The following is a 224,714-nucleotide window of genomic DNA, read 5'->3' as shown; positions in this document are numbered from 1 at the left end:
CATCCGGCCTGTGGAACAGCTTGGTGAAGTCCAGGCCCCGCGCCTTCCAGTGCCGGATGGCCGCGACCTTATCGAGGAGGTCCGAACGGCCAACCACGTCCTCGAGCTTCGTGAAGCCGAGGGAGGCCAGGATCTCCCGGACCTCCTCCGCCACGAAGAAGAAGTAGTTCACCACGTGCTCGGGCGTGCCCTTGAAGCGCTTGCGCAGGACGGGATCCTGCGTCGCCACACCTACCGGACAGGTGTTGAGGTGGCACTTGCGCATCATGATGCAGCCCGCCGCGATCAACGGCGCGGTCGAGAAGCCCATCTGGTCGGCGCCGAGCAGGGCCGCGATCATCACGTCACGGCCGGTGCGAAGGCCACCATCCGCCTGAAGTGCGACGCGGCCACGCAAACCATTGAGCACCAGGGTCTGCTGGGTCTCGGCCAGCCCGGTCTCCCACGGGCCACCCGCGTGCTTCAGCGAAGTGAGCGGCGCCGCGCCCGTCCCCCCGTCGAAGCCCGAGATGGTGATGTGGTCCGCCCGCGCCTTGGCCACGCCCGCCGCGACGGTGCCGACACCGACCTCGGAAACGAGCTTCACCGACACGTCGGCCGACGGGTTCACGTTCTTCAGGTCGAAGATCAGCTGAGCGAGATCCTCGATCGAGTAGATGTCGTGATGCGGCGGCGGCGAAATCAGGCCGACGCCCGGCGTGGCGTAGCGGACCTTGGCGATCTTCGCATCGACCTTGTGACCGGGCAGCTGGCCACCTTCGCCGGGCTTGGCACCCTGGGCCACCTTGATCTGCATCATGTCCGAGTTGACGAGGTATTCCGTCGTCACGCCGAACCGGCCCGAGGCCACCTGCTTGATCGCGGACCGGCGCGAGCGCCCGTCCGGCAGCGGCTTGAACCGCTCGACTTCCTCACCGCCCTCACCCGAGTTCGAACGACCGCCGAACGAGTTCAACGCGATGGCCAGCGTCTCGTGCGCCTCCTTGGAGATGGAGCCATAGGACATGGCACCCGTGGCGAACCGCTTCACGATCTCGGCAGCGGGCTCGACCGAGTCGAGCGGCACAGGCGCCCGGCCGAGCTCCTCGGCGGACTTGATGCGGAACAGGCCCCGCAGGGTCTTGAGGTTGTTTTCCTGCTGGTTCACCAGCTTCGCGTATTCCCGGTAGCGCTCGGGCACATTCATGCGCACCGCGTGCTGCAGGGTCGCCACGGTGTCCGGCGTCCAGGTATGGACCTCGCCGCGCAGGCGGTAGGCGTACTCGCCGCCCACATCGAGCGCGTTCCGGTAAACCGGTGCATCACCGAAGGCATCGCGGTGACGACGCACCGTCTCCTCGGCGACTTCAGCCATGCCGACGCCCTCGATGGTCGTCGCCGTGCCGAAGAAGTCCCGGGCCACGAAAGCCGAGTTCAGGCCGACGGCATCGAAGATCTGCGCACCGCAATAGGACTGATAAGTCGAGATGCCCATCTTGGACATGACCTTCAGCAGGCCCTTATCGATCGCTTTGATGTAGCGATAGATGATCTCGTCGTCGGTCAGGTCCGGCGGGAACTCGTCCTTCATTTCGAGAAGGGTCTCGAAGGCGAGATACGGGTTGATCGCCTCGGCGCCATAGCCGGCGAGGCAGGCGAAGTGATGCACTTCGCGCGGCTCGCCCGACTCGACCACGAGGCCGACCGAAGTCCGCAGGCCCTTACGGATCAGGTAATTGTGAACGGCCGCCGTGGCGAGCAGCGCCGGGATCGGGATGCGATCCGGTCCGACCGCCCGGTCGGTGAGCACGATGATGTTGTAACCGCCACGCACCGCCGCCTCGGCTCGGTCGCAGAGCCGGTCCAGCGCGCCCTCCATGGCCGCCGCGCCGTTCTCGGCCGGGTAGGTCATATCGAGCGTCTTGGTATCGAACCGGTCCTCGAAATGACCGATGGAGCGGATCTTCTCCAGATCGCCGTTGGTCAGGATCGGCTGACGCACCTCGAGCCGCTTGCGGCGCGAGGCGCCTTCCATGTCGAGCAGGTTCGGCCGGGGGCCGATGAACGAGACGAGGCTCATCACGGCCTCCTCGCGAATCGGATCGATCGGCGGGTTCGTGACCTGCGCGAAGTTCTGCTTGAAATAGGTGTAGAGCAGCTTCGACTTCTCGGAGAGCGCCGAGAGCGGCGTATCCGTGCCCATGGAGCCGACCGCCTCCTGGCCGGTGACGGCCATGGGCTGCATCAGCAGCTTGAGGTCTTCCTGGGTGTAGCCGAAGGCCTGCTGGCGATCGAGCAGGTTCACGTCGCCGCGCGATTCGCGCGGCTGCACCGGGCGCAGGTCCTCCAGCACGATCTGGGTGTTCTTCACCCAATCGGCGTAGGGGTGCGCCTTGGCCAACTCGCCCTTGATCTCCTCGTCGGAGACGATGCGGCCCTTCTGCAGGTCGATGAGCAGCATCCGGCCCGGCTGGAGCCGCCAGGATTGCACGATCTTCTCGTCCGGGATCGGCAGGGTGCCAGCCTCGGAGGCGAGCACGACCAGCCCATCGTCCGTGACGATGTAGCGGGCCGGACGCAGACCGTTGCGATCGAGGGTGGCACCGATCTGACGGCCGTCCGTGAAGGCCACGGCGGCCGGACCGTCCCAGGGCTCCATCAGGGCGGCATGGTACTCGTAGAAGGCACGACGCTCCTCATCCATGAGCGGATTGCCCGCCCAGGCCTCGGGGATGAGCATCATCATCGCGTGAGCGAGCGGATAGCCGCCCATCACGAGGAATTCGAGCGCGTTGTCGAAGCAGGCCGTGTCGGACTGACCCTCGTAGGAGATCGGCCAGAGCTTCGAGATATCGTTGCCGAAGAGTTCTGAGTCGACGCTGGCCTGACGGGCGGCCATCCAGTTCACGTTGCCGCGCAGTGTGTTGATCTCACCGTTATGCGCAACGAAACGATAAGGGTGGGACAGGCGCCAGGTCGGGAAGGTGTTGGTGGCGAAACGCTGGTGGACCAGCGCCAGCGCCGACACGAACCGCTCGTCCTTCAGGTCAAGGAAGTAGTTCCCCAGCTGGTTCACCAGCACCATGCCCTTATAGACGATGGTGCGAGTCGACACGGAGACCGGATAGAACTCCTTCATCCGTTGGTCGTCGTGACCGTAGATCGTGTTCGAGATCGCCTTCCGGGCGACGTAGATCCGACGCTCGAACGCGTCCTGATCCGTCACCGATCCGGGGCGGCCGATGAACACCTGGCGGTGGCACGGCTCGGTCGCGAGCACGGCCTTGCCCAGATCGGTCGAATCGACCGGTACGTCGCGCCAGCCAAGCAGGGGCAGGCCTTCGGCGGCCAGCGTCGAGGCGACGATGCCTTCGATGACCCGGCGCGGCTGCTCGGCCTTCGGCAGGAAGAGCTGCGCGATGGCGTATTGCCCGGCGGGCGGAAGCTCAAAGCCGAGGCGCGAGCATTCCTCCGCGAAGAACGCGTGAGGAATCTGCGTGAGGATCCCGCAGCCATCGCCCATCTTCGGGTCCGCACCGACCGCGCCCCGGTGGTCGAGGTTCTCGAGGATCTTCAGACCCTGCTGCACGATCGAGTGGCTGCGGCGATCATGCATGTCCGCGATGAAACCGACGCCACAGGCGTCGCGTTCATGGGCAGGATTGTACGCGCCCTGAGCTTTGGGAAGCGCAGGGTCGCGCACGATCAGCGGCATCGCAGCGCCGCGGGGAGCGTTCGGCTCGGGGGCGTGTCCGCGTCCAGCCATGCTTCCTCTAGTCCCTTCCCTCGTCGCGAGCCGCGCCCGACCCTTCGGGTTCCGCGAGCAGGTTTCGTGCCTCGATACCACTTTCGACCGGCCGGGGTGCAAAAGACGCAGCGGGCCGCCCCATGTGGCGGAGCCCGGAGGCCCGGTCGCACAAGGCGGCGCGGTCTCTTCTCACGGCATTTGCGCCCGCGCGCGTCGCGCGACCGAGGCGAATGGGACAGTGCTACTGTCCTAAATCGCGAAGTTGGCAGATTGAAATGGTTTCAGCAAGGGCCCCAGCGCCTTGGGCCCCTTGCAACCAACAGCCGCATCCCGTCCGCATGGAGCAGCCTGCAGGCCTTCGCAATGTCGCCCGATTCCGCGGGTCTAAAGGCCGGGCCGAGCACAAGCGGCATGCGGGGCAACGACCTCGACGGCATGGCCGACGACCGGACACACCGGACGGGGCCATGCCAATACCGGATCACCCGGCCGGGTCTCCAGAATCGGGAACGAGTGTGATGAGCGTGAGCGCCAAGGCCTCGAACGCGAAGCCGCGGAACCGTGTCCTGCGCGCGGCACTCCTATCGGCGGGCCTATTGCTGACTTCGAGCCACCTCGCCGAGGCTCAAGGCTTCGCCGGATCTTTCTTCGAAGACGATGTTCTGCCGCCGCGCGTCATCGTGTGGCGTCTTGCCGACCGTGGTTTCACCGACATCCGCCGTCCGCGATTCGATGGTCGGGTCTATGTGGTCGATGCCGTCGGCCCGGCCGGGATGCCGGTCCGCGTCGTGGTCGATCCGGCGAGCGGTGCCATCATGGGTCGTCAACAAGGGCCGAGCCCGGAGGTCTACGCGCGTCTCGAACGGCCGCCGACCCTGGGAATGCCGGGCTATGGCTGGACGGAAGACGATGCGGTCCGCCCGCCGCAGCCTGCTCCCTACGAGTCCGGTCCCGCACTGCGTCAGTCTCGCAAACCCATTCCGGAGGCGTCCCGGCCGCTGGAGGGCAATCCGCTCGGCCTCAATCCCGATGGAGGCCACCGCGCCGAACCGCCGCGCAAGGTCGCCCGGACTAGCCCCACGCGGCAGCCGGAGAAGCCGTCGCTCGCGAAGGTGAGCCCCGTTGCACCCGCGCCGAAAACCGCTCCCGAAGCGGCTCCGTCAGCAACGGCGACGCCCGCCGCCACGACGAGCCCGGCCCCGGAGCCCAAACCCGTCGCCGCCACGACACCGCCGAAGCCGGATTGGAAGGACCCGCCTGCGGAGGGCAAGCGTAATGTCCGCGTGATCGGCGGGGCAACCGTTGTACCGGGCACACCCGACAAGGACGGCGACGCCGCCTCGCCGCAGCAATAATTCGCGTCAGTCGGAATTGCCCTTTAGCCTCTCGCCTCCTGTGAAGACGGTGAGGGAGTCGGAACGAGCGATGGCGCAAAGGGTGAGCCCGTGCGCCGTCGCGCGCTCAAGGGCCAACGAAGTCGGTGCGGAAATCGCCACGACGATCGCTGCGCCGAGACGGGCGGCCTTTTCCACCATCTCGAACGAGCAGCGGCTGGTGATCAGCAGAAAGCCCGTGGCCGGGTCGGTGCCATCGCGCATCAGGGCTCCGATCAGCTTGTCCAGGGCATTGTGGCGTCCGACATCCTCGCGCACCACGTGAATGGTCCCATCAAGCCGCGCCCAGGCGGCTGCGTGGACCGCACGCGTCACGGCACCGAGCTGCTGTTCTGCGTCCAATCCTGCAAGCGCCTTCGCAATTGCCGATACGGAGACCGTCACGGACGGCGCGAGCCGCGTTTCGGCGCGGGGGATCGCGGCGAGGTCCTCGATCCCGCAGACACCGCAACCCGTGCGGCCGCTGATCGCGCGCTTGCGTGCCAAATGCTCGCGCAGGCGGCCGGGCGCGAGTTCGACTAAAAGGCGAAGGCCGTCTTCCACAGCCTCGACGCTGACCTCACGGATCTCCGCAGCATCCTCGACGATGCCTTCGGTCAAGCTGAAGCCGTAGGCAAAATCCTCGAGATCCCCGGGTGTGGCCATCATCACCGCATGCGGCACGCTGCCGTAGACGAGATTGACCGGCGCCTCGACCGCGAGGGGTCTCGATCCGGGGCGAAACTGCTGACCCACGTAGTCGACGACTAGCATGGGGGCATCGATCGCACGAAGCGGTCCGTGTTGCTGATCGGCGACGCTTCCGGCCTCTTGAAAGCCTTCCATGCGACGCTTGGGTGGTTGCACCGGGAACGTCCTTGTGATCTGAAGCCACTCGCGGAAGCTCGGTCAGCGACAGGTCGAGCCATCCGTCAGGTCGGCGATGGTTCCCGCACAGTCAAGATGGGGCAGTCGACATGGGGCAAATGGACGGGGAGCCATGAGAGGAATGCGTAAGGTGCGGACGTTCACCAGGTCATGCTCGGCCTTACCGTTCCTCGGCGCATTACTTGCCGGCACGGTACCGGCTTCGGCCGCCGGGTTCGGACAACCTGTTCCGTGGGAAATGAGCCGGCAGATCCCGGTCACCGAGAATGCCCGCGACATCCTGAATTTCGAGATCGGCCTGCACTGGATCTCGTTCGCGATCTCCCTCTTCGTGCTGGGTCTGATCCTTTGGTGCATCTTCCGCTTCGGCGAGAAGCGGAACCCGACGCCGTCGCGCTTCACCCATAACACCGCCATCGAGGTCGCCTGGACCATCGTTCCGGTGCTGATCCTGGTCGCCGTCGCGATCCCCTCCTTCCGCCTGCTCCGCACGCAGCTCTCGGACCCCAAGGCGGACATGATCGTGAAGGTCATCGGTCACGCTTGGTACTGGTCCTACGAGTATCCGCAGACCGAGCAGGGCGGCGGCTTCACGTTCGATGCCAACCTCGACGAGGATAAGCAGCCCCGCCTGCTTCAGACCGATAACGAGATGGTCGTTCCGGTCGGCAAGATCGTGAAGATCCAAGTCACCGCCACCGACGTGCTGCACTCCTGGGCGATGCCCGCCTTCGGCTTCAAGATCGACGCCGTCCCCGGCCGCCTGAACCAGATGTGGTTCAAGGCCGAAAAGGAAGGCACGTTCCACGGCCAGTGCTCCGAGCTGTGCGGTCAGCGCCACGCCTACATGCCGATCGTCGTGCGTGTCGTGAGCGAACAGGCCTACGCGGACTGGCTGAAGGAGGCCAAGACCAAGTACGCCGCTATCGACAACGGCAAGAGCTTCGCCGAGGCGCGCTGACCCGCGCCCGCATCCCGCAACGCAATCGTTCACCCTTAAGGCACGTCTCAGATGGCAACACACGCCACCCATGCCGGGGCTCACGACGCCCACGACCACCATATGCCGGGGTTCTTCGCCCGCTGGTTCCTCTCCACGAACCATAAAGACATCGGCACGCTGTACCTGCTCTTCGCGTTCTGCGCGGGCATGATCGGCGCCTTCCTCTCCTTCGGCATCCGCATGGAGATGGAACAGCCCGGTCTGCAGTACTTCTCCAACCCCGCGACCTATAACGTCTTCGTCACGGGCCACGGCCTCATCATGGTGTTCTTCATGGTGATGCCCGCCCTGATCGGCGGCTTCGGGAACTGGTTCGTACCGCTGATGATCGGCGCGCCGGACATGGCGTTCCCGCGCATGAACAACATCTCGTTCTGGCTCACCGTGGCGGGCTTCTGCTCGCTGCTGTGCTCGCTCTTCGTCGAAGGCGCTCCCGGCGCCAGCGGCGCGGGCACGGGCTGGACGGTGTATCCGCCGCTCTCGACCGCCGGCCATCCCGGCCCGGCCGTCGACTTCGCGATCTTCGCCCTGCACCTCTCGGGTGCCGGCTCGATCCTCGGCGCGATCAACTTCATCACCACCATCCTGAACATGCGCGCCCCCGGCATGACGCTGCACAAGATGCCGCTCTTCGCCTGGGCCGAGCTGGTCACCGCCTTCCTGCTCCTGCTCTCGCTGCCGGTGCTCGCGGGCGCAATCACGATGCTGCTCACCGACCGTAACTTCGGCACGACCTTCTTCGATCCGGCCGGCGGTGGCGATCCGATCCTGTACCAGCACCTGTTCTGGTTCTTCGGTCACCCCGAAGTGTACATCATGATCCTGCCGGCCTTCGGCATCGTGTCCCACATCATCGCCACGTTCTCGCGGAAGCCGGTGTTCGGCTACCTCGCGATGGCGTACGCGATGGTCGCGATCGGTGTCGTCGGCTTCGTGGTGTGGGCTCACCACATGTACACTGTCGGCCTGTCGCTCCAGACGCAGTCGTACTTCGTCTTCGCGACCATGGTCATTGCCGTGCCGACCGGCGTGAAGATCTTCTCCTGGATCGCGACCATGTGGGGCGGTTCGATCCGCTTCACTGCCGCGATGCATTGGGCGGTGGGCTTCATCTTCCTCTTCACCGTCGGCGGCGTGACCGGCGTGGTGCTCGCCAACTCGGCGGTCGATAAGTACCTCCACGATACCTACTACGTCGTCGCGCACTTCCACTACGTGCTGTCGCTCGGCGCCGTGTTCGTCATCTTCGCCGGTGTCTACTACTGGTTCCCGAAGATGACGGGCCGCATCATTCCGGAATGGGCTGGCAAGCTGCACTTCTGGCTGGCCTTCATCGGAGCGAACGTCCTGTTCTTCCCGATGCACTTCCTGGGTCTTGCAGGCATGCCGCGTCGTTACGCCGACTACCCGGAGGCCTTCGCGGGCTGGCACAAGGTGTCGACCTACGGCGGCCACATCTTCGGCCTCGGCATGTTCGTCTTCATCATCGGCGTCGTCCTGGCCTTCCGCTCCAAGGAGCGTGCTGCGGACAACCCGTGGGGCGAGGGTGCCACCACCCTGGAGTGGACCCTGTCCTCTCCCCCGCCCTTCCACCAGTTCGAGACGCTGCCTCGCATCGTCGACGAGCCGGGCGCTCACTAAGCACCAGAAGCCGGGGGCCGCTTGCGGCCCCCGCCCTTCCCCGGAGGCCGCCCGAGAGCGACCTCCCGGCAAGGGCGCCCCGGGGCCAATGCCGGGGGACGAGGGTCTCAGAACCCCGACACCTTGAACCGACTAGATCGATAGACAGGATTCCGTTGCGCGAGCCCGCGTGCGGGATCGCGGGCCGAACAGCAGCGGACCTGATGACAAGCGCCACCACTTCGTTGAACCACGCCGACACCACCGTCGGCGGCGACGTTCCGGACTACTTCGCGCTCCTGAAGCCGCGGGTGATGGTGCTCGTGATCTTCACGGCACTGGTCGGGATGAGCGTGTCGCATGGCCATGTCTCCCCGGCCATCGGGGCGATTTCGCTGTTCGCCATCGCGGTCGGCGCGGGCGCGTCGGGCTGTCTCAACATGTGGTGGGATGCCGACATCGACGCCGTGATGACGCGCACGGCCGGGCGTCCGATCCCGGCTGGCAAGATCACCCCCGGCGAGGCCTTGGGCTTCGGCTTGTTCCTCTCCGTCGCGTCCGTCCTGGTGTTGGGGCTTGCAGCGAACTGGCTTTCGGCCGCGCTGCTGGCGTTCACCATCGTGTTCTATGCCGTGATCTACTCGATGTGGCTGAAGCGGGCGACCGCGCAGAACATCGTCATCGGCGGTGCCGCGGGCGCCCTGCCGCCGGTGATTGGTCAGGCCGTGGTGGCGGGCCATGTGGGGATCGAGTCCCTCGTCCTCTTCGCGATCATCTTCATCTGGACGCCGCCGCACTTCTGGGCGCTCGCGCTGATTAAGGCCGGTGAGTACGCCCGGGCCGGTATCCCGATGATGCCGAACGTCGCCGGGCCGGACTCCACCCGCCGCCAGATCGTGTGGTATTCGCTCTTCCTCTTCCCCCTCGGTCTCGCGCCGGTAGCCCTGGGTTTCGGCGGCTGGCTCTATGCCGTCGTAAGCACGGTGGGCGGCCTCGGCATGGTGGCATTCAGCGTGCGCGTCCTGAAGAACCGTACGGGCGAAGCCGAGAAGAAGGCGGCCATGGGCATGTTCGGCTTCTCGATCCTCTACCTCTTCGCGCTGTTTTCGGCGCTTCTCGCCGAGCAGAGCCTCGGCCTGTTCCGCGCAGTCGTGGCCTAAGCCATGATGCCCGATCCCAAGATCGAGTACCGGCCGCTCACACCCGAGGAAGAGGCTCGCCGCCGGAAGCGTTCGGTGGCGATCGCTCTGGCGCTCGGCGCAATGGTCCTGCTGTTCTTTGTGCTGACCATCGCCAAGCTTGGACCGCAGGTCCTCAACCGGCCGCTCTGAGGGAGATGCGATGACAGCCCCCTCCCCCCGGCCTTCGACCCCACGCGGCGCGGCACGCACAGCCATTCTTTGCGGCGGGCTCGCCATCGGCATGGTCGGCCTCGCCTATGCGTCGGTCCCGCTCTACGACGCCTTCTGCAAGGCGACAGGCTACGATGGCACGCCGCGCCAGGGGCCTGCCTTGTCCGTCGCCGCGGCGCGCAGCGACGACAGCATGGTCGTCCATTTCGACACCAACGTCGCGCCCGGCCTGCCCTGGAAGTTTGCGCCTGAGCAGAACCAAGTCGAGGCGAAGCTCGGTGAGACCAAGACGGTGTTCTTCCGCGTGAAGAACACCGGCGACAAGCCCACGGCCGGCGTCGCGACCTTCAACGTCCAGCCCGGCCTGATGGGCGGATACTTTGTGAAGGTGGCCTGCTTCTGCTTCAATGAGCAGATGCTGCAGCCGGGCGAGACGATAGACGTGCCGGTCGTCTTTTACATCGACCCGGCCGTGCGGGACGATTCGAACACGGCGCATCTTTCCGAGATGACGCTGTCGTACACGTACTTTGCCTCCAAGAACGGCCAACCGGTGACCGCTGCGGTCGCCAACACGGCCGCTTCGGGGACGAAGCGCGATTTCTGATCGCGAGTGCGTGACATTGAGGGGCCGTAGCGATTAAAGCTGCGGGTAAGCTGGGCAAGAGCGGTGGTGCCGAAAGGGCTTACACCGCCGGGCGAGGAGCGACGGGACGATGGCTGAGGCGCACGCCAAGAATCACGACTTCCATATCCTCAACCCAAGTCCGTGGCCGTTGCTCGGTGCGTTCTCCGGATTTCTCATGGCGTTCGGCGCCGTGTTCTGGATGAAGAACATGCAGATCGGGACGCTGAGCCCCGGCCCGTACGTGTTCGGCATTGGCACCGTCGGCGTGCTCTACACGATGTACTCGTGGTGGAAGGACGTCGCCCACGAGGCCGATGCCGGCGACCACACCCGCGTCGTGCAGCTTCACCACCGTTACGGCATGATGATGTTCATCGCCTCCGAGGTGATGTTCTTCGTCGCGTGGTTCTGGGCCTTCTTCGAAGCCGCCCTCTACACCGCCGATCCGATCCAGATCTCGCGCGTGGAGTTCACGGGCGGCACGTGGCCCCCGAAGGGCATCGAGGCGTTTGACCCGTGGCACCTGCCGCTGCTCAACACCCTGATCCTTCTCACCTCGGGCACCACCATCACCTGGGCGCACCACGCCCTGCTGAACGGCGACCGCAAGGGCCTGAAGTATGGCCTGTGGCTGACGATCGTCCTCGGCGTCATCTTCACGGCCTGCCAGGCCTACGAGTACGCCCATGCCGAGTTCGGCTTCTCGGGCAGCATCTACTCGTCCACCTTCTTCATGGCGACGGGCTTCCACGGCGCCCACGTCATCATCGGCACCATCTTCCTGGCTGTCTGCCTGATGCGCGCCTATGCCGGTTCGTTCACGCCCAAGCAGCATCTCGGCTTCGAGTTCGCCGCTTGGTACTGGCACTTCGTCGATGTCGTGTGGCTGTTCCTCTTCGCCGCCATCTATGTGTGGGGCTCGGGCATCGGCCACGCCGCGCACTGAAGCGAACGCCCTTGGCGACGGTTTCGATGTAGACGACGCATGACGGGGCGGCTTCGGCCGCCCCTTCTTCGTTTGGCGGCGATCGGCTATCCGGCTGCAGACCCGTTGTGAGTGGGATCATCATGCCAACGCCTCCGCCGATCCCGACAGGCCTGCGCGGCGCTTGCCCGCGTTGTGGCGAAGGCCACCTGTTCCAGGGCTTCCTCGCCCTCCGGCCACGCTGCGAAGCCTGCAATCTCGACTATTCGAGCTTCGATTCGGCTGACGGTCCGGCTTTCTTCGTCATGTCGATCGTCGGCCTCATCGTGGTCGGCACGGCCCTGTGGCTCGAGGTCACCTACGAACCGCCGATGTGGGTGCACGCTCTGGTGGCGGGTACGCTTTCAATCGGTCTGAGCCTGATGCTGGTTCGCCCCCTCAAGGGGCTGCTCATTGCGCTTCAGTACAAGAACAAGGCCGAGCAGGGCCGCTTCGAGCCGTGAGCGGGGTTCGGCCCGGTGCGTGGCGCAGCCTCTTCGGGCCGGGCGTCGCAGCTCTGATCGCTCTGGCGATCCTGATCGGCCTCGGCGTCTGGCAGGTGGAGCGGAGGGCCTGGAAGCAGGATCTCATCGCGCGGATCATCAGCCAGTCGAAGGCCGAACCCGTCGCGCCGCCTGCCGCGTCTGATTGGAACCCCACGACGGACGAGTTCCGGCACGTCCGCGTTACGGGCCGCTTCCTGAACGACAAGGAGACGCTGGTTCACGGCCTCGCGGCGGGCGAGACGCCGGGCCGTGCTCTCCAGGGCTACTACGTCCTCACCCCGCTCGAACGCGACGGTGGCGGCACCGTGCTCATCAATCGCGGCTTCGTTCCGACCGAGTTGAAAGCGCAGAAGGACCGCGCTTCCGGTTTGGTCGAGGGCGAGACGAGCGTCACCGGCATCCTTCGGGCGAGCGAGCCGCGCGGAATGTTCGTGCCTGCGCCCGATCCGGCGAAGGGCGAATGGTTCAACCGCGACGTGCCAGGTATCGCAGCCTCACGGGGGCTCGGGGACGTTGCGCCCTATTTGATCGAGGCCGATGCCGTGCCGGGCCAGACCTCGTGGCCACGCGGCGGTCAGTTGCGCGTCGATCTGCCGAACAACCACCTGCAATACGCTTTCACGTGGTTCGGCATCGCCGCCTGCCTCGTCGGTGTCTTCGGGGTGTTCGCGTGGCGTCGACTGCACGACCCGGCCTGAACCACCCTTAATCTGCATACATTCTGACAGAAAAACAAAGCGCCCTCACGCGAGCGCGGGCCGTGGCATGTCGTTTCCAGGCATGGCTTGAAAAGAGCTATTCATTCCTTTGACCACTAGGATGAAGCTCGCGATAATTCTGCTGTCAGATCGATAGAAGTACTTCTGCAGCGCTCCACGCCTTGGGTGCAATTGCGATACTGTACTTCTTGCAGTAAGAGGATGTCTCCGAAGATGACGATCCGCAGCGATCAAACGTCCGAGCCCGTGCGCTTCGCCTATTGGGTTCCGAATGTATCCGGAGGGCTCGTCGTCAGCCGAATCCCTCAGCGCACGAGTTGGGACGCTGGCTACAACCGCAAGCTTGCGCAGATCGCTGAGGAGGCGGGCTTCGATTACGCGCTGACTCAGATCCGCTTCACTGCCGGGTACGGCGCCGAGTACCAGCATGAATCGGTCGCTTTCAGCCAGGATCTTCTGGCTCATACCAGCAAGCTGAAGGTGATTGCGGCCCTTCTGCCGGGCCCCTGGAACCCGACGCTCGCGGCCAAGCAGATCGCCACGATCTCTCAGCTGTCGAAAGGACGTATCGCAGTCAACATCGTGTCTGGATGGTTCGCGGGCGAGTTCCGGGCCATTGGCGAACCTTGGCTCGACCATGATGAGCGCTACCGCCGCTCGGAAGAGTTCATCCGCGCCCTGCGGGGAATCTGGACGCAGGACAATTTTACCTTCCGCGGCGACTTCTATCGTTACACGAACTACACATTGAAGCCGAAGCCCGCTGATCCGCAGCCGGAAATCTTCCAAGGCGGCTCGTCGCGCGCGGCGCGGGACATGGCGGCGCGAGTCTCCGATTGGTACTTCACCAACGGCGCCACCCCGGTCGAATTGCGCAAGCAGGTTGATGACATCCGGGCCAAGTCGGTCGAGTTCGGCAACAGGCCGAAGATCGGTGTGAACGCCTTCGTCATCGCGCGCGATACCGAAGAAGAAGCCCGCGCCGTCCTCGATGACATCATCGCTCAGGCCGATCCCGAGGCCGTGAAGGCCTTTGGACACGAGGCGAAGAATGCCGGCAAGGCGAGCCCGGAGGGTGAGGGCAACTGGGCGAAATCCACTTTCGAGGATCTCGTTCAATACAATGACGGCTTCCGCACCAATTTGATCGGCACGCCGGATCAGATCGCCGAGCGCATCGTCGCCCTGAACGATGCGGGTGCCGACCTGATCCTCCTCGCCTTCCTGCACTTCCAGGAGGAGGTCGCGTATTTCGGCCGCGAGATCCTACCCCGGGTCCGCGCCCTTGAAGCCGCCCGCGAGGCGGCGCCCGCCGCGGCGGCGGCTTGATCCACGCGGCAGGGAGAGAGCCATGACCATCGCCGTCGATGTCCAAGCCCTCGGCACCAGCGTGGGCGGGGTGCCCGGCCCCGTGAAAGCCGAGGCGCCGGCCCATGTGATCCGCGACGATGCGGAGGCGATTGCGGTCGCCGCCGCCCTGGCGGCGGATTTCCGCAAGGGCGCGTCCGAGCGCGACCGCCATGCGACGCGCCCTTTACTAGAGCTGGATGCCTTCTCGCAGAGCGGCCTCTGGTCCATCAATGTGCCGCGGGCCTATGGCGGGCCCGGCGTGTCCTATCGGACGCTGGCGCGGGTCGTCGCCATCATCTCGGCGGCCGATCCATCCATCGGCCAGATCGCCCAGAACCATCTCGGCATCGTCGCCGCGATCCAGACGGTGTCGGACGAGGATCAGAAGCATCTGCTGTTCGGGGAGGTGCTGCGGGGCGTCCGCTTCGGCAACGCCTTCTCGGAGCGTGGCACCAAGCGCGCTGCCGATTTCGAGACGCGTTTCGTCGATGACGGCGACCACGTCGTGGTGCGCGGGCAAAAGTTCTACTCGACCGGGGCGCTCCTCGCCCATCTCGTGCCCATCGTCGCCGTCGATGGCGAGGGGCGCGCATGGTACGCCATCGCGGAGCGTGACGCGCCGGGTCTGACGGTGATCGACGATTGGTCCGCCTTCGGCCAGCGCGGAACAGCGAGCGGTACAGTGCTGATCGAGGATGTGCGCGTACCGAAAACGCACCTCGTCCCGGCCTGGAAAGGCTATGAGGGACCGCGCACCGATGGCGCGGTGTTTCAGATCATCCAGGCGGCGATCGATGCCGGGATCGGCCGTGCCGCGCTGGATGATACCATCGCCTTCGTGCGTGAAAAGGCCCGGCCCTGGATCGACAGCGGCCAGGACCGCGCCTCGGACGACCCCTATACGATCCACGCGATCGGAGACCTGACCATCCGCCAGCACGCGGCCGAAGCCCTGCTCGACCGGGCGGGGGATGCGCTAAATGCAGCCATCGCCGCACCGGATGCCGAGAGCGTGGCGGCAGCGCAGCTTGCGGTGGCTGAGGCCAAGGTTCTCACCACCGAAATCGCGCTGGCGGCGTCGAACAAATTGTTCGAACTAGCCGGGACGCGCTCGACCCTCGCGGCCGAGAATCTCGATCGGCATTGGCGCAACGCCCGCACCCACACGCTGCACGATCCGGTGCGGTGGAAATACGCGATCGTCGGAAACCACGCCCTCAATGGGGTGAACCCGCCGTTCCACGCCTGGAGCTGATACCCTCGCGGCACGCATGAACGAGGACGAGCGCCCCGGTCAACCGGCCGGGGCGCTCGACTTTTCTAGAGGACAGGCAGGCCGCGTGCCTTGGCCTTGTCGCCCGGCTCGACATGGATCGTCACCACCGTGCCGGGAATGGTCGTCTCCAAGGCATTCTCTATCCGGTCGCAGATCGTGTGCGACTCAGCGACCGTCATGTCGCCCGGCACGACGAGGTGGAAATCCACGAAGGTCGCGCGGCCAGCCGAGCGCGTCCGCACGTCGTGGGCTTCCAGGGCGCCCTCCCCGTATTGCGAGATGACCGAACGCACTTGGTGCAGCACCTCCGGCGAGGCGGCCTTGTCCATCAACCCATCCACCGACTCGCGCACCATGCGGTAGCCGGAAAACAGAATCTGCAGGGCAACCAGCCCGGCGATGATCGGATCCAGCGTCGGTATGCCGGTGTACCAGACTGCCGCCACGCCCCCGAGCACGCCGATCGAGGTCAGCACGTCGGAGAAGATGTGCCGCGCGTCGGCGATCAGGGCAGGCGAACGCCATGCACGCCCCCAGCGCATCAGCGCCCAGGCCCAAACGGCGTTGATCGCCCCGGCAAGGCCATTGACGGCCAAGCCGGCGATCGGAGCGTCGAGCGGCTTCGGATCGAGGAAGCCGAAATATGCCTCCTTGAGGATCAGCAGGGCGGCGACGATGATCAGCGCCCCCTCGATCACCGCCGAAAAGAACTCGGCCTTATGGTGTCCGTAGGGATGGTCTTCGTCGGCCGGTTGGGCCGCGATGCGGAGCGCGATGAACGCCCCGGCGGCCGCGACCACGTTGATGATGCTTTCCAACGCATCGGAATAGAGCGCGAGGCTCCCGGTGAGCCACGCGGCGTAGAATTTCAGCGCGGTGACGGCGACGCCGATACCTGCGCTGAGCAGGGCGGCTTGCTGCGAGCGTTCCATGGTCGGACCGGTTTGCGGGACGCGGGCTCCATATCCGACGTACCCCCCGGAAGACCATGGCAAAGCTTGGAGCGCGGGTGATACCGTTTAGCCTTGGCTCATTTGTGCCTCGCCACCGGTTCGCGCAGCCTCACGGATGCGGCTGCGCTCGGCCTGCTCGCGGGCCTTCGCCGCCTTTCGGGCAAGGCGCCGCTTTTCCCAGCCGAAGCGTGCCTTCGCGCTCAAGGCATCGAGGCGCGCGGCCTCGCGCGACCAGAAATCCACCAATTGACCGTCGAGGGTCACGCGCGGGCGCGAGGCTGTCCCGTCCATCCTCTCACTCCTTCGGTGCGGGGGGCTCGCTCGTCTCCTCGACGGTGAGGGCGTCGGGATCGCTGCGAAAGCTGCCGAGACCGGCATTGGGCACCGGCACGGCGGGGCTGCCATAGGGCTCGCTCGGATAGGCTTCCTCGAAGCGTGCCCGCGCATCCTCCGGGCCCTCAGCCTTTAGGACGATCTGCTCACGACCCGGCAGGGGCCATCGCGGATCGGCGGGGTCACGCGGACGCACGGCGTACCAGGGCATGGGCTCTTGTCCTCGGGTCGCGGGCCCGCCGGTTGGCGGGTTGCCGCGACGACAGGAGAAAGTCCTCCGGGCGCATTCGGTTCGGCCCGCTTGATCCAAGCCGCCTTCCGTCCCACCTCCCCCGCGTCAGGAGCCGGGCCGGATCGAAGGCCTGCAACGAGGACGTGCGATGATCGACTTGTACTACTGGCCCACGCCGAACGGCCACAAGATCACGATGTTCTTGGAGGAGGCCGACCTCCCCTACACGATCAAGCCGGTGAACATCGGCAAGGGCGAGCAATTCAACCCGGACTTCCTCAAGATTGCGCCGAATAACCGGATGCCGGCCATCGTGGATCACGAGCCTAAGGGCGGTGGGACCATGAGCCTATTCGAATCCGGCGCCATCCTGCTCTACCTCGCGGAGAAGACCGGGAAGTTCCTGCCGCAGGAGATGTGCGGGCGATACGAGGCCCTGCAATGGCTGTTCTGGCAGATGGGCGGCCTCGGCCCGATGCTCGGACAGAACCACCATTTCAGCCAGTACGCGCCGGAGAAGATCGACTACGCGATCAAGCGATACGTCAACGAGACCAACCGGCTCTACGGCGTGCTCGATCGGCGCCTCGCCGACCGTGAATTCATCGCCGGCGCCGAATATTCGATCGCCGATATGGCCTCCTATCCCTGGATCGTCCCGTGGGAGAAGCAGGGCCAGAACCTCGATGAGCACCCTCACCTGAAGCGGTGGTTCCACGCCATTGCCGAGCGCCCCGGCACGAAGGCGGCTTACGCGCATGCTCCGAAGATCAATCCGGATTTCGGGAAGACCATGAGCGAGGATGCCAAGAAGATCATGTTTGGGCAGACCGCCACCAGCAACAAGGGCTGAGTGATGCGCCGGGCTCACCTTCCGGCGCTCGCGATGGCGCTCTGTGTCGTGGGCCATGCCCCAGCGGCACGGAGCGCCCCCGCCAACACCCTGAAGGACCTGTGGGCCTATCTCGGTCGCTGCGTGACGATCGAGGGCGCGTCTCCCGGGGCAGCCGGATCCGAGGTGACGGTGCTATTCAGCGTAAAGCGCGATGGCTCGTTGAACGGCAAGCCACGCATCGCGCATTCCCGACTTCTGGGGAGCGAGGAGGACCAACGCTCCTTCATCGGCGCGGCACTCGGCGCCGTGTCACGCTGTCTGCCTGCGGACATCACCGACGGTCTGGGTGGGGCCATCGCAGGGCGTCCCCTCAGGGTGCGGCTCACCAGCGGCAAGCCGGAGCGGTCGCTCTGAGACGGCGAGGGCCGCGGAATGTGCGTTTCCTCACGGCTTACTCATGCGGGGCGGGCTTTACCTCCCTCGAACCCTCATGGTGTTCGCCTCAGCTTATGGGTGCGGCCCCATCGAGGACCGCGTGAACCCCCTCAGACGATGTTGCCCTCCCTTACCGTCAGCGATCTCCGCGCCCACTCCGCCGGGATCGAGGAAAACCGCTTTGTCATCGGCCAGGATGCCCATGGGCGCTGGGTCGCCCTGGAGGTCCATGGGCGCGGCGGCGGCTTGTTCCGGGATCGTCAGGCTGCGTGGCATTACGCTGCGGCCGAGACCGGGCGGCGGCCCGACGCCGTGTCCGTGTCAGGCGGCCTGATCGAGCTCCGAACCTGAAACGCGCTCTACTCGCACGCCAACGCGCGAAGCGTGGCGGCGTCCCGCGCCCCGCGCAAGGATGCCGCCAAGTCCCGATCACGCAGCCGCCGGGCGACTTCGGCCAGAGCGGCCGAGCCGTCGCTTTGGGGATCGGTGGGCAGAAGCAGCATGACGACGAGGTCGACAGGCGCGTCGTCAATGGCTTCGAAGGCGATCGGCTCACGCAGCCGCGCGAGGATGCCGTAGGGCCTTGCGATGGCATCAAGCCGCGCATGGGGGAGGCCGATACCCTGCCCGATGCCGGTGGAGCCCAGATCCTCCCGGTGGAACAGGGCAGAAGCGATCATCTCAGGATCGAGCCCCAACGCCGCGCTCGCACGGCGGGCCAGGGCATCCAACAGGGCTCGCTTGGTCGGCGCGCGCAGGCCGACGAGCATGTCCTCGGCCGCGAAAATCTCGTCCATCGTCATCGCGAGCGTAAGGTCTCGTCATCGGGGGCGCGCAGACGATAGCCGACGCCGGTCTCCGTCAGGAGGAGACGCGGGCGCTCCGGATCGGCTTCCAGCTTCTGGCGCAATTGGCGCATGTAGACCCGCAGATATTGCGGATCGGACGAGGTGGACACCGCCTGCATCAACTGCGCATGGGTCAGCACCTTGCCTGCATGGAGCACCATGACCCGCAGGAAATCGTATTCCCGAGGGGTCAACTTCACCTCGGCATCGTCCACGCGGACGATGCGGCGGATGAGATCGACGGTCAGGTTCTCCACGCGAAAGATCGGCCGCTCGCCCTGGGTGGCGAGCTGGTGGCGGAGCGCCGCGCGAAGCCGCGCGAGCAATTCGGCCATGCCGAACGGCTTGGTGACGTAATCGTCCGCGCCGAGATCGAGCGCCTCGACCTTTCCACTCTCGTCGTCGCGGCTCGACAGCACCACCACCGGCAGATCGGGATGTTCGGCACGGATCGTCCGCAGCAGATCGTGTCCGCGCATGTCGGGCAGGCCGAGATCGAGGATCACGAGGTCGGCGCCCTCGCGCTTCAACAGGTCGAGGGCGGTTCGGCCGTCCGGCGCTTCGAGAATGGAATAGCCTTGGGTCGAGAGGCCCATTCGCAGCAATTTACGGATCGGCGGCTCGTCGTCGATCACGAGGACAGTGGCGCTCATGCCGCGATGCCCCTCACGCTTCGCCCGACAGGTACGGGCAGCCTCACGGTGAAGCAGGCGCCGGAGCGGTCGCGCCGGTTGGCCGCCGTGACAGTCCCGCCCATCGCCTCCACGAAGCCGCGCGAGATGGCGAGGCCGAGGCCAGTACCGGCCCGAACCCGGTCGCCCTTACGAGCGCGGTAGAACTTGTCGAACACACGCTCGGTATCCTCTTCGGGCAAGCCGTCACCCTCGTCCATCAGGTCGATGCGCAGGCTCGCGCCCTCGCGCCGCGCCCGCACTGTCACCGCCGAGCCTTCGGGGGCGTATTTGGCGGCGTTGTCGAGGATGTTCACGAGCACCTGTTCGAACAGCACCGGATCGAGCCGGAGGGCCGGAAGCTCGGGCTCGACATCCACGACGATATGGTGGCCGCCGAGCGCCTTCTCGACCCGACGCAGGGCCGTGTCGATGATTTCGCCGACATCCTGCGGGGCGAGGTTCGGCGCCACGGCTCCGGCCTCCAGGCGCGTCATGTCGAGGAGGTTGGCGATGAAGCGGTTCAGCCGTTCGGATTCTTCGATGATCGTGCCGAGCAACTCGGCCCGGGATCCGGACGGCAGGACGTCTTCGAGATCGCGCAGGGTGCTCGCCGCACCGAGCACCGACGAGAGCGGCGTGCGCAGATCGTGACTGATCGAGGTCAGCAGGGCTTGCCGGAGGCGGTCAGTTTCGGCGGCGCGCTCGGCCCTGTCGAGATCCTCGACGAGGCGGACGCGTTCGATGGCGAGGGCGCCCATATCCACCAGGGCGTCGAGGAGCCGCCGATCCTCCGGGGTGAGGATCGGCCCGGTCCCGTCCGTGTCGAGGCCGACGACGCCCAGTGTCCCCCGCCCCGTCCGCATGGGGATGAACAGCCGCCGCGCGCCGGGCAGCGTATCGGCGCCTCGCCCTGCCGGGCGGTCGTTGTCGAAAGCCCACCGGGCAGCGGCCAGATCGGCTTCGTCCAAACGGTCCTCGGGGGGGTAACCGGCGCGGACGGCCACGGCATCGCCCTGGGGCAGGAGAAGAACGGTCCTGACCTTCAGCATGGCCGCGATCTGTGCGCAGGTCGCCCAGAGCACGTCGTCCAGCGTGCCGCATCCGGCGAGTTTCCGCGAAAAGCCGTAGAGCCGCTCCGTCGCCCGCGCTCGCGACTGGCTGATCAATGCGGTGAGGCGCGTACGCGCCGCGAGATTCGAGACCAGGACGGCGACGATGGTGAACAGCACGAAGGCTGCCACGTTCGACGGATCGGAGATGGTGAAGGTGTAGAGGGGCGGCAGGAAGAAGAAGTTATAGGCCAGCGACGCGGCGAGCACCGCCGCCAGGGATGGCCCGAGCCCGCTGCGGATCGCCACCGTGACGACGCCCGTGAGCAGGAACAGGTCGGCATTCTCCGTGCCGAGGGCGGGCTGGGCCAGTAATGCGAGGCCGAGGCCGATGGCCGTAACGAGCAAGGCGAAGGCGTAGGCGCCCAGGCTGCCTCCCTGGCCCGACGGCGCGGAGACGTTCCGCCCCTTTTTCGTGGGCTCTGGCGCGATCGCCTCTCCGGGCACCACGTGGATACTGATCGCGCCCGACAGGCGCACCAGATCGTGCACCACCGAGCCATTGATCATCTCGAACGCCCAGGAGCGCGCGGCCTTGCCGACGATGATGTGGTTGACGTTGGCCGATCTGGCATAGGCCAGGATGTCCTCGGCGATCCGGCGCCCGCCGGGCACCGTCACCGCGTCGCCGCCGAGCCTGTCCGCCAGACGCAGGGCTTCGGCGATTCGATCACGCTGCGCCTCATCGAGGGAGGCCGAGCGCGGCCCCTCGACCACCAGCGCGGTCCAGGGCGCGTGGAGACGGTCGGCGAGGCGCTTGGCCGAGCGGACGAGGTTGCCCGCGCGCGGATCTTCGTTGACGCAGACCAGTACACGCTCCCCCGCCGCCCAGGGACCCGCGATGGCATTGGCCCGCATGTGGCTGACGAGTTCGTCATCGACCCGTTCGGCGGTGCGACGCAGGGCCAGTTCGCGCAGCGCCGTGAGGTTGCCGCGCGAGAAGTAGTGCCTCAGCGCCCGCTCTGCATTGGCGGGCCCATAGACCTTCCCGTCCTTCAGCCGCTGGATCAGGTCGTCCGGGTTGAGGTCCACCACCTCGATGTCGTCCGCATGGTCGAGCACGCTGTCAGGCACGGTTTCGCGCACGCGAATGCGGGTGATCGAGGCCACGACGTCGTTGAGGCTCTCGACATGCTGGATGTTGAGCGTGGTCAGCACGTCGATGCCCGCGTCGAGCAATTCCTCCACGTCCTGATAGCGTTTCGGATGACGTGAGCCGGGCGCGTTGGTGTGGGCGAGTTCGTCCACCAGCGCGAGGCTCGGTCGACGTGCGATGAGCGCGTCGAGGTCCATCTCTTCGAGAACCGCACCGTGGTAGGGCACGTGCCGCCGGGGGATGGTTTCGAACCCGTCGAGTAGGGCTTCCGTCTCGGCCCGGCCATGCGTCTCGACCACCCCGATCACAACGTCGGCCCCGGCCTTCAGCCGCGCACGGCCGATGGTCAGCATTTCGTAGGTCTTGCCTACGCCAGGGGCGGCCCCCAGGAACACCTTGAGGCGCCCGCGCACGCGTTCCTCCCGGCGCGCCGCTTCGAGCAGCGCGTCGGGGGATGGACGGTTCGGGTCTCGGCCGGTCTCGGGCATGGATCAGGGGCGTACGAGGTCGTCCAGAGCAAGGTTCAGGGCCAGCACGTTCACGCGCGGCTCGCCGAGGAGGCCGAGGGTACGGCCCTCGATCCGCGACGTCACCAGCGCCCGCACGCGTTCCTCGGGGATGTTGCGCGCCCTGGCGACGCGCGGCACCTGGAACAGGGCCGCATCCGGGCTGATATCGGGATCGAGGCCGGAGCCGCTGGCGGTCACGAGATCCACCGGCACGGCGGCGGCAGGATTTTCCGTCTTCCATGTGTCGAGATCGCCCTTCACCCGTTCGGCGAGGGCGGCGCTGGTCGGCCCGAGGTTCGAGCCTGCCGAATTGCTGGCATTGTAGGGGACAGGAACGGTCTTGGTGGCATCGGCCGGGTCGGCCGCCGTGGTCGCGGAAGGGCGGCCGTGGAAGTAGCCCGGCGTCGTGAAGCTCTGGCCGATCAGGCTGGAGCCGACGACATGGCCATCGCGCTCGATGAGGCTTCCAGCCGCTTTGGCCGGGAAGATCGCCCCGGCGATGCCTGTCATCGCGAGGGGATAAGCGAGTCCGGTGATCGCCGTGAGTCCGACGAGGAGGACGAGGGCGGGTCGAAGCTGGGTGTTCATGACAAACACTTTCGAGAAAGACTGGTCTTTACTTTACGCCGTATTTGCGAGGCCAGCGAAGCAATACAGGACATCGGGACATCAAATGACGTCATATCCCTGGATTGCTTCGCATTGCTCGCAAAGACGGAGCGGAAATCCAAGCTTAAGCGAGATGAAGGGCCGTGACGGCGAGGTCGATGGCCTTGATGCCGAGGAAGGGGACAATGACCCCACCGAGGCCGTAGATCAGCAGGTTGCGCCGCAGGAGTGAGGCGGCGCCGACCGGGCGGTAGGCGACACCCTTCAGGGCGAGCGGGATCAGCGCGACGATGATCAGCGCGTTGAAGATGATGGCCGAGAGGATCGCGCTCTGCGGCGAGGCGAGGCCCATCACGTTCAGGGCCTGAAGCTGCGGATAGAGCGTGAGGAACATCGCCGGGATGATGGCGAAGTACTTCGCCACGTCGTTCGCGATGGAGAAGGTGGTGAGCGCGCCGCGCGTCATCAGCAATTGCTTGCCGATGCCGACGATCTCGATGAGCTTGGTCGGATCGCTGTCGAGATCGACCATGTTGCCCGCCTCGCGAGCGGCCACCGTACCGGTGTTCATGGCGACGCCGACATCGGCTTGCGCCAGGGCGGGAGCATCGTTGGTGCCGTCGCCGCACATGGCGACGAGCTTGCCTTCGGCCTGCTCCCGGCGGATCAGCGCGAGCTTGTCCTCCGGAGTAGCCTGCGCGAGGAAGTCGTCCACCCCCGCCTCGGCCGCGATGGCGGCGGCGGTCATGGGGTTGTCGCCAGTGATCATCACCGTGCGGATGCCCATGCGGCGCAGCTCGGCAAAGCGCTCGCGAATACCGCCCTTCACGATATCCTTGAGGTAGACCACGCCGAGGAGGCGCCCATCGCGGCTGACGGCGAGCGGCGTGCCGCCCGCCTTGGCGATCTCCTCCGAAATCGCACGGATCTCCGACGCCGCCACGGGCTCGCCGCCATAGGCGAGCGCTGTGCTGGAACCGCGGGACGCCATGGGTTGGCCGGTCAGCGAGGCGATCACCGCCTCCACCGCACCCTTGCGGATCGAGGTGCCTTGCAGATCGACACCCGACATCCGCGACTGCGCCGTGAAGGGCACGAAGGTCGCGTTCAGGCTCGCCATGTCACGGGCGCGGATGCCGTATTTCTCCTTGGCCAGCACGACGATGGAGCGGCCTTCCGGCGTCTCGTCGGCGAGCGAGGCCAGTTGCGCCGCATCGGCAAGCTCCTGCTCGGACACGCCGGGGATCGGCCGGAACTCGGTCGCCTGCCGGTTGCCAAGTGTGATGGTGCCGGTCTTGTCGAGGAGCAGCGTGTCGACGTCGCCCGCCGCCTCGACGGCCCTGCCGGACATGGCAAGCACGTTGAAGCGCACCAGCCGGTCCATGCCCGCGATACCGATGGCCGAAAGAAGCGCGCCGATGGTCGTCGGGATCAGCGTGACGAACAGGGCGACGAGCACGACAACGGGGATGCTCCCACCCGCATAGCTCGCGAAGCTGGGAATGGAGGCCACCGCGAAGACGAAGACGATGGTGAGACCCGCGAGCAGGATGTTCAGGGCGATCTCGTTCGGCGTCTTCTGCCGGGAGGCGCCCTCCACCAGCGCGATCATGCGATCCACGAAGGTAGACCCGGCGGCGGCGGTGATGCGGACCGTGATCTCGTCCGAGAGAACCTGCGTGCCACCGGTCACGGCGGAACGGTCGCCGCCGGATTCGCGGATCACCGGAGCGGATTCGCCCGTGATCGCGGCTTCGTTCACAGAAGCGACGCCCGCCACCACTTCGCCATCCGAAGGGATGAGGTCCCCCGCCTCAATGAGGACGAGATCGCCGACCTTCAGGGACGTGCCGGGCACGGTCTCGTAGGAGCTGCCGCTGCCGGTGAGGCGCTTGGCGGTCATTTCCGTGCGGGTTCGACGAAGCGAATCCGCCTGCGCTTTACCGCGCCCTTCGGCCAGGGCCTCGGCAAAGTTCGCGAAGAGCAGGGTGAACCACAACCACAGGATGATCTGCCCGGAGAAGAACAAGTTGCTCCCGCCCGAGACGAGGTCGCGGACGAACAGGATCGTGGTGAGAACGGCCACCACCTCGACCACGAACATGACCGGGTTGCGGATCATGGCGCGGGGATCGAGCTTGGCGAGGGCGCCGAGACAGGCGGGGCCGACGAGGGCGGGACTGAACAGGGATGAGGATGGGCGAGACATGGGAAATGTCCGTTGAAGATCGCGAGGCCCGCGCCGTCATGGGTTCGCGGAGCGAGCCATGACGGCGGGACGCTTCAGCCGATGGATCCGAAGGTCAGGACGACGGCCGCTGCCATGGCAAAGCCGCCGAGCAGTACGACCGAGAGGAGGGCGAGGATCAGGTCCGAGACCCGCACCGGCTGGGGCCCGCCGCGAGCGGCACGGGGTGGCCGGTGAAACGCGAGGTGATGGCGCGCCATCTCAGCCCCCCGTTCCGAAGGTCTGCCCGGCGGCACCGGCGAAATGCTCGACCACCGGTCCCAGCGCCAGCGACGGGAAGAAGGTCAGCCCGCCGATGATGAGGACCACGCCGACCAGCAGGCCGACGAACAGGCCGCCATGGGTCGGGAAAGTGCCCGCCGATGCCGGGAGCGTCTTCTTCGCAGCGAGCGACCCTGCGATGGCCAGCGCCGGGATCTTCACGAAGAACCGGCCGACAAGCATCGCGATGCCGAGCGTCGAATTGTAGAACAGGGTGTTGGCCGTGAGCCCGCCGAATGCCGAACCATTGTTGGCCGCCGCCGAGGTGTAGGCGTAGAGGATCTCCGAGAAGCCGTGCGGACCCGCATTCGCCGGACCGGCGAGCCCCGCGGGCAGGACGGCGGCGAGTGCCGTGAAGCCCAGCATCATCAGCGGCAGGCAGAGGATGCCGAGCATGGCCATCTTCACTTCCTTCGCCTCGATCTTCTTGCCGAGATATTCCGGCGTGCGACCGACCATGAGTCCGGCAACGAAGATCGCGATGAGGACGAAGATCAGCATGCCGTAGAGGCCTGCGCCGACGCCGCCGATGATCACCTCGCCGAGCTGCATGTTGACGAGGGGAATCAGCCCTCCGAGCGCGGTGAAGGAGTCGTGCATGGCATTCACCGCGCCGCAGGACGCGGCGGTCGTCACGACGGCGAAGAGCGCCGAGGCGGCGATGCCGAAGCGAACCTCCTTGCCTTCCATGTTGCCGCCCGTGAGCCCGAGCCCGTTCAGCACGGAACTCCCTTGGGCCTCGGCCCAATAGGTGACGGCGACGCCGGCAAGGAACAGCAGGCCCATGGCAGCGAGGATCGCCCAACCCTGACGCTCGTCCCCGACCATGCGGCCGAACACGTTGGTGAGTGCCGCGCCGATCGCGAAGATCGAGATCATCTGCACGAAATTCGTGAGCGCGGTCGGGTTCTCGAAGGGATGCGCGGCGTTGGCGTTGAAGAAGCCGCCGCCATTGGTGCCGAGCATCTTGATCGCCACCTGGCTGGCCACGGGGCCGAGGGCGATGGTCTGCTTGGCGCCTTCCAGCGTCGTCGCATCGACGGAGGCGCCGAGCGTCTGCGGAATGCCCTGCCAGACCAGGAACAGCGAATAGATCACACAAAGCGGCAGCAGCACGTAAAGGGTCGCGCGGGTGACATCGACCCAGAAGGACCCAAGCGTGCGTGTCGAGGCACGGCTGAACCCGCGGATCAACGCCACGGCGACGGCGATGCCGGTCGCCGCCGAGAGGAAATTCTGGTGCGTGAGCCCCAGCATCTGCGACAGGTATGAGAGCGTCGTCTCACCGCCGTAGGATTGCCAGTTGGTGTTGGTGATAAAGCTCGTCGACGTGTTGAAGGCGAGATCGGGCGCCACTTCCCCCTGCCCCGCCGGATTGAGCGGCAACAGAACCTGCAGCCGCAGGATCGCGTAGAGCAGGAGGAAGCCGAAGACGTGGAAAACCACGACGCCGCCTGCATAGGCGAGCCACGTCTGCTCCTGCCGGGCATCGATGCCGGAGAGGCGAAAGAGACCGCGCTCGACGGGGCCGAGCACGGGGGAGAGAAAGGTGCGCTCCCCGCCGAAGACGCGGGTCATGTACAGACCGAGCGGCTTCACGAGCGCCAGCACGATCGCGCAATACAGCGCAATCTGAATCCAGCCATTGAGGGTCATGGGTTTCAGTCCGGCACGCCGCTCAGAACCGCTCGGGGCGGATGAGGGCATAGGTTAGGTAGACGAGGAGTCCGGCGGTCACGAGGGCGCCGAGGGCGAGGTCGAGGGTCATGGCCGCCTCCTCACAGACGCTCGCACAGCGCGGCATAGCCCGCGCTGGCAGCGAAGAAGGCGAGGCCCCCGGCGATGAAGACGACATCGAGCATGGTCATGCGATCCGGTCGGCGGGCCGACGCGGACTCTCCGCGACCGATCACCGCCAGGTCTGGATCTGGCCGCGAACCGCGTGAGGGTTCGAGAGGGAGAGCGGCCGCTTCCTATAAGGATCCCATCAGGATCGATGAAACGGGCGCGCGCCTGGGGCGTTCATGACGGCGAAAACAGAGAACAGGGACATACCGCCATGATGAAGACCTTTGCCGCCACCGCCGGGTTGCTCGTTCTCGGCAGCAGCCTCGCCCTCGCCCAGGCGCCCGCGGAGACCACCGGCACGGCCGGGAACATGAAGGACATGAAGGAATGGCAGGTCGCCAAGACCGCCAAGATCGGCCTGCCGCAGGCAATCACCACCGCCGAGCAGCAAGGCGACGAGAAGGGTGGCCGCGCCATCGATGCCGACTTCGAGAAGGCCGACAGCAAGGATCCGGTGCACTACGCCGTGAAGGTGGTCTATCCGAGCGGTAAGCTGGTGGAATACGGTATCAATGCCGACACCGGAGCTGTCTACAAGACCGAGAATCAGCCGATCGAGCGTTACTTCACCTTCCTGACGCCAAAGAATTTCAATGAGGCGAAGACGACCTTGAAGGACGCGCTCTCGATCGCCGAGACCAAGGCGGGCGGCGGTAAGGCCTATGAGGCCGAGGTCTCGAAGGACGGCAAGGCCGTTCAGTACGAGATCAAGGTGGCTGGTGCCGACAAGGATCAGACCGTGAAGGTCGGCCCGGACGGTAACGTCATCGACTGATCTTCAAGCCATGAATGGCCCCGGCCACGTGCCGGGGCCACCGCTCTGCCTCAGCCGGCGGGTGCCTTGCGAATGTACTCGCCTGTGAAGGGCTGGCTTCGGTTGGTCGAGGCGGTGCAGGCATATTTCACCTGTCCCGGACCTTCGGTGCGCAGCTTCAGCGTGCCCTTCCCGTTGCGCTTCACCAAATAGCCGTGCTCGCTCGCGACATGCACGAGGTCTCCATCGGCGTGTAGCACGAGACCATTGGCGAATTGGTCCGGGATCGTGATCGTCACGTCCGCATTCGCTTGGCTCGTCACGTTCATCGCGACGTTGGTGTTGGCCGGCACCAGCAATTCGGCCGGGGCGCAGACCGGCTTCCCGTCTTCCATCGTGATGATCAAGGCGATCGGCGGCATGACGTCGGTCGATGGCGGTGGCAGGGGTTTGCCCTGCGCCATGGCCACGGCAGGCAAGAGGGTGAAGGCCAGCCCGAGGGCAGCCGCCGGATGGAATCGCATCATGAGGGCTCCGTCCGCGTCAGTGCGGTCTCCCGAACAAGGGAAGACCGCCGGGCCGGTTCCTCGGCGCGGCAACTCGCCCGCCCGGCGCCTCAGCCCCTGCGCAGCCGCAGAGCCACCGGCAGGATCGTCTCGTGCCACCGCCCATCATCGCGCGGCGTCGCGGGTAGCCCAGCCGGAACACGATAGACCGTGTGCACGGAGCGCACATCGTAGGCGGGGACGAAGGTGGCGCGGACCGGTGCCTGATGAGGCCGACGCCGCAACGCAGCCACGTGCATCGCCCGCTTCTTCGCCAGCATGGCCGCCCGCTGGCGGGCACGCGCAGCGAGCCGGAGGCGTTCGCGGCGATGGTGTTTCGCGTAGCGCTTCTTCAGCGCCACGAACTTACGCGGGGTCGCAGCCGTCCGAACCGCCGTGCGCACGGTCTCGAGTTTGGCAGGTGGCGTGTTGACCGCGGCGACAACGGCAGTGTCGGGCCTGTCGTAATTGACCGGTGCGACGCGGTTCGTCGCCGTGATGCAACCCGTGCAGATCGAGGTGGAGAGGCGCCCCCACATCTTCTGCTGGCGATCGATGAAAGAGGTATCAACCCCGCTGTTGGCATCGCGCTCCGATGCGTACGACTTCCTATTCTCTCGCGCTTGTGGAGCCTCGATGGTGGGAAGAACGACAGCAAAAGAGACAAGCAATGCGGTAGAAGCACGAACGATGCGCTGCACGGCTTGCTCCAGAGAAGGGTTAAGATGCCTTAATCCTTCTACCGCGACGCACAATTGCGCAAGTCACCAAACTACGTAAGTGAGAGTTTTGTTGGGGGTTCTAGCAAGCAAAAGGCAATGTGTATAAATGATAGTCGCATATGATTAAAATTTTACCGATTGCGGTTGTAATCGGATCTAATAAATTTTTCTATTTTGAGTCGACAGATGGCGATGAGATATTGCCGCCCTGCGGGGAACAAAGGAAGATTGCCGCAAGATATTCTTTTTGATCTTCCGCTTATTTTGTTGAGAGATCAGTTTCCAGTGGCGTTATCAAGATTTTAGCGCGCACTTATCCGCTTCGTGAATGCCGTCAGAACAAACGAGCTCGAACGGAGAAGAGCCAAACAAGCTCATGCGGCGCCCTCGGGGCAACTGCTACGGCAGCAATTGTCGGCCACGGCTCACCCGCATGCTTTGTATTGGTTAGTGAGCGCACGAACCGCGCTGAGATCGAATTTACAAGTCAATTCCTGACGCAATGACCCTCGTTCTCCGCGAGGCAACACATAGCGGCCGGAAACGGCCTTTCCGTGCCGGATGCCGACGATAACGATTGCTTTGGCCTATGACTTGATTGGGTTGGACGGGCCCGAAGGGTTGAGGCAGTCTTCGACCCGAACCTTGAAATGAATGCTGCAAGGCGGCGATGGCCTGAGAGTGACATTGGCTCAGTCAACGGCACCCGAACAGGCGAGCGCACCCCGTCCACGCAGCCTGTAGCTCGGTCGGATAGCAGCCTGTCTGCCGACCTCCGCCGCCACCTGGTCGGTGCTGGTCTTCACGATCGGCACTGTCGTAGTGGCGGGGCTCCAGCGCCATATCGACCCTTTCCAGGGCACTCAGCGCCTCGTCGAACTCGATCTTGGCGAAGCTTTCGCGTCGGCGGCCATCTTGTCGCTGCTCTTTGCGGAGCCGCGCGCTCCATCCGGCCTCTCGCGCCTCGACCTTGGGGTGCTCGTTCTCTGCTCCCTGTGCTGGACATTGCCGGAGTCGCACGCCGTTTATCTCGGCATGACGCTGGTGGGGCTATGGCTGCTCGCCGGGCGATCTCGCAGCGCGATGCTGGCTGACATCGCGCACATCTGGCTTGCCCTTTCGCTCTGCCAACTCTGGGGCAAGCTCGTATTCAAGATGTTCTACCTCGTCATCGCGCCTTACGAGGTGAGCGTCATGGCGCAAGTAGGCCGGTGGATCTTTCCCGGGCTTCAATCCACCGGCTCTGAACTGAGCACTCAGGCCGACTGGTCAGTCATCATGCTGGAGGGATGCTCGGCGTTTCATAACCTGTCGCTGGCGGCGCTTCTTTGGCTGTGTGTACTTAAGATGTCGGCCGACCGTGCTGACAGAGGTGCGTTCATCGCGCTATCGATCAGTGCGGTTCTCGTCGTGGCGATCAACATCGCTCGCGTCCTGGCGATGGTGCCATCGCGGGACGCCTATCTGTACTGGCACGACGGTACAGGCTCGATCATCGTGGCACTGACCTCCGCAGCGGCTTCGATCATTCCGATCGTGATCCGCATCGAGCGCAGCGCATGACGGGCTCCGGAGAACGAGGGTCGGCCGGCTGGATCGCATTGACCGCGCTCAGTCTCATGCTTCTGACGGCGATTGCGTTGCGTGTCTTCACCGGAGACGCGGTGAAGACCAATGCCGAAAACGGAGATCATACCGGTCTCGTCGCGCTCGGCGGGGAAAGCATCCTGCTTCGCAGCGCATCGATGCCGCACGAGATTCAGGTGAACGAGTGCAAGGCCCCGGTTTCGGTGGAACTTGTCGAACCGTTGCCCCATGGTCGTGAGCGCGCCTTGATCGCACCACGCGATGTCGCCGACCGGGTCTTCTACGTCTATCGCGACAGAATCATCGGTGGTCGCTTCGCGCCGACGGTACTGAGCGTTCTGGCTTTGGCCTGGCGAACATTTGACGTCTTGTCACTGAGGGGCACGGCGGGATCCACACCGCTGGCCGTCAGGTTCATTATCCCATCCCACTGCAACGCGCGGCCGGAGGATGTTCTCACCGAACTGCGACGCGTGGCGCAGGCACGTAATTAACAAAGCCGCGTCGAAGGCGAGAGGAGAGACAGTTCTCAGCAGACCAAGCGACCGCATGAAGAGCGCTTTATCCTAAACGCTCATGCACAACGGGTCTGTGTCGCAGACAATGTTGGCTTTCTCAGTTTATCTAGAGTCTTATTGCGGATCAGCGATTAAGGCCGCTGATGGTGCCCAGGAAAGGACTGGGGGTCCGCACGTCATAACCGTTGAATTTACAAGGGTTTTCGGCGCCGCCGTCTCGCCTTTGTTGAACAGTGACGATGAACGGGATGAGGCTCGCCGTCAACTCGCTGATCGTCCTTCCACCCAGGAGCCACATGAGGAAACCCAATCACGACCCGACGCTGACCGTCCTGAACTTCAACCCCCAGATCAAAGGTGTCGGCCGCTACTTCCCCGTCAGGGTGATGCGGTGGGAAGGATCGCTCTGGCTGCTCTCGAAGGATGCCGAAGCTGCCCTCGGGTGGTCCTACGGTACCCTGACCGCGCACCTATCCACTCGGCTCCCCGGTGATGCCTGGGGCTACGCGAACGTCCTTACGGAGAGGGGCCGGGAGCTGCTCCGCTTCGTCTCCCTCGCAGGCCTGAAGGCCACCGTAACGCGCACCCGTGATCGCCAGTCCTGGGCCTTCCGCCGCTGGCTTCATACACTCGCCTAGTCACGATACTTCTTCGCAGCCCGAAGGCCCGAGAAGTGCGGAGGTGCAACCGGTGGGGGGCAGAGACGCTCTCTGGGCTACGCTGGTAGCCTCGGAGGCTTAATCGGCTTCCTCGCCGTCTACCTCCGTATGCTACCGCCGTTGCAGATCGAGCAACTTGGCGGCACAGTTCCCCGATGAGGGGAGACGGGGGTGGAAGCCGCCTCCTGCAGGTGTGGACCCTGCGTCATCCTCTCGGGACCGAAGGGCGCCACGGTGTGGACCCGTGACGCACGCGCTGTTGGACTGCAGGGAAGCGGTTGTCCGTGGTGGGGCTGGCCGCTTCCCCCTGCGCGTTAAGGTCAGGGTGCGAGTTGCCGTGGCGTGATGCAAGCCTTCGGACCGTTATCCCCACTATCACCGCACTGCACAGCCTGCGTGTCCACAGTTGAAATCGAGTTAAGTACCTATAAATACTAGTTTTTTTGATCTCATTCCGTCGCGCTCGAGGTGGATCGGCTGCTTGAACATCGGCAGTGGACATGACCACCAAGACCAACACCTTCTCGTTCGCTGGCCTGGAACTGCGGAGCGTCACCATCGAGGGCAAGCCCTGGTTCGTGGCGGCTGACGTCCTCCGCTTCCTCTACCCACGCTTCAATGGGAACGCGGGTGTGTCTCCCTGGCTGAAGACCCTTCGTCAGAATGAGGTTCAGCCGGTCGGCACCCTAGGAACTTCCTTGGGTATCCCCGCTGCCACCAAGCTGATCGCAGAGAGCGGCCTCTACACCCTCGTGATGCGAGCGCAGACGAAGAACCCGAAGGCCGCTGAGTTCCAGAACTGGGTCACCGGCACGGTACTCCCTGCGATCCGCAAGGACGGTATGTACGTCCAGGGCGAGGAGAAGCTGGACCCGAACAACGACGCATGGACGGGATCGACCAACCCATTGTGGTCATTCAGGAAAGCACCCCTGACGGCCAATTAGGGCCACCACTAGGGGAGAGAGATACATTAAGGTGTACTAAACATTGTTAGGTAGGGTGTATAGGTAAGGTGTCGTATAGGAGGTACTGAAGATGGTTATCACCATTAGTATCACCTCTAAGACACCCTAACGGTACCCCTTAAGGCGTCCTCAACGACTACCAGAGGGCTTGGCCTGGACGCCCATGCTTGTCCAAGTGGTCAGGCTCTCTGGTCTACTCGCCCTCACTAACCCCATCGCGTCTGACAGAAAAATGCGAAGGGGGATCGACTAATTCGAGTTTCCCCATGTCCCCCATGCCCCCCCTCGCGACCGCGTGCGGTATCCCGCGTGGTATCGCGCGAGAGCGCACGGGATGAGGTACGCCCAGGCGCACGGGTAGATGAGCCCCAAGCTGGCTGGGATGGTGCCTCTAGGTGCCGGTAGGGGTGGGTGAGGTGCTGACAGCCCGTACCAACCCCTGAGTGGTCTTCCACCGTTGTGGCGATTGCGTTGGCTGGGAGATCGGCTGAGAAGTCAGCCAATGTGAACCACAGGTCTCACATCCCTTGCAAATCTGCCAAACGACCGTATGATGGTTGTGCAAGCCAGTGGTGAGCACAGCCCATGACCCGCCTCGCAGTCGCCTACTACCGCGTCTCCACCAAGGCCCAGGGACGCTCTGGGCTTGGCCTGGAGGCACAGCAGGAGGCCGTACAGCGGTTCGCAGAGGCCCAGGGCTACACCATCATCAGCACCTTCTCCGAAACGGAGACAGGCAAGGGGTCAGACGCCCTTGAGACCCGTCCCCAGCTGTCAGCTGCCCTACGGGATGCCAAGCTCCGGGACTGCCCTGTGCTGGTGGCGAAGTTGGACCGCCTCTCACGAGACGTTCACTTCATCAGCGGGCTCATGAAGCACCGCGTCCCCTTCGTGGTCAGTGAGCTTGGGCCGAACGTGGACCCATTCATGCTCCACATCTACGCCGCCGTGGCAGAGCAGGAGCGCAACCTCATCAGCGACCGCACCAAGAAGGCCCTGGCAGCTGCTAAGGCTCGGGGGGTCACACTTGGGAACCCGAACGGTGCTGCTCACCTCAAGGCTCTCGGCAACGGCAGCGCGGTCAAGGCCGTGAAGGCGGAAGCCCAGGAGCGTGCAGAGGGGTTGGCTGGTGTCATCGCCAGCATCAAGGCCGAAGGCATCACGTCAGCCAATGGCATCGCGGGAGCCCTGAACGCTCGACACATCGCTACTCCTCGTGGTGGTCGTTGGACTGCCAGGAGCGTCCTGAACGTGCTCGAACGGCTGGCTTAGGGCCAGTCCTCGGACCTTTTGGAGAATGATGCGCGTCCGCTTCAGGAGGGGTGTATCAATGCCAAAAGGTATGACTGGGGAGACCCTCTCCGACACCTTCACGACCATTTCGGGCCACCACTAGAGAAAGGGCGTCATTCCCTTTTTCGTATGACTGGATGAGGAGGCCCGAGATCTGGGGGGCTCCATCCAGCACCCTCACGACACCGCTTCCGACACCGTGCGTACGCGCCAGGAAGCCCGTGAAGCCCTTCAGGGCGCCCAACCCACCTTGAACCACTGAACACCCGCCTACGGCTCACACCTCCGTAGCTCCTGGACATCCCTACGTCCGCATCTCGCGGCCCCCATCCATCCACAATCGAGACCATGAACATAACCGTCAGCCCAGCGGGCCGAGGGCAGCATCACGCACGCCTCGGTGGCCGCCTCGTAACGACCTCTTACACCCCCCTGTTCTCTGCTTCCCGCATCCTTCTTCAGGAAGGGGTCTCGGCAGATGAACCCCTGACCATGACCCATGAGGGATCGGAGACGATCTGCATGAGGACCACGGTCGGTACGGCAGCTCGCCTCACCGTTCAGGACGACGCCAGAGGCTTCGGCTTCCGTCGCTACCGCCCTGGCCCAACACTCAAGCCCAGGACACTGAAGTGATCATCACCATCCGTCACATCGCCTCAGGTCGTTACCGAGCCTACCTGGGCCAACGCTTCCTCTGCCTGTCTGCATTTCCCTTAGTGGCAGCGGCTCGAATACTACAGTCCGAGGGTGTTTCCAATCAGGAAACTCTTGAACTGATGCATGATGGCGAAGCAACTTCCTTCTACAGGACTACTGTAGGTGACGCCGCTTCGCTTCGAGTGGAGCAAATCAACGAGGCGTGGCCCCTATGAGGGTCGAATTAGACCCACCTGACGCGGCATCCAATCCACCACATTACAGGACCAAGCACATGCAACTCATCGTCAGCCCAGCCGAGAACGGGCGCCATCATGTCCATTTAGGCGACCGCCTGTTGGCCACCTCAGACTATCCGCTGTTCTCCGCTGCCCTCGCCCTGCTGAAGGAAGGCGTATCTCGAACTGAGCCTCTGGAGGTGTTCCATCGAGGTTCCCAACAGGCGCTCCTTCGCTGCACCGTAGGGAACGCCTCTCGGCCTCCAGCACCGGTCGATGGTCTCGGCCTACAGTCCCGCCACACCGACATCTTCCATCACGCCCGATAGGCGTTTCCAGCACTGAGGGTTCGCTCACCAGCGGCCGAGAGCCCGTAGCCCCTCCCAGACCAACCCAACCACCTCAACGCCCTTTCCTGACGCCTACCGCCACCCTCGCCATCCGCGAGCGGTGCGCCTTCGTGCGCCTGAAGGGCATCACATTGATTGAGACCCACACCATGAAATCCCAAATCCCCCACGAACTGACCCACACCACCGATCCTAATGGCGTAGCTGTGGTCGGAGTTCGCCTCTCCAACCGCGCGAAGGTGGCTTGGCTCTACCTCTCGGACTACCTCCGTATCATCAAGCAGTACGGCACTCCTGTCTGGGCCGTGAGCGGTAATGGAAAGGGACTGCTCTACGTCCGCTTCCGCGCTCCGGGTCAGTCAAACAACAAGCTGAACGTCGCTCGCTTGGTGGCCGGTGACTTCGAAAAGACCGGCGTTCGGTACCTCGATGGCAATCCACTGAACCTCCGCAACGCCAACCTCATCCATGACAAGGGGCGTGGTGGTCGGCCGAGCCGCTTCTCCGGCCTGATGATCCCCACCGGCAAGGGGACCGCTCGTGGCTGAAGAAGACCAACACATCCTCCCCAGTCCCCGCACATACCCTCGCGAGACCTACGAACCCCGTGAGGTCACTCGGCAGGTAGAGCGTCGCCTACATCGAGCGGGAATGAACGTCGCCAACTTCATCGGTGACGTCGAGGACATGCTCGTGGACGGAGCCTTCTACGGCCTGGACCAACGCGATCTACGCGCTCTCGCCCACTACCACCGAGCAGCCATCCGCCCCGCCGACAACCTTGAGGGCGGTGTCGTGTCCCTCTCCGGTCGCCAGTGGGGCGCCTTCGTGGGCATCCGCCGAAACTACCTAGCCGCCCGCCGCGATCCTGCGAACCTCACCGCCATGCTGCTCGCCAAGCGTGCAGCCTCCTGACCCCTAACAGAACCGAAAGAACCCCCAATGTCCTACCAGTCCTATCAAGTCGCCACCGATGGCGATCCCACGAACACCTCGAACCTGATCCCCGAAGGCCCTCCGAAGGTCACTTACAACGACCAGCCGGGAGCCCTGTCGCTCAACCCTGATGGCACCACCGCCATCAACAAGCCCCGTGGGCTCAACACGGCCGATGCCCTCCCCACGGGTGCAAGCGGCATCCTCGCTTCGGCACGAACCCCATGGGGTAGTCCGTGCATCAACGGCATCACGGCAAAGGACGTAATTACCATCAACGGAATGGAGGTCTCCGTGGGGACCGCCGAGATGATGGGCATGGTCCATAAGGACGTGTCTGGGCGCTACGTCGAGACCGCTGGAGGCGTAGAGCAGGCGACGGCAGGAGCCGATGCTGAGAACCAGCGTCAGGAGCGGGAGGAACAGCTTGAGGGACTGGCTGACCCCAAAGTAGAGGCCGACTTAGACGACCTGTGTTCTGCCGTGTCCCCCAGCCTTCAAGTCGCCGCCGTAGAGGAGATCATCTCCGCAGGGGCAGTTGACACCACCACACTGAACCGTGCTGCCAGTGAGGCTGGGATCGAGCCCAGTGAAATGCAGCAGCGGCTTGATGGTGTGCTCAAGGGGTTCGAGGCGCAGGCCCTGAAGGCAGTCGTGGGCTTCGGCTCCGATGATCCACAGGGCTTCATTGAGTGGGCACAACAGCATCGCCCCAATGATCTACGGGCGGCTGGCAGGACCCAGGTGATGGAGCGCAGCACCAAAGGCTATGAGCCGATGGTTCGAGAGTACATCGCTTCGATGGCCGAGCATGACCCGGAGAGCGTCATGAAGGCCGAGTTCGGTGGCGGCATCACGGCCTCCAAGGTCCGTGGTCAGGTGCTCCTGAACATCCCCGGCCGGGGTCAGATGACGTACCGGACGGCGCTCAAGGCTGGCCTCATCAGGGTCAGCGGGGCGTAACCCACCAAAAGTTAGGGTAGGTCTCAGCAGATTTGCGGACACCCTTCACGACCCCTTCAGCGGCTCCCTCACGGGGGCCGTTTCCATTTCCACACCCACATCCGAGACCACACCATGACCCCAGAGCAGCAGAACAACCTCGTCTACGACATCCTGAAGTTCACAATGCCTGACGGCTCCTCGATCTCGCCAGCGGTTCGGGCGGACGTAATCCTCTCGCAGCTTGGCCTTTCTGAAGGTGTCACGCAGCTTCGGCGCCTCGTGGCTTATGGCGTAGCCCGGAACGATCAAATCGTTCGCCGCCGTCACGCGCGGGGCAACGCCCATGACTGAGAGTAATCCTCACCACTTGACCTACGCATCCGATCTAAACGGCTTCTACCTTGTAGGCGTGCGGCTCTCCAATGCTCCCGAAAATACCGTATGGTTGTACAGGCCCGATTACGAAGTTCTAACGCAGGTCTACGGCACCTCTGAGTGGCTAATGCTTAGGAGGGGGCGTGGTGGCCGCCCCTACGTTGGCATCTACGTCAATAGCGGGTCTCGCCGTCTTCTTTCAGTTGCCCGAGCAATCGTTGGCGAGCGCAGTTCGAGACGCATTGGCTGTGCGGACGACGATTTCCTCAATTTGAGAAGAAACAACATCTACTTCACGCCAGTCGAAGGCTGAAGCCTCGGCAACGGCTGCATTTACTAGACAACAGCGCCTATCGCGCTCCCGCACCAGCCTCCAACATCGCGAGACCCTCATGAACGAGCCTGCCCTTAACCGGGGCGAGAGCGAAGGCACACCTGTGCCCGCATCCGTCCAACTTCCTGAAGTCAGTGTGACGGCCCCGGAACCAGTGGTGCCTGCCACGCCCTCAGAGGCCCCTCCAGCGGCCTCCACGCCTCCCAAGCCCCAACCCTCCATGGCCATCCCCCCGGCCCCTAGCGTACCCTCTACGGCGCCCAAGCGGGCTGTGGACATCATGCCTCCGGCGATGCCCGTGCGGGAGGCCCCTCCGGTGCCCGTTACGGGTGCCGGGTGGGAGCGGGAGCTGGAACGCTCGGCCGCCTCGACAGGGGTGGACGCCAACCTGATGCGGAAGATCGCAGGCAAGGAGAGCGGCAACAACCCGAACGCCAGGGCCTCGACCTCGACGGCCGGGGGCCTCTTCCAGTTCCTCGACAGCACTTGGTCGAGCATGGCGGCTCGCTACGGCCAGCTTGGGCTCACGAACAAGATGAGTGCCGAGCAGCAGGCCCGAGCTGCCCCCTACTACATGAAGGAGATCCAGGAGAACCTGCACAGGAAGCTTGGTAGAGCCCCTGACGATGCCGAGAGCTACCTCGGATGGTTCCTCGGCCCGGTGGGCTCTGCGCGGGCTCTAGGGGCCTCTGCGGACACTCCTGTGGAGCAGGTGGTCGATGCCGCCTCCATCGCGGCCAACCGTGCCGTGTTCAAGAACATCCGCACCGTGGGTGACCTCTACAACTGGTCGGCCAAGAAGATGGCCTCGTCTGGTGCGCGTGCCTCGTACACCGTCAGCAACTCTTCCCTGGCCGAGAAGGCCCAGCGGATGGGCACCCAGGTGGACCTTTCGAGCACCCAGACCCGTGTCCCCTTCACCTTCGAGGACAAGCGTCAGCAGGAGATCGACCGCGAGAAGGAAGCCTACAGCCTCGTTGAGGCAACCAGAGCGTCCATCTCACAGGACTGGATGATGTCCAATCTCCTCAAGCAGCAGGGGAAGGTGGTCTACGATCCTGGCTTCAACGTCACCCCCGACACCTTGAAGAGGGACGACATCAAGGCTCTGCCCCCGAGCTACCTCCCGTACCTCTCGAAGTCGATGAGCCAGCAGGACTTGGACTTCCGGGTCTCCAGGGCACAGCAGGACTTCGAGGTGGAGAAGCGCCTCTCACATCACCCCTACCTCCGCATGGCTGTGGGGATGGCCGATCCGGCAGGCATTGCCCTGGCCGCTGTGGCCCCGGCTGGATTCGCTGCCAACCTCGCACGAGCTGGTAAGGCTGCGTCCCTCCTGGCCGGTGTCTCCGATGCCGCTATCGGCTCCTACCTGACCGAAGTCCCGGCGCTCATGAACAAGCCCGGCTACGAGCCTGAGCAGGCCCTCTGGGCAGGCATCACGGGCACCGCTGGGTACGCCCTACTGAACCGCCACATGTGGGCGGGGAGGGGACATGACGAGGTGATGGAGGGTGCCGTTAAGGGCCTCTACGACACCCGCAAGAGCCTGGAGAACGGCTCCTTTGGTTCTGGGTCTGCCGGTGCTGCCCAGGTAGCAGGCTATCGTGATCCCGTCCGCAATGACATCGAGGGCATCGCCGGGCTCCAGACGGAGAAGTCAGGTGCTGCCTGGATGGACCGTCTGCGGTTCGATACGGCTCGCCACAAGAACTCGGAGAACTCACTGATCGCAGCTGTCGCTGACCATCTCGTGCAAGACCCTGTAGGTAACCGTGACACCTCCACGGCTGTCAGTCGGTCGCTGGAGACCAGGGCTCGGCACATGAAGGAGCAGCAGGATGTCTTCATGGACCGCGAGTACATCGCTGCGTCCAATGACTTCCGGCAGAGGAACAACATCAGCTACCACGCCTGGGAGTTCGGTGGGGTCAAGGAGCAGTTCCAGCGGGAGGCCTCGAAGGCTGTCCGCAATGAAAGCCCCACGACCACCTTCGATCCCGCTGTGGAGCGGTGGGCCAACGCCTGGAGGAAGAACGCCGCAGAATGGCACTCTCTGGCATCCAACCCTGGCCGCGATCTGGGAGAGACCTTCCGTCCCGTCCCTGGCTTCGACACCCTGGAAAAGAACCCTCACTACCTCCCGAGGTACACCAACTGGGACCGCTTCAACGAGCTGAATGGGGAGTTCGGTAACGACCTCCGTAGGTTGCTCGGTGAGGCTATCGCCAGGAAGAACCCTGACCTCGACGCGGACTTCGCTCACCAGCTCGGCGGCTACTACTACGACCGTCTGGCGCGTGTGGAGGCTGGCCAGGAGATGAACACCATGAAGGCCCTGTCTGGGTCGGACATGGAGGCTCTCCGTCGTGATCTGGTGAACTACGGCCTCGACAACGATGCCGTGAACCGGGCCCTCTACCAGCTCGATCAGAGCGCCTCGGAGAGCGGCGGCAAGACCATGACCTCTCGCCAGAAGCGCAGGACGCTGATGGACGAGAACTTCTCGCTGCAGCTCAGTGGCCGGAATGGATCACGAGAGGTGAAGGTAGCGGAGCTGTGGGAGGATAACCTCCACGCGATCTCAAACGCCTACAACCGCCAGATGTCCTCGACCGTGGCCTTCGCGCAGATGCGGATCGAGAACCCCCGGTGGAAGGTCGGTGACCCTGCGAGCGAGCGGTACATCATCGACGGCCTCCACTCCGAGGGCGACTGGAAGACCCTGGAAGCCAAGATCAGAGCCCACGATGCGGAGATCCGCCATGGTGACCGGCTGAAGACGGCAGAGGCAGAGCTACGCGATCTGAAGTTCGCCTTCGATTCGATCCGAGGTGTCCCTAACGACATCGACCGGACCCGCCTCGGGCAGGCCATGCGGATCGTCCAGAACGTCAACTTCGTCCGCCTCATGTCACAGGCAGGCTGGTCCTCGGTGGCCGAGTTCGGCAAGTCCATGGGCGAGTTTGGTGTGCGTCACATGCTGAAGACCATCCCTGGATTCAGGGACTTCATGCGTGATGCCAAGACCGGCAAGCTCCTGCGGGACGAGCTGGAGGACTGGGAGTACCACTTCACGGCCGGTACCGATCACCTTCGCGGTGTCGGAGGGTCGTGGAAGAGCGGTGACGTGGCCTCCGCGATGAATGATGGTGCCTCTACGTCGAGCCGCCTGGACCGCATCGAAGCGGCATCCAAGCAGGCCACCCGTGTGGTCTCCTCGATGTCCCTGGCGCCCCTGACGACCTTTCAGGAGCGGTGGGCGATGAAGGCGGCGATCTCGAAGTTCCGTGACGCTGCCGACAACATGGAGAAGAGGGTTCTCTCGGAGAAGCGTATGCGCGTGATCGGCCTCGATGCCGACATGCAGAAGCGCGTCCTTCAGGAGATCAAGAAGCATGACAGCTGGGTGTACGGGGAGAACGGCCGGAAGGTCCGCATCCTCGGCCTGGAGAAGTGGGAGCCCCAGACCCGCTCTGCGTTCGAGCACGCGATCTCGACGTGGACCCGTAGGGCTATCCAGCAGAACGACATTGGCCAGATGAACGCTGTGATGGGTTCGCCCTTCGCCAAGCTCCTGTTCCAGTTCCGCACCTTCACCATCGGCGCTTGGTCGAAGCAGACGCTCTCGTCCTTGCACCTCCACGAAGCCAACGACCTCTTCGGGTTCATGGCTTCGATGATGTTCGGCTCGATGGCCTATGCCGTCCAGACCAACCTCAACACCTTGTGGATGAATGAGGAGGACCGGAAGAAGGTCCACGATGAGCGCCTCAACCCGAAGAAGATAGCCATGGCGGGCTTCCAGAGGGCAGGGGCCTCGTCGCTCATCCCCGGCATGTGGGACTTCGGCACCGGGATGATCGGGCTTGATCCGTTGTTCGATACCCGAAGCACTCAGCAGCCTACGAAGGGTCTCGCTGCTAACCCCACGTTGGGGCTTATCGACAGCATCCACGGGGCTACAAGGGGGCTGACCACCGCCGCATACCCTGATGGGCACCTGACAAGCGGCGACGTTCGCCGGGCACTCACCATCCTCGGCAACTTCCCCGGCTTCGTCCACATGGTGAACGCAACCTCGGCACCGTTCCCCGCTCAGTAGGCTGGATGACAACAAGAGTTACAGGAGGAGTTCCGAAAGGAGCTTCTCCTGTTTTTTTCCAACCACCAGGGGCGACCGCACACTCACTCAACAGGTTCGCATGTTCAGTAGCAGATAAGCATCCCTATGGTGTACAGGCAGCAATAACCGAAATCCGCTGTATTACCCAGTCGACGACGCGAAATAGTCTACGATGGTGGACACGTTGAGCTTTAGATTGTTTATGTATACACCTTGACGCTCACAAATTCTGCAGCCAAACCTTCAAGAGTTCACGCAACGACGTGGCGATAGGGGTCTGGTGATGGCACAGGTTAAGGGTCTGGGTCTCGACGTCGAAGTTCACAAGTGGACGTTCTTCGCAGCTGTCCCACTGCTTGGAGACTTGTGGGTAGAAGCTGGAGCCGAAGTTAAGGGCCGCTGGTGGTTCGATTGCATGACCGTCAACGGCAACCTTCTCTTGTATTTCGGGCGGACACATGCGGTCGTCTCGCCTGTGTTGACGAGGCTTTGGGTCAGACAGTTCGCTGTAGCCTAGGCTTGAGCAGTTGGATGGACGAACTCAGCGGCCCCCACACGGGGCCGTTTCTGCGTTCAGCTACTTGGGTAGCCAAGTTTAGTCCTCGGCCATTCTTGGCGACCACCTCCGTAGTGGAAAGGGCCACGCAGAGCCGCTTCTAGGTGGGCCGAACGACGCCTGTGAGAGCCACGCCTTGCAACGGTAAGCTCGGACTCTATTGTCGCGCTTAGCTCTCCATCAGGTAAGCCGCTCAGCACCATGACGACCGAACCAACCGTGTTGATCGCGATACCCGAGAGCGTCCTGAACGCCGTGGGCGAGGCGCTGGAGCGGTATGACGAGGTCATGAAGAGCCAAATGGACCTCCACCGCGACGCCGCTGACCGAGCTGCCTGGGCTCTGGAGCACTACCGCAGAGCACGCTTCGGTGAAGTGGTGGATGAGGTTCGCCACCGCTTGCGGGACATGGACGGACTGTCACCAGCAACGAAGTCAGAGATGCGGGCTCACATCAGCCGGTGGCAGGAGGCGATGCCCAGGTCGAAGAAGAACGCCGAAGCATGGGCTGCTCACAAGGCAGAGACGAAACGCAGGCGGGCAGCAGTCGCTTTGAGGACGCGCTGACCACCCTGCCGTGCGCTGGTCCGCAGACGATGAGCAGCCAAGAGATCGCAGAGCTGACGGGGAAGCGACACGCGGATGTGATGCGCGTCATCCGCAACATGCTGGAGCAGTTGGGATTGGACGAACGCAATTTTGCGTCGGTCTACAGGGACGCGAAAGGCGAAGAGCGCCCCTGCTACAACCTCCCCCGGAACCTCACCGTCACCCTCGTGACCGGCTACTCGATCCCCATGCGGCACGCTGTCGTGACCCGCAGCAAGTCGCGATCAAGGCCCTCACACAGGTGGTAATACCCGATAGAGAATTATCAATCGATCATCCAGTCCGTGCTGTCTATGCCAATCGCGATCCGTCTTAATGTCAAATTGGACAATAAATTGCTCAGCTACGTGGGCGTTCGTAATTTTCAGAGATAGAACGTTGCCTTCCCCGTGAAACCTGGGGGAAGCATAGTGTGAGACCGTATAACTTACCCGATCAAAACTAGCATCGACCTCGACCTGTGCGACTAATACGTCTCCCGGCCGAAGGTCTCCATTACCCGACCTTCTAAGATCCATCACCCTCATATTTATGTCTAGGCTTATATCTTCGAGATGACTCTCATTGCCGAGATTATCTACAAACCTCGTAATTAGCGGGACGTCGTATTCCCTACTCACTCCGCGCTCCTTGTAAAAATTGAGCAAGCTCTCGATCAAGTCATTGCTGTAGCAAATTGCCTGTTCAAGACGCCGTGAGCTACAGCCTCTTCCGTGCGCTACATCATTTCGGATGTCCCGCAGCCTTGTGAGAAACGTCCTCGCCTCACTGTTTCCATTCGGATAAGCGTGACTGAGGCAACTAGAAAAACATTCACTCCATAGCCTTGGGTGAACCATAATATCAGCCAGTTGGTCGAATGATGTCGCATCGATTGCGCGCTTGAACCGCCCAGGATGCGAACTTAATTGACTTCCGATCCAATCCTTGGCTTTCCGAGGGAGCACGTCAGGTTCAGCATGGAAATTCTCACCAAACCTTTGACTAAGCATCTCATGGACAAGCCGCCTTAACCAAATTTCAGCACTCTCAATATGCCGCCTAGCTAACTCATCGCGCTGACTTCTATCGAGAGTCACGTTCAACGGCCTATCCTTCCATAGACGCTTTCTTGGCTAAGGCTCTTGCTTCCTCATTCGCTTCAGGGCGTCCCAAGCCAATCCACGATGGCATCTTCCACCTCCCTGACGGATCGAGTTGGCTCCCCACCTACAACATCATCTGGAGAAGAATGGGAGCCTGTGCTGCCCCCTAGCTGGCGAACAAATGTTGGACCTTCGGAAACCTCGATATCCATTGAACTTCCGTCATTCTTTACAATATTAATTGTCCGGTGATATTGCATTACATTTGCAGGAAAATTGTTCTTAGCAATATAGTCGCTCAGTGCCTGATATAATGGCCAAGCAGTAGTGTTAGTCTCGTCTTGGATATCTTGAAGGCGCTTAGCCTCAGCCGCCTTCTCTTTCGCGCGACGCTCCGCAGCTTGATAGAAGTTGAACACCGAAGAACCTCCCTCCGTAGAAATTTGACAATTCTTACTTCGTTACAGGTATCCGCTCGATGGCCTCTTTCATCGTTTCCAGCGTCACCGTCCCGTAGGCCTTAGCCACCGTGTCCGCCGCATGACCCACTATGGCATCCGCCACGCTGTCATTGATCCTAGCCGCACGGGCAAGCGTCTTGAAGCGGTGTCTCCACGCATGGGACGGGTCTTTTCGGTGTGCCCTACCGACCTTTAGCCCGAGACCCTGAACCCAAGCCGCTACGTTCTTGGCGACAATCTTGTGCGGAGGCTTCTTCGCGTCAGCCTTCCGGCGCGCGGGGCTGAAGAAGAGGGGCCCTTTAGCTGCGCCGGTAAACGCCAGGAAGCCCGCCTCGATGAGCGCCGGGTGGATGGGCACCACTCTCTCGGAACCAAGGTTCTTGAGCGACCCCGCCTCAGCCGTGATCCGTAGGGCGTTGATGCCGTCCTGAACGATCACGTCCTCGGCCCGAAGCTGTGCCATCTCCCCTACCCGCGCACCTGTAGCAGCACAGAGCAGAGGTATCCACCTGATGGACGGGCGAGCCTCCTTCGATGCCGCCTGAAGGATCGCTTCGGCCTCCGCGTCGGTGAATCCAAGCATCCGTTCATCGGGGCGCTTGCGGTGAGCCACAGCGACGCCAGCCGCTGGGTTGGAGGCCACGTGGACGTTCTTCACGCCCCACTCGAACGCGACCCTTAGCGCCGCGAGCTTGGCATCGTTGATCGTCTTCGGCGCACCGCCAGCGGCAACGAGGCCGTCCTTCCACCGAACCACATCGGCCTTACTAACCTGCCCCGCATCGTCCCTGCCCATGAAGGCGATGAACGTCTCACAGTGCTTCCGCCATTGGTCTACGGTGCTCTGTGCGGGACGGCGTTCTTTAGCGTAGCCATCAAACAGGGTGAGCAGGCTGACGGCCCTCTCCCCTTCCTTCATCTCCGGGAAGCTGGGGAAGCGTCCGGCTTGCGGGTCTGGGGTGTAGTCGCCTTCGGCACGCTTTATAAGCACGAGGTTGGCCTGACGAAGCGCGACTAGGACTTGCTCGTTCAGCCTGACGCGGCTGTCACGGTCGATCACGAGGCTACGGCGGCTCAGGAAGCTGTCAGAGAAGCCCCCTACCCTCTCCTCAACGCTCCTGTTGCGGCGCTCCTCGTCGGAGAGGATCATCAACGCTGCCCGGCCGAACTGCCCTGTCTCGGCACGAGCGTTGTCCGCCTCGATCCGCGCCCACTTCGCCGCTTCACCCGGATCATCCTCAAGGGTCTCAGCAAGCGCCCGGTAGACCTCCCCGGCAATCGCCAGGGTTTCCTTGTGCGAGAGCCTTCGCGGCCCTTCACGCACGGAACTCCATACCGCCTCAAGGTAGGCCACGGCCTGGGCTTGGCGTGCCTTGGCTTCCTTCGGATCGTTCGTGCGGAGGGAGACGCGAACGTCCTTGTCCCTGGCCGAGATGACCTTGTGGACGGAGGTGTCGCCTATGGGGATCGTCAGCGGCAAGCCGATCACCTTGCCGAGAATGTCGGCCGGGATACGCTGCACAAGCTGATGGTTGGAGGTGCCCTTACGCTTCATCGGCCGGGGCATCTGAAGGGTCATGTTGAACACGCCTGTTGAACAGACGGTGCTCGCTTAAACCCTTGATCGTAGGATACTTATTGCGGATCAGCGATTAAGGCCGCTGATGGTGCCCAGGAAAGGACTCGAACCTTCACCTCTTGCGAGACTGGTACCTGAAACCAGCGCGTCTACCAATTCCGCCACCTGGGCTCGCCGTCGGCCTTGGCCGTCGACGGGGTTCGTTTAGGCGGCGCGGGGGCTTGCGTCAATCGCGATTCCACCGCGCCGCGTTTTTCTTTGCGTCAGCCCTGCGGCCACTCGCGGATATCCACAAAATGGCCCGCCACCGCCGCCGCCGCCGCCATGGCGGGGGAGACGAGGTGCGTGCGGCCCTTCGGACCCTGGCGGCCCTCGAAGTTGCGGTTCGAGGTCGACGCGCAGCGCTCGCCCGGCCGCAACTTGTCCGGGTTCATACCGAGGCACATGGAGCAGCCCGGCTCACGCCAGTCGAAGCCCGCAGCCATCAGGATCTTGTCCAGCCCCTCGGCCTCGGCCTGAGCCTTCACGAGACCCGAGCCCGGCACGATCATGGCCGAGACGCCTTGGTGCACCTTGCGATCGCCGACCACGCGGGCGACCTCGCGCAGATCCTCGATCCGCCCGTTGGTGCAGGAGCCGATGAACACCCGGTCGAGGGCGATGTCGGTGATCCGGGTTCCGGGCGTCAGGCCCATATAGGCCAGCGCCTTCTCCTTGGACTGACGCTTGTTCTCGTCCGAAATCTCGGCCGGGTCGGGGATGCGGCCCTGAATCGAGATCACGTCCTCAGGGCTCGTGCCCCAGCTGACGATCGGCGGCAGGTTGGCGGCATCGAGCCGGATCTCGCGGTCGAAATGCGCGCCCTCGTCACTGACAAGGCTCGCCCAGTAGGCCCGCGCCCTGTCGAAGGCCTCGCCCTTCGGCGCCTTCGGCCGGTCCTTCACATAGGCGAAGGTGGTCTCGTCGGGGGCGACCATGCCAGCGCGGGCGCCGCCCTCGATGGACATGTTGCAGATGGTCATCCGGCCTTCCATCGAGAGGGCGCGGATCGCCTCGCCGGCATATTCCATCACGTGGCCGGTGCCACCCGCGGTGCCGATCTCGCCGATGATGGCGAGGATGATGTCCTTGGCGGTCACCCCCGGCGGCAACTTGCCGTCGACGGTGATGCGCATATTCTTGGCCTTCTTCTGGATCAGCGTCTGCGTGGCGAGCACATGCTCCACCTCGGACGTGCCGATGCCATGGGCCAGCGCGCCGAAGGCGCCGTGCGTCGAAGTGTGGGAATCGCCGCACACGATCGTCTGGCCCGGCAAGGTGAAGCCCTGCTCCGGCCCGATGATGTGGACGATGCCCTGGCGGCGATCCAGCGCATCGTAGAACTCGATGCCGAAATCGCGCACGTTCTCGGCCAGGGCCTCCAACTGCGTGCGACTCTCGGGATCGTCGATGCCCTTGGAGCGGTCCGTGGTCTGGACGTTATGGTCCACCACGGCCAGCGTCTTGCCCGGCGCACGGACCTTGCGGCCCGCTACGCGTAGCCCCTCGAAAGCCTGAGGACTCGTGACCTCGTGGACGAGGTGACGGTCGATGTAGAGGAGGCTCGTGCCGTCCGGCTGGACATCGACGACGTGGTCGTCCCAAATCTTGTCGTAGAGGGTGCGGGGGCTGGTCATGGTCTTGCTGTCTTCGCAGATGGCCTCGGTTCAGCGCTGTCGCTTCTGCCCGGGACTCCTTAGTAAGGTTCGGCGGCCGATTTCGAAAGAGGCGGCGCGTGCGCAACTAGCCTCGCCGGGGCGCCTGGGCGTATGGCCTTCCTGCGCTGGTCGATCGGCAGCGCGCATTCGTCACGAGGCCCGCACGACATGACCGGAGCTGAGCCCGCCGACATCCTGCTGCTTCGCGGGATGCATCCGTTGGTCGAGCGCACGCTCGACAGCCGCTTTACGGTCCACCGCCTCGACGGCGCCGCCGATCCCGATGCCCTGCTGAGCGAGATCGGGCCGCGCATCCGCGGCCTGTGCGTGGGGGGAGCGGTGGATGGAGCCCTGATGGACCGGCTCCCCGCCCTCGAACTCATCGCGAATTTCGGCGTAGGCTATGACGCGGTGGACGCCAAGGCGGCTGCGCAGCGCGGCATCATCGTGACGAACACCCCCGACGTACTGACGGATGAGGTCGCGGATCTCGCCATCGGCCTCGTTTTGGCGACGATCCGCCGCCTGCCGCAGGCCGACCGCTACCTCCGCGAAGGCCACTGGCCGAAGGCGCCCTTCCCGCTGACCGCGTCCCTTCGCGGGCGGCGAGTCGGTATTCTCGGGCTGGGCCGGATCGGGCGCGCCATCGCCAAGCGGCTCGAAGGCTTCGAGGTCCAGATCGACTATTACGGCCGCAACCGACAGACGGATGTCGCCTACACCTATCACGACAGTCCAGTGGGCCTCGCTCGGGCGGTCCATGTGCTGATCGTTGTGGCGCCGGGCGGCGCGCAGACGAAGGGTCTCGTCGATGCCGCCGTGCTGGAGGCGCTTGGACCGGAAGGCATCCTGGTCAACGTGGCGCGCGGCAGCGTCGTTGACGAGGCCGCCCTCACCGAAGCCTTGCGCAAGGGGACGATCCTGGGTGCGGGGCTCGATGTGTTCGAGAACGAACCGCATGTCCCCGCCGGATTGATCGCCCAGGACAACACGGTGCTGCTGCCACATGTCGGCTCGGCTTCCGAGCATACGCGCAATGCGATGGCGCAACTCGTGGTCGATAACGTTCTGTCCTGGTTCGAGGGTCGCGGGCCGATCACGCCCGTGGCCGAGACGCCGTGGAGCGAACGGACGTGACGTTTGTCAGTCGGGCCGCCCTCGCCGCCGCGCTGGCGCTCGCCCCCGTGACGGTCTCGGCGCAGGACGGAGCAAACCCCGCGCTCGGCTTCTCGCAAGGATTGCCGCCTCAGCCCGAGTTCACGCCTGCGCCATCGGCCGCGCCGACGCCTGCGCCGCAACCGGCTCTCACCCCGGCGATGCCCGCCTTCCCGGAAGATACGCTGCCGACCAAAGTGTCCGAGGTGCCGGGGACGTGGGACCTGTCCCGCGACGGCACGAACCGGCGCTGCGTGATGACGTTGCTGCGCGACAGGGGCACGGCCGGGCAGAAGGTGAACTTCCCCGCGGGCTGTCGGCGTGCCCTGCCCTTCATGGGCAACGTCGCAGGCTGGCTCTATTCCGAGGATGCGGTGCGGCTGGTGGATGCCAATGTCCGCCCGGTGTTGCTGTTCAAGCGGCGCCCCGACCGGCGCAGCTATGCCGCCACGGAGAACGGCGAGACCTATAGCCTCGTGCCCCTCGACATCGCCGCGATGCGCCCGCCGGGCGCGGAGCCACCGCAGGCTGAGACGGCGGCGGTGGTCGCGGCGGCGCCCTCTCCCATGACGATGGCGGCACCTCCTGCAGTCGAGCCGGCCGTCGCGCCGAATCCCGTTCTGGCGCAACAGGCCGGAACCTACCGGGTCGATCGGCTGCGCCAGCAGGGGACATGCCGTCTGGGCCTCGCGGCGGACGGCACGGTGCGGCTGCTACCGGGCTGCCGGGACGAAGGCATGGAGGTCTTCAACCCGGTAAGTTGGCGCTTCGCCGATGGCCGCATGACCATGGTCGCCAAGCGCGGCCACAGCATCGATTTCGTCCCGAATGGAGACGGCGGCTGGCGCCGCGATCCCGAAACGGGCGTCACCCTGGTGCTCCGCAGGGCGACGCCTTGAGGTGACTCAGCGGCCGCCGCGACCGTCTTGTACCGGGAGCATGCGCTCGAGCAGGCCATCTCGGCGGATGACGAGATGCCATACCGTGCCGGCGATGTGCAGGGCCACGAGCAGGTAGACCGCGAACTGGCCGAACACGTGCACGGCCTGGAAGGTCTTGGCCAGAGCTTCGTTCTTCTCGAAGCCCGGAACGGTGAAGAGCCAGAAATACGGCGTCGAGCGGCCCGAAAGGGCGCTGAGCAGATAGCCACTGACCGGCATGATCAGGAAGATCGCGTAGAGCAGCCAGTGATTGATGCGGGCGATGATCTCCAGGGCCTTGGGCGCCTGGGGATCGGCCGGGGCCGGGCGGATCATCCGCCAGATGATGCGCACGGCCACCAGCGCGAAGATGGTGAGGCCCACCGATTTGTGCAGCACGAACATCGTGCCCTTCAGTTCGCTGTTCGGCAAGCTGATCGCGACCCAGGCGAGCGGCAGAACGGCGAAGATGAACAGCGCGCTCAGCCAATGCAGAGCCTGGGAGACCGGATTATAGCGGGGCATTCCCGAGGCCGTCGTGTACGTCGCCGGCAAGGAAGGGGCGGCCGACCGACCGGACGACAACGGGGATGCGGACATACGACCTCTCTCACGTTCGGGGCCGGGATCCGGCTGTTTATCGGTCTTAACCTGCGGACGTTTCAAAGCCGTGTCGCGAGGTGTCCGTGGCGGCACCCGCGCGGGAGACATCGATCAGGGCCGACAGTTCGGCTGCCGCCGAGGCAATCCGCGCGGCGATGGCCGGATCGGTGACGGACTCATGGGTGATGCAATCAGGACCGGCATAGACCGAGGTCGGTGCTACGTGGGCGGCAAAGAAGCCGAACAGCGGTCGCATGGAATGTTCGACCACCAGCGAATGGCGAAGGCCACCCCCGGTCGCCGTCAGCACGACCGGGCGCCCGGCGAGCTTCGCGGGCTCGATGAAATCGAAGACGTGCTTGAACAGACCGGCATAGCCACCCTGATAGACCGGCGTTCCGAGGATCAGGGCGTCCGCCTTCTCGACGGCATCCACCAGTCTCGCGGCGGGCAGGGTCAGTTCGCTTCGCTGCGTCGCGCCGAGGCCGGGACCGGCATCGAGGAGATCGTAGACCCGCAGGTCGATCCGGCGTAGGCGGGCAAGCTCGGCCGCCACGGCTTCCACGAGGAAGCGCGACCGCGCGGGGCGCTTGGCGCTGGCGGCGAAGGCGACGACGCGGGGAGTGCGCGGCGTGAGTGTCACGTTGGTACACCTTTGGGTCAGGTGGGGCTTCGAGCGCAAGCTTCGGGCCGCAATGCAGAAGTAGTGCGCTCTTGCCGCTTTACGAAGTGTGGCAGGTCAGTCCCTCAGCCGCCAGACATGGCTACGCTTGACCTCGGCGTCCTCCAGGCTGCGCATCACCGGCACAGTGTAGGTGTCCAGGCAGTCAAGCTTATCCTTCGGCAGATAGGTGCGTCCCGGATCGCCGATCAGCACGTCGCGGCCCTCGCGCTTGAGGCCGGTCAGCCAGTCGGTGACGGACGCGGCGAGGTCCATTTCGTAGAACACGTCGGCTGCGAGCACGAGATCGGCTTCGAAGGCCGTGCCGATCAGGTTCGCCTGCGTCGGTGCGATGAGCCCGGCGACGCCGTTCGCCTCCGCGTTCAGACGGATCGCGTGCAGGGCGAAGCCATCCAGGTCGCTGGCGAGCACGTGAGCTGCACCCGCCTTGGCCGCGGCAATGGCGCAGAGGCCGGAACCCGAGGCGAAATCGACCACGCGCTTGCCCGCGACCATGGCGGGATTGTCGAGGATATACCGTGCCAGCGCCTGCCCGCCCGCCCAGGCGAAGGCCCAGAAGGGCGGCGGAAGGCCGATCTCCTGCAACTCTTCCTCCGTCCGTTGCCAGAGCTCCGTCGCTTCGTCGGCGACGTGAAGGTGGATCTCCGGCGCGTGGGGCACCTGCAGCAGCCGCGTGTTGGCCCGGATGAAGCCCTCGGGATCGTCGGGTGGGCGCATGGTCATTCGTCCAAGAGGTCGCGCCAGAGACGGCAGGTCGCGTCCGTGACGGCGGCTTCGGTGAAGCCGCCGGTCTCGATCCTGGCACGGGCGGCCTCGCCCATGCGTGCCACCAGGGCGGGATCGGCGGTGAGCCTGGTAAGAGCTTCGGCGAGCGCGGACGCATCGCCGGGAGGGACGAGGAGACCTTCGATTCCGTCCCGCACCAGGGCGCGGCATCCCGGCACGTCGGTGGTCAGGCAGGCCCGGCCGCAGGAGGCAGCTTCCAGCAGGCTGCGCGGCAGGCCCTCGCCGCCCCGCGAGGGCAGGCAGGCGACGTGATGTCCGGCCCAGACCGAGGGGACATCTCGCGTCGCCCCGTGCCAGACGATCCCCTCGCCGCTCCACTCCCGCAGCGTTGCCTCCGGAATCGCACGCCGGTTGCCGGGATCGGGGGCACCATAGAGCGACAGCTCGACCGCCGCCCCATTCCGGCGGGCGAGGCGAACCGCCTCCACGGCGGTATCGATGCCCTTCGACCAGAGCATCCGCGCGACCAGGGCGACGCCGAGCGGCGGCTGAGCCGGGAGAGGCTGCGGCGCGTAGAAGGCCGTGTCGATTCCAGCCCCTCCGACGATCGTCACCATCCGGTCGGACGGGTCCAGGCCGAGGGCCAGCGCATCATCGGGATTCTCGAACAGGAAGCGCGTGCGGCGTGAGGCCAGCGGCCCCCGAATCAGCGCCCGCAGGGCGAAACGCCCGGTTCGGCCGATCTGGTCCTGCCGGGCGCCGATGAGGCCGAGGCCCGTCACGGCGAAGACGCGAGCGGAGATGCCCGCCATCGCCGCCGCCGTGCCCCCGACCAGGATCGAGCGCAGGGCGATACAGTGGACGATGTCCGGTTTCAGTGCCTTAAGGATCGCGGCAAGTTGTCCCGCAGCGTAGCCCGCAGCCATCGGGTTGAGGCTCGACCGCTCGGCCTCGAAGGGCACGACCCGCGCGCCCGTTGCGGCGATGATGTCGGCATGGTCGCGCACGCGGGCGACCACGCTGACCTCAAGGCCCATCGCCACCGCCGCCCGCGCCATGGGCAGGAAGTGGGAAGCAAAGAACCAGTCCTCTGTCGCGATGAAGACGAGGCGGCGGGGCGAATCGGGTTTCTCCATGCGGCGGTCCTGCACCGGCGGGGCGCGAAACGAAAGCGGCAACCGCCCTCCCCCCGGAACGCGCCATCGCCGTTCAAGTTGTCGGAGGCCGGGGCGTTCATTCCGGTACAGGGAGGTTCTAGACGATGGCCGCGGTCGAAGCCGCCGTGCGTGGCGGCGAGTTGAAGAATGCCGCCGTGGAAGCCGGGCTGGTCTACGTCGACGACAGCCGCCCCGGCCTCACCCGCCGTAAGAGCGGCAAGGGCTTCAGCTACCGGGATTCGAAGGGTTCACCGGTGCGTGACGCGGCGACTCTGGAGCGCATCAAGAAGCTCGCCATCCCGCCCGCCTATGTCGATGTATGGATCTGCCCCCGCCGGAACGGCCACCTCCAAGCCACGGGGCGCGACGCGAAGGGCCGCAAGCAATACCGCTATCACCCGGATTTCCGGCAGGCGCGGGAAGCGGACAAGTTTTCGCGGATCATGAACTTCGCCGATGCCCTGCCGAAGATCCGCGACCAGATCGATGCCGACATGCGGCGCCGGGGCCTACCGCGTGAGAAGGTGCTCGCCACCGTCGTCCATCTGCTGGAGACGACGCTGATCCGGGTCGGCAACGACGATTACGCCCGTACCAACCGCAGCTATGGCCTCACCACCCTGCGCGACCCGCATGTGAAGGTGTCGGGCTCGGAATTGATCTTCAAGTTCAAAGGCAAGAGCGGCAAGGAGTGGAACGTCTCACTCAAGGATAAACGGGTCGCCCGCATCGTGAAGGCGTGCCAAGACCTGCCGGGCCAGGAACTGTTTCAATACATCGATGAGGAGGGGATCCAGCGCGACGTCACCTCGTCGGACGTGAACGCGTATCTGCGCGAGATCACGGGCGAGGATTACACGGCCAAAGATTTCCGCACCTGGGCAGGCACGGTGCTGGCGGCCATTGCGTTGCGCGCCTTCGAGGCGTTCGACAGCGAGGCCGGAGCCAAGCGCAACGTGCGCACGGCCATCGAGGATGTCGCTCAGCGCCTCGGCAATACGCCGACCATCTGCCGCAAATGCTACATCCATCCCGAGGTGCTGGATTGCTACCTCGAGGGTGCGCTGCTCGACCAGATGCGCGGCGCTGTCGAGAACGAGCTTACCGAGAATCCCGGCCAGCTACGGGCCGAGGAGGCCGCCGTGCTCGGGCTTCTGCAATCACGTCTTGCCCGCGTCCGGAAGGACATGAGGGAGAAGGCCAGCGCCAATCGCAAGAAGAGCGCGAACAAGACCGGTGGTCATCAGAAACGGCGTTCGGCGGCCGAAGCCGCCTGAACGCTTGTCAGTGGCGGGAAGAGTGATCTTCCTGCTGCGAGGACCGCGACTCGCTCGTGCGGCGGACCGGCTCGGCATCGACGACGGGGGAAAGGCCGAGCTGACGGGCCAGCGAGACCAGATCCTTCAACCGGCCGGTCTGGGTCTTGCGCCGCAGGTTGAGACGGTGCGTCTCCACCGTGCGCACGCTGAGCGCCAGACGCCGGGCCACTTCCTTGTTGCTGAAGCCCGCGCTCAGAAAGCGCAGCACCTCGGCCTCGCGCGGCGTCAGGCCCTGTCCATCCATCACCTCGGCCGCCGGAACCGGCTCCATCTGCACGAGACAATCGGCGCCTTCGGCCAGAGCCACCATGGCGGCGCCGAGATCACGCGGGGATTTCGAGCGCGCCACGAAGGCATCGGCTCCCGCCGCGAGCACAGCGCGCAGGTCGTCGGCAGTGAGCGCCTTGAACGACACGAGCACGCGCAAAGACGGCTGGCGCTCCTTCAGATCGACGATCCGCGCCACGCCGTCGGCAAGGCGGACCTCGTCGAGGAAGACCAGGGCAACGGCCGGGCCGCCACCGACCGCTAAGTCGTCTTCCCCGATGGTGGAGAATTCCGGCATGTGTTCAAGGCTCGCGCGGACGGTCGCGCTCAGATCCTCCGGCTCATCCAAGATGAGAACGCCGATCGGCGTGGTCATGGTTCTCAAACCCTCGAATTCCCTGGCCGGGACATTCCAGCCAAGTTGTACGAAGTAGCTCCAAGAACCGTTCCACCCCAAAAGCCCCGAAATTAATGATTACTGGGCTGATTTGGGGGCGTTTTGCGGGGGAGTCGTCTCGCCGCGTGTTTCGAAAGGAGATTGCGTAAAATTGTAATTATCTTCGCGCGTCGTTACGAAACGCCATGGCGTGACGAGCCAGTTAAGAGGTCGGGCTTCATCTCGACCATCACGCGATTTCGGCCTGCGGCCTTCGCGGCATAGAGCGCGACGTCGGCACGTTTCAGCAAGGCAGCGACCGAATCCTCACCCGACCACGTGGAGACGCCGAAGCTGCAGGTGAGGCCCACCGTCGCGTCGCCACAGGGCACCCGCAACGCGCGCACCCGGACACGCAGCCCTTCCGCTTGAAAGATCGCCGAGTCGATATCGCGCTCGGGCAGGAAGATCCCGAATTCCTCGCCGCCCAGACGACCGACGATGCCGTTCTCGTCCAGCAGCCGGGCCACGGCGCAGATCGCGAGATCACCGACATCGTGCCCGTACAGGTCGTTGATACGCTTGAAGTGATCGATATCCACGAAAATCAGGGCGGGCGGGCGAAGGGTGAAGCCGCGGGCGATGGCGGCATCCATCCGCTCCCGGAAGGCGCGCCGGTTCAACAGACCGGTCAACCCATCCGTATCGGCGAGGCGGATCAATTCCTCCTGCAGCCGGGCCATGCGCTCTGCGGCGCGCAGGCGCGCATGCAACTCCTCCGCACGCGGAGGCTTCTCGATGAAGTCGTCGGCGCCGCTATCCAGTGCCTCGGCGAGGTTGTGCACACTGTTGGCGGAGGACATCGTGATGATGTGCATCGGTCGCCGGTCTTCGGCACGCGAGCGCACCGCCCAGCAGAGTTCGAGCCCGTTCATGGGCCGCACTTCCAGGCTGGTGATGAGCACCCTCACTTCCGGCGCGTGCATCATGAACTCGAGGGCGGCGTCGGATTCCGTGAACTCGTGAACGGTGTGCCCGCGCGCTTCGAGCAAGGACGCGATGATCCGGAGAACGACCTGGCTCGAGTCGACGACGACGATCTGCATTGCAGCCCCGGTTGAACCCGGGTGTCACGACAACTGAAATGAGTTAATCTGATGCCAATGGCCGGTCGACAACCGTTCAAAACTCCGGATGGCCGGTATCTCGTCGTTCGAGGACGTCTATGGCGGTGCGCCAATCCGTCGCTGCCCGAGCCGCGTCGGAAAGCCCTCGTCGCAGACCTGATGGACGCGCGACGCGCCGTCGGTCAGGCCAAACGCAACGATGATGCCACTGCAATGAAGGAAGCCCGCGCCGCCGTCGATGACGCCAAGATCGCCCTGGGTGAACGCGGCCCGGTCTGGTGGGACGACGGCGCGCCCGATCTCAACCGTCACATGGCCCGCACGACACCCTATGCCGAATGGTACGCCGGGATCAGCGGCGGGGAACGCTGACGTTGACGACCCGCACGTCGCCAGCATCGTGTCCGGAACGGCCGCTCTTTCTGGCCGCACCGGGATTGATGACCGTGAGCGTCGGGGCGCCTGTGGGCGGGGCCGCGATACCGGACACGGTCGGCACGCCGTAGGTGCCGTAGCTCCACGGCGTCGGGACGATCTGGGTGGGTCGCGGCACGCGGGTCAGCGGCGCGCCGATATATTCTCCGGCGATGAAGGGCTGCGCGAAGCCGCGTCCGTAGGACAAACGTGAGCTGCCGACTTCGTAAGCGGGATACGGGCGGCCGTAAAAGCCTTCCGCCGCAGCGGGAAGCGAGACGGGAATGGCTGCAATAGCGGCCAGGATCGTGATCGAACGCAGACGCATTGTACGGGCTCCGGTGTCAGACCGGGAACGGGTCGACCAAGATGTCGTTCCGATCCGCCCGAAACCGCCAGCCGCGCGGACTGCGTATCCCGTCCTATCGGCAGGTCGCGATCTTGCGCACGACCCAGCCCTCGCCTTCGAGCCAAAGGCGCCGCCGCGTATGGGTGCAGACCGGCTGCGACTCGTTCTCGATCACCGCGACCGGCCTGACCGACGAGGTCTCCTGTACGACCGGTTGATCGGCGGAAGCCGAACGGGTCGAGCGCGCCTGAGCGGAGGCGACACCAAGGCCGACGCAAACGGCGCCGAGGAAGAGCGAGCGAAACATGACGGTCCTGGGCAGGTGCAGTGATCGGAGCACGGCGCCTTCGTTAAGCGCCCGTCGACCCGATTTGGTTGCATGGCCAAGGTTGCAACTTCACGACGATTCGCGCCAGCCGCGAAAGCGCTTCACGGCTTAGACTTCCCCACCTCCGCACGGTAGGAGGTGCGATCACGGACGCGCAGGCGCCGAAAGGTTCATGACCAAGCCGAAGCCCCCGACGAACCCGCTGCTCTCTGGCGAGAAGCGCGGGGAGGACGCCGATCAGTCGATCCGCCCGCTGAGCCTGTCCGAGTTCATCGGCCAGCGCGCGGCGCGGGCGAACATGCAGATCTTCATCGAAGCGGCCCGCAAGACCGGCCAGGCGCTGGATCACGTCCTGTTCGTAGGCCCCCCTGGCCTCGGTAAGACCACCCTTGCGCAGATCGTGGCGCGGGAGCTCGGGGTGAATTTCCGCTCCACGTCCGGGCCGGTCATCGCCAAGGCGGGCGACCTCGCCGCCCAGCTCACGAACCTCGATGAACGCGACGTGCTGTTCATCGATGAGATCCACCGCCTGAACCCGGCAGTAGAGGAAATTCTCTACCCGGCCATGGAGGATTACCAGCTCGATCTCATCATCGGGGAAGGCCCTGCGGCCCGCTCGGTGAAGATCGAATTGCCGAAATTCACCCTGGTCGGGGCGACGACTCGGGCGGGTCTTCTCACGACGCCGCTGCGCGATCGGTTCGGCATCCCGATCCGGCTCGAATTCTACGAGATCGACGAGCTGGAAAAGATCGTCAGCCGCGGGGCGCGGGTGCTGGGCCTCGGCATGTCGCCCGAGGGCGCCAACGAGATCGCAAAGCGCGCCCGCGGCACGCCGCGTATCGCCGGGCGGCTGCTGCGCCGGGTGCGCGACTTCGCCATCGTCGCCGAAGCGGAGACCGTGACGCGCGCCATCGCGGACAGGGCCCTGCAACTGCTCGACGTCGATGCCGCCGGGCTCGACGTGATGGACCGGAAGTATCTCACCCTCATCGCCACCTCCTTCGGCGGCGGGCCGGTGGGTATCGAGACGATCGGAGCCGCGCTGTCAGAGCCGCGGGACGCCATTGAGGATATCGTCGAGCCGTTCCTGATCCAGAAAGGCTTCGTGCAGCGCACGCCTCGTGGGCGCGTGCTGACGCCCCACGCCTTCCGGCACTTGGGCTTCGCGGAACCACGCCGCGACCCCACCTCGCAATTCGGCTTGTTCCAGGGTCGCGAGGAGGCGTGAAGCCGCAATTCATTGCGCGCCATGCATCAAACTCTGGACAGGATATCACCGAGAGCATATCGCAACGACCGAGACAAGCTTAGCCATTCGGCGCATTACGTAGGCTAAATCCACGATAAATTACTGCGGTGTCTGAATATTTAGCAGCCCTGCGACAATGGCCTGCGTAATCCCGACTTGCCTGACACTCCCGATGATCACGCGTTTGCGATGCAAAAAGCGTGGAACAGTGGCCTGCCGCCTCGGTTGAGCGCCCGACCGGTCCTCACAGTGGGACCAGACGTCAGGCCCTGCCGGGCAGGTCTCGGCTTGGGCCTCCCCTTCAACACAAGAGAGGGATTTCACCCACTCATGAAGAAGACCACGCTCGCCGCCCTCGGTTTCTCGGTCGCCGCGATCGCGACGCCGGCCCTGGCCCAGGACGCCCTTCCGGTTCGCATCTTCCCGACCCCGGCCGACGCCGGCCCGGTTGCCACCACCTCGACCCCGGCCTTCCGTGCCGAGGCGCTGCGCTCGGATGCAGCCAGCATCGAGGCGAGCCGTATGGCCCTTGAGCGTTCGCGTAATCCGCGCGTCCGTTCCTACGCCAATCAGGTGATCGAGACGCGTCAAGCCACGACCAACGCGCTGCTCCCCGCCGGCACCTCGCTGAATCGCAACGGCACCGTCGTCTCCGACAACCAGGGCATCCGCACCGACCTCAGCAACCCGGCCGGTCTGATCCTCGCTCCGGTGACGATCGCCGCGAACATCGGCACCTCGATCGTCGGTGGCACGCTCGGTGCCGTGGGCCTCGTGGACAACAACCCGGCCGAGCCCGGTCGCCGCGTCGCCCTCGGCGAGCGTGGTCAGGCCCGCCTCGCCCAGTTGCAGTCCGCTCCGAACGGCCGCGCCTTCGACCGGACCTTCATTCGGCAGCAGGCTCGCGCGGACGCCCAGACGCTGGCGCTCTATGACACCTACGCCAAGGGCGGCAACAGCGCCCAGGGCCGTCAGTTCGCCAACGAGGCGCTGCCCTATATCGCTCAGGAGCACGCCGAGTCCTCGACCCTGGCCGTCCGCTACGGCGGCTGATCCGGATCGCAATTCGGCTCAAGCGAAGGCCGTCCCCTCCCCGGGGGCGGCCTTCGCCGCTTCAAGCTGCGAACAATCGGCTGTAGACGCGGACGTGGTGCTATGGGCACGGCCTCGCGGGCAAGAGACGATGGACGAAGCGGGACACGCGCTGCCACTGCGCGTCTATTACGAGGACACGGATTTCTCCGGCTTCGTCTACCACGCGAGCTACCTGCGCTTCATGGAGCGCGGCCGGACCGAATTGCTGCGCGGCTTGGCGGGTGATCAATCCGATCTGCATCGCGAAGCGCGCGGCCTCGTCTTCGTCGTGCGCAAAATGGCGATCGATTTCCGCAAGCCCGCCTATATGGACGACCAGCTCGTCGTGCGGACCATGACACGGGAGTTGCGCGGCGCCTCGATGACGCTCGCACAGGAGGTGCGGCGCGGCGAGGATATCCTCGTCGCCGCCGATGTCACCGTGGCCTGCGTGCGGGATGGCAGGGCCGTCCGTCTACCGGACAGCCTGCGCGCCCTGCTCACGCCCGATCAATCCTGAAGCATCCGCTTCAGCAGCTCGACCTCATCGCCGAGCACCGTATCTTCGCCGATCTGCTTCTCAATCTTGCGCACGGCGTGCAACACCGTGGTGTGATCGCGCCCGCCGAAGCGGCGGCCGATCTCGGGAAGCGAGCGCAGGGTCAGCACCTTCGAGAGGTACATGGCGATCTGGCGCGGCTTCACCACCGCCGCCGTCCGGCGCTCCGACAGGATGTCCGACCGCGAAACGTTGTACCGGCTGGCCACCAGCTTCTGAATGTCCTCGATCTTGATCCGCTTCGGCTCGCGGTTCTTCACGAGGTCGCGGATCGCGGTCTCGGCGGTCTCTACCGTGACGGCCGTGCCGCTGAGGGTCGCATGGGCCAGCAGACGGTTCACGGCGCCCTCGAGATCACGGCCGTTCGCCGTGATCGAGCGGGCGACGTAGTTCACGACCTGCGGCGAGACGTCGAAGCCCGGATGAGACGTGCGCACGGCAGCGAGCCGTGCCGAGAGGATCGAAACGCGCAGCTGCTCGTCGAGGCTGCCGATCTCCACCACGAGGCCGCCCGCGAGGCGGGAGCGAACCCGCTCCTCCAGGGCCTCGAGTTCCGTCGGCGGACGGTCCGAGGCGACGACGACCTGACGGCCGGCATCGATGAGCGCGTTGATGGTATGGCCGAACTCGGCCTGGATCGACTTGCCCTGGATGAACTGCACGTCGTCGAGGATCAGCAGGTCGATGCCGCGCAGGCGCTCCTTGTAGGCCAGCGCCGACTGCGTCTTCAGAGCGTTGACGAAGCCGTACATGAAGCGATCGGCGGTCAGATAGATCACCCGGCGCCCGGCCTCGCGGGCCGCATGGCCGATGCCGTGCAAGAGGTGCGTCTTGCCGAGACCGACACCCGCGTGAAGGTACAGCGGGTTGTACAGCGCGCCCTCGCCCTGATGGCGGGCGATGCGCTCCGCGGCGGCATGGGCCAGGGCGTTCGAGCGCCCAACCACGAAGCTCGTAAAGGTCAGGCGCGCATCGAGCGGCGTGCCGTTGAAATCATTGCCCGTGTCGGCCGTGGCCGAGGCGGCGGCGCGGGTCTGCTCCGGTGCCGGAGCCACGGGGGCGATAGCGGCCGGGGTTCCCGTCGCGTGCAACCGGGCGAGCGGACCGCTGGTCGGGCTGACCGGCTTCGGCGGGGCCACAGCCGGGCGAACGGGCGCTGCCGTGCCGCGCACGCCGATCTCGATCCGGTCCACCTCCGGCGCCTCCGCGCGGAAAGTCGTAAGCACCCGGTCGATGTAATGGGATTCGATCCAGCTCTTAAGGAAGCGCGTGGGGACCGTCAGGCGCCCCGCACCGGACACGACACCTTCGAGTTCGAGGCGGGCGAACCAGCTCGCGAACACGTCCTCCCCGAGCTCGGCGCGCAGACGGCGCTTCACGCGCGACCAGGCCGCACCGTAATCGGGAGTGACCGTCTCATGGGCGCCACCGTCCTGGGTGCGTCCCTCTTCGTCGCCGTTCGCCACTGTTCCGTCGACACGCATCACTGGCTCTCCCCACGTCGCCGACGAAAATCCGCCCGCGGCGCGTACGCACGCTTCACGCCCTCAGCGTCTCGCAACCACCGCGCGAGACTGATTCCATATGTCGAGTCAAGACTGACACGAGGAACTTTTGCCGATTGGAAGAGCCTATCAACAAAGACCTATGGTTCCCTTAACAGTGGGACTTATGGGGACGGCGTGAAATCCCAACGGCAAGTGTTCCGGCGGAGCGTTCGGGCAAGAGCTAGAGTCTTGCGCCGACACACGATTCGCGAGAGTCCCGGAATCAGTGCGTTTTGCTTTTGTCAGGTGACGTTTTGTTAAGCTACACGCGGCCGGTGGACTCCGCAATGCAGCAAATTCTGGGGGAAGGTTAACGGTAGGTGTGCAGGCCGGAGAGCGAAGGCGCTCGATCCTGGTAGGCCGCACAGGGGCTGGGAAATGACCGGAGAGCGGGCAATAAAAAAGCCCGGCGCGTTGGCCGGGCTTCGAACCGTCAGACGGTGTGGAGTGCGATCAGGCCGCGAGAGCCTTCACGCGCGCAGCGAGGCGCGACACCTTCCGGGAGGCGTTGTTCTTATGGACGATGCCCTTCTGGGCAGCGCGCATGATCTCCGGCTCGGCGCTCTGGAGGGCGGCCTGGGCGTCCTGCTGGTTGCCGGAGGCAATCGCCTCCTCAACCTTGCGCACGAAGGTACGCATGCGGGAGCGGCGGGACTTGTTGATCGCCGTGCGCTTGGCGATCTTGCGGGTCATCTTCCTGGCCGAAGCGGTATTGGCCATGTAAGTCCTCGTGTTTCTCGTCGGGCGATGCCGACGGGCCGGCACGGCCGGGGATCGGTCAACGCATAAGGTTGTCAGGCGATGGCCGAGAGGATGCGCACGCGAAAGCGCGGCCTCACAGCGAAGCGCCTCCTATAGAGACGGCGGCACGCGGCGTCAACGCGGCTGGATGATACGAATGGTCCCGATGCCTCTATGGGTTTCACACATTCGCAGTTCATTCCACCGACATACCATTTTTCTCGATATAACACCCATTTCAAGATATTAAACCTAATGACGAGTGACGCATGGAGCGATCGAACGATGATACCCGACTCACCTCGATTGCACGAGTTGAACTCCTTGCGTCGGTTAGTGGCCAGCCTCGAGCTTGATCTGAAGCTTTTGAAGCTGCGATACGTCATCCAGCGTAAGTATTCGCCTAGCCAGCCTCGCGCACCGGCCGGACAAACGAACGGCGGCCAATGGATCGATCAATCAACTGGACAGCAATCGCGTTCGAATTATACAAAAATCGCGGAAACTTGCCAGGAATATATATCTGCCAATTGCCGCGGAAAGATCAATCGGGAGTTCCCAAAGCAGTTTTTAGACCGTGATGTCTCCGATCTAAAAGCAGCAGCACAAGCAAATGAGCCTGGCGCCAGGAAAGCGTACAAGCTCTTATTTGACAATCGCTTCCAAAAATGAAGGATGTTGTCATGGAAATCAAGTCTATTTACAATGTTCTGCGCATTTTGGAGGATAGAAAGATTTCTTTCGCATTAAACAGATCGAGACCAGACAGCATCAGGGTAGATGCAACACTATATGGCATCCGTCTTGAGATCGAATGTTTTGACGACAATCACATTGAAGTTGCGACCTTTCGAGGAAGCGAAGACATAGACGGCGGCTTTGATTTCTTGCTCCAGACACTAAATGAAAATAGCCTCGACTGACAAAATGCCTTCAAGCAACCAATATCATTCGAATTGATTGGCCTAAATTTTTGAGTCAATCGGCCTCATTGGCAAGCTGACGTAGGTCAAGATAGCTACTCCGGCCACCTTAGCGCCGCTGCCGCCGCCACCGTTCCGACGACGGCAGCGATCAGGGTCAGCCCCGTCAGCACCGCCAGGGGCACGAGGAACGGCACGGTCCCGCCCGTCGCCGCCTGGGCGGCGGAAACGCCGAAGATCAGCGTCGGGATCATCAGCGGCAGGACCAGCACCGCGAGAATCAACCCGCCCCGGCGAATCGAGGCGGTGAGGGCCGCGCCCACGGCGCCGATGAAGCTGAGGGCGGGCGTGCCGACGGCGAGGGTGAGCGCAGTCGCGGCCATGGCCGTGCCGTCGAGGGCGACGAGCAGGCCGAAGAGCGGGCTTGCGAGGGCGAGCGGCAGCCCGGTCGTCAGCCAGTGGGCGAGCACTTTTGCGAGCACGACACCTTCGAGGGGCACGGGCGCGCCGGTCATCAGATCGAGGGAGCCGTCTTCTTCGTCCGCCTGGAACAAACGGTCGAGGCCGATCAGCGTGGCGAGCACGGCCGCGAGCCAGAGGATGGCGGGCCCGATCCGCGACAGGAGGTTGAGGTCCGGTCCCAGGGCGAAGGGCACCAGCGCCACGATCATGAGGAAGAAGACGAGGGACAGCGTGCCCGATCCGCCGACGCGGGCGGCCAAGCGCAGGTCGCGGGCGACGAGGGCGTAACCGGCGCGGATCATATCCACTCCTCCGCATCGGCCGCTTCGAAGGCGGTGGCGGGTGCCTCGGCCGCGCGATCGATGCGCAACTCCATCGCGTCGTGCAGGCCGAGAGCTTGGTGAGTCGCGGCAATCACGAGGCCGCCCCCGGCCCGGTGCTCGGCCATGAGCGCGCTCAACACGTCCTGCGAGGCGACGTCCAGGGCGGCGGTGGGCTCATCGAGCAGCCAGAGCGGTCGCGCGCAGACGAGGAGCCGGGCCAGCGCGACGCGCCGTCGCTGCCCCGCCGAGAGATACGCGACCGGCAGGTCGTGGACATGGCCGAGCCCGAGACGTTCGAGCGCCTCGCGCGGCATCAAGCGCGGCGCGCCGAGGAGATCGCGGGCGAAGGTCAGGTTCTCCCCGGCGGTCAGCGCGGATTTCAGCCCATCCCGGTGGCCGACGACATGCAGGCATTCCGGCAGGCTCGCCTCGCCGACATCGGACACGACGATCCGCCCCCCATCCGGCCGGAGGCGACCGGCCAGGATCGCGAGGAGGCTCGATTTGCCCGCCCCGTTGCGGCCGGTGACGGCGAGCGCCCCGCCCTCCCCCAGGGAGAACGTCAGGCCGGAGAAGATCCGGCGGCCAGATCGGCGGCAGGCGAGGTTGTCGACGTCGAGCCGCACAGATCCCCCAAGGTTAGGCCGGTCTCGCGGGATGCGTCCAGCGCGCCTCCATGCCCGATTGCGGCCCCAGACGGAACAGCAGAGGCTGCTCGCGCACTTGTCGTCACCGGGAGGGTTCTCATGAGCCTCAATGATCGACAGACCTCACCCACCGAGGCGGAGGTCGCCACCAGCGACGATGCGGTGAAAGGCCTTGCAATGGTCGAAGCGCGGGTGAGCCGCTGCACGAAGGAAGAGCAAGACGCCTTCTGGGAAGCGGTCGGCCGCTGCTTCGGCGGCGGCAAGCCGCCGGATCCGCAGAACGCGTAGGTCCGATCAGGATTTCATCGCCCGCGAGATCGCCCGCAGCGCCCCCTGGAAAGTGCGCACGTCCTGTTCGTTCAGGGCCATGCGGTGAAGCATGTCGCGCATGTTGCGTGTGATGCCCCCGCGCTTCTCCGGCGGGTAGAAACCCGCCACGTCGAGCGCAGCCTCCAAGTTCGCGAACAGGGCGACCATCGCCTCGCGCGTCGCGGGTGGCGACAGCATCTCGCCCGAAAATGGAAGTCGCGCCCGGCCGCTGGCCTTCCGCCACTCGTAGCCCACCAGCAGCACCGCCTGAGCGAGGTTCAGCGAGGGGAAATCCGGCGAGACGGGAAAGGTGATGATGGCACCGGCCAGCGACACCTCGTCGTTCGTGAGTCCCACGCGTTCCCGGCCGAAGAGAATACCGCAGCGCTGCCCTTCGCGGCCGACCAAGTCGGCCATGGCCTCGTCCGGTGCGAAGACGCGCTTCATCTGCCCGCGCTCGCGGGCGGTGGTCGCGAACACACAGTGCAGATCGGCGACCGCTTCCTCGACGCTCGCGAAGATGTGCGCACCGTCGAGCACATGCGTGGCGCCGGAAGCCGCCTCGCGCACGCCCTTCTTCGGCCAGCCATTCTTGGGGTTGACGAGGCGTAGATCCGACAGGCCGAAATTCGCCATGGCGCGGGCCGTCATGCCGATATTCTCGGCCAGTTGCGGCTCCACGAGGATCACGGCGGGTGCCGTGCCCGGCGGGAGTTCGAGTTCCTTCTCAGCGGACGTGCGGGTCATGCCGCCCTCTGGCACGGGTCCGGCGGTCCGTCGAGGGGGCAGTTACGACACCGCCTCAATGACAGCGCGAGCCTTCCGCTCCCGGTGCCCCCTTGCTATGTCGCCGGGCGCGTCCGCACGGCACTTGCATGCCGTGCCCCCTGTAGGACAGCGCGCGGGAAGGCAATCGGCCCATGGCGAAGATCAAGGTAGCGAACCCGGTCGTCGAGCTCGACGGCGACGAGATGACCCGGATCATCTGGGCCGAGATCAAGAACAAGCTCATCCACCCCTATCTCGATGTCGATCTCGAATATTACGACCTCGGCGTCGAGCACCGCGATGCCACCTCAGACAAGGTGACCGTGGATGCCGCCGAGGCGATCAAGCGCCACGGCGTCGGCGTGAAGTGCGCCACCATCACGCCGGACGAGGCCCGCGTGAAGGAGTTCAATCTCAAGGAGATGTGGCGGTCGCCGAACGGCACGATCCGCAACATCCTCGGCGGCGTGATCTTCCGCGAGCCGATCATCTGTAAGAACGTGCCGCGCCTCGTGCCCGGCTGGACGCAGCCCTTCGTGATCGGCCGCCATGCCTATGGCGACCAGTACCGCGCGACCGACTTCAAGGTGCCCGGCAAGGGCCGCCTGACCATCAAGTTCGAGGGCGATGACGGCACGGTCATCGAGAAGGAGGTGTTCAAGTTCCCCGAGGCCGGCGTCGCCATGTCGATGTACAACCTCGACCAGTCGATCATCGATTTCGCCCGCGCGTCGATGAACTACGGCCTCGCCCGCCGCTATCCGGTGTACCTCTCCACCAAGAACACCATCCTTAAGGCCTATGACGGCCGGTTCAAGGACCTGTTCCAGAAGGTCTACGAGGAAGAGTTCAAGGCGAAGTTCGACACGCTGGGCATCACCTACGAGCACCGCCTCATCGACGACATGGTGGCCTCGTGCCTCAAGTGGTCGGGCGGCTACGTGTGGGCCTGTAAGAACTACGATGGCGATGTGCAGTCCGACACCGCCGCCCAGGGCTTCGGCTCGCTCGGCCTGATGACCTCAGTGCTGATGACCCCGGATGGCAACACCGTCGAGGCCGAGGCCGCGCACGGCACCGTCACGCGTCACTATCGCGAGCACCAGAAGGGCCGCGAGACCTCGACCAACTCCATCGCCTCGATCTTCGCCTGGACCCGCGGCCTCTCGCACCGCGCCAAGCTCGACGGCAACGACGAGTTGGCGAAATTCTCGGCCACGCTGGAGAAGGTCTGTGTCGACACCGTCGAGGCCGGTCACATGACCAAGGATCTCGCCCTGCTCGTCGGGCCGGATCAGAAGTGGCTGTCTACGACCGGGTTCCTCGACAAGGTCGATCAGAACCTCAAGACGGCAATGTCCGCCTGAGCCTGAGGCCCTAGCGGAGTTACGATGAAGGCGGCGGGTGCGAAGGCACCCGCCGCCTTTTTCGCTTTTGGATTGTATCGTGGTCAATGGGTCGCATGACGGGCTGCCACGGCCAAGACATGATTGGTTTCCAAGCAACACTTTGGCGTTACGAAGCAACTTCTCTCACAGCGGGCAACCGGGCCTGACGATGGCGATTGACGGCAGGCGCTCAGCATACAACCTCAGGTGACATTCGCGGTAGCGGTGCGCTAGGCTGTCACCGATGGAGCCAGCGGCCCAGGGAGCGAGTGTCGTGTTCGAGGCGCCGAAGACCCAGGAACATCTGAGGCTTATCGCGTCCGCGCTCGACGTTCCTCCCGACGCCTTCCGCGCCACGCGATCCGTGTTCGATGAAGGACCGGATGCGAATGAGCGGGCGGAAGCAGCCCTCCTGTTCAGTCGCCTCACGGCACCCGATCAAAGGGCGGCTATCGTTTCCCTGTTACGCGCGCTGGTGCATCCGTCCGAGCGGCGCTGAATCAGGCGGCCACGAGGAGCGCCGCTCCGGCCACTCCCGACAGGACGAGGCGCAGGCGCCCGAGCCAAGCGGGCGCGAGGCCACGCCGGGTCAGGTCCTGATCGACGAGGCCCCAGGCCAACACCAGAACGCCGAGAATGCGGAGATCCCAAGGGGCAGGCGCGGCCATGGCCGCCCAAGCGACGAGGGATGGAACGATGGCGATGAAGTAATCGCCCCCGCTGCCGCCACGCGCGGCCGCCGCCCCCCACCGGATACCGCCGAGGAAAGACGCGATCACGGCGCCATAGGCCGACAGGATGGTGCGCGGCGACAAGCCGATCGTGCCGAGGCCGCCATCGCTCCCCGAGACCGCCAAGGCCGCGAAACCAAGAAAGGGAATCAGCCCGGCCACACCGAGCACGATCGCACTCACTGGCACTGCGGGAAGGCGCGGCATCCAACCTCCGGTTCTATGCCCGGCCATGGAACCGTACCTACCCGGGCCGGACCGACCGCACTTGCGAGCGAGGCGTCCCGCATCCGGCGCCTGCGGTCAAGTTCTGAACGGCAACCGCGTCGCTAAGCCACCCCGACTCGCCCTGATGGGAATTCAAGCCGGGGCGCCCGGAGGCGACCCGATCAGATTTGGCGGCGCGAGACCGGGACCGTGGCGGCCACCGGCACGGGGGCGCCGAGAAGGCTCACCGACCCCTGCACTGCATCGTTCACGGCCGGGGGCTCGTTCACGGCCGGATCAAGACGACGCGGCTTGAACGATCCGGCGAGGCTCTTGGCACGGGCGAGGTCGGGCGCGCTGAGCTTCGTCGCGACGTCATCGCGCTTCTTCCCGGCATCGTCGTCGCCCTGAGCAGCGGCAGCGGCGAACCACACGTAGGATTGCACGAGATCCTGCGTCAGCCCGAGGCCGCGGGCATAGAGCACCGCGATGTTGTACTGGCTATCGCGTACGCCGTGCTCGGCCCCCTGACGGAACCAGGATGCGGCGGACACGAAATCGGGCTTGCCGTTCGCGGCCGGGTTTTCGGCATAGATTACGCCGAGATTGTGCATGGCGCGGGCATGACCCTGCTCGGCGGCCCGGCCGTACCAGAGCTTCGCCTGAGCGAGGTCGCGGGCGACGCCCGACCCCTTTTCGTAATGAGCGCCGAGCTTGTACTGGGCGGGCGCGTAGCCGACATTCGCGAGCTTTTCGAAGAGCTTGGCGGCACTGGCGAGATCGCGCGGCATCCCCCGGCCATCCGACTCGCGAACCGCGAGGTCCCATACCGCGGCGCCGTCACCGTCAAGGGCGGCCTGCTTGGTCTTGGCAAGGGTGGCGGGCACGGTGGCGAGGTCGTTGGCGAGCCCGGCCATGTTCGGAACCTGCGGCACGGCGGGCTTCGCCGGCTCCTGGACTTCGGGCGGACGCGGGGCGGCCACGGTCTGCGTCGTAGCCGGATCCTTCTGTGCCTCGGCAGCCTTCACCGACCCGGGAATCTTCTCGGCCGTGGGGTCCGGCGGCGTGGCGAGTAGCGGCACGCGGGCCGCATTGTCCTTGTTCACGCTCACCGCCTGTATGGCGCCGAGCGTCAGGACGATGGCCGCGAGGCCGAGGAGAAGCGGCTTGCGATGCTGGTCGATCTCAGAGCGCAGGCGGGTCATGGGCCCGACCGTCGGCGCGGAGGCCTTTGGGGCACGGGCACGGAGCGGGCGATCGACCGGAGTTTCGGCGGCAAGCTCGGCCTGAGCAGCCTGGGCGGCACGGCGGGCGGCGGCGATGAAGCTCGTCTTGATGTCGCCATCGGCGGCTGCGGCTTGGTCGAGGGCGGGCGCCTTCGGGGCGGACTGGCGCTTCTCGACCGTGACGGTCGGCGCGCGGAGCGGGCGCGGGGAGCCCGGCTCGAGCAGGACGCTGGTGCCGGAATAGGCAACCGGAGCCGGCTCGGCCTCCTCAGGCTGCGCCGGGCGCAGGGTGGGCCGCGGAGCCTCGACGCTGGTCGAGGTCATCAGACGCTCATCGAGGGACGGGGTACGTGCCGCGACCGGAGCCTCGGTGGAGATGAGGCGGTTCACCAGCCGGTCGAGGGCGGATTGCACGCCTTCGAGGGTCGAGCTCAGCCGCTCGTCCGAAGCGATCTGCCGAGCCTGCATCTCGGCGAGGCTTGCGCGGAGCAGCCCGAACTCGGTCGGGTCCGCCTTGACGCTGGCCCCCTGAAGGGTTTCCGCGACGGCCTGCCGGGCCGCACGCTCGATGACGGCATCGCTCGGGGCGACCTCACGGAGGGCTTCGACCTGATGCATCAGGTCGTTCATCGTACGCTCGAGGCTGGTGAGAGCCGGATCGAGCGCGGACGGCGCCTCGATCCTGTCGACGAGCGTCAGAACCTGCTTTTCCAAAGCATCGAGACCGTCGGCGCCATTGCGCTGGCCGACACGGTCCACCTTCTCCGCGAGGCTCTGCAGCATCGCCTGGATCGAGGCCATCTCGCCGCTCGTGGCGGGGGCCGCCTGCTGACGTCGCGCATCCGCATCGAGATCGGCGCGGGCGGAAAGACTGTCCACGCGCTCGGCGAGGGCGCTGATCTCGTCGGCCAGCTCGACCTTCTGAGCAGGCTCCGCGATGACGACCGGCTCGGGCTGAGCCTCAACGGCGGGAGGGAGGTGATCGATCTGCTCGCCCAGCGACTGGACGCGGCTGGCCACGGCATCGAGCCGAGCCGGCTTCGCCAACTCGTCGGCGGCGGCGCGGATCTCGGCCAGTTCGACCGAGAGGGCGTGGAGCAGCTCGCGGTCGGCCTCGGCCTCCTCGAAGGCCGAGGCGACGTCCAGCCGGTTCTTGAACCGCTTGATGCCGACGGCGATCTGCGAGTGGGCCGCTTCGGTCTCTTCGATATTCAGTTCATCGATCCGGGTCCGGACGACGGCAAGCGGGAGCGCCAGCGCCGGGGCCTCGGCATCGGACTTCGCACGAGCGATATTCGCCGCGATGGACTCGACCGCGTTCTCGAGCTCCAGCACGTCCGCATTGGAGGCAAGCGAAGCCAGCAGATCGCGCAGCCGGCTCGCGTTGCGCTGCAATTCGTCCGTCACATAGGCGGGAAGACCGTTGTCATCCTTGGCCGCAACGTCGGTGGTGAGGCGGCGGGCGAGGTCGCGATGCATCGTCGCGACCGTCCCGGCGGGCTGAGACTGCTCCGTGAGTTCACGCTGGCGCTGGCGGATGGCCTGCACCGCCTCGCGCATCTCGGCGGCGCTGGCCTTGCCGCGCTTGGCCGCCGGACGGGCACTGCTTTCCTGCAGAATGGGATCGACCCGCAGAGCGATGTCCTCGGGCCGCTTGTGCTCGTCGAGGGCGGCCGCACGGCGTTCGGCCTCCACGGACTGATCGAGGCCGTCGAGGCGTGCCATCAACGCTTTGAGGCTTTCGGAGCCCGAACCGTGGGCCTGATCCTGAGGCATCCGGCCGTGCTCCCCTGCAGAATGCTGTTCGGTCGCGCCGGAAACCGGCGCGAGGTGCTGCGGGACGACGGAGGCGATCCACGCCTCCAGGGGAACGCCCGCGCGGCTCGCGACGTCGCGAGCGGCTTCGATCACCTCCGGATCGAAACTATCGAAGTGCGAGGTCGCGTTGCGGTTCATCGTCGGCCTGTCGTCATCGGCGAGCAGCGTGGCGCCCGACCGGTGCGAAGCCGGGGAGCATGCCCCGGCGCTGCAACCTGTGGGGCGCCTGGCGGTAACCATTAAATTTGTTGGTAAACATCACGTTAAGGCTGGGGTCAGGATTGCCCCATGGCGGTCGATCAATGGTATTGCAACTATAGCGTGCGGCTCGTTTCCTAAAGCGGGTAGAGGATCGGGGAACGTAGGCAGCTCAACCACTTACATCGTGCGGCATGACCGCCGCCCCCGTCCTGCGGCAGGGTCGACACGTTGCCGCAAGCTGCGGCGCCCGTTTAAGGTCTGTGCATCGAAAGCGGGTTTTTCGACCGTCATTCGAATCGCAAGGGCAGGAAACATTCGCATGCCGCAATACCGTTCGCCGGTAGACGACACGCTGTTCATCCTCAACGATGTTCTAGGCCTGCAAGGCCGGTCGAACCTCAGCGCCTTCGCGGAGGCGACGCCCGACGTGGTCGAAGCGGTGCTGCGCGAAGGGGCGAAACTGGCCGATGAGGTCTTGGCACCGGTCAATCAGGTGGGCGACCGGGAGGGGTGCACGCGGCATCCGGATGGTCGCGTCACGACGCCGACGGGCTTCAAAGCCGCGTATGACGCCTACGCGGGCGGGGGCTGGATGGGCCTCTCGGTGCCTGAGGAATATGGCGGACAAGGCCTCCCGCAAGTTCTGAATATTGCTATTCAGGATTTCGCGAATGGAGCGAACCTCGCTCTCAGCATGTATCCAGGCCTGACCCAGGGGGCGATTGCCGCCCTGCTCGTCCATGGTTCGGAGGAGCAGAAGGCGCGCTTCGTGCCGAAGATGGTCGAGGGCACGTGGACCGGGACCATGAACCTGACCGAGCCGCATTGCGGCACGGATCTCGGCCTGCTCCGCACCAAGGCCGCGCCGCAGGGTGACGGCAGCTACGCGATCACCGGGACGAAAATCTTCATCTCGGCCGGCGAGCACGATCTCTCGGAAAACATCGTGCATCTCGTGCTCGCCCGCATCGAGGGCGCTCCAGCGGGCACGAAGGGCATTTCGCTCTTCCTCGTGCCCAAGGTGCTGGTGAACGAGGATGGGTCGCCTGGCACGCGCAACGGCGTGTCCTGCGGCTCTATCGAGCACAAGATGGGCATTCACGGAAACGCCACCTGCGTCATGAACTACGACGGCGCGACAGGCTGGCTGGTGGGCGAGGCCAATCGCGGCCTCAACGCGATGTTCGTGATGATGAACGAGGCACGCCTCGCGGTGGGCGTTCAAGGGCTCGGCCAGTCAGAGGTCGCCTATCAGAACGCCGTTGCCTACGCGAAGGATCGTCTCCAGGGCCGTGCTCTCACCGGGGCAAAGGCCCCCGACAAAGCCGCCGACCCGATCATCGTCCATCCGGACGTGCGGCGAACCCTGATGCAGATCCGCGCCTTCAACGAGGCCGCCCGTGCCCTGGTGCTGTGGACCGCGTTGCAGGGTGACATCCTCCACCGGGCCGAAGATGCCAGGGAGCGGCAGGCGGCCGATGACCTGATGGGGCTGATGACCCCGGTGGTGAAGGGCGTGCTCACGGATCGTGGCTTCGCCAATGCCGTTGAAGCGCAGCAGATGCTGGGCGGCCACGGCTATGTCGAGGAATGGGGCATGTCGCAGTTCGTGCGCGATGCCCGCATCGCCATGATCTACGAAGGCGCCAACGGCATCCAGGCCATGGATCTGATCGGCCGCAAGCTGCCGAAGGATGGCGGGCGGGCGATGATGGCCTTCCTCGGCGAGATCCAGGGCTTCCTGAAGGTGGCAGGCGAGGACGAGGCCATGGCGCCCTTCGCGAAGCCGCTTCAGGCGGCAACGGGCGATCTCCAGCAGGCGACGATGTGGCTGATGCAGAACGCCATGGGCAACCCGGACAATGCCGGCGCGGGCGCCACCGATTTCATGCACCTGCTCGGGCTCGTCGCCCTCGGCTACATGTGGTGCCGCATCGCCCGGGCGGCGCAGGCCCGCAAGGTCGAGGGCGGCGAGACCACCCGGTGGGACACGAAGCTCGTCACCGGCCGGTTCTTCATGGAGCGAACCTTGCCGGAGACGGCCCTGCGCCTCGCGCGGATCAAGGCCGGATCTCAGACCACCATGGCGCTGGAGGCGGAGGCTTTTTAGGCCTCCACCCCGGGCGCTAGCTCCGGAGCGCCCGGTCCAGATCCTCGATCAGATCGGCCGGGTCTTCCAGGCCGATCGACAGGCGCACCACTTCGGGTCCGGCACCGGCGGCGGTCTTCTGCTCGTCAGTCAACTGCCGGTGAGTGGTCGAGGCCGGGTGGATGATCAGCGAGCGGGTGTCACCGATATTAGCGAGGTGCGAGAACAGTTCGAGGTTCGAGACCAGCTTCACGCCCGCTTCGTACCCGCCCTTCAGACCGAAGGTGAACACCGCGCCCGCGCCGTTCGGCGTGTAGCGCTTGGCCATCGCGTAGTACTTGTCGCTTTCGAGCCCCGGATAGCTCACCCACGCCACCGCCTCGTGCTGCGAGAGGAAGGTCGCAACCTTGAGGGCGTTGTCGGAATGGCGCTGCATCCGCAACGGCAGCGTCTCGATGCCGTTGAGGATCAGGAACGCGTTGAACGGCGAGAGCGAGGGCCCGAGATCGCGCAGGCCGAGCACGCGGCAGGCGATGGCGAAGCCGAAATTGCCGAAGGTCTCGGCGAGCACCATGCCGGCATATTCCGGGCGAGGCTGGCTCATCATCGGGTAGCGAGCATCGCCCGCCCACTGGAACGTGCCGCCATCGACGATGAGGCCGCCGATCGAGTTGCCGTGGCCGCCGAGGAACTTGGTGGCAGAATGCACGACGATGTCCGCCCCGTGCTCGAACGGGCGGATCAGGTACGGCGTCGCCATCGTGTTATCGACAATGAGCGGAATGTTGTGTTTCTTCGCGATCTGCGACAGCGCCGCGATGTCGGTGATGACGCCACCGGGATTGGCGATGGATTCGCAGAAGATGGCCTTAGTGCGCGGCGTGATCGCCGCCTCGAACGAGGCCGGATTGTCGGTATCCGCCCAGACCACCGACCAGCCGAAATTCCGGTAGGAATGGTTGAACTGGTTGATCGAGCCGCCGTACAGCTTGTTGGCGGCCACGAACTCGTCGCCCGGCTGCATCAGCGCGTGCATGGTGAGGAATTCGGCGGCGTGGCCCGAAGCCACGGCCAGGGCGGCCGTGCCACCTTCCAGCGCAGCGATCCGCTCTTCCAGCACCGCGTTCGTCGGGTTGGTGATGCGGGTGTAGATGTTGCCGAAGGCCTGGAGGCCGAACAGCGACGCCGCATGGTCCACGTCGTCGAACACGAAGCTCGTGGTCTGGTAAATCGGCGTCGCGCGGGCGCCCGTCGCAGCGTCGGGGGCGGCGCCTGCGTGGATCGCCAGGGTGTTGAAGCCGGGCAGCCGGTCGGTCATTTCGCTCACAAGTCTCCGTGGGCTGATGCCCTCAGCCTGTACGCCCGCACGGGATGACGGCGCAAGGCGCGCCTCAGGCACCAGCCTTGCGGAACACGAGGGTGAGGTTGTTCGCGGGCATCTCGAATCGCTCCGCGAGGCCTAAGCCATGCGAGGCTGCGAGCTCGCTCACCTCGCCAAGCAGACGCAGACCCCAGCGAGGGTCGCGCACGCGCAGATCGACGTCGAACGCCTCGTTGCTCGGGGCCGTCGGCCGCCCGTCCTCCCGGAACGGCCCATATAGCACCAGGGGCGCCCCCTCCGACAGCAACCGCCCGGCCCCCGCCATCAATCCTTCGGCGGCCGTCCAAGGCGCGATGTGAATCATGTTGATGCATAAAACCGCTTCGGCGGAACCCAGGGGCCAAACGGGCGCTGCGGCATCGAGCACGACGGGTTCGTTCAGGTTCGAAAGAGCCGCGTGACGCCGATGAGCGGCGATGCTGCGAAGGGCGGCCGGCTCCGGATCGCTCGGCTGCCAGACGAGATGCGGTAGCGCGCGGGCGAAATGGACCGCATGCTCGCCGGACCCGCTCGCCACTTCCAGCACAGTCCCAGAAGCAGGCAGGATACGCGTGAGGATGGCGAGGATGGCATCCCGGTTGCGGGCGACGGCGGGTGCGGTGAGAGCATCACCTTCAGAGGACCAATTCAGCATGGAGCCAAGCTAGCACAGATGCCGGGTGGCTCGCCGTTCGACCGAATGTCCGAAGATGTGGTGAGCGCGCTGGGACTCGAACCCAGGACCTACAGATTAAAAGTCCGTTGCTCTACCAGCTGAGCTACGCGCTCGCGACCCCGTCGAGCGGGGCCGGCGGCCACCGCAATAGGGGAGCGGATCGGGAGGGTCAACCGATCGTCGTGCGGGCGCGCTCGACGATCGCACGGGCTTCGTCGAAAGCCGCAGCCGCATCGAGTTCGGTCGTGTCGAGCCGAACGGCATCGTCGGCCATGCGCAGGGGGGCGGCGCTGCGCAAAGAATCACGCGCGTCGCGCGCTTCGATATCGGCCAGGATACCTTCGAGCGTCGCGGCCTCGCCGCGCCCGGCCAATTCCTTGTGACGGCGGCGGGCGCGCTCCTCGGAGGAGGCGGTGATGAACAGCTTCACGCTGGCCGCCGGACAGACCACGGTGCCGATGTCGCGGCCGTCGAGCACCGCCCCGGCCGGATCGGCGGCAAAACGGCGCTGCCATGCGAGCAACGCGGAGCGCACCTCCGGGACGGCCGAGACGCGCGAAGCCGCCTCGCCCATCGCCCGGTCGCGCAGGCGCGGATCGGTCAGGCCGTTGGCATCGAGGGTTTCGGCCGCGCGGGCAGCGGCCTTCGTATCATCGAGGGATTGGCCTGCTTCGAGCAGGGCAAAGGCGACGGCGCGATACAGCAGGCCCGTGTCGAGATGTGGCAGGCCGTAATGCGCGGCGAGGCGCTTGGCGAGGGTACCCTTGCCGGAGGCGGCCGGGCCGTCGATGGCGATGACGAGGGGCATGATCAGGCTCCGATCCGGCCGCCGAGGGCGGACATGGTCGGCAGGAAGCTGGGGAAGCTGGTGGCGATCATCGCCCCGTCATCCACCGTCACGGGCTCACGCGTCGCAAGCCCCAGCACGAGGAACGACATGGCGATGCGGTGGTCGAGATGCGTCGTCACCGTGCCGCCGCCCTTCGGCGCGCTGCCATCGCCCTCCACGATCAGGTCGTCGCCCTCGATCCTATGGGGGATCCCGTTTGCAGCAAGACCCGCCGCCACGGCGGCGAGGCGGTCGGATTCCTTCACACGGAGTTCGTGCAAGCCGTTCATGCGTGTAGCGCCCTCGGCGAAGGCGGCGGCGACGGCGAGCACGGGGTATTCATCGATCATCGCGGGCGCCCGCTCGGCCGGGACATCGACGCCTTTCAGGCGGCTTGCCCGTACACGGAGATTCGCGACGGTCTCGCCACCCTCCTCGCGCTCGTCGAGCTTCTCGATATCCGCACCCATCTCGATCAGAGTGGTGATGAGGCCGGTGCGGAGCGGGTTCATCATCACCCCCTCGATCACGATCTCGGAGCCGGGCGTGATCAGTGCGGCCACCAGCGGGAAGGCCGCGGAGGACGGATCGGCCGGAACGATGACGTCCGTGCCACGCAGGGTCGGCTGTCCGGTGAGGGACACCTTGCGGCCATGGCCCTGCGGCCCGTGTGGCTCCACGCGAATCTCCGCCCCGAACAGACGCAGCATCCGCTCGGTATGGTCGCGGGTGGCGGCCGTCTCGATCACGGTGGTGACGCCCGGCGCGTTGAGCGCGGCGAGAAGAACGGCGGACTTGATCTGCGCCGATGCGGCGGGGGTCTCGTAGGTGATCGGGATCGCCTCCTGCGGCCCGCGCAGGGTCAGCGGCACGCGCCCGCCCGCTGCCTCGGAGACGACCTGCGTGCCCATGAGGCAAAGCGGATCGAGAATGCGGCGCATGGGCCGGGAGCGCAGGGAGGCGTCGCCGTCGAAGGTCGCCGTCACCGGCTGGCCACCGACCACGCCCATCATCAACCGCGAGCCGGTTCCGGCATTGCCGAAATCGAGCACCTCGGACGGATCGGTCAGGCCGCCGATGCCGACGCCGTCGACCACCCAGCGCCCTTCGCCCAGCCGCTCGACCTTGGCGCCGAGCGCCTTGGCGGCGGCGGCAGTGCGCAGCACATCGTCTCCTTCCAGCAGCCCCTCGACGCGGGTGCGGCCCTGGCTCAACAGCCCGAGAATCATTGAGCGGTGCGAGATCGACTTGTCGCCCGGCGGACGAAGGCTTCCCCGCAAGGCAGAGCCCGGCGTGGCGGTGAGTGGCTCAGGGGTGAGGGCGTGCGACACGAGTCAGGTCCGTTCGGATCTTCATGCGGCAGGGATGGCCCGGCGCGGAGCGCGGCAGGGGCTTCCCGGAGGCCGGTTCGCGGCGCGGTTATCACGGGCGCCGCCCGTCGTCATCCGCGCGAGGGCCGGTGGCGGCGCGCCGGAGTGACGAGGGTTCGGGAAAACATTGCGAATTCCCGCCACAGCACCTCGATTGACAGGGGCGACAGCCGCGACTAACCGGGCCGCTCTCCGCACACTGCTTCGACGACGAGGTGTCCCCCGTGGCCCGACCTGAACTCGGCCTTAAACGCCAGTGCATGAGCTGCGGCGCGAAGTTTTACGACCTCGCCCGCGACCCCGCGACCTGCCCGAAATGTGGCGCGGTCTATCAAGCGGCCGTCGGCCGCGTCGCGCCGCCCGCCCTGTCGCGCAGCACCGACGACGATGAGGACGAGACGGACGAAAAGGGTCCGGAGTTGGTCTCCCTCGATGAGGTCGAGGCCGCCGAAGACGATGCCGATCCGACGCCGGCCGATGACAGCGACGACGACGCTGATTCCAGCGGCGGCGACGACGATACCTTCCTCGAGGAGGAAGACAGCGGTGACGACGACGTGTCGGACCTGATCGACGGCGATATCGAGAACGACGAAGAGAGCTGAGCCCCCCTTCGACGCTTTGTTGAAAATAGGGGTTGAGTCCGGCCGGCAGGGCGCTTATAGAACCGCCCTCGCCGGCCCTTCACTGGAACGGCGAACCCTGCGGAACCCAACCGCAGCGGCAAATAGTGGGGCCTTAGCTCAGCTGGGAGAGCGCTTCCATGGCATGGAAGAGGTCATCGGTTCGATCCCGTTAGGCTCCACCATTTCTTTTCCGGATCCCAGTGCTGTTATCGTTCGATCGCACGTCGGATCTGCTCTCTTATCCCTTGCCCTCTTGAGCACGGTCGGCGTCCTGCCTGCCGCGATCGTCGTTTCGGAGCCGGTCCGCGCCGACGAGATTGTCGCGGCGCGTCCGGCCTCGGCGGTCGAGGCCCTGGTAGCCGACCTGCGAGGCCGCATCCTGCGCTCGGACAGTGCGACGGCGGCGCTCGAATCATGGTGCGCCGAGAAGGGTCTCGCACAGCAGGCGCGCCTCGTCGCCCATCGGCAGAATGGCGTGGACAAACCCCTGACGGCGGAGCAGCGCGCACGCCTCGGCGTCGGTCCAGACGAGCCCGTGCGCTACCGCCATGTGCGCCTTGCCTGCGGCGACCGCGTCCTGTCCGAAGCCGACAATTGGTATGTTCCCTCGCGGCTCACGCCGGAGATGAACACAGCCCTTGATGGGTCGGATGTTCCGTTCGGCCGCGTGGTACGGCCTTTGGCGCCTGTGCGCCAAGTCGTGTCGGTCCAGAGCTTCCCGCTTGCGGCCGATCCCGGCCCGGACGCGCCCCTCGTGCGGGTCGATGCCCTATTGGTGACGGGCGCGGGCGTCCCGTTCTGCGAGGTGATCGAGACCTATCTCGGCGCTACGCTTCCTCCCCACCGCTAAATCGACCGAGTCGGAGACCTCTCGTGACATCCGTTTCGCTGCGCCTCGCCTCCCTTGCGCTGCTCGTCGCCCTTACCGGGACGGTCCAGGCCGCGTCCGGCGATCCGAGCGGCCTTTGGCTTACGGAGACGGGCAAGTCGAAGGTCAAGATCGCCCCCTGTGGCGGCGGCTATTGCGGCACCATCGTCAGCGCGCCGGGCAAGGCGCTCGATGCCAACAATCCTGACGCTTCCCTGCGTGGCCGAAGCGTCATCGGCGTACAGATCCTCGATGCGCGCAAGCCTGATGGAAACGGCTTCTCCGGCAGCCTCTACAACCCGAACGACGGCAAGACCTACTCCGGCTCCATGAAGCTGACGAAGCCGGATACGCTGGAGGTCTCGGGCTGCGTGCTCGGCTTCCTGTGCAAGAGTCAAACGTGGACCCGTACGAAATAACTGGATCCGGTTTCAATCCCCGAAGTCTTGTGTGGTGACGCACACAGCGCGGTCGTTCGCCGGATCGATGGTGCGCAATCCAGGTTCCCCGTCCCACACATCAGGGACGGGTACACATGACCGCCTTCACCAAGCTGACGCTCGCCGCCGCCCTCGCGGCATCCCTCGTTACGCCCGCCTTTGCGCAGGTGATCGAGACTCCGACCGCAACCGCCGTCGTGGTGCCCCAGGGTGCACCGGGCGTCGTGACGCCTCTGAACAACGCCACGGGCGAGGCGGGCGCCATTACTTACACGCCTACAGGCCGTGCTGCCGATACGATCTCGAACGACTCGGCCGCTGCGGGTAACGCCGGCCAGCCGTCGCGCGCAGCGCCGCAGGGTGGCGCTGGCGGCGGCCGATAAAGCGATCCGAAATAGGAAAGGGCCGCACCTATGAGGTGCGGCCCTTCTTTTTTGTCGAAATCAATCCTCAAGCGGAGGCGGCGAGAGCCTTCTCGATGGCATCGAGGGCAGCCTGTGCCCCGGCACCATTGGGGCCACCGGCCTGGGCCATGTCGCGGCGGCCACCGCCGCCCTTGCCGCCGAGGGCATCTGCTCCGGCCCGGACGAGAGCGACCGCATCGAAACGGCCACTCAGATCCTCGGTGACGCCGACCACGAGACCGGCCTTGCCATCCGGGGCGACGCCGACGATGGCGACGATGCCGGAGCCGAGGCGGCTCTTGCCCTCATCCGCGAGGCTCTTGAGGTCGCGCATCTCCACGCCCTCGACCACCCGTGCCATTAGCGGAACGCCCGCGACATCCTTGGGCGCATCAGCGGAAGCAGACCCGCCCCCGCCCATGGCGAGCTTCTTCCGGGCGTCGGTCAGCTCGCGCTCCAGGCGGCGACGATCCTCCATGAGGGCCGTCAGACGATCCGGCGCCTCGGCAGCGGGGGCCTTCAGGATACCGGCCAGCGACGCGAGCGTCCGCGATTCCTCGGCACGGTAGCGGCGGGCCGCATCGGCCGTCAGCGCCTCGATGCGGCGCACACCTGCACCGACCGCGCTCTCCGAGACGATGGTGATCGCGCCGATATCGCCCGTGCGCCCGGCATGGGTGCCGCCGCAGAGCTCCACCGAGAACGCCTTGGCGTTGGTCTCGCCTACGGGGAGCCCCATGGAGACGACGCGGACCTCGTCGCCATACTTCTCGCCGAACAGCGCCCGCGCGCCGGATTCGATGGCATCATCCACAGCCATCAGCTTGGTCACGACGGGCTCGTTCTGCAGCAGCACGGCGTTGGCGATGTCCTCGACGCGAGCCATCTCCTCGGCCTCGATCGGCTTCGGGTGGCTGATGTCGAAGCGCAGGCGCTCCGGCGTGACGAGCGAGCCCTTCTGCGCGACATGATCGCCCAGCACCTGGCGCAGCGCCTCGTGCAGCAAGTGGGTGGCCGAGTGGTTGGCACGGATCGCCCGGCGGCGGGCGTGATCGACCTTCAGCTCCACCGGCTGGTCGATGCGCAGCGTCCCCTCTTCGACGGACACCACGTGGGCGAAGAGGTCGCCCAGTTTCTTCTGGGTGTCGGTGACGCGCACCTTCAGGCCGCCCGAGACAATCAGCCCGGTATCACCGACCTGACCGCCGGATTCCGCGTAGAACGGGGTCTGGTTCAGGACCACGATGCCGGATTGGCCCGCGGACAGTTCAGCGGTCTCGGCGCCGTCGCGCAGCAGAGCCGTCACCACGCCCTCGGCGGCCTCGGTCTCGTAGCCGAGGAATTCGGTGGCGCCGACGCGCTCGCGCACGCCGAACCACACGGTTTCGGTCGCCGATTCGCCCGAACCCTTCCACGCCTCGCGCGCCGCCTGCTTCTGCCGCTGCATCGCCGCCTGAAAGGCGTCGGTGTCGACGCCGATGCCGCGCGCCTTGAGGGCGTCTTGCGTCAGGTCGAGGGGGAAGCCGTATGTGTCGTAGAGGGTGAAGGCCGTGTCGCCGGAAAGCTTCTCGCCTTCCTTGAGGTCGCGGCTCTCGGCATCGAGGATCGACAGGCCGCGCTCCAGGGTGCGGCGGAAGCGCGTCTCTTCCAGCTTCAACGTCTCGCCGATCAGCGCCTCGGCTCGCATCAGTTCGGGATAGGCCTGCCCCATCTCGCGGACGAGGGCCGGCACCAGCCGGTACATGGTGGGCTCGCGGGCGCCGAGGATCTCGGCATGACGCATGGCCCGGCGCATGATGCGGCGGAGGACGTAGCCACGCCCCTCGTTGCCCGGCAGCACGCCGTCCGCCACGAGGAAGGACGAGGCGCGCAGGTGGTCCGCAATCACCCGGTAGGATGCCATCGTCGACGGCTCCGGCGCGCGGGAGACCGCATGGGCCACCGCCTCGATCAGCGCCTTGAACAGGTCGGTATCGTAATTCGACTTCACGCCCTGGAGGACGGCCGCCATGCGCTCCAGGCCCATGCCGGTGTCGATGGACGGACGCGGCAGCGGGTTGCGCGCCCCCGGCTCCGTCTGCTCGTATTGCATGAACACGAGGTTCCAGAATTCGAGGAAGCGGTCGCCATCCTCATCCGGGCTGCCTGGCGGTCCCCCGCGCAGCTCCGGGCCCTGGTCGATGAAGATCTCCGAGCACGGCCCGCAGGGGCCGGTATCGCCCATCTGCCAGAAGTTGTCCGACGTGCCGATGCGGATGATCTTGTCGTCCGAGAAGCCCGCGATCTTCTTCCACAGCAGAGCGGCATCGTCGTCATCGGCATAGACGGTGACGAGGAGTTTTTCCGGGGAGAGGCCGAACTCCTTGGTGATCAGCGTCCAGGCCAGCTCGATCGCGCGCTCCTTGAAATAGTCGCCGAACGAGAAATTCCCCAACATCTCGAAGAAGGTGTGGTGGCGCGCCGTGTATCCGACATTGTCGAGATCGTTGTGCTTGCCACCCGCACGGACGCATTTCTGGGCCGTGACGGCCCGATCGTAGGGCCGCTTCTCCACGCCCGTGAAGACGTTCTTGAACTGCACCATTCCGGCGTTCGTGAACATCAGGGTCGGGTCGTTCTTCGGGACCAGCCCCGAGGACGGGACGACCGTGTGGCCAGCTTCCGCAAAGAAGTCGAGGAAGGTCGACCGGATCTCGTTGACGCCGCTCATCTGGCAGACTCTTCAGGCTTCTCACGTCACTAGCTGGGGGCACGCTTCGGCGCACCCCCCTGTAGGGTCCTCTTAAGGATGGAACAGGCGGGAGTCACGGCGCCAGAATGCGGCTTGCACCTGAGAGCGCGAATTGCCGGGGCGAATAGCGACGGCGCCGTGAAATAGCCTGGGAATGCCCCACGCTCGCCACAAGCGCGGCCGTGTTGTCGCCACATCTGTCAAGCCAGATTAAGCCCATCGGCGCCGACTGGCGCAGCGGGAAACGGAATCACGATGCAGGGCCGCGCGGTCGGATCGAGGAAGACGATTAACGCGAAGTCCGGCACGCCGGAGGTTCGTCGCTTCGGCAAGGGCGGCAACGGCGCCATCGCCGCGCATCAGCCCGTCGGCACCTCGCACGGCAGCACGCCCGCCCTCGTCCGTTCGCTCCTCACCGTCACGCTGCTCGCTGGTTCGATCAGCGCCGCGCTGATCGGCTCGGGCGTGGATCTCAGCAAGATCGGCCTGCCGCAGGCGGTTTCTCCGGCGGAAGCCGCCACCGAGGTGCGCATGCCGCGCCCGAACCTGCACCTCGTCGCCCTCAGCGAAGACCTCGAGAAAGCGACGCTTCGGGCCTCGTCGAGCTTCGCCCCGGTCCACGACCTCGACACCGATGTCGGTTCGAGCTCGGTCGACCGGGTGTCCTACGATTACCTGCTGTCGCAATCGTCCACCGGCGATCCGAACGACATCCTCGAGTTCGGACCGATGAAGATCCGGCGCCACCTCGTGCAGACCATCGTGCGCGCGGCGCAGACGGTTCAGACCGATCCGGTCTTGCTCATGGCGGTCGCGGATAAGGAGTCGAGCTTCATCACGGCCGTGCAGGCCAAGACCTCATCGGCTACCGGCCTCTACCAATTCATCGAGCGCACCTGGCTCGGCGTGGTCCGCGATTTCGGCCCCAAATACGGCCTCGCCAAAGAAGCCGCGCTGGTTACGGCCGACGCGAACGACAAACCCGTCATCGCCGACTCGGCCGAGCGGGCCCGCGTGCTCGACCTGCGCCGCGATCCCTACCTTTCGGCCCTCATGGCGGGCGAGATGCTGAAGCGCGATGCGGCGCGCATCAGCCAGCGCATCGGCCGAGAGTTGACCCTCGGCGAAGTCTATCTGGCGCACTTCCTCGGCCCGGACGATGCCGGCGACTTCCTCGACAAGGTCGTGAACAAGCCCGCCGCCGCTGCCGCCGTGCTGCTTCCGGGCCCGGCCCGCGCTAATCGGTCGATCTTCTTCGCGGCCAATCGCTTCGTCGGGCGCGGTCGCCACCGGAAGCCGTTGAGCCTGTCCGTGGCGGAGGTACACGAGAAGTTCGAAGCGATGATGCAGACGCGCGGCAGCCGCTATCAGAATGTCCGCGCCATCTCGGGAATTATGGCCTACGCCGACACCGAATCCGCGGTCGAGACGCAGTAAACCTCTCGCGATCCGTGCGTGATTTGACTTAGCAATCGCAACCCACTGCCGATTGCCGACTTCTCTACCCAGGTAGCTGCGCGGATGTGCGGCATGACACTGTGTCGGGGGGATCTTTGAGGAAACCGTATTCCGATACGCACTCGCCCTTTACGGATACGCTGACACCGGGCGTTCCGCTTGATCAGATCGGCCAGACCCTGGCCTCGTTCTACGACGATCTGATCACCGAGGGTGTGCCACCTCATCTGGCCGCGCTCGTGCGCCGGGTGAAGCAATCACAACCGATCGTTGCCGAGGCATCGCGTGAGACCGTGCGCGCGGCCGGCGAGAGCAAGCCGGTCCACCTCGCGATCGTGGTCGAGGACGAGCCCGAGATCCGTCAACTCGCCGAAACTCTGCTCGAAGAGACGGAGCTCGAAGTCGTCGGTTGCCCCACGGCAGAAGAGGCTCTGGCCGTCCTCCGACAGCGGGGCGGCGAAGTTGCGCTGGTCTTTGCCGATGTCCGACTCGCCGGCGAGATGGATGGGCTGCAACTCGCCCGCGCCGTATCGACCTTGTGGCCACGTGCCCGGCTCGTGATCACCTCGGGCCATGGCATCCGCAGGCCGGACCTGCCGACGGATGCTGTCTTCATCGCCAAGCCCTGGCGACCCATGGACGTGCTTGTCGAAGCCGAACGCGCTGCGCGCGAACAAGCCCCGCCCGTCGTGTAGGGAGCGCACGCCCTGAGCGCGCGCCTTGGCACGAGTCTCGCCTTGGAATTGAAAAGGCAAGGTGAGCACGATGCGGATTAGAACCGGCTTCGATATTGCCTACGAGACGACGCAACCGACGCCTATGATCCTGATGTTGAGTGTGCATCCCACCCGGATGCCGGACGTGCTGACACCGCACGTGCTCACATTCGATCCACCGGTCCAAACGCGGGAATACCGGGACGACTTCGGCAACCTTTGCCATCGGATCGTCGTGCCACCCGGACGCCTGACGGTCTCCGCAGATTTCGACGTCTACGATAGCGGCTTGCCCGACCCGTTCGTGCCGGAGGCGCGGCAGATTCCGGTACAGGACCTGCCGGATGAGGTGCTCGTCTACCTTCTCGGTTCGCGCTACTGCGATACGGACAAGCTTTCCCAGACTGCCTGGGGCCTATTCGGTGCCGGCCCCGAGGGTTGGTGGCGGGTGCAAAGCATCGTGGACTACGTCCACAACCATATCCGCTTCGACTATCAGCGCGCCGACGCGACCCGCACCGCCTATGACGGCTTCATGCAGCGCGAGGGCGTCTGCCGGGATTTCGCCCATCTCGCCATCACTTTGTGCCGCTGCATGAATATCCCGGCGCGTTACGCGACGGGCTATCTCGGCGACATCGGCGTGCCGAAGGACCCTGCGCCGATGGATTTTTCGGCATGGTTCGAGGTCTATCTCGACGGACCGGGTGGGCCGCAATGGTACACGTTCGATGCTCGCCACAACCGCCCACGCATCGGGCGGATTGTAATGGCTCGTGGGCGGGATGCGACCGACGTCGCCATCTCTACGAATTTCGGCTTCACCCATCTCGCCCGGTTCGAAGTGCATACGGACGAGGTCGTTTAAGGTTTTGACGTCATCGGCAGCAGCGCGGCGCATCGACGAAAGCGGGCGTCAAAGGCCGTCGAGGCCGCCGCGCGCCTTGAGGGTCCGGTAGGCTTCGACGCCGATCGCAAGGTCCGAACGAAGGCGTGCCTCATCGCCCAGATCCTCCAGGCCATAGGACAGGCCGAGGATGTGCGCGGCCTCGTAGCCCTCGGGTAATTCGCCTGCTGTGCCGAGGCGCAGTTGCGCGACAGGAAGGCGCCCGGCGAAATCCGACAGCCTCTCTCGCAGCCTGTCGCCACTGGCGCGCAGATGCGCCAACCCGCGAGGACCGTGCTCGCGCAGGGCCGCCACCGTCCCTTGCGCAAGGGACAAGTGCACACGCTCCCGATCCGCAGGAAAGAGGTAGACGAGATAGTAGCCTCGTGTCGCGCTGGTGGTGACGACCGGATCGAACACGGCGAGCCACGGGACGGCGGCCCAGCGTGTTCCCCGCCCCGGCGAACCCTTGACGAGAAAGGTGCCGTCGATCGGCTCCAGCGCCCGGCGCAACTCGTCTGGCGCGCCCTTCCGGATCACCGCGGCGAGGACATGCCCGGCAGGCGGCTCCAGCTTGGCGAGGGGGTATTCCTCGATGATTCTGCGCAGGGCATAGCCGAGGCTCACGGCAGGGCGAGGCTACCGCCGCTGATCGGCTCGCGTACCCCGGTGGTTGCGGGGAAGGTGATCGGCAGCCCCTTCTGCGAACGCACCGCGAGGAACGCGAAAGCCTGCGCTTCGAGATAGGCCGAGGACCAGCCGATGGCGTCCGCCGTCGTGATCTCCGAACGCAGATGGTAGTTCAGCAGCCGCACCAACTCGCCGTTGCGCGCCCCGCCGCCAGCCACGACCCAACGGGTCGGGATCTCGGGAGCATGGTCGAGGGCGCGGGCCACCGCACGGGCCGTGAACGCGGTAAGGGTCGCCGCGCCATCCTCCGTCGAGAGCTGCCCCGCGAGCTTGTGCGAGAACCAGTTCCGGTCGAGGGATTTTGGCGGCTTGCGGAAGAAGAACGGGTGCGTCAGCAGCCACGCCAGCAGCGGCTCGTCGGGCCGCCCCCGCGCGGCGGTGCGACCGCCATCATCGAGGTTCTTGCCCTCACGCTCCTGCATCCACTCGTCGATCAGGGCGTTACCCGGCCCCGTATCAAAGGCGATCACCCCGCCCTTCGAATCGATGAGCGTCGCGTTGGCGACCCCGCCGATGTTGAGGATGCCGACCGGCCCGGTGAAGCCCGATGCCTCGGCCAGCGCCTTATGGAACACCGGCACCAGCGGCGCCCCCTGCCCTCCCGCCTCCACATCCGCGCGGCGTAGGTCTGACACGACCGGGATGCCCAACCGCGTGGCGAGAGCCTGCCCATCACCGATCTGCACGGAGATGCGGTGATCCGGCCGGTGGATCACGGTCTGTCCGTGGAAACCGATCACGTCGATATCGGAGGGCTTCAGGTCGTTCTCGGTGAGAAAGCGTTCCACCGCCTCGGCATGGGCTTCGGTGACGAAGGTTTCGGCTTCCGGCAGACGCCCTGGCCGGTCGCCAGGCTGAACGATGGCCTCGGCATCCTTTGTGGCGGCGCGCAGCAGCGCCTTCTCCTCATCGGAATAGCCGCGATAGCCGGTGGGGCCGAGCGGTTCGAGGAAGTTGTTGTGGCTCTTCACGACATGGACGGTCTCGCCATCCGTCTCGATCAGCGCGACATCGACACCATCGAGCGATGTGCCGCTCATCAGGCCGATCGCGCGCGACATCGCCATACCTTCCCCCGTGCCTTTCCCGGACCGGACTGTTAAGAGCCCAGCCGATCCCCAAAACGGGGAGCTAGCACGCGGGCCGCACCCTGTCGCCCGCCCCGGACTCCGTGACACCGATGAGCGCCGACTTCACGCCCAAATCCGACTTTCTGCGGATCCTGACCGAGCGAGGCTATATCCACCAAGCCTCCGACATGGCCGGGATCGACGCCGCGGCGGCGGAAGGACGGCTGACGACCTATGTCGGCTACGATTGCACGGCGGCCTCGCTGCACGTCGGCCATCTGCTTTCGATCATGATGTTGCACTGGCTTCAGGAGACCGGCGGCAAGCCGATCGCTCTGATGGGTGGCGGCACGACCCGCGTCGGCGACCCGTCTGGCCGCGACGAGTCGCGAAAGATCCTCACGATCGAGCAGATCGACGCCAATAAGGCCGAGATCCGCAAGACCTTCGACCGGTTCCTTCGTTTTGGCGAGACCGGCAACGACGCGGTGATGGTCGACAACGCCGAGTGGCTGACCAAGCTCAACTACATCGAGATGCTGCGCGATATCGGGCGGCACTTCTCGGTGAACCGCATGCTCTCCATGGACAGCGTGCGACTGCGCCTGGAGCGCGACCAGGAATTGTCGTTCCTGGAATTCAATTACATGATTCTCCAGTCCTACGACTTCGTGGAGTTGAACCGCCGCTACGGGACGATCCTGCAGATGGGCGGATCGGACCAGTGGGGCAACATCGTCAATGGCATCGATCTCGGTCGCCGCATGGGCACGCCGCAGCTCTACGCGCTCACCTGCCCGCTGCTGACGACGTCCTCTGGCGCCAAGATGGGTAAGACGGCCGCCGGGGCCGTGTGGCTGAACCCGGAGATGCTGGCGCCGTACGATTACTGGCAGTTCTGGCGGAACACCGAGGATGCGGATGTATCCCGCTTCCTCAAGCTGTTCACGCTGTTGCCGATGGATGAGATCGCAAGGCTTTCGGCGCTGGGAGGTGCTGAAATCAACGAAGCCAAGAAGGTTCTCGCTACGGAAGCGACCGCCCTCATGCATGGGCGGGAGGCCGGCGAGGCTGCGGCCGAGACGGCGCGCAAGACCTTCGTGGAAGGATCGCTGGCCGCCGACCTGCCGACCATCACCGTCCCGGCGGATGTGCTCGAAGCCGGGCTCGGCGTGCTCAGCGCCTTCGGGCCGGACCATGCCAAGCTGGTTCCCTCCACCAGCGAGGCTCGGCGCCAGATCAAGGGCGGAGGCCTGCGCGTGAACGACGTTCAGGTGAGCGACGAGAAGGCGGTGCTGCGCCCCTCCGACCTGACGGCGGATGGCGTGATCAAGCTGTCCTTCGGCAAGAAGAAGCACGTGCTGCTGCGGGTGGGCTGACACCGGCCACCGTCATTGCGAACGCAGTGAAGCGATCCAGGGAAGCGCACCGTATGGACGACGTGGCGCAGCCCTGGATTGCTTCGCTCTGCTCGCAATGACGATGAAGGTAGGGAAGCGGGAGGAGCTCTACGGCTCCAACCCATCCGCCGCGCGCTGCGCCTTACGCCGGGCCTCGACGCGGGTCACTGAGAAGATCGATGCCTCGTAGAGCAGCAGCATCGGGATCGCGAGCGACAGCTGCGAGATGACGTCCGGCGGCGTCAGGATCGCCGCCGCGACGAAGACCAGCACGATGGCATAGCGCCGCTTCTCGCGCAGGAACTTGGCGTCGATGATGCCGACCTGACCCAGCAGGGTGAGGATGACGGGAAGCTGGAACGCAAGGCCGAAGGCGAAGATCAGCGTCATGATCAGCGAGAGATACTCGTCGACCTTCGGCAGCAGTTTGATCGTCGGCTCGCCCGCGACACCGACCTGCTGCAACGACACCGAGAACTTGATGAGCAGCGGCATCGCCAAAAAGAAGACGACGAGCGCGCCGAGCACGAAAAAGATCGGCGTCGCGACGAGGTAAGGCAGGAACGCCTTGCGCTCGTTGCGATAAAGTCCTGGGGCCACGAAGGCGTAGATCTGAGTGGCGATGACCGGGAAGGCCAGGAAGGCCGCTCCGAACACGCTGAGCTTGATGTTGGTGAACACCTGCTCGAGGAAGTGCGTGGCGATCAGTTCGGCATTCTGCGCCCCCACGACCGAGACGTAGGGGTAGACGAGGATGTTGTAGATATCGCGCGCGAAGAAGAAGCACGCGAAGAACATCAGCACGAAGGCAATCAACGACTTGATCAGTCGAGACCGCAGCTCGATCAGGTGCTCGAGAAGCGGCGCCCGTGATGCCTCGATCTCGGCCTCGTCGGCGTCGCTGATCATTGTGCCGCCGTCTCGTTACGCATGGGCGTGGGCTCGGGAGTGCCGTAAGGATCGTCCACCGAGCCCGGCACGGGCAGGGATCCGCCTTGCCCAGCCTGCCTCTCGGCTTTCAACTTCGCCGTCGCGTCCGCAAGGCTTCGCGGCTTCGGCGCTGGCGGAGGCGGCGGGCTCTCGATGACCGGTTCGGGCTTGGGCGGCCCGAACGTCTCCACTTCGGGTGTAAGGGACGACGATGTCGTCTCAGCCTTTGTGGCGCGGCCTTCGACGGCGCCACGCAGTTCATCGCGAATGGTCTGGACCGGATTGAAGTTCGAGGTGCCGCGCATCGTATCGCGGATGCCGTCGACCTCCTTGCGCACTTCATCGAGCTCCGCCTCGCGGATCGCCTCGTTGAACTGCATCTGGAACTCGCCGGCCATGCGGCGCAGCTTGGACGTGACTTGCCCGACCGTGCGCAACGCCTTGGGCAGGTCCTTCGGCCCGATGACGATGAGGGCGACGCCGCCGATCAGCATCACCTCGCCCCAACTCATGTCCAGCATGTCGTCGACGGTCCTGCGGCCGTGGGGGTCTCGCTCCCCTCACGCCTCTCTGCGAGCGGGCGCGCGCGCCCCGGCGGCTCCCGGTTTGACGGCTCAGATGGTCTTGCTGTCGCCACCCGGGAGGTGGCTCGCCGGAACGGCGGTGCCGGGGCTGGTCTCCGCGGTATGCGGGATGGTGCGAACAGGCTGGGCCGGGGGCGCCACCGGCTGAGCGGGCGGAGGCGTCTCGTCCTCGGCCATGCCCTTCTTGAACGCCTTGATGCCCTTTGCCACGTCACCCATCAAATCGGACACCTTGCCGCGCCCGAACAGCAGCATCACGATGACCGCGACGATGACCCAGTGCCAAATGCTCATGCTACCCATGACAACCTCCTGCACTCCGCGCGGCCCAAGGGCCATGCGACCGGAGCACCCCGTCCATTGAGGAATTTCCCGCGAACCTAGGGAGCGCGCTCCCGGAACACAAGCGCAAGCGGACGGCTGAGGGCACGGGGCGGTGGAGGGTGAGGCCCTACCGTCAGGCGGCGGTGGCGAAGGCGGCGGCGAAACGCGCCCGTGCCTCGGGTAGGTCGAGGCCGTCGTTTAGGCCCTCGAGGCGGGCCAGGGCAGCGTCGGCCCGGCGGGCGGCATCGCCGGTCAGCAGGGGCGTACCCTCGCAGATGGCACGCATCTCCTCCGCCACGCCGTTGCAGTGGAGAGCGATGTCGATCCCCGCCGCGAAGGCGGCTTCCGTCCGAGCCCGGAACGGCCCGGTCAGCGCGTGCATCGACAGGTCGTCCGTCATCAGAAGGCCGTCGAAACCGATCTCGCCGCGGATGATGTCGCGGATCACCACGGGCGATTGTGTCGCGGGGCGGTCCGGGTCGATGGCGGTGAAGACCACGTGGGCGCTCATGGCCATGGGGAGATCGGCCAGGGCACGGAACGGCCCGAAATCGCGCCCGCGCAGGTCGCCGAGCGCGGCGTCCACCACCGGCAGATCCTTGTGACTGTCGCAGGCTGCACGGCCATGGCCGGGCATGTGCTTGATGACGGGCAGGACGCCTCCGGCCATCAGACCCTCGGCGATCGCCCGGCCGATGGTCACCACAGCCTCGGGGCTGTCGCCATAGGCACGGTCGCCGATGATATCGTGCGAGCCCGGCGACGGGACGTCGAGGACCGGCGCGCAATCGACGTTGATGCCGACCTCCGCGAGATCGTGCGCGATGAGTCGCGCACCGAGCCGGGCAATGGTCTCGGCCGAGCCGTTCAGGCGGCCATAGCTTCCCCCCGCCGGGTATTTCGGCCAGTGCGGCGGCCCCATGCGCTGAACGCGCCCGCCTTCCTGATCGATCAGGATCGGCGCTTCGGCGCGACCCACGCAGTCGCGCAGGGACGCGGTCAGGGCGCGGACTTCCTCCGGCGTGCCGATGTTGCGCTTGAACAGGATGAAGCCCCAGGGCTGCGCATCCCGAAAGAAGGCGGCCTCCTCGGGGAGGAGTGTCTTGCCGGCGCAGCCGAGAATCAGGGCGCGGGAGGTCATCGGGCAGCGTTCCGGGGCAAAGGGACCGGGAGAGCGAATCGAGGCCGTGAGAATCAGGCTCACCCGCCCGTCGCGCAAGACGTCGACCCGGCCCCGAAGGGTCGGCTCGACGAAAGCGGGGAGAGGTGTGGCCGTCCGGACTCGGTCGGGGAAAGCGGGCGCGTCAGGCGCTCGCGTCGCAGAGGCTCAGTTCTTCGCCACGAAGCACTGGCCGCCCGCGCCCTGGAGCGAGGAGCAGAGGCTCGATGCCTCGTCCTTCGACAGCGGCCCGACACGGACACGGAAGATCGTCTTGCCGTTCACTTCGGCCTGACGGATCAGCTCCGGCTTGCCAGCGAGCTGGCTGTACTTGCCCTGCATCTGGCGGAAGGCGGAGCGCGCATCGGCGGCAGAACCACGCACGCCGAGCTGCACAGAGAAGCCGCTGACTGGCGAAGTCGTGTCGATCGCCGAAGTGGCCTGCGTCGTTTCGGGGCTCGCGGCGGGCATCGTCTCGGGCGAGACGGAGGCCACGCGCTGCGGCGCCTTCTTCGGCGCGGCGACGGGCTTCGGAGCGCGGGGCTCCTCGGCGGTCTGCGTGGGCGTGGCCGTGGCGACGACCGGAGCGGGATCGGGCTGGCGCACCACGGAGCGGGGCTTGGCCGGAGCGGGCGCGGCAGCGTCATTGCCCGGCAGGACCATGGTCGGAACCGGCACCGGAGGCGCCTCGGCCTGCGGCGGCGGCGCCGGAGGAGCTTCGGGCTTCACGGACACGGTGCGCACGCGGCGCGGCTCGCCGAACGCCTCGAACGGAGCGTTGCCGGGGGTCGTGCCCTGCGCGGAGGCATTGGCGGACGTACCGCCAGCGACGCGCGATGCCTCATTGACGTCGAGGGGCTGTTCCTCGCGGTTCACGACCTTGATCTGACCGCTATCCTTGCTGGTGGCGTTGCGATCGTAGATCTGGCGGTTCTGATCCGGGATCTCGACGCCATCGGCCACTTTCGGCGCGACCTTCAACGGGGTCGTGTCCGCGGTGACGATCGGAATGGTTCCATCGCTCTTGCCGCTCAGGCCCTTGTAGGCGAGCGCGCCGGTCACGGCGACGGCGACGACGGCGAGGCCAGCTCCCACCGACGCGAAGCGGCGGCGCGGGGGGGCCCGGCGAAGGGAGCGGGCGTCGTCATAGGTTTCGCTGTCGTCGGACGCCTCGGCGGCCGCATCCGCCTCCGGGTAGCTGTGCATGTCGCGCTCGACGGAGGCGAGATACTGATCGAACGCGTCAGCCGGGTTCGGCCGGGCCGACTCCTCGGCCCCGAACCGCGGCTCGCTACGCTCCGACCAAGTCTGGTCGTGAGCGGAGGCCGTATGCTGAGGCGCACTCGCCTCGGCCTCATGGGCCGGGCGGGTATTGTCGCGCGCCGCTAAGAGGGCGCGGAAGGGGTCGTCCTGGCCGACGATCTTGGCCAATTCGGCCAGGGGATCGTTCTTGCTGTTCGCACGCGCGACCGCTTCGTCATGACGCAGATCACGCGCGAGTGCTTCCAGATCGATCTGAGCGCGCGACGCGTTCGTCATGGCAGCATCCTCAACCAATGGCGGGCCGGTGCTTCACCGGACCGATTCGGGCTAGCGCATCTCGTCCGGCGCGCTCACCCCAAGAAGGCTGAGACCGTCCGCCAACACCGATCGAACGGCTTCAACGAGCGCTAACCTCGCCCATGTGGACTTTCGATCGGTTGCATTAACAAACCGTAATTGCGGCAAGTCTTTGCCCTTGTTCCAGAAACCGTGCAGCGACGCTGCAAGATCGTACAACTGGAACGCGATGCGGTGTGGTTCGTGGGCCATGGCGGCCGATTCAATGATGCGCGGGTACTGAGCAATAAGGCGCATCATCTCCGCCTCACCCGAATCAGTCAGAACACTGAAGTCGGCCCCAGAAAGCAAAGCTTTCGGCGACAGGTCGGCATCCGGGAACGCCTCCCGCGCCTGCCGCTGCACCGAGCGCACGCGGGCATGGGCGTACTGCACGTAGAAGACGGCGTTGTCCTTCGACTGCTCGACTACTTTGGCGAGGTCGAAATCGAGGGTCGCGTCGTTCTTGCGGAACAGCATCATGAATCGGATCGCGTCGCGGCCGACCTCATCGATCACGTCGCGCAGGGTGACGAACTCGCCCGCCCGCTTGCTCATCTTCACCGGCTCGCCCGCGCGCAGGAGCCGCACCAGCTGGCACAGTTTCACATCGAGCACAGCCTTGCCGTCGCTCACGGCCTTCACGGCGGCCTGCATGCGCTTCACGTAGCCGCCATGATCGGCGCCGAGCACGTCGATGATCTCTTCCGCACCGCGCAGCACCTTCTCGCGGTGATAGGCGATGTCGGCGGCGAAATAGGTGAAGCTGCCGTCCGACTTCAGCAAAGGACGGTCGGTGTCGTCTCCGAAATCCTTGGTCCGGAACAGCGTCTGCTCGCGATCCTCCCAATCCTCGGGCAACTGGCCCTTGGGTGGAGGAAGCCGCCCTTCGTAGACGAGGCCGCGCTTGCGCAGATCCTCGAGCAGAGAACCGACGGCTCCGCTCTCATGCAGTTTCCGCTCGGAGAAGAACACGTCGTGGCTGATGCCGATGGCGGCCAGATCGGCCCGGATCACATCCATCATCATACCGACCGAGAGGTCGCGGACGATCGGCAGCCATTCCGATTCGGGCTTGTCGAGCAGAGCGCGGCCATGGGCCTGGACCAACGCCTCGCCCACCGGCTGCAGGTAATCGCCGGGATACAGCCCCTCCCCGATGGCGAAGCTCTCGCCCAGGGCTTCCCGGTACCGCTGGTAGGCCGAACGGGCCAGCACATCGACCTGAGCGCCCGCATCGTTGATGTAGTATTCGCGCGTCACCTTTCGCCCGGCGGCGACGAGGAGGCTCGCCAGGGCGTCTCCGAAGACCGCACCGCGCCCGTGGCCGACATGCATCGGCCCGGTCGGGTTCGCCGAGACGTATTCGACGTTCACGGGCCCGCCCGGCAATTGCACGCGGCCGAATCCCGACGGATCGGACAGGACCGAGCGGACGACTTCGTGGAAGACCTGCGGCTTGAGCCTCAGGTTGATGAAGCCCGGTCCGGCCAGCGACACCTCCGCCACGCGCTCATCGGCACGAAGCTCCTGAGCCAGAGCCTCGCCGAGCGCCCGCGGATTGGTCTTGGCGTCCTTGGCGAGGACCAGCGCCGCGTTGGTGGCGAGGTCGCCGTGAGACGGATCGCGCGGCGGCTCGACGACGACGCGGCCGAAATCGAGCCCCTCCGGCAGCGTCCCGCTTCGGGTCAGCGCCTCCAGGGCCTCGCGCACACGCGCCTCGAACTGGGCGAAGATGTTCATTGCCGATCGTCTCAGAGTGTCGTCCCGGCCTCGTTCCGCCGACGCAAAACCGATTCGCGATACCGCGAGACGGTTCCGGGGGGCAGGGTGCCGAAGAGGCATGCCGCATAGCAAGGGCGGGGCGCCCTGTCACCGACCGCCGCGACGCGCGGCCTTTCCCATGGGCACGACTACTGAAATCCGAACGAATCCTTGTCGGAGACAGGACAAGGGGCTGATCTGCTCGGGTTTACAATAAATCCTCGCCTGGAGTGAGCGCGATGAAGCATTTGATGTTGGCCGGAGCGGCCCTCTGCGCGGTCATGGTGGCCGCCCCCTCGGCCGAGGCTCGCGGCTACCGCGCCTACGGATATGGCGGCGGATATGGCGGCCATTACGGCGGGTACCACCGTGGCTACGGCGGCTATCGCGCCTACGGCTATGGCCATCGTCACGGCTACGGACGGGGGCTGGGCTACGGCCTCGCGGGCGCTGGTATCGGCCTGGGGCTCGGCCTGGCCGCGAGCGCGGTGACGGGCGGCTATTACGGTGGCTATGGTGGCTACGGCTACCCGGCCGGGTATGGCGGTTACCGTTACGGCTACGCCCCCTCTTACGGCTACGGCTACGCGCCGTCCTACGGATACGGCTACGGCTACGCTCCAGCGGCCTCTTATGGGTACGGCTACGGCTACGGCGCGCGCTGCGGCTGCTGAGAGAGCCTGGGGCGGCCGGGATCGACCGGCCGCCCCCGGGCTTGTTCAATCAGGCGGCGCGGGCCACCACCGGGCCATGAGCCTGCTTCATGATGGCATCGAGCCGCGCGCCCACGGCGACGGCGAGGGCGGCTCCATCCTCCTCGCTGGCGTCTTCCCGTTCGAGGCGTGTGATCGTGTTGGCGACCCGCTGCTCCAACACCGCGAGGATCGCGGCGGCGGCCTTGGGTTGGGCACCGCGCAGGACGGCGACCACATCGAAATAGGCATCCTGCAACAGGTGCAGAGTCAGCCGGTCGACGGCGTGCGCGTTCTCGTGCGTCAGTTCGGTCATGCCTGAATCGCTCCCTTCCGGACGCGCCGAATCTCGCGCCCGGATGGTTAAGGCGAGCTTTCAATCAACCGAGAGGCGTTCCAGCGCCTGATCGCGACCGATGAGGGGCAGGAGTCCGGCGAGGTCCGGCCCATGGTCAAGCCCGGTCAGCGCGAGACGGAGCGGCATGAACAGCGCCCTCCCCTTCGCGCCGGTGCGCGCCTTCACGTCGGCCGTCCACCCCTTCCACGTGGTTGCGTCGAAGGGCGCTTGCGGTAGCGTCTCGCGAGCGACCGCGATGAAGGCAGCATCTTCGATCTGCGGTGTCACCGGGCCCTCGACCACGCGCCACCATTGCGCCGCGTCGTCCACCTTGCCGAGGTTGGCCCGCACTGCGAGCCAGAACGCTTCGGCCCTGTCGTCGGGCACGCCGAGGGCGCGAAGCCGCTCAGCCGCCTGCTCATAGGGCATGGCGTGAATGAGCCGGGCATTCAGTCCGTCGAGATCGCTCTCATCGAATCGAGCCGGGGCGCGGGAGATCTCGGACAGGTCGATGATCTCAGCGAGTTCGTCCAAGCCTTCCACCGCGCGCACGGCTTCCGCCGAGCCGGTCAGTACCGCCAGCGAGCGGACGGCGCCCGGCTCGTAACCGGCCTCGCGCAGGCCGCGCAGGGAAAGGTGACCGAGACGCTTCGACAGCCCCTCGCCATCCGCCGTGGTCAGCAGGTTGTGGTGACCGAAGACCGGCACGGGCGCGCCCAAGGCTTCGAAGATCTGCACCTGGACCCCGGTATTGGTGACGTGGTCCTCGCCCCGGATGACATGCGTGATGCCGAAGTCGATGTCGTCCACCACGGAAGGAAGCGTATAGAGATACGATCCGTCCTCACGGATCAGGACCGGGTCCGAGAGCGACGCGCAATCGATATGCGCCGGTCCGCGCACGAGGTCGTCCCAGGCGACCGTGCGGGCATCCAGCAGGAAACGCCAATGCGGGCGGCGGCCCTCCGCCTCGAAGGCCGCGCGCTCCTCCGCCGTCAGCTTGAGGGCGGCCCGGTCATAGATCGGCGGCTGTCCGCGCCCGAGTTGGCGCTTGCGGCGGCGGTCCAGTTCCTCCGGGGTCTCGTAGCAGGCGTAAAGGCGTCCCGCCGCCTTCAGCCGCTCGGCAGCCGCGTCGTGCTCGGCTTTGCGGTCGCTCTGCCGGGCGAAGAGGTCCGGCTCGATCCCGAGCCACGCCAGATCCTCGCGGGCCGCCTGCGCGAACGCCTCCGTCGAGCGGGCGAGGTCGGTGTCGTCCAGCCGGAGCAGGAATTGCCCGCCGTGACGCCGTGCGTACAGCGCGTTGAGCAAGGCCGGGCGAGCATTGCCGATATGGAGGTAGCCCGTGGGCGACGGGGCGAAGCGAACGCGAATCATGGGCGCTCCTTAGCAGGTTGCGATCCAGCCTTCCCGGACTTTGCACAGCGGAGATGAGGCCGCATTCTCGTGCGTCGGATGAAACACCGCACGCCTCTCCACGTTGTCTGCCCGTGTTCACGGGAGTGTGAGCCATCCCGAGGGCACGCGCCGCGCCACGCGAGGCGGGCGGCCCGGCCGATCAGTCGGCTTCACAGTTAACGGGGTGAGAAATGCGAACAGCGATGATCCTCCTTGTCTCCCTAGCGGCGGGGAGCGCCGTGGCGCAGGACGCGGGCAACAAGCCTCCGGCACCGCGCGATATCGGGCCGCCGAAAGCCGTGTCGCCGACCACACCGCCCAACAGCACCGTGGTGGTGGCCCCCGATACGCAGAAGAGCGGCCCTGGCGCGAACACCACCATCGCCCGGTCGGGTTCCGGCGCGGACACGATCACCACCGACACGGCGGTGGGCGGCAATGCCGAGCAGCAAACCCGCGCCGTGCCATTGGCCGGTGGCGGTAGCGGCGGCAGCGGGGGTGGCGGTTCATAAGGCATTGCCATTCCGTGAGCGACCTGTCCCGGTCCGTCAGAATCCGCCACAAGGCGGTCTTCAGGCGGCCCGGCGGCGGTGTTGGAATGGACAAGGGTGCGGATATCGCAGTGATCGGCGGAGGCTTGGTCGGCCTCGCCTCGGCCCTGGCGCTGCGCGAGCGCGGTCTCGACGTGGTGCTGTGCGATCCGGGTGAGGCGCGGGCTCGCACCTCCTACGGCAATGCGGGCGTGGTGAGCCGCGGCTCGATTCTGCCCATGGCGAGTCCCGCCCTGTGGGGGAAGCTCCCGTCCTATCTACGCAATGCCGACAGCGCCCTTCGGCTCGACTATGCGCACCTTCCGCGCATCCTGCCGTATCTCGCGCATTTCATGGCGCGCGCCCGCGAATCGCGCTGGCGTGAGGCCGCCGCCGCGCTGGTCCCGCTCACGACAGCCGGCTACGCCGCGCATGAACGCCTCGCGGTCAAGGCCGGCACCACGGATCGCCTCGCCCGCACGGGTTGGATCAAGGCCTATCGCACCGATGCCGCCTTTGCCGGGGCGGCGCTCGAACGCGACATCCTAGAACGCCACGGCGTGTCCTTCACGATCCTCGACGGCGACGCCCTGCGCGAACGGGAGCCCGCCCTCGTTCGCCGCTATGCGAAGGCGATGATCCTGACCGAGACGGGTTCGGTGCGCGAGCCGGGCCGCCTCGTGGAGGCCTGCGAGACGCTGTTCGAGAAGCTTGGAGGACGTCGACTTCGCGGCAGCGTCACGCGCCTGTCGCCGGAGGCCGAGGGATGGACCATCGCCTACGAGGGCGGGACGCTGCGCGCCAAGCAGGTGGTGATCGCGGCAGGGGTCGCCTCGGGGACGCTGACGAGGAGCCTGGGTTACCGCTTTGCCGTGGCGGCCGAGCGTGGCTACCACCGCCACTACAAGCTCCACCCGGACAGCCCACCCCTCTCCTGCCCCGTTCTCGATACCGGCGCGGCCTCGATCATCGCGCCCATGGGGCCGGACCGAGTCAGAGTCCTCTCGGGAGTGGAACTGAACGCCCGGCACGCGCCGCCGAATCACGCGCAGATCGAGGCGGCGAGCCGCGAAGCCTCAGAGACGCTGCGCCTCGGCGGTCCGATCGACAACGAGCCCTGGCTCGGCTCTCGCCCCGCGACGCCGGATGGAATGCCGGTGATCGGCCTAGCACCCCGGCACAAGGGCCTGATCTTCGCCTTCGGGCACGGCCATATCGGCCTCTCCACCGGGCCGATCACCGGAGAGATCGTGGCCGACCTCGCCACGGGGCGCAGCCCTGTGGTGCCGATCGCGCCCTTCGCCCCGCAGCGGCTGCTGGGTTTTCCGCGGCTGCTCTGACCCGGTTTGGCCCTATCGCCAATCGTAGGGGTTGTACGGATCGAGCGCCGCCTGAATCCGGCGCATCATGTCGGGCTGTCGCTGGAGCGATGCCTCGCGCGCGAGGGCACGGAGGAAGGCGCGGGGGCCATGTTCGAGATCTCGTCCCAGACCGTCATAGCGGTCGGACGGCTCGACATGGGGCGGGTTCGTACCGACGAGATATTCGACGCCGCAGACCGGCGGGTCGATACCGAGTCGGTAGCAGATCCGGACATGCTTGAACGGTTCGCCCGGCCGCTGCTCGACGCGGTATCCGGCCAGGGTAAAAGCGCCCCGGCTCACGCGCTCCGCATGAGCGATCGTCAGCGAGACGCTGATGAAGCCTTGCGTGACATGCGTCTTCACGAGATCGACGGCCTGCCGGTCGCCCGGCACGAAGGGCTCGGCGGCGGCGGGGGATGTCGCGCCGATCAGGGCGACGACGAGGATGACGGCGCGTCTCACGGCTTCCTCATGCACACGGCCACGGGGGTGGCATCCTTGGCGGGCTTGGCGTTGAGATCGACGCAGGCGACGGTGGCGATCCCCTCCGTCACACTGACCGTGGGTAGGACGGACATGCCGCGGCAATAGGCGCCGATCATTTCCTCGTCCTTGCGGCAGGCGACGTCGAGGCGGATCTGACTGTTGGGTGCCGCTCCAGGCGGGCCCTGCTCCCCCGCAGGCCCACGCTCTCCTGCTGGGCCGCGAGCGCCCGTGGCACCGTTCAGGCCTGCGGGCCCCTGCGGACCGGCGGGGCCTTGGTCTCCCTTGGGACCGGGCGGACCGGCCGGGCCGGGCTTCGATTCCCCGCAGGCTCCCAAGGCGAGGATTAGCGCGGCGGCCAGCAGGGATCGCATCAAAGGCTCCGAAGGGCGCGCGACCGCGCCCGCCGAGACGGAAGGGGTCGCTCAATCGTCCCGGTAAACGCGCTCGCGACGCTCGTGGCGCTCCTGCGCTTCGAGCGACAACGTTGCAATCGGTCGCGCATCGAGACGCTTGAGGGAGATCGGCTCGCCGGTCTCTTCGCAGAAGCCGTAGGATCCATCTTCCAGCCGCGCCAAGGCGGCGTCGATCTTGCCGGTCAACTTGCGCTGCCTGTCGCGGGCGCGCAATTCGATCGAACGATCGGTCTCGGACGAGGCGCGATCCGCAATGTCGGGATGGTTCTCGTTCTCGCTCTGCAACGCGGTCAGCGTATCCTGCGCTTCGCGCAGAATCTCGCCTTTCCAATTCAGCAGCTTGCGGCGGAAATATTCGCGCTGCCGTTCATTCATGAAGGGCTCGTCGTCGGACGGGACGTAACCGTCCTCCAGAGTCACCTTCGCCATGCGTCGCCCTCTTCCGAATAGGATGGCCGGTATGCGGCGATAATGGGTGCCGTATAGTCGAGGCATGGAGCCACCACAACGCGGCGCAACCACCGGCTCCGCACTGTGTCGGCGCGTGCGGCTTGAGTGCCACGGTTACGGTCAGCGCTTTGCGTCATCGGTGATCAAACAAATGATCGCATTGGCGATCTCTGCTCCGTTTCACAGCGTCGCTCAGAACTGGAAGTAGATGAACTCGTAATTGGCGTCGTCGCCGATTTTCAGAAGAACGACGACGAAGAGAAGGGCCACCGTGAGGGCGAGGCCACGGCTGGGCGCCAAGCGATGGACGGCGTTCCACGCGGTGGGGCCGAGGGTCGCGACGAGGGCGGCGATGGCGATGGATCGCCATTTAAACTCGGATACGCTGTGGCTGAGCCCGACGAGCCCCTTGTAGACGGCGAGCGCCGCATCGAACGAGGTCGCGCGGAACAGCACCCAGGTCAGGGCCACGAACAGGCTGGTCATCAGCCAACCGGCCGGGGCCGGGATGCGCCAGCCCGCCCGGCGGGCCAGCAACCCCGCGCCGAGGCCAGCCCCGTGCAGCGCGCCCCAGGCCAGGAACGTGAGCCCCGCCCCGTGCCACAGGCCGCCGAGCGCCATGGTCGCGAACAGGGCTCCGACCTGACGCGGCAAGCCGTGCCTGTTCCCGCCGAACGGAATGTAGAGGTAGTCGCGCAGAAACCGCGAAAGGGTCATGTGCCAGCGGCGCCAGAAATCCTGAAGCGACGTGGCGCGGTAAGGCACGTCGAAATTCTGCGGCAGCACGAGGCCGAACATGAGCGCGATCCCGAGCGCCATATCCGTGTAGCCGGAAAAGTCGAAATAGATCTGGAAGGTGAACCCGAGGGTCGCCTGCCAGGCTTCTCCGAAGCCGATCGCCTTGCCCTGCGCCGCCGCCTGGAACACCGGGTTCACGTAGGCCGCCAGCGGATCGCCGAGGAACACCTTCTTCGCGAGGCCCACGGCAAGCAGCACCAAGCCGCGCCCGAAGCGCTCACCGGCATCGGGCCGGGCGTAAGGCCGCTCGTCGAACTGGTGCATAATCTCCGACCAGCGCACCAAAGGGCCGGCGAGGACCTGTGGGAAGAAGGAGATGTAGAGGGCGTACTTGACCAGGCCGAAGGACGGCGCCCGTCCCGCCCTCAGATCGGCCAGATACATGATGTGGTGAAAGCTGAAGAACGAGATGCCGAGCGGCAGGGCGAGACCCAGCGTCGAAGGCTCGTTGCCGGAGAGCCGCCCCGCCAGATCGATCAGGAAGTCGGCGTATTTGAACAGGCCGAGAAGGGCGAGGTTGCCCGTGATCGCCGCCGGGATCAGCCAGCCGCTTTGGCTCCGCCCGAAGGCGCGCGCGACCAGCCAATTGATGAGGATCGACCCGGCGAGCAGCGGCACGAACCGCACGTCCCACCATCCGTAGAACACGAACGACAGCACGACGAGCAGCGGCAGGCGCCAACGGGGCGCGGCCCACGCGATCAGCCCATGCAGGGCGAGTGAGGCGGGCAGGAAGGCCAGCAGGAAGACGTAGGAATTGAAAAGCATCCGGCCGCGCGGCCGAGCCGCCTGTCTCCCCCAACGCGGCGTGCCTTTTCTGGAATCGGCGACGCCGCGTCAACTCGCGGCGGCGCCGGTTCGGATCCGCCTCAGTTCAGCTGAGCCGAGATCGAGGAAAATTTGTCGTTGAGGCTCGTGCCGATGACCTTGAGGGTCCCGATGATGACGACGGCGATCAGCGCGGCGATCATGCCATACTCGATGGCCGTCGCCCCGGATTCGTCTTTCGCGAAACGAGAGAAGATTTTTGGCATCGCCCACAACCCCGCTCTTGTTGACACAACTTACTCACGAGGAATTGAGCAAGTCCTAATCGCCGCGAGCAAAGCGTGATCTTGCGCCGTTATCTTTCGAGAATCCGAATCTGGAATCCGTCTTCAACGGCCGGTCGATGAATTGGATCGTCTCATTCTTCGAGTTACATCGCTTACAATTGAGTTGTGCCTTCGGCAATTAGGCGTCGGCACGAACTCGACCGTCAAAGACTTCCGCCGCGACGGTGAGGCCGAGGCCGACCGATCCGAAAGTGTCGCCCGCCACGATCCGCGCCTCAGGGAGGCATTCCGCCAGGGCCGCGCGCAGATGCGGAAGTCCGGTCGAGCCACCGGTGAGAAACAGGGCATCGATGCGTTCCGCCGGGAGCCCGGCCTGGATCAGACACTTGCCGATCCGCGCGGCGACCGCGCGGGACAGGCCATCGGTCTTCACGGCGAGACCCGCCCGGTCGAGGGACGCGGCGAGGCCTCGCTCGATGGGTCCGAGATCGATCGAGGCTGCGCCGGTCTCCGAGGCTGCGATCTTGGCCGCTTCCACCGTGCCCGCCAGCGCATGGCCGCGCTCTTCCTCCACCGCCGTCCGCAGACGTCCGACGAGATCCGGCCGGGCGCAATTGCGCAGCACGTCATCGATCTCGCGCAGGGTCCGGCCGTCGTAGAGCCGATTGATCGCCGACCACGTGGCGAGGTCGTGGTAATAGGCACCGGGCACGGCGAGGTCGCCTCGCTTCATGGCGCTGCCGAAGCCGAGAAGCGGCATCACTGTCGCGAGGCTGAGCTGCCGGTCGAAATCCGTGCCGCCGATCCGCACGCCGTCATTGGCCAGGATGTCCGCCGCCCGGTCGGCCTGCCGCCGCCGCTCCGGCGAGAGCCGCACGATGGAGAAATCCGACGTACCGCCGCCGATATCCGCGATGAGGGCGATCTCTTCCCGCGTCACCTGCCGCTCATAATCGAGGGCGGCGGCGATGGGTTCGTATTGGAACAGCACGTCGCGGAAGCCGACCTCGCGGGCAATCTCGCGGAGTGTGTCTTCAGCCCGGCGATCGCCCTCCGGGTCGCCATCCACGAAGTGGACGGGACGGCCGTGAACCACCGCATCGAAGTTCTTGCCGGAGGCCTCCTCGGCTCGCGCTTTCACGATAGCGATGTAGCGGGCGATGATGTCGCGCAGCCGCAGCCGCTCACGGCCGACCGGCGTCGCCTCCTCGATCAGCGGCGTGCCGAGCACGGATTTGAGCCCGCGCATCAGACGGCCCGGCTTGCCCGCGACATAGGCGGCCGTCGCCGCCCGGCCGATCAGCGGCTCCTGCCGAGGCTCGAAGAAGATGGCGCTCGGCACCGTGAGATGAGTGCCTTCGAGGGGGAGCAGCACCGGGCCGCCGGTTGAGAGGTGGCCGAGCGTCGTGTTCGACGTGCCGAAGTCGAGGCCGCAGGCCGCCATCGGGATAATCCGGTCGGTTGGGGAGTTGGGGCGTGGCGATTACCCGGCCGGACGCCCCCAAGTCCAGGCGCGAAATGGTGGACAGGCGCATGCCGGACCCGCCTTCCGGGCAAGAGCCGTGATAGAGGACCCCATGCGCTGCGACATCGATCTCGGACTGACGGGCGACCGCCCGGCTCTCCTCGACCTGACCGAACTGCTCGCCACGCGGCTCCTCGTCCAGGGCAACTCGGGCTCGGGCAAGTCCCACTTGCTGCGCCGCCTGCTGGAGCAGAGTGCCGGGTTGGTGCAGCAGGCCATCATCGACCCCGAGGGCGATTTCGCGAGTCTCGCGGAGCGGTACGGCCACGTCGTGGTGGAGGCGGATGGCGACGACGCCGCCCTTCAGCGCGTGGCGGCCCGCGTGCGCGTCCACCGCGTATCTGTGGTGCTGACTCTCGATAACCTCGATGCCGACGGCCAGATGCGCGCCGCCGCGGCCTTCCTCGGCGGGCTGTTCGATGCCGATCGGGAGCATTGGTATCCGATGCTCGTGGCCGTCGATGAGGCGCAGCTCTTCGCCCCGGCGGCGGCGGGCGAGGTCTCGGACGAGGCCCGCCGCCTGTCGCTCGGGGCCATGACGAATCTCATGTGCCGGGGCCGCAAGCGTGGGCTTGCGGGGGTCATCGCCACGCAGCGGCTCGCCAAGCTCGCCAAGAACGTCGCGGCGGAAGCGTCGAACTTCCTGATGGGCCGCACCTTCCTCGACATCGACATGGCACGCGCCGCCGACCTGCTCGGCATGGAGCGACGGCAGGCCGAGACCTTTCGCGATTTGCCACGCGGCCAATTCGTCGGCCTCGGGCCCGCCATCGCCCGCCGCTCCCTCGTCATCGCCGTGGGACCGACCGAAACGGTCAGCCGTGCCGCCGCGCCGGGCCTTCTGCCCCTGCCGAGCGACATCGAGGATGCCCGCTCACTGATCCTCACGCCCGAGCCGCGCGACGAGACCCTGCCCCCCGTGCGCCGCCAGCCGCGCGCAGCCCCGGTGCAGGACGTTCTCACGCAACTGGCCACCTATCGCCCCCCGGTCCCCAGTGAGGAACCGGAGGAAGAGGCGATGGACCCGGCCGAGCGCGACGCCATCATCGCGGACGTGCTGCACTCGGTCATCACCGATGCCGATGCGGGCACCTGCACGCCTGCGACGCTCTATCAGGACTTCACCGTCCGCTGCCGCATCCGTCGCGTCCGGGGTGAGGCGCTGTCGCTGCCCGAGTTCAAGCGCCGCATTGCCGTCGCGCGGGCGGAGGCGGGCGGCGAAGTGAGCGACGGGTCGGGTTGGGAGAAGGCGCAGGGCATCGCGGCGGGCCTGCCGGATGATCTGGCGGGCCTGTTCCTCGTGGTCGCGCGGGCGGCGATCGAAGGCGCCCCCTGCCCCACCGATTCCGCCCTGGCCGAGGCCTACGGCACGAGTTCGGGCGGCCGTGCGCGCAGGATGCTGGCCTTTCTCGAAGAGCGCGGCGCCATCGTCACCCGTCGCGACCTGCGCGGCGCGCCGATCATCGCCGTGCCCGATCTCGGGGTGGAAACCGCCCCCGGCGCGCCGCAACCGGCGGCAGGTGGCCTGCGGCGGCGGATGGGCTGACGGACGACGGGCAGAGCGTCACACGCTCCGCCGCGTCTCCAGCTTGGCGAGCTCGACCGCAGCGCGCAGTTCGATCTCGGCCATCAACCCGTCGAGGCGGGGATCGCCGGAGGGGCCGCTACGCTCGGCGAGGCGGGCCGCCACGGCTCGCAATTCTCCCGGGCTGACACGTCCGCCGAGAATTGAGGCCTTGAGCCGGTCGAGACCGTCCAACAGGTCATGGCCCCGGCGGGCGGTGCGGCGGCGGCGCTCCTGCGGGGAATCGGCCTGTGCCTGGAGCAGAAGGACCGCATCGAGCCCCGCCAGCGTCGTGGCGGCAGCGGGGGCGGCAGTGTGGGACGGTGCGTCCGGGGTTTGGCCGAGGCTGAAGCCGCGAACTTCATCGCGCCGCCCGGCCGGGACGCTGCCTGTCGTCCGGATCGGCTGGCGGTTATCGACGCGCATCATCTCATCGGAGCCGGGAGGGGGTGAGAACACCCTCGGCCTGGTACGGTTAAGCGGGAGTAAACAGCCCGGCAGAAGCTGCCGGGTCGGCAGGAATGGCACCGGCCCCTCGAACCCGGTCGATTTCTGAAACCCTTTGGCAACAATGACTTGAAGGATCGACCGGTGTGGCACGGGGCTGGCGTGGACCGGGCAGGCCCCGTCAGCGTTCGAATCCGGTATGCACCCCCGTCTCCCGACGCCCCGCCTGCTCCCGCTCCTCGCCGCCGCGCTCGTCGCGCTGCTGGCGCTCGCCGCACCGGCTCTCGCCATGTCGCGGGTGAAGGATCTCGCCTCCATCGAGGGCGTGCGCCAGAACCAGCTCGTCGGCTACGGCATCGTGGTTGGCTTGAACGGCACGGGCGACACCCTCAACAACATCCCCTTCACCAAGCAGTCGCTGCAAGCGATGCTGGAACGGCTCGGCGTGAACACCCGCGGCGCCACGATGCGGACGCAGAACCTCGCGGCGGTGATGGTGACGGCGAACCTGCCGCCCTTTGCCGCCCAGGGCACGCGGATCGACGTGACGGTGTCCTCGCTGGGCGATGCGAAGTCCCTCCAGGGCGGCACGTTGCTGGTGACGCCGCTTCTCGGTGCCGATGGCGAGGTCTACGCCCTGGCGCAGGGTTCCATCGCCATCGCAGGCTTCTCCGCCGAGGGCGATGCGGCCAAGATCACGCGCGGCGTGCCGACCAACGGGCGCATCTCCAACGGCGCGAATATCGAGCGCGAAATCGCGTTCAAGCTGAACGACGCGCGCTCCCTGCGCCTGTCCCTGCGGAACCCGGATTTCACCACCTCGAAGCGGATTGCCGCTGCGATCAACGACTTCATGGGCGCCGATACGGCCGAGCCCACGGATCCCGCGACGGTCACGATCCAGATTCCGGCCCGCTACCACGGCAACATGATGCGGCTGATCACCGAGGTCGAGCAGTTGAAGGTCGAGCCCGACCAGGCTGCGCGCGTCGTGGTGGACGAGCGCTCCGGCATCATCGTCATGGGGCGCGATGTGCGCGTCTCCACGGTGGCCATCGCGCAGGGCAACCTGACGGTGACGATCACCGAACAGCCGCAGGTGAGCCAGCCCGCGCCGCTCTCGAACGGCCAGACGGTGGTCGTGCCGCGCACGGGCCTCAAGGTCGATACCGGCGACGGCAACAAGCTCGCGCTGGTGAAGGAGGGCGTGAGCCTTCGCGACCTCGTGGACGGGCTGAACGCCCTCGGGGTCGGGCCGCGCGATCTCATTTCCATCCTTCAGGCGATCAAGTCGGCCGGGGCGCTTCAAGCCGACATCGAACTCATGTGAGGGGACAGCCATGCTTCAATTAGCCAGCATCGCGGCGAGCGCTGCTATCGGAGTCGGCAAGGCGATCGCCGGAAGCGTTGCCGAAAACACGTCGACCTCCGATCTCGGCGCCGCCAAGACCGCCAAGATCAAGAAGACCGCCACCGACTTCGAGAAGATGTTCCTCGAGAACAGCCTCGACCGCATGACCCAGTCCGAGGGAACGGACGGGCCCCTCGGCGAGAACGGCACGGGCGGCGGCGTCTACCGTTCCATGCTCACCAAAGAATACGCCAACTCGATCGTTCAGTCGGGCGGCGTCGGCATCGCCGATTCCGTGTTCCGCGAGATGATGAAGATGCAGGGGGCGACGAATGTCGGAGGCTAAGCCCCTGCGCCTGTCCGACCGGGCCGGCGCCGAGGCGCTGGTCGCAGGCATCCTCGCCAACATGAACGCCCTCAGGGTCGTGCTGGACGAAGAGGCCGAGCATATCCGTGCTGGCCGGCTGAAGGCGGGCGTGATCGCCGCCGAGCCGAAGACACAACTCGCCGCCGCCTACATGCAAGGGTTGGAAGCGGCGAAGGCCAACGCCGTCGCCATGGCCCGGCTCTATCCGCAGGGCGTCGAGAGCCTGCGCAACGCGCATCACAGCTTCACCAAAGCCGTTGAGGCGAACCAAGCCGTGCTCGCCTCGGCGCGGACGGTCTGCGAAGGTTTGATCCGCTCGCTGGCCGACGACCTCGCCAAGGCCCGGACACCCGCGAGCTACGGCGCCGCCCGCGCGGCCCCCTCCCCGTACGGACGTGGCAACCGCAGCGGACCGCTGGTCGTTTCACGCTCGTTGTAAGGACGGCTTGGGCGCGCCTCAGCGGCGCCCATTTCCGATGCGGACATAGGTGCGGACCTCACCGAGATCGGTGTCCGCCCTGTTATCGATGGCGATCCGCCCCGCCACCATCGGCGCTGTCGCCGGTCCGTCCCGGTTCACGCGCGCATCGAGACCCGCCGCAACCCGCCCTGAGAGGCGTGTGCAACTCCTCGCACCCGGCATCCGAACAAAGCCCGGCTTGCCGGGGCAAGCCTCCATGGTCGGCGCGATCTTCGCCAGATCGAGATCGAGCGCCGACGCCCCGAGGGTGCCGGTGAACAGGATGGCGAGGCCGAGAAGCAGACGGTCCATCAGGCGGCGAGCTGGGCGAGGTCGCGGTGCAGAGTGTCGATGTAATGTTCGACCTCGGTGATGAACCCATCGAGATCCGGCTCGCGACGGCGCAGGCGGGCGAGGTCGCGCAGCAGCGCGTCTAGCGCCACGCTCCGTTCGGCGGCATGGCCGAAGCCGCCGACATACATATCCACGACCTGCTCGGCCAGCACGATCGCCCCGATCCGGCTGGCGGATCCGAGGCGGCGGACTTCTTCCACGGGCTCGCGAGACATCATCCGATTCCCCATCGGAGGCGCCGTACAAGGCGCCCGACCGAACGCAATACCGTGTCGGCAGGGGCCTGTAAGGACCTGAACGTCCAAGTGAGGAGAAACACAACCTAAAAGCGGCAACACTATGAAGCCGTACGATCACCCGGAAACGGGTGAAGGCATCACGAAAGGTAATTGACCAGAGACAACTTCGAGAGTGACGAGGTGATCTGATAGCTTGCCTGGAGCCGCGTCTGCAGATCGAGGAGCTTCGTCGCGACCTCTTCGGTGGAAGCCTGCTCGATACCGTCCACCGTATCCTGCAACGTGCTCTGCTGCGCGGCATTGGCGGTCTGGGCGCTCGACATGCGCGCAGATGCGAGGCTGAAATCGGTGACGATGTTCTGCACGCTGTTGCCGGTATTGTAGGCGGCGAGCATCGGCGTCGCCGCCGCAGCGACGGCCTGATAGGCTTGCGCAGAATTGGCGCTGCCTGCGGTCGGCATACCGAAGGCGACGGTGGCGAGCCCCGACAGGACGCTCTGGATCGACGCCTCATTGGCCCGCGCGCCGAGTTGCACCGTGGCGCTCGAACCGACCTGATAGGTCTGGCTCGCCCGCGCGGTCGAATCGAGGCCGCTCTCGCCCTGATACCAGACGACGGACTGCTTCTGCGGGGTGCCCGCCGCTGCTTTCGCCAACAGGTAGGTCGGCCCACCCGTCGTAGCGTCCGCATAGACACGCTTCGGCGTCGTGTTCGCATCGGTCGAGGCGGCGAAGAAATCCGTGGTCGCACGGGGGGTGGCATTGGCCGACAGGGTCGTCGAGGCCGCGTTCTTGATGGCGGCGGAGAGCTTGTCGTTGAGGTTCTTCGCGGTGTCGCTGGGCGTCGCGCCGATGGTGAAGGTCGTCGACGATGTGGGGGCGGTCGCCGCCGCGGCCGTCAGGGTGATCGTGGTGGTGGTGTTGTCGGGCAGCGTCAGCTTCACGGTCATGGTGTCGCCCTGGACGGGCTGGCCGTTGACCGACAGCGTGGCCTGCCCCGACGGGCTCGCCGGGGTCACGCCGATGGCGGTTCCCGATGCTTTCACATCCGTCAATTGGAAGCCGAAGGCGCCGCCATTTTGCGCGCTAACGCGGGCGCTAGGCCCCTCCGCCAGGGAGATCGTGGTCGAGTTGGCCACATAGGTCTGCGTGACCCGCCCATCGCCGTTAGGGCCGATATCGGCATCGACCTGTTGTTGGACGATGGTCTGGAGGCCGTCCAACGTTTTGGTGCCGTCCGACGTGCCGTACAGGATCGCGCCCGCATCGGCGACCGGTTGGGTCGAGCCCTTCTTGCCGCCGAACAGGTAGACGCTGCCATCTGACTGGTTGAGCGCGTCGAGCGCGGCGTTGAGGTTGTTGAGGGCCGTCGATTTCGCGGCCTGCGTATCCAGCGACGTGCTCTGCAAGCCGTTCTGCAACGTCGAGTTCGTTGCGGAGGCGACGCTCACCACCTGGGACAGGCTTGTCGTGCCAAGCTTCGCGCGGGTCTGTGCGGTGTCGATCACCGACGAGTAGCCGTTGAGGGCGCTGATCGAGGCTTGGGCCGACAGGGCGGTAGTGCGCGCGCCGCCGAGGCCGCCATAGGTCTGGGACGTAAGACCCGAACTGAGCTGGTTCGTGAGGTCGCTGAGTTGCGACTTCAGCGCCAGAAGCTGAGAGGTATTGCGGCTGGCAGTGTAGCTGCCGGCTGCGAAGGGCGGGATCGTGGTCATCAGATCTGCAGCAGCTGGTTGAGCATGTCGCGCGCGGCGGTGAGCACGCGGGCATTCGCGCCATAGGCGGTCTGAAGGGCGATGAGGTTCGACATCTCGGCGTCGATGTTCACCCCGGCGCTCTGCGAAAAGCGGCTCTGCGCGGTGGAGAGGGCCACCTGCTGGGTGTTGTCGAGGGTTGCCGCCGCACTGGCGGCACTCCCCTGAGCGGAGATGATGTCCTGCGTGAACTGGGCGACGGAGGCGGTGTAGGGCGCCGTGACGCCGCCGATTCCGCTCGCCGAGGAAAAAGTTTGCTGCGTCGAGGTCAGAGACGTGAACAGCGACTGCGCCCGCCCGCCCGAAGCGGTCTGGTCGTTGGGGCCGGACGCGGTGAGATACGACGAATTGTTGGCGAGGTTGCCGTTCACCGCGATGCGCTGGGCGAAGCCGGTGATTTGCGCCGAAGTGTCGACGCTGCCGGTATAGAGAGTGCTCGTCCCGTCCGTGAACAGGGGCATCTGTGGGTAGCCGTTGGCGAAGTCGTTCGCTGAGTTCGGCTGGGTGATGCTGGCGCTCGCGCCGCCCACGGTGGTGCCGGGGTTGCTCGCCAGGGTCACGACGCTGCCCGTGGCGCTGGCCGTGATGTTCGGAATGTTCTTGTAGCCCGCCGCCGTCGCCTGCGCGCGCATGGCGGTGAGCGCGTCCTTGATCGCATTCTCCGTATCGCCGGGCACGCGTGTGACGTCGAAGGTCTGCGAGAAGCTCGTGGAATCGCTCGTCACCGACGAGTCGACGGGCTTGGAGGCTCCGGTTCCCGCCACGAGGACGACGTTGCGGACGCTGCCATCGCTGAAGGTGACGGGGATGGTGAGCGTGTTGCCCGGCTTCATCCCCCCAATGTCGACTTGGGCCGGGTTCGTCGTGGAGGTCACGGTCTTGTTGGTCAGCGCGGTCGCCATGCCCGCCGCGAGATCGTCCAGCTGACGCTGGGCCTGCGGAAGGGTCGTGTCGCGCAACTCGAACTGCGCGGCGAGGCTGCCGGAGCGCATCACGCCGGGGGCGCCGAGGTCGATCTTCGCGCCGCCGGGGGTCGTCGCGGTGATGGTGCCGACCGTGCGCTGCGACGAATCCGTCGAATAGCGCGAGGATGCATCGAGGGTCCCGTGCCCATCGAAGCTCAGGGTCGCCGCGTTGCCCCGGTCCACCAGGGTGACGCCCGAGCCGGTTAGCACCGTCACGGTGCCGTCACGCTGATCCACGGTGGACAGGTCCATGTAGCTCGACAGGCTGTTGATGGCCTGATCGCGCTGGTCCTGGAGGTCGGCCTTCGAGGAATCGTCGGTCGTATTCTGGATCTTACCGTTGAGCGTGGCGATATTCGACAGGAGCGAACTGGCGGTGGCGGTATCGGTGGCAAGCTGCCCCTCGATGCCGTTGCGCAGGCTCTGCACGTTGGAGGCGGCGGCATTGATCTGCGAAGCCAGCGCAGAGGCGTTGCTCAGGACGGTGCTGCGCGCGGCGGCCGAGGTCGGGTTGGCCGTGAGTTCCTGCAACGACCGGGTGAAGGTGTTGAACGTGCCGTCGAGTGCCGTCGCCGAGCCCGGCGTGCCGTAGAGCTTGTCGAGTTGGCTGGTGATGTCCGCACGCGTCGTCGTGTAGGCGGCTCCGGCGGTCTCCGAGCGGAGCTGCTTTAGGGCCGCCGCGTCGAAGCTGCGCGTCACCGCGCCGACCGTGACGCCGAGATTGCCTTCCGTCGAGACGGTGCTGATCGTGCGGCGCACGTAGCCGGCCGTGCCGGAATTGGCGACGTTCTGCGAGACGACGTTGATCGCCGCCTGGGTGGCCTTCAGCCCCGCTGTGGCGTTCCAGATCGCGTTCATGCTCACTGGCGTAGCCCTTTCCTACGTGTCGGGGCGGATCCGGCTCAGCGGATCACGTTCAGGAGGTCGCTCATCATGGTTTGCGCGGTCGACATGACCCGCGTGTTCGCAGAGTAGGCCTGCTGGGTTACGATCATCTTTGAAAATTCCGACGCAATGTCGGTATTCGATTGCTCGGTGCTCTCGCCGACGATGGTGCTGCCCGCGAGGCCCGCGAGCGGCGAACCGGAATCAACCGTCTGGAAATAATGACCGTTGGTATCGGGCTTGAGCCCGTCCGGGTTGGTGAATCGAGCGAAGCCGACGGTCGCGAGCGGCACTACCGAGCCGTTGGAGAACGTGCCGTTGATCTTGCCGTCGCCACTCACCGCCACGCTGGAGAGCGTGCCGGACGTGTAGCCGTCCTGGGTCAGGGTGTTGGTCGTCGCGCCACCCGACGAGTCGGCATATTGCGTCAGACCGGTCTGGCCGAAATTCAGCGCCACCGGACCGAGATTGGTGCCACTCACCGTCAGGTTCGGAATGGTGATGCCACCGGACGTCGGGTTCGTAAGCTGACCCGCTGTATCGAAGGTGAAGGGTTGGCCGACATTCGTCCAAGCGCTCGCCGAGGCCGAGGCCGTCGTGTCCGACTGGTAGTACAGGTTCCAGACCGAATTCGTCACGGGCGGCGTGGCCGCCGTGTTCACGTCCTGCACCTTGGCCCAGCGGGTCGTCACGGTGACCGGCGCGCCGGTTGCGGTGTAGGCGGTCACCGCAGGCCCGGCGATGCTGGAGTTCACGAAGTTCGCCGCATCGCCTTTCGCGATCTGCGGCGAGGCGGTGCTCGCGCTCGTCAGAAGGATCGAGTTCGGGTCCGCCGGGGCGTAGAGGTCCGAGCCTGAGGTGGTGGATTTCCCGGTGATCGGCGTCGCGGGCAAGTTCGCGGCGTAGTTGATCGTTGAGGTCGGCTTGGCCGGAAGGGTCGAGTTGGCGATCTTGATCAGGCCGGTGCTGACGGTCTGGCCGGTGGCGGGGTCGATGTTCTGCCCGGTGAGGTAATCGCCCGCGCCATTGACGAGATAGCCATCCTTGTCGGGGCTGAAGTCGCCGCGCCGCGTGTAGACGGGTTGGGTGTTGAAGGTCGCCTGACCACCCGCGTCGCCGGATTTCTGAAGCACCGTGAAGAAGCCCTGGCCGTTGATGGCCATGTTTGTCGCCACCTGCGAGGCGACCACGTTGCCCTGGATGGTGTTGGTGAGCCGCGCCTGCGCCAGAACCGTGCCCGCGACCTCGCGCTTGGCGGTCTGCTCGGCCATGAGGTCGATGAAGCTTGTGTCGATACGCTTGTAGCCGGTGGTCTGGGAGTTCGCGATGTTCCCGGAAATGTTGCTGATCGCGTAGGACTGCGCCTGGAGGCCCGAGACCGACGTCTGCAACGCGGAAAAGATGTCCATGACCTGAGGTCCCCGGCGCGATGGCCAACGCAACGGCTTGTTGCAGCAACCCTCATGCCAAAGGTAACTTATTGCAAATAAACATATTTTATCGAAATGCGGATCAGAACACGGCATTTTGCGCCGGGTCGTTGAGGTCAAGTCGGCAAAATTTGCTCGGTCCCCACTCACGGGGTAACCACGCAAAGTCTGATTGTCGGCGCCTGTTTACGGCACGTTATTTTGCCTGCGCGATCATCCCCCGAAGTCGGTCGCGTTTCGATTCGCGATCGGTCGAGGAAATTGGGCAACGGGACATGCGGGCCAAGCGGACGAGCCTCGTCCACATCATCTACTTCTCGCGACTGACCCTGTCGTCGGATCCGGCCAAGCGGTCGGCTCAGGTCGATGACATCACCCGTGTGGCCCAGAAGAAGAACGAGTTCGCGGTGATCACAAGCCTGCTGATGATCGAGGGCAATTTCGCCGCTCAGGTGATCGAGGGGGAGCGCACCTCGGTCCATGAGACGTTCGATCGGATCGCCGCCGATCCGCGCCACCGTGAAGTGCAGATCTGCGAATGGCGCGAAATCGCCAAGCGCGAGTTCGTGAACTCCTTCAAGTGCGCTCAGCGCGGGGGGGCGAACGATAGCCACTTCGCAAAAGCAAACCTGCTTCCCATGTTTCAGCGCGGCACGCCGAAAACCTCCGCCATCCTGAGCCTGGCCATGGCCATCCAGGCCGACGCGATGTCCCGTCAGGGCATCGACCATCTCTTCGTCTGAGGTTCCATGAGCGAGGCCCCCGACCATCCGCCGATCCTCGTCGTCGACGACCAGGAGAAGCTGCTGCGGCTCGTGGTGATGCTGCTGTCGCGTATCGGGTTTCCCGATGTCGATGGCGTCACGAGCGGCACCGAGGCGATGGAGAAGCTACGTCAGCGGCGCTACGCCCTGGTCATCTCCGATCTCGACATGGAGCCGATGGACGGCCTCACGCTGCTCCGCGAAATCCGTGGCGACGACACACTGATGAACACGCCCTTCATCCTGACCGAGGCGTCCTTCGAGTTCGAGGACATCAATCTCGCGCACCAGGCCGGGGCGGACGCGTTCATCCTGAAGCCGTTCGACATCGCCGTCCTCAAGACGAAGCTGAAGAACGTCATCAACCGCAAGCCGCGCAAGCGCGAGGCGCCCATCGCGGCGCAATCGACGCTGTCACAGGACTTCCCGATGCTGGGTAAGTACTGAGGGATCCAAGGAAAAACGGGGGACGCCCTGACGTCCCCCGCCGCTGAGATCACTCCGCGCGCTTCTGATAATCCTTCACATCGGTGAAGCTCACGGACGGGTACCGCTCTTCCTCGTAGCGAAGGGAGAAGGCGGTCGTCGCCATGAAGACCGGGGCGCCGTCGAGGTCGCGGGCCATAGCCGAGTTGTGGCTGTCGATGAACTTGTCGAGATCGGTTTCCGAGGTCGACGAGACCCACCGGCACACGGTGAATCGCGACGTTTCGTAATCGACCGGCAGGCCGTATTCGGCCTGCAGCCGCTCCTTGAGCACGTCGAGCTGCAGCGCGCCGACTACGCCCACGATGGCTTGGCTGCCGTCGTAGGGAACGAAGACCTGCACGACGCCCTCTTCGCCCATCTGCTGAAGCGCCTCCTTCAGCTTCTTGGCCTTCATGGCGTCGGTGAGCTTGATCCGGCGCAAAATTTCCGGCGCGAAGCTCGGAACGCCGCGGAACACGATCTCCTCGCCCTCCGTCAGCGTATCGCCGATGCGCAGCGTGCCGTGGTTCGGGATGCCGACCACGTCGCCCGCATAAGCCTCGTCCGCGATGGCGCGATCCTGCGCGAAGAAGAATTGCGGGGCCGAGAGCGAGATCGGCTTGCCGGTGCGCACGAGCCTGGCCTTCATGCCCCGATTCAGCTTGCCTGAGCAGACCCGCATGAAGGCGATACGGTCCCGATGGTTCGGGTCCATGTTCGCCTGAATCTTGAAGACGAAGCCGGTCATCCGCGCTTCGGAAGGTTCCACCCGGCGCTTGTCGGCGTCCTGTCCGCGCGGTGCCGGGGCCACTTTGGCGAGCCCGTCGATCAGGTCGCGAACGCCGAAGTTGCGCAGCGCCGAGCCGAAGAAGACCGGCGTCAGATGGCCCTCACGGAAGGCGTCGAGATCGAACGCCTTCAGCCCACCTTGGGCCAACTCGACCTCCTCGCGCCACGTATCGGCGGCGCCGTTCTCGGTGAGCAACTCGTCGAACAGCGGATCCTCCGGCCCGGAGACCGGAACCGTGCCCACATCGTCGGCGGCGTCGAGGCGGCGCACCCGGTTCATGCCGAGTTCGTACGTGCCCGAGAAATTGCGCCCCGAGCCGATCGGCCACGTCACCGGGGCGGCGTCGAGGGCGAGCGTCTTCTCGATCTCATCCAGGATGTCGAAGGGGTCGCGCGATTCGCGGTCGAGCTTGTTCACGAAGGTGACGATCGGGATGTCGCGCAGACGGCAGACCTCGAACAGCTTGCGCGTCCGCGCCTCGATGCCCTTCGCCGCGTCGATCACCATCACCGCCGAATCGACCGCAGTCAGGGTGCGATAGGTGTCCTCCGAGAAGTCCTCGTGGCCCGGCGTGTCGAGCAGGTTGAAGACGCAATCGCCGTACTCGAACGTCATCACCGACGTGACGACGGAGATGCCGCGCTCCTTTTCGATGCCCATCCAGTCCGAGCGCGTGGAGACGCGGTTGCGCTTCGCCTTGACCTCGCCCGCAAGTTGGATCGCCCCACCGAACAGCAGTAACTTCTCGGTGAGCGTCGTCTTTCCCGCGTCCGGGTGGGAGATGATGGCGAAGGTCCGCCGCCGGGCCACCGGATCGGCCGGAGGCGCCTCGGTTCGTGTCTGCATCAACATGGGAAGGTCTTCGTCGCGCGTGTGCGGTTTGGCGACGGTGTACCCCGTGCGCCCTAAGCGGCCAAGGGAGCCGCTCGCGAGGACCAACGCGCCGCTGCAACGAAGTGCAATTTTCACGACACATCCCCGACATTCTCCGGGGCCAGCGTGACCCTCCGAGAACGGAGAGACTTCGAGCGATGATGCGATCCGCCTGGAGATCGGCTCTGGCCAGTGTGGCGCTGCTCGCCGCCGCATCACCGCTGGCAGCCGCGCCCTCGCCCGCTCAGGACGCCGCCTTCCTGGACGCGCTGACCTGGGGCGTCTCGCCTTCCTCCTTCGCCGAGTTGCGCACCAAAGGCCGCGACGCGTGGCTGAGGGAACAGCTACACCCGCAGGCCGCCTCCACCCTACCGGCCGAGGCCCAGGCTCTGCTGACGGCCGGGGCCCGAGACAGCGTGGCCGAGCGGACCTTCTACTTCGAAGCCCTTCAACGCGCGGCGAATTCCGAGCCGGACCCCGAGGCACGCAAGAACGCGCACCAGTACAATCAGGCGTTGTTCAATGCCGAGGCCCGGCAAGCGGCCAGCGCGACGATCCTGAAGGCGCTCTACGCCCCGGACCAATTGCGCGAGCGGCTGACGTGGTTCTGGTTCAACCGGTTCAACGTCCATCAGAACAAGGGATTGGTGCGCGTCTGGGTCGGCGATTACGTCGACACCGCGATCCGGCCGCACGCCCTCGGACGTTTCCGCGACCTTCTCAAAGCGACGCTGCGCCACCCGGCCATGCTGCGCTACCTCGACAATACCGACAACGCGGCGGGTCGCATCAACGAGAACTACGCCCGCGAGATCATGGAACTGCACACGATGGGCGTCGGCTCGGGCTACACGCAGGCCGATGTCGAGGCGCTGGCGCGAATCCTGACCGGGATCGGCATTGCGAATGGCCGCGAGGTTATCAGGCTCCGGCCGGAGCGCAGGGCCGACCTGATCCAGGACGGCCTGTTCCTGTTCAACCCGAACCGGCACGATTACGGCGACAAGGTCTTCCTCGGCCATACGATCAAGGGCCGCGGCTTCGGCGAGGTCGAGGAGGCGCTGGATCTCATCGCGCACTCGCCCGCCACCGCACGCAACGTCACGCGGGCGCTCGCGACCTACTATCTCGGACAGCCGCCGGACGACGCCCTAGCGGCCCGGCTTGCGGAGGTGTTCACCCGCTCCGACGGCGATACCGCCGCCGTGATGGATGCCTTGATCCACAGCGAGGCCTTCGCGGCGTTCCGCGAGGGCACGTTCAAGGACTCGATGCGCTACGTTTTTTCGGCCTTGCGCATGGCCTATGACCGGCGGGTCATCCTCAATACGGGCCCGGTGATCGGCTGGTTGAACCGGCTTGGGCAGGGACTCTTCGCCCGCTCGACACCGAATGGCTACGCCCTCGATCCCGCCGCCTGGGCGGGGCCCGGCCAGATGATGGCGCGGTTCGAGGTCGCCCGGCAAATCGGCTCCGGCTCGGCTGGCCTGTTCAAGCCCGCCTCGGGCGACCAGCCGGACAAGCCCGCCTTCCCGCTCATCGCCAATGGCCTCTACTTCACCGCCCTTGAACCGGCTCTCAGCGCGGCGACCCGGACGGCGATCGCCCAGGCGATCTCGCCGCAAGACTGGAACACGCTCTACCTCGCCTCACCGGAATTTGCCCGATGAACCGTCGCGATCTCCTCCGCAACGCTTCCGCCTTAAGCCTGTCGACCGTCGCGGGTCGCGTCTGGGCCGCGCCCAAAGCCGATGCCTGCCTCCTCGTCGTGTTCCTGCGCGGCGCTTACGACGCGGCCAACGTCGTGATCCCCACGGGTAGCGACTTCTATTATCGCGTGCGGCCAACCCTCGCCGTCTCCAAGCAGGATGCCCTCGCCCTCGACGGGGATTGGGGCCTGCACCCGGCCTTGCGTGACACGATCATGCCCCTCTACGCGAAGGGACAGGCCGCCTTCGTGCCCTTCGCGGGAACCGACGACCTGACGCGAAGCCATTTCGAGACGCAGGATACGATCGAGCTCGGCCAGACCATCGGTGCTTCGCGCGACTACAATTCCGGGTTCATGGCGCGTCTCGCGGCCGAGCTGAGCCGGGTGCGCCCGATCGCCTTCACGGAGCAACTCCCACTGATCTTCAGGGGTGGTGCCGAGCCGGTGCCGAACATCGCCATCAATGGTGTCGGCAAGCCCGCGATCGACGACCGGCAGGCCGCCCTCATCGCGGCGATGTACAAGGAGACCCCGCTGGCGAATGCCGTTGCGGAGGGGTTCCGCGTCCGCAACGAGGTCTACCAATCGATCTCGAACCATGCCGATCAGGCCGACCGGGGCGCCACCTCGCCCAAAGGGTTCGAGCTGTCGGCCCGGCGAATCGGCCGCCTGATGCGCGACACGTTCAACCTCGGCTTCGTGGATGTCGGCGGCTGGGACACACATGTGAACCAGGGCGGCGCCAAGGGTTATCTCGCGGATCGCCTGGGCGAACTCGGCCGGGGCATCGCGGGCTTCGCCGAGGAGGTCGGCCCTGGCTGGTCCGACACGGTGGTGGTCGTGGTCTCGGAGTTCGGCCGCACCTTCCGCGAGAACGGATCACGCGGGACCGACCACGGCCATGGCTCGACCTATTGGGTGCTCGGCGGCGGCATTCGGGGCGGACGCATCGCCGGACCGCAGGTCCGTGCCGACGAAGCCCACCTGTTCCAGAACCGCGACTGGCCGGTCCTGACCGATTACCGCTCGCTGCTCTCAGGGCTGCTCGGCCGCCTCTACGGCCTAGACCAGACCGCCCTGAAACGGATCTTCCCTGGCAACGACCCCGCCAATCTCGCGCTGATCTAGGCCGCCACGACGGCGAGCGAGCGCAGATCCGCGATCAGCGCTTCGACGCGTTCTTCCTGCGCGTCCCAGCCGAACATGAAGCGGGCGCCGCCACCGATGAAGGTATAAAAGCGCCAGCCGCGTGCGCGCAGGCCCTCGGCCATGGCAGGCGGCAGACTGAGGAAGACGGCGTTCGCCTCCACCGGAAACAACGCCCGCACGCCCGGCAAACCCGCGACGGCCGCCGCGAAGCGGGTGGCGGTCGCATTGCCATGGGTGCCGTTGCGCAACCACGCACCGCTTTCCAGCATCCCAACCCACGGAGCGGCGAGGAAACGCATCTTCGAGGCGAGTTGTCCCGCCTGCTTGCAGCGATAGCCGAAATCCTCCGCGAGCTTCTCATCGAAGAACACAACGGCCTCGCCCGCATGCATGCCGTTCTTGGTGCCGCCGAAACAGAGGACATCGACGCCCGCCCGCCACGTCATATCGGCAGGGCTGCATCCGAGGCTGGCGCAGGCATTGGCGAAGCGGGAGCCATCCATGTGCAGAGCGAGGCCAAGGCGACGGCACTCCTCCGACAGGGCGCGGATCTCGGCCAGTGTGTAGACCTGCCCGGTCTCGGTCGGCTGGGTGATCGTCACCACGCGAGGCCGGGGGAAGTGGATGTCGCTGCGGTTGGTGGCGAGCGACCGGATCGCCTGCGGCGTCAGCTTGCCGCCCTCGGTACGGACGGTGAGCAGCTTCGACCCGTTGGAGAAGAATTCCGGGGCGCCGCATTCGTCGGTCTCGACATGGGCGGAATCGGCGCAGATCACGCTGTGGTAGGATTGACACAGAGCGGCCAGAGCGAGCGCATTGGCCGCCGTGCCGTTGAAGGCGAAGAACACCTCGCACCGTGTCTCGAACAGCGTGCGGAAGGCATCCGCCGCCCGCGCGGTCCAGGTATCCTCGCCGTAGGCCGGGGCATGGCCGCTATTGGCGGCTTCCATGGCCGCCCATGCTTCGGGACAGATGCCGGAATAGTTGTCGCTGGCGAATTGCTGCGACGGATCGGGAGTCTGGTCGAGAGGCATGGATGGATCATAGCATCCCCCTGGCGGCCAAGGCCAAACCGCCTCGCGCATGGGCACCGTGCACGCCCGCGAAGACGGCTCGCGCATCTTGGATCTCGGCAGCTCATGGTGTAGAAGCCCAGCCAAGGCGCGTTCCACGTGCCGATTCGTAGACCGATCTTGCGCGTCCCTCCCGGGCCTGATCCGGGCGAGGGACTTTGTCGGTTTACGCATCGGCGACTGGCCGCGCGTTCAACGACTTAGGCCAAAGGATCTCTTCCGTTGCAGGTACTCGTTCGCGACAATAACGTCGATCAGGCTCTCCGCGTCCTCAAGAAGAAGATGCAGCGCGAGGGTATTTTCCGTGAGATGAAGCAGCGTAAGGCTTACGAGAAGCCGTCGGTGCGCCGCGCCCGCGAGAAGGCCGAGGCCGTTCGCCGCGCCCGTAAGCAGGCCCGCAAGACCGCGATCCGTGAGGGCCTGATCGCCGCTCCGAAGCCGAAGCCCCGCGTTGCCGGCGCTGGCCGTCGTCCCGGCCTGCCCACCGCCTCGCAGGCGCAGACCAATCAGGGCCAGTTCTCGGCCGCCAACACCCCGGCCACCGCTGCCTGATTGGCCGACCCGCCCGAGCGGCGGGTCACACAGTTCAAGGGCCTGGATCGCTGACGCGGTCCAGGCCCTTTTTCGTTCCGGCAGGAAAGCAGCGTCGCCGCGTCGTTATCGCAGCGACGTGACGACTTAGAATGCGCTGCGAACGGCATCCCCCAAGGCGCTGACGCTGTCCTTGATCTTGCGCCCTGCCGGAGCAAGCGAAGGCAGCTTCACGCCCAGGATCTCAGTCTCATCGGAGTCCGGTTCGGCCGCCGCAGTCTGGGTCACCGCCGCCTTGGCGGGAGCTGGCTTCGGGGTCGCGACTTTGGCGGGCGCGGGAGAAGCCGCCGGCTTCGCCGGCGTGGGCTTGGCCGTGGCGACCTTGGTGGGCTCCGGAGCAGGCTTCGCCGTAGCAATGATCGGCTTCAGCTTGGCGGGCGCCGGCGTCTCCGCGATGTGGGCCGGATGCGCCGGCTTGACGACGGCGGCTTCACGCGGCTTGGCGGGCTCTTCCGCAGTCACGGCCTCGTCGCGCGCCCGTACGCTTTCCGATGAGCGCGGCGCGAGGGCCGCTACGGTCCGCGCAGGTGCCACGATCTGAGTGGCAGGCGGTGCTTCGAGCACGGCGACCTCTGTCGGCACGGGAATTCGCGCGGTCGGCGCAAGGGGCGTAGGCCGTTCCGCGACGGGCGCGGGCTTCGGCGCGGCCTGCGGCAGACGCGGGACATCGTCCGCAAACGCTTTCGGATCCGATGTGAAGGCGGCCATGCGCGGACCGGCCGAAGCCTTCGGTGCTTCGGGCTTCGTTTCCGTAATCTTCACCGGCTCGCCCGCTCTGGCGGGCAGACCGTCCTTGAAATCGGGCCAGCTGGAGGCGAGGCCGGCATTGGCGACGGCAGGCTTGCGCAGGAAGGGCGTGGGCTGGACGAGCCCCGCCATGACGGACGAGGCCGCGACCGCGAAGCCCGTCAGCGCAGCAGCACCCGCGGCACTCGCCAGCAGAAGCCGTACGACGCTGCGCTTGCCCTTCGGCACGGCGGCGGCGCGGGGGCTGCGCCTCTCCGACGTGTCGAGGAGAAACTCGGACATCAATTGCGATCCTGGACCTGATGCGCGGCGATCACGATCGGAGCGCCCGGATTCGGCCGGCCCGGCCCGATGCTGTCGCCCGACACTGGCAACGTCGCCGATTGAGGGTTCACAATACGGCGCAATGATGTCGCCGCCCGGCGATCTTACAGAAGACCCAGTTGCATCGAGGCGAGGCGAAGTCATCCACAGGATTTACGACGTATCGCTTAAGGAATAGTCATCGCATCGTTATCCGGGACATTCCCAGTGCAACCTGAAAGCGGGTCTCGTCACTCCGTGGAAACGCGCCCGAACCTGTTGCCCCCACCTGGCACCGCTCCGGCTCGCGCCATGCCATGGTCCCATTGGTCGACCCGCACGCGGCTCGTCGCCGTGGTGCTGCTCATCGATGTGATGGCCGCCGCCATTTCGTGCGGGGTCGTCGTGTTCAACGCGCGCAACGCCGTGCGCGTCGAGACCCGCGCCTCCCTGGCGACGGTCGAAAACCTCGTAGCCGACACGATCCGATTGTCGGATACGGCTGCGCCGGAGACCGTCCTTCAGACCCTGGATCTTCGCTTCCGCGCCCTGCGGCACGTGCGCGTCACGGTGCTGGATGTCGAGGGACATCGCGTCGGCCCGGACGAGCCGGGTCGCAAGGCGAGCCGGGAAGCACCGGCGTGGTTCTCCGACATGATCCTTCCGCCGATCGAGCGGCACACCCTCCCGATCCGCGTCGGGGGCCGCGTGCTCGGCACGGCACAGATCATGACGCAGCCCATGGACGAGATCGAGGAGATCTGGGGCTATGCCCGCGCGCTCTCGCTCACGACCTTCGCCATCAATGCCGCCATGCTGGTCGCCCTGTTCCTGGCGCTGGGCAAGATCCTCGCCCCCCTGAATCGCCTCGGTAAGGCCCTGACACAGCTCGAACACCACGATTACACGGCCCGCCTCCATCCGCCGGGCACGCCGGAACTGGCGGTGATCGCCGAGCGGTTCAACAAGGTGGCCGAGGCCCTGGCGCAGACGCGTTCGGCCAACGCCAACCTCAACCAGAAGCTTCTCACCGCGCAGGATGACGAGCGTCGCCGTACCGCCCTGGAGTTACACGACGATTTCGGCCCTTGCCTCTTCGCCCTGGAAGCGAATGCCGCTTCCATCGCCCGCATCGCGGCGGGCGCGAAGGAGATCGACCGGAGCAAGCTCGCCGCGCGGGCAGCGGAGATCGGCACGATCGTCGGGCAGGTCCAAGGGGTGAACCGCGCGCTCCTGAACCGCCTGCGCCCGCACGGGCTCGGTCAGGCCCCCCTCCCCACCTGCCTCGATCTGCTCCTGCGCGGCTTCGGCGAGCGGCATCCCGGCACGACCTTCATCGGCCGGTTCGACAACCTCGAGCGGGGTTATGGCGATCTCGTGGACCTGACCATCTTCCGCTGTGTGCAGGAGAGCGCCACGAATGCCGTGCGGCATGGGGGCGCCACGCGCATCGAGGCCACGGCCGACGACCGGGACGGGACCGTCACCGTCGAAATCCGCGACGACGGCACCGGCATCCCCGCCGAGCACCGGATCGGCCTCGGGTTATCGGGGATGCGTGAACGTGTCGAAGCCCTCCAGGGGACTTTCACACTTGACAATAACGGCCCGGGCGCGATCGTCCGTATCGCCATCCCGATCCCGCCAGAGCGGAGCCGGGAGACTGAAGATCTTTCTCCCGCGCAGAGCGTATGAACGCCATTGCTTCACAGATCGAGCCTGCCACGACGCGCCTGCCGGTGCTGGTGATCGACGATCATCCGATCGTCCTGCAGGGGTGCCGCCGCGTCCTTGAGGATGCCGGGATCGAGACCATCGCCGAGGCGACGACCGTCGTCGGCGGCTATCGCATCTTCCACCGCCTGCGCCCGCCGGTGGTCATCTGCGACCTGACCTTCCAGGGCAGCGGCCTTGCCGGTCTCGGGCTGATCCGGCGGATTCGCGCCGTGGCGCCGACCACGCGGATCCTCGTGTTCAGCATGCACAACGATCCGGTGATCGTCGCCCGTGCCCTCGAAGCGGGGGCGCTCGGCTATGTCCTGAAGGATCACGCCTCGGCCGAACTGTTCGACGCCTTCGAGAAGGTGCGGCACGGGGAGGTCTACCTCGACCGGCGGCTCGCAACCGAGGTCGCGATGCTGCGCGCCGATGCCCGCCGTACGCCGGAATTACAGCTCACCCCGCGCGAACAGCAGATTCTGGCGCGCCTCGCCCAGGGACGGTCCTACGGCGCGATCGCGGCCGATCTGTCGGTCAGCTACAAGACCGTCACCAACTCCTGCTCGCAGATGCGCCAGAAGCTTGGCGTGCGCACCTTGGCGGAGTTGATTCACGTAGCCGTCACCCACGCACAACGACAGGGCTGAGCCGCCCGAGCGATGCATGAGAGCCACGGCCCGGCGTAACCTGTCTGGGCCAGCTTGACGCAGGCGTGTTGGGACCGAATTCTTCGGTCTACGGTTGGCCCGGAGCGGACATGTCCCTGATCGCACGCCTGCGTGCCTATGCCGAGGAAGCCCTCGGCCTCGGCACCTCCGAGGGGCGCGGCCCGGCGGACGATACCCATCTTGCGGCCACCGCGCTGCTCGTTCACGTCGCCCGCGTGGACGGGATCCTCGACCCGTCAGAGAGCGAGCGCCTCGCCCGCTTGGTGCAGGGCCGCTACGCTGCCAGTCCCGCCGCCGCGGAGGCGCTCATCGCCCGCGCGACCGCCGTCGATGCGGAAGTCCGCGATGTCGCGAGCCTCGTGGAAATGATTCCGCATGCGGCGAACGACTTCGAACGGCAGGCCCTCCTCGCCATGGCGTGGTCCGTCGCCGGTGCGGATGGCAAGGTCGATGAGTTCGAGGAGGCGCTCGTGGAGCGCTTGGGTCGCCTGCTCGGCTTCGACGATGCGAGCATCGCCGCCGCACGGCACAGCGGCCTGTCGGGGGCGACCGCCGAATGATCGCAAGCCTTGCTCTTATCCTGCTGGCGCAACTCTGCGGAGAGGCCATCGCCCGGGGCTTCGGCCTTCCGGTGCCCGGCCCGGTCATCGGCATGGGGCTGATGTTCGCGTTCCTCCTGGCGCGCGATGCGGAAAGCAGCCCCCTGCGCCGCCTGCTCCCCGCGCCGCTGGTGGACGGCAACCTGGAAACCATCGCCAAAGGCCTTCTCGCCAACTTGTCGCTGCTGTTCGTGCCCGCAGGCGTCGGCGTGGTCGGACGGCTCGATCTCCTAAGGACACAGGGAGCGAAGCTGGCGGTCATCCTTCTCGTATCGACGGCGGTGTCCCTGCTCACCACCGTCTTCGTGTTCCGCGCCGTCTCCGCTCTCGTGGATCGTCGCGGCGGCAAAGAGGACCTTTAGGCGATGGAGGGAGGCGATTTCTCCCTGTGGGTCTATCTCGCCCGCACGCCGCTTCTCTGGCTCACCGTGACGCTGACGGCCTATGTCGCGGCGGACAGGATCGCCGCCGCCACGGGCCGCCATCCGCTGGCGAACCCCGTTCTCGTGGCGGTGGTGTTCGTGGCCGTCGTCCTGGCCATGACCGGCACGCCCTACCCCACGTATTTCGAGGGCGCGCAATTCGTTCACTTCCTGCTCGGCCCGGCAACGGTCGTGCTGGCCTTCCCGCTTTACGAGCGCCGCGCCACGGTGAAACGCGCTTTGGTTCCGATGCTGGCGGCATTGGCGGCTGGATCGGTGGTAACGCTCATCTGCGTCATCGTCCTCGCCCGGCTCTTCTCCATCCCGCAGCCGATCCTCGTCTCGCTGGCGCCGAAATCCGTCACGTCGGGCGTGGCGATGGGCATCGCGGCAACGCTGGGCGGCGATCCCACCCTCACGGCCATCCTCGTGATCCTCACAGGCATCATCGGAGCGATCCTCGTGACGCCGATGATGGAGGCGCTCAACATCTCCGACATGCGCGCCCGGGGTTTCGCAGCCGGCCTCGCCGCGCACGGTATCGGCACCGCTCGCGCCTTTCAGGTCAGCGAGGTGGCGGGTACCTTCGCCGGTATCGCCATGGGGTTGAACGCCTTCGTCACGGCGATCCTCGCGCCGCTCGCTCTCCACCTCATCAGCTGAGGCTCAAGCCGTGAGGCGGTCGGCGACATCCTCGGCCAGCGACAGGCTGGACGTGAGGCCGGGGCTTTCGATCCCGAACATATGGACGATGCCGGGCAATCCATGCTCCGCCGGTCCCTCAATGCGGAAATCCGCGGCAGGCTCGCCGGGTCCCGTCAACTTCGGGCGCAGCCCGGCGTAATCCGGGAACAGAACGCCCTCCGGCAGAGCGGGCCAATAGCGGCGGATCGCGCCGTAGAATGAGGCCGCACGGGCCGGATCGACGCGATAGTCGGGCGCCTCGATCCACTCGACATCCGGCCCGAACCGAACTCGACCGTTCAGGTCGAGTGTGAGGTGGATGCCCAGCCCACCATCGACGCGCGGCGCCGGATAGATCAGCCGGGTGAAGGCTGGCTTGCCGGTGCAGCCGAAATAATTGCCCCGCGCGAGATGGAGCCGGGGGACGGAGGTTTCGGGATAGCCCTCGGTCCGTGCCGCGATGCCGGGCGCGCCGAACCCGGCCGCGTTCACCACGGCGTCGAAGGGCATGGTGCCCGCCTCGGTGCCGCCGAAGCTTGCCTGCCACTGCCCTTCGGCTCGGGCCAGATGATCGACCTTCGTCTGCACGGCGAGCGATCCGCCGCGATCTTCGATCTCTCCCAGCAGCGCGAGCATCAGGGCATGGCTGTCGATGATGCCGGTGTTGGGTGAGTGCAAGGCCAGGGTACAGGCAAGGTTCGGCTCGAGACGCTTGGCCTGCGCCGCATCCAGAAGTTCGAGACCTTCGACACCGTTCGTATCGCCCCGGTCGAGGATGGCGGCGATGGCCGACGCCTCTCCGTCATCGCCCGCGACGATGAGCTTGCCGCAGCGGCGGTGCGGCACCCCGTGTGTTTCGCAGAAACGGAACAGCGCCCGCGCGCCCTCAACGCAGTGCCGGGCCCGGAGCGAGCCCACCGGATAATACATCCCGGCGTGGATCACCTCGGATGAGCGGGACGACACCCCTGTTCCGATGGCCTTCTCGGCTTCGGCGACGATGACGGCATGCCCACGCAACGCCAACGCCCGTCCGACCGCGAGGCCGACCACCCCCGCTCCGATGACGAGCACGTCCATCGCGCGTCCCCTCCAAAGACTGTCCAGCCGGACCTTTAACAGGCTCGCGCCGGTCTCGCCCACCGCCCTGCAGGCCGACCGAAGCGGAATTTCCGGCGCCTGGATCGACCGCAGATTGTACGCACTGACCTACTTTAAGTCCGAAATGACAGAGACAAACTTTCGTAACGCCACTGCAAACACCTTTGCAGCTCAGAAAAGGGCGCTTGAACCGCTGGAAATGACTAACGATCAAGCAATACGGCGTTGACGGATGAATGCAATCATAAGTAGTATAGTATCATAGTGTACACCGGCAGAGACGGGCGACTGCGGGGGCAGTGGGCGTCCCGTCAGACTGGGGGGGCCGGGGCGTACCTGCATCCAGGACATGACCACGTAGGGGACCGGCGAACAGGCCCCCACGCGGTGATGTTGAAACCAGGAACTCACGATGACCGACAAGCCGACCGTGGAACTCGCGACCCGGATCTTGACCGCCTATGTCAGTCGCAATCGCGTCCCGGCAACGAACCTTCCCGAATTGCTGACCGAGATTCACCAAGCCATCCACGGGCTTTCGACCCCCCAGAAAGCGACCCTGCAACGCCCGACCCCGGCGCAGATCTCGGCCTCCATCCGGCCCGACGCCATCACGAGCTTCGAGGACGGGAAGCCCTACAAGGCACTTCGCCGCCATCTGACCTTGCGTGGGCTGACACCGGAAACCTACCGCGCGAAGTGGGGCCTTCCGGTCGATTACCCGATGGTCTGCGCCACCTACAGCGCACGGCGTTCGGAGATCTCGCGGGAGATCAGCGTGGGCCAGCAGCAGCGGGCCAAGTTGTCGGTCGTCGGCTCGTCCAAGGCGAAGGCGCCCGTCGCTACGGCTCCGTAAGCTCCTGGATCAGCAGGGCCACGAGGCCAGACCAACCGGTTTGATGCGAGGCGCCGACGCCGCGCCCCGTATCTCCGTGGTAGTACTCGTAGAACAGGATGTGGTCCCGGAAATGGGGATCCTCCTGTTCGATTCGGCTCTCCCCATAAATGGCGCGGGTGCCGTCCGGTCCGCGCGTGGACAGCGCGATCAATCGGCGGGAGATCTCGTCGGCGATCTGGCGCAGGGTGAGCATGCGCCCCGAGCCCGTCGGCGCCTCCACCGTGAAGTCCGGGCCGAAGTAATCGTGGAAGCGATGCAAACTCGCGATCAACAGGTAGTTCACCGGCATCCAAACCGGCCCGCGCCAATTGGAATTGCCGCCGAACAGCCGTGAGCGTGACTCGGCCGGCTCATAGGCGAGGCCGAGATCCTGCCCATTCCAGTTGAAGCAGAACGGCGCTTGCGCATAGGCGCGCGAGACCGCCCTCACCCCGTGATCGGAAAGGAACTCGGCCGGGTCGAGCATCCGCCTCAGCAGGGCCTTGAGCCGGTGTCCGCGCAAGAGCGAGAGCAGGGCCGAGCGCCCGACCCCCGGCTCATTCCAGCGAGAGACGAGACGCCAAAGGTCGGGGCGGTTCTGCTGAAAGAAGACCAGCCGCTCACGCAGGTGCGGCAGGCGCTCGATATCCGCCTCCTTCAGCACCGCCACGGCCAGGATCGGGATGAGGCCGACCATGGTCCGAACACGGATCGGCAGGCGGGCCTCCGGGGCTTCGATCACGTCGTAGAAGAAGCCGTCCGCCTCGTCCCAGACGCCATCCCCGGTGGCCGCCGCGATCAGGAGGAAGTGCTCGAAGAACTTTCCCGCCATGTCCTCATAGGTCTGATCCTCCAGCGCCAACTCGATGGCGATGCGCATCAGGTTGAGGGCGTACATCGCCATCCATGCGGTGGCGTCGGATTGGGTCAGCGTCGCGCCCCCGCCAATGGGTTTGGAGCGGTCGAAGATGCCGATATTATCCAGCCCGAGGAACCCGCCCTGGAACAGGTTGCGATCGTTCGCGTCCTTGCGGTTCACCCACCACGTAAAGTTCAGCGTCAGCCGGTTGAAGACGCGTTTGAGGAAGTCGTGATCGGACTTGCCGGTCAGGGCACGGTCGAGTTCGAACACCTTCCACGCGGCCAGCGCGTGGAGCGGCGGATTCGCGTCCTCGAAGCCCCACTCGTAGGCGGGCAACGCCGCGTTGGGATGGCTGTAGGCGTCGCCGATGAGGAGCAGAATCTGTTTCTTGGCGAAGTCGGGATCGATCATCGCGAAGACGATCGATTGCAGGGCGAGGTCCCATGATGCGAACCAGGGGTATTCCCAGCAATCCGGCATGGAGATGATGTCGTTGGCGCGTAAGTGCATCCACTCGCTGTTGCGCCCGTGGCGGCGCTGTTCGGGCGGCATCGGCTGGCCCGGATCGCCGACCAGCCATTCGCGCACATCGTAATGATAGAGTTGCTTCGACCACAGCATGCCCGCCAGCGCCTGACGCTGGACCAGACGCTGGTCCGGGTCCGTCACCCGCGCTTGAAGGGCAGCGTAGAAGGCATCCGCCTCCTGCTCGCGGGCTCCGAAGACGGCATCGAAATCCGCGAAGGGCTCTCCCCCCACCTCCGCCGGGCGCAACCTGAGGCGGATGGTGTGCGTCTCCCACGGCGCGAGATCGATATCGTAACGCGCGGCGCATTTCGTGCCCGACCCGTCGTGAATCACACCGGCTTCACCCCCGACGACGTGTCGATCGAATCCGTCCTTGAACAGGCCCTCCGCCGGACCGGTGCCGTAGAGTCTGTGGGTGTTCGTCTCGTTCTCGGTGAAGAGCCACGCGTCCGGCCTATCGGCATGAAGCCTTAGGGGTGGCAGCTCGGGGTGCGTGGCCAGCACGGCACCTCCATCGCGGCGTAGAGCGGGCTTCTCGATGCCCGGCTTCCATGACCATAGGTTGCGCGCCCACATCTGCGGCAGGAGGGTGAGGCGCGCCGCGTCGGGACCACGATTTGTGGCCCTCACCTGCATCAGGATGTCGTCGGGGGCAGCCTTGGCGTAGGAGATCTCGACGTCGAAGTAGCGGCTCTCATCGAAGAGCCCGGTATCGAGAAGCTCGAATTCCGGCTCGTCGAGGCTTCGCCTACAATTTTCCGTGATCAGCTGAGCGTAGGGGAATTCCCCTTGCGGATACTTGTAGACCATCCGCATGAACGAATGTGTCGGTGTGCCGTCGAGGTAGTAATAAAGTTCCTTGACGTCCTCCCCGTGATTGCCCTCCCCGTTGGTCAAACCGAATAGGCGTTCCTTAAGAATCGGGTCCCGCCCATTCCAGAGGGCGAGCGACAAACACCAACGCAGATAAGTCTCGCCAAACCCACCGATTCCGTCCTCGCCCCAACGATAGGCACGGGATCGAGCGTGGTCGTGGGGAAAATACGTCCAGGCATCTCCCCCGGCACTGTAATCCTCTCGGACGGTGCCCCATTGGCGGTCGCTGAGGTAGGGTCCCCAGTTTCGCCACGCCGGATCCTGACGCGCGGCGACGAGGCGAAGCCCTTCTGCCGTCTCGAAAATCTGCGGCACGCGGCCTCCTTGAAACCCACGTTCCATCTTTGCCGCGAGGGTAGGGCGACAAGCAAGACGCAGCACGCCCGAAGTCGTTTTCCGTCACGGCGCCAACTAACGCTGCGCGCGAAATGATACGTTTCAAGCAACCTCAGCTTGGCCATACGGCCATTCTGTGAGATATTTGAGCGTCGCCCGTCGGTCGGCAATTTCAGGGGGCGACGTCAGTGCCGGGTCTTGATCCCGCGACTCTGCTGATTGCAAGCTGCGCCACGACCTTCTTGGTCAGCGTGCAGTTCCTCGTCTCGTGGCGGCAATACCCAAAGGCCGCTTGCCTCGCCTATTGGGGTTTCGCGCATTTCATCGGCTCCGTGGCCTCGGTCGGCCTCGCGCTACGGGGCGTCATTCCCGATTGGCTGTCGATCGGCGGCTCCAACGCGATGATGATCAGCGCCTACGGGCTGATCTGGTACGCGATCGGCCAATTCGAAAACCGGAAGCTGCACCTTTCGCTGGCCTTCTCGGCGGGCCTCGCCTGGATTCTCCTTTGCCTGATCCCGGCCTTCTACGAATCCATCGCCTACCGGGTCATGTTCGCCTCGTCGGCAGCGACGCTCTATTGCTTCGGCGGCGCATGGGACTTTTGGCGAGGCCGGGCCGAGCCCCTCGCCTCGCGCCCCTTCGCCATCGGCCTGATGGTCTTTTACGGTTTCTGCTACCTCGTCCGCGTCCCGGCCGCGCTTCTCTTCCCCCTGCCCGCCCCCCAGGCGGCGCTCGCCTCTTATTGGGTCGGCGTGCTGTGCCTTGCCGCGATGCTGTTCTCCATCGCCTCGGCCTTCACCTTCATCGGGTTGGTGAAGGAGCGGGCCGAGCGGATGCAGAGCGTGGCCGCGCGCACGGACTCGCTGACGGGCATCGCCAACCGGCGGGCCTTCGTCGAGGTGGCCGAGCAACTGATTGCCACCCGGTCCGATACGACCCTGCTGCTGTTCGACCTCGACAGATTCAAGGCCATCAACGACCGCTACGGCCACGAGGTCGGCGATGCGGTCATCGTCGGCTTTTGCACCTTGGCGGCGGGCACGTTGCCGAAACGCGCCATGTTCGGCCGGCTGGGTGGCGAGGAATTCGGCTGCCTGTTGATCGGCGTCTCACCCGCCTCGGCGCTGAACGTGGCCGAGCGTGTCCGGCGCGCCTTCGCCACCATCACGCTTCCCCAATTCCCCGACCTCCGGCCGAGCGTCAGTGTGGGCGTCGCCCAGGGAACGCCGGACGGCGTGTTCGAGCACCTGTTGCGTCGGGCAGACGAGGCGCTCTACGAGGCCAAGAAGGGCGGGCGGGACCGGGTCGAGATGGCCGATTTCGTCCTGCGCGTGGCGTAGGGACGCCACGTCGTCAGCCGCCCACGGGAATGCCGATGGACGCGACCGAACGGATGGATCGGCTCGAGATCCGCCTCACCGAGCAGGAGGCGACGGTCGAGGACCTGAACCGTATCGTCACCGAGCAATGGACGCAGATCGACCGGCTGACGCGCCTCGTGGCTGCGTTGCGCGATCAGGTCGAGGAGGCGACGGCGCGAGCCGCGCAACGCGGGCCGGAACCGCCGCCTCCGCATTATTGAGAACCCGAGCCATCTCCGACCAACTCGGCTCACGTGCTTGTGTCTTTGCGAGCGTTAGCGAAGCCTTCCAGGGCCAGCGGGACGCTTCAGAGCGGTGCGCCTCCCTGGATTGCTTCGCTGCGCTCGCAGAGACGGCCGGGAATCCAGTGACGGGAGCGGCTCACCTCCGTCGGATACGGCTCTAGAAGTTCGCCTGGGTCACGAACTTCGTGACGAGGTAGGCGTCCAGGGCCTCAGGTCCACCCTCACTGCCGTAGCCGGAATCCTTCACGCCGCCGAAGGGCACTTCCGGCAGGGCGAGACCGTGGTGGTTGATCGAGATCATCCCGCTTTCAACCCGGTTCATCACCCGCGCCGACCGCTCGACCGAGCGTGTGTAGGCATAGGCTGCGAGGCCGTAGGGCAGACGGTTGGCCTCCGCGAAGGCCTCGTCGTCATCCGAGAAGCGGTTGATCATTGCGATGGGGCCGAAGGGCTCCTCGTTCATCATCCGCGCCGTCAGCGGCACGTCGGTGAGCACGGTCGGCTCGAAGAAGTTGCCCCGGTTGCCAAGGCGCTTGCCGCCCGTGCGGAGGGTAGCACCGGCGGATTCGGCATCGGCCGACAGCGCCTCGACGGCATCGAGGCGGCGGCTATGGACGAGCGGGCCCATCTTGGTCTCGGGATCGAGCCCGTCACCGACCTTCAGACCCTTGGCGAAGTCGGTGAACCGCGCGACGAATCGGTCGAACACCGAATCGTGGACGAGAAACCGCGTCGGCGACACGCAGACTTGGCCGGCATTGCGGAACTTCGACGGGGCGAGGACGGACACTGCCTTCTCGACGTCGGCATCGCTGAACACGATGGCCGGGGCGTGCCCGCCGAGCTCCATCGTCGCGCGCTTCATATGCTCGCCTGCCAGGGCCGCGAGCTTCTTGCCGACCACGGTCGAGCCGGTGAACGAGATCTTTCGGATCACGGGATGCGGCACGAGATAGGCCGAGATCTCGCCCGGATCGCCATAGACCAGGGAGAGCGCATCCCCCGGAATTCCCGCATCGAGGAAGGCACGGACGAGTTCGGCGCAGCTGGCGGGCGTATCTTCCGGTCCCTTCAAGATAACCGTGCAGCCGGTACACAGGGCGGCTGAGATCTTGCGGACCGCTTGGTTGATCGGAAAATTCCAGGGCGTGAAGCAGGCGACCGGGCCGACCGGCTCCTTCACCACCGCTTGCAGTACGCCATCGGCGCGGGCGGGAATCACGCGGCCGTAGGCGCGCTTCCCCTCTTCCGCGAACCAATCGATGATGTCGGCGGCGGCGAGGGTCTCGATCCGCGCCTCGGCCAGAGGCTTGCCCTGTTCCATGGTCATGATGCGGGCGATGCCGTCCGCACGCTCGCGCAGCAGGTCGGCCGCCTTGCGCATCCGCTTGCAGCGTTCGAACGGGGCGACCGCGCGCCAGAGCGGAAATGCGCGGGCGGCGGCGTCCAGCGCCTCGTCGAGATCGGCCACCGTGGCGACGGCGCATTGCCCGATGGTCTCGCCGTTCGCCGGGTTCAGGACGGCGAGGGTGTGGCTCTCGCCGCCCGAACGCCAGCGTCCGGCAATGTGCAGATCAGTGTTGGGATACATGTATCGCTCTCCGCACGAGCCGCAGGCCGGTTCGTCGCGGGCTGGATTTCGGCACGGGAGGCATCGCGGAGCAATGCCGAAATCGAGATCGCAGCCCCGATCCGTGCGTGACCCTCACGCCGCGCGCCGCGCCGCGGCCTTCTCGGGGAGCGTCACGATCGAGGAGCTTCCCCGGCGGGCCTGAAGCGTGGCGCCCTTGGGCACGACCTGCCAGCCCTCGCGGCACCCATCGATAGGCTCGGACACCACGACCAACCCACCGGGGCCTTCGCGGAAATAGAGGGTCGGCGGGCGGTTATCGCTGGCCCAGCGGTAGGCGGTGAGCGATTCACCATCCGTCACCACGGCGGTGAAGCGCAGCGGTTCCGCGACCGAAGCAGCCTGCATCAGATTTTGGACCGTCTCGATGGTGCGCGTCATGGCGCCGACCGGATCCTCCGCGAGGCCGTTGGCCAGCGCCAGGAGGAAGATCGCCTCGGAATCGGTGCTGCCGCGGCGGCTGTCGTACAACTCGTCCGGGATCAGCGCCTCCAGGCGCCGCTTGATCCGGCAATACCCGCCGATCTGCCCGTTATGCATGAACAGGTGGCGGCCATGGGCGAAGGGGTGGCAGTTCGCTCGGGCGGTGGCGGTGCCCGTCGAGGCGCGCACATGGGCGAAGAAGGTTCTCGCCCGCACCTGACCGCACAGGTTCACGAGGTTCTCATCGGACCATGCCGGGGAAATGTCGCGGTACACCCCCGGCTCCGCGCGTTCGCCGTACCAACCGATGCCGAAGCCATCCCCGTTCGTTTCCGTCTTCCCCTCGTCGGCGTGCAGGGACTGATGCACGAGCGAGTGCGTCGGCGCGCAAACGAGATCGGAGAGGAAAACCGGCTCACCAGAGTAGGCGAGGAAGCGGCACATGATCGGACGACAATCCTGAATGTCGATCGGCGGAGGAATCCGCCCGACGCCTGCAAGCTTTGAGCCGGCTCACGTCGTGAGAGTGTAAGGGTCGCGCCGGGTCGGTGAACAGTTTCTTAACCGCCGCCGCCTTGCGCAAATTTGATGCCTCCCGCCTGAAGTGCATGCTGCCTGGTTGCAAGGCAGGCATACGCGACTGACGTGCGACTCTTGTAGGCGGCTTCTTGGCGGGCCAGCATGGCCGAATCGGGGAATCAATCGCACGAATCGGTGCTTTCCCTGCGGAGAGGCGTTGCCCCCAACCACCAGACAGGAGCCTTCTATGGACTGCGCACGCACGGAGAGTCACGCCCCGATCGCCCTCGTCGTCGAGGACGATGCCGAGATCCGGGACCTCGCGACGGCAGTTCTCGAAGAGACCGATCTGGGCGTGATCGCCTGCGAGAGCGCGGAGGACGCCCTCTCCATTCTGGAGCGCGGTGATATCACCGTGGCCCTGCTTTTCGCCGACGTCCGCCTGCCGGGCGAGATGGACGGCCTGTCCCTGGCTCAGACCGTGGAGCGCCGCTGGCCGGACGTGCGGGTGATTGTCACATCCGGCGTGACCGAGGATGTCACTCTCCCGGACGGCGCCGTGTTCATGCAGAAGCCTTGGCGCGCCTTCGACGTGCTGGTGCAGGCGGAGCGCGCCACCCTCGACATGAAAAAGGCGGCCTGAGCCGCCCAGAGCCCGCATCTCACTGGGTGAGACGCGGGCGGATCAGGGTTCGCAAGGTGTCAGCCGCGCTGCTGCGGCTTGAACCCGCCCTTCCCCGCGTTGCGGCGATGACGGTCGGCACGGGGTGAACCCATTCCTTTCCCGTTGCCCGGCGCACCCTTACGAGGAGCGGGCGCGAATTCCGCCGGAAGCGCCTCCACCTGGATTTCGGGCGAGCCGTTCCGCGCGAACGATTCCGCGAAGCGCGAGGCCGCGTGGCCGCGCACCTCGAACTTGGTCTCCCGGTCGAAGATGCGGATCGCGCCGATCTCCTGGCGGTCGAGGCCACCACGGCGGGTCAGGAGCGGCAGGAGGCGGCGCGGGTCGGCATTGTCCCGGCGGCCGAGGTTCAGACGGAACCACACCGCAGGACCCATGGCCGAGATGGCCTCGGCGTTCATGGGATCGTAGGGCGGCCGTTCGGCGCGGGCGCGCCCCTCGCCCGGATCGGTCACGTCCTCCGGCGCCGGAAGCCTGGTGCGGTAGACGCGGGCGAGGAGACCGGCCAACTCTTCCGGGCTCTTGTTGGCGAGCAGCGTCTGCGCCATCACCGCATCGTCCTCGGAAGGCGGCTCGGCGAAGAGCGGATCGGTGAGCATGCGCTCGGCGTCGAGGGCACGGATCTGATCGGCCGAAGGCGGCCCGCACCATTCCGGCTGCACCTTGGCGATGGCGAGCATCTGCTCCGCCCGGCGGCGGCGCGCGTTCGGCACCAGCAGCACGGACGTGCCCTTGCGACCGGCGCGACCGGTGCGACCGGACCGGTGCTGCAACGTCTCGGCGTCGTGCGGCAGGTCCGCGTGGATGACGAGGCTGAGCGAGGGCAGATCGATGCCGCGCGCCGCGACGTCGGTGGCGACGCAGACTTTCACTCGCCCATCGCGCAGGGCCTGAAGGGCGGCATTCCGCTCCCCCTGACCCATCTCACCGGACAGACCGACGGCGGAGAAGCCGCGCTCGGTCAGGTTCGCCTGCAGGTGGCGGACGGCGTTGCGGGTGTTGCAGAACACGATGGCGGTCGGCGCATCGGCCTCGCGCAGCAGGTTGAGCACCACGTGCTCGATCTCGCGGGGCAGAACGCGTACCGCGCGGTAGGCGATGTCGGCGTGGCCTCTCGTTTCGCTCTTCACCGCGAGGCGGAGCGCATCGCGCTGGTAGCGCTCGGCCAGGGCTTCGATGCCTTTCGGCAGGGTGGCGGAGAACAGATAGGTCGAGCGCTCCTGCGGCGTCGCGGACAGGATGAACTCGATATCTTCGCGGAAGCCGAGATCGAGCATCTCGTCCGCCTCGTCGAGGACGACGGCGCGAAGCGTCGAAAGGTCGAGCGCGCGGCGCTCGATATGATCCCGCAGGCGGCCGGGCGTGCCGACCACGATCTGCGAACCGTCGGCGAGTCGGCGGGCCTCGCGGCGCGGATCCATGCCGCCGACGCAGGCCGTCACACGGCCATGGGCCGGGCCATACAGCCATTCGAGTTCCCGCTGCACCTGCAGCGCGAGTTCGCGGGTGGGGGCGATCACCAGGGCGAGCGGCGCGGCGGGCGGCGCCATGGTCTCGGCATCGCCGACCAGAAGGTCGGCCATGGCGAGGCCGTAGGCGACGGTCTTGCCGGAGCCGGTCTGAGCGGAGACGAGGAGATCACGCCCGCCCCCCGCTGCTTCGAGGACGGCGGCTTGCACGGGCGTGGGCTCGGCGTAGCCACGCTCGGCCAGAGCCCGCGACAAAGGAGCGGGCAGGGTCGGAAAAGGCACTTCGGTCAGGCTTTCGTTAGTGCATCGCCCGCCGGGGCCAAAGCCGATTCGGCGCGGGACGACACAGCATCGTCGGGATCATGCACGCGGCGCACAGGCCCGCGCGGGACGCTTGAGAGCGTCCATCCGAAGGCCGCCCGTTTTGGTCCGAAGCGCGCCTTCTACCCGCTGCCCGTGGTGCTGACCACTCCCGCCCAGGCATGAGAGCCCTGCTTGAGGGGGGTCGCTACTCGGCCGAAGGCTCGGGATCCAGCGACATCCGCATGCGCAGGCGGACCGTCCCATCCTCGGCGCGCACCGCCAGGACGTAATCCTGCCGGGCCGGTCCATCGGCCATGCCTTGCGCGATCCGTGTCATGATTCGCACGGCCTGCGCGCGGGCAGCGTCGAGATCCGGAAGGTCGAACCCCTCGCGGTCGCGCACAAGATTGCTGCCGTCGTGGAGGTCGATGAAGTAGCGAGGCAAGGCTGGCGCCGGGTTCCGTTTGCGGAGCCCGTGCATACGACTACGTTGTTTCTACGCAGTTACCGCCGGATCAGCAATCGCGCGTAGATCGTCGCACCGCGGCACTCTCGTGGAGTGTCGCGGGCGCATTCATCAAACTTAGGCTCAATAAGCTCGGCCGTAATACGGTTGAGAAAAAGGCCTGTAACGTTCGGAGACCGGCCAAGTATAAGGCTGCTCCGCGCCAGAGACGCGCGTATCGGTACGATAAGCAGGCTTGAAGCCGTTGAGCGTCGTCTGGCCCTTCTTCTTGGGTGCCATTCCGTCCTTCGCGACGGCGGCGCCGGAGAGGCCGAGAACGGCTAGGGCAACGAGTGGGAGTCGTGAAAGCGTGCCGGGCATCATGACCTCCAACGTCGGCGTCACTGCCGACAGGGAATCGAACGGTCCAGCCGGATCGCGGTTCCTGCGCCCGCCCGCTACTCTCCAAACCGTTCGGTGCGCACGATCGTGGCCGGGACGCCTGCTGCAACGATGAGATCCGCCGCAGGGCTGACGAAGCGATTGGAACCGCAGAGGAAAACCTTCCGCGGCGCACCGATGCGCTCAAGCGCGGACCGCACCAGGGCGGCATCGATCCGGCCCTCCTCACCCTCTCGCGTGGTTCGCAACAACAGGGAGAAATTCGGCTCGTCCCGGTCGCGGGCTTCGAGCTCGTCCAGGGCGATGGCCTCGGCACGGGTGCGCACTGAGTAGATCAACACGGCCGGGATGTCCGGGGCGACCTGTGCCCGCCGCCGCAGCATGGCGAGCAAGGGAACGACGCCCGATCCGCCCCCGGCCAAGAGCAGCGGCCCGCCATCCGGCGCATCCCAGGAGAACGACCCGCCGATGGGCCCGCGCAATTCGAGCTTGTCCCCGACCTCGGCACTGTCGAAGAACCAGCCCGAGACCTCACCATCCGGCAGGCCTTCGACCAGCAGTTCGAGCGTGCCGCTCTCATCCGGAACGGAGGCGACGGAATAGCTGCGGCTCGCGCGGTAGCCGTCCTCTGCGGTCAGACGTACGTCGACATGCTGGCCCGCCCGCTGCCGCCCGGCAATCGCGCAGCGCAGGCGCACGCTCTTCACCCTGGGCGTCACCACCGTAACGGCGGCGACCTCAGCTTCGTACCAGCGGAAGACGATGGGTTCGGCCGAGGCCGCTTCAATCTCCGATATACCGCTGCTCACGCCACGGATCCCCGTACATGTGGTAGCCGCGCAGCTCCCAGTAGCCCGCGGTGTCGGTCGTGGTGAAGCGCAGGCCCTTGAGCCACTTGGCGCTCTTCCAGAAATACAAATGCGGCACGAACAGGCGGGCCGGACCGCCATGGTCGGCATGGATCGGCTCACCCGCGTAGCGAGTGGCGATCATCGCCTTGCCGTTGAGAAGGTCCGCCACCGGCACGTTGGTGGTGTAGTCGTCGAAAGATTCGGCGAGCAGATAGGCACTCGGCGCGGACATGTTCGCATCGACGAGCAGATCATCGATGGTGACGCCGTCCCAATCCGTATCGAACTTCGACCACTTGGTGACGCAGTGGATATCCCCATGCCAGCGGGTACGCGGGAGCGAATCGAGTTCTTCCCAACTCCACGATTTGATGGGCCGCGCGCCCTCCCGCAGCGTGAACCGCCAGGTCGCGAGATCGATCACGGGGTTCGGCCCGATCTGAAGGATCGGGAAATCCTGCGTCAGGTACTGGCCCGGCGGAAGGCGCGCTCCGGTTTCCGGACGCTGCCGACGCCCGACAAAGCCGCGTGTCACCATGTCGGTCCCCATCATCAGCACCCGGTTTCGGGCCCGGCAGCGCCGCCGTCAAGCGCCGCGCCTTCGCCGAACAATCGCCCGAAAGCTGATGTGCGATAGGTCCAACGCTGAATAGCGTGGAACCATGACAGGAACGGATATGCGGACGACCTTCGCGACCGCCGTGCTCTTGAGCGGCGTCATCTCCCTCGCTCCCGCCGCCCAGGCGCGTGACGGAATCGGCCCGGCAGGCGCCGCAGCTCTCGGTGCCATCGGCGGTCTCGCCGTCGGTAGCGCCATCGCCGGTTCGGCCAACAATGGCTACTACCCCGGCCGTCCCGTCTACCGGGCCCCGGCTCCGGTCTACGTCGAGGAAGATTACGGCCCGGTCTGCCACTTCGAGCGCCGCCGCTATGTCGATGGCTACGGCGACGTGATCTTCCGGCGCGTGCGCGTCTGCGAGTAATCCGATGCTTCGGCGGGAGCCTGCGGCGGCGGCTTGAACCGTTCGGCGCAGGCGATCCCGCCGAGCACCAACGCCAAGGCCGCCGCCTGGACCGGCCCGAAGGGTTCGCCGATCAACAGCACGGCGAGCCCCGCCCCGAAGATCGGGACGAGATTCACGAACAGGCCCGCGCGGTTGGGGCCGATCAACTCCACCCCGCGCATGAAGCAGAGCTGCGAGAGCAGCGACGGCCCGAGGCCGACGAAGGCCACCATCACCCAGCCCTCGTGGCTCGGCCAAACGGTGTGGCCCGAAGCCCATTCCACCGCGAGCGGCGGCAGGGATGTGAGGAGGGCGGCGATCGCCATCGCGCCGAAGAAGCCGAGCGCCGACACCTTCGGCCGCATCGGCAACACCACCGTGTAACCGGCGTAGAGCAGGCAGGCCCCGAACACGAGCACATCGCCCCGGTTGAAGGCGAGATCGGTGAACACCGACAGGTCGCCATGGCTTGCGGCCATCGCGGCACCGGCGAGGGTGAGCACCACCCCGACCGCCTGCCCCGCTCCGACCGGAACGCCATAGGCGATGCGGTTGGCGAGGATGACCATGACCGGAATGGAGCCCTGGAACAGGGCGAGGTTCACTGCGCCGGTATGGGTCCCCGCCGCGTAGAACAGGCAGTTGAAAGCCGTGTAGCCGAGCCCGCCCATGAGAAGGATGCGGAGCCAGTGACGGCGCAACACCGGCCACTCGGCAAGGATGCGCGGCGCGGCGAAGGGAAGAAACACTGCGCAGGCAATGAGCCAGCGCAGCGTCGTAATCGCCTGCGGCGAAACATGGCCCGGCGCCCACCGGCTGGTGACGGCATTGCCGGCCCAGAGGAGAGCGGTCAGGGTCAGGAGGGGGTAAGCCGCGGCGGCTCCGCCGCCCGGCTTGTTCACCTCAGCGGCGACGGAACTGACCGCCACGCACCGGCGGACGCGGGCCGGAGGCGCGCTCGTCCTTGTGGCGGAACACGAGGCGGCCCTTCTCCAGATCGTAGGGCGACATTTCGACGGTCACCCGGTCACCGGCCAGGGTCTTGATGCGGTTCTTCTTCATCTTGCCCGCGGTGTAGGCCACGATCTCGTGGCCCTGGTCCAGCTGCACGCGGTAGCGGGCATCGGGAAGGATCTCGATCACGAGACCATCGAACTGCATCAACTCTTCTTTGGCCATACACCTTCTCCAGTCGGACCGTCCGGCAGCAGGCGTTCCGGCAAAACAGCGTTCGACAACCCGTGTCGTCTTGAAAACGCCAGAGCGCGACGGTCCGATCCGAAAGGGGGGATCACTTCTGCCCGGCGGCGAAGCACGGATTTAGTCGCCAAGGAACAGCGCCGCAAGTCGGCACGGGTGCTCCCGGTGCCGCAATACAACCCGTTCCCCCGGTTTCACGTCAGGTCGGGGGCTCCTGCCCGGCATAGTCGAGCCGTCCGTCCGGTGTCCTGTGCCAGACCTTGAGGGCCACCGGGGCGCTCGTCTGGTCGCCCCGTCCGTCGAACGCCAGGGTGCCGAGGATCGTCTTGACCGGCCCTGCCCGCATCGCCTCCGCCACCTTGCGCCCATCCACCTTGCCCTTGGGGCCGACCGCCTGCCCCCGATCGAGGGCCTGGGCCAGCGCCTGTACGGCGGCGTAGGCGCTGGCCGCCACCGAATCCGCCTCCGGCGTGCGCGCGATCGCCTTGCCGATGCGCAAATCGGCGAGGCGAGGGACGTCGGGCGGCAAGGTCATCACTGTCCCCTCCCCGGCCGCACCGCTGGCGGCAAAGGCCGATCCGAGGATGCCGTCACTCGCCACGAAGGTCGCGGTGAAACGCGAGTCGCGCATCGCCTTGACCAGAGCAGCGGCATCGGTCGCCTGACCGCCGTAATAGACGGCCGCAACCTTCGCCGCCGCGAGGCGCCGCATCAGCGGGCCGAAATCGCGGGTGCCGCGCTCGACCCCTTCGAAGGCGGCCTCGTGCTGGCCGAGGTCGTGGAGGCGTGACGCCACCGCGTCGGCAAGGCCACGTCCGAACGTAGTCCGGTCATTGAGAATCGCGATGGGCCGACCGGCGAAGGCCCGAGCGAGATAATCGGCGCCGGCCCTGCCCTGCTGCGGATCGCTCGAACCGAGGCGAAACAGGTTCCAGAGGCCGCGGCCGGTCAGCGGCCCATAGGTCACGCCCGGCGCGACCAGCACAGTCCCGGCCCGTTCGTAGACGGGCGCGGCCTTTGCCACCGCTGCCGATTCGAACGGCCCGACGACGAGGCCGATCTCGTCTCCCGCGAACCGCGCCGCCACGGCGGCGGCTTGGCGCGGATCCCCTCCATCGTCCGCGACGACCAGGGCGAAGCGGCGGCCCCCGGAGCGGTTGAGATCGGCGACCGCCTGTTCCGCCCCGAGGCGCAGCCCCTGTCCGAACGCGGAATCGGGCCCTGTGAGCGGAGCGGACAAGCCGATCCGCACCATCTGGGCAAGAGCGGAAACGGGAATCGCGCCGAGGAGGCACAGGGCCAGGACAAAGGCTCTCATGGTCCGGGACGGCCTCGGGGGGCTGCAGCTCAGACGAGTATAGTCCGGCCGATGACCGCCCGGCGAGGGGATCGCGGTTTTTCGATCTGCCCTGCGTTCAGGCAGGGTCGCGATTATTCGCATTCTGCGCGATAAGGCCTCCGGCCCGCAGTGCCGCGGCGGCGAAACATCGTCCCCGGCGGGTCGCCCCAGCCGTTTCGGGACACATCAACAATGACCTCGCTGTTTGCCGGCATCCAGGATGCGCCGCTCGACCCCATCATGCGCCTGTTCGAGGCGTTCAATGCCGATACCCGCCCGGGCAAGCTGAACCTCGCCATCGGCGTCTACACCGACGCGGACGGCAAGGTGCCGCGCCTGCGGGCGGTGCAGGAGGCCGAGAAGCGCTGGATCGACAAGGCCCTGCCGAAGACCTACCGGCCGATCGAGGGAACGAAGCCGTTCCGCGACGCGGTGCAGGCGCTGCTGTTCGGTGACGGCGCGAAAATCCTGACCGAGAATCGCGCCGCGACGCTTCAGAGTGTCGGCGGGACGGGCGCCCTGAAGATCGGTGCCGACGTGCTCGCCAAGTTGAAGCCCGGCGCCACCGTCGCCGTGAGCGACCCCACTTGGGAGAACCACCGCGCCCTGTTCACTCAGGCCGGCTTCACGGTGACCGAGTATCCCTATTTCAACGCCGAGACGGGCGGCGCCGACTATCCGGCCATGCGCGCCGCCCTCGAGTCGCTGCCCACCGGCTCGATCGTGGTGCTTCACGCCTGCTGCCACAACCCGACCGGCGCCGACCTGACCGCCGAGGAATGGGCGGACCTCGTGCCGCTGATGCAGCAGCGCGGCCTCGTGCCCTTCCTCGACATCGCCTACCAGGGCTTCGGCATCGACCTCGACGCCGATGCCGAGCCGGTGCGCCTGTTCGCCCAGTCGGGGCAGGAATTCTTCGTCGCCTCGTCCTTCTCGAAGTCGTTCTCGCTCTACGGCGAGCGCGTCGGCGCGCTGACGATCGTGGCGGCCGACCCGGCCATGCGCGCCAAGGTCGAGGCCCTGGCCAAGCGCCTGGTGCGCTGGAGCTACTCCAACCCGATCACTCACGGCGCGGCCATCGTCGAGATCGTCCTGACCGACAAGGCGCTTCGGGCCGATTGGGAGAAGGAGTTGGGCCAGATGCGCGAGCGCATTCAAGAGATGCGGGTGCGCATGGCCGACAGCCTGCACCAGCGTCATCCCGACCGGGGTTTCGAGGCGATCAAGGTGCAGAAGGGCATGTTCTCGTACACCGGCCTGACGCCGGACGAGGCCGTGCGCCTGCGTGATCAGCACGAGGTCTATGCCCTCGAGACCGGTCGTGTCTGTGTCGCGGCCATCAACACCCACAACATCGACCGCGTGGTCGATGCCATCGACGCCGCCGTGAAGGGCTGACGATGCCCGGCGGGCGCCGCGACAGAGCGGCGCTCGCCCCCTTCTATTGGCCAGATGCGTAAGTAGGTCCCAAAAAAGTCCTTAATATCGGGCTGCCGTGAGGCCCATTTCGACGGATCCCCGCCAGCCCCATGCTCAAAACCGCCTTCGTTGCCGCACGCGACCGCCAGCGGCTGTCGGAGATTGCCTCGATCCTGATCGGGTTCGGCGTGACCCGCGTCGTGGATCGGCTGGGTCTGCGCGCCCTGCCGTTGCTGCCGCGCCGCCAGCCTCGTGTCGACGTCACGCGCCTGTCCGAGCCGGAGCGGATGCGCCGGGCCATCGAGGCTCTGGGCCCCACCTTCATCAAATTCGGTCAGATCCTCGCGAGCCGTCCCGACCTGCTGTCGCCGGCTTGGACGGAGGAATTGCAGAAGCTGCACAGCCAAGTGCCGCCCGTGCCGTGGGAGCAGATCCGCGACCAGCTCGAACAGGATCTCGGCGGACCGGCGACGGAGATATTCGCCGAATTCAACACCGAGCCCCTGGCCTCGGCCTCGATCGCTCAGGTCTACCGCGCGCGGCTGCACACCGGCGAGGACGTGATCGTCAAGGTCGTGCGTCCGAACCTGCGCAAGATCATCGAAGCCGATCTGCGCCTGATGGCCCACGGCGCCCGCATCGTCGAGGCCGAGTGGCCGGACATGGCCCGCTACCAGCCGCGCGAGCAGATGCGCCATCTCGCCGATGGTCTGAACGGCGAACTCGACCTGCTGAACGAAGCTCGCAATTGCGAGCAGCTGGCACAGATCTTCGAAGGCCGGGATGACATCGTCTTCCCGAAGATTCACTGGGAATACTGCTCCGAGCGCGTGCTGGTGCAGGATTTCATCAACGGCATTCCGCCGAATGACGAGGCGGCGCTCGAAGCGGCGGGTATCGACAAGAAGATGCTCGCTCAGAAGGGCACCGACGCCTTCCTGCAGATGGCCCTGATCGAGGGGCAATTCCACGCCGATCCACACCCCGGCAACATGCTCGCCATGCCGGGCAACCGAATCGGCTTCATCGATTTCGGCATCATCGGCCGCCTGTCGCAGCGGCGGCGCAACCAGTTGCTGGTCCTGATCGGCGCCATGCTGAAGCAGGACGCGGACGGCTTGATGGCCGTGCTGCTGGACTGGACCGGCGCGAGCAACCCGGACCTGACGAAGCTACAGGTTTCGGCCCAGGCCTTCGTGGAGAGCCATTCCACGATTCCGCTGAACCTCGGGCTCGTTCTCACCGACTTCATGAACATGGCGCGCGAAAACGACCTCGCGATGCCGACCGATCTCGCCATCCTGTTCAAGGGCCTGGTGACGGCGGACGGCGTGATGCGCCACCTCGATCCGAATTTCGACCTGTTCGCGGCCGCCGCGCCGACCGTGCGGGCGAGCATGCGCTCGCAATTCTCCCTCGACGGCCTGAAGCAGAAGGCTGAAGCCCTGGGCGCGGGCCTTTACGGCGCGGCCTCCGAACTGCCGACGCTCATCCACCTGATGCTGGTGCGGCTGAAGCAGGGCCGCGTGACGGTGGAGATCGAGATCAAGGGTCTCGAGAAGGTCACGCGGGGCATCGAGCGGGCCGCCGCCCGGGTCGCCGTCGCCCTCGTGGTCGCCGCCTTCGCGACGCAGCTCGCGCCGCGATTGATCGATCTCGGGACGCCGGTCTTCGTCTCGATCGGCCTCGTCATTTTTGTGCTCGGGATCGGTTGGTTGGTACTTTTAATGCGCAATCGGTAAACTGGTATACAAATACAGATCCTGGGTTTCGTCGTTTTGCCGCAAGGTGGTTTGATAGTCTTCGCTTGCGGCCACGCTGCCGAATGCTACGATTCCTCACCCTTCGAATCGCGCGGATGCGGGTGGGGGCGATGGTTGAGAAGCGGGTTGATCCGCCGCCATCGTCCCGCCTCGACCTGACCGTCGCAGCCTCGCCTTCGGCGGGTCATGGCTCGAGTCATGTCCCTGAGGCGGGACCACTGCACGAGCCTGCGGGGGCGCTGCCATGAGTCTGCTTGTTGCGCTGAAGGAAGACGATCCGGTCGCCGACCGGATCAACAGCCTTGAAGCCGAGAACGCACAGCTCCGCCGCCTATTGAGTCAGGCCACGGAACTCGTCGACAGCGAGATGCGCCGGAACGCCCGGCTCGATCGCATCGTCGAGAGCGAGCGTGCGGAAGTCGAACGCAGCACGGCCTTGTGGCGGCGTGATCTCGAGGACGGCGCGGCCCGCCTCGCGAGTGCCGAGGAATTGAACATTCAGCTTCAGGCGAGCGAGGAGTTCAATCGTCGCCTGCTCTGGACCACGAACGACTTCGTGGCGGTGCTCGACCTCGACGGGCGGCTGATCACCCTGAGCGAGAACGGTCCCTCGATCCTCGGCACGGTCAGCGCAGCCGGCGCGTTGGGCCGGTTCTGGGTGGACTTCTGGATTTGCCCGGATAGCCGCGCCGCCGTGCTGACGGCTTTACACTCGGCCAAGCTCGGCCGGGCGAACCGTTTCCAGGCGGAACTGGACGTGCGCGATGTGGTGACATGGTGGGACATCGCGGTGACGCCGGTCCACGGTGCTGACGAGCGGCCCGAGCGCATTCTGGCCGTCGCACGCGACATCACCGAGTTGAAGGACACCGAGGCGCGGCAGACCCTGCTGATGCAGGAACTGGCTCACCGCATGAAGAACACCTTGGCTCTCGTTCAGGCGGTGGCGGCGCAGACCCTGCGCAACGCCACGTCCATCGACGCGGCTTCGGAATCCCTCTCGGCGCGTCTCCTCGCGCTGGCGCAGGCGCATGACGTGCTGGTTCAGGGCTCATTCGCCAGCGCATCCCTTTCAGCTCTGGTGGCCACGACCGTCTCCCTGCATGGAGACGGCGTGCCGGGCCGGTTCCGGGTCGAAGGGCCGGACGTCACCCTCAACGCGCATCAGGGTATGACGCTCGCGCTCATGCTGCACGAGCTCGGAACCAACGCCACCAAGTATGGCTCGCTTTCGACCCCCTCCGGGCATGTCGCCGTGACATGGCGCGTGATCGACGGCGTGTCCGATCCGATACTGTGTTTCCGCTGGGAGGAGATCGACGGGCCACCGGTCTCGCCGCCGACCCGCACCGGCTTCGGTACGCGGCTCATTGCCCGCAGCCTCGCCCATAGCTTCGGTGGCTCGGTGAAGCTCGCCTACCCCAAATCGGGCGCTCAATTGACCTTTGAATGCCCTCTGCCGCCCGTCGCCGCCGAGATGCAGGCCTCACAGCGGCCTGTTTAGACGGGGGATTGTCGCGCGAGGGCGCCGATCGTGCCGTCCCGCAACCGGCGCGCTTCTTCCAAGGGCGCCCTGATATCGGCTCCCGTCACGGCATGCTGCTCCAGAGCGCGGCAGGCGGCACTGAGCGCATCGCATCCGAGCATCCCGGACATCGAGACCAGCTTGTGCGCCTCGCGCCCGATCTCCGCCGCCGGGCGATCGTCCTGAGAGAAGGCCTCAGCCAAAGCCTCGGTGAACCGGTCGATCAAGCTGTGTAGACGCTCGCGCCCGATGACGTCGCCGAGTTCGCTAAGCGTGCTCGGATTGACAAGGGCGGGCATCGACAAGGGCACGTCCTCTTGGGAAACGGCGAGTCTGGATCTCACGAGAGGATGCCTCGGCACCCGGTTCACTCCAAGTCCCCCCGGCGCGGGCATCGTGTCGCCCCGGCGAAGATGGCTCTTGAGAGCCTCGCAGCCGAATGCTGCTAAAAGCTCCTTTTCCGGAGGGTATTAAACGAAGTTGTGATCGGAAAGACGGAACTCGCGTCAACTCCGCGCGCTATGCCCCCGCTTGGTTCGCGGGGGCGGACTTCGGGGGGCAAAGCATGGATCGGTCTGCGGCGGCGAACGGGGCCGATTCCGGGAGCGTGAAGACGCCATCCTCCAAGGCTTTGCGCGGTCTCGACGCGCTCAATTTCTTTCTTGCCGACGTGCGCGACGGGCTCGGGCCCTATCTCGCGATCTACCTGATCGCCGTGCGCGGCCCCGACCAGGGCTGGAACGAGGCGACGACCGGCCTTGTCATGACCATCGCCGGCATCCTCGGCCTCGTGGCGCAGACGCCTGCCGGAGCCTTCATCGACAAGACCAACCATAAACGTGCGGTCGTGATCGGCGCGGCCATCGCCGTCACGGCGAGCTGTCTCGTCCTGCCCTTCGTCTCGAACTTCTACGTGGTCACGGCCACCCAATCCTTCGCCCATGTGGCGGGCACGATCTTCCCGCCTGCGCTCGCGGCGATCACGCTTGGCCTCGTCGGGCCCAAGATGTTCTCCAAGCGCATCGGCCGGAATGAGGGCTTCAACCACGCCGGCAACGCCACCTCGGCCGCGGCGGCGGGCGCGTTGGCCTACTTCTTCGGGCCGGTGGTCGTGTTCTGGCTCATGGGCATCCTGGCTGCCCTCTCCATCGGCGCAATGCTGATGGTGCCCGCCGAGGAGATCGACGACGATCTCGCGCGCGGGATGACCTCGACAGAGGCCAAGAACGAGGAAGAACCGTCGAGCATCAAGACCTTGTTCAAGAGCAAGGGCCTGCTGCTCTTCGCCGTGCTCTGCGCGATCTTCCACCTCTCGAACGCGGCGATGCTGACCTCGGTGGGGCAGTTGCTCACCCATATCTCGGGCAAGGATCACGCGACCTCGCTGATCGCGATCTGCATCGTCGCCGCGCAATGCGTGATGGTGCCGACAGCGATCTTCGTCGGCGCCAAGGCCGACGTCATCGGCCGCAAGCCGATCTTCCTCGTCGCCTTCGGCATCCTGGCGATCCGCGGCGTTCTCTACACCTTCTCGGACAATCCGTTCTGGCTGGTCGGCGTGCAGCTTCTTGACGGGATCGGCGCGGGCATCTTCGGCGCCCTGTTCCCCATCGTGGTCGCGGACCTGACCCGGGGCGGCGGTCGCTTCAACGCCGCCCAAGGCGCCGTCGCGACGGCCCAGGGCATCGGTGCCTCGCTCAGCGCCACCCTCGCGGGCGTCATCATCGTCTCGGCCGGATATTCGGCGGCCTTCCTGTGCCTCGCGGCCATCGCTGGCGTCGGCTTCGCCCTCTACCTCGCCCTCATGCCGGAAACGCGAGACTTCGCACCCGAGGCTGCCGACAGCGGCCTGCCCCGCGCCGTCGCAGCCGCCTGAACTCGTCCCATGAGCACTTCACCCCGGAAAGGGCCGGACCGGCCCTTCGTCTTCGTCCATGTCGGCGACCAGCACCTCACCGTGCGGGATGCCCGCCACCACCAGGATCTCGTCGCGATCTTCCAGCAGATCGCACGCTTCGGCGAGGATGCGGCCGACTTCGTGTACCTGCCGGGCGACATCGCCGAGAACGGCACGGCCGGGGAATACGAACTCATCGAGGAGATCCTCCGCGATTACGCTCCCCGGGCAATCCATCTGATCCCCGGCGATCATGATCGCCAGTACGGCGACATGAGCGCGTTCGGGGAATTCGTCGGCCGCATCGGCCTCACCGGCCACGCGCCCATCGCGAACAGCGTTCGCCAACTTCCGAGCGGGCCGGGGGCGGAGCCCGCCGAGACGCTTCCGCAATTCTATCGCGCCGCCGATTACGGCGACGTGCGGTGCCTGTTCCTCGACATGATCAGTGCCGGCTACGGGCGGAAAGGTCAGGGCCTCGATTTCCGCCTCGGCCGGGCGCAGCTCGACTGGCTCACGGCCGAGGTGCAGCGCGCCCGCAGTGAGGCGAAGACCTGCGCGGTCTTCATGCACACCTATCCCGACGATCTCGAGAAGGGGGAAGCGGAGGAGGTCGCGGGCCTGTTCTGGAGTCTAGGCGTACGCCTCGTAGAGATGGGCCATACCCATTACAACGAACTCGGCCATGACGGGCGCACCACCTATGCCGCGGCCCGTTCCGTCGGTCAGAACGAGGACGGCTCCGTCGGCTACGCGGTTGCCGCCATCGATGAGGGCGAGGTGAGCTGGCGTTTCCGTGCCCTCGACCGGAACGCGCCCTTCGTGCTCATCACCTGTCCGGCCGACCGGCGGCTCGCCACCCACGCCCTGCGGGCCGCCGATGACGGACGCGTCATCGTGAGAGCCGTGGTGTTGTCGGAGTCAGCCGAGATCCGCTGCCGTTGCCGGGTCGATGACGGGCCCTGGCAGACGATGACGCGCTTGAGCGAAGGCGGCGCCTTCGAGGCCGCCGTCGAATGGCCCTACGGCTCGCGCCGCATCGCGGTGGAGGCGATCCACCCGAACTGGCCGGGCTATGGGCCGGATCACATCGACCGCGACGTGATCGAGCCGCCCTCCACCGTCCTGCTCTCTCGGAGCCGCCCCGACGATCTCGGCAGCGATGCCTGTAACATCGGTGCGTGGCTCGAAAAGGGTGTGCGCGGCGATCAGCTCGGCCCGAACCGCGCCGGGCGCGACTGGTAACTCACTTTCTTCTCCTGACCGAAAGACCGACTGCCCGATGGGTGCCCTGACCCTGAGCCCGAACCTTGCGACCTGGGGCATCGCTGCCCTGGCGACGCTCGGCGTGATCGTTCGCCCATTCTCCTGGCCGGAGGCGATCTGGGCGGTGCTCGGCGCCGCCCTGCTTGTCGTGCTGGGCCTGCTGCCCTGGCAGACGGCCCTCGACGGCATCGCGAAAGGCACGGACGTCTATCTGTTCCTCGTCGGCATGATGCTGCTCGCCGAGATCGCCCGGAAGGAGGGCCTGTTCGACTGGCTGGCGAGTCACGCCGTGCGCGCCGCGAAGGGGTCGGCTACGCGGTTATTCCTGCTGGTCTACATCGTCGGTACGGTGGTGACGGTCTTCCTGTCGAACGACGCCTGTGCCGTGGTGCTGACCCCGGCCGTCTACGCCGCGACCAAGGCGGCGAAGGCCGAGAACCCTCTGCCCTACCTGTTCATCTGCGCATTCATCGCCAACGCGGCGAGCTTCGTGCTGCCGATCTCGAACCCCGCGAACCTCGTCGTCTTCGCCGAGAACATGCCGCCGCTCGGCACGTGGCTGCGCCTGTTCGCTATGCCGTCGCTCCTCGCCATCGTGACGACCTATGTCGTGCTGCGCCTCACTCAGAACGCGGCGCTGAAGCAGAGCATCGAGACGGAGGTGGAGACCAAGCCGCTGGAGACCGGCGGGAAGGTCGCGGGGCTCGGCATCATCCTCACCGGCGCGGCGCTGATCGGCGCCTCGGCGGCGGGTATCGAGCTTGGTTTGCCCACCTTCATCGCGGGCTTGGCGACGGCCATCGTGGTGCTGGCGATCAAGCGTGGCGGCTTCGTCGAGGTGGCCAAGGACGTGTCGTGGAGCGTGCTGCCCCTCGTCGCCGGGCTGTTCGTTCTGGTCGAGGCGCTGGAGAAGACCGGCGTGCTTAAGATGCTCGCCGACACTCTGAAATCCTATGCCGCCGCCGATCCGATGGCGACTGCCTGGGCTGGAGGCGCGGCGGTCGCGTTCGGTTCGAACCTCGTGAACAACCTGCCCGCCGGCCTGCTCGCGGGTGCGGCGGTCCAGACGGCCGACGTTTCGCAGAAGATCGCGGGCGCAATTCTGATCGGCGTCGATGTCGGGCCGAACCTGTCCGTCACCGGTTCGCTCGCGACGATCCTCTGGCTCACGGCGATCCGCCGCGAGGGCCAGGACGTCTCGGCCGGGAAGTTCCTCAAGCTCGGCATCCTCGTGATGCCGCCAGCCCTGATCCTCGCGCTTGCCGCGCTTCTCTACCTCTGACCCGTCGAAGACCGGAGAACGCGCCGCGTGATCGAGAGCTTGCTCTACCCCTTCATCATCGTCGCGGGCGCCTTGCAGGCCCTGGGCAATTCCATGAACGCGCAGCTGCGCGGAAAGTTGGTCAACCCATGGCTCGCGGCCACGGTCTCGTTCCTGCCGATCGTCTTCGTCTTCACGACGCTGTTCCTGACGATGCCGACGCCGCTGCCGACGCTGGACTCCCTCGGCAAGATGCCGTGGTACGCGCCGCTCGGCGGCGTCGCGGGGGCGGTGGCCGTGTTCGGCGGGCTCGCCTTCATCGACAAGGTCGGCGCCGGGCCGTTCAACGGACTGACCCTCACGGCCAACATCCTGACCTCGCTGGCGATGGATGCGCTCGGCCTGTTCGGCCTTCAGGCGGCGGGCTTCAAGCCGCTGCCGTGGCTCGGAGGGTTGCTGATGGCGGTGGGCGTCGTGTTCATCGCCCGCTCGGGCGGCAAGAAGGACAAGGACGAGCATAGCAGCACCACCGGCAAGTTGCTCTACCCGTTCATCATCGTGGCGGGCATGCTGATGGCCATCGGCGTGGTGTGGAACGCCCAGCTGCGCGGCGCCCTGCTGAATCCCTGGCTCGCGGCCACCGTGTCGTTCCTGCCGGTGGTGTTCGTTTTCGCGCTGATCTTCCTGCTGCGCCCCTTCCCGCTACCGAAGCGCGAGGACATCGCCGGGGTGCGCTGGTGGATGCCGCTCGCCGGGCTCACTGGTGCGGTGGCCGTGTTCGGCGGCCTGCTCTTCGTGGATAAGGTTGGCGCGGGCGCGTTCAACGGCCTGCTCATCACCGCGAACCTGCTGACCTCCGTCGCCCTCGACCATTTCGGCTGGCTCGGGATGAAGCAGGTGAAGGCGGGCCCGGCGCGCTTGTTCGGCGCGGCCGTGATGGTGGCGGGGATCGTCCTGATTTCGGTCTTTTAGAGCCGTCTTCGACCAAGTTGGCTCACGCGTCTCCCTCTTTGCGAGCGTGAGCGAAGCCATCCAGGGCAGCGGGACGCTTCAGAAAGGCGAACCTCCCTGGATTGCGTCGCTGTGCTCGCAAAGACGGCCGGGAATCCATTGAAGGGAATAGATCAACTTGGTCGGATACGGCTCTAGGCCTGGAGCGGAGCCGCCTCATCCGCCGCGAGCACCGGCTCCGGCGGGGCCTTCCGCGAGAAGTAATAGAGATCGACCGCACGCCAGAATGCGCCGCGCTCGTCGTCGCTGCGGTGTGACAGGGCCGCTTCGAGATGGGCCATCGCCTCGCGCGCGACCTCACTGCGCTGCAACTCGTCCATCAGCTCGGAAAGGTTTGTCATCTCAACCTCCGCGGGACAAATAACTTTGATAACGCCTAAGCTTGAAGAGTGATCCAGATGAGCCGTGACGGCTTGCCCTCGGCCAAGCTGTGGCTACGATCCCCTCGCACTGCGAAAGCGCGTTGCGGGAGAGTCTTCATGCAGCTTCGTCATCACCTCCTTCGGTCGGCGGCCCTGTCGCTGACACTGGCTCTGGGTTTCCATGCGGCGCCCCTCGCCGCGAAAGAGATGCCGGAGGCGAAGGCGGCGACCGAGACACGCAAGCCGAACGTTGTGATCCTCGCCACCGGCGGCACCATCGCAGGCGCGGGCGCCGACGCCACGAACAGTGCGAGCTACGCGGCGGCCAAGGTGCCGGTGGACAAGCTCATCGCCGCCGTGCCGCAGGTCTCCAATGTCGCCAACGTTCGTGGGGAGCAGGCCTTCCAGATCGCCTCGGAGAGCTTCACCGACGACAAGCTGGTTCAGCTCGCCAAGCGGGTCTCCGCGCTGCTGAAGCAGGACGACGTGGACGGTGTGGTCATCACCCACGGCACCGATACGCTGGAAGAGACCTCGTTCTTCCTCGACCTCGTGGTGAAAAGCGACAAGCCGATCGTGGTGGTCGGCTCGATGCGCCCCACGACCGCGCTGTCAGCCGATGGCGCCCTCAATCTCCTCGACGCGGTGACGGTCGCCGCCAGCAAGGAGGCCGTCGGTAAGGGCGTCACCGTCACGATGAACGACTACATCCAGAGCGGTCGCGACGTGACCAAGCGGACGAACGTCGTGCCGAGCGCCTTCTTCAGCCAGTGGGGGCCGCTGGGCATGGTGGTCGAGGGCAAGACCTACTTCTACCGGACGCTCGCCAAGCGCCACAATACGAACTCCGAGTTCGACATCGACACGATCGACACGTTGCCGCTGGTCGGCATCGTCTACGGCTCGGGCAACATGATCCCGGCCGTCTATGACGCCGAGGTCACGGCGGGCGCCAAGGCGATCATCCACGCCGGAACCGGCAACGGCTCGGTGCCGGACTACCTCGTGGACAAGCTCAAGGACATCCGCTCCAAGGGCACGCTCATCATTCGCTCGGCCCGCGTGCCCGATGGCTTCGTGGTCCGCAACGCCGAGCAGCCCGACGACAAGTACGATTGGGTCGTCTCGCACGACCTGAACCCGCAGAAGGCGCGGCTGCTCGCCGCCGTGGCGCTCACCAAGACGAGTGACACGAAAGAGCTCCAGCGCATCTTCTGGGAATACTGAGCAGCGACCGGCCCCGCCGCGAGGCGGGGCCACAGCCGGAATTGACCTGCACCCTCGATGTAAACGTTTTCCGTCACCACGTTCTGGGGTATGGTCCCGGGCAAACGCCGCAGGAGGATACCTCATGAGCGAACTTCATCCCGAGGTCGCGGCCGTCACCGCGCGCATCGTCGAGCGGTCTCGCGACTCTCGCCGCGCCTATCTCGACCTGATCGAGCGGGAGCGCGAGAACGGCGTTCACCGGCCGAAGCTGGCCTGCGGAAACCTCGCGCATGGCTTTGCGGCGGCAGGAGAGGACAAGGCGGCGATCCGCGCCGGGCGGTCGATGAATATCGGCATCGTCACCGCCTACAACGACATGCTCTCGGCGCATCAGCCGTACGGGCGCTATCCCGACCAGATCAAGGTGTTCGCCCGCGAGCGTGGGGCCACCGCGCAGGTCGCGGGTGGGACACCGGCCATGTGTGACGGCGTCACGCAAGGCCAGCGCGGCATGGAGCTGTCGCTGTTCTCGCGCGACACCATCGCCCTCTCGGCGGCGGTGGCGCTGAGCCATGGCATGTTCGACAGCGCGGCGCTTCTTGGCATCTGCGACAAGATCGTGCCGGGCCTGCTGATCGGCGCCCTGCGCTTCGGCCACCTTCCGACGATCCTGATCCCGGCCGGGCCGATGCCTTCGGGCCTCGCCAACAAGGAGAAGGTGCGGATCCGCCAGCTCTATGCCGAGGGCAAGGTCGGACGCGAGGAACTGCTGGAATCCGAATCCGCCTCCTATCACGGGGCGGGAACCTGCACCTTCTACGGCACGGCCAATTCGAACCAGATGATGATGGATATGATGGGCCTGCACATGCCGGGCGCCTCGTTCATCAACCCTGGCACGAAGCTGCGACAGGCCGTGACGCGGGCGGCGATCCACCGGCTCACCGAGATCGGCGCCGACGGCAACGATTACCGGCCGCTCGGCAAGTGCGTGGACGAGAAGGCCATCGTCAACGCGGCGGTGGGGCTGCTCGCCACGGGCGGCTCGACCAACCACGCGATCCACCTGCCCGCCATCGCCCGCGCGGCGGGCATCGTGATCGACTGGGAGGATATCGACCGGCTCTCATCGGTGGTGCCGCTGATCTGCCGCGTCTACCCGAACGGCGCGGGTGACGTGAACCACTTCCACGCGGCAGGCGGAATTAGCTTCGTCATCGCCGCACTGCTCGATGCGGGCCTTCTGCACGACGACATCATGACCGTCTCGGGCAGCCGCCTGCGCGACCATGCTCGCGATCCGAAGCTGTCGGGCGAGGAGTTGGTGTTCGAGGATGCCGTGCCGGAAAGCCTGGATGACGGGATGATCCGCCGTCCGGACCGGCCGTTTCAGCCCGATGGCGGCATGCGGCTCGTGAAGGGCAATCTCGGCCGGGCGACCTTCAAGACCAGCGCGGTCGATGAGAAACGCCACGTCATCGAGGCCCCGGCGCGGGTGTTCGATGATCAGGATGAGGTGCTGAAGGCGTTCAAGGCGGGCGAGTTGGAGCGGGATGTCGTGGTGGTGGTGCGCTTCCAGGGGCCGCGCGCCAACGGGATGCCGGAACTGCACAAGCTCACGCCGCCGCTCGGCGTCCTGCAAGACCGCGGCTTCAAGGTCGCGTTGGTGACGGACGGGCGCATGTCCGGCGCCTCCGGCAAGGTGCCCGCCGCCATCCACCTGACACCGGAGGCACTGGCCGGAGGGACCATCGCCCGCATCCGCGACGGGGATATCGTGCGCCTCTCGGCCCCGGAGGGTCGCCTGGAGGTTCTGGTCGACGACGGCGATCTGACCGCGCGCGAGCCTGCCCCGACGCCGCGCCCCGAAGCCGGCACCGGCCGGGAGCTCTTCGCCTTCATGCGCCTAGGCGCCGACGGGGCCGAGCAGGGCGCGTCCGCCATGCTCGCTGCTGCGGGGCTGTGAGCGCACGCACAAGGGCACCGAACCAACCCGCAACCTCATCCTGAGGTGCTGCGAAGCAGCCTCGAAGGAGGCTTCCAGAGATCGCTCCGGGTCCTGGATCTCTCCTTCGGGGCCCGCCAAGGCGGGCACCTCAGGATGAGTGTTGAGCGTGGGAGCGGAGATAACCAGAAGGAATGGCACCATGAACGACCTCGTCAGCATCGACACGTTGATGCGCTCCGTGCCGGTCATCCCGGTTCTGGTGATCGAGGATGTCGCCCACGCCCGGCCGATCGCCGAGGCGTTGGTGAAGGGCGGGCTCACCGCGCTGGAAGTCACGTTGCGGACGCCCGCCGCCCTCGATGTGATCCGAGAGATGTCCCAGGTCGAAGGCGCAGTGGTCGGCGCCGGGACGGTGCTGAACCCGCGCGATCTCGATGCGGCCCTGAAAGCGGGCGCCGAGTTCATCGTCTCACCGGGCCTGACCGCGCCGCTGACCGACGCCGCCAAGGCGAACGGCGTGCCGTACCTGCCGGGCGTCGCCACCGCCGCCGACATCATGCGCGGGCTCGATCACGGGCTCGACCGGTTCAAGTTCTTCCCGGCCGAGGCCGCGGGCGGCCTCAAGGCGTTGAAGGCGCAGGCCGCCGTGTTCGGGCAGGCGCGGTTCTGTCCCACGGGCGGCATCACCGAGGCGACCGCACCGGAGTGGCTCGCCCTCCCCGCCGTTCTCTGCGTTGGCGGAAGCTGGGTGGTGAAGCCCGGCACGCCCGACCCGGCCGCCATCGAGGCGGCGGCGCGGGCGGCCTCCGGGTTGCGGAAAGGGTAAGCCGTTGCTCCGTCTTTGCGAGCAACGCGAAGCAAAGACGGTGGGGTTTATTCGGCCGGCATCGCCTGCATCGACTCGCGGGGCACGAAGCGGTCGCCTTCCTTCTCCAGCACCACCTTCCGGTCGTGCAGCGCTTCCAGCGTCGAGCGGTGGCCTATGGAGACGATGGTCGTCTGCGGCAGACGTTCGCGCAGCATGCGGTAGATCTTCGCCTCGGACGGCTCGTCCAGCGATGCCGTCGACTCATCGAGGAACAACCAAGCGGGCTTGGCCAGCAACGCCCGCGCGATGGCCAGACGTTGCTGCTCGCCACCTGACAGGCGGCGCTCCCACACGTCGTCCTCGTCGAGCCGGTCGATCAGGTGCGGCAGCTGCGCGTCCGTCAGAGCCTGACGGATCTCCTCGTCCGAGAACCGGCTGCGCTCGTTGGGATAGACCACCGCGTCGCGCAGTGTGCCGAGCGGGATGTAGGGGCGCTGCGGCAGGAGCAGCGCGGACTCCCCGGCGGGCACGTCGATGCGGCCCCGGCCGAAGGGCCAGATCCCGGCAATGGCCCGGAACAGAGTGGACTTGCCGGAGCCCGAGGGGCCGGTCACCAGGGTCGCGGCGCCCTTGGTCAGGGCAAGACTGTCGGCGGAGACGATCTCGCGCCCATCGGGCAGGGCCAGGGCGAGGCCGGTGGCGGTGACATCGCCGGTCGTGGCGTTGCCCTGGGCAAGGCTTCCGCCCGTCGCGCCCATGGCCTCGGCCTTCATCATCGCGCGGCGGAAGGAGCCGAGACGGATCGTGTTGGCCTTGTAGGCGGCCAGCGTGGTGTAGGCGTCCACGAAGAACGACAGCGAGGTCTGCACCTGGCTGAAGGCGTTGCCGGTCTGCTGAAGGGCGCCCAGCGTGATCTTCTTCGCGAAGAAGGACGGGGCGGCGATCAGGTACGGGAAGATCACGCTCGCCTGCCGGTAGCTGAAGGTGAAGGCGATCAGCTTGATCCGGCGGAAGATGATGTTCGTGTAGTTGTCGACCACCATGTGGAACAGTGACGAGAGGCGGCCCATCTCGGCCTTCTCGCCGCGCAGCAGCGCGATCTGCTCGGAGTAGATCCGGTTGCGGGCAAGCGAGAAGCGGAAGTCGGCCTCCGCGCGCTCCTGCCGGAAGTTCAGCCCGATCAGCGGACGCCCGATCAGGTGCGTCAGCCACGTGCCGACGACGGCGTAGGCGATGACGAGCCACACGAGAAAGCCCGGCACGACCGTGTCCGTGAAGGGCAGCACGAAGTCCTTCGAGATGGTCCAGAGGATCACGATGAACGACACGAGCTGCGCCGCCTGGCTCAGCAGGCGGATCGACAGGCTCGCCGTCTGACGGATGAAGGCATCGACGTCGGACTGGATGCGCTGATCCGGGTTGTCCGCCTCCTCGTCGGTAAAGGGGATGCGGTAGTGGGTCCCCTCCCCGAGCCAGCGGCCAGTCAGGCTGTGGGTCAGCCATGTCCGCCAGCGGATCAGCAAGGAGGAATCCACGAACAGGTCGAACATGCCGATGGCGATGTTCAGCGCGGCCAGCGGGATGAAGATCCACAGAAGCTGGTGCCAGAACGCCTCCGCGTTGTACTCCTGCAAAGAGTTGTACATGTCGCGGTAGAAGAAGTTAAACCGCAGCGTCAGCGCGACATCGGCGAAGTTCACGAAGATCGACAGGGCGACGAGGTTGCGCCCGATGCGACCCTCTGTGCTGCCGAACCAACTAAACAGCCGGATTTCCTTGGTCGGCGTATCGCGATTGGCGAAATACGGGTCGGCGATATTGGTGATCGCCCGGATCGGCTCAAGGTACGAAATACCGAGCACGATGCCCGCGAAGACGACGGCGCCCGTCGCAGCGAAGGCCGGAGGCAACAGCGCGGCGAGGACCGGCGGCAGCAGCCCAGCCTCGGCCAGCGCGCGCGATCCGGCGAGCAGCAGGTAGCCGACGCCGTAGACCGAGACGAAGACCTTCAGATAGGCGGAGATGCTGTTGGAGGCGATGAGGATGCCCGCCATGGCGAAGCCCGCGAGCGAGACGTAGAGCGGCGGGCTCGGAACGCCGGGAAATGCCAGCAGGATCAGCGCGCACAGCGCGGTCACCACGGCCTGGATACCGAGTCCGGTCCTGATCGCCGCCACTCTCATCTCCCTTCACGTCCCCCCGGCCGCGAACGGTCGAGGCCCGCGGGCATGGCTGCGGGTCGTGGCGAGATAGCGGCAGGGGGCGAACCTGTCGCGTGAAACTTCCGCAAGGTTCGGTTCCGGCGGTTATGTCGCTGACCCGTCAGCCCGCGATTGCAACCACTCCATCATTGAGAGCGCAGCGACGGGGAGCATCTTGACCCCAAGCACGGCATTTAGTCTTATCCGTGCCGGGACGGTACGCGCCGTCCTGGGGTGTGGAAGCCCCTAAAGAAGCAACTGTAGGGCGCAGAGATGCGTTCTGAACCCTCTCGACCCTTCGTGGCCGGGGGCCTGCGACGCATGTCCAGGCGCTCCGGTGCTAAAGGTCGCGGGAGCCGTTGCCTCTTTCGGTTTTCCACCCCCCGGTCATTGGGATGGTCGAGGCTCGTTTGCGGGGGCGTACCGCAGACACGGGCCTTCCGGGGGCCGGGAGCATGACGGACAAGCCGGTGAGCGAGCGCGAGCGCCAGATCGCGGTGCTGCGCGATGTCTATACCAAGGCAGCGCAGGGACCGATCCAGGGCGCGATCGGCGCGCATGGCCTCTCGCTGCTGGCAATGGTGATCATGATGCTCGAAAACGGCTGGGACGAGCGCACGAAGCAGGCTGCTGCGGGAAAAGGCTCCCCGCCTCGCTTCGAATCCTGACCGTCATTGCGAGCGAAAGCGAAGCAATCCAGGGAAGCGCCTCGTTCGGGGATGTCCCGCCGCCCTGGATTGCTTCGCTGCGCTCGCAATGACGGTGAGCGAACTACGCCACCTTGCGCGGCACCAGCCTCTCGCTGGTCAGCGCCTCCTGCGCGCCCGAGATCCCGGCTTCGGTGTATTCGGCGTCCTCGTTGACCCGCCAGACATCATGAAGGCGCCGACCCGCGCGGATGTTCTCCACGGTCAGCATCGCCGTCATCATGGCGTGGTCCTGGTTGTTGTACTTGTGCATGCCGTTGCGGCCGACGAGGTGCAGGCTCGGATAATCCCGCTGCAATTCGAGGCGGACGGTGTTGATATGCGCCGAATAGTCCTCGTCGTAGACCGGATAGGCCTTCGGCTGGCGCACGACGCAGGCATCGACCACCTCGGCCGGATCGATGAGGCCGATCCGCCCGATCTCGGCCTTGGCGAGCGCCACGAGATCCTCGTCGGATGACGACCACAGCCCATCGCCCTCGAAACAGAAATATTCGAGGCCGAGGCAGGTATGCGACTCATCCGGAATCATCTCCGGCGACCACGAGCGGAAGTTCTGCACCCGGCCGACCTTCACCGAAGGATCGTGGATGTAGATCCAATTGTCGGGGAAATTCTTGTCGGACTTGGCGATGAGCGCGACCGTGAGGAAGTCGCGATAGGCGAGCGCGCGGGCGTTGAACGTGCTCAGGGGGCGCGGGCGGATGGCGTTCACGAGGTCGCGCACCGGTGCCGAGGAGACGACGTGGCGGGCGGTGTAGGTCTCGCGGGAGCCATCGCTCAGGCGGGCCGAGGCGGTCCAGAGGCCAGTACCCTGGTCATAGCTGAGGGAATCGACGGTGCGGCCTAGCAGCACCCGGCCGCCCTGCGCCTTCGTCTTCGCAGCGGCGGCCTCCCACATCATGCCGGGACCACGGCGGGGATAGCGGAACGATTCGATCAGCGTCTTGATGACCGGGCCGCCTGCCTTCTGGCGCTTGCGCAGACCGAGCGAGCGCTTCACCCCGTCGCGGATCGCCGCGCCGAGATCGAGCCCCTTGATGCGCTGCGCCGCCCAATCGGCCGAGATCGCATCGCACGACATGCCCCACACCTTCTCGGTGTAGGTCTTGAAGAAAATCGAGAACAGGCGCTCGCCGAACTGGTTGCGCACCCATTCGTGGAAATTCTTCGGCTCGCGGACCGGTTTCGCGCGGGCGTAGAGGTAGGACGCGACGCAGGCGACGCTCGTGCCGAGGCCGAGATTCTTCAGAGCCTCGAAGGCCTTGAGCGGATAGGCGTAGTATTTGCCGTTGTAGTAGATGCGCGAGAGGCGGGGCCGCTCGATGAAGTCGTTCGGAAGGATCTCGTCCCACAGGTCCACAACCGCCTTGGACTTCGAGAAGAAGCGGTGGCCGCCGATATCGAACAGGTAGCCGTTATGCGAAACGGTGCGCGAGATGCCACCAACCTGTTTGGGATCGCTCTCCAGAACCGTGACCGAATGGCCGTGCTTGGACAGCAGATACGAGGCCGTGAGACCCGCCGGCCCGGCGCCGATCACCAGCGTCTCGGTGTGATGGCTCATCAGTCGCTCCGGCCCGGATCGATTCACGCGTAGGTTGCGCCGATTCATGTCCTGGCAGGGTTAAGACTTTCCTCCCCTCGGGCGACTTTCAGCTCACCCATTTCAGCACGCGGATGACGCCCATATCTGCCGCCTGACGGTGAGCCGAGACATCCCGGCGCGCGGCGATCTCCGCGCGGTTGGCGACATAGTAACGATAGGCGGCCAGCAGCATGTCGCCGTTGGTCAGCGTCGGCTGCCAGCCGAGACCCGCCTTGATGCGGCTCGTATCGAAAACGAAGCTCTCCGCGATCATGCGGTAATGGTAGGGGCCGAGCGGCGAGATCCGCAGGGCGTGTGCCGCGCGCATAGCGAGCAGCGTCGGCTTCAGGGGCAGATGCGCCGTGCGCGCGCCCGTGCCCGCATGGGCGATGACGTGCTGGAACGTCTCGCGCATGGAGCCGACATCGTCCGCACCGATGCCGAACACTCCGGAGGCGGTCTGCCGCCACGCCAGCAGCATCGCGGCAATCAGGTCCTTGGCGTAGATGAACTGATAGCGGTTGCTGCCCTCGCCCACGAGCCACACCCGCCGCCCCTCGCGGATGAAGTCGAACAGGATCGCGAGCAGCCCGAGCCGCCCCTCATCGATGATGGTGGGGGAGCGAATGATGGTGGTGGCGAAGTCGCCCGCATGGGCGGCCAGGATGCGCTCGCCCTCCAGCTTGCTCTGTCCGTAGATCTCACAGGGCGCGGGTTCGTCATCCTCGCGCACCGGCCTGTCGAATCCGCGTGCCCAGAGGCAGTTGCTGGAAATGTAGACGAGGCTGCGGATGCCCGCTGCCGCCGTCGCCTGGGCAAGGACACGAGTGCCCTCGACGTTGCTCGCCCACAGTTCGCGAGGCTTGATCGTGCCGTGCGCCAGCAGGGCCGCGCAGTGGAACACCGCCTCGTGCCCCGGCACGTGCCGGTCGAGCAGCGCCCGGTCGCGGATATCCCCGACGACCGGAGTGAAGTTCGGGGCCACGAAGGTCGCGGGCAGCAGGTCCACGCTGGTGACGGAGTGGCCGTCATCGAGCAGGCGGCGGACGAGGAGCGATCCGAGAAAGCCTGATCCACCGGTGACGAGAACGCGTGCCATGTCTGTTCGCCGGTTCGAGGAATCGTCAGGCCGCCGCGTCGAGGGCGGCATGCTGCGGAACGAGAGTGCGCTGCGCGTGCAGGAGGCGGTGCGCCTGCGCGAACAGAGCACCGGGCACCAACACGCCGAGGATCGGCAGATCGAACACGATGAGGATGCGGGCCATCGGCACCAGGATCCATGCGGCCACCGTGCTTGGCGCGGCACCGGGGGCGTGGCCGAGTACCAGCAAAGCGAGCGCAGGCGCGGCGATGGCGAGGTCGTAATGCGAGACGTAGGGCTGCATCACCAGCGCCCCGAGGATGACCACCACGAGCACGCCCGGATCCCGCGCGCCCCGGCGCAGGGCCGCAACGCCGAAGGCGAGGCAGGCCGCACTCACCACACCTTGGATCGCCCAGGCGGCGCTAGCGGGCAGGCCGGAATAGCGCGCCGCGAAATAGGCCGTCACCGACGTCTCGATCATCTTGGCGTCGAAGCGGGTGATGTAGGCGCTCTGCATCGGCATCGTGACGGTGATGAACTGCCGCCAAACCTCGAAGCCGAAAAGACCGGCAGAGGCCGCGACCAGCGCCAGCGTCGCGACCGCCCCCGCCGCGAGGCAGCGCCACTGCCCTGTAAGGAGGAGCATCAACCCGATGGCGCAGGCGAATTGCGGCTTGGTCGAGAGGAACGCGAGGCAGAGCCCGGCGAGCACCGGCCGTCGCCCGGCGTCGATCAGCGCGACACTCGTCGCCAACGCGAGCAGGCCGCCGAAATGGCCGTACATCATCATCGCCACGGCGGGCGGCGAGACGCAGGCCACGAGAATCGGCCAGCGCCCGGGGCTCTCCCGTAGAAGGATCCGCGTCGTGAGGGCGAGACCCGCGAGGTTCACCGCCGTCCAGAGGAGAACGCCCGGCAGGAACGGAAGTGCCGCGAAGGGCGCGAAGAGCAGGAGCGCGTGCGGCGGATAGACGAAGACGAGCAGCGGATCGCGCGTCATGCCGAAGGCCGTCTTGATGGCCGCGCTGTAGGCGGGCAGATCGACCAGCACCGCCCCCTGCCCCGAGAGCACGAGGCGCGGTGCCATCCAGAAGTTGACGAAATCCCGGCCGAGCGGTGCACCGATCATCCAGCCATGGATGTTCCAGGGCACCATCGCCAACCACGACAGGGCAGAAATCATCGCGCCGCCCGCGAGGATCGCCATTTCCCGTCGTTGCAAGTGGGGTATCGGCATCGTCCGCTCCGCGCGGACGCAACCGTAGGAAGCAACGGCTGACGATTGGTTAACCCAACAATGCTTCCTGAATGGCACCACCGGCCGGGGAGACAAGACGACGATGCCGGACCGAGCCCCGCCGGTGGCCTCGCCTGCGACGCGGTTCAAAACGACGACGCTGCTCTGGCTGCTGGCCGCCTTCGGCCTCGCGACGATGAACGCGCCAGTCGATATCGCTGCGACGCTGTTCCATCTGCGCGTGCCCGATCCCGACGACGCCATGCGGCTCGTCGAGGCCCGCGACCTTGCGAACGGCCAGGGCTGGTTCGATCTGGTGCAGCACCGGTTCGGGCCGCCGCCCGGCATTCCGAGCCATTGGTCGCGCCTCGTGGATGCGCCGCTGGCGGGGCTGATCCTCATTCTCACACCGCTGGCGGGCCGTGGACTGGCTGAGGGTATCGCCGCCGCGCTCTGGCCAATCCTGCTGTTCGGCCTCTACGCGCTTGTGCTGATGCGCGGAGCGAAGGCCGCCTATGGCCCGAGGGCCGCATTGCTTGCCCTCATCGTCGCGACACAGACCGTCGGGGTCGGCGTGCAATTCGCCGCCGGTCGCGTCGATCACCATGGTCTCCAACTCATCATCATCCTCGGGCTGGCGCTCGCCATCATCCGGGGCGCGGGATGGCTCGCCGGGCTGCTCGCGGCTGCCTCCCTGGCGGTCGGGCTCGAAGGCCTGCCCTATGTGGCCGCCGCCGCGCTGTTCCTGTGCGCGGATTGGACTTGGCGCGGGCGACCCGCCTCTCGCGTGCTCACCGGGTTCGGCCTTGGCCTGGGCCTTGCCGCGCCGATCTTGTTCGGCGCGCAGACCGATCCTGCCCGCTTGAGCATCCCCGCCTGCGATGCGATCTCACCGCCCTGGCTCCTTTTGGCCGAGGGTGGGCTGATTCTTACCCTCGGCTGCGCCGCGCTCGACGGGCGCTTGGCACGACCCGCAGCGCGGCTCGCCGTGCTGGCCGTTTTGGGTGCGGGCATCGTCGCTGGCTTCGCCGTGCTGTTCCCGGTCTGCCTCGGCGGGCCGTTCACCGGCATGACGAGCCTGGTCCGCGACCACTGGCTTCTCAGGGTCAACGAGATGACCAGCCTGCCGACCTTCGTCGCCAGACGCCAGTGGGAGGCTCTGGCCTTCTATCCCGTCCTGATCCTCGCGACGCTGGTCGCGACGCGTCTCGCGCCGCAGGGCCGGGCTTGGGCCGTCGCCGCGACCTTGCTCTGGCCGGGCCTACTCATGGGGATCTCGGAGTTTCGCGGAATCTACGTCGCGAGCGGGCTGGTCCCCCTCGTGGCGGGCGGCTTCATCGATCGCGTCCTGGCGACCGGCCCGGGCACGCGCCGGCTGTCGGCGGCGGCAGTCGCCGCGGGGCTCGTGAGCACGATCTGGATACCCATCGCGAGCCTCGGCGAGGTGCTGTCGCCTTGGCCTCGCACCGCCCCCGATCTGCAGGGCGCGATGACCTGCCTGAGCGACGAGGCCCTGAGCGGCCTCGCCGCCCTGCCCCCCGGCCGCGTGCTGGCGCCGACCTTCATGGGTCCGGCAATCCTGCTCCACACGTCGCAATCGATCGTCAGCGCACCCTATCACCGGGCCGTGCCGCAGATCGCCGCCTCGATCCAGGGCCTCGGCGGCACCGAAGCCGACCTGCGACGGGCCATGACGGAACAGGGCGCGACACGGCTCGTCGCCTGCCCGGCGCGTCTATCCACGGATCTTCAGCCGGAGCCCGCCTTCGTCTCCCGCCTCGTTCAGGGAACGGCGAGCGCCGACTGGCTGACTCCGGAACCCGCGCAGGGCGTGATCAGAATCTGGCGCGCCGCGCCCTGAACCTCAGACCAATCGCCGGTCGAGCCGAATAATCCGGCACGGATCGCCTGCTTGAGCGGGCGGTGCGTGCGGCTCGCGGATCAGCAACGCTTCCGAGCGACCGAGCACCGCGAGCATGGACGAATCCTGCCGGTTCTCCGCCGTGGCCACTGGCAGGCGGCCCGGCTCGATGGTGAGGCTTGCGCGCATGAAATCCGCGCGCCCATCGTTGGCGGGAAGGTCACGCCCCAGGGTGGCGGGCTCGCTGCGATCGGCCCCGGCCTGGGGATCCCCGAGCAGGGCGCGAATGGCAGGCACCACGAAGAGCAACCCGCAGACGATGGACGAGACCGGGTTGCCGGGCAGGCCGATCACCAGCATGTCCCCGAGCCGCCCGTGCATGAGCGGCTTGCCCGGTCGAAGGGCGACCTTCCAGAAGCCCAGTTCGAGACCCTCACGGGCGAGCGCCGCCTGGACGAGATCGTGATCGCCAACCGAGGCACCGCCGAGGGTGATCAACAGGTCGGCCTTCGCCTCCCGCGCCCGTCGAAAGGCCGTCTCCAGGGCAGCATGGTCATCGGCGGCGATGCCGAGGTCGATGGTCTCGGCACCTGCCTCCTCCGCCAGGGCGGCGAGCGCGAGGCTGTTCGAGGCGACGATCTGGTCCCAGGCGGGCGTCGCCCCGGGCTCGACCAATTCGTCGCCCGTGGCGAGGATCGCGACCCTTGGGCGCCGTCGCACCGGCACCTGCGGATGGCCCGCCGCCGCCGCGAGGGCGAGGCGCCGCGCATCCAGGACCATGCCTTCGGCGAGCAGCGTTTCGCCCGCCGCGAAATCCAAGCCCTCTCGACGGATGAACCGGCCAGGCTGCACCGCCTCACGGACGCGGACCGTTTTACCCTCGGCGTCCGCATCTTCCTGAATGAGGATCGCATCGGCACCTTCGGGAACCGGAGCGCCGGTGAAGATCCTCACGGCCTCTCCGGGTTGGAGCGTGCCCGCGAAGCCGTGACCGGCGGCGCTGGTAGCGGTGAGGCGCAGGCTCGCTCCGACCGTGCCCGCATCGGCGGCGCGGACGGCATACCCGTCCATGGCCGAGGCCGGGAACGGCGGCTGCGTGCGGGTGGATGCGACGGGCGCGGCGAGCACCCGCCCGGCCGCGCGGGCCAGCGGCACGCTCTCCGGCTCGACCGGCGTGCGCACGCTCGCCAGAATGCGCGACAGCGCCTCCGCGACAGGAATGAGGCCGCTCATCGTTCCGGCCTCACGGCGCCGGATCCGCCCGATAGGCGCCCGAACGCCCACCATCCTTGGCGAGCAGGCGGATGCCCTCGATGCGCATCCCGCGGTCCACCGCCTTCACCATGTCGTAGACCGTGAGGCAGGCCAGCGAGACGGCAGTCAACGCCTCCATCTCGACGCCCGTCGGGCCCTGCACCCGCACCTCGGCCGTGATGCGCAGGCCCGGGAGGGCGGTATCTTCCTCGCACTCCACCCGTACCTTCGAGAGGAGCAGAGGGTGGCAGAGCGGAATGAGTTCGTGGGTGCGCTTGGCGGCCATGATGCCCGCGAGCCGCGCTGTACCGATCACGTCGCCCTTCTTGGCATCGCCCTCGCGGATCAGCGCCAGGGTCTCCGGCAGCATCACCACGCAGCCCTCCGCGCGAGCGGTGCGGGTGGTGGCGGGCTTGTCCGTGACATCGACCATATTGGCCGCGCCCGCCGCATCGAGATGGGTGAGGCGCCCGCTCATGCCCTACCCTTGCCCTTCGCGCCGTCCCCGAAGAGCAAAGCGCGGGTCGCCAGCGTCACGTCGCCCTGGCGCATCAGGCTCTCGCCCACCAGCACCGTATCGAGCCCATGCTCGGCCAAACGCACCACGTCGGCATGGCCGCCGATGCCGCTCTCGGCCACGGCGATCCGGTCATCCGGGATGCCGGGCTTCAGACGAAGGGCGTTGTCGAACGAGACCTCGAAGGTCTTCAGGTTGCGGTTGTTGACGCCGACCAAGGCCGTGCCGAGCGGCAGAGCGCGCGCGAGTTCGGCCTCATCATGCACCTCGGTCAGCACGTCCATGTTGAGCTCATGGGCCGTCTCGACGAGGGCCATGGCCTCGTCGTCATCGAGACAGGCCATGATCACGAGGATGCAATCCGCGCCCCAGGCTCGCGCCTCGTAGACCTGATACGGCTCGAACATGAAGTCCTTGCGCAGCACCGGCAGCGCGCAGGCCGCGCGGGCGGCGACGAGGTAATCGGGCTTGCCCTGGAAGGACGGCTCGTCGGTCAGGACCGATAGGCAGGTCGCCCCGCCCTTCTCGTAGGCCGCCGCCAAAGTCGCGGGGTCGAAATCGGCGCGGATCAGCCCCTTGGACGGAGAGGCCTTCTTCACCTCGGCGATCAGCGCAGGCCGACCGTCCTTGCGGTGCCTGCGGATGGCCTCCGCGAAGCCGCGGGGCGGATCGGCCTGCGCGACCTTCTTTTCGAGCTTCGCCAGTGGCATCCGAAGCTTCGCCTCGGCGATCTCGCGGCGCTTGTACGCTTCGATCCGGGCGAGGACGTTCGGCCGTTCCGGGTTCTCCGGGGCGGCTTCGGGAGCGGCCTCCTGCGTGAGCGAGGTCATCGGCTCTCCTGCCCGTTCGAGCATGACTGCGACACGCGCACCAGACGCGCGAGGGTGGCACGGCCCGCGCCGGAATCGATCGCATCCTGCGCCCGGCCGACGCCTTCCGCCAGAGACCCCGCGCCCCCCGCGACGACGAGTGCCGCACCTGCGTTGACAACCGCGATGTCGCGATAGGCGTTTCGCTCGCCCGCGAGAACCGCTTCGAGGGCGCGAGCATTATGGGCCGGGTCTCCCCCGCGCAGCTCTTCCGGCGCGCGAAGGGCGATGCCGAGGTCGCGCGGATCGATGGTGAAGCGCTCGATCCGGCCGTCTTCCAGGGCGACGACGCCGGTCGGGCCTGTGACGGTGATCTCATCGAGCCCGTCCGAACCGTGCACGGTCCAGACCCGCTGGCTGCCGAGTTCGGCGAGCACCCGTGTCAGCGGCTCGGCGCGGGTGCCATCCGCGACGCCGAAGAGCTGGCGCGTCACCCCCGCCGGATTGCACAGAGGGCCGAGCAGGTTGAAGATCGTCCGAACCGGCAGTTCGGCGCGCACAGCCGCGACGTGGCGCATGGCGCCATGATGCGTCTGGGCGAACAGGAAGCACAGACCGGCTTCCGCCAGGCACTTTTCCTGCGCCGCCGGATCGAGCCCTAACGTGACCCCGAGAGCGGCGAGCACATCGGCGGCACCGGAGCGGGAGGTCGCCGCGCGGTTGCCGTGCTTGGCTACCGGCACGCCACAGGCCGCCACGAGGATCGCGGCGAGCGTCGAGACGTTCACGCTGCCCGAATGGTCGCCCCCCGTGCCGACCACATCCACCGCGTTTTCCGGCGCCGTGACGCGGACCATGCGCGCCCGCATCGCCTCGGCTGCACCGACGATCTCCTCGATCGTCTCGCCGCGCATCTTGAGGGCCGTGAGGAACGAAGCCGCCTGGACGGGTGTGACCTCGCCCGACAGGAGCAGGTCGAAGGCCGCGCGCGCCTCGGCGCGCTCAAGGGGCTGCCCCCCGGCGACCTTGGTGAGGAGCGGTCTGAAGCTATCCATCGGAATCGTCGCGGGAAGCGGGGATCGCGGCGTCAATGCACGTCGGCGGAGGGCCTGTCACGCCCTGCGTTCCAGGCCCGTGCCAGTTCGAGGAAGTTCTGCACGATCTCGCGCCCGTGCTGCGAGCGGATGCTCTCCGGATGGAACTGCACCCCGTGGACCGGAAGCTCGGCATGCTCCAGCCCCATGATCAGCCCGTCCGCCTCGGCGGTGACGGAGAGCGAGGCCGGGCAGGTCGCACGGTCGACCACCAGCGAGTGGTAGCGCGTGGCCTCGAAGCTCTCGTTGATGCCCCGGAACAGGCCCTTCGCCCCATGGCGGATGGTCGAGACCTTGCCGTGCAGGGGAAGAGGGGCACGCACCACATCGCCGCCGAAGGCCTGCCCAATGGTCTGGAGCCCGAGGCAGACGCCGAAGATCGGGATTTCCCCCGCCAGCTCGCGCACCACGTCGAGGCAGATCCCCGCCTCGTTCGGGCTGCACGGTCCCGGCGACAGCACCAGCGCGTCCGGCGCCTTCTCGCGGATGTCGGCCACCGACAGCGCGTCGTTCCGCGCCACCTCGATCGTGTCGCAGAGCGGCCCGATCAAATGGACGAGGTTGAAGGTGAAGCTGTCGTAGTTGTCGATGACGAGGACTTTGGACATGGCGCGAACCCGAGCAGTTCCGAAGGGATGTGACGGCTCGGGGCGGGGCGGTCAACCGGCGCCCCGCCGTGGCACTACTGCCCCCGCCGCGCCTGCGCCGCGAAGCGCACGGCCTCTTCCGCCGCGCGGAACAGGGCCTTGGCCTTGTTCACGCATTCCTGCTGTTCCGACGCCGGATCCGAATCGTAGACGATGCCCGCGCCCGCTTGGACGTGCATCCGTCCATCCTTCACTACAGCCGTTCGCAGCACGATGCAGGTATCCATCTCACCGCCCGCGCCGAAATAGCCGATGCAGCCGGCATAGGGGCCGCGCTTCTGCTTCTCCAACTCGTCGATGATCTCCATCGCCCGCACCTTGGGCGCGCCGGAGACGGTGCCCGCCGGGAAGCCCGCCGAGAGGGCTTCCAGCGGATCGTACTTCGTGTCGAGGTCACCCTCGACGTTCGAGACGATGTGCATCACCTGGCTGTAGCGCTCGATGAAGAACTGATCGGTGACGCGTACGCTGCCGATGCGGGACACGCGGCCCGCATCGTTGCGGCCGAGATCGAGGAGCATCAGATGCTCGGCCCGCTCCTTCGGATCGGCGAGCAATTCCTCCGCGAGCGACCTGTCCTCCGCGGGCGTCGCGCCCCGGCGGCGCGTGCCCGCGATCGGGCGGATCGTCACGATGCCATCGCGCACCCGCACGAGGATCTCCGGCGAGGAGCAGACGATCTGGAAGGCGTCGAAATCGAGGTAGCAGAGGAACGGCGCCGGGTTGGTCCGGCGCAGGGAGCGGTAGAGCGCAAAGGCGGGCAGCGTGAAGGGTGCTTCGAACCGCTGCGAGAGCACCACCTGAAACACGTCGCCCGCGACGATGTACTCCTTCGCCCGCGCCACCATGGCGGCGAATTCTTCCGGCGTCGTGTTCGACACCGGCTCGGGCGCCGCCACCGTCGCGAGATCGATCCGCGCCTCGATCGGGAGCGGGCTCTCCAAAGCGGCGGCGACCCCGTCGATGCGCGACAGGGCGGATTCATAGGCCGCTTTCGCCGAGACACCCTCGGCCGGACGCACGGGCGTGACGACCGTGATCACGTCGCGGATCGAATCGAACACCACCATCAGGCGCGGACGTACCAGGATCGCATCCGGCACGCCGAGCGGATCGGGGTTCGGCGTCGGCAGGCGCTCCATCGAGCGCACCATATCGTAGCCGAGATAGCCGAACAGGCCCGCCGCCATCGGCGGCAGGTCACGCTCCTCGTCCTGGCCGATGGCGCTTTCGGCGATGAGGGCGCGTAGGCTCACCAGGGGATGACGGGTATCCGGCTCGAAGCGGGTCAGATCGGGCTGACGCGCGAGCGAGGGCGCGCCGTCGCGGCAGCGCCAGATCAGGTCGGGATCGAGCCCGATCATCGAGTACCGCCCGCGGACGGCTCCACCCTCGACCGACTCGAGCAGGAAAGCCGGGCCGGGATGCCGGGCGCGCAGCTTGAGGAAGGCGGCGACCGGCGTTTCGAGATCCGCCACCAGGGCGATCTCAAGCAGGGTCGACCGCCCGGAATCGTAGGCCGCGCGGAAGGCGTCGAAATCGGGCAGGTCGGACATCAGTACTCGCCGCCGAAGACTTTGCGGAGCGCCGCCTGGTCGACCTTCACACCCGCGTTCTTTTGAACATCCGCGATGTATTGCGACAGCACGTCGTCCGCGATGGCCGACTGGAAGTTCTGCGTCACGGTCCGGTCGCTCGGGCTGTCGGGCACGAAGGCAGGCACGCTCGCCGACGTCACCTTGAACACGGCACGGGTATCGCCGGAGGCCGCACTGCCGGACTTCTCGACCGGCGTCGCGAAGATCAGGTTCACCACGTCGGAGGTGAGCATGTCCTTCGGCTGGTTGCGGGCGAGATCGGATGTCTCCTGCGGGTTCACGCCGACTTCCTTGGCCACGTCCTCAATGGACGCGCCCTTGTCGAGCTTCTCCACCAGCTCACGACCCTTCGTCTGAAGCCGCTTGGCGGTCTCGGCCGTCACCCAGCCCGCCTTCACGGCATCCTTCACCTCGTCGAAGGGCTTGTCGTGCGCGGCGTCGATCTTGGTCACGTCGTACCAGATGAAGCCCCCAGACTTGGTGCGGAGGGGCTCGTTGTCGCCGCCGATTTCGGCGCGGAAGATCGCCGGGAGCGTCGTGTCGGCATCCGGGATACCGGCGACGCGGTTGCCATCCGGCGCCTTGCCCTGGCCGTCCACCGCCTGGACCGCGACGAGGGCGAGTTTGCGCTCGGCCGCAATGTCAGCGAGCGGCTTGGCGCTGGCGCGCTGGTCCTCGATGGCGTCGCGCACGTCTTCGATCTTGTCCTTGGCCCGTTGCAGGGCCAGCGTCTTGCGGATCTCGCCGGAGACCTCATCGAAGGACTTCACCGTTCCCGGCTCGATCTTGGTCACGCGCAGGAGCACCTGCCCGAACTGACCCTTCACCGGCTGGCTCACGCCGCCCTCCGGAAGCGCGAAGGCGGCCTCGCCCACGGCCTTGTCGAACAACTCGTCGCGCGAGAGCGTGCCCAGCGTCAGTTCCTGGCCGCTCGTCCCGCGGGCCTCGGCGACCTGCTCGAAGGTCTTCGCGCCTTCCTCGATCTCCTTGCGGGCGGCCTCGGCCGAGGCCGCATCGGGGAAGACGATCTGCTGGATCGTGCGCTTCTCGGGTGTGCCGTAACGGCTCTTGTTGAGATCGTAGGCCTTCCGGGCGTCCTCGTCCGAGACGGGCTCGGACTGCGCGACGGCCTCGGGATCGACCACGAGGATATTCACGGTGCGGTATTCGGGGGCGCGGAACCGGTCCTTGTTCCCGTCGTACCAGGTCTTGAGCTCCTCATCGCTCGGCGCCGGAATCTGGCCCGCATCGGAAGGCTGGAGGAACAGATACGAGACCGCGCGCCGCTCGGTCGAGTAGCGGTGAACCGCCTCGCGCAGAGCGGTCGGCACCGTGATTCCGCCGGACACCGCCTCGGCCAACTGGATGCGGGCGATGACGGAGCGTTGCTCTCGCACGAAGCCCTGCTCATTCAACCCGGCGCGCTGCAGGGTTTGGTAGAACAGCTGCGGCTCGAACTGGCCCTGCGCGTTCTGAAACGACTTCTCCTCGCGGATCGCCCGAAGCACGGTGCTGTCAGGCACGGCGAGCCCGAGATCGCGGGTCTTCTGGTCGAGCGCCGCCTCGGTGATGAGCTGCGACATGACCTGGCGGTCGAGGCCAAGCGAGCGCGCCTGCTCGGGCGACAGGGCGCGCTTCAGCTGGACCTGATAGCGTTCGAGCTGGTTCTGATAGGATTGGCGGACCTTCTCGGCCGAAATCTTCGTGTCGCCCACGGTGGCGACCGCGCTGGTCCCGCCGCCGCGGACGAGATCCTCCACGCCGTAGATGCCGATGCCGAACATCAGCAGCGAGAAAATGATCGCCAGCACGATCTTGCCGAGCCAATGCTCGGAGGCGGCGCGGATGCCCTGCAACATGGTGAGTTCTGGATACGCCGGTTCGGGAAAGCCTTGTCGCGGCCCGCGATAGACCATTCGGGCCGAGAGGCAAAGGCGAGAGACCAGGGCTCGTCCCGTCCGGTGGGTCCGGACACCCGGCGAAACAACCGCAGGGAAATGCTCTGTGACGCGTTTGCGCGCCCAAGCTTGCTCTGGTAGGGCCGCCGGTCACGGATGAGTGAGAATTGGGGGCTTAGGATGACGCAAGCCGGGCGGCGGCCCCTGGTTGCTGGCAACTGGAAGATGAACGGCACGCGATCTTCGATCGCGGTGGTTGAGAAGATTCGCGACGGCCTGTCGCCCGATCTCTCAGCCCGCATCGACGTGCTGATCTGTCCCCCCTCGACCCTCATCGGGTCCTGCGTCGCGGCGACCTACGGCTCCTCGGTCGCCATCGGCGGACAAAATCTCCACGCCCGTGAGAGCGGGGCCTTCACCGGTTCGATCTCGGCCGAGATGCTGGCCGATCTGGGTGCGAAGTACGTCATCGTCGGCCATTCGGAACGGCGCGCCTACCACCACGAGACCGATGACGGCGTGCACGCCAAGGCGCTCGGCGCGCGCCGTGCCGGGCTCTGCGGCATCATCTGTGTCGGCGAGACCATCGAGGAGCGCGAGCAGGGCCGTGCGCTCGATATCGTCCGCGCCCAGCTGGCCATCGGCCTGCCCAAGGGTGCGACGGCAGCCGACACGGTGATCGCCTACGAGCCCGTCTGGGCCATCGGAACAGGTCGCACGCCGACGCCGAAGGACATCGCGGAGGTTCACGCCTCCCTGCGCGACATGCTCGACAAGCTCGCGGGCGACGAGGCTGCGAAGATCCGCATCCTCTATGGCGGCTCGGTCAAGCCGGGCAACGCCCGGGAAATCCTATCGCTGGACAATGTCGACGGCGCCCTCGTCGGCGGCGCGAGCTTGGTGGCCGAAGACTTCCTCGGCATCTGCAACGCCTACGCGTAAGACGGAACCGGGGCGTCGCGCCCCGGCTTCGCATGGTTGTCACATGGAATTGGTCTTGAGGTCGGGCTGAGTCCCGACCGAAGGCGACCCATGTCAGAGGATCTGAGTTCCGCAAATCCGGCGCTGGTGGAGATGATCCGCCGCGAGATCCTCGACAGCTACGACGAGGAATGGGAGCAGGATCTCGAAGACGAGCGCCTCGACCAGCTCGGCGGCGATCCCGTCCATCGCGAGCTCGATCGCCGGTTCTATTTTCGCGAACTCCTTCGCCTCCAGCACGAACTCGTCCGCCTTCAGGATTGGGTCCAGCATCACAAGCTGCGCGTCGTCGTGATCTTCGAGGGTCGCGATTCGGCCGGCAAAGGTGGTGTCATCAAGCGCATCACCCAGCGCCTCAACCCCCGCGTGTGCCGCGTCGCGGCCCTGCCCGCGCCGAACGAGCGCGAGCGGACGCAATGGTATTTTCAACGCTACGTCGCTCACCTTCCGGCGGCGGGCGAGCTCGTTCTGTTCGATCGCTCCTGGTACAACCGGGCAGGCGTCGAGCGTGTCATGGGATTCTGCACCGAGGGCGACGTCGAGGAGTTCTTTCGCTCCGTCCCGGAATTCGAGCGCATGCTGGTGCGCTCGGGCATCGTGCTGCTGAAGTATTGGTTCTCCATCACCGACGAGGAGCAGGCGCTCCGCTTCAACATGCGGATCATGGATCCGCTGAAGCAGTGGAAGCTTTCGCCCATGGATGTCGAATCACGGCGGCGCTGGGAGGATTACACCCGCGCCAAGGAGGACATGCTCGCCCGCACGCATATCCCCGAGGCGCCCTGGTGGGTGGTCGAGGCCGTGGACAAGAAGCGCGCGCGGCTGAATTGCATCAGCCATCTTCTTGAACAGGTCCCCTACGGCGAGGTCGAGCATCCGCCGGTGCACTTACCCGCTCGCGTGCGGCACGCCGATTACATCCGCGCGCCGATCCCTGCTTCGATGCACGTGCCGGATCGCTACTGATGGGCGGGCCGACCGTGGTTGGCGCTGGCGCCCGCATGGTGTAAGGCCCGGTCCACCTCGATGGAGCGGCGCCGGACGCCGCCCGTCACCCGTGCCTCGACCGTCTCCGGTCGGCGCGGGTGAGCGAAGACCGGATCCCCGATGCAGACCGTCCTGATCGTTGTCCACCTTCTTATCGTTCTCTCGCTGATCGGCGTCGTGCTGCTTCAGCGGTCCGAGGGCGGCCTCGGCCTCGGCGGGGGCGGCAGCGGCGGTGTCGGCGGCTTCATGACCGGCCGTGGCCAGGCGAATGCCCTCACCCGGGCGACCGCGATTCTCGCGGCCCTGTTCTTCTGCACCAGCCTGGCGCTTGCCGTGATGTCGCACCGCTCGGCGGCGCCGAAGTCGATTCTCGACTCAGGTGCTCCGGTGCCGGGCGCCCCGGCCGCGCCTGCTCAGAAGCCGACCGGTGCCGACAACCTCCTCGACACGCTGCGCAAGGCGCAGGACCGCACGCCCGAGCAGGCGCCGGCCCAGCCTGCGCCGGAATCCGGTGCGCCTGCCGCGCCGCAATCGCGCTGATCGTGCCTGCGCGGGCCGCACTCCGCCCGCGCCCCCAAACCACTCTGCACGGATCGACCGCGGGTCTGGAACCCGCGGCCGTTTTGCGTGCCATCCCCAGCCACCGCCGCTTTGCACGGTTTGACCGTTTGGCAAATGCGGCTGCCTTCTTTATGGATCGAGGCCCATGACGCGGTACGTTTTCATCACCGGCGGCGTGGTCTCCTCCCTCGGCAAAGGTCTCGCCTCGGCTGCCCTCGCGGCGGTCCTCCAGGCACGCGGCTACCGCGTGCGGATGCGTAAGCTCGACCCGTATCTGAATGTGGATCCGGGCACGATGAGCCCGACTCAGCACGGCGAGGTCTTCGTGACCGACGACGGCGCCGAGACCGATCTCGATCTCGGGCATTACGAGCGGTTCACGGGCGTTCCCGCCTCGCGGGCGGACAACATCACCACCGGCCGCATCTATCAGGACATCATCGCCAAGGAGCGGCGCGGGGATTACCTCGGCGCGACGATCCAGGTGATTCCGCACGTCACCAACGCCATCAAGGACTTCGTCCTGGAGGGGAACGAGGCGTTCGATTTCGTGCTGGTCGAGATCGGGGGCACGGTCGGCGATATCGAGGGCTTGCCCTTCTTCGAGGCGATCCGCCAACTCGGACAGGAATTGCCGCGCGGCACCACTGCCTTCGTACACCTGACGCTGTTGCCCTACATCCCGAGCGCGGGCGAGTTGAAGACCAAGCCGACGCAGCATTCCGTCAAGGAACTGCGCTCCATCGGCATCCAACCCGACATCCTGCTCTGCCGCTGCGACCGGCCGATCCCGGTGGAGGAGCGGCGCAAGCTCGCCCTGTTCTGCAATGTGCGCGAGACGGCCGTCATCGAGGCGCGGGACGTGGCTTCGATCTACGAGGTGCCGCTCTCCTATCGGACCGCCGGGCTCGACCGGGAGGTGCTGGGCCATTTCGGCCTGGAGCATGGCGACGAGCCGGATCTCGCCAAGTGGCGCACCATCGCCGAGCGGGTGCGCAACCCCGAGGGCGAGGTCTCCATCGCCATCGTCGGCAAGTACACGGGGCTCAAGGACGCCTACAAGTCGCTGATCGAGGCGCTGACTCACGGTGGCATCAACCACCGGGTGAAGGTGAACCTTCAGTGGATCGAGGCCGAGGTGTTCGAGAACGAGGACCCGGCCCCGTTCCTGGAAGGGCTGAACGGCATCCTCGTACCGGGTGGCTTCGGTCAGCGCGGCGCCGAGGGCAAGATTCGTGCGGCCCGTTACGCGCGCGAGAAGAAGATTCCCTACCTCGGCATCTGCTTCGGCATGCAGATGGCTGTGATCGAGGCGGCGCGCTCGCTGGCGGGCATTACGGACGCCAATTCCACCGAGTTCGGCGAGACGTCCGAGCCGGTCGTCGGCCTGCTGACCGAGTGGCTGCGCGGCAACGAGCTCGAACGCCGGGCGGCCGAGGGCAATCTCGGCGGCACGATGCGGCTCGGCGCCTACGAGGCCAAGCTCGATCCCGAGTCGAAGATCGCGCAGATCTACGGCTCGGACCGTATCTCGGAGCGCCACCGGCACCGCTACGAGGTCAATATGGGCTATCGCGAGCGCCTTGAGGCGAAGGGCCTGCGGTTCTCCGGCCTCTCGCCGGATGGGCTCCTGCCTGAGACGGTGGAGCATGTCGGCCACCCGTGGTTCATCGGCGTGCAGTTCCACCCGGAACTGAAGTCCCGACCCTTCGAGCCGCACCCACTGTTCAAAGGCTTTGTCGGCGCGGCCATCGAGCAGAGCCGTCTGGTCTGAGCACGGGGGTCCGGTGCGTGATCCTGCCGCCGTCCTTCGCTGAAGGGCGGCGCGGCCCTATCTTGCCGGTATCGTGACCGAGATCCTGTTCTACCATTTGCAGCACCAGCCCCTGGAACGGGTGCTCCCCACTCTGGTGGAGCGCTCGCTCGAACGCGGCTGGCAGGCGGCGATTCAGGCGGCCAGCGAGGAGCGGCTCGCCGCCCTCGACGACCAGCTCTGGACCTATTCCGACGAAAGCTTCCTGCCGCACGGCACGGATCGCGAGCCCGATGCCGCGAGCCAGCCCGTCGTGCTGACCCTGAAGGACGCCAACCCGAACGGGGCGTCGATCCGCTTCCTCGTGGAAGGCGCCGATCTGCCATCGGATGCGTCCGGCTATGCCCGCATCTGCGTGCTGTTCGACGGGACGGACCAGGATGCGCTGCTGCGCGCCCGTGAGCAGTGGAAGCAGGCTAAGGAAGAGGGCCACACGATCGCCTATTGGCAACAGGACGAATCCGGTCGCTGGAACAAGAAGGCGTGACGTCCTCCATGACGATTCCGACCGTCGGCCGCCTTGCGACCGCTCTCCTGATGGCCCTGGCCACTCCCCTGCCGCTCGCGGCGCAGGACTCGCCCCATGGCCCCTCGCCGCACGCGCCTCCTGCCCGTGCGCAGGCTCCAGGGCCGGACGGGCGTCGCCTTCCCGCCGACTCGGTGACGAGCCAGAGCATCACCCTGCCCGACGGGCGCAAGCTGGACTTCACGGCGACGGCGGGTAGCCTGCCTCTGGTCGACGAGGGCGGAAAACTTCAGGCCGAGATCGGCTACATCGCCTTCACACGCCCGGCGGAAAACGGGCGCGAACGGCCTGTGACCTTCGCGATCAATGGGGGGCCGGGCGCGGCCTCGGCCTATCTCAATATCGGCGCCATCGGTCCCTGGCGGCTCCCGATCGGCACGGACACGATCAGCCCCTCGCAGGGCGTCGGCCTTGTGCCGAACGATGGGACGTGGCTCGATTTCACCGATCTCGTCTTCATCGATCCGGTCGGCTCCGGCTACAGCCGCGCGGCCGATGGCGACGGCAAGAAATACTGGTCCGTCGACTCCGACGCATCGACGCTTGCGGCGGTCATTGCTCGCTACCTGCGGGTCAACACCCGCATGGCGAGCCCGAAATTTTATGTCGGCGAAAGCTATGGCGGGTTCCGGGGGCCACTCATCGCTTCGAAGTTGCAGGAAGACATCGGCATCGGCCTGTCCGGCATGGTGCTGCTGTCGCCCGTGCTCGACTTCGCATGGCTCGAGCGACCGCGCACAGACCCCTGGGGCTACGTGCTGCGCCTGCCCTCGCTCGCGGCCACGGGGCTCGAACGCCAGGGCAAGACGCCCGGCGCCGACACCCTGGCTTCGGCCGAGGACTATGCCACGGGCGCCTATCTCGCCGACCTTTTGAAGGGACCGGCCGATACCCAGGCCGTGGGGCGGATGTCCGACCGCCTCTCCTCCCTCACCGGTCTGGACCGTCAATTCTTCCGCCGTCAGGCGGGTCGTCCCTCGGGGCGGGGGATCCAGCGCGAGATCGGTCGCGAGAACGGCCGGGTCGCGAGCCTCTACGATACCGGCCTCACCGGCTGGGACAGCGATCCGGATTCACTGTCGTCGGGTTTCGATGATCCGCAGCTCACGGCGATGCACGCGCCGCTGACCAGCGCGATGTTGGATCTCTATGCCCGCACATTGAAATGGCCCGTGCCGAACATGCGCTACGAGCTCCTGAGTAGCGCGGTGAATCACGGCTGGAACTGGGGCTCGAGCCGCCAATCCCCCGAGGCCCTGTCGGCGCTCAAAAGCGCGCTGGCACTCGACGGCAAGTTACGGGTTCTCGTCGTCCACGGCGCCACCGATCTGGTCACGCCCTACTTCGCCTCGAAGCTCCAGATCGCGCAGATCCCATCCTATGGCGGCGGGCGGTTGAACCTGACGGTCTATCCCGGCGGGCACATGTTCTACGGTCGCGACGCGTCCCGTGCCGCCTTTCATAAGGATGCTGCAGATCTCTTCGCGGCGGCCCTCAAGGACCGCGAGAATTCGCCGAAGGACTAGCTTAAGCCCGACGCGGAGCGAGCAGGGCGACGATCCCGAGCAGCCACCCGCCCATCAAGGCGAATCCGCCGCTCGGCGCCGCCATGGGGAACAGAGGATGCCCCGCCAGTACGCGGAGGGCGAGATCGCCGCAGAACAGGCACAGGCCGATCGCAATCAATCCTGCGGCACCCCGTGAAAGCGACACCCGTAGCTGACCGGCTGCGCCGAGCCCGATCAGGGCGAGGATGGCGGGAGCATGGAACAGCAGGAATTGCGCCGCCGTCTTGAGCGATTCGGCGCCCGCCATGTGGGCTGAGGCGGCGCTCGCCGCCACGCCGAGCAGGCCACAGAGGCAGGCGAAGGCGCCGAGCGCCCGATCCGCGCCCGTGAGCGTCACGCGCCGCGCTCGGCCAACAGGCGTGCGACGGCAGCGCGGAGATCGGCAACGCCGGAATCGTCCCGGCTCGATGTGAGGATCACTTCCGGATAGGCGGCCGGGCGCTTGGCCAGGGCCTCGCGAATTCCGGCCAGGCGGGACTCGATCTGGCTCTTCTTAAGAGCGTCCGCCTTGGTCAGCACGACCTGATAGCTCACGGCCGCCTTGTCGAGCCCGTCGAGCACGTCCGTGTCGATGCTCTTCAACCCGTGGCGCGAATCGATGAGCACGAACACGCGGGCGAGGTTGGCGCGACCCTTCAGGTAGGAATGGATCAGGTGCGTCCAGGCCTCGACCTTGGCCTTCTCCACGGCGGCGTAGCCATAGCCCGGCATGTCCACCAGGGACATGCGGTCTCCAATACGGAAGAAGTTCAACTGCTGCGTGCGCCCAGGCGTGTGGGAAACCCGCGCGAGGGTGTTCCGCCCGGTGAGCGCATTGATCAGGCTGGACTTGCCGACATTCGAGCGTCCGGCAAAGGCGATCTCGATGCCCTCCATCGGCGGCAACCGGTCGAGGGTTTGGGCGGCGGCGTAGAAATCCGCGCTGCCCGCGAACAGCAGGCGGCCGGCCTCGATGAGGCCGGCCGTTTCGTCGTCTGTCATGTTTTCGGTGGTCACGTCAGCCCTTGGTCGGCGCCGTCTTGGCCGGTGTCTTGGAGCCGCGCTTGAATGTCCCGCGCAGGTTGTCCCACAGCTCAACCTTCACGCCGTTACGGCGCATAATGACGTATTGCTGCAGCACCGAGAGGGTGTTGTTCCACGCCCAGTAGATCACCAGTCCGGCCGGGAACGAGCCGAGCATGAAGGTGAAGATGATGGGCATGAAGGTGAAGATCTGAGCCTGCACCGGGTCCGGCGGCGCGGGGTTCATCTTCATCTGAATGAACATCGTGATGCCCATGATGATCGGCCACACGCCCAGATGGATCGGGATCCATTCCGGCGGCGTGAAAGGAAGCAGGCCGAACAGGTTCACGACGCTCGTCGGATCGGGAGCGGCAAGATCGTGGATCCAACCGAAGAACGGCGCGTGCCGCATCTCGATGGTGATGAACAGCACCTTGTACAGCGCGAAGAAGACCGGGATCTGGATCAGCACAGGCCAGCAGCCCGCGACCGGATTGATCTTCTCCTTCTTGTACAGCTCCATCATGGCCTGCTGCTGCTTGACCTTGTCCTCCTTGTACCGCTCGCGGATGGCGGTCATCTCCGGCTGGACGGCCTTCATCTTGGCCATCGAGACGTAGGAGCGGTTGGCGATCGGCAGGAACAGCAGCTTCAGGCCGAGGGTCACGATCAGGATCGAGACACCGAAATTGCCGAAGAGGTGGTAGATGAAGTCCAGCGCCCGGAACATCGGCTGGGTGATGAACCAGAACCAGCCCCAGTCGATCATCAGGTCGAAGTGCCGGAGGCCGAGATCCTTCTGGTAGGCGTTGATGACGTTAACCTCCTTGGCGCCCGCGAACAGGCGCTGGTTGGCCGAGACGGAGGCTCCGGCGGCAAGGTTCACCGCATCGCCACGGGCGCTCGCCTGATAGACGTTGGTCGCGCCATCGGTGCGGTCGGTGAAGGCGCCGGTATAGGGGGCGTTCTGCTCGGGGATGACCGCAGCCGCCCAGTACTTGTCGGTGATTCCGAGGAAGCCGCCGGTGACGTTGTTGAACGCCTTGCCCTTGGTGTTGGCGCCGCCATAGGCGCCCTCCTTGGCGAGCTTGTCGTAGGTGATCTCCTGCAGGCCGTCGTCGCCGAGATAGCCGATCATGCCCTCGTGCAGGACGTAATAGCCTTGTGTGTGCGGCTTACCCCAGCGGGAGACGAGGCTGTACGGATAGAGCGTGACTGCGTTGGAGCCCTTGTTCTCGACCGAGTCGCGGACCGAGAACATGTACTTGTCGTCCACCGCGACGATGCGCTTGAACGTCAGACCCTCGCCGTTGTCCCAGGTCAGGGTCACGGGCATGCCGGGAGACAGGGTCTTGCCGTCGGCGGTCCAGACCGTTTCGCTGTTCGGCAGCTTGGCGTTGGCGCCAACCCAACCGAACTCGGCGTAGTAGGGCGTCTCGGTCCCGGCCGGGGAGAACAGCACGATCTCCGGGCTCTTGGGGTCGATGGTCTCGTGGTAGTTCTTCAGCGCGACGTCATCGATGCGCGCGCCCTTCAGGTTGATCGACCCCGAGAGGGCCGGCGTCTCGATCTTCACGCGCGGGGCGCGGGCGAGCGCGGCCTCGCGAGAGACCGGACCACCGGCAGGCATCGGCGCGGTGCCCGGCGCGGGGGCGGCCGGGCCACCCTCCTTCGGCGAGGGCGAAGGCACGCCGTCCGGCGTCACGCCCGGCGGCTGCGTCTGGGCCTGAGCCGCCTTGTTCTGCGCCTCGATCTGCCGCTGCTGCTCGAGGCGCGGCCCGGCGACGAAGTACTGCCAACCGAGCAGCACCAGCAGCGACAGGCCGATGGCCACGAACATGTTGGTCTTGTCATTGCCCATCGGGGACACCAAGGCCTTTGTTCGGGGACGCGGGCAGCGCCGGAGGGCGTTTTCCGCGTCGGGATGATGAGGAGGGAGGCTTGCCGCCGTGATCCGGCTTGCCGACGCGGGTCACCGCGGGAATCGCCTTGCGGAGATCGTCGGCAAGGGCCGCAAAATCCGCATGGAGGGCGGGGCGGCGGGCGACGAGGACGATATCGGCTGTGCGGTCCGCAAGGTCGGCGGGCAAAGCGGCGGCGACCTCAGCAACGACGGCGCGAAGGCGCCGCTTGATTCGGTTGCGCTCGGTCGCGTGACCGACGCGCTTGGTGACGGTGAAGCCGAGGCGCAGGCCGCCGGCCTCACTGGAACGCAGGTTACCCTGCGCCGTCATCCGTTCGGTGTGAAAGCGGCGGCCCGCGGCAGCGGCCAGAAAGTCGGGCCGCTTCTTGAGCCGTTCGATCGTCGCCATCGACCGTTCGATCCCGGCTTCAATTCCCCGGAAGGGGCCGCGCGAGTCGCGCGGCGGCGGGTCTCAACCCGCCGGGCTCAGGCCGACAGGCGCTTGCGGCCGTGGGCGCGGCGGCGGGCCAGCACCTTGCGACCACCGGCCGTCGCCATGCGCGCACGGAAACCGTGGCGACGCTTACGAACGAGCTTGCTCGGCTGATAGGTTCTCTTCATGACGATTGGCCTTCAAAGGTCGAGGCGCGCTCGCGGGCGGCTATGCCGCTCCCGACCTTCACGCGTCCTGCATGTCTCGCAAACACGAAGGGCGCCCTGGTGGGGCGCCCCGTCGCGGGTGGGCGGCTTATGGCGGATGGGTTGGCACAAGTCAACGTTTTGCAGGCGCTGACCGGCTATTCCTCAGTGTCCGTCGAACTCCATCAGGGTGCGGACTTCGACGCCGAGGTCGCGCAGGCGGGCGGCCCCGCCGATCTCGGGCAGATCGATGACGAAACAGGCCGCGACGACCTCCGCGCCGATCTTGCGCAGCAGGTTGACCGCCGCTGTCGCGGTGCCACCCGTGGCGATCAGGTCGTCGACCAGCAGCACCCGGTCACCAGGTCCGACCGCATCCACGTGGATCTCGATCTCGTCGGTGCCGTATTCGAGGGCATAGGCCATCGAAACGGTCGTGTGCGGGAGCTTACCCTTCTTGCGGATCGGCACGAAGCCGCACGACAATTGGTGGGCGATGGCGCCGCCGAGGATGAAACCCCGCGCCTCGATCCCCGCCACCTGCTTGATGCCGCCGCCCGCATAGGGATGAACCAGGGCGTCGACCGCCCGCCGGAACGAGCGCGGGTCCGACAGGAGCGTGGTGATGTCGCGGAAGATGATGCCGGGCTTCGGATAATCGGGAATCGAGCGAATCGACTCCTTCAGCGCGACGTGGCGGCGGGCTTCCATGCGGGCAGACTTCCCTGAAGAACGAGGCGGTTAAAGCAGAACGGCACGCACGGCGCCAGCAGGCGCCCCGCAAGCGCGCTCCTCAGGCCGTCTGAGCCTTCTTGAGGATGGCCAGCAGGTCCCGCTGCAGGGTCTCGTTCCCGCAGCAGACGGAGCGCGGACCCAGCGGCTCGGCGGCGCCATCCGCCGAAGTCACGAAGCCACCAGCCTCGCGCACCAGGGCGACCCCGCCTGCAAAATCGTAGGTCTGAAGATCGCGCTCCCAGTAAGCATCCAGGCGTCCGCAGGCCACATAGGCGAGGTCGAGCGCCGCCGAGCCCATCCGCCGCGTGCCGCCGGACACGGCCATGACTGCCGCGATCTCGCGCATCAGGCGCGGGTGGCTACCGCGCCCGAGATAAGGCGTGCCGTAGCCGACCAGGGCATCGGCCATCTCGGTGCGGGCCGCGACCCGGATGCGGCGGTTGTTGAGGTAGGCGCCCTTGCCACGCTCGGCGATGAAGAGTTCGTCCTTGATCGGATCAAACACCACGCCCGCCACCATCACGCCCTCGCGCTCGAGGCCGATGGAGACCGCGAAATGCGGCACACCGTGCAGGAAGTTCGAGGTGCCATCCAGGGGATCGACGTGCCACGTATGGCTCCTGTCGGTGCCCTCGATGAAGCCACCCTCTTCCAGCACCATGCTGTAACCGGGCCGCGCCTTCAGGAGCGCATCGCGCACCACTTCCTCGGCCTTGCGGTCGGCAGCGGAGACGAAGTCACCCGGCCCCTTGCGGGACACCTGTAGGTTCTCGACCTCGCCGAAGTCGCGCCGCAGGCTGCGGGCGGCCTTGCGCGCGGCATCGACCATCACGGTCATGAGGGGCGAGGAGATCATAGCGTTTCGGACTCTTGCGTCGCGGATTCGCGACGGTGGTTACAGGCAGGAGGCTGAGATGGCGAGCCTACGGACCGCTCACAGTCATTGCGAGCGCAGCGAGGCAATCCAGGGATGCGCTACGCGTGAGAGCGTCCCGCTACCCTGGATTGCTTCGCTTTGCTCGCAATGACGGCGTGCGAAAGTTGGACCGAAGCCCTACTCAGCCGCTTCGACGAACACCGTGCCCGCGCGCGGCAGGCCGAGCGTCGCCCAAGTCTCGCTCAGAGCCTCGGTGAGGCGTGCGATCTGGGCGGCGTCATGGAACGGCGATGGGGTGATGCGGAGCCGCTCCGTACCGCGCGGCACGGTGGGGTAATTGATCGGCTGGATGTAGATCTTGTGCCGCTCCAGCAGATGGTCTGCTGCCGCCTTGCACAGCTCGGCATCGCCCACCATCACCGGAACGATATGCGTCTCGGTTTCGAGGAGCGGGAGCCCAGCTGCATCCAGGGCAGCCTTGGTGGCGGCCGTCTGCTTCTGGTGCGCTTCGCGCTCGGCACCGGACCGCTTCAGGTAACGCACGGAGGCGGTGGCTGCCGCAGCCACGGCAGGCGGCAGGGCCGTCGTGAAGATGAAGCCCGGCGCGAAGCTTCGCACGGCGTCGCAGATCGCCGCCGAGCCGGTGATGTAGCCGCCGACGCAGCCGAAGCCCTTGGCGAGCGTGCCCTCGATGACGTCGACCCGGTGCATCACGCCGTCGCGCTCGGCGATGCCCGCACCGCGCGACCCGTAGAGGCCGACGGCGTGAACCTCATCAAGGTAGGTCATGGCGCCGTAGCGATCGGCGAGGTCGCAGATCTTCCCGATCGGCGCGATATCGCCGTCCATGGAATAGACCGACTCGAACACGATCAGCTTGGGCCGGTCGCCCGCCTCGCGCAGCAACTCTTCGAGATGCCCCAGATCGTTGTGGCGGAAGATCTTCTTCTCGCATCCCGAATGACGCACACCCTCGATCATCGAGTTGTGATTGAAGGCATCCGACAGGATCAGACAGTCCGGGATCAGCTTGGCGATGGTGGAGATGCCGGCCTGGTTCGAGACGTAGCCCGAGGTGAAGACGAGGCCCGCCTCCTTGCCGTGAAGGTCGGCGAGTTCGCGCTCGAGATCGACCAGGGGCGAGGTGTTGCCCGCGATGTTGCGGGTGCCGCCTGCACCGACGCCGCAGCGCGCGGCCGTCTCGGTCATGGCGCCGACCACCTCGGGGTGCTGACCCATGCCGAGGTAATCGTTGGAGCACCACACGGTGATCTCCGAGACCGTGCCGTCCGGACGGCGCCACTTCGCGGCCGGAAAGCGGCCGGAAATGCGCTCGATATCCGCGAAGACACGATACCGCCGCTCGCTGTGGAGCGCGTCCAGAGCGCCGCGGAAGTAATGTTCGTAACCGGCACCCGCGCGCACCTCCGCCACGGGGGCGAGCGTCTTGCCGGGATTCCGGAGTGCAGGCATTGAGCGTCCTTCAGAGGGGGTCGCCGCCGGTTGGCTGCATCGAGGTGGCGCGTTGTATACCCATTCCGCGCCGATCTGGAACCGCTACAAGTCGAAGGTCGGCCCTCCGCGCCCTGCAACCCTCCCTGGATCCAGATCAATGCACGAGGAGAAACCGGCCTCGCGGGACGAGCGTCTGAAGGCGGCGCTCAGAGCGAATCTGCGTCGACGCAAGGCGCAGGAGCGCGGCCGAGCGACCCCGGAAAAGCCGGATGCGGGCCGAGACGACGAGACGCAGGATCATGACGCGCCGGTTGCATTCGCGGCAAACGGTCCCGATTCCGACAAATCCGGTCTATAGCAGCCTCCGGCTAAGCCTGGGCGCCTGCGCCCTCTGACGAATTTCGGCCCCGCCGCGTGCCGGGGGCTCAGGACACAACCCATGGATCGTATCCACATCACCGGCGGCGCGCCGCTCAACGGCGTGATCCCGATTTCGGGCGCCAAGAACGCGGCACTGCCGCTGATGATCGCCAGCCTGATGACCGGCGAGACGCTGGAACTCATCAACGTGCCGCGTCTGGCCGACATCACGGCCCTGCTCCGCATCCTCGGCAATCACGGCGTCGACCAGATGGTGGTCGGTAAGCGGCCCGGTCAGACCTCCGAGACCGGCCAGACGATCCGCCTCACCGCCTCGAACATCATTGACACCACGGCGCCCTACGACCTCGTCTCGACCATGCGGGCGAGCTTCTGGGTCATCGCGCCCCTGCTGGCCCGGTTCGGCGAGGCGAAGGTCTCGCTGCCCGGCGGCTGCGCCATCGGCACGCGGCCGGTGGACCTCCTCATCAGGGCGCTGCAGCAGCTCGGCGCCGAAACCGAGATCGACGGCGGCTACGTGATCGCCAAGACGAAGAAGGGGCTGCGTGGGGGGCAGGTGACCTTCCCGAAAGTCACCGTCGGCGGCACGCATGTCGCCCTCATGGCCGCCGCTCTCGCCTACGGGACGAGCGTGATCGAGAATGCCGCTCGCGAGCCGGAGGTGGTGGACCTCGCGGACTGCCTCAACAAGATGGGCGCGCGCATCAAGGGTGCGGGCACGCCGCGCATCGAGATCGAGGGCGTGGCCCGCCTCAACGGCGCCCGCCACGAGGTGCTTCCCGACCGGATCGAGACCGGCACCTACGCCATGGCCGTGGCCATGACCGGCGGCGATGTCGTCCTGAAGGATACGCGCGCCGACCTGCTTCATTCCGCCCTCGACGTGCTGGCGACCACGGGCACCGAGATCACGCAAGTGGATGGCGGCATCCGCGTTCGCCGCAATGGCGGTGGCATCGCCGCAGTGGACGTGACGACGGACCCGTTCCCCGGCTTCCCGACCGACCTGCAGGCGCAGTTCATGGCGCTGATGACGCTGGCCAAGGGTCAGTCGCACATCCGCGAGACGATCTTCGAGAACCGCTTCATGCACGTGCAGGAACTCGCCCGCCTCGGCGCGAAAATCCGGCTCGACGGCGACATGGCGATTGTCGAGGGCGTCGAGCGCCTGCGCGGCGCGCCTGTCATGGCCACCGACCTTCGTGCCTCGGTCTCCCTCGTGATCGCGGGTCTCGCCGCCGAGGGGGAGACGCAGATCAACCGGGTCTACCACCTCGATCGCGGCTTCGAGGCTCTGGAGGCCAAGCTAGGACGGTGCGGCGCGCAGATCGAACGCGTGCGGGGATAAGCGGCGCCAGAGCCGAAAGGGAAACGGGCGGCCCTCGCCGCCCGCTTCGAAGAACGTCAACCGCCGATGGCGCCGCGCTTGAGGCCGAAGCCGGGGATCTCGCAGCCGCAGGGCGCATTGAACGGGCCCGGACGGGTCGGGCAGTTGCCCCGCGCGGTCACGCAGATCCGGCCGAAGCGGCGCGGGCCGTCATCGTAATCCTCCCGGTAATGTCGGCGGGGACGATCATCGTAGTAATCCGGCGGCGGCGGACGGCGCGGGCGGTAGTCATAATCGTCGCGGTAATATTGCGCGCTTGCCGGCGTACCCAGCGCCGGAGCGAGCGCGAGGGCGGCCAGAACCGCCAGCGTGATGCGCTTCACCGTGATTGTCCTGTCTGTCGTCCGGCCGCGTTCCGGCGGCCTCGGTCATATTCAACCTAGCCGTGCGATCATGAACGGCGAATGAGGTGGGACGATCGGACCACGCCGCCGTTGCCCGGACAAGCCGTCGCCGCTACCTACGCCCTGCCGCCCCGCCGGGGGCACCCATCACCCGACCGGAACCCGAGATGGAGCTTCTGAAGCTCGCTGCCCTGGACGCCGAGGATCTCACGGTCATCTCGGCCCACCTGCAAGATGCGATCCTGCGGCCGGAGGATCTGACCTACCTGATGGCCGAGAAGCGCTTTGCCCTGGTGCTGCGCCGCTTCGACTGGTCCGCCGGGCCGAAGGCGCGGCCGCGTCGGCGGCTCACGGGGCTGCATTTCGAGCGGGTGCTCGGTGTGCGCACGCGCGGCCTCCGGCAGGGACCGGACGCAATGCCGCTGAGCCTCCTGGCGATGACCTTCACGCCCGGTGATGCGCCATCGGGACATGTGGAAATCCTGTTCTCCGGCAACGGGACGATCCGCCTGGAGGTGGAGTGCATCGAGGTTCGCATGCGAGACCTCGGCCCGGTCTGGGAAGCGGCCAAGCGGCCTGGACATGACGACGCGGCCGGACCGGCGGCCTGAGACGGAAAGGGACGAACATGGTCCGCATCGACAGCCGGGATCCGGATTTCGCGAAGTCTTTCGCGCATCTGCTGACCCTCAAGCGCGAGATCGCCGAGGATGTGGACGACGCCGTCCGCAAGATCATCGCGGACGTGGTCGCGCAGGGTGACGACGCCCTGGTCGCCTACACACGCCGTTTCGACCGGCTCGGCGACGACTTCTCGGCCGAGCGCCTGCGCATCGGTCCGGACGAGGTTGCCGCCGCCGTCGCCGCCTGTCCGGCGGAGGCGATCGAGGCACTCAAGCTCGCCGCCGAGCGAATCGAGACCTTCCACCGGGCCCAAAAACCCGCCGACCATAAGGCGACGGATGCGTTGGGCGTCACCGCCGGTTGGCGCTGGACGGCGCTCGAATCGGTCGGCCTCTACGTTCCGGGCGGGACGGCGAGCTACCCGTCCTCCGTGCTGATGAACGCCGTTCCCGCGCGGGTGGCGGGCGTACCGCGCATCGTCATGGTGGTGCCGACCCCGGATGGAATTCTGAATCCGTTGGTGCTGGCGGCTGCGCAGCTTGCGGGCGTGGACGAAATCTACCGCGTCGGCGGGGCTCAGGCCGTGGCCGCGCTCGCCTATGGCACGGCAACCATTGCGCCGGTCGCCAAGATCGTCGGCCCCGGCAATGCCTGGGTCGCAGCGGCCAAGCGCCGGGTGTTCGGGCAGGTCGGCATCGACATGATTGCCGGTCCATCCGAGGTGCTGATCCTGGCCGATGGCGAGGCCAACCCGGATTGGATCGCCGCCGACCTCCTGGCCCAGGCCGAGCACGACACCGCCGCCCAGGCCGTGCTCATCACCGACAGCGCCGATCTCGCGGATGCCGTGGAGACAGCCGTGGAGCGGGCGCTCACCACCCTCCCCCGCGCCGAGATCGCCCGGGCGAGCTGGCGCGATTACGGAGCGATCGTGCGCGTGCGCGACTTCGACGAGGCGATCCCCCTCGTGGACAGAATCGCCCCCGAGCACCTCGAAATCGAGACGAAGGACGCGGAGGCGCTGTCCCTGAAGGTCCGCAACGCGGGCGCGATCTTCCTCGGCTCGCACACGCCCGAAGCGATAGGCGATTACGTCGGCGGCCCGAACCATGTCCTTCCGACCGCTCGTTCCGCCCGATTCTCCTCCGGGCTCGGCGTGTTGGATTTCATGAAGCGCACCACGGTGCTCGCCTGTACGCCGGAGAGCTTGCGGGCGCTCGGGCCGGCGGCGATAACGCTTGGCCGGTCGGAGGGCCTGGAAGGCCACGCCCGCTCCGTGGCGATCCGGCTGAATTTGTGAGGCGGTGGGGATGTCGGACAAGGAGGGGGCGGACAAGAATCCGAATCGTCTCGTCGCGGTGACACTGGACGAAGCGTCCATCGCCCGCGGCAACCCCGATCAGGAGCATGAGCGCGCCATCGCGCTCTACGACATTCTGGAAGGCAACAGCTTCTCGATTCCCGGCCGGGAGGGCCCGTACAAGCTTGTCCTCGGCCTCGTCGAGAACAAGCTCTCCTTCGCCATCAGCACGGCGGCGGGCGACCCGGTGATGACCCACCTGCTGTCTCTCAGCCCCTTCCGCCGGGTCATCCGCGACTACGAGATGATCTGCGAGAGCTACTACAACGCGATCCGCACCGCTTCTCCGAGCCAGATCGAGGCCATCGACATGGGTCGGCGCGGGCTGCACAACGAAGCCTCAGAGACGCTGAAGCAGCGCCTTGATGGCAAGGTCGATCTCGACCACGATACCGCGCGCCGCCTGTTCACCCTGATCTTTGCCCTTCACTGGAAAGGCTGAATCAGTGGCGGACCCACGTCCGGCCTAGGCCGCCATGGCCGAGCCGCCACCCGATCCGCTCCCGCGGAAGCCGCGGGTGCAATCCGTCCTGTTCATGTGCAACTTCAACGCGGTGCGCTCGCCCGCCGCCGAAGCGATCGCACGCCATTATTTCGGCAAGTCGATCTATGTGCAGTCGGCGGGCGTCCGCCAGGGCGAGCCGATCGACCCCTTCATGGTCGCGGCACTGGATGAGATCGGCATCAACGCGAGCCGCCACCGTCCCCGCACCATCGAGGAATTGGAGGATTGGGAGGGTCTGAACTTCGACCTGATCATCACCCTGGCGCCGGAAGCGCACCACAGGGCCCTCGCTCTGACGCATACGCTGGCGGCCGATGTGGAATACTGGCCGACGCCCGACCCTACCCTGATCCAAGACGCCTCACGCGAGCAGCGCCTCGATGCCTATCGGGACGTGCGCGATGGGCTCATGGCGAAGATCAAGAAGCGTTTGAAGTCGTAAGGCTGCACGCTCAGCGCAGGACCGGCAGGGAATTGGCGGCGAGCGTCCCGACGAGGGCGGCACGCTCGCGTGCCACGAGGTCCGGCCGAGCCTGGGCGATGTCGTCGGCGTCGAGCAGCGGCGAAGCCGAGAGCGCAATGAGATAGGCGCTTTCCTCACTCCGGCAGGCGCGCAAGGCAGCGTCCGCGGCGAGATCCCGGCCTGTCAGGGAGGCACCTTCGGCGTAGGCTCGCCCGAGGCAGCTCCTCCACGAGGAATGCGCCGTGGCGGCATCCCCCGCCCAGGAACGGGCCGGGACCAGCGCAACCATGATGGCGGCGGCGGACAGGGCGAGCAGGGAGCGACGGAGAGTGGCCACGGGTGGATCCGGACGGCGGAAAGCACCCGTTAGCCTTCACGGAGAGGATCAAGAAACCCTTAACGGGACCCAACCTCTTGTCGATAAGTGAAGGCCGTCCAACGCTGCCTGACAGGCCGTGGCGGCACGGGCGATTCAGTGTGCCCGCGCCACGCAGAACTCGACCGCATCGAGGAGCGCAGAGCGCACCGGCCCCTCTGGAAAGATGTCCAGCGCGGCCTTGGCCGTCTCGCCGTAGTGGCGAGCGCGGGCGACGGTCTCTTCCAGGGTGCCGTGGCGGCGCAGGATCGACAGCGCCGTGGCGAGGTCGTCGTCGCGAATCTCTCCGCGCGTCAGGGTCCGGCGCCAGAAGCCCCGCTCTTCCTCGTCGCTCCGCCGGTAGGCGAGGACGATCGGCAGGGTAATCTTCCCCTCCCGGAAATCGTCGCCGACATTCTTGCCGAGCTCCGTCGAAGTGCCGCCGTAGTCGAGGGCGTCGTCGATGAGCTGGAAGGCGATGCCGAGATTCATTCCGTAGGCGCGGGCGGCGGCCTGCTCCGCCTCGCTGCGCTGGGCGATGACCGGCCCGACCTCACACGCTGCGGCGAAGAGTTCGGCGGTCTTGCCGCGGATCACGGCGAGATAGGCCTCCTCGCTGGTCTCGAGGTTCTTGGCGGCGGCGAGCTGCATCACCTCGCCCTCGGCGATCACCGTCGCGGCGGCCGAGAGGATGTCGAGCGCCTTCAGGGAGCCGACCTCGACCATCATGCGGAAGGCCTGGCCCAGAAGGAAATCGCCGACGAGCACGCTCGCCTCGTTGCCCCACTTGATACGCGCGGCGACGCGGCCCCGGCGCATGTCGCTCTCGTCCACCACATCATCGTGAAGGAGCGTGGCGGTGTGCATGAACTCGACGCTGGCAGCGAGCTTCACATCACCATCCTTGCCCGCCTCGTCCGCGTAGCCGCAGAGTTGCGCGCAGGCGAGGGTGAGGATCGGACGCAGGCGCTTGCCGCCGGAGGCGATGAGGTGGTTCGCCACCTCCGGGATCATTGCGACATCGGAGCCCGTCCGGGACAGGATCGTAGAGTTGACCCGCTTCATCCCGTCGGCCACCAGCGCGACGAGGTCGTTCAGCCCGGCCTCGTCAGGCTTCTGCGGGTTCTCGATCGTGGCGGCGATACCCAAGATCCGTGACTCCCAAACCGGGCCGAGCGGCAAACGTCCGCGCGGAAACTATCGGCGCCGTCCAATCGCATGGTGCCTGCGGCGTCGCAACATTCGCCGATATGGGACAGACCGCTTCCGTACTCCACGCGGCGAATGCGCCAACCCGTTGCCGGTCTCCCGGCGCAGAGGAAGATCAGCCCGATGATCGAATTGATCCGCGCGAACGATATCGTCCTCATCGGCTTCGCGCGCTCCCTCTTGGAAGACGCGGGCATCCCGGTTCTGGTGGCGGACGAACACATGAGCGCGATGGAGGGCTCGATCGGCATGTTCGGCCGGCGTCTACTCGTGCCGACCGATCATGGCGCCCAAGCGCGGCGCATCCTGAAGGATGCTGGCCTCGCGCACGAGTTGCGCGAGCCGTGAGCGACGCGGACGCCTTTCTCGGCGGCAGGCTGCATCTGCGCCAGCCGCCGCGCGGTGCCCACCGGGCCGGAACGGATGGGGTGTTGCTCGCGCGGCTCCTGACGCCAGAGCCGGGCGAGCGGCTTTGCGATCTCGGATCGGGACCTGGGATCGTCGGCCTCGCCTGCGCCGTGCTGCGGCCGGGCCTGTCCGTCACGCTGGTCGAGCGTGATCCGGCGATGGCCGAGTTGGCCCGCGCGAACGCCGCACTCAACGCCATTCCCGCCGTGGTGATCGAGACCGATGTGCTCGCCCCCGGACGGGTAAGAGCCGCCGACGGCTTGCTGCCGGATGCCTTCGACCGGGTGCTGACGAACCCCCCCTTTTTCGAGAACGGGCGCTATCGCCCCTCCCCCGACGCCCAGAGGGCCGCCGCCCACGGCTTCCCGGCGGAGGGCCTCGACGGGTGGATCCGCACCTGTGCCTCGATCCTCCGGCCAGGCGGTTCGCTCGGGCTCATCCATAGGGCGGATGCGCTGCCTCAATGCCTCGCAGCCTTGACGGGGCGCTTTGGCGGGATCTGCGTGCGGCCGATCCAGGCGAAAGCGGGCGAGGCGGCGATCCGCATTCTCGTCTCAGGCGTCAAGGGCAGCCGGGCTCCCTTCAGCCTTGTGGCGCCCCTGATCCTCCACGCCGAGGATGGGCGTTTCACGCCCGAAGCCGAAGCTCTCCACCGCTAGAGCCTTATCCGACAGAGTTGAACCGCCCCCCGTCGATGGCCTCCCGGCCGTCATTGCGAGCCAACTGGGTCGAAGACGGCTCTAGGAGGCCCCGTGCCGAAGCGCGCATTGTTGCTGCACCGCACCCTGAGGTAGGAGCACAGGCATGTCCGACACCGCGCCGACGCCCTCACTCTGGACCCGGTTGTCCAACCCTGGCCACTTCATGCGCTGGTCGGGGACAATCCTACCGTGGCTGGCGGCCCTGTCGGTCGCGGCACTGGCCTATGGCCTTTACCTGACCTTTGTCGTCGTGCCCGCCGATTACCAGCAGGGCGAGACGGTGCGGATCATGTACATCCACGTGCCCGCAGCGTGGCTCGGCGTGTTCTTCTATGGCGCCATGACCCTTTCGGCGATCGGCACCCTGGTCTGGCGGCATCCCCTCGCGGATGTGGCGCAGCGGGCCGCCGCGCCGATCGGCGCAGCTTTCACGCTCGTCTGCCTCGTCACCGGCTCGCTCTGGGGGAAGCCGATGTGGGGCACCTACTGGGTGTGGGATGCCCGGCTGACCTCGATGCTCGTGCTATTCCTGATCTATTGCGGCCTCATCGCCCTCTGGCGGACCATTGAGGATCCGAACAAGGCGGCGCGGGCTGTGGCGATCCTCACCCTGGTCGGCGCGGTGAACCTGCCGATCATCAAGTTCTCGGTGAATTGGTGGTCGACGCTGCACCAGCCCGCCTCGATCCTGCGGATGGGCGGGTCGAGCATCGATCCGTCGATGCTCTATCCGCTGCTGCTGATGATCGGCGCGGCGACGCTCGGCGGTACGACGCTGCATCTCTATACGATGCGCACCGAGATCATGCGCCGCCGGGTTCGGACCCTGACGATCCGCGAGGCGGAACGGCTCGATGCCGGCGCCCGGCGGATCGTCCCCGCCCCCGCCTCGGCGCCGCTTCCTCAAGCCCTGTAGGCCGCTTCGTGTTTGATCTCGGACCGCATGGCGGCTTCATCGTCGCTGCCTACGCTTTCACGGCGTTGATCATGGTCGGCCTCGTCGGGAACGCCCTGCGCGACCGCGCGGCCCAGCGGCGGTCGCTGCGCCGCTTTGGGGAGGACAGGCGTTGAGCCCTCACGAAGAGACCGGCGGCGCCCCCGCGCCGCCGCGCCGCTCCCTGTTGCTGGCCCTGCCGGTCGTCGTCTTCGTCGTGCTGGCGGGGGTGATGTTCGTGCGCCTCCGCTCGGGCGCGGACCCGTCCGCCCTCCCCTCGGCCATGATCGGCAAGCCGGTGCCGAGCTTCACCCTGCCCGCCGTTCCGGGCCTCGCCAAAGACGGGGCCGCCGTGCCCGGCCTTGCGAGCACGGACCTGAAGGGCACCGTGACGGTGCTGAACGTCTTCGCTTCGTGGTGTGCGCCCTGTCAGGTCGAGCATCCGATGCTGATGCGGCTCGCCCGTGAGCCGGGCATCCGCCTCGTCGGGATCGACTACAAGGAGCCGAACCCGGCGGCGGGACAGAAATTTCTCGACCGGCACGGTGTTCCGTTCTCGGCCGTGGGTGCCGACGCGGAAGGCCGCGCGGCCATCGATTTCGGCGTCTACGGTGTTCCCGAGACCTTTATCATCGGACCGGATGGGGTGATTCGCGACAAGATCGTCGGCATTCTCACCCCCGAGAATTTCGCCAGCGTCCTCGCCCGCATCCGGGCCGCCGGGAAAGTCGCGGAGGCGCGCTGACTCCCCCGCCGTTTAAATCCCTCCGCCGTCATTGCGAGCGCAGCGAAGCAAACCAGGGATACGCGACGTTCGGAAACGAACCCGCTGCCCTGGCTTGCTTCACTTCGTTCGCAATGACGATGATGGTTCGGGGTGAAAGGCCTAAGCCTCAGGCTGCTTCTGCTCGTAGCGCATCAGCAGCGGGGTCTGGGCCAAAGCGAAGAGCACGGTGATGGGCATGATGCCGAACACCTTGAACTTCACCCAGAACTCGTAGTCCTGCGTCCGCCAGACGATCTCGTTCAGCACGGCGAGCGCCAGGAAGAACAGGCCCCAGCGCAGGGTCAGGCGCCGCCAGCCTTCGTCCGTCAGCGAGAACACGCTGTCGAGCACCACCGACAGCAGCGGCTTGTTGAACATCAGGCCGCCGAGCAGGATCAGCCCGAACAGGCTGTTCACGATCGTCGGCTTGATGACGAAGAACGTCTTGTCCTGCAACGCGAGGGCGAGTCCGCCGAATACCAGCACGACGACGCCCGAGACGAGGGGCATGATCGGCACGCGGCGCAGCAGAGCGAAGTGGATCGCCAGCGACACGACGGTCGCGCCCACGAACAACCCGATGGCGGTGTAAGTCACCTGATCGCCGGTAAGCCCCAGGCGTTCGCCGAAGGCGTTGGACAGGAAGAACAGCACCAGCGGACCCAGTTCGAGCCCGAGCTTGGCAAGCGGCGGCAAATGCCGACGCGGCGGAATGGCTTCGATCTGCATGGTCTCAGTCCCGTTCCAGGCCGGCGACGGCCCTGGCGAAATCGCGGGCGGCGAAGGGCTCCAGATCCTCCACACCCTCTCCGACCCCGATGAAATGCACCGGCAGGCCGAATTTGGCCGCCAGCGCCACGAGGATGCCGCCCCGCGCCGTGCCGTCGAGCTTGGTCATCACGAGACCGGTGATCGGCGCGGCCTGCGAGAACAACTCGACCTGGGACAGGGCATTCTGGCCGACCGTCGCATCGAGCACGAGCAGCGTTGCGTGCGGTGCCTCAGGGTCCTGCTTCCGCAGGACGCGGACGATCTTCTCCAATTCGGCCATCAGGCCGGTCTTGTTCTGTAACCGGCCCGCCGTGTCGATCAGGAGGATGTCAGTGCCTGCCGCCTGCGCCTTCTTCAGCGCATCGAAGGCGAGACCGGCGGCATCCGCCCCTTGCGCGCCGCTGACCACCGGCGTGCCGGTGCGCGCGCCCCAGACGTTCAATTGCTCGATGGCCGCCGCGCGGAACGTGTCGCCCGCCGCCAGCATCACCGAGCGGCCCTCGGCGTGAAACTTCGACGAGAGCTTGCCGAGCGTCGTAGTCTTGCCCGCGCCGTTGACGCCGACGGTGAGGATCACGAACGGCTTCTTGGTCCCGTCGATCTCCAGGGGCTTCGCCACGGGCTCAAGCGCCCGCTCGACTTCGGTCGCAAGGATGGAGCGGACCTCGTCCGGCGAAATGCCCTTTTCGTAGCGGCCCTTGCCCACCGCCTCGGAGATCTTCATCGCGGTCTCCAGGCCGAAATCAGCCTGGATCAGCGCATCTTCGAGGTCTTCGAGGGTTGTGGCGTCGAGCTTGCGCTTGGTGAATAGCCCCGTCACCCGGTCGGACAAGGCCGAAGAGGTTCGGCGCATGCCGGTGGTCAGGCGGCTCCACCAACCCTTCGCCTCCGGCTCCCGGTCGGGGCCAGCGCCCGCATCGTGCGCCAAGGCGGCGGCGGTATCGAGGGGCTGGATGTCGGGGTCGAGGGCGACCTCCGGCTCGCGGTTCATCGTGCCGGTATCTGCGGGGTCGGCCCCATGGCGCGGGTCGTCGCCCGCCGTCCCGGCGGGGGGACGTTCGTCCTCGCCTTCGATCGGCAGGAGATCCGCGCCCTCGTTGGCATCGATCTCCGTCTCGTCCTCGGGCAGTGGTATGTGCTCGACATCGTCGGCGCCCGTGGCGAAGTCGAGATCGCCCTCGGACGGCGTGACCGGTGTTTCCTCCGGCGCGTCCTGCTTGATCTCGTCCTTGCCCTTGCGCCCGAACAGGCGCCCGAACCAGCCGGGCTTGTCCTCGCTCGTCATAAACCCTCGCATTCCGCCCGAATCCGGCGCATGTCCCGAATCCGATGCCTCATACAACCGACATAGGCGCGCGCCTGCTCTATCGCGATGCCCTGGTGCTCATCATCGACAAGCCGGCGGGCCTGCCGGTCCATCCCGGGCCTCGCGGCGGCGAGACGCTGACCGACCATCTCGACGCCCTCCGCTTCGGCCTGCCCCGGCGGCCGGAGGCGGCGCACCGCCTCGACCGCGACACGTCGGGATGTCTCGCTCTCGGCCGCCATGCCAAGGCATTGGCCCGTCTTGGCAAGCTGTTTTCCGGCAATGCCGTGGACAAGACCTACTGGGCTGTCGTCTCCAATGGCCCGACCGATGATTCGGGCAGCATCGACCTGCCCCTGGCCCGCCGCTCCTCCGATCCACGCTCGTGGTGGATGAAGGCCGACCCAGCGGGCGACCCCAGCCTGACCCATTGGCGCGTCCTGGGCCGGGGCGAAGGACTCACTTGGCTTGAATTGAAGCCGGTGACGGGACGCACTCATCAATTGCGCGTCCACTGCGCGGAATCGGGTTGGCCCATCCTCGGCGATCCGATCTATGGCGGCGCGCCGAGGGGGAGCGCCCTGCATCTGCACGCTCGCGCCTTGTCGCTTCCGCTCTACCCGAAGCGCGATCCGATCGTCGTTCAGGCACCGGCTCCGACGCATATGGAAGCGACACTTCAAACGATGGGGATTCCGTCCTCGACCTCATCCTGAGGCGCCTGCGTCAGCAGGCCTCGAAGGAGGGCTCCAGAACACACTGCGATCCCTGAAGCTCTCCTTCGAGGCGGCTTCGCCGCACTTCAGGATGAGGAGCGTGACATGGACGTTCCAAACTCTCACGCTGGGTGATTGATCGAAATAGGCGGTCGAGCGCCCTCGGCGATCAGTCGCGTCCCATCATGCCCGGCGATCCGCACGGTGAGCAGCGTGCCCGCCGCCACGTCGTCCCCCAGGACCACGGTGGAAAAGTCCTCCGCCCGTCCGGTGCCACCGCGTTCCGCCAGCACCGTGACCCGCCGCCCAACCTGTCCGGCGAGGTGACGAGCGCGCGCCGCGTCGCCCGCCTCACGTAGCCGCGCTGCACGCTCGCGAATGATCTCAGGCGCGACCGGCGGCATCCGCGCGGCGGGTGTGCCGGGACGCGGCGAGTACGGGAAGACGTGCAGATGCGTCAGCCCGCACTCCTCCACGAGCGCGAGGCTCTGCGCGAATTGCGCGTCCGTCTCCGTGGGGAAGCCCGCGATCAGATCGGCGCCGAAGACGAGGCCGGGACGTGCGGCGCGGGTGGCTTCACAGAAGCGGATCGCATCCGCCCGGCTATGCCGCCGCTTCATCCGCTTGAGGATGAGGTCGTCACCCGCCTGCAGGGACAGGTGCAGGTGCGGCATCAGCCGGGGCTCGCCTGCGATGGCCTGAAGAAGGGCGTCGTCCACCTCGACCGAGTCGATGGAGGACAAGCGGAGCCGGGCAAGATCCGGCACTTCGGCGAGGATCCGCAGCACAAGGCCGCCAAGGGAGAGACCCTCATCGAGGTCCCGCCCGTAGGCCGTGAGATCGACACCCGTCAGCACCACCTCGCGACCGCCCGCCTCGACCGCGCGTGCGACCTCCTCGATCACGGCGTCGGCCGGGACCGAGCGCGACCGCCCGCGTCCGAAGGGAATGACGCAGAAGGTGCAGCGGTGGTCGCAGCCGTTCTGAACGGGAATGAAGGTGCGGGTATGCCCTGCCATGCCCGCAACACCGGCGGGTTCGGCGGTGAGGGTGTCCATCACCGCGCCGGGTCCCCGCGCGGCACCCGCCCAGGCGGCGGGGCGAAGCTTCTCGGCATTGCCGATCAGGCGGGAAACCTCGGGCATGGCGCGATAGGCTTCGGTCTCGACCTCGGCGCCGCAGCCGGTCACGACGATCTCTGCCTCGGGCCGCGCGCGCGCCGCCTTGCGGATGGCCTTGCGCGCCTGCCGCCCGGCCTCCTGCGTCACGGCGCAGGTGTTGACGACGAGTCGCGGGCGCCCGTCCGTCGCGGCGAGGCGGCGCATCGCCTCGGTCTCGACGATGTTGAGACGGCACCCGAAGGACAGGGTCTCGACGATGTCGGGCCGGTCCTGCATCAGCCGATCCCGGCGAAAAGCTCCGGCGCGAAGGTGCCTTCCGCGACCAGAGCGACCGGGCCGGTCATCAGCACATGGTCGTCCGCTCGCCACTCCACGAACAGGTCCCCGCCGGGCAGGCTGACATTGGCCTGACGCCCGATCATGCGCAGGCGCGAGGCCGCCACGACCGTGGCGCAGGCCGCCGTGCCGCAGGCGAGCGTCAGACCGGCGCCACGCTCCCAAACCCGGAGCTTGATCGCTTCGCGGCCGAGCACCTGGGCCACCGAGATGTTGGCGCGTTCGGGAAAGACCGGGTGGTTCTCGAGGAGCGGCCCGATCCGGCCGAGATCATAGGTGTCCGGGTCCGCGTCCACGAAGAACACGGCATGCGGGTTGCCCATATTCACGACCCCCGGCGAATGCAGCACGGGCGCATCGATGGGCCCGATCTGCAATTCGATGCGACGGGTATCGGGGAAGGGCTCGGCCAGGGGGATCTCGTCCCAGGCGAGATGCGGGCGGCCCATATCGACCGTGAAGGACCGCTCGGAATTGCGCCGCACGCCGACGCGCCCGGCGCTCGTTTCCAGCAGAAGCCGCCCGCCCTCGGCCGGACGAGCCATGGCCGGATCGTCGAGCATCGCAAAGGCCACGCAGCGCGTGCCGTTGCCGCAAGCGCCGGATTCCGACCCATCCGTGTTGTAGATCCGCATGAAGGCGTCGGTCTCCGTGGTCACGGGATCGTGCAACACCATCAATTGATCGAAGGACGAGCCGGGATCGGCCGCGATGGCCCGCGCTTCGGCGGCGGACACGCGCAGGGGCGTGCCGCGCAGGTCGAGCACCACGATGGCGTTGCCGGCGCCGTGCATCTTCAGGAAACGTCGATGGGCGAGTGCGCTCATACGGAAAGATCAGCCGGAGGGGTTCGGGGGCTTATGGCAAACCCGGCGCATCAGCGCGAGGGCGCTGCAGCGTTGCAGATCCGCCGCACATGCAGAGGCCGATGGCGGATGCCCTCGCAGGGCCGCTCGACTGCGATTAACTTGGAGGCGGCTGCCGCGAGACCCCGAGTCGCCGCCGCCGATGGGAGCCCCCCCGCGTGACCCGCTGCCGCCGTCTCGTTCCCGCGCTCTGCGCCGCCGCCGTTGGGCTTGCCTTCGTTCAGCCCCTGGCGGCGCAGCAGCCACCATCTCCGGCCCAGACCAATCCGCTGCCGACCACCACCGCGCCGAATCCTCCGGCCGACCCCGACAAGAGCGCGGCGCCGGCCCCGCAACAGGCGATCGCGCCGCCGCCCGCCGGGCAGGCCGCGCAGCCCGCCGACCCGACGCGTCCGCCCCTCGTCGCCAAGCCTGCCGAGCCCGGCGATGTCGATGAAGTGACTCTTCCGGCCAAGCCCGCCGCCATCCTCACCGGCAAGGCGACCTGGGAAGAGGCGGTGCAGAACCTCAAGAAGGCCTTCGCTCAGATCGAGGCCGACCTCGCCAAGGCGGGGCTGAAGCCCGCCGGGCGTCCGCTCGCCGTCTTCACCAAGACTGAGGATTCGGGTTTCGAGTTCGACGCCATGATCCCCGTGGCCGCCGTTCCGAGTCCGCCCCCCGCGATGGAGGACGGCCTGCGCTTCGGCACGACGCCCTCGGGCAGGGCCCTGCGCTTCGCTCATCGGGGGTCTTACGAAGGTATCGACGGCACCTACGAGACCCTGACCGCCTACCTCGATGCCAAGGACATCGTGGTGCAGGACAAGTTCATGGAAGAGTACGTGACCGACCTGAAGGACGGTGCGGACGATGGCCTCGACGTCAACATCTACGCGTTGCTGAAATGACGTTCGCGAGGGGAGGACGCCTCGCTCGCCTGCCCGGGCCGAGCGAGGATGGACATTTTGCCGCCTCCACCATGGGGCGGGAACGCGGCCAAGTTGCGTGTGATTTGTCGGTCATGTTTGCCGCGAACGATCATGCGCCGTCATCGGCCATGCCGCCTGCCAACGAGACGGCCGCACCGGCCGGATCGGACCTCGCGCTTCTGGTCCATGCGCGGCTCTGCAGCGTCTATCACTGCCCGATCCCGTATTTCAGCGAGAAGGAACCGCTCTCAGAGTTGATTTCGGCGCTGCTCTCGCACCGGACCCGCAACGCCGCCTCCGGCAAGGCCTTCAAGGCTCTGCGCGAGCGCTTCCCCACCTGGGACGAGGTGATGCAGGCCGAGACCAGCGAGATCGAGGAGCTCATCGCCGGGGTGACGTGGCCTGAACTCAAGGCGCCGCGCATTCGCGCCATCCTCAGCGCGATCCAGGCCCGCGCAGGACGCCTCAGTCTCGATTTCCTCGCCGAACTCTCGCCTCCGGAGGCGCGGGCTTGGCTGGAACAGTTCCCGGGTATCGGTCCCAAGACGAGCGCAGCGGTGCTGTCGTTCTCGTCGCTTCGGATGCGGGCGCTGCCGGTCGACAGCCACCATCATCGTGTTGCCCAACGCCTCGGCCTCATCGGCAAGAAGGTCGGCCTCGGCCCGGCCCACATCCTCCTGCTTGCTCAGTTGCCCGCCGACTGGACGGCTCAGGATCTCTACGACAACCACGAGATCCTGATGCTGCACGGCCAGCAGGTCTGCCACCATCGCCGCCCGGCCTGTGGACGCTGCCCCCTGGTCGATCTCTGCCCGAGCGCACTGCGCGAGATGCGCGAGCCCTGAGGGCGCGCATCGTCTTGACCCCCCCTCGCCCCGGGTGCCACTAACCGCCGCCCGGCTGGCGAGACGTGACCACACGATACCGGCCCCACACTGTCAGGATCGGCGCCGATGGCCGCGTTCAAGGAATTGGTCTTCTCCGGGGTTCAGCCGACCGGAAACCTCCACCTCGGCAATTATCTCGGCGCCATCCGCCGCTTCGTGGAGATGCAGGAGCGCGAGGCGCAGTGCCTCTATTGCGTGGTGGATCTTCACGCGATCACAGTCTGGCAGGACCCGGACGCCTTGCGCGGGCAGATCCGCGAGGTCACGGCAGCCTTCCTCGCCTCCGGGATCGATCCGAAACGGTCCATCGTGTTCAATCAGAGCCAGGTGCCGCAGCACGCCGAACTCGCTTGGATCTTCAATTGCGTCGCCCGCCTCGGTTGGCTGAACCGCATGACCCAGTTCAAGGAGAAGGCAGGCAAGGACCGGGAGAACGCCTCCATCGGTCTCTACGACTATCCCGTGCTGATGGCCGCCGACATCCTCGCCTATCGCGCCACCCATGTGCCGGTGGGCGAAGACCAGAAGCAGCATCTGGAGCTGACCCGCGACATCGCGCAGAAGTTCAACACCGATTTCGGGTCGTCCATCGCCGCGCAGGGGCATGAGGGCGGCTTCTTCCCCATCACCGAGCCGATCATCGGCGGCCCGGCGGCCCGGGTGATGTCGCTCCGTGACGGTACGAAGAAGATGTCGAAGTCCGACCCTTCGGACAATTCGCGCATCAACCTGACCGACGATTCGGACGCCATCGCGCAGAAGATCCGCCGGGCGAAGACCGATCCCGAGCCCCTGCCCTCCGAGGTCGCGGGACTGAAGGAGCGGCCGGAAGCGGACAACCTCGTCGGCATCTACGCCGCGCTCGCGGGCACGACCCGCGAGGATGTGCTGCGTAACCATGGCGGCGCGCAATTCTCGGCGTTCAAACCGGCGCTCGCCGACCTCGCCGTGTCGAGCCTCGCGCCCATCGCCGCCGAGATGCGCCGTCTCTCGGCCGATCCCGGCCACATCGAAGCCGTCCTCGCGGATGGTGCCGAGCGGGCCGAGGCCATTGCGCAGCAGACCCTCGATTCGGTGAAGGACATCGTCGGCTTCGTGCGGAGACAGCGGGGATGACGATCCGGGCACTGGTCTTCGACGTCTTCGGGACGCTGATGGACTGGCGCTCCGGCGTCGCGCGGGACGCGCGGCGCCTCCTCTGCGCGCAGGCCCCCGAACTGGATGCGGGCGCCTTCGCCGATGCGTGGCGCAAGCGCTACCAGCCCTCGATGGAGACGGTGCGCTCCGGCACCCGCCCCTATGTCGATCTCGACATCCTGCATGCCGAATCGCTCCCCGAGGTGCTCGCGCAATTCGGGGTCGCCAACGTGTCCGATGAAATACGGGCCGAGTTGGTGCAGGCATGGCACCGCCTCGATGCATGGCCCGAGGTTCCCGCCGCCTTGGCCCGGCTGCGCCAGCGCTTCCTGCTCGCGCCGAACTCCAACGGCCCGGTGCGGCTGATGGTCGATCTCGCCCGCCGCAACGGCCTCGTCTTCGATGCGGTACTCGGAGCAGGTTATTCCCGCGACTACAAGCCGAAGCCCGCACTCTATCGCGACGCCGTCGCGGCCTTCGGTTTCGCGCCGGAGGAGACGATGATGGTCGCCGCCCATTCGGACGACCTCGCGGCGGCGGCGAGCCACGGTCTCGCCACCGCGCATATCGCAAGGCCCTCGGAGCATGGACCCGCCGGGGGCGAGACCGCGCCCAGCGTCCCCGTTACTTTCGCCGCCTCCGATCTCGCGGATCTCGCGGATCAGCTCGGCTGCCGCTGACACCAGAGGGGAACCCGACGTGGCCGATTGGAACCCCGCCCTCTACACCCGCTTCGAGGATGAACGGACTCGCCCGGCGGGCGATCTCCTCGCGCGGGTGCTCCTCGACCGGCCGTCCCTGGCCTTCGATCTTGGTTGCGGGCCGGGCAACTCGACCGCCCTCATCGCCGCCCGCTTCCCTGACGCCGAGATCGTCGGGCTCGACACCTCTCCCGCCATGCTGGACAGCGCGCGGGCCCGCCTCCCCCATCTGCGCTTCGCCCTCGCGGATGCGGCGACCTGGGAGCCGGAGCAGGCACCGGACCTGATCTACGCCAACGCCGTGCTGCAATGGCTGCCGGACCACCACAGCCTGCTGCCGCGCCTGTTCGGGCTTCTGGCGCCGGGCGGCGTACTCGCGGTGCAGATGCCCGACAACCTGTCCGAGCCATCGCACCGGATGATGCGCGAAGTCGCGGCGTCCGGCCCCTGGGCCGCCGCCATCGGCGATCCGACCGTGGCCGGGCGCCTCGGACGCATGCTGGAGCCCGCGGCCTATTACGATCTCCTCGCGCCGCTGGCGGATGAGGTCGATGTCTGGCGCACCACCTATCACCACCGCATGACGGATGCGGCGGCGATCGTCTCCTGGGTCAGCGCGACGGGGCTGCGCCCCTTCATTGACCCGTTGGACGAGGCTCAGCGAGCGGGCTTCCTCGCGGCCTACGAGGCGGCGATCGATGCATCCTACCCGCCCCGCACCGACGGGCGGCGGCTTCTGGCCTTCCCACGCGTCTTCATCGTCGCGCGCCGTCGGTCCTGAAGACCTCCGTTTTTGCGAGTGTCGCGAAGCAATCCAGGGATCCGCCACGTCCGGACGCGGCCCTCCGCTCCTGGATTGCTTCCCTCCGTTCGCAAGGACGTTGGATCTCAGGCCTTCCCGCGTGCGACGAGTTCGCCATAGGCTTCGAGATCGAGTTGGCCCTCGGCTTCAACCCGAGCCCGATCCTCGTCCGCGATGACCGGCTGGATGAAATCGAGCCGCTTCCACTGTGCCAAAGGCGTTTCCTCGCCATCCTTCGGCACGTAGCGGCTCTGCTCGACCTTCGTGTAGCGATGGATGTAACGGGGGCAGTTCACCCAGACCGACTCGACCTCGACACGCACGATGTACTGCGCCTCCGGGAAAGAGCCGATCAGCGGGTCGTCCTTGATCAGCCGGGCCACGCCCTGAAGCCGCAGGCGATGGGGCGTTTCGAAGTCGATGAACAGCATGCCGACCTTCCCCTGGCCGGTGATGTTGCCCATCGAGAGGAACATGCCGTTCCCATCATAGCCGGGGAAAGCCAGTTCCTTGTCGCCGAGGACCCTCACGACGCCGGTCGGGCCGCCCTTGTAGGAGACGGTTGGGTTTCCCTGCGCGTCCACCGTCGAGAGAAAGAACATGTCCCGCGTTTCGATGAAGGCGCGGTCCTGATCATCGAGGGCATGATGGACGTGATGCTTGTCGAGCAGATCGGCGAGCTTGGTCGTCCCGAAATCGTCCTGCAGCGCGCGATGCGCATCGCCGTATAGGGAATCCAACAGCTCCTCCCATTTTTGGTTGAGCCGTTCATTTCAGAGGCGGCGCGCAAAGAAAAGGGCCGGCCCCATCTCTGGAGCCGGCCCACTCACCTCACGGATGAGGGGATCAGTTGCGGGACTTGTCGACCAGCGCCTTCTCGGAGATCCACGGCATCATGCCACGCAGCTTGGTGCCAACCTCCTCGATCGGATGAGCGGCGAGCTTGGCGCGGGTGGCCTTGAACGAGGTCTGGTTGACCTTGTTCTCCAGCATCCAGTTGCGGGTGAAGGTGCCCGACTGGATGTCGTTCAGCACGCGCTTCATCTCGGCCTTGGTCTCGGGCGTGATGATGCGCGGACCCGTCACGTACTCGCCGTACTCGGCGGTGTTCGAGATCGAGTAGTTCATGTTGGCGATGCCGCCCTCGTAGATGAGGTCGACGATCAGCTTCACCTCGTGCAGGCACTCGAAATAGGCCATCTCGGGGGCGTAGCCCGCCTCGACGAGGGTCTCGAAGCCGGCCTTGATGAGCTCGACGAGGCCGCCGCAAAGCACGGCCTGCTCACCGAACAGGTCGGTCTCGCACTCTTCCTTGAAGGTGGTCTCGATGATGCCGGCGCGGCCGCCGCCATTGGCGGACGCGTAAGACAGGCCGAGATCATGGGCGTTGCCGCTCGCGTCCTGGGCGATGGCGATGAGCGTCGGCACGCCGCCGCCACGCAGGTATTCGGAGCGCACGGTGTGGCCCGGGCCCTTCGGGGCGACCATCAGCACGTCGAGATCGGCGCGCGGCTCGATCAGGTTGAAGTGCACGTTCAGACCGTGGGCGAACAGGAGGGCAGCGCCCTGCTTCATGTTGCCAGCCAGCGACTCACGGTAGATGTCGCCCTGCAACTCGTCGGGGGTGAGCATCATCACCACGTCGGCCCACTTGGCGGCCTCGGCGACGTTGAGCACCTTGAAGCCCTCGTGCTCGGCCTTCTTGGCGGTGGCGGAGCCCTCGCGCAGGGCGATGACGATGTCCTTCACGCCCGAATCGCGCAGGTTGAGCGCGTGGGCATGGCCCTGGCTGCCGTAACCGACGATGGCGACCTTCTTGCCCTTGATCAGGTTCAGGTCGGCGTCGCGATCGTAATAGACCCGCATGGCGGCTTCTTCCTTCAGAATAAACGATGAGCGCGCGCGGGCGCTCGTTGGGTGTGCGGCCGTGCGATGCGCGGGCTTTTAGCCGCGCAAGACCCTGAACGGAAGGCCAAACCGTACAGAGCTGTCCTGTCGGAGCGATCCTGTCGTCAGACCGGCGGGGTCAGCCCTTCGCGAGCGAGCACCGCTTGAACCGCCGGGCGGGCGGCGACGCGCTTGGCATGTGCGGTCCAAGCCGGGAAGCGCCCGGCCATGTCGAACTTCAGCACTTGGCCGCGTCCCCACAGCCAGAACACGAGCAGGTAGGCGTCCACGACGCCGTAGCTCTCGCCGACCGCCCACCCCCCATGAGAGAGGCGCACTTCGGTCATGGTGCAGAGGTCGCCATAGGTGTCGGCAGCCTTCGCGCGGATGCCCTCGAAGGCCTCCTCGTCGTCCGTGTAGCGCTCGACGCGGCGAACATGCGCGTACGTGACGTGATGATTGCAGGCGAGCCAGCCGAGCCATTCGTCGGTCGTGGCCATGTCGCGCAGATCGCTCGGCCACAGCCCCTTGTCGGGCACCTGCCGGGCGATGTGGCGCATGATGGCCGCGCATTCGGTGAGCACCCAACCGTCCTCCGACAGCGCCGGAACGCGGCCCCGGTCATTGATGGCGAGGTACTGACCCGAACGCTGATCGCCCTTCGCGAGATCGAGCGCCTTGCCCTCGTAGGGAAGGCCCGATTCCTCGAGGATGATGTGCGCTGCCAATGAACAGGCGCCGGGGGCGTAGTAGAGGGTGCGGGTCATGAGCCTGCTTCGCGAATTTTGACGGGGCGCTGGGATCGACACGCCCCTACGATGATGGCGAGTGGCAGTCGCCGCTCAGAGCGGCTCCGCCCCCCGGCTCATCGCGGCGATGCCGGTGCGGCAGATCTCGACGAGGCCGATCACGCTCATCAGACGCACGAAGCGATCGATCTCCTCGGTCGAGCCGGTCAGCTCGAAGACGAACGAGTTAAGTGTCGCGTCCAGCGTCTTGGCGCCGAAGGCGGCGGCGAGGCGCAGTGCCTCGCTCCGGTGCTCGCCCTCGCCCTTCACCTTCACGAGACAGATCTCGCGCTCCAGCGCGTTGCCTTGAAGGGTCAGGTCGACGACGCGGTGCACCGAGACGAGACGGTCGAGCTGGGCCTTGATCTGATCGATGACGGCGTTGGTGCCCGTGGTCACGATGGTGATGCGCGAGATGTGGCGCGCCTCCTCGGCCTCGGACACGGTCAGGCTCTCGATGTTGTAGCCCCGCCCCGAGAACATTCCCGAGATCCGCGCGAGCGCGCCCGGCTCGTTGTCGACCACCACCGCAAGGGTGTGACGGTTGACCGCCTCGACCCGGACCGGCTCCGGGTAGTGGGTGTTCATCGCGTTCATGCCCTTGGTCCCGTCCTGTCGTTGCGGCCCGTTCCCGGCCGTTTCCCGTGAAGTCCCGTCCCGGAAGGTCGCCTGGACGCTCCCGAAGACGCGTGATAACGGCGCGGCCGATGACAGCCCGACAGCGCGCCCTTGAAGCCGTGAGCCCACGCGGACGCCTCGGCGTCGAGCTCGGGCCGTTGAACCGACCGTTGATCCGGCGCGAGGACGGTGAGATCCTCTACGCCGACCACCGCTCCACCGAAGACCTCCGCGCCAAATACGCCGGACACCCTTCGGTCGTCGGAGCGCAGGCGCAGCCCATCGTCAATGTCGATCTCGTCCTCGAACACCAGAGCCTCGCGGAAGCCCTCGGCCCCCGTTCGCCTGTGGACTACATCGTGGCGAGCCACGTCATGGAGCACATTCCCGACCCGCTGGGCTGGCTGAACGATCTGGCCGCCGTCCTGCGCGAGGACGGGGTGATCTTCCTGGCCGTGCCCGACAAGCGATTCACCTTCGACTTTCACCGCAGACCTTCCACGACGGCGGATCTCGTCGGCCACCATCTGACAGGCGCGACAATCGCGAGCCCGATTCAGGTCTTTGACTACGTGTCCCGCGTGGCGGAGGTCGATGCCGCCGCCGTCTGGGCCGGAACGGAGCGCGCGCCGGGTCCGATCTTTGAAGGGCAGTTGAGCCGAGCCCTCGCGGATGCCCGCAGCGTCGCCGAGCATGGGAGCTACGTCGACACCCATTGCACCGTCTACACGCCAGTGAGTTTCCTCGCCGTGTTCCGCGACGTGATCGAACTCGGGCTGATCCCCTTCGAGATCGCCCGCATCGAGCCGACGCAGCGGAATACGATCGAGTTCTACGTGACCCTGCGCAAGCGATCCGCCGCGAGCCCTGCCGAACGCGCCGCCGCGACCCCGCACCTCGATCCGAGCCACCACGACGCGTGGCCCGACGTGCCGGTGCGTGGGTTCGGACGGCGCCTCACCCTGGCGCTGCGGATGCTGCGCAAGGGCAGCATCCGCGAGGCTGAGGCCGGCAAACACGGCTGATCACCCCTTCGCCGGTCGGGTCAGACGAGCATCTTCCCTTCCTCGGAGATCACGTCGCCCAGCTCGACGCCGGTCTCGCCGAGATAGTCGGAGAGCAGCATCTCGTTGTGCGCCTTGCCCGAGGGGATCATCGGGAAGCAGTTCTCGGTCTTGTCGACCACGCAGTCGAACAGGACCGGTCCGTCATAGGCGAGCATCTCCGCGATCGACGCGTCCAGGTCGCCCGGCTTCTCACACCGCATGCCCTTGGCGCCGTAGGCCTCGGCCAGCTTCACGAAGTCCGGCAAGCTCTCGGAATAGCTCTGCGAGTAGCGCGAACCGTGCAGCAGCTCCTGCCACTGGCGGACCATGCCCATGTACTCGTTGTTCAAGATGAACACCTTGACCGGCAGGCGATATTGGATCGCCGTCGACAGCTCTTGGATGTTCATCAGGATCGAGGCTTCGCCCGCGATGTCGATGACCAAGCCATCCGGGTTGGCGAGCTGCGTGCCGATGGCCGCCGGCAGGCCGTAACCCATGGTGCCGAGGCCGCCGGAGGTCATCCAGCGGTTCGGCTCGTCGAACTTGAAGTACTGCGCCGCCCACATCTGGTGCTGGCCAACCTCAGTCGTGACGAAGGTCTTGCGATCCTTGCACGCCTCGTAGAGCCGCTGCACCGCGTATTGCGGCTTGATGATCGTGCCCGACGGCCAATAGGCGAGGCAATCGCGCGCCTTCCAGGCGCGGATCTTCTGGAACCAGCCCTCGAGGTTCGACTTGTCGGGCTTCGACGGCAGGGCACGCCACGCCTCAAGCATGTCGGCCAGCACCGAGCCGCAATCGCCGACGATCCCGACATCGACCTTCACGACCTTGTTGATCGAGGAGGCGTCGACATCGACGTGGATCTTCTTCGAGAAGGGCGAGAACGCGTCGAGGCGGCCGGTGATGCGATCATCGAACCGCGCGCCGATGCAGATCATCACGTCGCATTCGTGCATCGACAGGTTGGCCTCGTAGGTTCCGTGCATGCCGAGCATGCCCAGGAACTTCTCGTCCGTGGCCGGGTAGGCGCCCAGGCCCATCAGCGTCGAGGTGATGGGGAAGCCCGTCTCGGCGACGAGTTCGCGCAACAGGCGCGACGCCTCCGGGCCGGAATTGATGACGCCGCCGCCGGTGTAGAAGACCGGACGCTTGGCGGTCGCCATCAGCTCGACCGCCGCGCGGATACGCTCGGCATCACCCTTCACGGCGGGCTTGTAGGTCTTGTGCCGCATCGTGGCGGGGCGCTCGTAGAGGCCCGTGGCGAACTGGATGTCCTTCGGCAGATCGATGACGACCGGCCCGGGGCGACCGTTCTTCGCGACGTAGAACGCCTCGTGCAGGATGCGCGGCAGGTCCTCGATCGATTTGACGAGGTAGTTATGCTTCGTGCAGTGCCGGGTGATGCCGACAGTGTCGCATTCCTGGAACGCGTCCGTGCCGATCAGGTGCGTCGGAACCTGACCGGTGATGCAGACGAGCGGGATCGAATCCAGCATCGCATCGGTCAAGCCGGTCACAATATTGGTGGCGCCGGGGCCCGAGGTGACGAGCACGCAGCCGACCTTGCCGGACGAGCGGGCATAGCCCTCGGCCGCGTGGACCGCGCCCTGCTCGTGGCGCACGAGGATGTGCTTCACATGCTCCTGGTGAAACAGCGCGTCGTAGATCGGCAGCACCGCGCCGCCCGGATAACCGAAGAGCGTGTCCACGCCCTGATCTTGGAACGCCCGGATGACCATCTCGGCCCCGGTCATGACCTCGCCGCCCATGCTCCGTCTCCTCGTCCTCTGGCCTTTCCGGCCGTCCTTTGCTCCGATGTGCTTGTCGCAGGCAACAAAAAAGGGCCCCGAGGGACCCTTCATGCGTCACCAGCCGGTCAGCGGCCTGGTTCAAGGCCGCCCGGTTGGTGACGCTCCCGCTACAATAAGAACCAAGCGCATCGGAAAACCGAACCCTGCCCGGCGCAACGGCCCCGACCATTCGGGAGGCTCGTGCGTCACGGATTGCGCGTCATACTCCGTGTGGAAGACGCGGTCAACGACCTGGGATGCCAAGCCCTCCTGCCGCAACAGGAGGGCTTTCACGCAGCCGGAGGCGGATAGCGCCGCACCCAGCCGCTCGCCGCATCGTACGCAGCGCCGAGCTGCAGACAGGCCAGCTCGCCGTGATTGCGCCCGACGATCTGAATGCCCATCGGCAGGCCGCCCGGTCCGAAACCGGCAGGGACCGCGAGCGCGGGCAGGCCCGCCATGGTGGCGGGCACCGCGATCTGCATCCAGCGATGATAGGTGTCCATGGCCCGCCCGCCGACCGTCTCCGGCCAACGCTGAGCGGTGTCGAAGGGGAAGACCTGCGCGGTCGGCATCACGACGAAGTCGTAGACCTCCATGAACCGGCGCAGCGCGTCGTACCACCGGGTCCGGCCGACCTGCGCCGCCATCACCTGATCGGCGCTGAGGCTGAGGCCGCGTTCGGCCTCCCACACCGCTTCGGGCTTCATCATCGCCCGATGCGCGGGATCCTCCACCAGCGGACGCAGATTTGCCGAGACGGTGAAGGCGCGCAGAACCCCCCAATCGTTCCAGACCTGCTCGATGTCGAAGTCCGGCACCGCCTCGTCCACGAGGCAGCCGACATCTTCGAAGGCCGCGAGCGCCGCGCGGCAGGTCTCCAGCACGCCGGGATCGAACGGGATCCGGCCACCGAAATCCCCAACCCACGCGATTCGCACGCCCCGGAAATCACGCTCCAGGGGTGCCGCGAAGCCCGCTGGGTCCTGCCTGATCGAGTTCGGGCAACGGGGATCGTAACCCGCCTGCACCGAGAGCATCAGCGCGATGTCGGCGGGCGTGCGCCCGATGGCGCCGTGAACGCTGAGGCCGGGGCTGAACACATCCGGCGTCTCGGCGGGAATGCGCCCCCAGCAGGTCCGCAGGCCGTAGACGTTGTTGTAGGCGGGCGGGTTGCGCAGCGATCCGCCATGGTCGGTGCCGTCCGCCACCGGCTGCATCCGTAGGGCGACGGCCACCGCCGCGCCCCCGCTCGATCCACCGCCGGTCTTCGTTGGATCATAGGCGTTGCCGGTGACGCCGAAGACCGGATTGAAGCTGTGCGAGCCGAGCCCGAATTCGGGGATGTTGGTCTTGCCGATGAAGATCGCTCCGGCCGCGCGCAGGCGCGAGACCATGATCGAATCGGCCTCCGCGATGCGATTCGCGAAGATCGGCGAGCCTTGCGTGAAAGGCAGGCCACGGACGGGATCGAGATCCTTCACCGCCAGCGGGAACCCGTGGAGCAGTCCGACCGGCTCGCCCCGTGCGAGCTTGGCATCGGCCTGCGCCGCCTCGGCCATCAGCTCCGCCTCGTCGCGCAGGGCGACGATGGCGTTGAAGGTCGGGTTGAGACGCGCGATCCGGTCGAGATAGGCGCGCATCACCTCCGCGCAGGACATCGCCCGCCCCCGTATGGCAGCGGAGAGGTGAACCGCGCCGAGCGCGGTGATTCCATCCGCGCTCGCCATGGTCATTCGCTCCCGATCGTCCAAGGAAGGGTTTCGTCGCCCCGGAAGACGACCACCTCGGTCTCGTCCACCGCGACGCAGGCAAGCGTCCGGCCCGGTCGCCGCTCCAGGGTGATGGTCTCGGCGTTCGGCTCCAGGCCGTGGAAGCGGGCGCCGTTGAGGGACGCGAAGCCCTCGAACTTGTCGAGCGCCCCCTCCTCATCGAAGACCTGCACGTAGGTCTGGAGCGCGGTGGGACCGCAGAACACGCCCGCGCAACCACAGGCCGATTCCTTGGCGCCGACCGGGTGCGGCGCCGTATCGGTGCCGATGTAGAAGCAGGTCTCGCCGGAGGTCGCCGCCTTACGCAGGGCGAGGCGGTGCCGCTCGCGCTTCGCCACCGGCAGGCAATACAGGTGTGGGCGCAGGCCACCCTGGAAGAGCGAGGTGCGGTTGATGACGAGGTGATGCGGCGTGATCGTCGCCGCCACGCGCGGCGCGTGAGCGCGAACCACGTCGAGGATCTCGGCGGTGGTGGCGTGCTCCACCGTCACCTTCAAGCCCTGGTGGCGGAAGAGCAGCGGCAGGAGCTTGGTCTCCATGAACACCGCCTCGCGGTCGAAGATGTCGACCGCCGCATCCGTGACCTCGCCGTGGATCAGGAGCGGCATGCCGATCCGCTCCATACGCTCCAACACGGGAGCGATCTTCGCGAGATCGGTGACGCCCGCATGGGAATTGGTCGTGGCGCCCGCCGGATAGAGCTTGGCCGCGATCCAGACCTTCTCGGAGAAGCCCCGCTCGATCTCATCCGGACTCGTGGCGTCCGTGAGGTAGCAGGTCATGAATGGCGTGAAGCTCTGCCCCTCCGGCAAAGCCGCCAGGATGCGCTCGCGATAGGCCGAGGCCGCGTCGACCGTCGTCACCGGCGGGACGAGGTTCGGCATGATGATGCCGCGGGCGAACTGGGCCGCCGTGTAGGGCAGCACCGCGCGCAGCATGGCGCCGTCGCGCAGATGGATGTGCCAGTCGTCGGGCTTGCGGATGACGAGGCGGTCGAGGGAGGACGCGGCCATGGCGGGTTCAGCCCTGGCCGAAGGCGGAAATGCCGCCATGGGCGGAGGACCAGGTCGCCGGCTCGTGCAGGAAGCTCTCGACTTCCTTCAACGTCGCGGGGTCGAACGTGCCCGCCTCCTTGGCGACTTCCAGCACGTCCCACCACGTGGTCAGGGCATGCATCTTCAGGCCGTGTTCCTTCAGCAGTGCGTCGCTGTCCGGGAAGATGTCGTAGTAGAACAGCACGAAGCAATGCTCGACCGTGGCCCCGGCCTCGCGCAACGCGGTGCAGAAGTTGATCTTGCTGCGCCCGTCGGTCGCCAGATCCTCGACCAGAAGGGTCTTGGCGCCGTCCACCACCTCGCCCTCGATGCGCGCGTTGCGGCCGAAGCCCTTGGGCTTCTTCCGGACATACTGCATCGGCAGGGCGAGACGATCCGCGATCCAGGCGGCGAAGGGGATGCCTGCGGTCTCGCCGCCAGCGATGTGCGTCAGCGATTCGTAGCCGACCTCCTGCACGATGGTCGACACGGCGAAGTCGGTCAGCGCGGAACGCAGCCGGGGAAAGGAGATGATCTTTCGGCAATCCGTATAGACCGGGCTCGCCCAACCGGAGGTGAACTTGAAGGGCTCGCCCTTGTAGAAATGGACGGCCTCGATCTCCAGGAACATCTTGGCCGCCTCACGGGCGATCAGCTTCCGGTCGATCGGCAAGTAGGAAGTCATGTCACGGCTTTCGGGGAGTGCGGATTTCTGTCGTGTCCTCAGGCCATCGGCGGCGGGCGTCAAGCCTTGCCCGCGCGCAGATGCGCGAGGTGGCGGATCGCCAGCGCATAACCCTGGATGCCGAATCCGGCCATCACGGCGGTGGCCGCCTTCGAGATGTAGGAATGGTGCCGGAATTCCTCACGGCGATGCACATTCGAGATGTGGCACTCGATCACCGGCACCTCGCAGGCGTTAAGCGCGTCGAGGATGGCCACGGACGTATGCGTGTAGGCCCCGGCATTGATGACGATGCCCGCGCAAGCGACCCGGAACTCGTGGATCGCGTCGATCAGCACGTGCTCGGCGTTGCTCTGGCGGCACTCGACGCTCAGGCCGAACTCGGCAGCAGTGACGCGGCAAAGGTCCTCGACATCATGGAGCGTGGCGCGGCCGTAGATCTCAGGCTGGCGCTTGCCGAGCAGGTTGAGGTTCGGTCCGTTCAGGACCAGCACCGTGTTGTCCATCCCCATCCCCTTCGCAACTCAGCGAGAGGTGCAACGATCCCGGCGGCGACTCAAGCCCGGTCAAAGCAGGCCGGTTGTTCCCGCCGCGGGGTTCAGCCGGGGGCGGCGGAGAGTTATCACCCTGGCGGGGCGAACAGGACAGAACGGGACAAGCGGCATGGCGGCATCCGGAAACGACGCACCGGTGGTGATCGCGGTCGCGATCACGGGGTCCGTGCCGCGCAAGAAGGACAATCCGGCCGTGCCGGTGACGGTCGCCGAGCAGATCGAGTCGACCCATCAGGCCTTCGAAGCCGGGGCGACGCTGGCCCATATCCATGTCCGCAACGATGACGAGAGCCCATCCTCGGACCCGGACAAGTTCGCCGCCGTGCAAGAGGGCCTGCGCAAGCACTGTCCCGGCATGATCGTTCAATTCTCGACGGGGGGGCGTGGGCGCGATCCGGCGGCACGAGGCCTGTCGCTCCAGCACCGCCCGGACATGGCCTCCCTCTCGACGGGCTCGGTCAACTTCCCGACCATCGTCTACGAGAATGCCGCGAGCCTCGTCACCGACCTCGCCACTCAAATGCAGCGCAACGGCGTGCGACCGGAGATCGAGATCTTCGACCTGTCGCACCTGCATGGCGCGAAGCGGCTGATCTCGGCGGGCCTGATGGACGAGCGTCCCCATGTCCAGTTTGTCATGGGCGTGCAGAACGCCATGCCGGCAGAGGAACACCTGCTCGACATTCTCCTCGCCGAATGCCGTCGCACCCTGCCGAAAGCCACCTGGACCGCCGCCGGTATCGGCCGGAACCAAGCGACCGTGATGGAATGGGCGTTGGCACGCGGCGCGGACGCCGTACGCACCGGCCTGGAGGACAACATCCGCGTTACGAAGGATCGCCTCGCAGCCAGCAATGCCGAACTCGTCAGCCTCGCGGCGGAAGCAGTGACCCGCCACGGCCGCCGCGTCGCCACGCCCGCCGAAGCCCGCGCTGCGCTCGGTCTCGCATAATAAGGAACGCCTTCTCAGGCGGCGACGGGCATGCTAGACGGGCCGTCGCGCGGGTGTAGCTCAATGGTAGAGCAGCAGCCTTCCAAGCTGAATACCCGGGTTCGATTCCCGGTACCCGCTCCACCGCTCCCCGATATGGTTCGCGCCATAGGCGCCCACGGCGAGGGCTAGCGATCTGGTTTAGCCCCCAAGCTTACGATCAGATCGTAATTTTCGGCGTCACATCTGAAGCGCGATTGCAGCACCGCTGAAACTCAACCCGAATGGCTATGCGGGGATCGAGATTGTCGTCGATCCGCGGATGACCCGTCGTTCATCACGGTGCACCGAGACGTTCACGAGAACGGCGGCGGATACTCGGCGACCGAAATCGATGTCTATCAGTTCCTTCAGTGCCTCACGGACTCCGGGGCGCAAAGCAGTTCAGAGACGTGTTGAGTCCGATGCCGAACCGCCTCTCCGAGTTGCGACGCTATGGGCGCAATGACGATACGGGATTGCCGCCGTTGAGTTTCAGTCAACTCTCTTGGCTCGGCTTCTCGACAATCATTCTACGTACTATTCACGGATCTTTGAGTGCGCTCTGCAACAAGCTTTGCGGGATGTCGTGTTAAAGTTAATTGTGAGTTACTGCGACTTTTTGCATTTAAGTGTTGCGGCCTGATCTTGGCTGTCTAATTAGTTCGTTCATGGCCCGCCTTACGAGTAAAAGCCATGAACTACGTAGGTACATGCTTTTTCGATGACGTTGGGCGGTGTCTGTGCAGTCTGACTGTCGCTGGAAGTGGCAGTGCATCCGCCAATCAGCAAAGCGGTATTACATTCACGCCAGACCCGCGATTGCTCCAGTCCGGCCCGGCGCCGACCCTGACGCGTTCAGCCCCGGCCTCGGCCTCAGCCTCCGGTGGTGCGCCGAGCGCATTCGCTTCGAAGGGTGCGCCGGGCGGTCATTTCGCGGAGACCCTGTTCGATATGGGGGCCAGGGGCGGGTCGAGCTCTCAGTACGGGGGAGCCCCGACTCCGGAAGTGAATGCCGGAATCGGGCTGCTTCTCGCGGGACTGACCGTCGCCGTCCTTAAGCGCAAACGCGGCCGCCGGATGAGCCGAACGGCCTAGGCCTATGGCCGACCGAGTTGGCTCACGTGCCTCCGTCTTTGCGAGCGTCATCGAAGCAATCCAGGGCAACGGGACGCTTCAGAACGGTGCGCCTCCCTGGATTGCTTCGCTGCGCTCGCAAAGACGGCCGGGAATCCATCGACGGGGGCGGCTCAACTCGGTCGGCTACGGCTTCAGGCCGGTAAAAATCGGCAGTCCATCGAGTTGATCGAAAACAAAGCGGAGGCTTCGGCGGCAGATTCGGTTTTGGCGTGTCATTGATTTGGATCAACGTTCAAATGACCGGAGAACATTCGTGGGTCAGACCTAGGTACAACGCTCCGATTAAGCGGTCAGAAAATAGCATAGCTCCATGTTGCTGCGTCAGCGCCACGCATGAATTCGCTCGTGCGAAAGGCGCGCGTCGCGGGAAACGGCCATGCAAAGATCAACGCACTTCGGCTCATCGAGATGGCGCGCACTGCGTTCGGTCAAAGTCAGTTTGATCGCGGTGTCCGGCCTGTGCGTGACTTTGACTACCGCGAGCCTCGTCGGATACGGTCTGTACGCCTCATCGAACACCGCATCGCTGGTTTCGCGCTCGACAGAGGAAATTCTCGACCGCAAGACCAAGGAGGATCTGGAAGCGGTGGCGGCCAATCAGGCGGCGACCATCCGCAGCAAGCTCGATTTCGCTTTCAATGCCGCGCGCAACTCGGCGGGCGCGCTTACCGTCATCGCGGCGGGAAAGAAGAGCGCGTCGCGCGAGGGGGTCCGCCGCCTCCAGCTCAACGATTTCCTCCTCAACGTCCTGAAGCGGAACCCCGACTTCAACGGCACCTATAGCGCCTGGGAACCGAACGCCCTCGATGGCTCGGACGAAGCCTATATCGACCGGAAGGACGTCGGCTCGGACCATACAGGCCGCGCCCTTCCCTACTGGACCCGCACGACCGATGGGACGATCGCGATCCAGCCGCTGGTCGAGTACGACAGCGAACGTTTGCACCCGAACGGCGTGATGAAGGGCGGCTGGTACATCGGACCGAAGCGTTCGGGCCGGGAGAGCATGTTGGCCCCCCTCCCTTACGTCGTGCAGGGCAAGTCGGTTTACCTCGCCACCATCTCCGTTCCGATCATGGATGGGGATCGCTTCCTCGGCGTGGCGGGCACGGATTTCGACCTCTCCTTCGTTCAGAAGCAGATCGAAGGCGTCAGCCGGTCGCTCTATGAGGGCAAGGGCGACGTCGCCATCGTCTCGCAATCGGGTCTCGTCATCGCGTCGAGCCGCCACGCAGAGGGCATCGGCGCGGCCCTCACCAAGGTCGACTCCACATGGCAGGGCTATACGGACACGCTTCGCTCCGGCGCGAGCTTCGTGGGCGACGACAAGGCGCTCGATGAGATCCGCGTCATCACACCGATCAGCCTCGGGCGAACGGGAGAAACGTGGTCGGTTCTGATCGCCATTCCCCGTGCGGTGGTGATGGCCGATGTCGCCAAGCTCGGCGACGCCCTTGCCGAACGCGGGCGCAACGATTTGCTGATGCAATTCGTCGTCGGCGGCCTCGTCACCCTGGCAGGTCTGCTCGTCATGTTCGTGTTCTCCACGACACTGACCACACCGCTCAAGACGCTCACGGGGGCCCTGCGCGGCTTGGCCGAGGGCAAGGCGAACGTCACGATTCCCGGCTCGCAACGGATGGACGAGATCGGCGACATCGCCCGCGCGGTGGACCGGATCCGCATCCTCACCCAGCAGGATGCGGAAGCGCGGGCCGCACTTGTAGAGGAGGAGCGCGTCAAGCTCGAAGCGGAGCGGCGCCAGACCCTAGCCGATATGGCGGGAGCATTCGAGGCGGCGGTGGGCGGCATCGTCGGTTCGGTATCGGCGGCGGCGACCCAACTGCAGGCCACGGCGGGCGCCATGGCGAGCACGGCCACGGAGACGGCCAATCAATCCGAGACCGCGGCCAGCGCGGTTCGTGAGGCCGCCACGAACGTGAACACCGTCGCGGCGGCGGCCGAGGAACTCGGCTGCTCGGTCCACGAGATCGGCCAGCAGGCCGGTTCCTCGGCGGCTTTGGCCCGCAACGCCGCTACCGAAGCGCAGCGGACGGAATCGCTCGTCCGCGAATTGACCGAGGTCGCCTCCCGCGTCGGAGATGTGATCGGGATGATCTCGAACATCGCGTCCCAGACGAATCTGCTGGCTCTCAACGCCACTATCGAGGCGGCGCGGGCTGGCGAGGCCGGCAAGGGCTTTGCGGTGGTCGCAGCCGAGGTGAAGGAACTCGCGAACCAGACTTCGCGGGCGACCGACGAGATTGCCGGTCAGATTGGCCGGATCCAGGGCGCGACCGGCGAGGCCGCAGCCGCGATCGGCAACATCACGGGGCGGATCGAGGAGATCAGCCGCGTCGCCACCACCATCGCGGCAGCCGTCGAGCAGCAGGGCGCCGCGACGCAGGAGATCGTCCGCAACGTCAACAAAGCCGCCACCGGGACGAGCGAGGTGACGCAGAACGTCGAGAGCGTCGCGGGCGCGGCGGAGGAGACCGGCGCGGCGGCGACCCAGGTGCTCAACGCCTCGACCGAACTGTCCCGCCAGTCCGAACGTCTCGGCGCGGAGGTGGCGAACTTCCTCGCGACAGTCAGGGCGGCGTGAGGGACAAACCCTCTCCCCGGCTGCGGGGAGAGGGTTGGCGCGACCATCGCGGTGTATAGCTACCCGCTCTGACGGAAACCGAGGAGATCGCGATGAAGGTGTCAGCCGATTTGTGCATCGTGCCGATGGGCGTCGGCCCTTCGGTGTCGCCCTATGTCCGCGAGATCAAGGCGATCATCGAGGCGAGCGGCCTGGACGCCACGATGCATCCCAACGGCACCAATATCGACGGCGACTTGGCGGACATCTGCGCGCTCGCCGAAAAATGCGAGGCGCGGCTCGCCGAACTCGGGGTCCAGCGCACTTTCTTCACGCTGATCTTCTCGACGCGGCGCGACAAAGTTCAAACCATGGCGGACAAGCTCGCCGCCGTGTCGTGACACCCGCGTCGACCTGCCTTTGATCGTTCCGCCGCCTCCCGCGTTCTCGCAACACCAGGGATGCGGCAAGGAACGGTCATGGACCAGACGGGCAGCGAGGACGATCGGACCCGCACAGTGCGAATCGAGCCCTATGACGGGCCTGCCGGTGGCTGGGGTTCGGCGCGCTCTTTGGTCGAGATCCTGACGCGGGAGGGCGTGCCCGTCACCGGTGCCGCGCTGCTCACCAAGCAGAACAAGCCGGGCGGCTTCATGTGCGTCTCCTGCGCGTGGGCCAAGCCCGCAAAGCCCCTTGCCTTCGAATATTGCGAGAACGGCGCCAAGGCGACCGCCTGGGAGCAGACCCGCCGCCGAGCCACTCCGGACCTCTTCGCCGAGCACACGGTCAGCGATCTGCTCACGTGGAGCGATTACGCGCTGGAAGAGGCGGGGCGCCTGACCCATCCGATGCGCTACGACCCCGCCAGCGATCGCTATCGCCCGTGCACCTGGGAAGAGGCCTATGCCGAGATCGGGCGCGAGCTGAAGGCGCTCGATCCGAAATCGGTGGTCTTCTACGCGTCGGGCCGGGCCTCCCTGGAAGCGAGCTACATGTGGGCGCTACTCGCGCGCCTCTACGGCAACAACAACCTCCCCGATTCCTCGAACATGTGCCACGAGCCGACCTCGGTGGCGCTGCCGCAATCCATCGGCTCGCCGGTCGGCACGGTGCGGCTGGAGGATTTCGAGGAAACCGACCTGATCTTCTTCTTCGGGCAGAATGTCGGCTCGAACTCGCCGCGAATGCTGCATCCGCTACAGGAGGCGCGCAAGCGCGGCGTCTCGATCATCACCTTCAACCCGCTGAAGGAGCGAGGCCTCGAACGCTTCACTGATCCACAATCGCCCGTGGAGATGCTGACGAGGTCCTCCACACGAATCTCGACCCAGTACCATCAGGTGAAGGCGGGCGGCGATCTCGCGGCCATGACCGGGATGTGCAAAGCATTGTTCGCCGCCGACCGGCACGCCCGGGCGGCGGGACGCCCGGCAGTTCTCGACCATGCCTTCATCGCCGAGCACACCCACGGGCTGGAGGCGTTCGAGCAATTCTGCGACGAGCAGGAATGGCCGGCGCTCGAACGGCGCTCCGGTCTGAGCCGCACCGCCCTCGAGAGCGCAGCCTCGGTCTATGCCCGTGCCAAGAAGGTCATAGGCGTCTACGGGATGGGCCTGACGCAGCATCGCCGGGGCACCGAAACGGTTCAGATGCTCGCCAACTTGCTGCTGCTACGCGGTAACATCGGCAAGCCCGGTGCGGGCATCTGCCCGGTGCGCGGCCACTCCAACGTCCAGGGCCAGCGGACGGTCGGCATCACCGAGAAACCGGAACTGGCGCCGAACGACAAGCTGCGCGAACTCTACGGCTTCGAGCCGCCGCTGGAGAAGGGCCTCAACACGGTGGAGACCTGCGAGGGCGTGCTCGATGGCAGCGTCCGCGCCTTCATCGGCCTCGGCGGCAACTTCCTGCGGGCGGTGCCCGATACGGGCGTCATGGAGCCCGCATGGCGTAAGCAGCGCCTGACGGTGCAGATCGCCACAAAACTCAACCGCTCGCATCTCGTGAACGGCGAGGTTGCCTACCTGCTGCCCTGCCTCGGCCGCATCGAAATCGACCGGCAGGCGAGCGGGCCGCAGAACGTCTCGATGGAGGATTCGACCGCCCGCTTCCACGGCTCGCGCGGCCAATCCGATCCGGTCAGCCCGCAACTGCGCTCCGAGCCTGCGGTTATCGCCGGGATCGCCAAAGCGACCCTGCCCCGCAATCCTCGGATCGACTGGGATGCCTGGGTGGGGGATTACGCCCTGGTCCGCAAGGCGATCGAGGCGACCTATCCCACTGTGTTCCACGATCTGAACGGGCGGATGTTCGATCCGGGTGGGCTCGCCAAGCCGCTCCCCGCCCGGGAGCGGCGGTGGGAGACCGAGACCGGCAAGGCGAATTTCGCCGTACCTGGGGGGATCGAGGCCGATCCCGATTTGCCCGAGCGAAGCGGCGACATCCTGGATCTGATCACGCTGCGCTCGAACGACCAGTTCAACACCACCGTCTACGGCTATCACGATCGTTTCCGGGGCATCGACGGCACGCGCGACGTGCTGTTCATGAACCGCGACGACATCGCACGGCTCGGCCTACGCGACGGGGGACAGGCCGAGGTGGAGACGGTCAGCGACGACGGTGTGAGCCGCCGCCTCGGCGGGTTGCGCGTGGTGGCCTACGATATTCCTCAGGGAAATTGTGGCGGCTACTACCCTGAGATGAATGTGCTGATCCCGCTCTGGCATCACGACGCGCAATCCAAGACGCCCGCCGCCAAGTCCGTTGCCGTGAAGGTGACGGCGCAGGCGTGAGCGTCGCAGGCCGGAAGGCTGGCGCGGATGCGTCCGCTCCGGCATGGATCGGCCATGAACGAGACGACACAGGCCTTGGGCGCCGCCCTGCCGGAGCAGCGGGTGCGGGCCCTGCTCGACGGAGCCGCGGCATCGGAGCCGTTCGCGGCGCCGGGGCTCGACCTTTCGCGCCTGGATTGCAGCCGCGACGCCCTCGCCCTTCAGGGTCCGGAGGGTGAGA

222 protein-coding genes and 4 tRNA genes (2 of these 226 only partly in view) are annotated in these 224,714 nt (G+C 66.3%); 111 read left to right on the top strand and 115 right to left on the bottom strand.

The annotated features are described in order from the left end of the window. A protein-coding gene (gene gltB, locus J4O73_RS06485; RefSeq protein WP_426215681.1) for a glutamate synthase large subunit crosses the window boundary here: on the bottom strand, positions 1-3,745 show its 5' portion. It extends 950 nt beyond the left edge of the window; the window shows 3,745 of its 4,695 coding nt (coding positions 1-3,745); it begins with the start codon at positions 3,743-3,745; the stop codon falls past the left edge of the window. 500 nt (positions 3,746-4,245) lie between these two features. Between gltB and J4O73_RS06480 the strand changes: the two genes are divergently transcribed. Then, positions 4,246-5,082 carry a hypothetical protein gene (locus tag J4O73_RS06480; RefSeq protein ID WP_426215680.1) on the top strand — a complete coding sequence of 279 codons (837 nt, stop codon included), beginning with the start codon at positions 4,246-4,248 and terminating at the stop codon, positions 5,080-5,082. 6 nt (positions 5,083-5,088) lie between these two features. On the opposite strand, the gene fdhD is transcribed toward J4O73_RS06480, so the two are convergent. After that, entirely contained in the window at positions 5,089-5,874 is a 786-nt protein-coding gene (fdhD, locus tag J4O73_RS06475) for a formate dehydrogenase accessory sulfurtransferase FdhD (RefSeq protein ID WP_426215678.1), read from the bottom strand. Positions 5,875-6,109: 235 nt separating this feature from the next. On the opposite strand from fdhD, the gene coxB reads away from it, so the two are divergent. The 10 genes from coxB to J4O73_RS06425 all read left to right on the top strand — a co-directional run bounded on the left by coxB (position 6,110) and on the right by J4O73_RS06425 (position 15,385). Continuing rightward, complete coding sequence (gene coxB, locus J4O73_RS06470) at positions 6,110-6,949, top strand: cytochrome c oxidase subunit II (protein WP_426215676.1); 840 nt, start codon at positions 6,110-6,112, stop codon at positions 6,947-6,949. 51 nt (positions 6,950-7,000) lie between these two features. After that, positions 7,001-8,632 (top strand): cytochrome c oxidase subunit I, encoded by a 1,632-nt coding sequence (gene ctaD / locus J4O73_RS06465; protein ID WP_426215674.1) that lies wholly within the window; start codon positions 7,001-7,003, stop codon positions 8,630-8,632. A 203-nt stretch (positions 8,633-8,835) separates the two neighbouring features. After that, the gene (locus J4O73_RS06460; protein ID WP_426215673.1) at positions 8,836-9,771 is read left to right on the top strand and encodes a heme o synthase; all 936 of its coding nucleotides are present in this window, start codon (positions 8,836-8,838) and stop codon (positions 9,769-9,771) included. Positions 9,772-9,774: 3 nt separating this feature from the next. Next, positions 9,775-9,942, top strand: a complete 168-nt coding sequence (locus J4O73_RS06455; protein WP_378975727.1) for a hypothetical protein — start codon at positions 9,775-9,777, stop codon at positions 9,940-9,942. A 10-nt stretch (positions 9,943-9,952) separates the two neighbouring features. Further along, positions 9,953-10,570: a cytochrome c oxidase assembly protein gene (locus J4O73_RS06450; RefSeq protein ID WP_426215671.1), complete on the top strand. Its 618-nt coding sequence runs from the start codon at positions 9,953-9,955 to the stop codon at positions 10,568-10,570. Between the two features lie 109 nt (positions 10,571-10,679). After that, positions 10,680-11,537: a cytochrome c oxidase subunit 3 gene (locus J4O73_RS06445; protein WP_426215670.1), complete on the top strand. Its 858-nt coding sequence runs from the start codon at positions 10,680-10,682 to the stop codon at positions 11,535-11,537. Positions 11,538-11,659: 122 nt separating this feature from the next. Beyond that, a complete protein-coding gene (locus J4O73_RS06440) occupies positions 11,660-12,019 on the top strand; it encodes a DUF983 domain-containing protein (RefSeq protein WP_378966048.1) in 360 nt (119 codons plus the stop codon). After that, the gene (locus J4O73_RS06435; protein ID WP_426215669.1) at positions 12,016-12,759 is read left to right on the top strand and encodes an SURF1 family protein; all 744 of its coding nucleotides are present in this window, start codon (positions 12,016-12,018) and stop codon (positions 12,757-12,759) included. The genes J4O73_RS06440 and J4O73_RS06435 overlap by 4 nt, the downstream gene beginning before the upstream one ends. Before the next feature lie 234 nt (positions 12,760-12,993). After that, positions 12,994-14,109 (top strand): dimethylsulfone monooxygenase SfnG, encoded by a 1,116-nt coding sequence (gene sfnG, locus J4O73_RS06430; RefSeq protein ID WP_426215667.1) that lies wholly within the window; start codon positions 12,994-12,996, stop codon positions 14,107-14,109. A 22-nt stretch (positions 14,110-14,131) separates the two neighbouring features. Then, positions 14,132-15,385 (top strand): SfnB family sulfur acquisition oxidoreductase, encoded by a 1,254-nt coding sequence (locus tag J4O73_RS06425; RefSeq protein WP_426215665.1) that lies wholly within the window; start codon positions 14,132-14,134, stop codon positions 15,383-15,385. A gap of 65 nt (positions 15,386-15,450) precedes the next feature. Here J4O73_RS06425 and J4O73_RS06420 read toward each other — a convergent pair whose 3' ends face one another. The 3 genes from J4O73_RS06420 to J4O73_RS06410 all read right to left on the bottom strand — a co-directional run bounded on the left by J4O73_RS06420 (position 15,451) and on the right by J4O73_RS06410 (position 16,903). Then, entirely contained in the window at positions 15,451-16,338 is an 888-nt protein-coding gene (locus tag J4O73_RS06420; RefSeq protein WP_426215664.1) for a cation diffusion facilitator family transporter, read from the bottom strand. Between the two features lie 87 nt (positions 16,339-16,425). Then, positions 16,426-16,650, bottom strand: coding sequence for a hypothetical protein (locus tag J4O73_RS06415; protein ID WP_426215662.1), 225 nt, complete (start codon positions 16,648-16,650; stop codon positions 16,426-16,428). A gap of 4 nt (positions 16,651-16,654) precedes the next feature. Further along, complete coding sequence (locus J4O73_RS06410; protein ID WP_426215660.1) at positions 16,655-16,903, bottom strand: hypothetical protein; 249 nt, start codon at positions 16,901-16,903, stop codon at positions 16,655-16,657. Between the two features lie 169 nt (positions 16,904-17,072). Here J4O73_RS06410 and J4O73_RS06405 point away from each other — a divergent pair, with 169 nt between their 5' ends. From J4O73_RS06405 to J4O73_RS06395, 3 genes are all read left to right on the top strand, one after another. Then, positions 17,073-17,777 (top strand): glutathione binding-like protein, encoded by a 705-nt coding sequence (locus J4O73_RS06405; protein ID WP_426215658.1) that lies wholly within the window; start codon positions 17,073-17,075, stop codon positions 17,775-17,777. A gap of 3 nt (positions 17,778-17,780) precedes the next feature. Continuing rightward, positions 17,781-18,173 (top strand): hypothetical protein, encoded by a 393-nt coding sequence (locus tag J4O73_RS06400; RefSeq protein WP_426215657.1) that lies wholly within the window; start codon positions 17,781-17,783, stop codon positions 18,171-18,173. Between the two features lie 138 nt (positions 18,174-18,311). After that, the gene (locus J4O73_RS06395) at positions 18,312-18,545 is read left to right on the top strand and encodes a hypothetical protein (RefSeq protein WP_426215655.1); all 234 of its coding nucleotides are present in this window, start codon (positions 18,312-18,314) and stop codon (positions 18,543-18,545) included. Positions 18,546-18,553: 8 nt separating this feature from the next. Here J4O73_RS06395 and J4O73_RS06390 read toward each other — a convergent pair whose 3' ends face one another. The 8 genes from J4O73_RS06390 to J4O73_RS06355 form a co-directional block, all read right to left on the bottom strand. Beyond that, positions 18,554-18,991: a PTS sugar transporter subunit IIA gene (locus J4O73_RS06390; RefSeq protein WP_426215653.1), complete on the bottom strand. Its 438-nt coding sequence runs from the start codon at positions 18,989-18,991 to the stop codon at positions 18,554-18,556. A gap of 2 nt (positions 18,992-18,993) precedes the next feature. Beyond that, positions 18,994-19,695, bottom strand: coding sequence for a response regulator (locus J4O73_RS06385; protein ID WP_426215651.1), 702 nt, complete (start codon positions 19,693-19,695; stop codon positions 18,994-18,996). Beyond that, positions 19,692-22,409 (bottom strand): ATP-binding protein, encoded by a 2,718-nt coding sequence (locus J4O73_RS06380; RefSeq protein ID WP_426215649.1) that lies wholly within the window; start codon positions 22,407-22,409, stop codon positions 19,692-19,694. The genes J4O73_RS06385 and J4O73_RS06380 overlap by 4 nt, the downstream gene beginning before the upstream one ends. Before the next feature lie 3 nt (positions 22,410-22,412). Then, entirely contained in the window at positions 22,413-23,018 is a 606-nt protein-coding gene (locus tag J4O73_RS06375; RefSeq protein WP_426215647.1) for a K(+)-transporting ATPase subunit C, read from the bottom strand. A gap of 145 nt (positions 23,019-23,163) precedes the next feature. Beyond that, on the bottom strand, positions 23,164-25,248 hold the full coding sequence (kdpB, locus tag J4O73_RS06370) for a potassium-transporting ATPase subunit KdpB (protein WP_426215645.1): 2,085 nt from the start codon (positions 25,246-25,248) through the stop codon (positions 23,164-23,166). A gap of 74 nt (positions 25,249-25,322) precedes the next feature. Then, the gene (locus J4O73_RS06365; protein ID WP_426215643.1) at positions 25,323-25,487 is read right to left on the bottom strand and encodes a hypothetical protein; all 165 of its coding nucleotides are present in this window, start codon (positions 25,485-25,487) and stop codon (positions 25,323-25,325) included. A 1-nt stretch (position 25,488) separates the two neighbouring features. Then, positions 25,489-27,204 (bottom strand): potassium-transporting ATPase subunit KdpA, encoded by a 1,716-nt coding sequence (kdpA, locus tag J4O73_RS06360; RefSeq protein WP_426215641.1) that lies wholly within the window; start codon positions 27,202-27,204, stop codon positions 25,489-25,491. 22 nt (positions 27,205-27,226) lie between these two features. Next, positions 27,227-27,316, bottom strand: a complete 90-nt coding sequence (locus J4O73_RS06355; RefSeq protein ID WP_231345999.1) for a K(+)-transporting ATPase subunit F — start codon at positions 27,314-27,316, stop codon at positions 27,227-27,229. 291 nt (positions 27,317-27,607) lie between these two features. On the opposite strand from J4O73_RS06355, the gene J4O73_RS06350 reads away from it, so the two are divergent. Then, positions 27,608-28,171, top strand: a complete 564-nt coding sequence (locus J4O73_RS06350; protein ID WP_426215639.1) for a PepSY domain-containing protein — start codon at positions 27,608-27,610, stop codon at positions 28,169-28,171. Positions 28,172-28,221: 50 nt separating this feature from the next. On the opposite strand, the gene J4O73_RS06345 is transcribed toward J4O73_RS06350, so the two are convergent. Beyond that, positions 28,222-28,677 carry an anaerobic typically selenocysteine-containing protein gene (locus tag J4O73_RS06345; RefSeq protein WP_426215637.1) on the bottom strand — a complete coding sequence of 152 codons (456 nt, stop codon included), beginning with the start codon at positions 28,675-28,677 and terminating at the stop codon, positions 28,222-28,224. An 89-nt stretch (positions 28,678-28,766) separates the two neighbouring features. Beyond that, positions 28,767-29,396, bottom strand: coding sequence for a hypothetical protein (locus J4O73_RS06340; RefSeq protein ID WP_426215635.1), 630 nt, complete (start codon positions 29,394-29,396; stop codon positions 28,767-28,769). 813 nt (positions 29,397-30,209) lie between these two features. Between J4O73_RS06340 and J4O73_RS06335 the strand changes: the two genes are divergently transcribed. The 8 genes from J4O73_RS06335 to J4O73_RS06300 all read left to right on the top strand — a co-directional run bounded on the left by J4O73_RS06335 (position 30,210) and on the right by J4O73_RS06300 (position 37,569). Next, positions 30,210-30,980 (top strand): hypothetical protein, encoded by a 771-nt coding sequence (locus tag J4O73_RS06335; protein WP_426215633.1) that lies wholly within the window; start codon positions 30,210-30,212, stop codon positions 30,978-30,980. Next, positions 30,977-31,498 carry a hypothetical protein gene (locus tag J4O73_RS06330; RefSeq protein WP_426215631.1) on the top strand — a complete coding sequence of 174 codons (522 nt, stop codon included), beginning with the start codon at positions 30,977-30,979 and terminating at the stop codon, positions 31,496-31,498. Before J4O73_RS06335 ends, J4O73_RS06330 begins: the two co-directional genes overlap by 4 nt. 320 nt (positions 31,499-31,818) lie before the next feature. Then, on the top strand, positions 31,819-32,160 hold the full coding sequence (locus tag J4O73_RS06325; protein WP_426215629.1) for a hypothetical protein: 342 nt from the start codon (positions 31,819-31,821) through the stop codon (positions 32,158-32,160). 521 nt (positions 32,161-32,681) lie between these two features. Further along, entirely contained in the window at positions 32,682-33,128 is a 447-nt protein-coding gene (locus J4O73_RS06320; protein WP_426215627.1) for a BRO-N domain-containing protein, read from the top strand. Between the two features lie 606 nt (positions 33,129-33,734). Continuing rightward, positions 33,735-34,421, top strand: coding sequence for a recombinase family protein (locus J4O73_RS06315; RefSeq protein ID WP_426215626.1), 687 nt, complete (start codon positions 33,735-33,737; stop codon positions 34,419-34,421). A gap of 1,398 nt (positions 34,422-35,819) precedes the next feature. Further along, positions 35,820-36,218 (top strand): hypothetical protein, encoded by a 399-nt coding sequence (locus J4O73_RS06310; RefSeq protein WP_426215624.1) that lies wholly within the window; start codon positions 35,820-35,822, stop codon positions 36,216-36,218. Between the two features lie 103 nt (positions 36,219-36,321). Beyond that, positions 36,322-36,585 (top strand): hypothetical protein, encoded by a 264-nt coding sequence (locus J4O73_RS06305; RefSeq protein WP_426215622.1) that lies wholly within the window; start codon positions 36,322-36,324, stop codon positions 36,583-36,585. A gap of 27 nt (positions 36,586-36,612) precedes the next feature. Continuing rightward, a complete protein-coding gene (locus J4O73_RS06300; protein ID WP_426215620.1) occupies positions 36,613-37,569 on the top strand; it encodes a hypothetical protein in 957 nt (318 codons plus the stop codon). Between the two features lie 45 nt (positions 37,570-37,614). Here the strand turns inward: J4O73_RS06300 and J4O73_RS06295 are convergent, their stop codons facing one another. Further along, positions 37,615-37,896, bottom strand: a complete 282-nt coding sequence (locus J4O73_RS06295) for a hypothetical protein (protein WP_426215618.1) — start codon at positions 37,894-37,896, stop codon at positions 37,615-37,617. A 680-nt stretch (positions 37,897-38,576) separates the two neighbouring features. On the opposite strand from J4O73_RS06295, the gene J4O73_RS06290 reads away from it, so the two are divergent. From J4O73_RS06290 to J4O73_RS06280, 3 genes are all read left to right on the top strand, one after another. Beyond that, the gene (locus tag J4O73_RS06290; protein ID WP_426215616.1) at positions 38,577-42,365 is read left to right on the top strand and encodes a transglycosylase SLT domain-containing protein; all 3,789 of its coding nucleotides are present in this window, start codon (positions 38,577-38,579) and stop codon (positions 42,363-42,365) included. Between the two features lie 778 nt (positions 42,366-43,143). Beyond that, complete coding sequence (locus tag J4O73_RS06285) at positions 43,144-43,509, top strand: hypothetical protein (RefSeq protein ID WP_426216014.1); 366 nt, start codon at positions 43,144-43,146, stop codon at positions 43,507-43,509. Continuing rightward, the gene (locus tag J4O73_RS06280; RefSeq protein ID WP_426215997.1) at positions 43,446-43,799 is read left to right on the top strand and encodes a Rha family transcriptional regulator; all 354 of its coding nucleotides are present in this window, start codon (positions 43,446-43,448) and stop codon (positions 43,797-43,799) included. The genes J4O73_RS06285 and J4O73_RS06280 overlap by 64 nt, the downstream gene beginning before the upstream one ends. A gap of 893 nt (positions 43,800-44,692) precedes the next feature. On the opposite strand, the gene J4O73_RS06275 is transcribed toward J4O73_RS06280, so the two are convergent. From J4O73_RS06275 to leuC, 4 genes are all read right to left on the bottom strand, one after another. Then, a complete protein-coding gene (locus tag J4O73_RS06275; protein ID WP_426215614.1) occupies positions 44,693-45,055 on the bottom strand; it encodes a hypothetical protein in 363 nt (120 codons plus the stop codon). A 34-nt stretch (positions 45,056-45,089) separates the two neighbouring features. After that, the gene (locus J4O73_RS06270; RefSeq protein ID WP_426215612.1) at positions 45,090-46,676 is read right to left on the bottom strand and encodes a DUF6538 domain-containing protein; all 1,587 of its coding nucleotides are present in this window, start codon (positions 46,674-46,676) and stop codon (positions 45,090-45,092) included. 86 nt (positions 46,677-46,762) lie between these two features. Then, positions 46,763-46,847, bottom strand: a tRNA-Leu gene (locus J4O73_RS06265). Between the two features lie 92 nt (positions 46,848-46,939). Beyond that, positions 46,940-48,352, bottom strand: coding sequence for a 3-isopropylmalate dehydratase large subunit (gene leuC / locus J4O73_RS06260; RefSeq protein WP_426215610.1), 1,413 nt, complete (start codon positions 48,350-48,352; stop codon positions 46,940-46,942). A gap of 189 nt (positions 48,353-48,541) precedes the next feature. Between leuC and J4O73_RS06255 the strand changes: the two genes are divergently transcribed. Continuing rightward, positions 48,542-49,510, top strand: a complete 969-nt coding sequence (locus J4O73_RS06255) for a 2-hydroxyacid dehydrogenase (protein ID WP_426215608.1) — start codon at positions 48,542-48,544, stop codon at positions 49,508-49,510. Continuing rightward, positions 49,507-50,427 carry an AprI/Inh family metalloprotease inhibitor gene (locus J4O73_RS06250; protein ID WP_426215606.1) on the top strand — a complete coding sequence of 307 codons (921 nt, stop codon included), beginning with the start codon at positions 49,507-49,509 and terminating at the stop codon, positions 50,425-50,427. Before J4O73_RS06255 ends, J4O73_RS06250 begins: the two co-directional genes overlap by 4 nt. A gap of 6 nt (positions 50,428-50,433) precedes the next feature. Here the strand turns inward: J4O73_RS06250 and J4O73_RS06245 are convergent, their stop codons facing one another. From J4O73_RS06245 to J4O73_RS06230, 4 genes are all read right to left on the bottom strand, one after another. Beyond that, a complete protein-coding gene (locus J4O73_RS06245) occupies positions 50,434-50,973 on the bottom strand; it encodes a cytochrome b (RefSeq protein WP_426215604.1) in 540 nt (179 codons plus the stop codon). Between the two features lie 121 nt (positions 50,974-51,094). Then, positions 51,095-51,694: an NAD(P)H-dependent oxidoreductase gene (locus tag J4O73_RS06240; RefSeq protein WP_426215601.1), complete on the bottom strand. Its 600-nt coding sequence runs from the start codon at positions 51,692-51,694 to the stop codon at positions 51,095-51,097. 96 nt (positions 51,695-51,790) lie between these two features. Next, positions 51,791-52,450 carry a class I SAM-dependent methyltransferase gene (locus J4O73_RS06235; protein WP_426215599.1) on the bottom strand — a complete coding sequence of 220 codons (660 nt, stop codon included), beginning with the start codon at positions 52,448-52,450 and terminating at the stop codon, positions 51,791-51,793. A gap of 2 nt (positions 52,451-52,452) precedes the next feature. Continuing rightward, positions 52,453-53,595 carry a glycosyltransferase family 4 protein gene (locus tag J4O73_RS06230; RefSeq protein WP_426215597.1) on the bottom strand — a complete coding sequence of 381 codons (1,143 nt, stop codon included), beginning with the start codon at positions 53,593-53,595 and terminating at the stop codon, positions 52,453-52,455. Between the two features lie 125 nt (positions 53,596-53,720). Between J4O73_RS06230 and J4O73_RS06225 the strand changes: the two genes are divergently transcribed. Then, on the top strand, positions 53,721-54,893 hold the full coding sequence (locus J4O73_RS06225) for a DNA topoisomerase IB (protein WP_426215595.1): 1,173 nt from the start codon (positions 53,721-53,723) through the stop codon (positions 54,891-54,893). Positions 54,894-54,900: 7 nt separating this feature from the next. Here J4O73_RS06225 and J4O73_RS06220 read toward each other — a convergent pair whose 3' ends face one another. Both J4O73_RS06220 and J4O73_RS06215 read right to left on the bottom strand, forming a co-directional pair. Further along, positions 54,901-55,578 carry a LuxR C-terminal-related transcriptional regulator gene (locus tag J4O73_RS06220; protein WP_426215593.1) on the bottom strand — a complete coding sequence of 226 codons (678 nt, stop codon included), beginning with the start codon at positions 55,576-55,578 and terminating at the stop codon, positions 54,901-54,903. A 194-nt stretch (positions 55,579-55,772) separates the two neighbouring features. Further along, positions 55,773-56,684, bottom strand: coding sequence for a GGDEF domain-containing response regulator (locus tag J4O73_RS06215; protein WP_426215591.1), 912 nt, complete (start codon positions 56,682-56,684; stop codon positions 55,773-55,775). Between the two features lie 57 nt (positions 56,685-56,741). On the opposite strand from J4O73_RS06215, the gene J4O73_RS06210 reads away from it, so the two are divergent. After that, the gene (locus J4O73_RS06210) at positions 56,742-57,077 is read left to right on the top strand and encodes a hypothetical protein (RefSeq protein ID WP_426215589.1); all 336 of its coding nucleotides are present in this window, start codon (positions 56,742-56,744) and stop codon (positions 57,075-57,077) included. Here J4O73_RS06210 and J4O73_RS06205 read toward each other — a convergent pair. Both J4O73_RS06205 and J4O73_RS06200 read right to left on the bottom strand, forming a co-directional pair. Continuing rightward, positions 57,058-57,447: a hypothetical protein gene (locus tag J4O73_RS06205; protein WP_426215587.1), complete on the bottom strand. Its 390-nt coding sequence runs from the start codon at positions 57,445-57,447 to the stop codon at positions 57,058-57,060. The two genes, J4O73_RS06210 and J4O73_RS06205, sit on opposite strands and share 20 nt — an antisense overlap. 94 nt (positions 57,448-57,541) lie before the next feature. Continuing rightward, a complete protein-coding gene (locus tag J4O73_RS06200) occupies positions 57,542-57,775 on the bottom strand; it encodes a hypothetical protein (RefSeq protein WP_426215584.1) in 234 nt (77 codons plus the stop codon). A 193-nt stretch (positions 57,776-57,968) separates the two neighbouring features. On the opposite strand from J4O73_RS06200, the gene ruvB reads away from it, so the two are divergent. The 3 genes from ruvB (at position 57,969) to ybgC (ending at position 60,642) form a co-directional block, all read left to right on the top strand. Further along, positions 57,969-59,027: a Holliday junction branch migration DNA helicase RuvB gene (gene ruvB, locus J4O73_RS06195; protein WP_426215583.1), complete on the top strand. Its 1,059-nt coding sequence runs from the start codon at positions 57,969-57,971 to the stop codon at positions 59,025-59,027. A 351-nt stretch (positions 59,028-59,378) separates the two neighbouring features. Continuing rightward, complete coding sequence (locus J4O73_RS06190) at positions 59,379-60,101, top strand: DUF4142 domain-containing protein (protein WP_426215581.1); 723 nt, start codon at positions 59,379-59,381, stop codon at positions 60,099-60,101. 130 nt (positions 60,102-60,231) lie between these two features. Beyond that, positions 60,232-60,642, top strand: coding sequence for a tol-pal system-associated acyl-CoA thioesterase (ybgC, locus tag J4O73_RS06185; RefSeq protein ID WP_378966149.1), 411 nt, complete (start codon positions 60,232-60,234; stop codon positions 60,640-60,642). On the opposite strand, the gene dnaA is transcribed toward ybgC, so the two are convergent. Next, entirely contained in the window at positions 60,633-62,165 is a 1,533-nt protein-coding gene (gene dnaA, locus J4O73_RS06180) for a chromosomal replication initiator protein DnaA (protein WP_426215578.1), read from the bottom strand. The genes ybgC and dnaA overlap by 10 nt on opposite strands. A 516-nt stretch (positions 62,166-62,681) precedes the next feature. Beyond that, complete coding sequence (gene rpsT, locus J4O73_RS06175) at positions 62,682-62,948, bottom strand: 30S ribosomal protein S20 (RefSeq protein WP_378966155.1); 267 nt, start codon at positions 62,946-62,948, stop codon at positions 62,682-62,684. 357 nt (positions 62,949-63,305) lie between these two features. Between rpsT and J4O73_RS06170 the strand changes: the two genes are divergently transcribed. Beyond that, positions 63,306-63,641, top strand: coding sequence for a hypothetical protein (locus J4O73_RS06170; protein ID WP_426215576.1), 336 nt, complete (start codon positions 63,306-63,308; stop codon positions 63,639-63,641). 11 nt (positions 63,642-63,652) lie between these two features. Then, complete coding sequence (locus J4O73_RS06165; RefSeq protein ID WP_426215574.1) at positions 63,653-63,892, top strand: hypothetical protein; 240 nt, start codon at positions 63,653-63,655, stop codon at positions 63,890-63,892. Positions 63,893-63,987: 95 nt separating this feature from the next. Here the strand turns inward: J4O73_RS06165 and ccmB are convergent, their stop codons facing one another. Beyond that, entirely contained in the window at positions 63,988-64,656 is a 669-nt protein-coding gene (gene ccmB, locus J4O73_RS06160) for a heme exporter protein CcmB (RefSeq protein WP_426215572.1), read from the bottom strand. Further along, entirely contained in the window at positions 64,653-65,303 is a 651-nt protein-coding gene (gene ccmA, locus J4O73_RS06155) for a heme ABC exporter ATP-binding protein CcmA (protein ID WP_426215570.1), read from the bottom strand. The genes ccmB and ccmA overlap by 4 nt, the downstream gene beginning before the upstream one ends. A gap of 120 nt (positions 65,304-65,423) precedes the next feature. Between ccmA and J4O73_RS06150 the strand changes: the two genes are divergently transcribed. Beyond that, a complete protein-coding gene (locus tag J4O73_RS06150; RefSeq protein ID WP_426215568.1) occupies positions 65,424-65,612 on the top strand; it encodes a hypothetical protein in 189 nt (62 codons plus the stop codon). Between the two features lie 6 nt (positions 65,613-65,618). Here the strand turns inward: J4O73_RS06150 and J4O73_RS06145 are convergent, their stop codons facing one another. After that, positions 65,619-66,380, bottom strand: a complete 762-nt coding sequence (locus J4O73_RS06145; RefSeq protein WP_426215567.1) for an RNA methyltransferase — start codon at positions 66,378-66,380, stop codon at positions 65,619-65,621. 173 nt (positions 66,381-66,553) lie between these two features. Between J4O73_RS06145 and J4O73_RS06140 the strand changes: the two genes are divergently transcribed. Beyond that, positions 66,554-67,768: an NADP-dependent isocitrate dehydrogenase gene (locus J4O73_RS06140; protein ID WP_426215565.1), complete on the top strand. Its 1,215-nt coding sequence runs from the start codon at positions 66,554-66,556 to the stop codon at positions 67,766-67,768. Positions 67,769-68,063: 295 nt separating this feature from the next. Next, the gene (locus J4O73_RS06135) at positions 68,064-68,288 is read left to right on the top strand and encodes a hypothetical protein (protein ID WP_426215563.1); all 225 of its coding nucleotides are present in this window, start codon (positions 68,064-68,066) and stop codon (positions 68,286-68,288) included. Between the two features lies 1 nt (position 68,289). On the opposite strand, the gene J4O73_RS06130 is transcribed toward J4O73_RS06135, so the two are convergent. After that, the gene (locus J4O73_RS06130) at positions 68,290-68,727 is read right to left on the bottom strand and encodes a DUF3429 domain-containing protein (protein WP_426215561.1); all 438 of its coding nucleotides are present in this window, start codon (positions 68,725-68,727) and stop codon (positions 68,290-68,292) included. Positions 68,728-68,909: 182 nt separating this feature from the next. Continuing rightward, positions 68,910-71,909, bottom strand: a complete 3,000-nt coding sequence (locus J4O73_RS06125) for a hypothetical protein (protein WP_426215559.1) — start codon at positions 71,907-71,909, stop codon at positions 68,910-68,912. 382 nt (positions 71,910-72,291) lie between these two features. Here J4O73_RS06125 and J4O73_RS06120 point away from each other — a divergent pair, with 382 nt between their 5' ends. Further along, the gene (locus tag J4O73_RS06120; RefSeq protein ID WP_426215557.1) at positions 72,292-74,082 is read left to right on the top strand and encodes an acyl-CoA dehydrogenase C-terminal domain-containing protein; all 1,791 of its coding nucleotides are present in this window, start codon (positions 72,292-72,294) and stop codon (positions 74,080-74,082) included. 16 nt (positions 74,083-74,098) lie between these two features. Here the strand turns inward: J4O73_RS06120 and J4O73_RS06115 are convergent, their stop codons facing one another. The 5 genes from J4O73_RS06115 to aroA form a co-directional block, all read right to left on the bottom strand. Beyond that, a complete protein-coding gene (locus J4O73_RS06115) occupies positions 74,099-75,379 on the bottom strand; it encodes an O-acetylhomoserine aminocarboxypropyltransferase (protein WP_378975181.1) in 1,281 nt (426 codons plus the stop codon). Positions 75,380-75,452: 73 nt separating this feature from the next. Further along, positions 75,453-76,076, bottom strand: coding sequence for a DUF938 domain-containing protein (locus tag J4O73_RS06110; protein WP_426215555.1), 624 nt, complete (start codon positions 76,074-76,076; stop codon positions 75,453-75,455). A 58-nt stretch (positions 76,077-76,134) separates the two neighbouring features. After that, positions 76,135-76,210 (bottom strand) — tRNA-Lys (locus J4O73_RS06105). Positions 76,211-76,266: 56 nt separating this feature from the next. Next, on the bottom strand, positions 76,267-76,905 hold the full coding sequence (gene cmk, locus J4O73_RS06100) for a (d)CMP kinase (RefSeq protein WP_426215553.1): 639 nt from the start codon (positions 76,903-76,905) through the stop codon (positions 76,267-76,269). Positions 76,906-76,907: 2 nt separating this feature from the next. After that, positions 76,908-78,257 (bottom strand): 3-phosphoshikimate 1-carboxyvinyltransferase, encoded by a 1,350-nt coding sequence (aroA, locus tag J4O73_RS06095; protein WP_426215551.1) that lies wholly within the window; start codon positions 78,255-78,257, stop codon positions 76,908-76,910. A 263-nt stretch (positions 78,258-78,520) separates the two neighbouring features. Here aroA and J4O73_RS06090 point away from each other — a divergent pair, with 263 nt between their 5' ends. The 5 genes from J4O73_RS06090 to J4O73_RS06070 all read left to right on the top strand — a co-directional run bounded on the left by J4O73_RS06090 (position 78,521) and on the right by J4O73_RS06070 (position 80,613). After that, complete coding sequence (locus tag J4O73_RS06090) at positions 78,521-78,901, top strand: TIGR02300 family protein (protein ID WP_426215996.1); 381 nt, start codon at positions 78,521-78,523, stop codon at positions 78,899-78,901. Positions 78,902-79,028: 127 nt separating this feature from the next. Then, positions 79,029-79,104, top strand: a tRNA-Ala gene (locus J4O73_RS06085). 71 nt (positions 79,105-79,175) lie between these two features. After that, positions 79,176-79,772: a hypothetical protein gene (locus J4O73_RS06080; RefSeq protein WP_426215549.1), complete on the top strand. Its 597-nt coding sequence runs from the start codon at positions 79,176-79,178 to the stop codon at positions 79,770-79,772. 23 nt (positions 79,773-79,795) lie between these two features. Then, a complete protein-coding gene (locus tag J4O73_RS06075) occupies positions 79,796-80,209 on the top strand; it encodes a DUF2147 domain-containing protein (RefSeq protein ID WP_426215547.1) in 414 nt (137 codons plus the stop codon). A gap of 116 nt (positions 80,210-80,325) precedes the next feature. Next, entirely contained in the window at positions 80,326-80,613 is a 288-nt protein-coding gene (locus tag J4O73_RS06070) for a hypothetical protein (RefSeq protein WP_426215545.1), read from the top strand. A 67-nt stretch (positions 80,614-80,680) separates the two neighbouring features. On the opposite strand, the gene alaS is transcribed toward J4O73_RS06070, so the two are convergent. After that, on the bottom strand, positions 80,681-83,344 hold the full coding sequence (gene alaS / locus J4O73_RS06065) for an alanine--tRNA ligase (RefSeq protein WP_426215543.1): 2,664 nt from the start codon (positions 83,342-83,344) through the stop codon (positions 80,681-80,683). Positions 83,345-83,620: 276 nt separating this feature from the next. On the opposite strand from alaS, the gene J4O73_RS06060 reads away from it, so the two are divergent. The 3 genes from J4O73_RS06060 to J4O73_RS06050 all read left to right on the top strand — a co-directional run bounded on the left by J4O73_RS06060 (position 83,621) and on the right by J4O73_RS06050 (position 86,407). Continuing rightward, entirely contained in the window at positions 83,621-84,802 is a 1,182-nt protein-coding gene (locus J4O73_RS06060; protein WP_426215542.1) for a transglycosylase SLT domain-containing protein, read from the top strand. 161 nt (positions 84,803-84,963) lie between these two features. Beyond that, positions 84,964-85,518 (top strand): response regulator, encoded by a 555-nt coding sequence (locus tag J4O73_RS06055; RefSeq protein ID WP_426215994.1) that lies wholly within the window; start codon positions 84,964-84,966, stop codon positions 85,516-85,518. Positions 85,519-85,588: 70 nt separating this feature from the next. Continuing rightward, a complete protein-coding gene (locus tag J4O73_RS06050; protein ID WP_426215540.1) occupies positions 85,589-86,407 on the top strand; it encodes a transglutaminase domain-containing protein in 819 nt (272 codons plus the stop codon). A 48-nt stretch (positions 86,408-86,455) separates the two neighbouring features. Here J4O73_RS06050 and J4O73_RS06045 read toward each other — a convergent pair whose 3' ends face one another. Next, positions 86,456-87,052 carry a DUF3578 domain-containing protein gene (locus J4O73_RS06045; RefSeq protein ID WP_426215538.1) on the bottom strand — a complete coding sequence of 199 codons (597 nt, stop codon included), beginning with the start codon at positions 87,050-87,052 and terminating at the stop codon, positions 86,456-86,458. Then, a complete protein-coding gene (locus J4O73_RS06040; RefSeq protein WP_426215537.1) occupies positions 87,049-88,182 on the bottom strand; it encodes an anhydro-N-acetylmuramic acid kinase in 1,134 nt (377 codons plus the stop codon). The genes J4O73_RS06045 and J4O73_RS06040 overlap by 4 nt, the downstream gene beginning before the upstream one ends. Positions 88,183-88,295: 113 nt before the next feature. Between J4O73_RS06040 and tyrS the strand changes: the two genes are divergently transcribed. Next, the gene (gene tyrS / locus J4O73_RS06035) at positions 88,296-89,564 is read left to right on the top strand and encodes a tyrosine--tRNA ligase (protein WP_426215535.1); all 1,269 of its coding nucleotides are present in this window, start codon (positions 88,296-88,298) and stop codon (positions 89,562-89,564) included. Between the two features lie 129 nt (positions 89,565-89,693). Here the strand turns inward: tyrS and tatC are convergent, their stop codons facing one another. From tatC to argS, 6 genes are all read right to left on the bottom strand, one after another. Beyond that, positions 89,694-90,494: a twin-arginine translocase subunit TatC gene (tatC, locus tag J4O73_RS06030; protein ID WP_426215533.1), complete on the bottom strand. Its 801-nt coding sequence runs from the start codon at positions 90,492-90,494 to the stop codon at positions 89,694-89,696. Next, positions 90,491-91,036, bottom strand: coding sequence for a Sec-independent protein translocase protein TatB (gene tatB / locus J4O73_RS06025; protein ID WP_426215532.1), 546 nt, complete (start codon positions 91,034-91,036; stop codon positions 90,491-90,493). The genes tatC and tatB overlap by 4 nt, the downstream gene beginning before the upstream one ends. Positions 91,037-91,129: 93 nt before the next feature. Continuing rightward, complete coding sequence (locus tag J4O73_RS06020) at positions 91,130-91,402, bottom strand: twin-arginine translocase TatA/TatE family subunit (RefSeq protein WP_378966208.1); 273 nt, start codon at positions 91,400-91,402, stop codon at positions 91,130-91,132. 154 nt (positions 91,403-91,556) lie between these two features. After that, complete coding sequence (nagZ, locus tag J4O73_RS06015) at positions 91,557-92,564, bottom strand: beta-N-acetylhexosaminidase (protein ID WP_426215529.1); 1,008 nt, start codon at positions 92,562-92,564, stop codon at positions 91,557-91,559. 186 nt (positions 92,565-92,750) lie between these two features. Beyond that, positions 92,751-94,121 carry an SPOR domain-containing protein gene (locus J4O73_RS06010; protein WP_426215528.1) on the bottom strand — a complete coding sequence of 457 codons (1,371 nt, stop codon included), beginning with the start codon at positions 94,119-94,121 and terminating at the stop codon, positions 92,751-92,753. Between the two features lie 51 nt (positions 94,122-94,172). Then, positions 94,173-95,924: an arginine--tRNA ligase gene (argS, locus tag J4O73_RS06005; RefSeq protein WP_426215527.1), complete on the bottom strand. Its 1,752-nt coding sequence runs from the start codon at positions 95,922-95,924 to the stop codon at positions 94,173-94,175. Between the two features lie 260 nt (positions 95,925-96,184). Between argS and J4O73_RS06000 the strand changes: the two genes are divergently transcribed. Next, entirely contained in the window at positions 96,185-96,619 is a 435-nt protein-coding gene (locus J4O73_RS06000) for a hypothetical protein (protein WP_426215525.1), read from the top strand. Positions 96,620-96,668: 49 nt separating this feature from the next. Here J4O73_RS06000 and J4O73_RS05995 read toward each other — a convergent pair whose 3' ends face one another. Then, the gene (locus tag J4O73_RS05995; protein ID WP_426215523.1) at positions 96,669-96,953 is read right to left on the bottom strand and encodes a hypothetical protein; all 285 of its coding nucleotides are present in this window, start codon (positions 96,951-96,953) and stop codon (positions 96,669-96,671) included. Positions 96,954-97,013: 60 nt separating this feature from the next. Next, positions 97,014-98,348, bottom strand: a complete 1,335-nt coding sequence (gene gltX, locus J4O73_RS05990; RefSeq protein ID WP_426215521.1) for a glutamate--tRNA ligase — start codon at positions 98,346-98,348, stop codon at positions 97,014-97,016. Between the two features lie 224 nt (positions 98,349-98,572). Here gltX and J4O73_RS05985 point away from each other — a divergent pair, with 224 nt between their 5' ends. After that, entirely contained in the window at positions 98,573-98,881 is a 309-nt protein-coding gene (locus tag J4O73_RS05985; RefSeq protein WP_426215519.1) for a hypothetical protein, read from the top strand. Between the two features lie 86 nt (positions 98,882-98,967). Next, positions 98,968-100,239 (top strand): NAD(P)/FAD-dependent oxidoreductase, encoded by a 1,272-nt coding sequence (locus tag J4O73_RS05980; RefSeq protein ID WP_426215517.1) that lies wholly within the window; start codon positions 98,968-98,970, stop codon positions 100,237-100,239. 12 nt (positions 100,240-100,251) lie between these two features. Here the strand turns inward: J4O73_RS05980 and J4O73_RS05975 are convergent, their stop codons facing one another. From J4O73_RS05975 to J4O73_RS05950, 6 genes are all read right to left on the bottom strand, one after another. Further along, on the bottom strand, positions 100,252-100,725 hold the full coding sequence (locus J4O73_RS05975; protein ID WP_426215515.1) for a hypothetical protein: 474 nt from the start codon (positions 100,723-100,725) through the stop codon (positions 100,252-100,254). Beyond that, the gene (locus tag J4O73_RS05970) at positions 100,722-101,120 is read right to left on the bottom strand and encodes a hypothetical protein (protein WP_426215513.1); all 399 of its coding nucleotides are present in this window, start codon (positions 101,118-101,120) and stop codon (positions 100,722-100,724) included. Before J4O73_RS05970 ends, J4O73_RS05975 begins: the two co-directional genes overlap by 4 nt. Positions 101,121-101,171: 51 nt before the next feature. Further along, a complete protein-coding gene (gene dksA, locus J4O73_RS05965) occupies positions 101,172-101,591 on the bottom strand; it encodes an RNA polymerase-binding protein DksA (protein ID WP_378966230.1) in 420 nt (139 codons plus the stop codon). 213 nt (positions 101,592-101,804) lie between these two features. After that, entirely contained in the window at positions 101,805-103,178 is a 1,374-nt protein-coding gene (locus tag J4O73_RS05960; protein ID WP_426215511.1) for an MBOAT family O-acyltransferase, read from the bottom strand. A gap of 101 nt (positions 103,179-103,279) precedes the next feature. Further along, positions 103,280-103,444: a Flp family type IVb pilin gene (locus J4O73_RS05955; RefSeq protein ID WP_426215509.1), complete on the bottom strand. Its 165-nt coding sequence runs from the start codon at positions 103,442-103,444 to the stop codon at positions 103,280-103,282. Between the two features lie 199 nt (positions 103,445-103,643). Then, positions 103,644-104,909, bottom strand: a complete 1,266-nt coding sequence (locus J4O73_RS05950; RefSeq protein WP_426215507.1) for an Hsp70 family protein — start codon at positions 104,907-104,909, stop codon at positions 103,644-103,646. Positions 104,910-105,042: 133 nt separating this feature from the next. On the opposite strand from J4O73_RS05950, the gene J4O73_RS05945 reads away from it, so the two are divergent. Further along, positions 105,043-106,536, top strand: coding sequence for a helicase HerA domain-containing protein (locus tag J4O73_RS05945; RefSeq protein WP_426215505.1), 1,494 nt, complete (start codon positions 105,043-105,045; stop codon positions 106,534-106,536). An 18-nt stretch (positions 106,537-106,554) separates the two neighbouring features. Here the strand turns inward: J4O73_RS05945 and J4O73_RS05940 are convergent, their stop codons facing one another. After that, positions 106,555-106,980, bottom strand: coding sequence for a flagellar assembly protein FliX (locus tag J4O73_RS05940; protein ID WP_426215992.1), 426 nt, complete (start codon positions 106,978-106,980; stop codon positions 106,555-106,557). A gap of 220 nt (positions 106,981-107,200) precedes the next feature. On the opposite strand from J4O73_RS05940, the gene J4O73_RS05935 reads away from it, so the two are divergent. The 3 genes from J4O73_RS05935 to J4O73_RS05925 are packed head-to-tail and all read left to right on the top strand — an operon-like array spanning position 107,201 to position 109,158. Then, positions 107,201-108,331: a flagellar basal body P-ring protein FlgI gene (locus J4O73_RS05935; protein WP_426215503.1), complete on the top strand. Its 1,131-nt coding sequence runs from the start codon at positions 107,201-107,203 to the stop codon at positions 108,329-108,331. Between the two features lie 10 nt (positions 108,332-108,341). Beyond that, positions 108,342-108,698 carry a rod-binding protein gene (locus tag J4O73_RS05930; protein ID WP_426215501.1) on the top strand — a complete coding sequence of 119 codons (357 nt, stop codon included), beginning with the start codon at positions 108,342-108,344 and terminating at the stop codon, positions 108,696-108,698. After that, on the top strand, positions 108,685-109,158 hold the full coding sequence (locus J4O73_RS05925; protein WP_426215499.1) for a hypothetical protein: 474 nt from the start codon (positions 108,685-108,687) through the stop codon (positions 109,156-109,158). Before J4O73_RS05930 ends, J4O73_RS05925 begins: the two co-directional genes overlap by 14 nt. An 18-nt stretch (positions 109,159-109,176) precedes the next feature. On the opposite strand, the gene J4O73_RS05920 is transcribed toward J4O73_RS05925, so the two are convergent. From J4O73_RS05920 to J4O73_RS05900, 5 genes are all read right to left on the bottom strand, one after another. Next, on the bottom strand, positions 109,177-109,491 hold the full coding sequence (locus tag J4O73_RS05920) for a hypothetical protein (protein WP_426215497.1): 315 nt from the start codon (positions 109,489-109,491) through the stop codon (positions 109,177-109,179). Continuing rightward, positions 109,491-109,748 carry a hypothetical protein gene (locus J4O73_RS05915; protein ID WP_426215495.1) on the bottom strand — a complete coding sequence of 86 codons (258 nt, stop codon included), beginning with the start codon at positions 109,746-109,748 and terminating at the stop codon, positions 109,491-109,493. Before J4O73_RS05915 ends, J4O73_RS05920 begins: the two co-directional genes overlap by 1 nt. A 161-nt stretch (positions 109,749-109,909) precedes the next feature. Further along, positions 109,910-111,487 carry a flagellin gene (locus tag J4O73_RS05910; protein WP_426215493.1) on the bottom strand — a complete coding sequence of 526 codons (1,578 nt, stop codon included), beginning with the start codon at positions 111,485-111,487 and terminating at the stop codon, positions 109,910-109,912. Beyond that, entirely contained in the window at positions 111,487-113,355 is a 1,869-nt protein-coding gene (gene flgK / locus J4O73_RS05905; RefSeq protein ID WP_426215491.1) for a flagellar hook-associated protein FlgK, read from the bottom strand. The genes J4O73_RS05910 and flgK overlap by 1 nt, the downstream gene beginning before the upstream one ends. 38 nt (positions 113,356-113,393) lie before the next feature. Beyond that, positions 113,394-114,785 carry a flagellar hook protein FlgE gene (locus J4O73_RS05900; protein WP_426215489.1) on the bottom strand — a complete coding sequence of 464 codons (1,392 nt, stop codon included), beginning with the start codon at positions 114,783-114,785 and terminating at the stop codon, positions 113,394-113,396. Positions 114,786-115,081: 296 nt separating this feature from the next. Between J4O73_RS05900 and J4O73_RS05895 the strand changes: the two genes are divergently transcribed. Further along, entirely contained in the window at positions 115,082-115,549 is a 468-nt protein-coding gene (locus J4O73_RS05895; RefSeq protein ID WP_426215487.1) for a BLUF domain-containing protein, read from the top strand. Between the two features lie 6 nt (positions 115,550-115,555). Then, entirely contained in the window at positions 115,556-116,017 is a 462-nt protein-coding gene (locus J4O73_RS05890; RefSeq protein ID WP_378966261.1) for a response regulator, read from the top strand. A gap of 49 nt (positions 116,018-116,066) precedes the next feature. On the opposite strand, the gene J4O73_RS05885 is transcribed toward J4O73_RS05890, so the two are convergent. Further along, entirely contained in the window at positions 116,067-117,680 is a 1,614-nt protein-coding gene (locus tag J4O73_RS05885) for a peptide chain release factor 3 (RefSeq protein ID WP_426215484.1), read from the bottom strand. A gap of 179 nt (positions 117,681-117,859) precedes the next feature. Between J4O73_RS05885 and J4O73_RS05880 the strand changes: the two genes are divergently transcribed. Next, on the top strand, positions 117,860-119,371 hold the full coding sequence (locus J4O73_RS05880; protein WP_426215482.1) for a DUF1800 domain-containing protein: 1,512 nt from the start codon (positions 117,860-117,862) through the stop codon (positions 119,369-119,371). Beyond that, positions 119,368-120,540 (top strand): DUF1501 domain-containing protein, encoded by a 1,173-nt coding sequence (locus J4O73_RS05875; protein WP_426215480.1) that lies wholly within the window; start codon positions 119,368-119,370, stop codon positions 120,538-120,540. Before J4O73_RS05880 ends, J4O73_RS05875 begins: the two co-directional genes overlap by 4 nt. On the opposite strand, the gene J4O73_RS05870 is transcribed toward J4O73_RS05875, so the two are convergent. After that, positions 120,537-121,595, bottom strand: coding sequence for a threonine aldolase family protein (locus J4O73_RS05870; protein WP_426215478.1), 1,059 nt, complete (start codon positions 121,593-121,595; stop codon positions 120,537-120,539). The genes J4O73_RS05875 and J4O73_RS05870 overlap by 4 nt on opposite strands. A 261-nt stretch (positions 121,596-121,856) precedes the next feature. Here J4O73_RS05870 and rpsU point away from each other — a divergent pair, with 261 nt between their 5' ends. Next, complete coding sequence (gene rpsU, locus J4O73_RS05865; protein ID WP_426215476.1) at positions 121,857-122,186, top strand: 30S ribosomal protein S21; 330 nt, start codon at positions 121,857-121,859, stop codon at positions 122,184-122,186. Between the two features lie 126 nt (positions 122,187-122,312). Here the strand turns inward: rpsU and J4O73_RS05860 are convergent, their stop codons facing one another. Next, positions 122,313-123,254 carry a hypothetical protein gene (locus tag J4O73_RS05860; protein WP_426215475.1) on the bottom strand — a complete coding sequence of 314 codons (942 nt, stop codon included), beginning with the start codon at positions 123,252-123,254 and terminating at the stop codon, positions 122,313-122,315. A gap of 333 nt (positions 123,255-123,587) precedes the next feature. Here J4O73_RS05860 and J4O73_RS05855 point away from each other — a divergent pair, with 333 nt between their 5' ends. The 5 genes from J4O73_RS05855 to J4O73_RS05835 all read left to right on the top strand — a co-directional run bounded on the left by J4O73_RS05855 (position 123,588) and on the right by J4O73_RS05835 (position 127,346). Beyond that, positions 123,588-124,970, top strand: coding sequence for an ATP-binding protein (locus J4O73_RS05855; RefSeq protein ID WP_426215473.1), 1,383 nt, complete (start codon positions 123,588-123,590; stop codon positions 124,968-124,970). Beyond that, positions 124,967-125,641, top strand: coding sequence for a response regulator transcription factor (locus J4O73_RS05850; RefSeq protein WP_426215470.1), 675 nt, complete (start codon positions 124,967-124,969; stop codon positions 125,639-125,641). Before J4O73_RS05855 ends, J4O73_RS05850 begins: the two co-directional genes overlap by 4 nt. 110 nt (positions 125,642-125,751) lie before the next feature. Further along, positions 125,752-126,222, top strand: a complete 471-nt coding sequence (locus J4O73_RS05845; RefSeq protein WP_426215468.1) for a TerB family tellurite resistance protein — start codon at positions 125,752-125,754, stop codon at positions 126,220-126,222. After that, complete coding sequence (locus J4O73_RS05840; protein WP_426215467.1) at positions 126,219-126,623, top strand: CidA/LrgA family protein; 405 nt, start codon at positions 126,219-126,221, stop codon at positions 126,621-126,623. The genes J4O73_RS05845 and J4O73_RS05840 overlap by 4 nt, the downstream gene beginning before the upstream one ends. Before the next feature lie 3 nt (positions 126,624-126,626). Further along, positions 126,627-127,346 (top strand): LrgB family protein, encoded by a 720-nt coding sequence (locus J4O73_RS05835; RefSeq protein WP_426215465.1) that lies wholly within the window; start codon positions 126,627-126,629, stop codon positions 127,344-127,346. 3 nt (positions 127,347-127,349) lie between these two features. Here the strand turns inward: J4O73_RS05835 and J4O73_RS05830 are convergent, their stop codons facing one another. Continuing rightward, positions 127,350-128,447 (bottom strand): NAD(P)/FAD-dependent oxidoreductase, encoded by a 1,098-nt coding sequence (locus tag J4O73_RS05830; RefSeq protein WP_426215463.1) that lies wholly within the window; start codon positions 128,445-128,447, stop codon positions 127,350-127,352. Positions 128,448-128,880: 433 nt separating this feature from the next. Here J4O73_RS05830 and J4O73_RS05825 point away from each other — a divergent pair, with 433 nt between their 5' ends. Beyond that, positions 128,881-129,324, top strand: coding sequence for a MucR family transcriptional regulator (locus J4O73_RS05825; RefSeq protein WP_426215461.1), 444 nt, complete (start codon positions 128,881-128,883; stop codon positions 129,322-129,324). Here the strand turns inward: J4O73_RS05825 and J4O73_RS05820 are convergent. Beyond that, entirely contained in the window at positions 129,311-131,953 is a 2,643-nt protein-coding gene (locus J4O73_RS05820) for an MGH1-like glycoside hydrolase domain-containing protein (RefSeq protein ID WP_426215459.1), read from the bottom strand. The genes J4O73_RS05825 and J4O73_RS05820 overlap by 14 nt on opposite strands. A gap of 182 nt (positions 131,954-132,135) precedes the next feature. Here J4O73_RS05820 and J4O73_RS05815 point away from each other — a divergent pair, with 182 nt between their 5' ends. Together J4O73_RS05815 and J4O73_RS05810 are read left to right on the top strand one after the other, a co-directional pair. Next, positions 132,136-133,290 (top strand): diguanylate cyclase, encoded by a 1,155-nt coding sequence (locus J4O73_RS05815; RefSeq protein WP_426215457.1) that lies wholly within the window; start codon positions 132,136-132,138, stop codon positions 133,288-133,290. A gap of 35 nt (positions 133,291-133,325) precedes the next feature. Beyond that, a complete protein-coding gene (locus J4O73_RS05810; RefSeq protein WP_426215455.1) occupies positions 133,326-133,532 on the top strand; it encodes a SlyX family protein in 207 nt (68 codons plus the stop codon). A gap of 181 nt (positions 133,533-133,713) precedes the next feature. On the opposite strand, the gene J4O73_RS05805 is transcribed toward J4O73_RS05810, so the two are convergent. Continuing rightward, positions 133,714-135,147: an NAD-dependent succinate-semialdehyde dehydrogenase gene (locus J4O73_RS05805; protein WP_426215453.1), complete on the bottom strand. Its 1,434-nt coding sequence runs from the start codon at positions 135,145-135,147 to the stop codon at positions 133,714-133,716. Positions 135,148-135,261: 114 nt separating this feature from the next. After that, positions 135,262-136,053: a class II glutamine amidotransferase gene (locus J4O73_RS05800; RefSeq protein ID WP_426215451.1), complete on the bottom strand. Its 792-nt coding sequence runs from the start codon at positions 136,051-136,053 to the stop codon at positions 135,262-135,264. A gap of 322 nt (positions 136,054-136,375) precedes the next feature. On the opposite strand from J4O73_RS05800, the gene J4O73_RS05795 reads away from it, so the two are divergent. Next, positions 136,376-136,771: a response regulator gene (locus J4O73_RS05795; protein ID WP_426215449.1), complete on the top strand. Its 396-nt coding sequence runs from the start codon at positions 136,376-136,378 to the stop codon at positions 136,769-136,771. A gap of 59 nt (positions 136,772-136,830) precedes the next feature. Here J4O73_RS05795 and J4O73_RS05790 read toward each other — a convergent pair whose 3' ends face one another. From J4O73_RS05790 to J4O73_RS05770, 5 genes are all read right to left on the bottom strand, one after another. After that, positions 136,831-138,561 (bottom strand): DEAD/DEAH box helicase, encoded by a 1,731-nt coding sequence (locus J4O73_RS05790; RefSeq protein ID WP_426215447.1) that lies wholly within the window; start codon positions 138,559-138,561, stop codon positions 136,831-136,833. 226 nt (positions 138,562-138,787) lie between these two features. Then, positions 138,788-139,027: a DUF6894 family protein gene (locus tag J4O73_RS05785; protein ID WP_426215445.1), complete on the bottom strand. Its 240-nt coding sequence runs from the start codon at positions 139,025-139,027 to the stop codon at positions 138,788-138,790. Between the two features lie 144 nt (positions 139,028-139,171). Beyond that, positions 139,172-139,411, bottom strand: coding sequence for a hypothetical protein (locus J4O73_RS05780; protein ID WP_426215443.1), 240 nt, complete (start codon positions 139,409-139,411; stop codon positions 139,172-139,174). Positions 139,412-139,485: 74 nt separating this feature from the next. Next, positions 139,486-140,238, bottom strand: coding sequence for an FAD-binding oxidoreductase (locus tag J4O73_RS05775; protein WP_426215441.1), 753 nt, complete (start codon positions 140,236-140,238; stop codon positions 139,486-139,488). Next, positions 140,213-140,818 carry a sulfite oxidase-like oxidoreductase gene (locus J4O73_RS05770; RefSeq protein ID WP_426215990.1) on the bottom strand — a complete coding sequence of 202 codons (606 nt, stop codon included), beginning with the start codon at positions 140,816-140,818 and terminating at the stop codon, positions 140,213-140,215. Before J4O73_RS05770 ends, J4O73_RS05775 begins: the two co-directional genes overlap by 26 nt. Positions 140,819-140,957: 139 nt before the next feature. Here J4O73_RS05770 and J4O73_RS05765 point away from each other — a divergent pair, with 139 nt between their 5' ends. Beyond that, positions 140,958-141,263, top strand: a complete 306-nt coding sequence (locus J4O73_RS05765; RefSeq protein ID WP_378966311.1) for a hypothetical protein — start codon at positions 140,958-140,960, stop codon at positions 141,261-141,263. Here the strand turns inward: J4O73_RS05765 and J4O73_RS05760 are convergent. The 3 genes from J4O73_RS05760 to J4O73_RS05750 form a co-directional block, all read right to left on the bottom strand. Beyond that, complete coding sequence (locus J4O73_RS05760) at positions 141,221-142,213, bottom strand: DMT family transporter (RefSeq protein ID WP_426215439.1); 993 nt, start codon at positions 142,211-142,213, stop codon at positions 141,221-141,223. The two genes, J4O73_RS05765 and J4O73_RS05760, sit on opposite strands and share 43 nt — an antisense overlap. Next, positions 142,188-142,463 carry a translation initiation factor IF-1 gene (gene infA, locus J4O73_RS05755; RefSeq protein ID WP_238250273.1) on the bottom strand — a complete coding sequence of 92 codons (276 nt, stop codon included), beginning with the start codon at positions 142,461-142,463 and terminating at the stop codon, positions 142,188-142,190. Before infA ends, J4O73_RS05760 begins: the two co-directional genes overlap by 26 nt. 220 nt (positions 142,464-142,683) lie before the next feature. Then, positions 142,684-143,802 (bottom strand): branched-chain amino acid ABC transporter substrate-binding protein, encoded by a 1,119-nt coding sequence (locus J4O73_RS05750; RefSeq protein WP_426215437.1) that lies wholly within the window; start codon positions 143,800-143,802, stop codon positions 142,684-142,686. A 213-nt stretch (positions 143,803-144,015) separates the two neighbouring features. Here J4O73_RS05750 and J4O73_RS05745 point away from each other — a divergent pair, with 213 nt between their 5' ends. The 3 genes from J4O73_RS05745 to J4O73_RS05735 all read left to right on the top strand — a co-directional run bounded on the left by J4O73_RS05745 (position 144,016) and on the right by J4O73_RS05735 (position 148,509). Further along, on the top strand, positions 144,016-145,221 hold the full coding sequence (locus J4O73_RS05745) for an aromatic amino acid transaminase (RefSeq protein ID WP_426215435.1): 1,206 nt from the start codon (positions 144,016-144,018) through the stop codon (positions 145,219-145,221). A 131-nt stretch (positions 145,222-145,352) separates the two neighbouring features. Beyond that, complete coding sequence (locus J4O73_RS05740) at positions 145,353-146,984, top strand: ABC1 kinase family protein (RefSeq protein ID WP_426215433.1); 1,632 nt, start codon at positions 145,353-145,355, stop codon at positions 146,982-146,984. Between the two features lie 265 nt (positions 146,985-147,249). Further along, the gene (locus J4O73_RS05735; protein WP_426215432.1) at positions 147,250-148,509 is read left to right on the top strand and encodes a sensor histidine kinase; all 1,260 of its coding nucleotides are present in this window, start codon (positions 147,250-147,252) and stop codon (positions 148,507-148,509) included. Here J4O73_RS05735 and J4O73_RS05730 read toward each other — a convergent pair. Continuing rightward, positions 148,506-148,829 (bottom strand): Hpt domain-containing protein, encoded by a 324-nt coding sequence (locus tag J4O73_RS05730; protein ID WP_426215430.1) that lies wholly within the window; start codon positions 148,827-148,829, stop codon positions 148,506-148,508. The two genes, J4O73_RS05735 and J4O73_RS05730, sit on opposite strands and share 4 nt — an antisense overlap. A 266-nt stretch (positions 148,830-149,095) precedes the next feature. Here J4O73_RS05730 and J4O73_RS05725 point away from each other — a divergent pair, with 266 nt between their 5' ends. Genes J4O73_RS05725 through J4O73_RS05710 form a run of 4 tightly spaced genes read left to right on the top strand, consistent with a single transcriptional unit; the run spans position 149,096 to position 153,926 of the window. Then, entirely contained in the window at positions 149,096-150,406 is a 1,311-nt protein-coding gene (locus J4O73_RS05725; RefSeq protein WP_426215428.1) for an MFS transporter, read from the top strand. A 9-nt stretch (positions 150,407-150,415) separates the two neighbouring features. Next, positions 150,416-151,672, top strand: a complete 1,257-nt coding sequence (locus J4O73_RS05720; RefSeq protein WP_426215426.1) for a metallophosphoesterase family protein — start codon at positions 150,416-150,418, stop codon at positions 151,670-151,672. 37 nt (positions 151,673-151,709) lie between these two features. Beyond that, positions 151,710-152,975 carry an arsenic transporter gene (locus J4O73_RS05715; RefSeq protein WP_426215425.1) on the top strand — a complete coding sequence of 422 codons (1,266 nt, stop codon included), beginning with the start codon at positions 151,710-151,712 and terminating at the stop codon, positions 152,973-152,975. A 27-nt stretch (positions 152,976-153,002) separates the two neighbouring features. Next, positions 153,003-153,926: a DMT family transporter gene (locus J4O73_RS05710; protein ID WP_426215423.1), complete on the top strand. Its 924-nt coding sequence runs from the start codon at positions 153,003-153,005 to the stop codon at positions 153,924-153,926. Positions 153,927-154,099: 173 nt separating this feature from the next. Here the strand turns inward: J4O73_RS05710 and J4O73_RS05705 are convergent, their stop codons facing one another. Further along, positions 154,100-154,306: a hypothetical protein gene (locus J4O73_RS05705; protein ID WP_426215421.1), complete on the bottom strand. Its 207-nt coding sequence runs from the start codon at positions 154,304-154,306 to the stop codon at positions 154,100-154,102. Between the two features lie 138 nt (positions 154,307-154,444). On the opposite strand from J4O73_RS05705, the gene J4O73_RS05700 reads away from it, so the two are divergent. The 3 genes from J4O73_RS05700 to eda all read left to right on the top strand — a co-directional run bounded on the left by J4O73_RS05700 (position 154,445) and on the right by eda (position 158,310). Then, positions 154,445-155,554, top strand: coding sequence for a type II asparaginase (locus J4O73_RS05700; protein ID WP_426215419.1), 1,110 nt, complete (start codon positions 154,445-154,447; stop codon positions 155,552-155,554). A 124-nt stretch (positions 155,555-155,678) separates the two neighbouring features. After that, positions 155,679-157,502, top strand: a complete 1,824-nt coding sequence (gene edd / locus J4O73_RS05695; protein ID WP_426215417.1) for a phosphogluconate dehydratase — start codon at positions 155,679-155,681, stop codon at positions 157,500-157,502. Positions 157,503-157,683: 181 nt separating this feature from the next. After that, positions 157,684-158,310 (top strand): bifunctional 4-hydroxy-2-oxoglutarate aldolase/2-dehydro-3-deoxy-phosphogluconate aldolase, encoded by a 627-nt coding sequence (gene eda, locus J4O73_RS05690; protein ID WP_426215416.1) that lies wholly within the window; start codon positions 157,684-157,686, stop codon positions 158,308-158,310. Positions 158,311-158,357: 47 nt separating this feature from the next. Here the strand turns inward: eda and J4O73_RS05685 are convergent, their stop codons facing one another. Further along, positions 158,358-160,469 carry an ABC transporter ATP-binding protein/permease gene (locus tag J4O73_RS05685; protein ID WP_426215414.1) on the bottom strand — a complete coding sequence of 704 codons (2,112 nt, stop codon included), beginning with the start codon at positions 160,467-160,469 and terminating at the stop codon, positions 158,358-158,360. 479 nt (positions 160,470-160,948) lie between these two features. Between J4O73_RS05685 and J4O73_RS05680 the strand changes: the two genes are divergently transcribed. Next, a complete protein-coding gene (locus tag J4O73_RS05680; protein WP_426215412.1) occupies positions 160,949-161,161 on the top strand; it encodes a hypothetical protein in 213 nt (70 codons plus the stop codon). A gap of 103 nt (positions 161,162-161,264) precedes the next feature. On the opposite strand, the gene J4O73_RS05675 is transcribed toward J4O73_RS05680, so the two are convergent. The 3 genes from J4O73_RS05675 to J4O73_RS05665 all read right to left on the bottom strand — a co-directional run bounded on the left by J4O73_RS05675 (position 161,265) and on the right by J4O73_RS05665 (position 165,109). Beyond that, positions 161,265-162,767, bottom strand: a complete 1,503-nt coding sequence (locus J4O73_RS05675) for an NAD(P)/FAD-dependent oxidoreductase (RefSeq protein ID WP_426215410.1) — start codon at positions 162,765-162,767, stop codon at positions 161,265-161,267. 88 nt (positions 162,768-162,855) lie between these two features. Further along, the gene (locus tag J4O73_RS05670; protein ID WP_426215408.1) at positions 162,856-163,887 is read right to left on the bottom strand and encodes an NAD-dependent epimerase/dehydratase family protein; all 1,032 of its coding nucleotides are present in this window, start codon (positions 163,885-163,887) and stop codon (positions 162,856-162,858) included. Between the two features lie 25 nt (positions 163,888-163,912). Continuing rightward, a complete protein-coding gene (locus tag J4O73_RS05665; RefSeq protein WP_426215406.1) occupies positions 163,913-165,109 on the bottom strand; it encodes a glycosyltransferase family 87 protein in 1,197 nt (398 codons plus the stop codon). A 103-nt stretch (positions 165,110-165,212) separates the two neighbouring features. On the opposite strand from J4O73_RS05665, the gene J4O73_RS05660 reads away from it, so the two are divergent. Beyond that, entirely contained in the window at positions 165,213-166,970 is a 1,758-nt protein-coding gene (locus J4O73_RS05660; protein ID WP_426215404.1) for a hypothetical protein, read from the top strand. 3 nt (positions 166,971-166,973) lie between these two features. On the opposite strand, the gene glp is transcribed toward J4O73_RS05660, so the two are convergent. From glp to J4O73_RS05625, 7 genes are all read right to left on the bottom strand, one after another. Beyond that, positions 166,974-168,203: a gephyrin-like molybdotransferase Glp gene (gene glp, locus J4O73_RS05655; protein WP_426215402.1), complete on the bottom strand. Its 1,230-nt coding sequence runs from the start codon at positions 168,201-168,203 to the stop codon at positions 166,974-166,976. A gap of 10 nt (positions 168,204-168,213) precedes the next feature. Then, a complete protein-coding gene (gene moaC / locus J4O73_RS05650; RefSeq protein WP_426215400.1) occupies positions 168,214-168,702 on the bottom strand; it encodes a cyclic pyranopterin monophosphate synthase MoaC in 489 nt (162 codons plus the stop codon). Continuing rightward, on the bottom strand, positions 168,699-169,571 hold the full coding sequence (gene trpC, locus J4O73_RS05645; RefSeq protein ID WP_426215398.1) for an indole-3-glycerol phosphate synthase TrpC: 873 nt from the start codon (positions 169,569-169,571) through the stop codon (positions 168,699-168,701). The genes moaC and trpC overlap by 4 nt, the downstream gene beginning before the upstream one ends. Then, the gene (gene trpD, locus J4O73_RS05640; RefSeq protein ID WP_426215396.1) at positions 169,568-170,605 is read right to left on the bottom strand and encodes an anthranilate phosphoribosyltransferase; all 1,038 of its coding nucleotides are present in this window, start codon (positions 170,603-170,605) and stop codon (positions 169,568-169,570) included. Before trpD ends, trpC begins: the two co-directional genes overlap by 4 nt. Positions 170,606-170,637: 32 nt before the next feature. After that, positions 170,638-171,252 (bottom strand): anthranilate synthase component II, encoded by a 615-nt coding sequence (locus J4O73_RS05635; protein ID WP_426215394.1) that lies wholly within the window; start codon positions 171,250-171,252, stop codon positions 170,638-170,640. 74 nt (positions 171,253-171,326) lie between these two features. Next, positions 171,327-172,847 carry an anthranilate synthase component I gene (gene trpE / locus J4O73_RS05630; protein WP_426215392.1) on the bottom strand — a complete coding sequence of 507 codons (1,521 nt, stop codon included), beginning with the start codon at positions 172,845-172,847 and terminating at the stop codon, positions 171,327-171,329. Further along, on the bottom strand, positions 172,847-174,748 hold the full coding sequence (locus J4O73_RS05625; RefSeq protein WP_426215390.1) for a peptidyl-prolyl cis-trans isomerase: 1,902 nt from the start codon (positions 174,746-174,748) through the stop codon (positions 172,847-172,849). Before J4O73_RS05625 ends, trpE begins: the two co-directional genes overlap by 1 nt. 219 nt (positions 174,749-174,967) lie before the next feature. Here J4O73_RS05625 and tpiA point away from each other — a divergent pair, with 219 nt between their 5' ends. From tpiA to J4O73_RS05595, 6 genes are all read left to right on the top strand, one after another. Next, complete coding sequence (gene tpiA, locus J4O73_RS05620) at positions 174,968-175,729, top strand: triose-phosphate isomerase (RefSeq protein ID WP_426215388.1); 762 nt, start codon at positions 174,968-174,970, stop codon at positions 175,727-175,729. Between the two features lie 90 nt (positions 175,730-175,819). Then, positions 175,820-176,734 carry a polyphosphate kinase 2 gene (ppk2, locus tag J4O73_RS05615; protein WP_426215386.1) on the top strand — a complete coding sequence of 305 codons (915 nt, stop codon included), beginning with the start codon at positions 175,820-175,822 and terminating at the stop codon, positions 176,732-176,734. Between the two features lie 141 nt (positions 176,735-176,875). Beyond that, positions 176,876-177,295: a preprotein translocase subunit SecG gene (secG, locus tag J4O73_RS05610; RefSeq protein WP_426215384.1), complete on the top strand. Its 420-nt coding sequence runs from the start codon at positions 176,876-176,878 to the stop codon at positions 177,293-177,295. A gap of 166 nt (positions 177,296-177,461) precedes the next feature. Further along, complete coding sequence (locus J4O73_RS05605) at positions 177,462-179,090, top strand: CTP synthase (RefSeq protein WP_426215382.1); 1,629 nt, start codon at positions 177,462-177,464, stop codon at positions 179,088-179,090. Between the two features lie 73 nt (positions 179,091-179,163). Next, positions 179,164-179,616 carry a DNA polymerase III subunit chi gene (locus J4O73_RS05600; RefSeq protein ID WP_426215380.1) on the top strand — a complete coding sequence of 151 codons (453 nt, stop codon included), beginning with the start codon at positions 179,164-179,166 and terminating at the stop codon, positions 179,614-179,616. 8 nt (positions 179,617-179,624) lie between these two features. After that, entirely contained in the window at positions 179,625-181,181 is a 1,557-nt protein-coding gene (locus tag J4O73_RS05595; protein ID WP_426215378.1) for a S10 family peptidase, read from the top strand. A 1-nt stretch (position 181,182) separates the two neighbouring features. On the opposite strand, the gene J4O73_RS05590 is transcribed toward J4O73_RS05595, so the two are convergent. The 8 genes from J4O73_RS05590 to hemA form a co-directional block, all read right to left on the bottom strand. After that, complete coding sequence (locus J4O73_RS05590) at positions 181,183-181,560, bottom strand: DUF423 domain-containing protein (protein WP_426215376.1); 378 nt, start codon at positions 181,558-181,560, stop codon at positions 181,183-181,185. Next, the gene (gene yihA, locus J4O73_RS05585; protein WP_378966380.1) at positions 181,557-182,204 is read right to left on the bottom strand and encodes a ribosome biogenesis GTP-binding protein YihA/YsxC; all 648 of its coding nucleotides are present in this window, start codon (positions 182,202-182,204) and stop codon (positions 181,557-181,559) included. Before yihA ends, J4O73_RS05590 begins: the two co-directional genes overlap by 4 nt. Before the next feature lie 16 nt (positions 182,205-182,220). Continuing rightward, positions 182,221-184,089, bottom strand: a complete 1,869-nt coding sequence (gene yidC, locus J4O73_RS05580) for a membrane protein insertase YidC (protein WP_426215374.1) — start codon at positions 184,087-184,089, stop codon at positions 182,221-182,223. Further along, complete coding sequence (gene rnpA / locus J4O73_RS05575) at positions 184,079-184,540, bottom strand: ribonuclease P protein component (RefSeq protein ID WP_378966382.1); 462 nt, start codon at positions 184,538-184,540, stop codon at positions 184,079-184,081. The genes yidC and rnpA overlap by 11 nt, the downstream gene beginning before the upstream one ends. Positions 184,541-184,617: 77 nt before the next feature. Next, entirely contained in the window at positions 184,618-184,752 is a 135-nt protein-coding gene (rpmH, locus tag J4O73_RS05570) for a 50S ribosomal protein L34 (RefSeq protein WP_238205808.1), read from the bottom strand. A gap of 183 nt (positions 184,753-184,935) precedes the next feature. Then, the gene (locus J4O73_RS05565; RefSeq protein WP_378966385.1) at positions 184,936-185,481 is read right to left on the bottom strand and encodes an adenine phosphoribosyltransferase; all 546 of its coding nucleotides are present in this window, start codon (positions 185,479-185,481) and stop codon (positions 184,936-184,938) included. An 82-nt stretch (positions 185,482-185,563) separates the two neighbouring features. Continuing rightward, a complete protein-coding gene (locus tag J4O73_RS05560) occupies positions 185,564-186,361 on the bottom strand; it encodes an inositol monophosphatase family protein (protein ID WP_426215371.1) in 798 nt (265 codons plus the stop codon). Positions 186,362-186,559: 198 nt separating this feature from the next. Then, positions 186,560-187,855: a 5-aminolevulinate synthase gene (gene hemA, locus J4O73_RS05555; protein WP_426215369.1), complete on the bottom strand. Its 1,296-nt coding sequence runs from the start codon at positions 187,853-187,855 to the stop codon at positions 186,560-186,562. A gap of 421 nt (positions 187,856-188,276) precedes the next feature. On the opposite strand from hemA, the gene murA reads away from it, so the two are divergent. After that, entirely contained in the window at positions 188,277-189,566 is a 1,290-nt protein-coding gene (murA, locus tag J4O73_RS05550; protein WP_426215367.1) for a UDP-N-acetylglucosamine 1-carboxyvinyltransferase, read from the top strand. Between the two features lie 56 nt (positions 189,567-189,622). Here the strand turns inward: murA and J4O73_RS05545 are convergent, their stop codons facing one another. After that, positions 189,623-189,928: a hypothetical protein gene (locus J4O73_RS05545; RefSeq protein WP_426215365.1), complete on the bottom strand. Its 306-nt coding sequence runs from the start codon at positions 189,926-189,928 to the stop codon at positions 189,623-189,625. Between the two features lie 188 nt (positions 189,929-190,116). Between J4O73_RS05545 and J4O73_RS05540 the strand changes: the two genes are divergently transcribed. The 4 genes from J4O73_RS05540 to J4O73_RS05525 are packed head-to-tail and all read left to right on the top strand — an operon-like array spanning position 190,117 to position 192,880. Next, entirely contained in the window at positions 190,117-190,560 is a 444-nt protein-coding gene (locus J4O73_RS05540) for a DUF2948 family protein (RefSeq protein WP_426215363.1), read from the top strand. 17 nt (positions 190,561-190,577) lie between these two features. Then, the gene (gene hisD, locus J4O73_RS05535; protein WP_426215361.1) at positions 190,578-191,873 is read left to right on the top strand and encodes a histidinol dehydrogenase; all 1,296 of its coding nucleotides are present in this window, start codon (positions 190,578-190,580) and stop codon (positions 191,871-191,873) included. Positions 191,874-191,883: 10 nt separating this feature from the next. After that, a complete protein-coding gene (locus J4O73_RS05530) occupies positions 191,884-192,375 on the top strand; it encodes a UPF0262 family protein (RefSeq protein ID WP_378966398.1) in 492 nt (163 codons plus the stop codon). 34 nt (positions 192,376-192,409) lie between these two features. Beyond that, positions 192,410-192,880, top strand: a complete 471-nt coding sequence (locus J4O73_RS05525) for a low molecular weight phosphatase family protein (protein WP_426215358.1) — start codon at positions 192,410-192,412, stop codon at positions 192,878-192,880. Between the two features lie 10 nt (positions 192,881-192,890). On the opposite strand, the gene J4O73_RS05520 is transcribed toward J4O73_RS05525, so the two are convergent. Both J4O73_RS05520 and J4O73_RS05515 read right to left on the bottom strand, forming a co-directional pair. Continuing rightward, on the bottom strand, positions 192,891-193,238 hold the full coding sequence (locus tag J4O73_RS05520) for a hypothetical protein (protein ID WP_426215356.1): 348 nt from the start codon (positions 193,236-193,238) through the stop codon (positions 192,891-192,893). Positions 193,239-193,373: 135 nt separating this feature from the next. After that, entirely contained in the window at positions 193,374-194,399 is a 1,026-nt protein-coding gene (locus tag J4O73_RS05515; protein ID WP_426215988.1) for a polyprenyl synthetase family protein, read from the bottom strand. 189 nt (positions 194,400-194,588) lie between these two features. Here J4O73_RS05515 and J4O73_RS05510 point away from each other — a divergent pair, with 189 nt between their 5' ends. The 5 genes from J4O73_RS05510 to J4O73_RS05490 all read left to right on the top strand — a co-directional run bounded on the left by J4O73_RS05510 (position 194,589) and on the right by J4O73_RS05490 (position 197,253). Next, positions 194,589-194,813 carry a DUF2007 domain-containing protein gene (locus tag J4O73_RS05510; protein WP_378966405.1) on the top strand — a complete coding sequence of 75 codons (225 nt, stop codon included), beginning with the start codon at positions 194,589-194,591 and terminating at the stop codon, positions 194,811-194,813. Continuing rightward, positions 194,810-195,532, top strand: a complete 723-nt coding sequence (locus tag J4O73_RS05505; RefSeq protein WP_426215354.1) for a tRNA1(Val) (adenine(37)-N6)-methyltransferase — start codon at positions 194,810-194,812, stop codon at positions 195,530-195,532. Before J4O73_RS05510 ends, J4O73_RS05505 begins: the two co-directional genes overlap by 4 nt. A gap of 145 nt (positions 195,533-195,677) precedes the next feature. Continuing rightward, complete coding sequence (locus J4O73_RS05500) at positions 195,678-196,490, top strand: heme ABC transporter permease (protein ID WP_426215352.1); 813 nt, start codon at positions 195,678-195,680, stop codon at positions 196,488-196,490. Positions 196,491-196,498: 8 nt separating this feature from the next. Further along, complete coding sequence (gene ccmD / locus J4O73_RS05495; RefSeq protein WP_426215351.1) at positions 196,499-196,645, top strand: heme exporter protein CcmD; 147 nt, start codon at positions 196,499-196,501, stop codon at positions 196,643-196,645. Next, positions 196,642-197,253 (top strand): DsbE family thiol:disulfide interchange protein, encoded by a 612-nt coding sequence (locus J4O73_RS05490; protein ID WP_426215349.1) that lies wholly within the window; start codon positions 196,642-196,644, stop codon positions 197,251-197,253. The genes ccmD and J4O73_RS05490 overlap by 4 nt, the downstream gene beginning before the upstream one ends. A gap of 141 nt (positions 197,254-197,394) precedes the next feature. Here the strand turns inward: J4O73_RS05490 and J4O73_RS05485 are convergent, their stop codons facing one another. Together J4O73_RS05485 and ftsY are read right to left on the bottom strand one after the other, a co-directional pair. Continuing rightward, a complete protein-coding gene (locus tag J4O73_RS05485) occupies positions 197,395-198,003 on the bottom strand; it encodes a septation protein A (RefSeq protein WP_426215347.1) in 609 nt (202 codons plus the stop codon). Positions 198,004-198,007: 4 nt separating this feature from the next. Then, a complete protein-coding gene (gene ftsY / locus J4O73_RS05480) occupies positions 198,008-199,330 on the bottom strand; it encodes a signal recognition particle-docking protein FtsY (protein ID WP_426215345.1) in 1,323 nt (440 codons plus the stop codon). A 44-nt stretch (positions 199,331-199,374) separates the two neighbouring features. Between ftsY and J4O73_RS05475 the strand changes: the two genes are divergently transcribed. After that, the gene (locus J4O73_RS05475; RefSeq protein WP_426215343.1) at positions 199,375-200,067 is read left to right on the top strand and encodes an RluA family pseudouridine synthase; all 693 of its coding nucleotides are present in this window, start codon (positions 199,375-199,377) and stop codon (positions 200,065-200,067) included. 122 nt (positions 200,068-200,189) lie between these two features. On the opposite strand, the gene mtaB is transcribed toward J4O73_RS05475, so the two are convergent. Next, entirely contained in the window at positions 200,190-201,464 is a 1,275-nt protein-coding gene (mtaB, locus tag J4O73_RS05470; protein ID WP_426215341.1) for a tRNA (N(6)-L-threonylcarbamoyladenosine(37)-C(2))-methylthiotransferase MtaB, read from the bottom strand. Next, positions 201,464-202,351 (bottom strand): diaminopimelate epimerase, encoded by an 888-nt coding sequence (gene dapF / locus J4O73_RS05465; RefSeq protein WP_426215339.1) that lies wholly within the window; start codon positions 202,349-202,351, stop codon positions 201,464-201,466. Before dapF ends, mtaB begins: the two co-directional genes overlap by 1 nt. 197 nt (positions 202,352-202,548) lie before the next feature. Here dapF and J4O73_RS05460 point away from each other — a divergent pair, with 197 nt between their 5' ends. The 5 genes from J4O73_RS05460 (at position 202,549) to tam (ending at position 206,804) form a co-directional block, all read left to right on the top strand. After that, positions 202,549-203,277 (top strand): GyrI-like domain-containing protein, encoded by a 729-nt coding sequence (locus J4O73_RS05460; RefSeq protein WP_426215337.1) that lies wholly within the window; start codon positions 202,549-202,551, stop codon positions 203,275-203,277. A 113-nt stretch (positions 203,278-203,390) separates the two neighbouring features. Beyond that, positions 203,391-204,143 carry an endonuclease III domain-containing protein gene (locus tag J4O73_RS05455; protein WP_426215335.1) on the top strand — a complete coding sequence of 251 codons (753 nt, stop codon included), beginning with the start codon at positions 203,391-203,393 and terminating at the stop codon, positions 204,141-204,143. A gap of 108 nt (positions 204,144-204,251) precedes the next feature. Beyond that, positions 204,252-205,301, top strand: coding sequence for a tryptophan--tRNA ligase (gene trpS, locus J4O73_RS05450; RefSeq protein WP_426215333.1), 1,050 nt, complete (start codon positions 204,252-204,254; stop codon positions 205,299-205,301). Further along, the gene (locus J4O73_RS05445; RefSeq protein ID WP_426215331.1) at positions 205,298-206,002 is read left to right on the top strand and encodes a haloacid dehalogenase type II; all 705 of its coding nucleotides are present in this window, start codon (positions 205,298-205,300) and stop codon (positions 206,000-206,002) included. The genes trpS and J4O73_RS05445 overlap by 4 nt, the downstream gene beginning before the upstream one ends. Positions 206,003-206,021: 19 nt before the next feature. After that, positions 206,022-206,804, top strand: coding sequence for a trans-aconitate 2-methyltransferase (tam, locus tag J4O73_RS05440; RefSeq protein ID WP_426215329.1), 783 nt, complete (start codon positions 206,022-206,024; stop codon positions 206,802-206,804). A gap of 107 nt (positions 206,805-206,911) precedes the next feature. On the opposite strand, the gene J4O73_RS05435 is transcribed toward tam, so the two are convergent. The 4 genes from J4O73_RS05435 to ilvN all read right to left on the bottom strand — a co-directional run bounded on the left by J4O73_RS05435 (position 206,912) and on the right by ilvN (position 210,097). Beyond that, positions 206,912-207,565, bottom strand: a complete 654-nt coding sequence (locus J4O73_RS05435; protein WP_426215327.1) for a pyridoxamine 5'-phosphate oxidase family protein — start codon at positions 207,563-207,565, stop codon at positions 206,912-206,914. Positions 207,566-207,671: 106 nt separating this feature from the next. Next, positions 207,672-208,691, bottom strand: coding sequence for a ketol-acid reductoisomerase (gene ilvC, locus J4O73_RS05430; protein ID WP_378966438.1), 1,020 nt, complete (start codon positions 208,689-208,691; stop codon positions 207,672-207,674). 146 nt (positions 208,692-208,837) lie between these two features. Then, entirely contained in the window at positions 208,838-209,479 is a 642-nt protein-coding gene (locus tag J4O73_RS05425) for a glutathione S-transferase family protein (protein WP_426215325.1), read from the bottom strand. Positions 209,480-209,554: 75 nt separating this feature from the next. Beyond that, complete coding sequence (gene ilvN, locus J4O73_RS05420) at positions 209,555-210,097, bottom strand: acetolactate synthase small subunit (protein WP_426215323.1); 543 nt, start codon at positions 210,095-210,097, stop codon at positions 209,555-209,557. Positions 210,098-210,207: 110 nt separating this feature from the next. Here ilvN and J4O73_RS05415 point away from each other — a divergent pair, with 110 nt between their 5' ends. Continuing rightward, positions 210,208-211,143: a class I SAM-dependent methyltransferase gene (locus tag J4O73_RS05415; RefSeq protein WP_426215321.1), complete on the top strand. Its 936-nt coding sequence runs from the start codon at positions 210,208-210,210 to the stop codon at positions 211,141-211,143. A gap of 20 nt (positions 211,144-211,163) precedes the next feature. On the opposite strand, the gene J4O73_RS05410 is transcribed toward J4O73_RS05415, so the two are convergent. From J4O73_RS05410 to aroQ, 5 genes are all read right to left on the bottom strand, one after another. Further along, positions 211,164-212,939 carry an acetolactate synthase 3 large subunit gene (locus J4O73_RS05410; protein ID WP_426215319.1) on the bottom strand — a complete coding sequence of 592 codons (1,776 nt, stop codon included), beginning with the start codon at positions 212,937-212,939 and terminating at the stop codon, positions 211,164-211,166. A gap of 311 nt (positions 212,940-213,250) precedes the next feature. Then, positions 213,251-214,696 carry an amidase gene (locus J4O73_RS05405; protein WP_426215317.1) on the bottom strand — a complete coding sequence of 482 codons (1,446 nt, stop codon included), beginning with the start codon at positions 214,694-214,696 and terminating at the stop codon, positions 213,251-213,253. Beyond that, positions 214,693-215,745, bottom strand: coding sequence for a dihydroorotase (pyrC, locus tag J4O73_RS05400; protein WP_426215315.1), 1,053 nt, complete (start codon positions 215,743-215,745; stop codon positions 214,693-214,695). The genes J4O73_RS05405 and pyrC overlap by 4 nt, the downstream gene beginning before the upstream one ends. A 7-nt stretch (positions 215,746-215,752) precedes the next feature. Beyond that, positions 215,753-216,451 carry an orotate phosphoribosyltransferase gene (locus J4O73_RS05395; RefSeq protein ID WP_426215313.1) on the bottom strand — a complete coding sequence of 233 codons (699 nt, stop codon included), beginning with the start codon at positions 216,449-216,451 and terminating at the stop codon, positions 215,753-215,755. Between the two features lie 59 nt (positions 216,452-216,510). Continuing rightward, positions 216,511-216,957, bottom strand: coding sequence for a type II 3-dehydroquinate dehydratase (aroQ, locus tag J4O73_RS05390; protein WP_426215311.1), 447 nt, complete (start codon positions 216,955-216,957; stop codon positions 216,511-216,513). A 157-nt stretch (positions 216,958-217,114) separates the two neighbouring features. On the opposite strand from aroQ, the gene J4O73_RS05385 reads away from it, so the two are divergent. From J4O73_RS05385 to J4O73_RS05360, 6 genes are all read left to right on the top strand, one after another. Beyond that, positions 217,115-217,957: a 3-keto-5-aminohexanoate cleavage protein gene (locus J4O73_RS05385; protein WP_426215309.1), complete on the top strand. Its 843-nt coding sequence runs from the start codon at positions 217,115-217,117 to the stop codon at positions 217,955-217,957. A gap of 49 nt (positions 217,958-218,006) precedes the next feature. Beyond that, positions 218,007-218,080 (top strand) — tRNA-Gly (locus J4O73_RS05380). A gap of 1,498 nt (positions 218,081-219,578) precedes the next feature. Beyond that, the gene (locus J4O73_RS05375; protein ID WP_426215307.1) at positions 219,579-221,720 is read left to right on the top strand and encodes a methyl-accepting chemotaxis protein; all 2,142 of its coding nucleotides are present in this window, start codon (positions 219,579-219,581) and stop codon (positions 221,718-221,720) included. A gap of 92 nt (positions 221,721-221,812) precedes the next feature. Further along, the gene (locus tag J4O73_RS05370; protein ID WP_426215305.1) at positions 221,813-222,100 is read left to right on the top strand and encodes an MTH1187 family thiamine-binding protein; all 288 of its coding nucleotides are present in this window, start codon (positions 221,813-221,815) and stop codon (positions 222,098-222,100) included. Positions 222,101-222,178: 78 nt separating this feature from the next. Beyond that, the gene (locus J4O73_RS05365) at positions 222,179-224,494 is read left to right on the top strand and encodes an FdhF/YdeP family oxidoreductase (RefSeq protein WP_426215303.1); all 2,316 of its coding nucleotides are present in this window, start codon (positions 222,179-222,181) and stop codon (positions 224,492-224,494) included. 54 nt (positions 224,495-224,548) lie between these two features. After that, positions 224,549-224,714 carry the beginning of a pentapeptide repeat-containing protein gene (locus J4O73_RS05360; RefSeq protein WP_426215301.1) on the top strand. The gene runs 1,208 nt beyond the window's last position, so 166 of the gene's 1,374 nt are visible here — the first part of the coding sequence; the start codon lies at positions 224,549-224,551; its stop codon lies off the right edge, out of view.

Origin of the sequence: Methylobacterium sp. NFXW15, from assembly GCF_049887755.1 — a bacterium.
GTDB lineage: Bacteria > Pseudomonadota > Alphaproteobacteria > Rhizobiales > Beijerinckiaceae > Methylobacterium.
Note: the sequence above shows the minus strand (reverse complement) of the source record. Positions and strands in the feature narration are given on the sequence as shown.

Bases quoted from the DNA above. Each gene is read 5' to 3' on its own strand.
- J4O73_RS06480 (WP_426215680.1), top strand. From the start codon at position 4,246: ATGAGCGTGAGCGCCAAGGCCTCGAACGCGAAGCCGCGGAACCGTGTC.
- fdhD (WP_426215678.1), bottom strand. From the start codon at position 5,874: ATGCTAGTCGTCGACTACGTGGGTCAGCAGTTTCGCCCCGGATCGAGA.
- coxB (WP_426215676.1), top strand. From the start codon at position 6,110: ATGCGTAAGGTGCGGACGTTCACCAGGTCATGCTCGGCCTTACCGTTC.
- ctaD (WP_426215674.1), top strand. From the start codon at position 7,001: ATGGCAACACACGCCACCCATGCCGGGGCTCACGACGCCCACGACCAC.
- J4O73_RS06460 (WP_426215673.1), top strand. From the start codon at position 8,836: ATGACAAGCGCCACCACTTCGTTGAACCACGCCGACACCACCGTCGGC.
- J4O73_RS06455 (WP_378975727.1), top strand. From the start codon at position 9,775: ATGATGCCCGATCCCAAGATCGAGTACCGGCCGCTCACACCCGAGGAA.
- J4O73_RS06450 (WP_426215671.1), top strand. From the start codon at position 9,953: ATGACAGCCCCCTCCCCCCGGCCTTCGACCCCACGCGGCGCGGCACGC.
- J4O73_RS06445 (WP_426215670.1), top strand. From the start codon at position 10,680: ATGGCTGAGGCGCACGCCAAGAATCACGACTTCCATATCCTCAACCCA.
- J4O73_RS06440 (WP_378966048.1), top strand. From the start codon at position 11,660: ATGCCAACGCCTCCGCCGATCCCGACAGGCCTGCGCGGCGCTTGCCCG.
- sfnG (WP_426215667.1), top strand. From the start codon at position 12,994: ATGACGATCCGCAGCGATCAAACGTCCGAGCCCGTGCGCTTCGCCTAT.
- J4O73_RS06425 (WP_426215665.1), top strand. From the start codon at position 14,132: ATGACCATCGCCGTCGATGTCCAAGCCCTCGGCACCAGCGTGGGCGGG.
- J4O73_RS06420 (WP_426215664.1), bottom strand. From the start codon at position 16,338: ATGGAACGCTCGCAGCAAGCCGCCCTGCTCAGCGCAGGTATCGGCGTC.
- J4O73_RS06415 (WP_426215662.1), bottom strand. From the start codon at position 16,650: ATGGACGGGACAGCCTCGCGCCCGCGCGTGACCCTCGACGGTCAATTG.
- J4O73_RS06410 (WP_426215660.1), bottom strand. From the start codon at position 16,903: ATGCCCTGGTACGCCGTGCGTCCGCGTGACCCCGCCGATCCGCGATGG.
- J4O73_RS06405 (WP_426215658.1), top strand. From the start codon at position 17,073: ATGATCGACTTGTACTACTGGCCCACGCCGAACGGCCACAAGATCACG.
- J4O73_RS06400 (WP_426215657.1), top strand. From the start codon at position 17,781: ATGCGCCGGGCTCACCTTCCGGCGCTCGCGATGGCGCTCTGTGTCGTG.
- J4O73_RS06395 (WP_426215655.1), top strand. From the start codon at position 18,312: ATGTTGCCCTCCCTTACCGTCAGCGATCTCCGCGCCCACTCCGCCGGG.
- J4O73_RS06390 (WP_426215653.1), bottom strand. From the start codon at position 18,991: ATGGACGAGATTTTCGCGGCCGAGGACATGCTCGTCGGCCTGCGCGCG.
- J4O73_RS06385 (WP_426215651.1), bottom strand. From the start codon at position 19,695: ATGAGCGCCACTGTCCTCGTGATCGACGACGAGCCGCCGATCCGTAAA.
- J4O73_RS06380 (WP_426215649.1), bottom strand. From the start codon at position 22,409: ATGCCCGAGACCGGCCGAGACCCGAACCGTCCATCCCCCGACGCGCTG.
- J4O73_RS06375 (WP_426215647.1), bottom strand. From the start codon at position 23,018: ATGAACACCCAGCTTCGACCCGCCCTCGTCCTCCTCGTCGGACTCACG.
- kdpB (WP_426215645.1), bottom strand. From the start codon at position 25,248: ATGTCTCGCCCATCCTCATCCCTGTTCAGTCCCGCCCTCGTCGGCCCC.
- J4O73_RS06365 (WP_426215643.1), bottom strand. From the start codon at position 25,487: ATGGCGCGCCATCACCTCGCGTTTCACCGGCCACCCCGTGCCGCTCGC.
- kdpA (WP_426215641.1), bottom strand. From the start codon at position 27,204: ATGACCCTCAATGGCTGGATTCAGATTGCGCTGTATTGCGCGATCGTG.
- J4O73_RS06355 (WP_231345999.1), bottom strand. From the start codon at position 27,316: ATGACCCTCGACCTCGCCCTCGGCGCCCTCGTGACCGCCGGACTCCTC.
- J4O73_RS06350 (WP_426215639.1), top strand. From the start codon at position 27,608: ATGATGAAGACCTTTGCCGCCACCGCCGGGTTGCTCGTTCTCGGCAGC.
- J4O73_RS06345 (WP_426215637.1), bottom strand. From the start codon at position 28,677: ATGATGCGATTCCATCCGGCGGCTGCCCTCGGGCTGGCCTTCACCCTC.
- J4O73_RS06330 (WP_426215631.1), top strand. From the start codon at position 30,977: ATGACGGGCTCCGGAGAACGAGGGTCGGCCGGCTGGATCGCATTGACC.
- J4O73_RS06325 (WP_426215629.1), top strand. From the start codon at position 31,819: ATGAGGAAACCCAATCACGACCCGACGCTGACCGTCCTGAACTTCAAC.
- J4O73_RS06320 (WP_426215627.1), top strand. From the start codon at position 32,682: ATGACCACCAAGACCAACACCTTCTCGTTCGCTGGCCTGGAACTGCGG.
- J4O73_RS06315 (WP_426215626.1), top strand. From the start codon at position 33,735: ATGACCCGCCTCGCAGTCGCCTACTACCGCGTCTCCACCAAGGCCCAG.
- J4O73_RS06310 (WP_426215624.1), top strand. From the start codon at position 35,820: ATGAAATCCCAAATCCCCCACGAACTGACCCACACCACCGATCCTAAT.
- J4O73_RS06305 (WP_426215622.1), top strand. From the start codon at position 36,322: ATGAACGTCGCCAACTTCATCGGTGACGTCGAGGACATGCTCGTGGAC.
- J4O73_RS06300 (WP_426215620.1), top strand. From the start codon at position 36,613: ATGTCCTACCAGTCCTATCAAGTCGCCACCGATGGCGATCCCACGAAC.
- J4O73_RS06295 (WP_426215618.1), bottom strand. From the start codon at position 37,896: ATGGGCGTTGCCCCGCGCGTGACGGCGGCGAACGATTTGATCGTTCCG.
- J4O73_RS06285 (WP_426216014.1), top strand. From the start codon at position 43,144: ATGACGACCGAACCAACCGTGTTGATCGCGATACCCGAGAGCGTCCTG.
- J4O73_RS06280 (WP_426215997.1), top strand. From the start codon at position 43,446: ATGGGCTGCTCACAAGGCAGAGACGAAACGCAGGCGGGCAGCAGTCGC.
- J4O73_RS06270 (WP_426215612.1), bottom strand. From the start codon at position 46,676: ATGACCCTTCAGATGCCCCGGCCGATGAAGCGTAAGGGCACCTCCAAC.
- leuC (WP_426215610.1), bottom strand. From the start codon at position 48,352: ATGACCAGCCCCCGCACCCTCTACGACAAGATTTGGGACGACCACGTC.
- J4O73_RS06255 (WP_426215608.1), top strand. From the start codon at position 48,542: ATGACCGGAGCTGAGCCCGCCGACATCCTGCTGCTTCGCGGGATGCAT.
- J4O73_RS06245 (WP_426215604.1), bottom strand. From the start codon at position 50,973: ATGCCCCGCTATAATCCGGTCTCCCAGGCTCTGCATTGGCTGAGCGCG.
- J4O73_RS06235 (WP_426215599.1), bottom strand. From the start codon at position 52,450: ATGCGCCCACCCGACGATCCCGAGGGCTTCATCCGGGCCAACACGCGG.
- J4O73_RS06230 (WP_426215597.1), bottom strand. From the start codon at position 53,595: ATGGAGAAACCCGATTCGCCCCGCCGCCTCGTCTTCATCGCGACAGAG.
- J4O73_RS06225 (WP_426215595.1), top strand. From the start codon at position 53,721: ATGGCCGCGGTCGAAGCCGCCGTGCGTGGCGGCGAGTTGAAGAATGCC.
- J4O73_RS06220 (WP_426215593.1), bottom strand. From the start codon at position 55,578: ATGACCACGCCGATCGGCGTTCTCATCTTGGATGAGCCGGAGGATCTG.
- J4O73_RS06215 (WP_426215591.1), bottom strand. From the start codon at position 56,684: ATGCAGATCGTCGTCGTCGACTCGAGCCAGGTCGTTCTCCGGATCATC.
- J4O73_RS06210 (WP_426215589.1), top strand. From the start codon at position 56,742: ATGGCCGGTCGACAACCGTTCAAAACTCCGGATGGCCGGTATCTCGTC.
- J4O73_RS06205 (WP_426215587.1), bottom strand. From the start codon at position 57,447: ATGCGTCTGCGTTCGATCACGATCCTGGCCGCTATTGCAGCCATTCCC.
- J4O73_RS06200 (WP_426215584.1), bottom strand. From the start codon at position 57,775: ATGTTTCGCTCGCTCTTCCTCGGCGCCGTTTGCGTCGGCCTTGGTGTC.
- ruvB (WP_426215583.1), top strand. From the start codon at position 57,969: ATGACCAAGCCGAAGCCCCCGACGAACCCGCTGCTCTCTGGCGAGAAG.
- J4O73_RS06190 (WP_426215581.1), top strand. From the start codon at position 59,379: ATGAAGAAGACCACGCTCGCCGCCCTCGGTTTCTCGGTCGCCGCGATC.
- ybgC (WP_378966149.1), top strand. From the start codon at position 60,232: ATGGACGAAGCGGGACACGCGCTGCCACTGCGCGTCTATTACGAGGAC.
- dnaA (WP_426215578.1), bottom strand. From the start codon at position 62,165: ATGCGTGTCGACGGAACAGTGGCGAACGGCGACGAAGAGGGACGCACC.
- rpsT (WP_378966155.1), bottom strand. From the start codon at position 62,948: ATGGCCAATACCGCTTCGGCCAGGAAGATGACCCGCAAGATCGCCAAG.
- J4O73_RS06165 (WP_426215574.1), top strand. From the start codon at position 63,653: ATGGAAATCAAGTCTATTTACAATGTTCTGCGCATTTTGGAGGATAGA.
- ccmB (WP_426215572.1), bottom strand. From the start codon at position 64,656: ATGATCCGCGCCGGTTACGCCCTCGTCGCCCGCGACCTGCGCTTGGCC.
- J4O73_RS06150 (WP_426215568.1), top strand. From the start codon at position 65,424: ATGAGCCTCAATGATCGACAGACCTCACCCACCGAGGCGGAGGTCGCC.
- J4O73_RS06145 (WP_426215567.1), bottom strand. From the start codon at position 66,380: ATGACCCGCACGTCCGCTGAGAAGGAACTCGAACTCCCGCCGGGCACG.
- J4O73_RS06140 (WP_426215565.1), top strand. From the start codon at position 66,554: ATGGCGAAGATCAAGGTAGCGAACCCGGTCGTCGAGCTCGACGGCGAC.
- J4O73_RS06130 (WP_426215561.1), bottom strand. From the start codon at position 68,727: ATGCCGCGCCTTCCCGCAGTGCCAGTGAGTGCGATCGTGCTCGGTGTG.
- J4O73_RS06125 (WP_426215559.1), bottom strand. From the start codon at position 71,909: ATGAACCGCAACGCGACCTCGCACTTCGATAGTTTCGATCCGGAGGTG.
- J4O73_RS06120 (WP_426215557.1), top strand. From the start codon at position 72,292: ATGCCGCAATACCGTTCGCCGGTAGACGACACGCTGTTCATCCTCAAC.
- J4O73_RS06115 (WP_378975181.1), bottom strand. From the start codon at position 75,379: ATGACCGACCGGCTGCCCGGCTTCAACACCCTGGCGATCCACGCAGGC.
- J4O73_RS06110 (WP_426215555.1), bottom strand. From the start codon at position 76,076: ATGCTGAATTGGTCCTCTGAAGGTGATGCTCTCACCGCACCCGCCGTC.
- cmk (WP_426215553.1), bottom strand. From the start codon at position 76,905: ATGCCCCTCGTCATCGCCATCGACGGCCCGGCCGCCTCCGGCAAGGGT.
- J4O73_RS06070 (WP_426215545.1), top strand. From the start codon at position 80,326: ATGACCGCCTTCACCAAGCTGACGCTCGCCGCCGCCCTCGCGGCATCC.
- alaS (WP_426215543.1), bottom strand. From the start codon at position 83,344: ATGAGCGGCGTCAACGAGATCCGGTCGACCTTCCTCGACTTCTTTGCG.
- J4O73_RS06060 (WP_426215542.1), top strand. From the start codon at position 83,621: ATGCAGGGCCGCGCGGTCGGATCGAGGAAGACGATTAACGCGAAGTCC.
- J4O73_RS06050 (WP_426215540.1), top strand. From the start codon at position 85,589: ATGCGGATTAGAACCGGCTTCGATATTGCCTACGAGACGACGCAACCG.
- J4O73_RS06040 (WP_426215537.1), bottom strand. From the start codon at position 88,182: ATGGCGATGTCGCGCGCGATCGGCCTGATGAGCGGCACATCGCTCGAT.
- tyrS (WP_426215535.1), top strand. From the start codon at position 88,296: ATGAGCGCCGACTTCACGCCCAAATCCGACTTTCTGCGGATCCTGACC.
- tatC (WP_426215533.1), bottom strand. From the start codon at position 90,494: ATGATCAGCGACGCCGACGAGGCCGAGATCGAGGCATCACGGGCGCCG.
- tatB (WP_426215532.1), bottom strand. From the start codon at position 91,036: ATGCTGGACATGAGTTGGGGCGAGGTGATGCTGATCGGCGGCGTCGCC.
- J4O73_RS06020 (WP_378966208.1), bottom strand. From the start codon at position 91,402: ATGGGTAGCATGAGCATTTGGCACTGGGTCATCGTCGCGGTCATCGTG.
- nagZ (WP_426215529.1), bottom strand. From the start codon at position 92,564: ATGACCTCCCGCGCCCTGATTCTCGGCTGCGCCGGCAAGACACTCCTC.
- J4O73_RS06010 (WP_426215528.1), bottom strand. From the start codon at position 94,121: ATGACGAACGCGTCGCGCGCTCAGATCGATCTGGAAGCACTCGCGCGT.
- argS (WP_426215527.1), bottom strand. From the start codon at position 95,924: ATGAACATCTTCGCCCAGTTCGAGGCGCGTGTGCGCGAGGCCCTGGAG.
- J4O73_RS06000 (WP_426215525.1), top strand. From the start codon at position 96,185: ATGAAGCATTTGATGTTGGCCGGAGCGGCCCTCTGCGCGGTCATGGTG.
- J4O73_RS05995 (WP_426215523.1), bottom strand. From the start codon at position 96,953: ATGACCGAACTGACGCACGAGAACGCGCACGCCGTCGACCGGCTGACT.
- gltX (WP_426215521.1), bottom strand. From the start codon at position 98,348: ATGATTCGCGTTCGCTTCGCCCCGTCGCCCACGGGCTACCTCCATATC.
- J4O73_RS05985 (WP_426215519.1), top strand. From the start codon at position 98,573: ATGATCCTCCTTGTCTCCCTAGCGGCGGGGAGCGCCGTGGCGCAGGAC.
- J4O73_RS05980 (WP_426215517.1), top strand. From the start codon at position 98,968: ATGGACAAGGGTGCGGATATCGCAGTGATCGGCGGAGGCTTGGTCGGC.
- J4O73_RS05970 (WP_426215513.1), bottom strand. From the start codon at position 101,120: ATGCGATCCCTGCTGGCCGCCGCGCTAATCCTCGCCTTGGGAGCCTGC.
- dksA (WP_378966230.1), bottom strand. From the start codon at position 101,591: ATGGCGAAGGTGACTCTGGAGGACGGTTACGTCCCGTCCGACGACGAG.
- J4O73_RS05960 (WP_426215511.1), bottom strand. From the start codon at position 103,178: ATGCTTTTCAATTCCTACGTCTTCCTGCTGGCCTTCCTGCCCGCCTCA.
- J4O73_RS05955 (WP_426215509.1), bottom strand. From the start codon at position 103,444: ATGCCAAAAATCTTCTCTCGTTTCGCGAAAGACGAATCCGGGGCGACG.
- J4O73_RS05950 (WP_426215507.1), bottom strand. From the start codon at position 104,909: ATGGCGGCCTGCGGCCTCGACTTCGGCACGTCGAACACGACGCTCGGC.
- J4O73_RS05945 (WP_426215505.1), top strand. From the start codon at position 105,043: ATGCGCTGCGACATCGATCTCGGACTGACGGGCGACCGCCCGGCTCTC.
- J4O73_RS05940 (WP_426215992.1), bottom strand. From the start codon at position 106,980: ATGCGCGTCGATAACCGCCAGCCGATCCGGACGACAGGCAGCGTCCCG.
- J4O73_RS05935 (WP_426215503.1), top strand. From the start codon at position 107,201: ATGCACCCCCGTCTCCCGACGCCCCGCCTGCTCCCGCTCCTCGCCGCC.
- J4O73_RS05930 (WP_426215501.1), top strand. From the start codon at position 108,342: ATGCTTCAATTAGCCAGCATCGCGGCGAGCGCTGCTATCGGAGTCGGC.
- J4O73_RS05925 (WP_426215499.1), top strand. From the start codon at position 108,685: ATGTCGGAGGCTAAGCCCCTGCGCCTGTCCGACCGGGCCGGCGCCGAG.
- J4O73_RS05920 (WP_426215497.1), bottom strand. From the start codon at position 109,491: ATGGACCGTCTGCTTCTCGGCCTCGCCATCCTGTTCACCGGCACCCTC.
- J4O73_RS05915 (WP_426215495.1), bottom strand. From the start codon at position 109,748: ATGTCTCGCGAGCCCGTGGAAGAAGTCCGCCGCCTCGGATCCGCCAGC.
- J4O73_RS05910 (WP_426215493.1), bottom strand. From the start codon at position 111,487: ATGACCACGATCCCGCCCTTCGCAGCCGGCAGCTACACTGCCAGCCGC.
- J4O73_RS05900 (WP_426215489.1), bottom strand. From the start codon at position 114,785: ATGGACATCTTTTCCGCGTTGCAGACGTCGGTCTCGGGCCTCCAGGCG.
- J4O73_RS05895 (WP_426215487.1), top strand. From the start codon at position 115,082: ATGCGGGCCAAGCGGACGAGCCTCGTCCACATCATCTACTTCTCGCGA.
- J4O73_RS05890 (WP_378966261.1), top strand. From the start codon at position 115,556: ATGAGCGAGGCCCCCGACCATCCGCCGATCCTCGTCGTCGACGACCAG.
- J4O73_RS05885 (WP_426215484.1), bottom strand. From the start codon at position 117,680: ATGTTGATGCAGACACGAACCGAGGCGCCTCCGGCCGATCCGGTGGCC.
- J4O73_RS05880 (WP_426215482.1), top strand. From the start codon at position 117,860: ATGATGCGATCCGCCTGGAGATCGGCTCTGGCCAGTGTGGCGCTGCTC.
- J4O73_RS05875 (WP_426215480.1), top strand. From the start codon at position 119,368: ATGAACCGTCGCGATCTCCTCCGCAACGCTTCCGCCTTAAGCCTGTCG.
- J4O73_RS05870 (WP_426215478.1), bottom strand. From the start codon at position 121,595: ATGCCTCTCGACCAGACTCCCGATCCGTCGCAGCAATTCGCCAGCGAC.
- J4O73_RS05860 (WP_426215475.1), bottom strand. From the start codon at position 123,254: ATGTCCGAGTTTCTCCTCGACACGTCGGAGAGGCGCAGCCCCCGCGCC.
- J4O73_RS05855 (WP_426215473.1), top strand. From the start codon at position 123,588: ATGCCATGGTCCCATTGGTCGACCCGCACGCGGCTCGTCGCCGTGGTG.
- J4O73_RS05850 (WP_426215470.1), top strand. From the start codon at position 124,967: ATGAACGCCATTGCTTCACAGATCGAGCCTGCCACGACGCGCCTGCCG.
- J4O73_RS05845 (WP_426215468.1), top strand. From the start codon at position 125,752: ATGTCCCTGATCGCACGCCTGCGTGCCTATGCCGAGGAAGCCCTCGGC.
- J4O73_RS05840 (WP_426215467.1), top strand. From the start codon at position 126,219: ATGATCGCAAGCCTTGCTCTTATCCTGCTGGCGCAACTCTGCGGAGAG.
- J4O73_RS05835 (WP_426215465.1), top strand. From the start codon at position 126,627: ATGGAGGGAGGCGATTTCTCCCTGTGGGTCTATCTCGCCCGCACGCCG.
- J4O73_RS05830 (WP_426215463.1), bottom strand. From the start codon at position 128,447: ATGGACGTGCTCGTCATCGGAGCGGGGGTGGTCGGCCTCGCGGTCGGA.
- J4O73_RS05825 (WP_426215461.1), top strand. From the start codon at position 128,881: ATGACCGACAAGCCGACCGTGGAACTCGCGACCCGGATCTTGACCGCC.
- J4O73_RS05820 (WP_426215459.1), bottom strand. From the start codon at position 131,953: ATGGAACGTGGGTTTCAAGGAGGCCGCGTGCCGCAGATTTTCGAGACG.
- J4O73_RS05810 (WP_426215455.1), top strand. From the start codon at position 133,326: ATGGACGCGACCGAACGGATGGATCGGCTCGAGATCCGCCTCACCGAG.
- J4O73_RS05805 (WP_426215453.1), bottom strand. From the start codon at position 135,147: ATGTATCCCAACACTGATCTGCACATTGCCGGACGCTGGCGTTCGGGC.
- J4O73_RS05800 (WP_426215451.1), bottom strand. From the start codon at position 136,053: ATGTGCCGCTTCCTCGCCTACTCTGGTGAGCCGGTTTTCCTCTCCGAT.
- J4O73_RS05795 (WP_426215449.1), top strand. From the start codon at position 136,376: ATGGACTGCGCACGCACGGAGAGTCACGCCCCGATCGCCCTCGTCGTC.
- J4O73_RS05780 (WP_426215443.1), bottom strand. From the start codon at position 139,411: ATGATGCCCGGCACGCTTTCACGACTCCCACTCGTTGCCCTAGCCGTT.
- J4O73_RS05770 (WP_426215990.1), bottom strand. From the start codon at position 140,818: ATGGTGACACGCGGCTTTGTCGGGCGTCGGCAGCGTCCGGAAACCGGA.
- J4O73_RS05765 (WP_378966311.1), top strand. From the start codon at position 140,958: ATGCGGACGACCTTCGCGACCGCCGTGCTCTTGAGCGGCGTCATCTCC.
- infA (WP_238250273.1), bottom strand. From the start codon at position 142,463: ATGGCCAAAGAAGAGTTGATGCAGTTCGATGGTCTCGTGATCGAGATC.
- J4O73_RS05750 (WP_426215437.1), bottom strand. From the start codon at position 143,802: ATGAGAGCCTTTGTCCTGGCCCTGTGCCTCCTCGGCGCGATTCCCGTT.
- J4O73_RS05745 (WP_426215435.1), top strand. From the start codon at position 144,016: ATGACCTCGCTGTTTGCCGGCATCCAGGATGCGCCGCTCGACCCCATC.
- J4O73_RS05740 (WP_426215433.1), top strand. From the start codon at position 145,353: ATGCTCAAAACCGCCTTCGTTGCCGCACGCGACCGCCAGCGGCTGTCG.
- J4O73_RS05735 (WP_426215432.1), top strand. From the start codon at position 147,250: ATGAGTCTGCTTGTTGCGCTGAAGGAAGACGATCCGGTCGCCGACCGG.
- J4O73_RS05730 (WP_426215430.1), bottom strand. From the start codon at position 148,829: ATGCCCGCCCTTGTCAATCCGAGCACGCTTAGCGAACTCGGCGACGTC.
- J4O73_RS05725 (WP_426215428.1), top strand. From the start codon at position 149,096: ATGGATCGGTCTGCGGCGGCGAACGGGGCCGATTCCGGGAGCGTGAAG.
- J4O73_RS05720 (WP_426215426.1), top strand. From the start codon at position 150,416: ATGAGCACTTCACCCCGGAAAGGGCCGGACCGGCCCTTCGTCTTCGTC.
- J4O73_RS05715 (WP_426215425.1), top strand. From the start codon at position 151,710: ATGGGTGCCCTGACCCTGAGCCCGAACCTTGCGACCTGGGGCATCGCT.
- J4O73_RS05705 (WP_426215421.1), bottom strand. From the start codon at position 154,306: ATGACAAACCTTTCCGAGCTGATGGACGAGTTGCAGCGCAGTGAGGTC.
- J4O73_RS05700 (WP_426215419.1), top strand. From the start codon at position 154,445: ATGCAGCTTCGTCATCACCTCCTTCGGTCGGCGGCCCTGTCGCTGACA.
- edd (WP_426215417.1), top strand. From the start codon at position 155,679: ATGAGCGAACTTCATCCCGAGGTCGCGGCCGTCACCGCGCGCATCGTC.
- eda (WP_426215416.1), top strand. From the start codon at position 157,684: ATGAACGACCTCGTCAGCATCGACACGTTGATGCGCTCCGTGCCGGTC.
- J4O73_RS05680 (WP_426215412.1), top strand. From the start codon at position 160,949: ATGACGGACAAGCCGGTGAGCGAGCGCGAGCGCCAGATCGCGGTGCTG.
- J4O73_RS05675 (WP_426215410.1), bottom strand. From the start codon at position 162,767: ATGAGCCATCACACCGAGACGCTGGTGATCGGCGCCGGGCCGGCGGGT.
- J4O73_RS05670 (WP_426215408.1), bottom strand. From the start codon at position 163,887: ATGGCACGCGTTCTCGTCACCGGTGGATCAGGCTTTCTCGGATCGCTC.
- J4O73_RS05665 (WP_426215406.1), bottom strand. From the start codon at position 165,109: ATGCCGATACCCCACTTGCAACGACGGGAAATGGCGATCCTCGCGGGC.
- J4O73_RS05660 (WP_426215404.1), top strand. From the start codon at position 165,213: ATGCCGGACCGAGCCCCGCCGGTGGCCTCGCCTGCGACGCGGTTCAAA.
- glp (WP_426215402.1), bottom strand. From the start codon at position 168,203: ATGAGCGGCCTCATTCCTGTCGCGGAGGCGCTGTCGCGCATTCTGGCG.
- moaC (WP_426215400.1), bottom strand. From the start codon at position 168,702: ATGAGCGGGCGCCTCACCCATCTCGATGCGGCGGGCGCGGCCAATATG.
- trpC (WP_426215398.1), bottom strand. From the start codon at position 169,571: ATGACCTCGCTCACGCAGGAGGCCGCTCCCGAAGCCGCCCCGGAGAAC.
- trpD (WP_426215396.1), bottom strand. From the start codon at position 170,605: ATGGATAGCTTCAGACCGCTCCTCACCAAGGTCGCCGGGGGGCAGCCC.
- J4O73_RS05635 (WP_426215394.1), bottom strand. From the start codon at position 171,252: ATGTCCAAAGTCCTCGTCATCGACAACTACGACAGCTTCACCTTCAAC.
- trpE (WP_426215392.1), bottom strand. From the start codon at position 172,847: ATGTCCGACCTGCCCGATTTCGACGCCTTCCGCGCGGCCTACGATTCC.
- J4O73_RS05625 (WP_426215390.1), bottom strand. From the start codon at position 174,748: ATGTTGCAGGGCATCCGCGCCGCCTCCGAGCATTGGCTCGGCAAGATC.
- tpiA (WP_426215388.1), top strand. From the start codon at position 174,968: ATGACGCAAGCCGGGCGGCGGCCCCTGGTTGCTGGCAACTGGAAGATG.
- ppk2 (WP_426215386.1), top strand. From the start codon at position 175,820: ATGTCAGAGGATCTGAGTTCCGCAAATCCGGCGCTGGTGGAGATGATC.
- secG (WP_426215384.1), top strand. From the start codon at position 176,876: ATGCAGACCGTCCTGATCGTTGTCCACCTTCTTATCGTTCTCTCGCTG.
- J4O73_RS05605 (WP_426215382.1), top strand. From the start codon at position 177,462: ATGACGCGGTACGTTTTCATCACCGGCGGCGTGGTCTCCTCCCTCGGC.
- J4O73_RS05595 (WP_426215378.1), top strand. From the start codon at position 179,625: ATGACGATTCCGACCGTCGGCCGCCTTGCGACCGCTCTCCTGATGGCC.
- yihA (WP_378966380.1), bottom strand. From the start codon at position 182,204: ATGACAGACGACGAAACGGCCGGCCTCATCGAGGCCGGCCGCCTGCTG.
- yidC (WP_426215374.1), bottom strand. From the start codon at position 184,089: ATGGGCAATGACAAGACCAACATGTTCGTGGCCATCGGCCTGTCGCTG.
- rnpA (WP_378966382.1), bottom strand. From the start codon at position 184,540: ATGGCGACGATCGAACGGCTCAAGAAGCGGCCCGACTTTCTGGCCGCT.
- rpmH (WP_238205808.1), bottom strand. From the start codon at position 184,752: ATGAAGAGAACCTATCAGCCGAGCAAGCTCGTTCGTAAGCGTCGCCAC.
- J4O73_RS05565 (WP_378966385.1), bottom strand. From the start codon at position 185,481: ATGGAAGCCCGCCGCCACGTCGCGCTGAAGGAGTCGATTCGCTCGATT.
- J4O73_RS05560 (WP_426215371.1), bottom strand. From the start codon at position 186,361: ATGATCTCCTCGCCCCTCATGACCGTGATGGTCGATGCCGCGCGCAAG.
- hemA (WP_426215369.1), bottom strand. From the start codon at position 187,855: ATGCCTGCACTCCGGAATCCCGGCAAGACGCTCGCCCCCGTGGCGGAG.
- murA (WP_426215367.1), top strand. From the start codon at position 188,277: ATGGATCGTATCCACATCACCGGCGGCGCGCCGCTCAACGGCGTGATC.
- J4O73_RS05540 (WP_426215363.1), top strand. From the start codon at position 190,117: ATGGAGCTTCTGAAGCTCGCTGCCCTGGACGCCGAGGATCTCACGGTC.
- hisD (WP_426215361.1), top strand. From the start codon at position 190,578: ATGGTCCGCATCGACAGCCGGGATCCGGATTTCGCGAAGTCTTTCGCG.
- J4O73_RS05530 (WP_378966398.1), top strand. From the start codon at position 191,884: ATGTCGGACAAGGAGGGGGCGGACAAGAATCCGAATCGTCTCGTCGCG.
- J4O73_RS05525 (WP_426215358.1), top strand. From the start codon at position 192,410: ATGGCCGAGCCGCCACCCGATCCGCTCCCGCGGAAGCCGCGGGTGCAA.
- J4O73_RS05510 (WP_378966405.1), top strand. From the start codon at position 194,589: ATGATCGAATTGATCCGCGCGAACGATATCGTCCTCATCGGCTTCGCG.
- J4O73_RS05500 (WP_426215352.1), top strand. From the start codon at position 195,678: ATGTCCGACACCGCGCCGACGCCCTCACTCTGGACCCGGTTGTCCAAC.
- J4O73_RS05485 (WP_426215347.1), bottom strand. From the start codon at position 198,003: ATGCAGATCGAAGCCATTCCGCCGCGTCGGCATTTGCCGCCGCTTGCC.
- ftsY (WP_426215345.1), bottom strand. From the start codon at position 199,330: ATGACGAGCGAGGACAAGCCCGGCTGGTTCGGGCGCCTGTTCGGGCGC.
- J4O73_RS05475 (WP_426215343.1), top strand. From the start codon at position 199,375: ATGCCTCATACAACCGACATAGGCGCGCGCCTGCTCTATCGCGATGCC.
- mtaB (WP_426215341.1), bottom strand. From the start codon at position 201,464: ATGCAGGACCGGCCCGACATCGTCGAGACCCTGTCCTTCGGGTGCCGT.
- dapF (WP_426215339.1), bottom strand. From the start codon at position 202,351: ATGAGCGCACTCGCCCATCGACGTTTCCTGAAGATGCACGGCGCCGGC.
- J4O73_RS05455 (WP_426215335.1), top strand. From the start codon at position 203,391: ATGTTTGCCGCGAACGATCATGCGCCGTCATCGGCCATGCCGCCTGCC.
- trpS (WP_426215333.1), top strand. From the start codon at position 204,252: ATGGCCGCGTTCAAGGAATTGGTCTTCTCCGGGGTTCAGCCGACCGGA.
- J4O73_RS05445 (WP_426215331.1), top strand. From the start codon at position 205,298: ATGACGATCCGGGCACTGGTCTTCGACGTCTTCGGGACGCTGATGGAC.
- ilvC (WP_378966438.1), bottom strand. From the start codon at position 208,691: ATGCGGGTCTATTACGATCGCGACGCCGACCTGAACCTGATCAAGGGC.
- J4O73_RS05425 (WP_426215325.1), bottom strand. From the start codon at position 209,479: ATGACCCGCACCCTCTACTACGCCCCCGGCGCCTGTTCATTGGCAGCG.
- ilvN (WP_426215323.1), bottom strand. From the start codon at position 210,097: ATGAACGCGATGAACACCCACTACCCGGAGCCGGTCCGGGTCGAGGCG.
- J4O73_RS05415 (WP_426215321.1), top strand. From the start codon at position 210,208: ATGACAGCCCGACAGCGCGCCCTTGAAGCCGTGAGCCCACGCGGACGC.
- J4O73_RS05410 (WP_426215319.1), bottom strand. From the start codon at position 212,939: ATGGGCGGCGAGGTCATGACCGGGGCCGAGATGGTCATCCGGGCGTTC.
- J4O73_RS05405 (WP_426215317.1), bottom strand. From the start codon at position 214,696: ATGACCATGGCGAGCGCGGATGGAATCACCGCGCTCGGCGCGGTTCAC.
- pyrC (WP_426215315.1), bottom strand. From the start codon at position 215,745: ATGGCCGCGTCCTCCCTCGACCGCCTCGTCATCCGCAAGCCCGACGAC.
- J4O73_RS05395 (WP_426215313.1), bottom strand. From the start codon at position 216,451: ATGACTTCCTACTTGCCGATCGACCGGAAGCTGATCGCCCGTGAGGCG.
- aroQ (WP_426215311.1), bottom strand. From the start codon at position 216,957: ATGGACAACACGGTGCTGGTCCTGAACGGACCGAACCTCAACCTGCTC.
- J4O73_RS05385 (WP_426215309.1), top strand. From the start codon at position 217,115: ATGGCGGCATCCGGAAACGACGCACCGGTGGTGATCGCGGTCGCGATC.
- J4O73_RS05370 (WP_426215305.1), top strand. From the start codon at position 221,813: ATGAAGGTGTCAGCCGATTTGTGCATCGTGCCGATGGGCGTCGGCCCT.
- J4O73_RS05365 (WP_426215303.1), top strand. From the start codon at position 222,179: ATGGACCAGACGGGCAGCGAGGACGATCGGACCCGCACAGTGCGAATC.